Raw genomic sequence first — 227,321 nt, forward strand, 5'->3', positions numbered from 1 at the left:
AGCTAAGACCCACAGCGCCGATGGTACTGCACCCGGGAGGGTGTGGGAGAGTAGGTCACCGCCGGACACACATTGGTCGAGGCCCCAACCACCAGGTTGGGGCCTCCCACATTTAAGCACGTCTCGCGGTTTGATCAGGGAGGCATCAGCGCGTAGTGGCTGTAACGGCAGTGCCGCCGGACCGTATATTCTGCCGGAATGGATTCCTGGCACCGCAACCTGCTGAATACTGGGCAGGCAGAGCTCGTGGAAGCCTGGCTCCCGGGCGTCCGATTATTGGATGACCTGTCCTGGAACATCGTCGAAACCGTGGTGCTCGCGGTGGAGCATGGTCAGCACAGGTACGTGATCAAGGCCGGAGGCCCTTCCAACCACCACATACAGCGTGAGATTGCAGCCCACCAATCCTCCGTTCATGTCTTGGCCCGCCGGAACTGTGCGCCGAAGCTCAGGTTCGCGGACCGCGCCCTGAATATCCTGGTCACGCAGTATCTGGAAGGTTGCCTGGTAGAGGGCACTGAAGCCGAATACGCGCCTGAAACATACGTCCAAGCCGGTGCTCTGCTGCGTGTTTTCCATGACCAGGCCGCGCATCGCGATCCGGATTATGAGGAGGCAGCCACCACCAAGGCCCTGGCCTGGCTAGGTAAACCCCACCGCATCGACAGCCGCGCCGCGGAAAAAGCGAGGGCCATACTGGGCGCCTACAAGCCGAAGCCGGTGATTGTTGTCCCGACCCATGGTGACTGGCAGCCGCGCAACTGGCTCCTCGACGGAGAAGTCCTAAAGGTCATCGACTTTGGCAGATACGAGTTGAGGCCGGCCGCCAGCGATTTCTGTCGGCTTGCCGTACAGCAATGGCGTACGGCTCCGCAGCTGCAGTCAGCCTTCTTCGCGGGTTACGGTTCGGACCCCAGGCACAGTAGGCTCTGGAGCGTTATGCAGTTGCGGGAAGCCGTTGCCACAGCCGCGTGGGCTTACCAGGTTGGTGATCTGGAGTTTGAGAAACAGGGCCTCCGGATGCTCCGTGACGCCTTGGACACCTTCTAAGGGATGCCGTTCCCCGGCGATGTGGCCGGGAGGGCATTATGTGATGGCGCATCATGGAAAACCCGCAGGATGTGATGGCGCGTCACGGGCCGGAAGCATAATAGGGGGCTTCAGATTGTTGAACAATCCGAGTTTTTAGGGCATTCTTGGATGAACAGCAATCCGAGACGGAGATCACAATGCCCAGCATCGACCTGAACAGCGACGTCGGCGAGTCCTTTGGGAACTGGTCCTTCGGTGACGACGCGGCCATCTTTGAAAGCGTGTCCAGCGCCAACGTGGCCTGCGGCTTCCACGCCGGCGACCCTGTAGGCATCATGGCCACCTGCCAGGCCGCCGTGAAGGCCGGCGTCACCGTGGGCGCACACCCCGGTTACCGGGACCTGGCCGGCTTCGGCCGGCGCTTCGTGGACATGACCCCGGCCGAGCTGACCGCCGATGTGGTCTACCAGATCGGCGCAGTCCAGGCCGTGGCCCTTGCCGCCGGCACTGCCGTCCGCTACGTCAAGCCGCACGGCGCGCTCTACAACACCATCGTCACCCACCCGAAGCAGGCTGGGGCCGTTGTGGCAGCCATCCTCGCAGTGGACCCCACCCTGCCCCTTATGGTGCTCCCCAACTCCGAGATCCAGCGCCAGGCCGAAGCCGCGGGCCTGCGGACCGTGGCCGAGGCCTTCGCTGACCGTGCCTACAACCCGGACGGCACCCTGGTCTCCCGGCGCGAACCCGGCGCCGTGCTGCACAAGGTGGAGGACGTCGTCGAGCACGTACTGCGCCTGGCCGGGGATGGCGTAGTCCGCGCCATCGACGGATCGCTGGTTCCCGTCCACGCCGAAAGCATCTGCCTGCACGGTGACACCCCCGGCGCCGTGGCAATGGCTGCCGCCGTCCGTGCCGCACTGGTGGACGCCGGCATCCGGATCGAAAGCTTCGCCTAGCATGGCCGCCACGCAGCAGCAGCGCACCGCCACTGCCCCTCGCCCGGAGCTGACCGGGATCCGGCGCGCGGGTGACCGGGCCATCCTGGTGGAGCTGTCCTCCCTCGATGCCGTCCTCAGCCTCCAGGCGCAGCTGACCGCACACCCGCAGCCGGGCCAGATCGACGTCATCGCAGCCGCATCAACCGTCCTTGTCACCGCGGATTCGCCCCAAGCAGTCCAGGCGCTGGCCGCGCACGTCCGCGGGCTGGACCTTGAGGCGCCAGCGGACACCGAGAGCGCGCTGGTCACCATCGACGTGGTGTACGACGGCGAGGACCTGGACGAGGTGGCGTCGCTCACCGGACTGGGCCGTGAGGGAGTGGTGGCCGCACATGCCGGCCAGCTCTGGACCGCAGCCTTTGCCGGATTCGCACCGGGCTTCGCCTACCTCAGCGGCGAAAACCCCAGCCTCGAAGTCCCGCGGCGCCGATCCCCGCGCACGGCCGTGCCCGCCGGCGCTGTGGCCTTGGGCGGCGCGTACTCGGCCGTCTACCCGCGGCAGTCGCCGGGCGGCTGGCAGCTGATCGGCCGGACCGAAGCCGCCATGTGGGACCTGGACCGGGAAAATCCCGCCCTCATCCGCCCCGGCGATACCGTCCGCTTCAAGGCCGTCCGCAGCCACGCCATCATGACGGAACGGCCCAAAGTCCCCGCCAACCGGACGGCAGAGCACCAGGGGAACGCAGGACTTGCCGTCCGCAAACCGGGGCTGCAGGCCACCGTCCAGGACCTGGGCCGGCCGGGCTTCGCCTCGCTGGGTGTCAGCAGCGCCGGCGCCATGGACCGCGGAGCCCTCCGCCGCGCCAACCGCCTGGTGGGCAACGCCGAAGGCGCAGCCGGCATCGAACTCCTCTTCGGCGGCCTCGAGCTCGAGGCCCTCACCGACCAGGTCCTGGCCGTCGCCGGAGCGGCCGTCCCGCTGCAGATCACACCGGGGGCAGACTCAAAAGAGGACATCCAGCGGACGACGGCGGCGCGGCACCCAGCGTGCGACGCCCCCTTCGCGCTGTTGGCGGGGGAGAGGTTGACCGTGGGCACCCCCACGGCAGGGCTCCGCTCCTACATCGGCGTCCGCGGTGGACTCGGTGGCCCCGATGCTCTCGGCAGCCGCTCCACGGACACCATGTCAGGGATCGGCCCCGAGCTGCTCGAAGCGGGAACCATCCTGCCGGTGCACGCCGCCAAACCGGGCAGCGTGGTGGGCCACCCGGAAGTGTCCCCCCTTCCGATTCAGGACGGGGCAACCGTGCTGCGGGTGGTCCCCGGACCCCGGCAGGACTGGTTCAGCACCGACACACTGCAGGACTTCCTGGCCCAGGAATGGACCGTCACGCCAAAGTCCAACCGGATCGGTCTGCGCCTCAACGGCCAGCCGCTCAGCCGCAGCCGGGACGGCGAACTCGCCAGCGAAGGAACCGTCCGCGGCGCCGTGCAGGTGCCGCCGGAAGGCCAGCCCGTCCTGTTCCTCTCCGACCACCCGGTGACCGGCGGGTACCCGGTGATTGCCGTCGTCGTCCATGCCGACCTGGACAAGGCCGCCCAGCTTCCCCCGGGCACAACCGTCCGGTTCACCGCCGCAGCTCCTCCGGCAGAACTGCCCGAAACACCTAAGGAAAGCCCCCATGCGTAAAGTCCTCATTGCCAACCGCGGCGAAATTGCCGTCCGGATCGCCCGGGCCTGCGACGATGCAGGCCTGGAAAGCGTGGCCGTCTACGCCGATCCGGACGCCGACGCGCTGCACGTCTCCGCCGCCACCGAGGCCTACTCGCTGTCAGGCTCCCGGCCCCAGGAAACCTACCTGGACATCGACAAGCTCCTCGCCGTTGCGGCGAAAAGCGGCGCCGACGCCGTCCACCCCGGCTACGGCTTCCTGTCCGAGAACGCCGGCTTCGCCCAGGCCGTAATCGACGCCGGCCTGACCTGGATCGGCCCCTCCCCGGAGACCATCCGGCTGCTGGGCGACAAGGTCAGCGCCCGCGAGGTGGCGGTCCGGGCCGGCGCCCCGCTGGCACCCGGCAGCGACGGACCGGTGGCCAGCGCCGCGGAGGTCCGCGCCTTCGCCGAACAGGTGGGCCTTCCCGTGGCCATCAAGGCGGCGTTCGGCGGCGGCGGGCGTGGCCTCAAGGTGGTCCGGGACCAGGCAGACATCGAGGAAAGCTTCGACTCCGCGGTCCGCGAATCCCTGGCCGCCTTCGGCCGGAGCGAATGCTACGTGGAGAAGTTTTTGGACCGGCCGCGCCACGTGGAGGCCCAGGTCATCGCGGACACGCACGGCAACGTGGTGGTGGTGGGCACCCGCGACTGTTCGCTGCAGCGCCGCCACCAGAAACTCGTGGAGGAAGCCCCCGCCCCCTTCCTCACCGCTGAGCAGCGGGCCGCCATCCACGCCTCGGCCAAGGCCATTTGCCGCGAGGCGGGCTACGTCGGTGCCGGCACCGTGGAGTACCTGCTGGACGGCACGGGCTTCCTGAGCTTCCTGGAGGTCAACACCCGCCTGCAGGTGGAGCATCCCATCACCGAGGAGACCTCCGGGGTGGACCTGGTGGCCGCCCAGCTGTCCATCGCGGCGGGGGAGAAGCTTCCCATCCTCGAGGACCCGGAGCCGCGCGGGCACGCCTTTGAGTTCCGCATCAACGCCGAGGACCCGGGCCGCGGCTTCCTGCCGTCCCCCGGCACCGTGGAAACCTTCGAAGCCCCCACCGGTCCCGGGATCCGGGTGGACACCGGCGTCCGTTCGGGCTCGGTGGTCCCCGGGCAGTTCGATTCCCTGCTGGCCAAACTCGTGGTGACCGGGGCGGACCGCCAGCAGGCGCTCCGCCGTGCCCGCCGCGCCCTGCGGGAGTTCCGCATCGGCGGCCTGGCCACCGTGCTGCCGTTCCACCGCGCGGTGGTGGACGCGCCGGACTTCACCCGGACCGACACGCTGGGCGTCTACACCACCTGGATCGAAAACGAATTCACCACCGCCCTTGAGGCGGATCCGGCCTTCAGTCCCGCCGCGCCGGAGGAGCCCCGCCGGACCATCGGCATCGAGGTGGACGGCAAGCGGATGGAGCTGGGACTCCCCAAGGCGCTGCTGGATTCCCTGCTCGACGGCGGCGGCAGGGGACGCGCAGCGGCTCCGCAGGACGGCGGGGAGGCTGCGGCGGAGAAGAACGACGGCGACCTGCTGGCCACCATGGCCGGCACCGTGGTCAAGTGGCTGGCTGAGCCCGGGGCCAGCGTCGAGGAAGGCGAAGCGGTGCTGGTGCTCGAAGCCATGAAGATGGAGACGGCCGTGGCCGCCCACCGCGCCGGCACCGTCGGTGAGCTGTACGCGGCGGCCGGAGACGCCGTCGGGCCCGGGCAGGTGCTCACCACCATTTCCTGAACGCACCTCACGAGGGCATCCGCGCGAACACGCGGCACACCGCCAGGCTGAACCAGAGCTGGAGGTCGTGGAACCTGTCCCGGAGCAGGTGGCCGGTGAAGAGCCCTGACGGCTCCTGGTGCGCGGCCAGCCAGTCGCGCGCCTGGCCGGTTTTTTCCGTTCGAAGGCCGGGGTGGATGATGCTGATCGCGTCGAGGGCGGAAACGAGGTCCGTCATCCAGAAGGGAAAGCAGAACTCGGTCCAGTCGGAGACGCGGCCCTTATCCGGATAGGCGTCCGGCTCGAAGAAGCGGCCCGCCAGCATTTCCGCGGCCTTCTGTGCGGAGGTGCTTGCGCGGTGCGCGGGATGGGCCGCGTAGGCCCTGAGCACCACCCCGGTGATCAGGTGCGAGAACGGCTGCGACGGATCGCCGGTGATGGTCTGCGGCTCGTCCAGCGCGTCCAGCTTCCTCCCCCGGGTGCGGAGGGGAAGGGCCCAGCCGCCGTCGTCCTGCCGCGACGCCTCAAGCCAGCTGAACGCGCGTTCCACGCGCGGGTGGTCGCCGTACCCCGCTTTGCACAGGAGCCCGATGAGGGCCGCCGTGTAGTTGGGAGACACCTGGTTGCCGTAAATCCCCCGAAGGTCACCTGGCTCGGACTGGTGTGAAAGCACATAACCGGCGGCCGCGGCGATGGCCGGATGCCGGCGGGTGAGCCCGAACATCTCCACGAGGAACCCGAGTTGCCGGTAGGTCTCCAGCAGGTCGTAATCCATGCGGTCCCGGGGCCGTCTTCCCGGATAGGCCCACGACCCGTCCGCCGCCTGGTGCCGCAGGATCCGGCGCGGGACCGGAAGGTCCCAGAGTGCCTCATCGGCCGCCGGGGTGGCCGGCAGCCCTCCCGGTCCGGGGACAAGCTCGCGGACGGCCCAGGAGCGCACGGCGGGGTGACCGCTGGACAGCAGCGGGGCGATCGGGTCGAACCGGAGGCCGTCAAGCCACGTCATGGTCACCATGATGGCGGAATACGTCCGGTGCGGACAGGGCACCGCTGTCCTGCCCGATATCGTGGTGCCATGACGTTTGACGAGGTACTGGCCGATCTCCAAGCCCAGGCCAGGACCACAAAGCACGCCGAAACGGGCCTCTGGGTGGCCGCCCAGCTGCGCAGCCGCATCGCCGCCGGGCAGCTGGCTCCCGGATCAAAGCTCGCCGAGGAAGCCCTCCGCGAGGCCCTCGGCGTGTCCCGCAACACCCTGCGGGAAGCATTCACGGCGCTCCATGCCGAACACATCGTGACCCGCATCCCCAACCGTGGTGTGTTCGTGGCCCACCCCACGGCAGACGACATCCGCGAAATCTACCGGGTGCGCCGGTTCCTGGAGCCCGCGGCGGTCCTGTGGTCCGGCGATGCCCCGCTGGAGCCCCTGGCGGCAATCATCAAGGCCGCCAGGGCGGCTGCCGCCGACGGCGACATCCCCGGCATGGCCAGCGCCAACCAGGACTTCCACCGCGCCATCGTTGACCGCTCCGGCAGCGAGCGGCTCAACAGCCTCATGGACCAGGTGCTGGCCGAGATGCGCCTGGTGTTCCACTCGATGGCGGCCAACCCTGCCTTCCACGAGCCCTACGTGGAGGACAACGCCCGGATCGTGGACCTCCTGGAAGCCGGCGAACTGGCCGCGGCAGCGGACTTCCTGGCCGCCTACCTGGACCGCGCGGAAGCGCAGCTGCTCGCCGCCGTCGGCCGCTAGCCAACCCTTCCCCAAAAAAGGGGGTTGCAGGATTGTTGAACAAAAAGCTATGCTTTAGATCACACCGTTGTTCTGCAGCTCACTTAACCCTGCAGCCCTAACGTGTCCGGGGCTCCCGCCCCTCGGCGCCGTCACTCCCACCACTACACTCACGGACGCGCCGGCCCCCACTTTCGCAGACCCGTCACGGGTCCCCTGGGAAGGGATAATCATGCTTGTACTCATCGGGGTGCTGCTGGTGATCGTTGGCTTCGCCATCCGCCTGAACCCCCTGATTGTCGTCACCGTTGCGGGCATCGTCACCGCACTTCTGGGCGGCATGAACCCCGCGCAGATCCTCGACTCGTTCGGAACCGGTTTTGCCAGCAGCCGCTCGGTCACCATCTTCGTGGCCGTGCTGCCCGTGGTGGGAATCATCGAGTTCTTCGGGCTGCAGGAACAGGCCAAGGTCCTCATCGGCCGGCTCGCCAAGCTGACGGCAGGTCGGGTCCTGATCGGCTACCTGGCCGTCCGCCAGATCACCGCCGCCGTCGGCCTGAACAGCATCGGCGGCCACGCCCAGACCGTCCGCCCGCTGGTGTTCCCCATGGCCGAAGGCGCAGCGCTGCGCCGCTACGGGCACGTCCCGGACAAGATCAGCGAGAAGATCAAGGGCCACTCCGCCGGCGCGGACAACGTGGGCGTGTTCTTCGGCGAGGACGTGTTCGTCGCCGTCGGCTCCATCCTGCTGATCACCACGTTCGTGGACACCACATACCACCTGCACCTGGAACCGCTCCAGCTGGCCCTCTGGGCCATCCCCACCGCCATTGCGGCCTTCCTCATCCACGGCTTCCGGCTCCTGCGCCTGGACAAGCAGCTGGACAAGGAATACCGCGAATACGAGCTCACCGCCCAGAAGGAAACCGCAGGAGAAGCGAAATGATCAACGTTGAAGCCGTCTACTGGCTGATCGGCCTTCTGTTCGTCGCCTGGGCATCACTCATTGCCGCCGACACCAACCACCCCCGCCGCTGGGGCAGCTCCTCCTTCTGGGGCCTGCTGGGCCTGTGCTTCTTCTACAGCACCTGGGTCCAGGCCGGCACGGCGCCCGGCTGGATCCTGGGCATCGCCGTCCTGGTCCTGGTGGTGCTGGCCTCCACCGGCCTGCTGGGCCACGGCAAGCACCGCACCTCCACCGGCCACGAGCGCGAGGCCTTCGCCAAGCGCTTCGGCAACAAGCTCTTCATCCCGGCCCTGACGCTGCCCCTGGTCACCGTCATCCTGGTGCTCGCAGCCCCGCTGCTGTCCATCGGCGGCACCCCGCTGCTGGACCCCAAGAACACCACGCTGGTAGCCCTGGCCATTGGCGCCGTGGCTGCCGTCGTCGTGGCCCTGGTGATCCTCAAGCCCAAGAACCCGGCCACGCCCATCTTCGAAAGCCGCCGGATCCTCGAATCCATCGGCTGGGCCGCGCTGCTGCCCCAGATGCTCACCACGCTGGGCATCCTCTTCACCAAAGCCGGCGTGGGCACCGCCGTGGGCACGCTCGCCTCCGGCCTGCTGCCCAAGGGCTCACTGATCGCCGGCGTGCTGGTCTACTGCATCGGCATGTTCCTGTTCACCGTGCTGATGGGCAACGGCTTCGCTGCGTTCCCCATCATGACCGCTGCCATCGGCTGGCCCGTGCTGGTGGAGACGTTCCACGGTGACCCCGCGATCGTCTTCGCGATCGGCATGCTGGCCGGCTTCTGCGGAACGCTCTGCACGCCCATGGCAGCCAACTTCAACCTGGTGCCGTCCGCGCTGCTGGAAATGGACAACAAATACGGCGTCATCGCCGCACAGGTGGGCACGGCCATCCCGCTGCTGGCGGTGAACATCGCGCTGATGTACTTCCTGGCCTTCCACTAACCCTTCCGCAGACCCTGCCATTCAAAGGAGCATGATGGACAACGATCTTCGCGCACAGGCGGCACCGGACTACGCGGCCGTGGTGCTGGGCAACCTTTCCGAGCCCTTCCCGCACTCGGCCCACCACACCCAGGTGTCAGCCGACGACAGGCCAACCCCCGAGCAGATCCACCCCGCCTTCTACACCTCCTTCGACTGGCACTCCTGCGTGCACATGCACTGGCTGGGGGCGAGCCTGGTGGGCGGCACTCCAGGGTCACCCTTTGCTGGGACTACCGCGGCAGGAGCGTCCGACGGCGGCACGGCGGCTTGGGTGGATGCCGCCACCGAGGCGTCGCTCCGGGCAGCCCTGGGCGCCAACCTGACCCCGGCCAAGCTGGCAGTGGAACGGGACTACCTGCTGGCCAACCCGTCCTGGGAGCGGCCCTACGGCTGGGCCTGGCTGATGCGGCTGGCCGCCACCTGCTCCGCCTCCCCGGATGCGGAGATCCGCCAATGGGGCACCGCTTTGGAACCCCTGGTGGATGCCGTGGCGGAGCTCAGCGCCGCCTGGATGGCCAAGGCGCAGTATCCCGTCCGGCACGGGCTGCACACCAACGCCGCGTTCGGTGTGGGGTACATGCTGGATGCCTTCCGCTCCCTGGGCAGGGTTGATGCCGCCAAAGCGTGCGAGGACGCGGCGCGCACCTGGTTTGCCAATGACCGGGGCTGGCCGGGCGACTGGGAGCTCAGCGGCCAGGACTTCCTCTCCGCGGGCCTGAGCGAGGCGGACCTGATGCGCCGCGTGCTTTCCGCGGACGAGTTCGCCGGGTGGTTCGCGGGGTTCCTGCCGGAGCTGTCCACCGCATCGCGCATCCTGCAGCCGGTGAGCGTGACGGATGAGACCGACGGCTACCTGGTGCACCTGCACGGACTGAACCTGACCCGCGCGGGACAGGTGGCACGGATCATCGCCACGCTTCGTCAATCCAGCGGCCCGGAAGCCTCGGCCGCCGCGGCCGTGCTGTCCGACGCGCTGGACCCGCTCCTGAAGGCCGGGCTGTCCGGACTGGAAAGCGGCGACTTCATGTCCACGCACTGGCTGGCCAGCTTCGCGTGGGATGCGCTGGGATCGGTGGCTGAACTCGACTGATTCCGGGCTGGCGTGGCGCACGCACCAGTCACACTCCGTTCGGAGCGTCTGGTGGGTGCATGCCACGCCGGTGGACAGCTAGTCTTGCATCACCACGCGCGAGTGCGTGACCTGGGAGCAGCGGGCAGGGTTGTAATGAGCTGACCATCCGCCCGCGAGCCCAAGGAATCCCATGCGCCAGCAGCTCACGACCTGCCCGCCAGACCCCGCAACAGCAGTGGAGTCCACCACGCTTCGGCCCAGGAGGAAGCGGACCAGGCACCCGCGGCTGGCGGTGGGGGACCGGGTCCGCTTCGCCGAGGGAACCCTTGCCGGCACGGGTGTGGTGGACGCCGTCACGTCCGACTACTCGGTCATTTGGGTGTGGACCGACGACGGCCAGGGCCGCCGGATGTTCCTGCAGGGCTACGGAAGCATCGTGTCCTCGATTTAGGTACGACGCCGGTCCGCGCGGCGCTCATCCGCCTGGACGATTCCGTCCCGGACTGCGGCGCGGATGACGCCGTAGAGGATGTAGAAGAAGACCGCTCCGAAGAGGACAAACAGGACCAAGCCTGTGAAGTCACCCATGGTTGCTGCCCTCCTCCGGCCAGTACTGCTGGGCTGCCTTTGCGGCATCCCGCAACTTCCCGCCGTCGAGCATGATGGACGTTTCCTCAAGGCCGAAATCGGTCCACTGGGAAACCAGGCGGAGGCTGCCGGCAGGGGGAAGCGGCCAGAGCCAGAGCGAGCCGGTGCCCTGGAACTCATCCTCTCCGCCACCGCCGCCGCCATTGTTCAGGACCAGCGCCGGAGGTTCGGGTTCCTGGCCACGCTCCACGAAGCCGTGGGGACCCAGGGTGCCGGTGCTGGCTTTGGAACCATCGGGGAACTGGACGCCGAACATCAGGCCGGTCTGTTGTCCGCGGCCACTGCGGATGCCCCTTCCCGGCTGGAAGAAGAGGTGCTGCAGGTCGGCCCAGTCTTCGTCGGATTGCTGGTCACGGCGGAACAGCCAGGACAGGTTGAACACGCAGCCGGTGGAGAACACGTCCGCACTTTTGACCGCCACCACCCTCCACGGAATCCTGGACACAAACCTGCCGATGTGGACCACGGACGGCAGCTCGTAGACTGGGGCGCCCGCCCATGGCGGCGGGACGTACCGTTGAGACCTCGGCCTCGGTGGGAGCGGAGGTACTGGAAAGTCCTGGAAGAAGGTCACGGTGATCCTTGGGTCCGCTGGCTGCGACCGACCAGCGGAACAGCGGCAGCGCCGCCATGGATCCCCCAATCCGTCCTTACCCGGCCAGTCTAGCCTCCGGTTTGCCGACCCGCGGGACGCGCGGGACCCCCGTTGACCCGGTCAATCCCGCCCGCCAAAATGCTGGCCGATGGCTGCCTGGATGTGATGGCGGTGGCGGCGGAGGTAGCGTGCGTACTGTCAATTAGTCATCGCGCGGCTGGTGCTTTGCTGGCCGAAACATATGCGCTGGCCAGTTCGCTGCCCTTAACTCTTGCTGCCCTGCGCTCCGGGCATATCTCTTGGCAGCATGCCCGGACCATGGTGGACCAAACCGCCAGCCTGGACTCTGCAGGCGCAGCCGCCCTGGAAGCGCACTTCCTGGATCCTGACACGGGCAACCCGGCCCGGGGTTGCCCGGTCGGAGAGATGCCGGCCCACCGGTTCAAGGCCAAAGCCCGCATCTGGCGCGAACGCAACCACCCGGAGACCCTGGAAGGACGCCACGCCAGGAGTGCAGCGGACCGGCGCGTGGAGTACACGCCGGACTGTGACGGGATGGCTTGGATCTCCGCCTATCTGCCCGCCACCACAGCCTCGGCGGTCTGGAACCGCACCACCGCCATTGCCAGGGGACTCCAAGGCCAGGACGAGCACAGGGCCCCTTCGCAACTCCGCGCTGACGTGCTCTCCGCCGCCCTGCTCACCGGTGGCGGCAACCAGGACCTCCAAGGAGGCAACAAGCCACCGCTGTGGCCCCATGTGCGGAACCGGTAGCTCCTCCCTGGGCTCCCTCACGCCTTTGGTGGGACAATAAAGGCAGGGCACCTGTCACGGCGCCACCCAGGCGTCGGCACGTCCCACTCGAGTAACCAGGAGGGGATCCTGGTGGACGCCACCACTATCGTTGTCATCGTCCTCGTTGTCCTGCTTCTCATCGCTGCAAGAATGTCCATCCGGATCGTGCGGCAATACGAGAAGGGCGTACTGTTCCGGCTTGGCAGGGTCATTGGCGTCAGGGATCCGGGCCTGCGGCTGATTGTCCCGATCATCGACCGGCTGCCGCTGGTCAGCCTCCGGATCGTGACCATGCCCATCCAGTCGCAGGGCATCATCACCCAGGACAACGTCAGCGTGGACGTCTCCGCCGTGGCCTACTACCGGGTGGTGGACGCCGTGAAGTCCGTCATCGCCATTGAGAACGTGGCCTCCGCCATCGACCAGATCGCCCAGACTACGTTGCGGAAGGTGGTTGGCCGCCACACCCTGGACCAGACCTTGTCCGAGACCGAACGGATTAACGGCGACATCCGCGAAATCCTCGACGTGCTCACCGTTGAATGGGGTGTGGAAGTCACCTTGGTGGAACTCAAGGACATCCAACTGCCGGAAAGCATGAAGCGCGCCATGGCCCGCCAGGCCGAGGCGGAGCGTGAGAAGAGAGCGAAGATCATCGCGGCCGAAGGCGAGGCCATCGCTGCGGCAGCGCTCGGCGATGCCTCCGACACCATGATGGCCCACCCGCTGGCACTGCAGCTTCGCAACCTGCAGTCCCTGGTGGAAATCGCGGTGGACAAGAACTCCACGGTGGTGTTCCCCGCCCCGCTGATGAGCACCATCGGCGAACTCTCCGCATTCCTGGCGCGCGAGAACCAGGCGGCGTCCGCGGCCGGCCCCTCACCTGTAAAGGCGGCCTGACCCGCGGCCTGACCCGCGCGCAGCCAAGGAGCGGGCCGGACCCAGCATGCCCGGACTTTCGGTGCGGAACGCGGCGGCCGCTAAAGTCGTGCCATGACCACTGCTGCTCTACGGCCTGTCTACTTCCTGTCGGACAGTACCGGCATCACCGCGGAAACACTGGGCAATACACTGCTGACGCAGTTCCCGGTGGACAATTTCGACCGCGTCACCATTCCCTTCATCACCACCCCCGACCAGGCGAGGTCCGTGGTCCGCACCATCGACGGCCTGGCTGCCGCCGGGCCCCGGCCCCTCGTGTTTTCCACCGCCGTCAACAGCGAAATACGGCAGATCCTTGGCGGTTGCAACGGTGTGATCGTGGATCTGATCGGCACCCATGTGGGGGTCCTGGAGCAGGCGCTGGGCACCCCTGCCAGCGGTGAGCCGGGCCGGGCGCATGGGTTGGGGAACGCCGCGCGCTACCAGTCCCGGATGGCCGCCGTCGAGTACGCCATGGAGCATGACGACGGGCAGAGCCTGCGTGCGCTGGAGAAGGCCCAGGTCATCCTGGTGGCCCCGTCCCGGTGCGGAAAGACGCCCACCACCATGTATCTGGCGCTGCAGCACGGGATCTTCGCGGCGAACTTCCCGCTGGTGGATGAAGACTTCCAGCGGGACGGGCTGCCCAAGCCGTTGCGGCCTTTCGTGTCGAAGTGTTTCGGCCTGTCCTCCAACCCGCTGCGCCTGAGCCAGATCCGTACCGAACGGCGCCCCAGCTCGCCCTACGCATCCCTGCGGCAGTGCGGTTTTGAGCTGCGCAGCGCCGAGCAGCTGTACGTTTCCCACCGGATCCCGTACCTGAACTCCGCCACCGTCTCCGTGGAGGAAATGGCGGCCACCATCCTGCAGCGGATGAACCTCAAGCACTAGCCGCCATTTCACAAACGTGGCGTAGCGCACATCATGTGGAAAGTGCGCTGCAGACCTGCCACTGTTGACAGGGTTTTTTCTTCCGGCCGGCACTACCGTGACGGCCAGCATTGCTTACGCCACCCACTGCAAAGGAGCAGCAATCATGACGACAGACGTTCTGTGGTTCTCTGAACTTGGACTCAAGGACCTGGACAAGGTGGGCGGCAAGAACGCCTCACTGGGCGAGATGGTGCAGAACCTGACCTCGGCCGGTGTCCAGGTTCCGGACGGCTTCGCCACCACGGCAGACGCCTACCGCCGGTTCCTGTCCGACTCCGGACTGGACCAGAAGATCGCCGATCGCCTGGTGGGGCTGGACACGGACGACGTGACGGCCCTGGCCTCCGCCGGCCAGGAAATCCGCTCCCTGGTCCGGGAAACGCCCTTCCTGCCCGACTTCGAAGCACAGGTCCGCGAGGCGTACCAGCAGCTGGTGGACAAGCATGCCGGCTCCGCGGACCTGTCCTGGGCGGTCCGGTCCAGCGCCACGGCGGAGGACCTGCCCGATGCCTCGTTCGCCGGGCAGCAGGAGACTTTCCTGAACGTCCGCGGGATCGAGAACATCCTGCAGGCCATCAAGGACGTCTTCGCGTCGCTCTACAACGACCGCGCCATCGCCTACCGCGTGCACCACAAGTTCGAACACGCCGAGGTGGCACTCTCGGCCGGCATCCAGCGCATGGTGCGCTCCGACGTCGGCGCTTCCGGCGTCATGTTCACCATGGACACCGAGTCCGGCTTCCAGGACGCCGTGTTCGTCACCTCCTCCTACGGGCTGGGTGAAGCCGTGGTGCAGGGTGCGGTGAACCCGGACGAGTTCTACGTGTACAAGCCCGCCCTGGCGGCCGGCCGCCCGGCGATCCTCAAGCGCGGCCTGGGGGAGAAGGCCCTGCAGATGACGTACACCAACAACAGCGAGATCGGCCGCACCATCGACTTCGTGCCGGTGGAGGCTTCGCTGCGCTCGCGCTTCAGCCTGACGGACGACGACGTGGAGCAGCTTGCCCGCCACGCCGTGGCCATTGAGAAGCATTACGGCCGTCCGATGGACATTGAGTGGGGCAAGGACGGGACCGACGGCGGCCTGTACATCCTGCAGGCCCGCCCGGAAACCGTACAGTCCCGCCGGGCCCCGGGCAGCATGAGCCGTTTCCGCCTGAACGCAACCGGCCCGGTGCTGGTGGAAGGCCGGGCCATCGGGCAGCGGATCGGGGCCGGCAAGGTCCGGATCCTCACCGCCATCGACCAGATGGCGTCGTTCCAAACCGGCGACGTGCTGGTGGCGGACATGACCGACCCCGACTGGGAACCGATCATGAAGCGCGCCTCCGCCATCGTCACCAACCGCGGCGGGCGCACCTGCCACGCCGCGATCATCGCCCGCGAACTGGGGATTCCCGCCGTCGTGGGCACTGGCAACGCCACGGACACGCTGTCCGACGGCCAGGAAGTCACCGTGTCCTGCGCCGACGGCGAGACGGGGGCCATCTACGAGGGCCTGCTGGACTTCAGCGTTGAGGAAACCGGTATCACCAACCTGCCCGAGGCGCCGGTGAAGGTCATGATGAACGTGGGCACCCCCGAACAGGCGTTCACCTTCGCGCAGCTGCCCAACCACGGCGTGGGCCTGGCCCGGCTGGAGTTCATCATCAACCGGCAGATCGGCATCCACCCCAAGGCCCTGCTGAACCTGGACAGCCAGCCTGCGGATGTGGCCGCCGAGATCCGGGAACGGATCAGCGCCTACAACAGCCCCCGCGAGTACTACATCAAGCGCCTGGCCGAGGGCGTGGCCACCATCGCCGCCGCCTTTGCGCCGGAACCGGTGATCGTCCGGATGTCCGACTTCAAGTCCAACGAGTACGCCAACCTCATCGGTGGCCCGGCGTACGAGCCGCATGAAGAGAACCCGATGATCGGCTTCCGCGGCGCGTCCCGGTACCTGGAGCCGTCCTTCCGGGACTGCTTCGACCTTGAGTGCGAGGCCCTCTCTTTCGTGCGAAACGAGATGGGGCTGACCAACGTCAAGCTCATGATCCCGTTCGTGCGCACCCTGGACGAGGCGCGGGGCGTCATCGAACTGCTCGCCGAGAACGGGCTGCGCCGCGGCGAAAACGGCCTCGAGGTGATCATGATGTGCGAACTTCCCTCCAACGCACTGCTCGCCGACGAGTTCCTCGAGTACTTCGACGGCTTCTCCATCGGCTCCAACGACATGACCCAGCTGACCCTTGGCCTGGACCGGGATTCGGCGATTGTGGCCAACAGCTTCGATGAGCGGGACCCGGCCGTGAAGAAGCTGCTGAGCATGGCCATCAAGGCCTGCAGGGCCCGCGAAAAGTACGTCGGCATCTGCGGCCAGGGCCCCAGCGACCACCCCGACTTCGCCGAGTGGCTGGTACAGGAAGGCGTCAACTCCGTCTCCCTGAACCCGGACACCGTGGTGGACACCTGGCTTCGGCTCGCCGGGGCCTCAGCTGACGCTTCGGAAGGTGCAGCCGTGGCCGCCGTCGGGGCAGCCTGAACGGGAACGCTTGACGATCAAAGGGGCGGTTCCGCCACTGCCGACAGGTGGTGACGGAACCGCCTTCACTGGTTGGACGGTTTCACTGGTTGGACGGTTCGGGGAGCAGCCCCAGCTGGCCAAGAAGTTCCATCTGGTCGAAGTAGGCGTGGTGCGCGGTGATCAGGCCTGCCTCCACTTTGGTGATGTCGCAGCTTCGCACCCGGACCTGCTTTCCTGTCGGCGGCAGCGTCCCGCCGGTGGGCAGGTTCAGCTGCCCGGTGTTCGTGCCCACCACGAAGCCCTCCAGGATGGCAACGTCCCCGGCCTCATGAGTGGCCACCTGCTGGTACGTGACGTCCGGCATGGCCTCCCAGAAGTGGAGGAAATAGTTGGTGATCGCCTCGCGGCCGGAGATCTCTCCCTGGTCCGGAGTGCTGATTACGGCGCCTTCGGCGTAGCAGCCTGCCAGCGCATCCCTGTCCTTTGCGTCCATGGCCGTCATCAGCCGGCCCATGACGTCACGTGCCTGTCCCATTGCAGCCTCCATTGTGGTTCCCGGTTTTCCTCTACGGACGGCCCGCTTCGTGCGGCGTCCGTAAAAGGAAAAGTACGACGGCGGAACACACCCCCGCGATCCCCGCACCAGGGGTTTCGGGGCGCCTGGAAAACCACCCATTTGGGGGATTGCCGGCCTGCCTGCCGGGCGGATACTGGAGGTATGTGGGAGGAGCGCGCGGAGCGTGCCCGGCGGGACATCGCCGCCATGGCCGCCGGCGGGATGGACCTGCCTGACCTCTATACCTCGGCGCTGGCCGTGGTGCAGCGGGAGGTGCCGTTCGAGCAAGGGTGCTGGGCCGCCGTCGACCCCGCCTCCATGGTGATGACCTCCGTTACCAACTGGCTGCCGTGGCCGGTGGGTGGGCGCCAGTTTGAGGAGTATTTCCTCCGCTTTGCCCAGTCCGAATACACAGGCCGGGAACCCAACACCTTCGCCGAGCTGCTGCGCCGGCCCCGCCCCATCGCGAGGATTTCGGATGCGCCGCACCGTGAGGTGGTCCGCAGCGTCCGGATCAACGACCTGATCAAGCCGCTGGGCTTCGAGCATGAGTTGCGGGCCGCGTTCCGCGTGGACGACTTGTGCTGGGGCGTGGGGAGCATCTTCCGGGAAGGCGGCAGCGACTTCACCGACCGGGAGGTGGAATTCCTGGGCGCGGTGACTGCCACGCTCGCGTCGGCCACCAGGGCCGCCGTCCGCGTGGCGCACCCGGCGGGACCGGCCGCCGTGGGGCCTGTCATTGTCCTGGCCGGGCTGCACGGTGACCTCCGCGCGGCCACGCCGGCCGCCGCCTCCTGGCTTGCCCAGGTGGAGGAAGCTGCGCCCGGGCGCTTCAGCCAGACGCTTTTTTCGGTGGTGGCGCAGGCGCATGCGGCGGCATCCGGGACGGCGCGGGCCAGGATGCGCGACGCAGGGAACAATTGGGTGGTGCTGCAGGCCAGCCGCCTCATCACCGGCGATGATCCCGAACAGATGGTGGTCACCGTGGAACCGGCAACCACCCACGACCTCGTGGCCCTGCTGCTGATGGCGTACGGCGTGACCGCCCGGGAACGGGATGTCTGCCTGGAGGTGCTGGCCGGAAGTTCGACGGCGGAGATCGCCCGGCACCTGTTTATCTCGCCGCACACGGTGCACGACCACTTGAAATCGCTCTTTGAAAAGGTGGGCGTCGGCAGCCGCGGCGAGCTGGTGGCCAGGCTCGTGGCCTGACCGGCAGTCTGTTTTAACGGGTCCGAGGACTCTGTGTCAGGGGGCGCCCGCCCTGGAAGCTGGAGGTACAGCCGGCAACCGGAGGATCCCATGCATGCCTTGGCGGAATCGGTGCGCACGCACCCGCTGTGGTGGTACTACGTTGTTACCTTCCTCTTGTCGTGGGGCGCCATTGTGCTGGCGGTGTGGGCTGTCACGGGCGGCCTGTCGCCTACGCCGGAGCAGTTCCAGCTCACCATCCCCGTAACCGTGCCGGCGATGCTGCTCGGACCAGCGTTGGCCAGCCTGGTGCTTACCGGAGTTGTGTCGGGACGGGCTGGCTACCGGGATCTTCGGGCGAGGCTGCTGAGATGGCGTGTGGGCGGGCGCTGGTATTTGGCCCTGCTGGTGGCGCCGGTCTGTTTGGCCGCGTTCGTGCTGGTGCTCTGGCTGGCGTCCCCGGATTACGCGCCTCGGATCGCCACGGCTACAGATAAGGGCGGCACCATCCTCACTGGACTGGCCATCGGGCTGGCGGCGGGATTTCTCGAGGAAATCGGTTGGACCGGCTTCGCCATCCCCAAGGCGAGGCAGCGGTTCAGTGTTCTGCGGACGGGAATCCTGGTGGGGGTGCTGTGGGGTGCGTGGCACTTCTTCGTGAATTATTGGGGTGGGGGCGGGACCAATGGCGGGGTGCCCCTGGGAATCTTCCTGTCGCTGTGGCTGGTGGCCGTCCTCGTCGGCCAGCTTACGGCCTACCGAGTGCTCATGGTGTGGGTTTACGACCATACAGGCAGCGTGCTCCTGGCAGCGCTGATGCACGTCAGCCTCGCGGCGTTCCAGTACATCCTCAACCCGCTGACACCTGGCATTCCGCAGCAGGTCTATCCCTGGGGCCAGGCGGCCACCATGTGGCTGCTGGTTGCTGCCGTGGCCCTTGCCCGCCGCGGGGACCTCACAAAACAAAGAACGACGACGGCGCCGGCCTGAGCGCTGCGCGGCCGAGGCGGCATCTCAGTCCGCGCCCTTGCCGGCCAGGCTCTGTTCGCGCAGGATGTCCGCGTGGCCGCAGTGCTGGGCGAGTTCCCGCAGCATGTGCAGGTACAACCAGCGCAGCGGGAGCGGTCCCCGCCGGTTGCCGGTCACGACGTCGTCGAGGCCCAGAGGGGCGGCAGCAGCCCGGGACGCGGCGCACGCATCCCGGTGGGCTTTCCGGACGGAGTCGATGGTGTCACCGTCGTCCAGGATGAACGACTCGTCAGGAGTGGCGGGGATGCCGATCTCGCTGCGGGGACGGCCGGTGAAGGCTTCGTCGAACCAGACCTTCTCCACGCAGGTGGCATGCTTCACCAGCCCCAGCAGTGTGGTGCGGGAGGGAACCAGCCGACGCCGGACCTGCTCCTCGGTCAGCCCGTCCAGGCACCCGTTGAGCGCGGCCCGGTGCTCATCCAGGAAGAACTCGAACTGGACACGCGCAGGTTCGTTGATGACGTCGTCCATCGAGTGGGAGTGGGAAGCCATAAGCAGACCCTAGCAAGCCGGAAAGGGAACGCGGCTTACTTCATCGCCCCCGTAAGCATGCCTCCCACATAGTACTTCTGGAGCAGGACATAGATAACGATGCACGGGACGATCGTCACCGCGACGCCCGCCTGCAGTGCCCCCCAGTCCAAGGTCCCGAAAGTGCCGCTGGAGAGCACGTTCAAGGCCACCGGAAGGGTGTACTTGGACTGGTCTGTCATGAGGATCAGCGCGGCGAAGAACTCGTTCCACGAGGCGAAAAAGGTGAACAGCGCGGTGCTGATCACCCCCGGAATGGCCACTGGGAGCAGCACCCGGACCATGGCACGCAGCACGCTGCACCCGTCCACCAGGGCAGCTTCCTCAATGCTCGCCGGCAGCGCTGCGAAGGAATTCCTCATCAGGAAGATACCGAATGGCAGGTTAAAGGTGGTGTACACCAGCATGAGGCCCAGGAGGTTGTTGGTCAGGCCGATCTGGTGCAGCACCAGGTACAGCGGAGTGATGACCGCCTGGAAAGGGATCATGAAGGTGGCGAGGGTAGCGAAAAACAGCAGGTTGCTGCCGCGGAAGCGCAGTTTGGCGAAGCCGTAGCCGGCCAGCGTGCTCAATACGATCGTCAGGAGCGTTGCGCCAACTGAGACGAGGACGCTGTTGCCTAACTGCTGGACGAAGCCCGCACCGCCGTTCTCGTTGCCGAATAGCTTCGCGAAGTTCCCCCACGAGAAGGAACCCGGGAAAAGCGTGGGCGGCGCGGCAGCAGCCTCGGCAGGGGACTTGATCGACTGTGAGAGAACTACCCAGAACGGGTAGAGGAACAGGGCCGCGAGGCTGAGGTTGATAATCCACCAGGCCGTGCGCGGCACCGGGCGGAGTCTGGACTGCAGTGAAGTCATGGAGGGGTCCGTTTCCGATGGATTGGACTAGTTGTGGTCCGAGTTGCGGAGGATGAGCATCTGGATGGCGCTGACGACCGCGAGCACGATCATCAGCAGGGCAGAGAGCGCGGCGCCATAGCCGAGCTGGAAACCCTGGAAGGACACCCGGTAGATGTGGTACACCGCGGTGATGGTCTGGTTCGCCGGGCCGCCGCTGGTCATGATGTAGAACTGGTCGAAGGCCAGCAGTGAGCCGGCTACCGAAAAGACGAGCACCAGCGCGAGGGTGGGCCGCAGCAGCGGCAGGATGATGTAGCGGAACACCTGTGTTCGGCTTGCACCATCGATCCTGGCCGCTTCCTCGAGCTCCACGGGGATGGACTGCAAGCCCGAGTTCAGCAGCAGCATCTGCATGCCGGCAACCTTCCAGACCACCATGGCGCACACGATGCCCAGCGCTCCGGCGAAGCTTCCGAACCAGTTGTCCGAGTGCGAGGCCAGCCCGCCGCGGGTAAGCAGGTCCAGCAGGGGCCCGATGTTGGGCTGGGCCATGAAGAGCCACAGGTAACCGGCGGCGGCGAAGCCGACCACCACCGGCAGGAAATAGATGGACTGGAAGATTCTGGAAGCTTTGCCCGGACGCCGGATCAGCAGCGCCAGCGCGATCCCGATGACCAGCAGCAGGGGAGTCATGATCACGGTGTAGAGGAGGGTGAACCCGGCTGCCCGCAGGAAGTCCTGGTCCTGGAACGCCGTCGCGTAGTTGCCCAGGCCGATGAAGCTGATCTTGCCCAGCAGCGGCCAGCGGTTCAGGGACATCCACAGCATCAGGACCACGGGCAGGAAGAAGAAGACGGTGAGGAGGATCAGCGCGGGGGCGACCACCAACGCGCCGAGCCTGCTGCGCGAGGTGGTGAGGGTCCGCCGGCTCCGTGGCGGACGTAGGGGCGCCGTTGGGCGTTGGGGCTTGCCGGGGCGCGTTGTCAGGGTGGTGTGGTGTGCCAAAGTAGGTCTCCTTGAGGACGAGGCGGGTGCTGCCGCGGGTCCGCGGCAGCACCCGTGGATGTCAGGGTCCGGTCTGGATGATCTGCTGGGCGGCCTGCTGCGCCTTTTGCTGCGCGGCCTGGATGTCGCCGCCGAAGACGGCCTCGTTGATCATGGTTGCCCATGGTCCGTTGTTGTCATTGAACAGCTTGTTTTCCACGACGCTGTATGGCGTCTTGCCGGTCTCCAGCGCCTTGCTGAAGATCTCGTTGCGCGGGTCTGCCGAGGCGTAGACGCTCTTTACGAGGTCAGTCCTGACCGGGACGATGGAGTTCTTCGCCAGCAGGGTCTGGGCCTCGTCGCCGGTGGCCCACTTTACGAAGTCCCATGCGGCAGGCTTGTTCTTTGACCCGGTGGTGACCGCGATGTTGTCGCCGCCCGCGAAGGAAGCTGAGCCGCCGTTCTCTCCCGGGATGGGGGCGATGCCGTAGTCAACCTTCTTGTCCGTGTTCAGCGTCTGCGTGAAGAAGGCGCCGAGCACCACCATGCCCACTTTTCCAGCCTGGAACAGGGCCGGCTGGGCGGTGCCCGAGTCGGTCTTCGCCGCCTCCGGCATCACGCCGGCGTCGTGCATCTGCTTGTAGAACGTCAGCGCCTTGGTGACCTCGGGAGAGTCCAGCTTCGCGGTCTTGCCGTCGTCGGAGAGTACGTCGCCGCCGCTGGCCCAGACGCTGGGGGTGAACTCGAAGATGTTGCAGCCGCCGCACTGGCCGGCCATCGTGAAGCCGTAGGTGTCGGGGCCCAGGGCGCGGATCTTCTTGGCGGCGTTGAGGATCTCCTCGTAGTTTGCCGGCGGTTTGGCAGGGTCAAGGCCGGCCTTCTGGAAGAGATCCTTGTTGTAGAACAGCACGGATGCTTCGGCCGTGAAGGGCAGGGCGTAGGTCTTGTCCTCCCACGTGGAGAGGCGCGCGTGCGACGGGCTGAGCTTGTCCTTGTACGGCAGTTTCGAGGCGTCGTCGGTGATGTCCTGGAGGACCCCGGTGGAGGCGAAGTAGGGCAGGTAGACCAGGTCGATGGAAGCCACGTCCGGGCCCGACCCGCCAGCGGTTGCCGTGCCGAATTTCTGCACGAAGTTTCCGCTGGGCACGATGGTGACCTGGACCTGCGCCTTGTGGGACTTGTTGTACGCGTCCGCGAGCAGATCCATGAACCCCTTCTGTGAATCGCGGGCCCACAGCGTGATGGTCCCGCTCGGCTCCCCGGAGGAGGCCTGCAGGGAGTCGGAGCCGGAGGAACTGCCACAACCGGTGGCCGTGAGGGTGAGGGATGCCGCCAGCGCCAGTGCTGCAGCGAGTTTTGTGCGTTTCATATGCCGTTTCCTCTTCATAGGGATGGGTGGGAGGTGCAACTAGGCGAGGGGGATCCAGACCCGCATGGCGGCCGGCCCACGGTTGGCCCAGCGGAAATACGGGATGGCAGTCAGTTCGACGGGCCGCTGTTCCGCGGCTTCCGTTCCGGAGGTGCGGTAGAGCGCCTGCTCCGACTGGGGACGGGCGACGCCTGCGGCTTTGAGCACGGTGCGCACCCCGGGGATGCCCTCCGCCGCTGCAATTTCCACCGGCGCGGCCGCGTCGACCGCAAGGTCTTCCAGCACGACGCCGTCCGCCTGGTCATGCTGCTCGAGGCAGTAGACCACGGGCCCACGGACCAGGGCGACCGTGCCGCGCACAGCATCGACGCGGGGATGAGCGCTAACAATTTGGACAGGCATCGGCAGTGTCAGCAAGACGATGGTGCTCCCTTCCCAGTCGCGGCTGAGCCGGAGGTAGCCGGATGCATCAGTCACTGCCTCGATGGGCTTTCCGCCGATGGTCACCTCCGGGTCCTTGCACCACGAAGGGATGCGCACGGAGAGCGTCCACTCGCCGGCAGGAGCCGTGACCTCGATGCTGGCCTTTTCGTCCCAGGGATATTCGGTGGTTGTGGCAACAGTTACTTCGCCGCCGAAAGGTTCACCTGAGGCGCGGATCTCACCGTCGTGCAGCAGCTGGAGCTGAAGGCCGGACTCATCCTGCGTGGCTACGTAATGGTGCAGGGATGCCACGAGGCGTGCGAGGTTCGGCGGGCAGCAGGCGCATGCATACCAGGACAGGCGTTCCGACGGCGCGTCCTCGGTGGAGCCGTCATGGCCGGTGCGCAGCTGCAGCGGGTTGGAGTAGAAGAAGCTGTTGCCTTCAACGGAGGTGGAAGCGGCGATACCGTTGTAGAGGGCCCGCTCCATCTCGTCGGCGTATTTGCTGTTGCCGGTTGCCAGCAGCAGCCGCCAGCTGAAGTGCAGGCTCGCGATGGAGGCACACGTTTCGGCGTAGGCACGGTCCGGCGGCAGCTCGAAGGCGTCGCCGAATGCCTCGTCCCGGTGCCGGGATCCGAGCGCCCCGGTGAGGTAGGCCTTCTGGGTGAAAATGTTCTCCCACAGCGATTCCGCGGCCTCCAGCAGGGATACGTCCCCGTTTTCGAGGTAGGCATCGGCCACTCCGGTGGAGAGGTAGACCTGGCGCACTGCGTGACCTGTTGCCTCGTGGGCCGCCTTGCGGATGGGAAGGTGGTCCTGGAAATACTGGCGGCCGAACCTGTCGTCGGGGAGGATGCCGTGCCCGCGCAGTTCCAGCTGCCGGACGGCCGTTTCAAGGTAGCGCTTGTCGCCGGTCAGGCGGTAGAGCTCCACCATTGCGGTTTCCACTTCCGGGTGCCCGTCGATCTTTTCGGCGCCGCCGGGGCCGAAGTTCTCCACGATGCAGTCGGCGACGCGGCGGGCCACCTCGACGACGGCTCCGTTGCCTGTGGTGCGGGCCACGGCAACTGCCGCCTGCAGCAGGTGGCCGGCGGTGTACAGCTCGTGGCTCCACTGCAGCTTGTCCCAGCGCTTCCCGGGCTCAACGCCCTGGACCCAGGTGTTCAGGTAGCCGTCCGGCTCCTGCACCTTGGCCAGCAGCTCGCCCATGGACGCCACATACTCTTCCCACCGCGGATCCGCCTGCCTGCCGGCCTCCCAGCCCACAGCCTCCAGCGTCTTGTACAGGTCCGAGTCCTGGAACCAGAATCCGCGGAACGCCGCGTCGCTCTCGCCGACCAGCCGCCGGAAGTTGTCGAGGGCGCCGCTGGATTCCAGATTGTCGATGCAATGCGGAATGGTGGAGGTCCGGTTGAGCTCCTGCCAGCTGCCCAGATGTCCCTCTGGGCGCAGCTGCACGGAATCGAAGGCCAGCGGGCGCAGCGCGTAGTGTCCGGACGTCGTCGCCCCGACGGGCCCCGCTGCGGTCCCGCCGCCGGTACCCTGCCCTGCGGACGGTGCTGGACTGTGGTGAACAGATGTCATCAATGACCTCTTCCAAAGTGTGAATCGGAGGGAGACGGGACAGAATCCGGAAAAGCCGGAAAAGGAAAATCAGGAAATCGTCTTCCGAGGCCCAACCCTAAGTGACCTGCGTCTCACCTGTCAACGGCTTCTGCTAGGCTTTATGCGGGCGGAAAAGCGACTTTTCGGCTCTATGAGGAATTGGTCCGGCGGTGAAAGGGGGACTTGTGACGGAAAATAGTTTCCGTTCTTCCGGCATCGCGGCTGTAGCCGCGCGGGCGGGAGTATCGACCGGAACGGTGTCAAAGGCGCTGAACGGGACGGGCCAACTGCGGGAATCGACCCGGCTGCGGGTACGCGCCGCCGCGGAGGAGGTGGGCTGGCTGCCGAACGGTGCCGCCCGGAGCATCCGCAGTGGCAGGACCTACACCGTGGGGGTTATCACCACCGACAGTTATGGACGCTTCAGCATCCCCATCCTGCGCGGCGTCGAGGACGCCCTGGGCCTGGGCGAGATGCTTTGCTTCCTTTGTGACAGCAGGGACGATCCCATCCGGGAACAGCACTACGTGCGTACATTGCTGGCGCGGCAGGTGGACGGAATCATCGTCGTGGGCCGCAAAGTGGATCCGCGGCCGCCGCTCGGTGAAAACCTGCCAGTGCCGGTAGTCTATGCGTTCGCGCCGTCGAAGGACCCGGGGGACTGCTCCGTCACGGGGGACGAGCGGGGTGGTGCCCGCCGTGCCGTTGACCACCTCGTTAAGACCGGGCGACGCCGGATTGCCCATATCACGGGCTTGGAAAACCACGCGTCGGCGGTCCTGCGGGCGGACGGTTTCCTCGCTGCAATGGCCGACCAGGGACTGGAGCCGGTAGGGGATGTCTGGTACGGCAGTTGGACGGAGGAATGGGGCCACAACGGGGTCCGCGCGTTGTTGGCCAGCCACTCCGACGTCGATGCGATTTTCTGCGGCAGCGACCAGATCGCTCGTGGCGCCGCCTACGAACTTGAGCGGCATGGCTTGTCGATCCCCGACGACGTGGCACTGATCGGCGTGGACAACTGGTCCCCGTTCACCGATGGGTACAGACCGCATCTGTCCAGTATCGACCTGAACCTCTCCACTATTGGCAGGCGGGCGGGCGAGGCCCTGCTGTCAGCGCTCGACGGCATACCCCTTCCGGGCGTACATATCGTGGATTGTGACCTTATCGTCCGTGAGTCCTCCGGTCCGCGGGGGTGACCCGCCGGCAAACGGTTGGCAGCGCCTGCGGCTATGGCCGCGGTTCCGGGGGCCGCCGGTGCCTGTGGTGGAGCTCGTAGTGGTCGAACACATCGGAGGACGTGCTTCCCACGTGGCCGAACTTCCCGCGCAGCACTTCGGCCAGGTCGTCCAGCGCGGCGTAGAGCATCCGCCCGGCAAACCGGAGTTCGGGGTTGTCGCTGTCCTGCGCATCCGAGGCCAGGTGGTGGGCGTAGGCGATGGTGGCGGGAAGGGAACCCCGTTGCTCCACCTCATGGAAGTAATAGGTCTCGTGGAAGGACAGGAGATCGATGCTCACGGACGCCACGTTCTCCGCCATGGATTCCAGCAGTCCTGCTGCATGCCGTGCATCAAGTGAGGCGATGCCGGACGGACCCGCCGCTTCCCGGAACAGGTTCAACTGGTGGGCGAGTGCGCGCCGGCGGCTCAGCGCCGGGTAGGTCTGCAGGATCCACGAGACCGTGGCGGTCAGCAGGCCGAAACCGGCTACAGCCTGGAACGCCATCACCAGCCGCAGCAGCGGGTGCGTGGCCACGATCTCACCGAATCCAGCGGTGGAGAGGGCCACCAGCGAGATGTACAGGGCCTCCGCAAAGTCGGCCTGCCGGGGCACGTCGGCCGAGTAGGTGAACCCGTTCGACAAATGCGGGAGGTACAGCAGCGCCCAGCCCACGGCGGCCAGCGCCGCCCAGGCAGCGATGACAGCCGCCATGGCCAGCGGGGCTGCGATGGACGAGGCCCCGCCCCTGAGTTTCCTGGACAGCAGCCAGAACCCGCGCATGATGGTCCGGCCCACCGGGCCCGAGCCGTGCGGATACAGCAGGGTATGGAAGACGTCGGCGACCATCAGCAGAATCAGCGCGGCACCAATCACCGTCAGGAGCGCGTCCTCGAAGTTCATGCCTCATCTTAAGTGCGCGGGCTGCCCAACCGGGGACCGGACAAGGCATAGAGGTTCGACGGCGGAACACGGCGTGGGAGCGAGGGGCCACTGGTTAGGCTGGCGCCATGGACTTTCGACTTCGCCAAGCGACACCGGAGGACGCCGAGGCGGTGGTGCTCATGCAGACTCTGGCCCATGAGGAGTGCTACCCGCATCTGCTCTCTGCGGAATTCTTCCGCCGCCGCAGGGCCAGCATCCCCGAGCGGGTGGAACGCCGGCGGCCATTCCTGGCCACTGACGAGCCGCGGATCCTCGCGCTGGACGGCGACAACCAACTGGTGGGCTTCGCGGACGCCGGCCCGGGGCGCGACGACGACGGCCCCGAAGCCGTGGAGCTCTACTCGATCTACACCCTCCGGCGGACCTACGGAACGGGCCTTGGGGCAGCCCTGGTGAGCGCCGCCGTCGGCTCCGGCCCGGCCTACCTCTGGGTGGTGGAGAACAATCCCCGCGCCCTGGCCTTCTACCTGAAGCAGGGGTTCCGGCCGGACGGCAGGCGCAACACGCTTCCATCCGAGTGGGAGGGGCTGCCGGAGTTCCGGTTGGTCCGGCGCAGCAGCCAATAGTGTTCGACGGCGGCCCGTGGCCTGAGTGCAGCGCCCGCCTGAGTGCAGCGCGGGGCTTAGTGCGGAGTCAGTTCATAGCGCCCGGGCGAGCGCCCGGCCGGCGGTCAGGCCGGTGAAGAGACAGCCGCCCAGGAAGGTGCCTTCCAGCGCGTTGTAGCCGTGGGCGCCGCCGCCGCCGAATCCCGCTGCCTCGCCGGCGGCGTACAGCCCGGGAATGGGGGCGCCGTCCTGTCCGAGGGCCTGGCCGTCAAGGTTGGTCTGGATCCCGCCCAGCGTCTTCCGCGTGACAACGTGCAGCCGGACGGCGATCAGAGGGCCCGCGGCGGGGTCCAGGATCCGGTGCGGCTTGACGGTACGGAAGAGGCGGTCGCCCAGGTACCGGCGGCTGTTGCGGATACCCGCCACCTGGACATCCTTGGAGAAGGGGTTCCTGATCTCGGCGTCCCGCTCCTCGATCTGCCGCCTTATCAGCGCATGGTCCAGCAGCGGCTGGTCAGTCAGCCCGTTCATTCCGCGGACCAGGTCCGCCAGGTTGTCCGCCACCACAAAGTCCGCGCCGTGCTCCTTGAACGCCTCGATGGGACCGGACGCGCCGTGGCCCAGCCGGGTCTTCAGCAGCAGCTTGAGGTCCCGGTTGGTGATGTCCGGGTTCTGCTCGGAGCCGGAGAGGGCAAACTCCTTTTCGATGATGCGCTGGTTGAGGATGAACCAGGAATGGTCGTGCTGCTGGAGCTCCGGCGTTGTCCGGAGGAGGCGGAGGGTGCCCAGGGTGTCGTAGCCGGGCAGGCCGGGGGAGGGAAGGCGCCGGCCCAGGGCATCGAACCAGAGGGACGACGGGCCGGGCAGGATCCGGATGGCATGGTCCGGCCAGATGGGGTTCCAGTTCTGGATCCCTTCGGTGTAGTGCCACATCCGGTCACGGTTCACCAGCCGCACCCCGGCCCCGTCGGCGATGTCCAGCATCCGTCCGTCGACGTGCTGCGGCACGCCTGTGACCATTTTCCGCGGCGGCGTCCCCAGCCGCGCAGGCCACCAGCGCCGAACCTGCCCGTGGTTGCCGCCGATTCCGCCGGACGCGATCACCACGGCCTGGGCCCGGAGTTCGAAATCGGCAACAACATCCCGGTTTGAGGACACCCCGCGCGGGGAATCATCAGGCGCCAGCACCGCGCCCCGCACCCCGGTGACCGTGCCGCCGTCGAACGTTAAACCGTCCACCCGGTGCCGGAAGAAGAACCTGGCGCTGCCCGCCCCGGAGGCCGCCCGCGCCTTGTCCGCGACCGGCTCCGAAACCCCGGTGCCGGTCCCCCACGGGACGTGGAAGCGGGGGACCGAATTGCCGTGGCCGCCGGCCCTGCCGTCGCCGCGCTCGGCCCAGCCCACCAGCGGGGTGAACCGGATGCCCTGTTCCTGCAGCCACGCGCGCTTCTCACCGGCGGCGAACTCCACATAGGCACGGCCCCACTGCTGCGCCCACTCGTCCTCGGGGTGCGGGCCGGAAAGCCGGTCCCACCGGGCGGAACCCTGCCAGTCCTGCCACGCCAGGTCGAAGGAATCCTTCACGCCCAGGCGCCGCTGCATGGGGGTGTCCACCAGGAAGAGCCCGCCCAGGGACCAGAAGGCCTGCCCGCCCAGGTTGGCCGGGTTTTCCTGGTCCACGATGGCCACCCGCCTGCCCACACGGACCAGCTCATTGCTGGCCACCAGCCCGGCCAGGCCACCGCCGATGATGATGACGTCCGCGTCCAGGCCTGTCACCGGGCGTTGTCCCGGCTGCCGGCGGCACCGGAGCGGCCGGCGCTCCCGGCGGCACGAGCCAGCTTTTCGAACGAATCGCTCCACCCGTTCCGGTGCAGTTCCAGCCGCTCCTCCGTGAGGAACGGTCCCTGCGAGAGCACCACCCGGGTTCCGGTTCCGGTGCTGGCGAGGGAGAGGTCCACGACGGTCTCGGTGTCGTCCGGCGCCGGTTCCTCCCAGGCGAAGGTGTAGACCAGGCGCCAGGGCGGATCGATCTCCAGGAACTTTCCTGAGAGGTGGAACGGTTCGCCCTCCGGCGGGGCCATGCGGAACCGGTAGCGGCCGCCCGCCACCAGGTTGATGTCCACTTCGGGGATACTGAAGCCGTGCGGGCCCCACCACTCGGCAAGCCGGGCAGGTTCCGTCAGCAGCAGGAACGTTGTCTCCGGCGGGGACGGGACCGTGCACTCCAGGTTCAGGACCAGCGCGGCTGGTTGCTCACTCATCGTCCCACTCTGCCATCCGCCGCGGCGGGCGGAAAGCAAGGCGCTGCGTGTGCGTGCCCGATGGGCTGTGCAGGGCTGACAGGGGAGTGCCTCAGCCAACCAAGCCGCTCGCCGCGCAATTCCTGCCGCTCGGCGCGCCAATAGTACGTTTGCTGATGATTTGCATGATGATAGCCCAAGGCAAAGGGCCCGGGTTCAACAAGGCCTTTCGCCTCTGGATCGATCAGACATCGACGTCATCGACAAGCAAAGGGAATCAACCATGGGCTTCCTGGACCGTGACCACTCCATCGCCCCGCCGGGCTTCAACCGCTGGCTGGTCCCGCCCGCGGCGCTCGCCGTCCATCTGTGCATCGGCCAGGCCTACGCCACCAGCGTCTACAAGACGGCGCTGGTCAAGCACTTCGGGGCCAGCCTGACCGAGATCGGCGTCATCTTCTCCATCGCCATCGTGATGCTGGGCCTTTCCGCCGCTGTCATGGGCACCTGGGTGGACACCAACGGCCCGCGCAAGGCGATGTTCACCTCCGCGATGTTCTGGGCGGGCGGCTTCCTGATCGGCTCGGTGGGTATCTTCACCCACCAGCTGTGGCTCGTCTACCTCGGGTACGGCTTCGTGGGCGGCATCGGCCTGGGCATCGGCTACATCTCACCGGTGTCCACGCTGATCAAGTGGTTCCCGGACCGCCCCGGCCTGGCCACCGGCATGGCGATCATGGGCTTCGGCGGCGGCGCGCTGATCGCCAGCCCCGTGTCCCAGGCCCTGCTGAAGGCGTACGATCCGAACTCCGGCGCCCAGGGCTGGGTGGCCAGCGGCGATGCCGTGGGCAAGCTCTTCCTGACGCTCGCCGTCGTCTATCTTGCCTACATGCTGTTCGGCGCCTTCACCGTCCGGGTGCCCGCCGACGGGTGGCGGCCCGCAGGGTTCGACCCCGCCAAGGTCAAGGCGGCCAAGCTCGTCACCACGGAGAACGTGTCGGCGAAGAACGCCATCAAGACCCGGCAGTTCTGGCTGGTATGGGTAGCGCTGTTTTGCAACGTCACGGCCGGCATCGGCATCCTGGAGCAGGCGGCGCCCATGATCCAGGACTTCTTCCGGCAGTCCGACGGAAAGTCCCTGGTCAGTGCGAGCGTTGCTGCGGGCTTTGTGGGGCTGCTGTCCATCGGCAACATGTCGGGCCGCTTCGCCTGGTCCGCCACCTCCGACGTCACGGGGCGCAAGCGCATCTACATGGTGTACCTGGGCGTAGGTGCCGTGCTGTATACGGTGCTGGCGTTGGCCGGATCCACCGCCACCGCCCTTTACGTGGTGCTTGCCTTCGTCATCATCTCCTTCTACGGCGGCGGGTTTGCCACCGTCCCGGCGTACCTGCGGGACCTCTTCGGGACGTACCAGGTAGGCGCCATCCACGGCCGGCTGCTCACCGCCTGGTCCGCGGCCGGGGTGGCCGGGCCGCTGATCGTCAACAGCATCCTGGACGCGCAGGGCAAGCCCGGGCAGCTGAATGCCGCGTCCTACCAGCCCGCGCTGCTGACCATGGTGGCCCTGCTGGTCATCGGGTTCGTGGCCAACCTGCTGGTCAAGCCCGTCGACGCACGGTTCCACGAACGCCGCCCCGAGCGGCACGAATCTTCCCTGGAGGCATGAAATGAGCAGCACAGCACACAACCACGGCGCGCACCAGCCGGTCCGCCGGTCCACCGGCAGGCTGGTACTGGCTTGGGTTTTGGTGGGGATCCCGCTGGCCTTTGGGGTCTTCCAAACGCTGACCCAGGTGGCGGCGCTGTTCGGGTAGCCGCCCGGGCTGGGCCAGCGTTGGGCCGTGCGTCACAGTGGCCCAGTTTTGGTCGGCAAGCGACGGCAGCCGCCCGCGATACTCAGGGTTTCATCATGAAAACTGGGCCACTCTGGGCGCGCATCACGCCAGGCGTCAGGCCGTGGCAGGGTTGGTGAGCCGGCTGCGCAGCACCGTTGCGGTCAGCCACGTGACCACGCTGCAGGCTGCGGCTCCCCACAGGATGTCCGTCACGGCCACCAGGGCAGTGAAATCCTTCAGCACAGCGAACCCGGTCAGCGCCCATGTGGCGTAGGTGAAGAACCCAAAGAGAGCAGCGCCGCCCACCCGCTGCCGCAGGCTGATGCCGGGGGTGTTGGGCCGGACGCCGTAGTGCACCATCCCCGCCACGAAGATGACATAGAAGAGGACAGCGCCGGGCAGATTGGCCCTGGGCGCCAGCAGGTGGCCGATCTGGCTCTGGTACAGCGGGTTGGCCACCAGCAGGATCCACACCACATCCAGCACCGCGAATATCAGTGCGCTGACAACGTACGTGATCAGCCAGTTTCTGGTGCGGGGGCCCATGCTTTGACTCCTTGTGTCGGTGACGGTTGCAGAAGCTGTTCGGCGCCGTGGCAAGGGATGGACTGGTCAAACGTGCGGGCCACCCATACAAGCCCCCCGCCGCTCCGAAGACCAAGTGGCAGGCGCCGTGCGTTGTGGAGAATGAAGGTGGCCGCATGATCGTTGGGACCGGCCGTGCAGCAGAGCGCGGCGGGCCAGGGGAAAGGAACGTGTCCGTGAACGAAAAGAGCCGCAAGGCACTCATCAGCACCGTAATTGCCGTGGTGGTGGCGGTTCTCATTGCCTTGGCCGGCAGCCAGGGCGGCTCCCGGATTGGCGGGTTCCCGGTGTTCGCGCTGGGGGTTGCCATCGCGTTCGTGATCCAGTGGCTGGTGTTCATCCCGTCCTACAAGGCGCAGACGGAAAAGTTCTACGACCTTACCGGCGCCCTGACCTACATCTCCATCACGGTGTTCCTGGTCCTGGCCTCCCCGGGCGTGGACGCGCGGGGAGGGGTGCTGGCGGCCATGGTGGTGCTGTGGGCCGCGCGGCTGGGCAGTTTCCTGTTTATGCGGATCAGCAAGCACGGCAAGGACGACCGCTTCGATGAGCTCAAGCCGGACTTCTTCCGTTTCCTGAACACCTGGACCATCCAGGGCCTGTGGGTGGTACTCACCGCGGCGCTGGCCTGGGTGGCCATCACGTCCGACCAGAAGGTGGGCCTGGACGGGTTCTTCTGGGTGGGCCTGCTGGTATGGGCCGCAGGGATCGCCATCGAGACCGTGGCTGACCTCCAGAAGACCCGCTTCAAGGACGACCCCGCCAACAAGGGCCGCTTCATCAGCACCGGACTGTGGTCCAGGTCCCGCCACCCCAACTACTTCGGCGAGATCACGCTGTGGGTGGGCGTGGCCATCATCGCCCTGCCCGTCCTGCAGGGCTGGCAGTGGGCGGCCCTAATCTCCCCGGTTTTCGTGGCCCTGCTGCTGATCAAGGGCAGCGGCGTGCCGCCCCTGGAGAAGAAGGCGGACCAGAAGTGGGGCGGCCAGGCGGACTATGAGGAGTACAAGAAGAACACGCCCGTGCTGGTACCCAAGCTCAAATAGGGGCTTTGGGCAGGACGTACGACGGCGGCACCCGGGCTGGGTGCCGCCGTCGCGGCTTGGAAGGGCGGTTCGGTCCAAGCAAGTAGCCCCTAACCTCCGATCCGAGTACCCCCTTACCCGTGCCCGGCGGCGGGTGGCAACGTAGTCTCGAAAGACAGTGCGGTTATGCAGAGGCCTCTTGCGCTGCACGTTGCTGGGGACGTGGGGTTCTACTCCGGGGAGCGACATTGTCAAAGCATAGGAATTTCAACAGGGGTCTACCGGGCAGCGGAGGCAGGCCTCCCTGGCTCAACAGGCCGAAGGACATGAAACCCGGGGCGGTGCTGACGGTGCTCCTGCTTGCGGCCGAGGGCGGCATGGTCATGGTGCCGGTTGCCGCGACAGCCGCTGGCGCGCAATTGCCCGCTGCCACAAACTGTTCGGCCACCCTGCTCCCGGGCATCGGCGGCCAAGGCAGCAACGCAGTGGCGTCGAGCAGCAACGGCCTGGTGGTAGGCCTCGCCGATACTGCCTCCGGAGGATCCGCGCCGGTGCTCTGGCGCGATGGCCAGCCCACCCAGTTGGCGATTCCACTCGATGCCGCAGTCCCCACCTCCGTAAACAAGGACGGAGTAGTCGTCGGCACGGGATATGACACGGCCAATGAGGTCCTGGTCGGCTGGTGGTGGCAGAACGGTGTCTATCACACCCTTCCCGTCAACCCTGGTGACATCGCGCTCCCGTCGATGGTCTCGGACAGCGGCGTCGTGGTCGGTGCGCTGATCAACGACGAGGAGCACTCGGACGGCCCGGGCGCGGATGACGACGAGCGTCCCGCTGTCTGGTCCACGCTGACCACGGCACCCCGGGCGCTCACCCTGCCCGCCGGTGCACAAGGTGGGCATGCTTTCGCGATCGGTCCGGACGGCACGATCGGCGGGGTGGCCCTCGACAGCGGCGGCACGCCGGTCCTGTGGTCGCCGGCCGGTACCCCGACGTCCCTTCCAACCCTTAGCGGGCGCGGCGGCGTGGTCCTTGCCATCGACTCGGCCGGGCAGGCGATCGGCCAGAGCGCCGTCAATGAGGGAACCCACGCTGCCACCTGGGACAAGTCCGGCTCCGTCAGCGATGCAGGCGCGGCAGCCGGCCCCTCCTCGAGTGCGGCATCGGGCGTTCCGGGCATCGCGGTGGGAACCGGCAGTTCGTCGTCCTTCCGCGGGGACCGCCCCCAAGCGGTGATGTGGATCGGCAAGAGCGCACGGATCCTGCCGCCAGGCTCTGACGGCCAGTTCACCGGAGTGTCCGGGGCGGCCACGTCGGCCTCACGGCAGGCCGGCCCCACCGTTATCACCGGGTACTCCGCCGCAGCCAACGGGCTGCGCCGCGCTACTGTTTGGAGCTGCAAGTGAACGCCCGCAGGCGCATGCGCCACCCACTGCGCTTGGCGCTGGCAGTCCTTCTCGGCACTGCCCTCGTCCTTGCGAATGTCTCCTTCCTTGCTACATCGTGGAACCCGCAGGCCACCGCGGCCACCACCGTGAGCCTGGGGTTCGCCGGTGACACCGGCGGCAACACGAACACCGGCAAGGTGATCGATGCGGCACGCAACGCCGGGACCTCCGCCATGTTCAACCTCGGCGACCTGTCCTACTCCCAGATCACCCCGGAGTCTGCCTGGTGTTCATTCGTCAAGCAGCATGCCGGGACCATGCCCTATGAGTTCATCACCGGGAACCACGAGGACGACGGGCCCGACGGCGTCTGGTCCAACTTCGCCTCGTGCCTGCCGGACAAGCTCGGCGCGGTGGGGAATTACGCCCAGCAGTTCTACACGGACTATCCGGCAACCAGCCCCCTGGTCCGGCTGATCATGGTGTCCCCGAAGCTGACGTACAGCGGAAGCGGCCTTGACTGGTCCTACAAGTCCGGGACGCAGGGCTACAAATTCGTGACGTCGGCCATCGACTCGGCCCGTGCTGCCGGGATCCCCTTCATCATCGTTGGCATGCACATGTACTGCCTGTCGATGGTGAACTATCCCTGTGCCGCCAGTCCTGACCTGATGAACATGCTGGTGTCCAAGAAGGTGGATCTGTACCTGCAGGCCCACGACCATGCCTACGCTCGCAGCTACCCGCTGGCGCTCAAGGGCAGCTGCACGTCCATCCCCGTCACCAGCTTCAATCCCGACTGTGTGGCCGACACCGATCCGACGGGGCAGTTCGCCGCCGGTACCGGGACCATCCTGGCCACAGTTGGTTCGGGCGGCAGGTCGCTCAACAGTGAGAGCAACACGACGACGGCTCCGTACTTCCAGCGGTTCATGGGCAGCAACAACAATCCAACGTATGGCTTCCTGAAGGTGTCGGTGACCAGCACCACCCTGAGCGGGTCATTCGTCGGCGCCTCGGGCGGGACGTTCACCGACAATTTCTCGGTCACCCGGCCTGCCCCTTCACCAAGCCCGACGCCGACAGCGACTGCGACTGCGACAGCTACAGCTACAGCTACAGCGACTGCTACGGGCACGCCAACGCCTACCCCGACACCAACCGCAACTGACACGGCAACGGCCACGCCGACGCCCACGACGACGACGCCCCCGGCGACAGCCGTCTCGGTCCGGTCGACGGCCACGGGATCGGGTGAACTGACGGCGGCCGGGTCCTATACGCCCTCCCTGCCGGCAGGCTGGCAGCCTGGCGACACGGTATTCCTGTACTCGCAGGTAACCGTGTCCGGGTCCGCGAACACCACCGCTCCGGCGGGGTGGACGCGGGCAGTGGGCGATTTCACCAGCGCCAGCTCCGCCTCGGCGCACCAGGCAGTCTGGTACCGGGTGATGCAGTCTGGTGACACCGCGCCGAGCGTACCTGAGCCCGCCTCCCGGTATGCCTGGTCCACTGTTGCCGTCCAGGGCGCAAACACCACAACGCCGCTGGACGTCACACCCACCACGGACACCAACAGCGGGGTGGCCTACCCGGATGTCCGGGCGCCGTCCATCACGCCGTCAACACCGGGGTCGCTGTTGTTGACCGCCCACGGCGTCAGGAACGGCACCAACTCGGCCACCACGTCCTTTACGCCACCGGCAGGGACCACCGAGCTGGGTGATGCCACCTCCAATATCGCGGCCAAGTCGAACGCGGCCATTGAGGTCAACGCCCTTCCGCTGACCGATACGTCCGCCACCGGCACGAAGGCCGCCACGGCATCCTCAAGCCTGGGCACGCTCATCAACCAGTGCGGCTCGGCCATCGTGGTGCGGCCGGCGGGTCCGTGAGCGGGAGCCAATGATGATGCAGCGGAAGCCTACGTAGCCGTCTCCGGAGGGCTTTCGACGGCGGCACCCGGCCCGGGTGCCGCCGTCGCCGTGTCTGCGCCGTACTTGTGCACGCCTGTCCGGCCCAGCAGGGCGACGCCGAGGGTGAGGAGTGCGGTCAGCAGGACCCCGAGCCCCAGGTGGAGCTGCACGAACCCGGCGCCCACCGCTGCGCCGGCCATGATGAGCCCGATCGCCGCGAGCCGCCGTCCCCAGAACGGGTGCGTGCCGGCGCCAAAGCGGGAGTCGGCCGCCAGGCCCGTGATGGTGGAAGTGACCACCACGGTGGGGACATCCTTGACGTTGAGATGCCGCGCGGTGGCGGCCTGCACACCCATGGTCACCGCCAGGGTGCCGGTGATGGCAACGGTCAGGGCTTCATTGTGCCTGGGGTGCACGCCGCTGAGGAGGAGGGTGGCCACAACAGCCATCACAGCGCTGACGCCCACCAGCAGCCCGGTGGTGCGGCGGTTCCACCCTGACGTGGTGGGCCGCAGCGCCCGGCCGGAGATGACGGCGCCGGTCATGAATCCCGTGAGCGCCACGATGGGGCCAAGGATCGGGAGGTTGTCCCCGCCCAGCAGCGCCATGCCCAGGATCACCACGTTGCCGGTCATGTTCGCCGTGAACACCCGGTCCAGGCCCAGATAACCGACGGCGTCGAGCACCCCGGTGGAAAACGTGAGGACCAGCATGAGCACCAGGTGCAGCCTGGCCGGATGGGTGGGGAGGAAGCGGGCGGGCATGCGCATACCTTTCGGCAGTCCTGGTGGCGGGACGCGGATTGTGCCCAGCAGGGGCGACTGTTCCAGTATGCGCCGGGGCCTTGCCGGCCGGGGAAACGCGGGAAGAGGGAGCAGCTCCAGCTTCACGTCCTTGCCCGAAACAATGCCCGCGCCAGGCACGCGCTGGACGGCCGCCGTCGTCCTTTCCGCGTTGTTGGCGCTCTTCACTCCAGGCCTGCCGGCGGTTGCTGCCGACGGCAGCACGGTCGCCGTCAATGCAGCCGATGTGCTGGAGACCCTCCCGGTCAAGGGCCGGGCGCCGAAGACGGGGTACGAGCGGTCGCTGTTCGGGCCAACGTGGGCGGACGTGGACCAGAACGGCTGCGATACCCGGAACGACATCCTGCGGCGGGACCTGACCGAGGTCACCTACACCACCAGCGTCCCCTGCACGGTCAAGACCGGAGTGCTGGCGGACCCGTACACCGGAACGGTCATCAACTTCGTCCGCGGCACCACCACCAGCAGCGCCGTGCAGATCGACCACGTGGTGGCGCTCAGTGACGCCTGGCAGAAGGGCGCGCGGCAGCTGACCACCGAGCAGCGGACGGCGTTCGCGAATGATCCGCTGAACCTGCAGGCAACGGACGGCCCCACCAACCAGCAAAAGGGCGACGGCGACGCGGCCACCTGGTTGCCGCCGGCCAAGGCCTTCCGATGTGAGTATGTGGCACGGCAGGTGTCGGTGAAGGCGCGGTACAGCCTGTGGGTGACGCAGGCGGAGCACGACGCGATGGCCGGCGTCCTGGGAAGCTGCCCCGGCCAGCCCGCACCGGCGACTGTGGCGCCCGCCGCCGCTACGACTGTTGTGTACTACGCGAACTGCGCCGAGGCGGTGGCTGCCGGAGCCGCGCCGCTGTATGCCGGCACTGCCGGCTACCGGGCCGGGCTGGACGGCGACGGCGACGGGGTGGCCTGCGAAGGGTAGCCGCGGGCTTAGCGCCCGGGGAAGGAAGCGGGCCCCGTTTCCGGTGGCCTGCCGTTTTGCATACCGGCCCCCGCAATGAGCGCGCCGGCAACCAGGAGGACCAGCGGCGTCTGGAAGACAGAGCCCAGGATGGACAGCCCTGAATCCGCGATGGGCCTGGACGCCGCGACGAGGCATGCCACGTCCATCGCCAGGGCCACCACATAGCCGGCGACGAAACAGACCACCGCCGCGCGAGGCCTGTAGTTCCTGGTGGCGGCCCGCACCGCGGCGTCGTAGACCCGGTACTTGAGTCCGATGAAAAGGGGAGTGAACGTCAGGATGTTCAGGACATCCACTTCTTCCGGAAATTTGAAGAGAGGAACGTTTGCGTTGCCGTGGTAGACGCCGTCGGAGAAGAACCACAGGGCGCCCACGTGGATCAAAATCAGCAGGACCGAGACCAGTCCGTACCGCAGCCACGCCCCGCGCCTGGTCATTCCCATCGCCATGGACCAGTATGGCATCGGCCGTAAAGGGATTTTCAAGGAATCTGCGGCAAACTTGAGACTGCTCCCACGAACGAAAGCAGACCCAATTGATTACCCTCCAGCAGGATGCAGACGGCTTCATCCGGATGAACCGGCACTACCCGGCCAGCGTCCGGATCCGGATCGCTTTCAAAGACGGCACTACGGGTGAGTTCTCCGGCCGCACCCTGAACAACGCCTACGACGCCGCGCTCGCGGAATTCCGCGCCAAAAACGGGCTGGATGCGCGCGGCTACTCCCGGACCACCGCGGGCCGGATCAACTCCGGCAACAGCGTCGACTACGTTCCCGTCCACCCCGGGATGGGGGAGTAGCGGGACGCCATGGCCGATGACGGAGCACCCGCGGCCCTCTTTGACCGCGCCGTTGTGATCTTCAATCCGGGCAGGGCCGGGATGGACGCGCGGATCGAGGCGTTGCATCAGGACCTGGCCGCAGACCTGCCGGGCCTGCCGGTTGAGCTGCTGCCCACGGAGTATGCGGGGCACGCCCGCGTGCTTGCGCGGACCGAGGCTGGGCGGGGTGCACCACTCATCGTGTCCGTCAGCGGCGACGGCGGGTACAACGAGGTGGTCAACGGCGTGATGGACGTTTCCGGCAGCAAAGCGGTGTGCACCGTGATTCCTGCAGGCAACGCCAACGACCATTATCGGAGCCTGCCCGCCCGGACCCTCAGCCAGGCAATCCGGGAGAAAGCGGTCCGGCCCATCGACCTGCTGCGCGTCACGTTCCGCAGCGGCGGCCGGGAGGAGGTCCTGTACGCGCATTCCTACGTGGGTTTCGGGCTGACGCCCTTGATGGCCATCGGCATCGAAAAGGGCGGCAAGGGAAAAGTCCTGGAACTGGTGTCCGTTGCCCGCACGCTCCGGAACCTGAGGCCGTTCGAGCTCGTGCGGGATGACGGCGCCACCGCCAGGTTCGACAGCCTGATCCTGGCCAACATCTCGCGGATGGCGAAGTACGGAACGGTCAGTGAGTCGCACTATCCGGACGACGGCCGGTTCGAGGTAGTGACCCTGCCCCACGCCGGGCTGATGAAGATGGCGCTGATGACGCTCCGCGCCGTGACGCTGGGACTGGGGGAGCAGCCCAGCGTCACCAGCTATGCCTTTTCCACGCGGAATGCTGTGCCGTGCCAGATCGACGGCGAGGTGGTCCATATCCAGGCAGGAACGCATGTCCTGGTGGAAAGCGCCAAGGGTGCCCTGGCCACTCTGTGACCGTTCGCCGCAGGACTGCGTCCGTGCCGTACAGGCCGGAAGTGGTTACGGCTGGACGGAGTCGAAGAAGGTGTAACCGGTGTCCGGCTGTCCGTTCGCTGCCTCATGTGATTTCATCCGGATGAAGTCCATGTCCTGCTGGGACAGCGTGGTCTCGCCGTGGACGTCGTCGTTGGCCGCTTCGCCATTGGCCGCACTGATTTCCGCGGAGAGCGTCCGCGGGAGGATCATGCACCCCGGGTTTTCCAGCAGCCACTGCGTTACAGCGGAGGGAAGCTGGTTCCAGTGGTCGCGGATGCGCAGATCTGTCATGGTGTGCCTTTCGTGGCAGTTGCCGGATGCGAGTCGAAGAGAGTGTCGGCTGCTGCCCGGCGGAGGGACCCAAGGGACGTACTGTCGGAGACAGGATGTCCAGTCACGGGTGTCCCGGGTACGTTGAGTGTACGCCCAATAGCGGGCTCCAACGTGCCGGAAGCCCTGGCATTTTCTGGCTGCCAGCGGGGCTGCCATCCGATGCCCGGTCAGGGGCGTTCCATGGTGACCGTACCGGCGTCGCCATCCACGGCGATCCGCTGCCCGCTGCTGAGCCGCTGCGTCGCCACCCCGGTGCCCAGGACCGCCGGGATGCCATACTCGCGGGCCACGATGGAGCTGTGGCTCAGCGGGCCGCCCACGTCGGTCACCACGGCGGACGCCATGGCGAACAGCGGAGTCCACGCGGGAGTAGTAATGCGGGCCACCAGCACCTCGCCGGGCCGCATCTGGCCGAAATCCCCGGGTCCGCGCAGGACGCGCGCCGGTGCGGTGACCTTGCCGGAACTGGCGCCGGCGCCCTTGATTACGTCGCCGGCCTGGTGCTGGGAGCCTGCCGGCATCCACGACCCGAAAGACCGTTCCATCCACTTGCTCTCGGGAAGCATCTGCGGTGCATTCGCCTTCGCCTGGCCCCGCCACAGCATCCGGCGATCCTCGACGGCGGCGGCCCGGACGGGACGGGCAGCTCCGGCAATCACCACGGCGGCCGGAGCCCCGGGCTCGGCGAGACCGAATTCGACGGCGCTCCGCAGCTCCTGGTGCCGGAGCCAGAACACGTCATCCGGCGCCGCGACCACGTGGGAGTCCACCAGGCGCCGGCCGAGTTCCAGCAGCATGCGCCGCATCAGCGGCCACGCCAGCCCGACGTCGGCCAGCGCGTCTTCGCGTGCGGGTGCCGTTTCCTGGGCCCACTTCAGCAGCCGGTGGAACAGGGCCCGGCGCCGCGGCCCCAGCCGGGCGGCCATCTCCCGGGTCAGTTCCTCCCGGCGTTCGGTGAGCTGCCGCTGCCGCTCGTGCGGGTCCGTGCCCTGCCCGCGCAGGTAGAACTTCACCGTCTCCAGCTGGGCGGACGGGTCGTCGGCCGGCACCGGGGTGGCGAAGTCCAGGTTGTAGACGGCATGCCCGTACAGGTCCAGGTGCTCCTTGAAGGCAAGCCGCCATTCCTGCCACAGGACGTCGTCCACCCCCTCCGGCGCGGCACCGGTGCGCTGGCACCCGGCGAGCTCCGCCGTCGGCCGCTCCAGCAAAGCCGCTGCCAGCGCCGGATCGCTGCGCGCCCAGCCCGCCAGATCGTAGAGGGACTTTTCCGCCCGGATGGGTTCGCTGTCGAAGCCCAGCAGGAACGCTTGGGCCGGGGGATCGCCGTGGCGCCGGACGGCCCTGCCATAGAACGTCCGGAACGAGATCTCGCTCATGGCGGCGAGCGGAATGATGGACTGCACGGCCGTGTAGTACACGGTTCCGGCGTCCAGGAGGGCCTGCACCCCCTCCAGCAACTGCCCGCCGGTGAGCTCCGAAGGGGGTTTCACGGACCAGTCCTTGATCACCCGTTCGTAGCCCGGGTGCGAATAGTCGCGCCACCCGGCGATGCCCATATGCGCCGTGCCGCGGAACAGCGCCCCCATCGCCGGCACCGTCCGGCCCGTCATCCGCAGCATGGCCCGGTTGCGGTAGTAGTAATAGGCGTAGCCGTTGATGGTGGGGAACCGCACCTCGCCCTCGCGCAGGGAGTTGATGCCCAGCGCCTGGTTCATCAGGGCGGACAGCGAGCGGGACACCGAGCCGTCAATGAGGTCGGCGAAGAGCGGGGAGAGCGGGTCCGGCATCTGCTCCACGATGCTCGCCCGGAAGTAGAGCCCGTTGGGATAGGGCACGGGCCAGGTCTCGGGGACCTCGGCCGCGGGTTCGGCCAGTGCGGTGATGGGCCGGGACTGCAGCAGGAAGAACCGGCCGCCGGCCCGCGCCCATTCGACGTCCTGCGGTGCCCCGAAGTGGTCCGCGATCCGCTGGCCGTAGCGGGCCAGTTCCGCAGCTGCCGCGTCATCCAGGACAGGCGCACGACGGCGGGCTTCCGCCACCGGCTGCTCCCGGGTTCCGTTCTCCACGGGAACCGTCATGACCTCCTTGTCGGCTGTCTGCCGCGAGATGATCCTGCCGGTGGCGGACTCAACCACCAGGTCATCGGTGGTCACCGTTCCGCTGACCACGGCCTCGCCCAGGCCCCATGCGGCGCTGATCGCCGTCTGGTCGCGCCGGCCGTTGGCGGGGTTGGCGGTGAACATGACGCCGGCGGCGCCGGCTTCCACCATCTGCTGGACGACGACGGCGAGCCGCACCTGCCCGGGCTGCACACCTTCGCGGGCGCGGTAGGCCATGGCGCGCGCCGTCCAGAGGGAGGCCCAGCAGTCGGTCACGGCTTGGGTCAGGGCGTCCTGGCCGCGGACGTTCAGGTAGGTTTCCTGCTGCCCGGCGAAACTGGCCGACGGGAGGTCCTCGGCGGTGGCGGAGGAACGCACCGACACGGACGTCCCGCTGCCCAGGCGTTGGTAGGCGCCCGCGAGTTCGGTTCTGATGGCCGGTGGCATGGTGCCTTTGCCGAACAGGGCCCGTAGCTGCCCGGAGGCGTGTTCGTAGTCCTCCGGCGAGGCGTCGGGTGGAAGGGAGGCCAGTTCCCGGATGGCCGCATCGAGGTTGTTCCCGGTGACGAATTCCGAGTAGGCGGCGGTGGTGAGGACGAACCCGGGCGGGACCGGCAGGCCGGCCTGGATGAGGCCGCCGAGGCCCACCGCCTTGCCGCCGGCTGTGCCGAGGTCGTCCCGGCCCACGTCGCCCAAGTCCTTGACATAGGTCATGACTGTGTCCCCCTGCCGCGCATCGCCGTCGGCCGTTTCAGACGGCACACCCGCCTGCGTCCCGGGAGCCGTCCTCCTGCAATTGACATGTTCCAGCCTGTGCCGCGGCGCCGGGACCCAGCTAGGGCCTAACGGCCTTCCGGAAGCGTCCGCATACCCCTAATCGCGGTGTTGCCACGGCGCCCGCCATTAGGTATCCCGGCGTATTGACTGCCTGTATCCGGAGGCATACTTTCGGCCTTGTCGGGGCCGGACATCCGTAATCCGCGGAACGTGGCGCCGTCGCATGCACATGCCAGGGAGGAAAGACCATGCCGAAGTATTTGTTTGAAGCAACGTACGTGGGCCAGGGGATCAAGGGGCTGATGCAGGAAGGCGGTACCAAGCGGCGTGATGCCCTGGCGGAGGCCTTGAAGTCCGTGGGCGGCTCGCTGGAGAGCTTCTACTATGCGTTTGGCTACTATGACGTCCTTGGCGTGTTCGAGGCGCCGGACGATGCAAGTGCCGCGGCACTGTCGCTGCTGATCAATTCGACCGGGAACGTCAACGTCCGTCTGAAGCCGCTCCTCACCGTGGAAGACCTGGACGAGGCCGCCAAGAAGACGCCGTCGTACCGGGCCCCGGGACAATAGGCGGGTTGCACTTTGGCAGTGGGCCGGCGTCGGGGAATTTACGACGGCGGCCCGCCGGCTTGGGCGTTCCAGCGTGCAGTGTGGGGCCTAGGGCAGGGCCGGATGGCCGAAGGAGGGACGCTGGCCGGAGCGGTAGGCGGAGTCGATGATGGGCTCGAGTTCGTCGAGCACGGTGTGGTTTCCGGGGAGAACCACATGGGCCAGGAATTCCGATTCAAGCGTGGCAATGCCGGCTGCCGCCGCCCCGAGTTTGGCGTCGATGGCCAGCGCCAGGGCATGCCAGGATTTGCGGTTGACGCGTTCCAGGACCTTGGCGTTCGCTTCGTGGAGCCGGCTGTCCGCGATGTCCCCGCGGATGGCCAGGGCACCTTCAGACTGCAGCAACTGCATGACGATCCGGAACTGCCTGCCGTCGCCCTTGAAGGCGACGGCGCCCAGGCTTCCCCGCTGGCTGAAGATGATGTCCGTTGCCCCGTAGTTCTCGAGCGCCTGCCTGATGTGTTTCCGGGAAACCTCGCTGCTGTAGGAGTCACCCCGGGTGTAAGGACCTGTCATCTTCTAACTATGCGCCCTTTTGGCGGCGTGCGCGTACGCGCACCACGGCAGGTGGGGCTATTCCGCGGTGCCAAAGACTTCTGCGACCAGCGGAGCGCCCACGGTGTGGACCGCAGTTAGGATCGGAGGATTGCCGCGGGGGTCGGCAATACGTTTGGGGGAACACCGTGATGCATCTGCCGCTCCGCCGTGCCGCAGGCGCGGCCCTTTCTGCCGGGACGGCACTGCTGGCCACCGCTTCGCTCATACTGGGATCCGCCGTCGTAGCCGCCCCCGCGTCCGCGGCCGATCCGAAGGTGATTGGCGCCGTCGGCCAGCCGCTGGGTATTGCGTCCGGCCCGGACGGCACGCTGTACGTCAGCGACTACAACTGGGGCGGCGGCGTCAACGTCTACAAGCCGGGGGAGACGGTGCCGTCCCGCACCATCACCACCGGGCACTTCCCCACCTCGCTGGCCGTAACGCCGGACGGGACGCTGTACGTGGCGCAGAGCAATGGTGCGCAGCCAGAAATCGGCGTGGTGGCGCCGGGCGCGGACGAAGTCTCGCTGGTAATGAAGGTTCCTGCCGGCACGCGGTGGCTGGCCGTGGGGCCGGAGGGATCGCTCTACGTGGTCAATTCGGACCAGAACTCGGTGTCGGTGGTGAAGCCGGGCGATGCGTGGGTGCAGCGGATCATCCAGGCCGGGCCGTATCCGGTGAAGGTCGCACTGGCCAAGGACGGGACGGCCTATGCCACCAACCAGCTGGCCGGCACCGTCACCGTGGTTCCGGCCGGTGCGCCGTGGCCGTCGCACACGATTGATGTGGGTGCCAGGGCCGAGCCGCACGGGATCGCCGCAGCGCCGGACGGGACCGTCTATGTGGCCAACATCCTCACCAACGATGTTGCGGTGATCGAGCCCGGGCGCACAACGGTGGAGCGGCGGATTCCCGTGGGCACTGCGCCGCAGGAGGTGCTGGCCGCTGCCGACGGGACCGTGTACGTGACCAACAGCCTGGACGACACCGTCTCTGTCATCCCCGCCGGGGCGGCGACTGCCGCGCATACCATCGCCACCGGGGACGATCCTGCCCGGATGGTGCAGCGGAGCGACGGGTCCGTGGTGGTGGTCAACAGGAAAGGCAGGTCACTGACCGTTCTCGACGGCGGACCGGCCACCGGAGCGGCGCCCACCACGGGTGGGGGAGAGCCGGCAGCAGCAGCCGACGGCGGCGCATCAGATGGTGCCGGGTCAGATGGTGCCGGGTCGGAAGGTGCCGGGTCAGATGGTGCCGTCATCGCCCAGGGATCCTTCGATGTGGCAGTTCCGGCCGTCGCCGCCGGAGCGGGCGCTTTGTTCCTGGGCGGCGCCGTCTTGCTTGTTGTGGTGCTGCGCCGCCGCCGGAAGGTCAGCGGGGCTGACGGCGCCGAGGTGTGGGCGCTGGACTAGCCCAAGCCCTCCGGCTGATGCGCCGGGCTGACAGCGTCCGGCTTCTGGTTGCTCTGCGCGTAGTACGACCTCAGGCCATGCTTCACGCCCAGCCGGATGATCCAATACAAAAGAGTTGCGCCAAGTGCCACAGGCACAACCATGACCGCCGCATTCAACAGCATCCAGGCAATATCCACAGTGTCCCCCAATGTGAGTTTCTCCAAGCCTCTCACGAGTGGTACCTCCGGGAAATTCAAGGCCCGTGCCATGGATCGTCAAAAGCCATCCCGGAATTAAGTTCCGGGAGTAGCACCTTTGCCATTGCCTGCGTGTTCCCATTCGGTCCGCGACAATTGGGCTACTGTCGCGACAAACGCCGTCGCGCTGTGTCGAAGGAGAACCTTTGGAAATTGCAACCACCGCCTCCAGTTCAATCGTGGGAAAGCTCCTGGAAGAAATCTCATGGGAGAAAGCACGTGACTATAGAGCCGGCGGCCAGGGGCGTGAGAATGTCCTTACGGCAGAAGTGCTGGTGGGCCTCGACTTCCTTCCCAGGACCCACTTCCTGGGAAGCGTCCTGAGATCGGCGCATGGAGCCGATGATGCCCGCATCAAGCTTGCAGCAGAGGCCGAGGAATTGCAGATGCATTTTCTTCCCGGCGACTTCAGTCTCGGTGCGGTTGGCGGCAAAGCCCAATTGACAGTCCAGCCGGACGCAATCTTTGAGACTCCAAGCACGTACACATTGGTTGAAGCCAAACGCATCAGGTACGGCAGTTTTCAGCCTGAACAATTGGCGCGCGAATACATCACCCTAATGTCCAAGGCCGGGCCCGCTGCTCCTGTGCTTTTTCTTTTGGGTGCAACCCCGCCGGTTCGGGTCAAAGGCCTTGGCCAACTTGAGCTAGCCGAAGCCGTAGGCCGCTTCCTCGGTCCCGTGCTGGAACGTGTCGCCGACGTATCCCTTCCGTCTGAATCCGAGTTGATGGCCCGCCTACCGGAGGTTTTCTGTTGGATCTCCTGGCCGGAACTGGACGGCTGTGTCCGGGAAGCGGCTGCTACTTATTCAGCTGGCCATCCATCCGGTGATGCTTCGGTACAACGCATTGCCGCCTTTGTTCAAAACGCCATCGCCTGGCATGCCTGATTTTTGCAGCGGGACCTGACCGTGGACCTGCCCTGACGAAGAGGAAGTAACCGCGGCTTCATCAAGTGTGCTTGGAACGGCTTTCCTTGGCCGCCGTCGTGGGCGCTCCGAGGTCTGGACGGGCCAGGCGGCGGAGCAGGGAGACAGCATCGTCGACGGGCACAGGTTGGAAGAACTGCGCGTCGGCGAGCTCGACGGCGGCGATTGCGCGTGGCGCCAGCTGGGCTCCGGCGTCGGTGACGCGCAGCCGTTTGGCACGGGTGTCCGCCGGATCGACTTCCCGTTCGATGAGTCCCTTGGCTTCCAGCGCGCGAAGGACCTGGGAGGCCATCTTGACGTCGGTGCCGGCCTGCCGTGCCAGGGCCAGCTGGTTCGGGTGTTCACCTTGGTTATTGAGCCACCAGGCGCAGGCGAGCAGCACGAACTGCACGTGGGTGAGGTCGAGCGGCGCGAGTGCTGCCGCGATGTCCCGCTGCCAGCGCAGCGTCGTGTGCCAGAGCAGGAATCCGGGACTTTCGCCGGGGTTGAGGGGCATCAGCCGCCCGCCATCCTGACCAGCGCGGCCATGGTCTCGGGCCAGTCGGCGGTGATGCCGGGCCCAATCTGCGGGCCGGCCTCGTCAACGCCGTCACCGGTGATCTCCATCCGGTACACCACCCGGTTCCGGTTGGGTTTGATGGTGTCGATGCGGTGGGTGGTCCTTAGGAGAAGGTCGCCGAAGCGGGCCTCGTCCACGAACCGTTCGTTTTCGACTGCCTCGGCGATGACCAGGGGGATCGGATCGTCGCCCGGGGGCGTCATCAGGATCTGCGAGCCCGTGGCGAACGGGCCGTTGATCTCGATCTTCTCGATCTCCCCGTTCCAGGCGCCCCAGTTCTCGACGTCGGACCACAGCCGCCAGATGGACTCAGGCGTGGCACTGGTTTCGATGCTGTTCTCGTATTCCCACATGGTGGCCTCCTCGACAGATGATCTATACAAAGATTATCTACGCGCAGACTATTTCTGTCCAGAGGCATCCCGTGCCGCTCCTGTATCCTGACACGGTAGGTTCAAGGGCTTCAGCGCCCCATCGACCAAGCCCGGTTTACTGCCGGATGTCGGTCTGGAATCCTGGCCCGCCGCCTTGGGCGTCGTCGAACCGCCACTGCAATCGTCAGGATCCGATTGCCCCCAATATCTTGGAATGGATCTTCATCCCTACTCACACCCCAGCTCCCGCGGGAATCCCACCCGCTGACCCCAAACCTTCGCGCGCTGCTGCGGTGGATGGATACGTGGCCTGGGTTGAGGCCGGCGCCGGCATGACCGCGCGGTGGCGCTCGGCGAACGGCAGGCCGGCACCGGGGCGCGTGGAAGTGGTGGACGACTCCCTCACGGCCGACGATGCGTACCGCATGGCGTCACAGGGGATCGCGATGCTCTGGCACGGCGACTTCCACAACGCGCGGCAGATCCTCAACGCCCTGGACCGCCGGATAGGCACCGGAAAGAAGGCCGGCGGAACCCCTGCCGAGCAGTTCTACCGGCACCGGCAGTCCGCCTCGCACCGTGCACGCATTCTGGGCCTGCTGCTGATTCCCCTCGATCCGGGTCCGGTGGTGCCGCTGCGCCGCGCACCGGATATCCGGGAAGCTGCGGCGGAAGCGTACGGAGGCATCGGCGAAGCGTCCGTGGTGTCCCTGCATGAGCTTGTCGGGGCAATCGGCGCCCACGAATGGCGGCGGAATGGTGTCTACGTCGACGCCCTGCAGGACCGCATCTACCCGCATTACGGCACGTTCTTTCCCACCCGCAGCGAGTACGTGGATCTCGTTGCGGCCGCTGCACTGCCCTCTGACACGCTCGCGTTCGACGTGGGAACCGGAACCGGCGTGCTCGCCGCCGTCCTCGCGCGCCGTGGCGTCCGCCGCGTGATCGCGACCGACAACGAGCCGCGTGCCATCGCCTGCGCCACTGAGAATTTCCGGAACCTCGAGGTCCAGGACCGCGCCGAGGCCGTCCTGACCGACATGTTCCCGCCCGGACGGGCACCGCTGATCGTGTGCAACCCGCCCTGGATTCCGGCCACGCCGCATTCCAGCCTGGACAGCGCCGTCTACGACCCCGGGAGCAGGATGCTGTTCCGCTTCCTGGCCGAACTCCCCGGCCATCTGGAGCCGGGCGGTGAGGGCTGGCTGGTCCTGTCCGACCTGGCCGAGCACCTCGGCCTCCGCTCGCGCGAGGACCTGCTGGCCGCCGTCGAAGCCGCCGGGCTGAAGGTGACGGGGCGGCTCGACACCAAGCCAACGCATCCGAAAGCTTCGGACCGCGAAGATCCCCTGTTCGCGGCGCGCTCGGCCGAGGTCACATCATTGTGGCGGCTTGCCAGCCGCTAGCACCAAGGGTTGTGCCCCACGAGGCGGGCACTGCGCGGCCCGGCGCTAATTGGGTGCCGTCCCGTAATCGGTCAGGCCGTTCCTGATCGCGAACAACGTGGCCCCCACCCGGTTGGTTGCACCGATCTTGGTGTAGATGTGCTCCACGTGGTTGCGGACGGTCTTCCGGGAGAGGAAGAGGCTGTCCGCGATCTCGGCCGGAGTCATGCCGCGGCAGAGCATGCCGAGGATTTCCACTTCCCGCGGGGTGAGCCCAGCCGCGGCGGCATGCGAACGGCGGGGCTGCTGGCCGGCCGCCACAAGTACGGCCTCCACTGCTCCGGCGGCGAGCCTCCCGGCTGAAACTTCCTGCCGGAGACGGGCAGCCGCATCGGCCGGCGTCAGAGCGGGCCGGTGCGGGCGTGGCTCCACGGAGGCATGGTAGGAGTCCGCTGCCGCCAGGATCCGCTGCTTTATCCCCAGCTCGTTTCCGCCGATCCCTCGCGGATAGCCGGACCCGTCCAGCCGCTCGTGGTGTGAGCCGGTGAGGGCCGCCTCGCCCTTCAGGCCGGGAACGCGGCTGAGGATCCGTTCGCCCAGGTACGGGTGCATGCGGATTCGTTCCTGCTCCAGCGCTGAGAGGGGCTCCTTCTTGTCCCACACCTGGTTGGACACCCCCAGGCGGCCCAGGTCGTGCACCCAGCCTGCACGGCGGAGCTCCGTGACGTCGTCCGCCGGCAGCCCATGCTCCTCGCCCGCGGCGGCCGCCAGGGCCGCCACTGCGCGGGAGTGTCCGGCCGTGTAGGGGGACTTGAGGTCCGCGAAGTCGCCGATGGCGCGCAGCACTGTATCCAGCTGGCTGCCCGACAGGGGAGCGTCAGTGGGAGCCAGGTCAAGGGCCGCCTGCCAGCAGTCGACGTCGAGGAGTCCTTCGGTGAGTGCCTCAGCCTGGTCGATGAACAGCCCGGCCAGTGCCGGATCGAACTGGCTGCCGCGGCGTGCCCGCACCATGGCCACCGCGCCGGCCACTCCTTCCCTCCGCAGGAAGACCTCGGCCGTATCCGCCAGGTGCATGATCCGCATTTCCAATGGAATGTCCGGCCCCGCCACCCCCTCCGGCAGGCCCTTGCCGTCCCACCGCTCAAAGGTGTGGGTGAGCAGTCCTGCCACGCCGTCGTCGAGCCCTACACTGCTGGCCAGCACCCCGGCGGAGACGCAGTGCGAGGCAATCATGGTCCGCACGGCGCCGCTGCCGGTCGCCGCGAAACGCGTCCAGCGGGCAACGCGGGCCAGCGGCGGGAGGCCGGCGCCGGCGTGGCTGAACATGCCGGCGTACATGGGCAGGCCGTGCTGGTCGCGGCGGTAGTAGTCGGCGCGGAAGGCGATATCGTCCGTGAACAGCGCGGCGAGTTCAAAGGAATCCGCGTGGCAGCCGATCCAGGCCAGCTGGTTGGCGTAGTAGATCCTGCCCTGGCCGGCGGCGTCAACGCCCGCCGCCCCGGCGATCCGCAGCGCCAGCAGGGACGCACGCAGCATGTGCTCCATCGGCTGCCCCAGCCCCAGGTCGATGGCGAGCGACAGCGCGGCCAGGACTTCGCTGCGCCGGGGCGCAGCCGGTGACTGCATCACACCTGCCATTCTAGGAAGCCGCCAGCCACGGCAGTAGGGACCACGCGTGCGGCTGTTATGCCGTCTGGTTCTTCCCGGTCCGTGCCTGGACGGGGCCTGGTCCGGCGGATTGTGCGGTGGACGGGAACCTGACGCCCACCTGCGCTCCGAACAGTCCACGCTGTGGAAGCCAGAAGTCCGCCAGGTGGTCCTGGACCGGCAGTGGGCCCGGAACTCCGGCATCCTCATCCCGGATGGTGGCCTGGGAATCCGTCACGAGCCACAGCTGCCGCGGCTGGGCCTGGAACGTCTGGCCATTGGGCACGACGCCTGATACTTTCATCCTGCCCGCGCCGAGCAGCGGACCGGCGAATGCCCCCATGGCCCGGAGCACCAGCTCGTTCCGCCACAGGCTTTCCGGCATCCGCATGGCCATGGCGGTCAGCATCGTGGTGGCCGCGGACGTGCCCAGCTGCAGGTCCCAGTCCACGACGCCCGGCACCGTAATCAGCGCGGTGAAGGGCCCGCTCCACTGGATGTCGACGTCGGTCTCCACCGTATGGTGGACGGCCGCCCCGAAGTAGCGGGCGCAGCTGAACTCCGGTGCGGTGTTGGCGTAGATGGTCCACTCGCCGCCGGGCGTCCGGTGCCAGACGGAGCGGTAGCCGGGGCCAACGGAGCTCACCGGGAAATCCCGGAAGGCCAGGTAGTGGCCGCTGGTGAAAGGTAGCCCCAGGACGGCGTAGCCGGCGAAGTGCTCGGCGGCGTCCTCGGGAAGTTCGGCAAGTTTGGGTGTAGCCTCTGCTGATGACTGCGGCTGGTAGATGGTCATGGCCGCCTCCTTGTCTCTATGAGGCGAGACTATGACCGGGCCGCAGCAGGGGCATGGGGCAGTTGCCCCATTTAGCATCGGCTTTTACGCGGCGTCGATGGCGTCGAGCCACTCCTGGAACGTTTGGCGTCCGACGGCGGAACCCGGCGCCGGGATCAGCCCGCCGTTGCGCATTGCCTTGCCCACGGGGCCTGGCACCCGGAGCGGTACGATCCGTTTTTTCTGCTTCGTCTTGGCCAGGTAGGCCGTGACCAGGCCTTTCAGGTGTTCGGTCCGCGGGCCGCCGAGGTCTGGAATGCGTCCCTTCGGCCCGGACTCGGCCGCATCCACCAAGGCTGCGGCCACCTCCTTTGCCGCCACCGGCTGGGTGACCATCGTGGGCACGAAGACCAGCGGGCCCACGGAGGCGGCCTTGATGGACATCGGCACGAACTCGTGGAACTGGGTGGACCGGAGAATGGTCCACGGAATACCACCGTGCCTGACCTCGTCCTCCTGCACCAGCTTCCCCGCGTACAGTCCCGAGTTGGCCTTATCGATGCCCACAATGGACAGTGCCACGTGGTGCTTTACGCCGGCCTTTTTCCCGGCCGCCAGCAGGTTCTGGGTGGCGTTGGTGAAGAAATCCACGGCTTTCTTGGTGGACAAGGCCTGGATGCCGGAGACGTCGATGACGGTGTCGACTTCCCGGAGTGCCTGGTCGAGGCCGCGCCCGGTGAGGAGGTCCACCCCTTCGGCGCGGCTGAGGCTGACCACGTGGTGCCCGCGCTCCCTGGCGACGGCCACCACGTGGCGGCCAACTCTACCGGTTCCCCCTGCAACGGCAATCCTCATGGTTGGAATCCTATGCCGGGTGACTGACAAAGCTGCTGGTCTGTGGGCGTTTCCGACGGGTTCTAACCCGCCACCGCCGCGGCATCGGACGTTGAACCTACGCCCTGTCGCTGCTACCGAATCCGGCCTTTCCTCCAAGTGCAGCAACGGCTGCTCCTACCGCAGCGACACCGACAGTTGCGGCGACTGTGACCATCTTGATTGCAAATGCCTTGTGCTCGCTGTCCTTCACTGCCTCCCTGTCGACTGATTCGCGAATCATTTCTAGAATCCTGAATCTGTCTTCAACGGTGAGATTATCGCGTTCCAGTTCGCGATTCAGGGTCTTTCGATACGACTTGTATGCGTCGTGTACCTTCTTCTGACTTTTCCAGCTGAATTTTTGGGTGCTCTCGTACCGCTGCTCAAGAGAATCCAGTGTTTCGGCCACGAGCGATTTGAAATGCGGAAACTGCTCGATGGCCTTAAACGCAACTTCTTTGTCCATCTGCGGCATCTCTGCCACGAAAGTGAGAAGTTTTTCCTTGGATAGGTTCCGCCAAGAGTCAATGTTCAGCGCTTTCTTGACATCGTCCTCGCTAGTCAACGTCATGTGTGCCCCCGTCTTTCCTACTTGCGCCTGTGCTCCACATGGTATCCGCGGAGGGACGCGTCCGCTGTTTCAAGGGTTCCACCCACAACTAAGGGACATCGTTGCGGCAATGGGCGGCGCCGCTGGTGACGTGATTGTCAACCGTGGAGATCGACCGATCCGACTATCCCACTACTGCAGCCTTCGCCGCCCGCGTCGCGTTCATCCACTCGGTCAGCCAGGGCGCACGGACGCTGGAGGTGATCCGGCAGTCGGCCACGAACGTCCCCTTGGCGCCGGCGTCGATCCAGTCCTGCAGCGCGGACAGGTCACCCAGCGAGCGGATAACCGCTGACTCCGCCCCCAACGCCCGGGCAACACCACTGAAGTCCACTTCCGGGATCAGCATCGGCTTCTCGGTCAGGCCCTGCGAGCCGTACTGGTGAATCTCAGCTCCGTAGGCGGCGTCATTATAGATCACCACAATCGCGCTGCAGGCCGCACCGATGAGCGATTCGAGGTCGGACAGGCCCATCAGGAAACCGCCGTCGCCGGAGGCCAGCACCAGGGTGCGGTCGTCCTCCAGCGCACGGGCGGCCCCGACGGCGCTCGCAAGTCCCAGCCCGATGGTCTGGTAAGCGGTGCCCACCATCACCAGATCCTGCGGCCGCGGAATGTTCCAATACATGGGGGCCCAGCCGATGAAGTGGCCGCCGTCCTGGACCACCGTGCGGCGCTCCGGCAGCACGGCATCGAGGGCGGTGGCGAGGGCGCGCGGGTCCAGCCGGCCGTCCTCAGTCACCTCGGAACCGGGATCGTGCCCCGGCCCCGCAGCCAGTCGCCGGGAAGCTTCCGGCCGCCAACCAGCCGCAGCGGCCTCGCCGTCCAGCAGCGACAAGAGTCGTGAAGCAGCGGCCTTCGCATCCGCCTGAACGAACAGGTCCACCCGCGGGTTGGTCGGCTGCAGGGCGGTGTCGATCTGGATGACGGTGCTGTCCGGGCCCAGCAGGTGCCCGAACCGCGTGGTGAACGGGCTCAGGCTGGCCCCGGCCACCAGGACCACGTCGGCCTCGCCCATGAGCCCGGCCGCGGTGTCGGTGCCGAAACCGCCGGCCACGCCCAGGTACCCCTCGCCATTGAGGAGGTTGAGCGCCAGGGCGGTTCCGGCGGTCAGTGCGCCGAGCCGGTCGGCGAGTTCGCGCAGTTCCTGGCCGGCGCCGGCGAGGTGCGCACCCCGGCCGGCCAGGATCAGCGGCCGCCTGGCCCCGGCGAGCAGGCGGGCCACCCGCGCAAGGTCCGTGCCGCCGTCGTCCGTCACCTCCAAAGCGGCTGGCTCCGGAAGGTCCTCGTCCTCAGCCTCGCCTGCGGCGAGGTCGTAGGGGATGGCAAGCACGACGGCGGTGCGCCGGGTTAGTGCGTACTCCACCGCCTGCCGGGTGATGGCGCCCGCGGCGTCGCGAGTGACGGTGAAGGTGGCCGCGCCGATGCCGCCGGCGATGGCGGCCTGGTCCACGTCCCAGGGCCGGGCGCCGCCGGTGGGGGCGTCGCCGGTGACCAGCACGACGGGGATCTGCGCCTGGACGGCCTCAGCCAGCGCGGTGAGCGCGTTGGTGTAGCCGGGGCCGTAAGTGGTGGTGCCCGCGGCGAGCCGTCCGGAGGTCCGGTAGTAGGCGTCGGCGGCGGCGATGGCGGCGCCCTCATGCCGGACTGCGGTGAAGCGCAGGCCCTGCTGCTCCGCGGCGTCCAGGAAGTAGACGTTGCCGTTGCCCATGACGCCGAAGACGTCGCTGACATAGCTGCTGAGGACCTGCGCCACGCGGCCGGAGACGGTGAGTGAAGTCATGCAGGCATCGTGTGGCCTGGCGGCGAAACAGGCAACACACGGAAATGCAGTTGGTACTTTTGGCGGCGGAAGAGTGGGCTAACTGACAAAACGCCCAGCTGTGGTGCGTATCACGCCTCCCGCTCAACGAGCTTCCGGAACGTCTCCAGCTCGCCCTGAAAGCTGCCTTGATACGAGCCGGTCGCGAAGAGTCGGCCGAAAATCGCGGACACGAACCCGCGGGTCACGATCACCTGGTCAATGCGGGTGCCCGCCCCATCGGCGGTGAACGTCACATCGGACTCGCCCTTCAGGATCGCGTTACCGAAGCGGGTGCGGATGTGACGAGGGCGCTCGACCGCGAGGACCTCGGTGGGGCTCGTCATCCGCCCGAACTGCACCGTGTAGCGGCTGCCCGCCTCATCGATAGGACCCATGCGGTCGGTCACGCCGCTGACTCCGCCGATCCATTCATGGAACCGGTCAGGATCAGTCCAGGTTGCGAAAACCCGCTCAGGGGGCGCTCCGACGAACGTGGACAGCCGGTACGTAGGCATGTGTTCAGTATGCGCTCCCCGGCACGCGGAGGCGAGAGACAGGGTCCGCCCGCACGCCGGGAAGCTGCGAAGAAGTACGCCGTCGGACGTGGTTAGTCCGCCGGGCGGGATTCCTGCTCCGACAGCCGGCTGATCAGTCCGTCGTAGCGGGGCGGCATGAGTTCCAGGATGGAGATGGCCGTGCTGGTCCGCTCGATCCCGTCGATCTCCAGGATCTGGTTGGTGATGCGGTAAAGGTCGGCCGTGCCGCGGGCCACCACCTTGGCCATGAGGTCGGCGTCGCCGGTGGTGGCGTGCACCTCGATGACCTCCGGGATGGCGGCGAGCCCGTTCTCCACCGAGCCTGTCCGGGTCTGGCTGATGGAGAGCGAGAGGAAGGCCATGAGTTCGTAGCCGAGCGCGGCGGGGTCCAGCCTGCGGCTGAAGGAGCGGAGCGCGCCGCTGCGCTCCAGTCGCGCCAGCCGGGCGTGGACGGTGTTGCGTGCGACGCCGAGTGACCGGGAGAGTGCCAGGGCGCTGGCTTCGGGGTCCTTGTCCAGGGCAAGGATGATCCGGCCGTCGAGGGAATCGAGGGTGCGGGAGTTTGTGATGGTCATATTTTCACCAGAGGTACTAGAAGTTGAGCAGAAGTCCCAAGCACCGGAGCCTACCTTGCATTGTGTCCCGGGTCACTTCCATGATCGGACCTCATGACCAGTGATCAGCTTTTGGCCGTTCCCGAAACCGCGCTGCCCACCCTCCGCAGTGCCGTCACCGGCCTCCCTGCCTACGTCCCGGGCCGGCGCAGCCTCGGCGCGGACATCGCCGCCCTCGCCAGCAACGAAAGCCACTACGAGCCCCTGTCCGCAGCCACCGCCGCGGTGGCCGAGGCGGCCGGCAGGATGAACCGCTACCCGGACATGGCCGCCGTCGAACTCCGCGAACGCCTCGCCAGGCACCTGGGCGTGACCGCCGAGGAGGTGGCGGTGGGGCCCGGCAGCGTGGGCGTCCTGCAGCAGATCATCACCGGACTGTGCGACGCCGGGGACGAGGTGGTCTTCGCGTGGCGCTCCTTCGAGGCCTACCCCATCCTGGTGGAGCTGGCGGGCGCCCGGCCGGTCCGCGTCCCGCTGGACGGCGCCGAGGGCCACGACCTCGACGCCATGGCCGCCGCCGTCACCGGCCGCACCAAAGTCGTCCTGCTCTGCACCCCGAACAATCCCACCGGCGTGCCGATCAGCCACGACCGCCTCGAGGCCTTCCTGCAGTCCGTCCGCTCCGACGTCCTGGTGGTGATCGACGAGGCCTACGTGGAGTACGCCGACGCCGGCAGCGGCCCCGATTCCCTGGCGCTCTACCGCCGCTACCCGAACGTCTGCATCTTGCGCACCTTCTCCAAGGCCTACGGGCTCGCCGGGCTTCGCGTGGGCTACGCCGTTGCATCGCCGGCCATCGCCGAGGGACTGCGCCGCACCGCCCTTCCCTTCGGCGTGAGCGCCCTAGCCCAGAAGGCAGCCATTGCAACGCTGGAGGCGGGGGAGGAGATGGAAGCGCGGGTTTCGATGGTGAAGCAGGAGCGCGCCCGGATGGCCGCGGAGCTGGCAGCCCAGGGCTGGACGCTGCAGGCGAGCCAGGGCAACTTCCTGTGGATCCGCGCCGACGAGCTGCTGCTGGCCAGGCTGGTGGACGCGTTCGACCGCGCCGGCATCATGGTCCGGGCATACCCGGGGGATGGCATGCGGATCACCATCGCCGACCCCGCCTCCAACAAACGCGTGCTCCGGCTCCTCGCAGCCCACGCGGCCTGACCCCCTTTCTGACCTCTTTCCAATCCGTTCGACAACCAGAGGAATCCCATGGAACACCAGACAATGACGTCTGCCCGCCCCCTCGGCGCGGCCCTCAAACCCCGCCAGCTGACGATGATGGGGCTGGGCAGTGCCATCGGGGCCGGCCTGTTCATCGGCTCCGGCGCTGGCATTCAGGCCGCCGGCCCGGCGGTGCTGATCTCCTACCTCGTGGCCGGCACACTCATCATCCTGGTGATGTGGGCCCTCGGGGAGATGGCCGCTGCCAACCCGGACAGCGGTGCCTTCTCCGTCTACACCGCCAAGGCCTACGGGCCGGTGGCCGGCGCCACGGTGGGCTGGCTCTGGTGGATCCAGCTGGTGGTGGTCATCGCCGCCGAGGCCCTGGGCGCAGCAGGCCTGCTGGCCACCATTTTCCCCGCGCTGCCGGTGTGGCTGATGGCGTTGGTGTTCATCGTGGTGCTCACCGCCGTGAACCTGACCAGCGTGAAGAACTTCGGCGAGTTCGAGTTCTGGTTCGCCCTGCTGAAGGTGGCGGCGATCGTCGGGTTCCTGCTGGTGGGCTTCGCGCTGCTCTTCGGCTTGATTCCCGGGGTACAGTCGCCGGGCCTCCGCAACTTCATGGGGGAGGGGTTCGCGCCCAGTGGCTTCGGCGGGATCGCGACGGCTCTGTTTGTGGTGGCGTTCGCATTCGGCGGCACGGAGATCGTATCCGTGGCGGCAGCCGAGACGGCCGAGCCTGCCCGCAGCGTGAAGAAGGCGGTCCGGACCGTGCTGTGGCGCATCCTGGTGTTCTACATCGGCGCCATCTTCGTGATCGCGGCCGTGGTTCCGGTGGGTTCGGCCGGTCTGAAAAGCCCGTTCGCTGCGGTGCTGGACGCTGCCGGGATGCCCGGTGCGGCAACCGCCATTACCCTCGTTGCCGTCGCGGCGTTGCTCTCGGCCCTCAACGCCAACCTCTATGGTGCATCGCGGATGGCGTTCTCTCTGGCCGAGCGCGGCGAAGCACCTCGTTGGCTCGCTTCCGTGTCCAAGGCCCGGGTTCCGGTGGTTGCCGTCCTGGCCAGCGTCGCGTTCGGTGTGGTCACGGTGGTGCTGGAGTTGGCGTTCCCCGAGAAGGTCCTTCCGGTCCTGCTGAACATTGTGGGCTCGACCTGCCTGCTGGTGTGGACGTCCGCGCTCCTGGCCCAGCTGGCGCTGCGCCTTCGCGCTGACCGCGAGGGGACGGAGCTTCCCCTGCGGATGCTCGGGTTCCCGTGGCTCACTGTTGTTGGTTTGGTGATCTTAGTGGCGATCTTCACGGTGGGTTTCGTCGGCGAGGATTCCCGACCGCAGCTCCTGAGTACGTTTGGGCTTGTAGCGCTGTTGGCAGTGGTTAACTGGCTGAACCACCTGAAGCAAGTCTCTCGGCCGCGTGTCGGAGCTGCGGAAGGTGACAAGCAAGTGGTGCTCATCGACTGACTTCGGAAAGGGACCCGAACGGCTAGCCGGTTAGGTCATGCATAGGCGCGCCCGGCTTTGGTCGGGCGCGCCTGACAACCATCGGGGAATAGATGGGTTTTTGATTCCCTGCTTTCTCGGGCGGCGGTGTGACTAGTGTCTTTGTATGAACCGGATGTGTCGACGATCCCGGTCTGATTATGCGAGGAGTTGTAGCGCCGGATAATCGTGTATCCCTCCCGCAGGTGTGGCAAAACGAAGTTCCGGATACCTCATTCCCTGCTTCTCCGGAAAATCAGCTTTGGCCTCTGCCAGAGAGCTCGTTAGGAATCCCGCCAAGAACCGGTGCTACTTCCCGGTCAGCGGCGCCCGCTCGTCGATTAAGACTGGCGTTACGAAGGCCCAGCTTTTCCGCGTTTACTCGTTAACACCAGCCATGGCCAGCAAGCGGCTTCCTAGCCTGTGCCCCCGAGAACTTACTCAATATAGTTGAAGGCGATAAAAGCGACTGCAAACGTTCGTCATCGCACCACAGCCGGTCTGCCAAACCGGCAGGAGTATTGTTGGTCTACTTCTCGGCGTGGTCTTACCTGGTCTTCAGCCGACCTTATTCGGTGCTGAGTGCGCGGCTCCTCGGTATGACAGGCGCCGTCACCACTGCATCGGCCCCAGTCGCAAGTCGCCAGCGAACGCCGTCTACCTCGAAGAACCAATCCACTGCGCCTGGGTCGGGAACCACACGGGCCGAGACCCATTCACCGCTCCTTGGTACGGGGAGGTTCAGGCGGGCAGCCACGTTGACGTCCCACTCATAGTGCCCCAGAACTACGATCCCCTCCTTACCAAGATGTTTTCTTTCACGAGTTTGCCTCGCTCTCCTTGGCGAATCTTTTTGTTGTCCCACGGTCAGGACCACCTCTCGCCGAACGATGCGCTGTTGGACGCGTCGGAACAGCTCGTTCAGGGACTGCATTCCAGAGCGCTGTGAAAGTATTGCGTCGGTCTCTTCGGGATCCAGATGAAGAAGCAGGTTTTCGTCAAGGGGACAGTCCCTCCACAGCCAAACGATTCCATCACGACCAGATTTCAGCATCTTCCGCTTTTTGTCTCGGTTACCCCCGCGCTGGAGGTGACTTTCATTTACACGCCACAGGCCAGCTGACCATCTGCTAACTGAGTCATCGGCCCATGTCAGGAGGACCAAGTGGCCAACCGATTCGAGCGGGAACTCCCATCCCCACATGGACATCGAATACTTACAGTCGACATCAATACCGCTTATGGAGTAGTCCATTTTCGTTCCGTCTGACAAATCAAATTCTTTACCAAGATTGATTTCTACAATGGTTCCTACATGCGTTTTTTCGGTCTTCCGCAGGTCAGTGTATCGAAACCGACCAGTTCTGGGACCGTCCAGAACTTGGTCCAAGGACTCCCGTAGCACCTTCATCGTGCGCGTGCCGGCGAGATCATGTTGAAGGAACCAATTACTGATCCTGCGAAGTTCCTCATCATGACCTGCACCATCGTTGTCTTCTCCAGAAGTCCGCATCTCATATCCTTTCCTCAGCGCACGTTTTTTATTCTTCATTATGTTTGCCTTCGTGCTGCTAGACCGCATTGCGTCTTCCAAGGCTTTGCACGCAAGAAGGGGACACGTCGACACTTTTGACTCCTGTACTGGCATCTGTGCCAGCTCAGGAAAGTGGGCTGCACCAAATCCAGCCCAAAGAGATCAGGTTGATATGGTCCATTCGGATTACGTCCCCCGGGACATAACAGACGACCGCAAGCAGTCGCATTCTTGGGAGTAAGGTTCAGCGAGACCTTCGGAGCTGAAAGATGGGGGACTGGCCTGGCAGAACGGCCGGCAGCCGTTCCCCAGCAGTGGCTCCCCGGACCTCCAGACTGCGAGAAAACGGTGTTTCCTTACCGTTGCCGAACCGGCTGAAGGGATCGGACTTAGCGCGCCACGAACAGTGCTGAGCTTCGGCAGATCCTCAACGCGAGGAGTAAGTTGTGACACAGTTTTGCATCCGGTACGCAGCCAGGGTCGCCCTGTCGTGGTCCAACATCTCCAAAGAGTGACCGAACAAACACCGTAACCAACTGTGTTCCTCAAGGCTCGCGGAGCTTGTGGGCGCGCCATTGAGCGGCAGTCTTTCCTAGGAACGTTGCTCCCTCCCCAAGCTGGACAATATGGATGCAGCTACGCCCGGCACGTCTTCCCCGAGAATGTCAGAGGTCGGAGGGAAGATAAGATGACGAGCGGAAGGGCATCATGGACATACGAACTATTGACTTATTCGCGGGCGCAGGTGGGCTTTCCCTGGGCTTCGAGCAGGCAGAACTTGGCTACAGGCCGATCCTTGCCGTGGAGATCGATCCCGCCGCGGCGGCCACCTACGAACGACACTTTGGCGGTGACGTCGAAACCGGATCCGTAACTGATATAAAGCAGTTCCCCGAGGCCGACGTGATCATTGGCGGCCCACCCTGCCAGGGATTCTCCCCCCTAGGCCGGGATCGTGACGATGTCTCGAGGGCTGAGCTCAATGAGCTATGGCAGCAGTACCTGCGGGCAGTACGCCAAGTGCAGCCAGCCGCCTTTGTCATCGAGAACGTTCCCGAATTCCAAAAATCGGCGCAGTTTCTTGCCCTTTTAGAGGCGATGGACACAGACCCGATACTCCAGAGATATTCGTTTGCCTACGGGCCGCTCAATGCCGCCGAGTACGGGGCGCCTCAGCGTCGGATCCGTGGAATTTTCATGGCTGTCCGAGACGTTAGCGAAGTAGCATGGCCCCCGCCCGCAACGCACGGGCCGAATTCAACCAGCGGCCAGCCGTTTGAAACTGTCCGCAACGCCATCGGGGATCTGTCGAGGTACCCAACGGCAACAGAACCCGAAGTGGTCCAGGTCGGTGATCAGGCCCGCCAAGAGTTGCACCTGAAACGGAATCCGAGACCCACAAGCCTCGAGCGCTACATGGCTATTCCGGAAGGTGGGAACCGGTTCGATCTAGCGCGGAACCGACCTGATCTTCTGCCCAGGTGCTGGGCCGAAAAGCCGACCGGAACGACGGATGTCATGGGGCGTCTGTGGTGGGAACGGCCGTCGCCCACAATCCGCACGGAGTTCTTCAAGCCTGAGAAAGGTCGCTACCTACACCCCGAAGCGCACCGCCCGATCACTCACAGAGAAGCGGCACGGCTTCAGGGCTTCCCGGATGACTTCATCTTCGAAGGTAGCAAGATTGAAATCGCCCGTCAGATTGGGAACGCCGTACCCACAGCACTGGCACGGGCAATCGCTCGGCACCTGCACGAGGCCCTTGTTGCTCAGCAACTAAACGCCGTCACCTAGCTCTGAAAAGCCTGAGAACGCCCGCCCGGGATATTCCATCCGGGGCGGGCCGCTCAAATTGCTATTCCGACGCATTATCCTGACGCGGCCGCAATCGGAGTGAGTAGTCCCACGGTGCCTTAGATCGCGGAACAGATGTGTAGTGTCTCCTGAGACGTTTGTTGGTGTCCCTGGACTGTATCTTCGCTCGCGCAACAAGGGATTAGGCTCGCGCGGCGAACAGGATCTAGCCCGACTGACGTGTAGTTTCATGTAATGCGCGATGAGATTCAGGAGATCCTGCTCCTTCAGAAAAACTATTCCGCAGCCAACACCGATGCAATGCAGCGGCGGGGAACGCTGGTGCGCAGGGGACTTCCGGCCAAGATCCGCGAACATATCGCAAATGTGTCAAGTGAAGGCCGAATCGACGATTTCCGTGTCGAGGGCAGTGACGGTATCGGAAGGAAGACTGAAATTCCGTGGGTGCGAGTCCACTCAAAAGTCTTCTCTCCAAAACCAACTTCTGGATGGTACGCCGTCTATTTATTTAGTAGTAGGGGTGAGCGCGCGTATCTCAGCCTCATCCAGGGAACGACATATTGGAACGGCGGTGAGTTTAAGCCCAGGCCAAAGAATGAACTGGTATCCCGAGTTCAATGGGCCCGCGAATCTCTAGGCTTTGCCGAAACCCCGCCTGAGGGTTGGACTTTCGATATGAGGTTGGACGGGCGCCCTGGGGGTCTAGGCGACGGCTATGAGCTTGGAAGTGTAGTGGCTGCAGAATATCCAGTCAGCACCCTTCCCCAGGACGAGGACCTCGTTAAGCGACTTGCCCAGGCAACGACGTGGCTTGAGACGCTGTACGGCCTCGAAGATGATGGATTCTTCGTTCCCGGCGATACTGCTCCCGAAGTGGCGGACGGGCATACTGCCATTGAAAACATGGCGGGTAAGAATCGTCGAGGGCAAGGTTTTCTCTTGACCGCCGCCGAGCGTCGGGCCATTGAGAGCCGGGCCGTAGACGAAGCTACTCGACATTTCGAGGAGCTCGGCTACGTTGTAAAGGATGTCAGCGGCCGCCAGTCTTACGACCTGCACGTCAGCAAGCAAGACTGTGAACTTATGGTTGAAGTCAAGGGGACGACCTCCAGAGCAACAGATATCTTCCTGACTCGCAATGAAGTACGGCTCCATCTCGATGCTTACCCGAGGAATGCTCTCGCCATAGTTCATTCAATAATTCTTGATAGGACGGGGGACGAACCAAAGGCATCTGGGGGGATGCTTGACGTTAAACAACCCTGGCAGCTGGATGAAGGTCGGTTAACTCCAATGGCATACCGCTACTCCGTGCATCCGTAACTGTTCCCCGTCTGCGGCCGCAGATGCAGTGGGACAAGGGCAGTCAGACGTGCCAGCTCCCGTAGCTGCAGCAGCACGTTCCATTCCAGCCCGGTCTGGAAGTCCGCCGGCGGATCTAGAAAGAAGCTGCTTCGCGTCAGGTCTGCAATTCGTAACTTTGCGGCCCCAGCTGCCGCCACAGCCTGTAGGGCTCCGATTGCGCCACTGTCACAGCACTGCAGCGCATCGGAGCCCCTACTCGCAGATTCCGCGAAGGCGAGAGCAGCATGGCACCACACTTCGCAGGGATAGCCCGTTTGGAGTTAGCTCTTCGATCGGTTCCGGGGATTCCCGGGAAGCCCCGTGAGAGCGGCGCAGCAAGTTGACCATACTTACACCTTCTCGAAGCTGAAACGGACCGGTGCTTCTGCTCACTGATCGCCCACCTGAACTCGTGGAGGTATCAGGGCTGATTGGATGAAGAGTTCTTGCAAATATCTAGCCAAAAGCAAATATGCCTGCTAATTTGAGGCTCTCAGGGCAAAAAAGTTAACCACTGGCAAGGATTTAGGTCTCGATGGATGTAAACGAGCGGCTCGACCAAGAACTGAACAGGCAGGGGAAAACTCAGGCGGCACTGGCAGAGGCAGTCGGGGTCTCGTCCGCAACTGTGTCGCAGTGGCGCAGTGGCACAAAGACTCCGAGCGCGACAAACCTCATAAAGGTCGCAAAGTTCCTCGGCGTGCAGCCTTCGTGGTTGACCTATGGCGAACTGGACGCAGTAAGTCCAACCATCGACCCCAAGCAGCGCGCAGCGTATCAGCGGGATTGCCGCTGGTACTACCGCCCGGCGCCGCAAGATGAGGGCAGGGAGTTGGGAAACGCAGCTGGCTTCGCATTCCAGGGTGGTTTGTCTACGCTCGCCCGAGAAACCAGCCAGAACATCCTCGACGAGAAAAAGGACGGTCAGGCCACAGTCGAGGCGCGATATACCCTGATAGAGCTTTCCGGTGCGCGACTCGACACATTCCTCGCGGCAATCCAGTTTGACGATTTGCTCCCGCATCTGAAGGCAGCCGCCGAGAGCAGACAGAAAGTCGCCACAGTGGTACGTCGAGGTTTGAATTCCCTGCTCGACGATCGCAACCTGATACTGCTCCGGATCGAGGACTACGGGGCCAAAGGTTTGGTTGGACCGGAGTTCGAGGAAGGCAACTATATGGCCGTCGTGCGAAATATTCTTGATTCTTATAAGGGTGACAACGCCGGCGGATCCTACGGGCTGGGCAAGTCGGTTATGTGGGCCTGCTCCCAGTTCGGACTTGTCCTCATAAACAGCACTCTGTCTATTGCGCAGGACGGCAAGCGCGAAGGACGTTACATAGGGCGACTGGATCTACCGTGGCATCGCCTGCCTAACGTTGACGGTGCTCTTGTGTCATATGCGGGTCCGGCCTGGTTCGGTGAGAAAGATGGTGATCGCGGGGATGTGACACGGTCGTATTGGGGCAACAATGCCCTCGCAGCGGACACCCACCTGGCTCGAGCAAACCAGGAGTCGGGAACATCATTCCTCGTCGTTGGCGCATATGATCCGGATGACAGAATCGTGACGATCGAAGAAATGCACGATCAACTCGTCTCGTCTTTAGCCAAAAGCTTCTGGCCCGCGATGGTGGAGGGTGCTGGCGGCGATCCGGGCATGATGTCAGCCCTAGTGCGCTCCGAGCGAAACGGCGTCACGATCAAATCGGACCTCGTCGACCCCTTCTCGTGGTGGCCTGGAAAGGCCCACATGCTAAAGGCCCATCGCGACGAGCTCACCGTCGATTCTCTTGAAAACCCGGGCGACGTGGTCCGTCGTCGGGTCATCCTTGATGTCCCGCGACGCCTCAATGACGGGGCGCATAGTTCTCAGCAACACGAGGCAATTCTCCTGATTACCGAAGCGAGGGAGGAAGAGACGGAGACCAACCGGGTTGGCTACCTGCGTGGCAGTCACATGATTATTCGAGAGGATGTAGTCGCGGGGCTTCCGATGGGCAGTCGCCCTTTTCATGCGGTTGTTCTTGCCGGCCTAGCCGCTGGCGACGATCCTTCTGACAGGGCCGCCGACCGATTCCTGCGCGCCGCCGAGCCCCCCGAACACGACAACTGGGAGGTCACCCCAGACGTCTCCAGTTCGTATGCCCGCGGATACGGAAAGGCTCTCACCGATTTCAAAGCCGAAGTCCGCAGGACTATCAGGGAGGTTGTTGGGCGCCCTACCCGTGATCTATCGGACGGCCCCGACGCGCTGAAGGAGTTGCTCCGTATAAGTCCGCCAACCGTAGATACGACGCGGCGGCCCAAGGTCAAGAGTGCAGTCGGCAGGCCGGACGATAATGGTCGATGGTCGGTTGACGTCCGTGTTAGCTTGCCAGACCGCCCTTCGCCCTGGCGATTCAGCCCTGTACTGCGCTTTGGCACAGAATCAGGTGCCGCCATCCCAGTGGTCTGGGAGAAGCTCGAGGCCAAGAGCAGGTGCGAAATCGCTGGCGACGTTGTGACGGCGGAGCCCCGCGCAAGGGAGGTTCGCTTCACCGGGACTACAAAAGCGGACACTCATCCCGTTGGTGCCACTCGAGCGACTGCGCTTGTTGATGTCCGGGTCTACAAGGAGAGCACCAGATGATTGCGATCTATCCTTACGACACCTTGGTCGGTGACGTCCGTATGTCCGTCGGGTCTGTTGTCATCGATGGTAAATCGCTGTCTACCAATTACATTGATCCCGACCTGCCCGAAATCGCTTTCCGCGACCTGGAAGCGGATCACTGGGAGGAGGCGATGATTGATGTCACTGTCACCGCGCCAGCGGGCGAGTTGTCCGGGAACGCAACTTGGGCGGAACCAACCGCTGTCGTGCAAATCATCTGCTCGTACAGCAACAGCCGGCGGGTAGTCGCCCTGCCCGCGGATACCCACTCCCCGGGTCGCTGGCACGGCAGCGTCATGCTCGCCAGGGATGAGTGGTATGGCCGGGCGACTATGCGCGCGCTCGCGACGGCCACTGTTGATGAAGTGGCGCACCGCGTAATCGGAAGCAGCGAACCGTGGGTCCTGTCCTTCGACGACCTTCCGCCGTCGCCCGTGCATGGCAGCCTTGCGGTCCAGTGGGTTGACTTCCCCAACGATGCGGAGCACGGTCTCAAGCCCTTCAAGAATGACCCTCAGCACCTCCGACTCGACCCCGAGGCTCCCGTGCTCTATCTCAATAGTGGGTTCGAGGGTTTGGAGGCATTGCTTGGTGACCGCAAGCGACGTCCGCACGCCGAGCAGGCTCTGCACGATAGCACTCGGGCAAATATTGCTGGTGACGCATGGCAGGCCATGTTTGTCACGGCACTGGAAGACGTCGAAATTGATCCCGAGACAGGAATGCCGGAGTGGCCCACGCAAGAGTGGCGGGTCGTCGTCCTGAAGACTCTCTTCCCGCGCATCTACCCGCACCTCGGTCCGGAGGATGCGTTAGTAGAGGCTGTTCAAGCCCGGGGCTCAGGCGAGAGCTTCAGCGAACTGCTGGAGCGTCTGCTCCCGGCCGCCGCCATGCAGGTAGGCACGTCAGCTTTCTTACGACGTGGCATAGCACTATTGGAGAAAGACGCGGAGACCAAGGAAGTAGAATCGTGACAACATTCGCCACGCCCCTCAACGAGAAGACGTTTCTCGGAGGCATCAGCGCCGCCGTTTCTCTCACTCCGACGTTTCGGCTTGGTACGGCTGACTTGGACTTCACCGATCAACTGGTCGACGTCCGAGGTTTGCGCCAGCACCGGCTCGAGCCAGTGCGAGTTTTTCTGGACGAAGCCATGAGCCGTTACTCCCAAGCCGATGTCGCTGCTTCTGACTCCTGGCTCGGCCCACGCCTTCACGCTGCTCTCCGACTCTCGCGCCGTGAAGCGGGTAACCGGGATGTGTGGCGATTTCTGGGCGTTTGGGGCGCCGACTTCGTACGTTGGCGCTTCGGCCCGGCCGCTGGCGAGGAGGACCCCGACAAGGCCGCCAAAACTGAGCGTTTCTTGGGGCCGACTAGCAAGCATGCCCTAGCGAGGCTTTGGTGGATGGCGGAGGTGTTTCGCGACGGAAACAACTACAGCACGGCCGCGTTGGCTCTCACGAATCAGGACATAATCAACAACTTGTTTCGCATGAGTATTTCAAATCACCGGCCTACAGCCCTCGCCGCATTGGCGGTGCTTCCCGCGAGCGGGGATGGAAAGTCACTGCCGGACGGACGAAGGGCGAATGCTCTCGCCAAGGCTACCAACGCTGCAGCCTCGACTCTCCTGCTTGATCTTATCGGTCCCGATACTGAGCGCGACGTTACCTCCCGTCGCCAGTGGGAAAATGTGAGCGTTGACTTTGATCCACGAATCTACTTTGATGACCTGCCGGAGGGGCCAGACGATGGGGAAACCCCACCGGAGTCCATTAAACAAATGAAGGTATTGCTGGAGCAACTACTCGCGGAAGCTCCAATCCGTGGAAGCAAACCCGCGTCTTGAAACCTTGGCGCGGACTCTTGGCGGGAAGACGTAAGCCGGGGGCATTACCACGGAGAAGGCCGACTCGCTGTTCCGCCAGGCCCTATGCACCCTGCCGCTGCTGCAGGCGCGCGGTGTGCTAGTAGACCACCAAGCGCGAGGCGGAGTCCGCAGCTGAAGGCCGTCGAGTTCGACCAGAGCTGCAGTATCGACGGGGCGGGCCTGTTCGTGAAGCATCTAGCGCGGCACAGCTATCACATCTACACCGCCCCTTCCCAGTTGATCATCTAACTGCAGGTGAGCTGGAGGTGGACTCTGTGACAGAAACGTTAGTCGTCTCCTCGCTTCGCTGCCGGGCCATCCGTCGCATCTCGCGTATGCTTAAAGCATCGGGTAGGTTGCTGCCGTAACGAAGGAGGACGTGCGTGGCACTCACTTTGCAGACAGAGAATGTTCTTGAACAGGTAAAGACGCTGAATTCTTGGGCTGACTCCTTGGTCATCATGCTCGGCGGTCACAATGGGAGAATGGATCGTTCCGCCGCCCTTACTGAACTATCTAGAAACCTGCACGTACCGCTTTCCGACGCACGTTATGCGCTTAGCGTCGCCCGGTCGTCCGGCAAAGTCGTAACAACTCACGCTGGTTCTACAATTGAACTTGTTGAGTAGCTTCGATTGACCCGCAATCTTGATACTTTCATTCCTCCGCTACGACCTTTTCGGAACGGCTCTCGCTCCACACCCGGAAATTCTGAACTTTATGAACTTCCGGACGGGTCGGTTGTCGTCCGGAAACACTATTCTTCACGCTACGCGCGTCAAAGCAATAAGCCGAGTAAGTGGAGTGTCCTAGATCCCAGGACTGAGACAGAGCGAGACCGGGGACGGCTCGGATATTCTAGATACCTGAGGCGCTTAGCTGGCGTTACTCAAGTGGTTTCCCCTGACCTTTCCTCACCTATGCTGCACAATAGGTCGTCCCATTCGCATAAAGTGGCTTTGCTCGCCCGCGAAATTGCCGAGAATGTGATTCGCAAGGCGATGGACACGTCTGGAGGGGAGGTCACGGCTGTAATAGAATCAGTGGGCGGTCTCGATATTACGGCCTGTGAGACCGCGGGCCTTGCTCATGACCTGGGCCATCCGCCATTCGGGCACATCGGTGAAGAGGTGCTGGATAAGCTTCTCGGAACACACTTAAATGCGCGTCCAGACGCGGCGCTTGCCGATGGCTTCGAGGGGAACGCGCAGTCCTTTCGTATCGTTACAGTCTTGGATCGTGACAAGATAGATCGGCTACACGGGCTAGATCTCACGAATGTGACGCTTGCAGCCATCCTCAAGTATCCGTATACGCGCCAACCGGACAGCAGGAAATTTAGCTCTTACTTGAGCGAAGCCGAGAACCTGAAGCGGGTTCGCGAAGCTATGGCAACAGGGCTGGAACCGGGGCAGCAGTCACTGGAAGCTTCGATAATGGATCTTGCGGACGACATTGCTTACGCCATCCATGACCTTCAAGACTTCTTGACCAGTGGTGTGATGAATCCGATGAAGGTGCGCAGTTCTCTACAGGAGGCCTATGCGAGTGTCGATGAGGCACGTCCCGATTTTGCGGAATCAGCAGCGCCCCTTAATCCTTTTGTCATGAAGGCTAGGGATTTAGAGAAGACTTACAATGGCTACTTTAGTAGCGAGCACTACTTGGAAGCGATAAATTTGGCCCTAGATCTTCTTCAGGATTTATCGCCGGGGGACGACAGTCTTGACCGACTAGCATTTAGCGGCGCCCTGAATGAGCGGATCGGTCGTGTATTTGATGCTATTCGGGTAAGCCGGAAAACGCCCTGGCCCAACGGGCCGATGATATTTCTCGATTCACCCCAATGGCATGAGCTGCAAGCTCTGAAGGTAATTACACGTAGCTTTCTCGTAAATACGGCTGGTGTCGGAATGGTGCAGCGTTCCCAGGGGAAAGTTATGGAATCTCTGTTCACAGGCTTTGTCGAATGGTTGAAGGACGCCCCTAGGCTGGAGACGCTCCCAGCTGGGCTTAGAGACGCCTTGCGGGACAATGAAGTGGAAATACCCGCCTCGGGAGCTCTCTCTCCGGCCCATTACCGGGCAATCGCCGATCACATTTGCAGTTTCTCCGATGCGGAAGCAACGATACATGCTCAGTGGCTTATGGGTGCTCAGACGCCCAAATTAACGGTGGGCGCAACCCTGTAGCCTGTGTGCCAGAACCCCCGGTGCATCGATCACAACCCGAGCTGCTCGCCTGACCGTAATTGCGTCTGTGGAGAGTGTCCAGTGCAATCGATTTCAGCAGGGCCAGGTAGCCGGATAGTGGACCGGTCCCCGCGAACCCGGCCAAGGAGTCCCTCCAGGAGGCTAAATTGATGGACACGGCAAGATAGTAGAACTCTTCGCGCCGCGCGTTTGCCCTCAGCATTTCCCGCCTCCTTCCCGTTGCAGCCGTAACCTGGCAAGTTCGGACGGCTTTCGACAGGCTCGACCGCCGAGTTTCAGCCGGAACACCCACAGCAGCACGTCCTCGCCCGGCACATACCAGTCCCGCTCCGGCGCCCGGCGAAAGCCCAACGACTCATACAGCGAATGGGCACGCTCCATGAACGTGGCGCTGGTGATGCTGATCGCGTCGATGCCGGGCAGCTGCCGGGCGTGCTCCACGATCTCCCGCACCACGGCCCGACCTACGCCGCTGCCTTGGTGGGCCGGGTCCACGGCCAGCATCCGGAACTCCAGCTCGCCGTCCTGCGCGATCTCGCTGTACGGCTGGCCGGCGAACGTCAGTGTCACCGCCGCCACCAGCCTCCCCGCGGCCTCCGCCACCCACACCTGCGCGTGCTCGGCGCGGTGCTCCACGTCCTCCAGCACGCTCATGTACGGGTGGTCGGCCGCGAAGTGCCCGGCCCGGAGATAGGCGTCGCGGGTGATCCGCCGGACCTCCGGAAAGTCCGCAGGCACGGCGCGGCGGAACACTACAGTCACGAGGAAACGTCGGAAGCGGCAGCGGCCCGCTCCACGTAGTGGCTCAGCTGTGCCAAATCGGGCTGCGACGACGGATCACCCACAGCAGCCGCACCGACAGCATTCGCCATGGCAAGTGCCCGCGTGTAGTCCAGCCCGCTCCTCAGTGCCAGGACCAGGACGGCGCAGAACGCGTCGCCGGCACCGACGGAGTTCGCCACCGTCACCGCAGCGGAGGGCGCCTCGGCCTCCTTCTTCCCGTGCTCGAACATCGCCGAGCCGTTCCTGCCGTATGCACCGCCACCAGCTTCGCCTTCGCCAGGGGAGGGATCAGGGCGTACTCGCTCTCGTTGACGATCACCAGGTCGCACCGTTCCAGCAGTTGGGCCGGCAGGTCCATGGCCGGCGCCGCATTCAGCACAAAGAAGCCTTGCGCCTTCCGGGCTGCCTCCAGCACCACGTCCAGGCCAACCTCCAGCTGCACCGTCTCCTCCGGTCCGAACTCCACCCCGTCCAGCGACAGGTGCGAGTTGGCGCCCGGGCACACCACAATCTGGTTCTCGCCGTCGCGGTCCACCACGATCAGCGCCGTCCCGGTCGGCTGGGGCAAGGCGGCCACGTCGGAGGTGTCCACGCCGGCAGCAGCGAGGGCATCCAGCATCCGCTGCCCGGACGCATCCCTGCCCACGGCGCCGACCATCCGGGTGCTCCCACCCAAGCGCGCCGCCGCCGCGGCCTGGTTGGCGCCCTTGCCGCCGGGCTGCTCGGACAGGACGGCGCCGCCGATGGTTTCGCCCGCCGTCGGAAGCCGTTCGGCGGTGGCGATCAGGTCAAGGTTGATGCTGCCGACCACGGTGACGGCAGGACGTGTTGTGTTCATGGGAGCGAAAGACGATCCCTTCTGCTCGAACAAAGGAGTTTGATGTGAACGCCCCAACCGCCGCCGCAGCCGCGCCGCCCGCCCAAGGAGGCGCCGCCGTCGTCATCCCCGACGACGACGCCACCAAACTCTCCGGCCGCCGCGCCGCCCTGCTGATCTCCACCCTGCTGCTGGGCGTGCTGTCCTTCCAGCTGAACGCCAGCATGGTCACCCCCGCGCTGCCGCAGATCGCCGCGAGCTTCGGCGAAAGCGCGGACAGCGCCGCCCCCGTCCAGTCCATGTTCTTCCTGGCCGGCGCCATCGCCGGGCCCGTGATCGGCCGGTGGAGCGACTTCATCGGCCGCCGCGCCGCGCTGCTGCTGGTCCTGGGCATCATGGGCGCCGGCACCATCCTCTGCATCGCCGCCCCCACGTTGCCGCTGCTGGTCACCGGCCGGTTCCTGCAGGGCGTCTCCAGCGTCGTGTTCGCGCTCGCCTACATCGTGCTCAGCGAGAACCTGCAGGCTAAGGTCTTCGGTATCTCCGTGGGCATCAACGGCGGGATCGGCGGCGTGGACGGCTACGTGGGCGGGCTCATGGCCGAGACCCTCGGCTTCCGGTCCATCTTCGTGGTTGTGCTCGTCCTCACCACCATCGCCGCCCTCTGCATCCTGCGGCTGGTGCCCGCCGGACGGCCTGCTGGGGTGCGCGGCGCCATGGACTGGTGGGGCTTCACCTCGAGCGTCTGGCGGGCGCCGGTGAGATCCTTATCGAAGGGGCGGATGCGTTGGATGCCGATGCGGGGGAGTGTGTCCGAGATGAAGCGTCCGACGCCGCGGTGCGCCCCCTTGAGACCGTCCTCTTCGAGGAGCATGAGGGCTCCGCGGGGACCATGGTGCTGACCTTTATGTCGGCGCCGAATTCGGTCTCAGGGGGATCATGGAGTCGGGAGTCAGGAGGCCGTCGCGGATTTCCTCGGCAATCCCGCGAGTACAGGGGCACGCGCAGCGGTGGGCCGGGCTGGGCGGCCACCGGCTCCTTCTATCAGCAGTCTTCTACTGACCCGCCACTTCAACTGGCGGAGGATGCGCGAAACGTTTGGTACCGGACATCGGCGCGTCCGACAAGCTGGCCGAAGGCTTCCACTGCCTGCTGATCCCCGGCCCCCATGTCCGTGGACAACCACCGCATCAGCAGCCCGGCATCCCCATTGGCCCGCACGGCCGAACCAACAGCAAAATCCAGTCGGTCCCGCAGCAGCTGCACTGCCAGGACGCCGGACCGGTTGAGCAGCGGAGCGGTGTACGCCTCCAGCGCCTCGGCCACCCGGCCGTCGCGCAGCAGCCGCAGTACCCTCCCCGAATCCGAACACCCGGACAAGCCCGCAGCCAGCCGGTACGGATTCGACTCCACCGCACCACCCAGCATGGACCGAACCCGGAACATCTCGGTCCGGATGGCCTGCGGCGTGCCCGCGTCGCCGTGCAGTTCGTACGCCAACTCCTCGGCGCTCCAGCCTTGCGACCGGGAATCCAGCAGCGCCAGGATCTCCGCGCGGCGCAGCGTCAGCGGCACCCGGCTCCCGTCAGCAAACACCGCTGTGGGCCGGTCGCCAAGCAGCTCCAGCGACGAAACCGCAGCACCAGGCTGGCGCGCACCCTGCCGGGACGCATGCACAGAAGAAGAAGCACCCAAGGAAGTCCCGCCGTCGGACGTTCCTAGCAAAGACTCCGCAACCCGGACCGCGCACCGCACCATCCGCAGCGTATCCGCGCTGATGGTATCCAGCGGTCCCGAGACATCCAGCACGCCCAGCAGCGCACCCGTCAAAGGGTCCGTGATGGGCGCCGCCGTGCAGGCCCAGTCGTGGTGGGTGCGGACCAGGTGCTCGGCGGAGAACAGCTGCACCGGCCCGCCGGTGACCAACGCCTCGCTGATGGCGTTGGCGCCGATCCCCGCCTCGGACCAGTCCGCCCCTTCGGAGAACTCCAGCCGGTCCGCCCGCCGCAGCGCCTCCCGGCTGCCCAGCCGCCACAGGATCTCACCGCCGGCGTCGGTGAGCACCAGCAGGTGCCGGCCGGAACTGGAATCGTCGGCCAGCAGGTCCTGCAGCGCCGGCATCACCCGCTGCAGCCGGTGCTCCCGCCGCAGCTGAACCACCTCGGACGGATCGTGCACGTGCCGCGGCCTGTGCTGGTCCGGGCTGATGCCCAGCGCCATAGACCGCCGCCACGACTCCGCCAGCGGCACGGGGATCTCCGGCCGCGGGACACCCGAAATGACCAGCTCGTGCGCGCGGCGCAGGGCACGCGCGTACTTCGCCGGGTCCGAGAACCTCAGGCCGTAGTCCACCGTCTCCTCCTCACCGCCGGCGTCCTTGCCGGCAGCGCCCGTGTAACGCACTTGTTACCCCCGCCGCGTTCCAATAGTGATGCAGCTCACGCCCGCCCAGCATACCGCAGGGACCCCGGCGGGACGGGGCCGCCCGAACCACCTGAGGGACCGCACACAAAGGAGTGGAGATGACCGAAACACCCACCGCCGCCGCCCAGGCCTGGCTGGCCAGCCTGGAGGGCGCGCTGCAGCGCCGGGACGTGGACGCCGCGCTGGACCTCTTCGAGGACGAAAGCTACTGACGCGACTTCGTGGCGTTCACCTGGAACCTTAAAACCCTGGAAGGCAAGGCGGACATCCGCCGCATGCTCGAGGCCACGCTGGACCACGTACAGCCGGCCAACTGGGCGCTCGCGGAGGACGCCACCGGCAGCGCCGCCCCTGATGGGACCGTGGAAGCCTGAATCACGTTCGAGACCGGCGCGGCCCGCGGCTACGGCCACCTCCGGCTCCGCAACGGCCAATGCTGGACGCTGCTCACCACCATGCAGGAGCTGAAGGGCTTCGAGGAGAAGAAGGGCCCGCGCCGCGAGCAGGGCGTGGCGCACGAAATCGTCCGCGGCCGCCGCTCCTGGAAGGAACTCAAGGAGGAGCAGGCGGCGCGGCTCGGCTACGAGGAGCAGCCCTACTGCGTGATCATCGGCGGCGGGCAGGGCGGCATCGGCCTCGCGGCGCGGCTGCGGCGGCTGGGCGTGCCCACCCTCGTGATCGAGAAGAACGAGAACCCTGGCGACTCCTGGCGGAACCGCTACAAGTCCCTGCACCTGCACGACCCCGTCTGGTACGACCACCTGCCCTACCTGAAGTTCCCGGACGACTGGCCCGTCTTCGCCGCCAAGGACAAGATCGGCGACTGGCTGGAGCACTACACCCGCATCATGGAGCTGAACTACTGGTCCGGCACCGAGTGCGTGGGCGCGGAGTACGACGACGGCACGCAGGAATGGGCGGTTAAGGTCCTCCGCAACGGGTCACTGGTAACGTTGCGGCCCAAGCAGCTGGTCTTCGCCCTGGGCGTCTCCGGCTACCCGAACATCCCCGCGTTCGACGGCGCCCAGAGCTTCCTGGGGGAGCAGCGGCACTCCGCCCAGCACCCCGGCGGCGGGGACTGGACCGGCAAGAAGGCCGTGGTGATCGGCTCCAACAACTCCGCGCACGATATCTGTGCCGACCTCTGGGAGCACGGCGCCGACGTCACCATGGTCCAGCGCTCCTCCACGCACATCGCGCGCAGCGAAGCGCTGATGGACCTGGCGCTGGGGGACCTGTACTCCGAGAAGGCGCTGGCCAACGGCGTCACCACCGAGAAGGCGGACCTGCTGTTCGCGTCCCTGCCGTACCGGATCCTGCCGGAGGCGCAGGTGCCTGTGTACCAGGAGATGGCGAAGCAGGACGCCGAGTTCTACTCCCAGCTGGAGGCCGCCGGGTTCGAGCTGGACTTCGGCGTGGACGGGTCCGGCCTGTTCCTGAAGTACCTGCGGCGCGGCTCCGGCTACTACATCGACGTCGGCGCCTCCCAGCTAATCATCGACGGCCGGGTGAAGCTGAAGTCCGGGCAGGTTTCCAAGATCACCGGCAACGCCGTGGTGATGGCGGACGGGACCGAGCTGGAGGCGGACCTGATTGTCTACGCCACCGGGTACGGGTCCATGAACGGCTGGCTGGCCGACCTGGTCTCTCCCGAAATCGCGGACAAAGTGGGCAAGTGCTGGGGATACGGCTCAAACACGCCGAAAGACCCTGGCCCGTGGGAGGGGGAGCTGCGCAATATGTGGAAACCAACCAACGTCCCCAACCTCTGGATCCACGGCGGTAACCTGCACCAGAGCCGGCACTACTCCTCCTACCTGGCCCTGCAGCTTAAGGCCCGGATGGAGGGGCTGGAGACGCCCGTCTACGAACTGCAGCCCAGCCACCACACCCGCTGAAGGAAGAACCCGATCATGAAGGCAGCACGATTCCACGCCCGCAAGGACATCCGCATCGAGGACATCCCGGAACCCGAACTCCGCGCCGGGGCGGTGAAGATCGACGTCGCGTGGTGCGGCATCTGCGGCACCGACCTGCACGAGTACCTGGAAGGTCCCATCTTCTGCCCGGCACCAGGGCATCCGCACCCACTCTCGCACGAGGAATCTCCGGTGACCCTGGGGCACGAATTCTCCGGGACTGTCTCCGAGGTGGGCGAAGGGGTGACGGGCCTGGCGAAGGGGGACAACGTCGTCGTCGAACGCTATTTTGTGGACGGCACCTGCAACATGTGCCAGGCGGGCAGCTACCACCTGTGCCGGCAGATGGGCTTCATCGGGCTGTCCGGCGGCGGGGGAGGGCTGAGCGAGAAGATCGTGGTGGACCAGCGGTGGGTGCACCCGATCGGGGACATTCCGCTGGATGAGGCGGCGCTGATTGAGCCGCTGTCCGTGGCGCACCACGCGGTGGCGCGCAGCGGCGTGAAGGCGGGCGACACGGCGCTGGTCGGCGGCTCGGGGCCCATTGGCCTGCTCACCGCCGCGGTCCTGAAGGGCATGGGGGTGACCACGATCATCAGCGAGCTCACCCAGGCGCGCAAGGAGAAGGCCACCTCCAGCGGGGTGGCGGACCATGTCCTGGATCCCAGCAAGGAGGACGTCCCGGCGCGGGTGCGGGAGCTCACCGGCGGGGCGGGGGCCGACGTCGCCTTCGAATGCGCCGGCGTGAACGCGGTGCTGGACACCATGCTCGACGCCGTCCGGCCCGGCGCCGTGGTGGTCAACGTGTCCATCTGGGGCGCGCCCGCCACCGTGGACATGCAGAAGCTGGTGCTCAAGGAGATCGACCTGCGCGGCACCATCGCCTACGTCCGCGACCACCCCGCGGTCATCAAGATGGTGCAGGAGGGCAAGGTGGACCTCAAGCCCTTCATCACCGGCCGGATCGCGCTGGAGGACCTGGTGGAGCAGGGCTTCGACACCCTCATCAACCACAAGGACACGGCGGTGAAGGTGCTGGTGCACCCGTAGGTTCCGGTAGGCAGCCACTTGGCATGGAAGGAAGGCCGACGGCGGGACGCAAGTTGCGCCGTCGTCGTCCAACTTCGAAGGCTGGCACGGACGCGCAATTTATGCCCAGCCGTGGAAGGAACGGCCGTAAACCAGGGGGGTCCAGCCCTCTGAAGGTAGGGCCGCGGAACGGCATCGCACCAACTGTTAGGGAAGGTCCCCTTCGAAAATGGCGGATAAGTCTGTTTCTGAATTGGGACCGGACACGGTGATTCTTACGGACGATCCCGCATTCTTCGGAACCACGGCGCCGACCTGAATCGACTTGGTCTCCCCTGGCTGAATAGTCGGGAAAGAACTCGGGCCGAGTACGCCATTGGGGTCTGGCACCAGTTCGCCAACCGGGCCGCCAGCACCATATCTAACCGTCGGTTTGGACATATGGCCAGCATCAAAAGCGGACTTGCCGCTGTTATTCACTCTGATTTCGAAGATTACAGCTTTGCCGGGAGCTGCCGTTGTACTAACAGGGGCTAGTTCCCGATAGCCCTTTGTTCGCACGGATACGGAGATGCCACTTTCGTACATTAGAACTTCACCCAAGCGCCCGGGCTTTAGGTCGGGAATGCAGGCAGAAAGCCCGTGAAGCCGTCCTTGATCAAAAGAACCTATGCGTTCAAATGGGTCACCGTGGTCTACGCTGGTGGTCCACGACGTCTCGTCCGCCAAGGCGCTGAGGGCACTCGCCAGTTCCTTTTGATCGCCAGCCTCGAAGATCAAGTCCCCGTCAGCAACTGCCCCGAAGAGCGTGGCACCCGCAAGACAATCCGCCTGAAGTTCCGATGCAGTTGACGTCAGTGTCTTGCCGATTCGGGCTTGAATCGCATGTCCCCATTCATGCGCGATGACGAGGTACGGCCAAGCGTCCCCGTCTTTGTAGCCGCGAGCCATCAACCCTAAATCCCAAGCCACGAAATCTCCTGGGTGGCAATATGTAGCATTGTCCGGGGGGAGCCGCTGACTTCCACATGACGGTGAACCCGACGACGACCCGTCGTAAGTGCCAACGATGCGCGGCGATACGTACTTACTTGGGAAATATTCGGACCAGTGGCGGGACCAATACTTGTCGACGACGCGCTGGGCAACGTTTATTTCCGCCGTAAGAGCAGGATCCGGGCCTGCCTTGGCCGAAGGCGTCGTTGCTGGTCGAGCGGTAGTGGGTGCCGGTCGAGGGGTAGCGGACGCCGTTGAAGCAACGGGTGGAGACAGAACCCGCGGCACCTTAGTCGCAGTTGCAAGGCTGTCCTTATTGGTGGTTCGTCCCACCCAAGCTGGCTGTGTTGCCACTACCGCCGCCAGGACAATCGCGGAGAGTCCAACAGCTACTAGGAGCACAAATAAACGTTTGGCGCCAGCGGCCAGTTCTCCGCTCATCAATCATGGGTGAAGAGTAGCCGACCGCGAGGCAGGTCGAATGAATGCGACTCCCCATTGCGGGACTCTGGAAACATGGACGGGTCCTACCATGTCGCGGCTGATCAGACTCACAAGTTTTCCGCCTTCATTCCGGCTTTGACATCACCATTGCATCAAGACTTCACGCGCGGGATGGGTGGACCATTCACGGATCGACAGCTTTGAGGACGCCAACTGAATCTCGGACGCAACGAAACAGGTAGTTGCAGCCCAAAAGACAGGTACCGGCCAACGGTGACCGTGGGGTTGCCCGGTCTATAGACTCCGGCTTGAGCAGGTGATCTTCGTCCGGGCCGCAACGCCCGCGCCACAACAGGATTTGCTCTCGAAACGGGGGAACGTGATGCAGCTTCTTAGTGCAGGGTCCGGGCGATACCAGGGTTCACCTTCATCCGCTGCCCGCCTTCGCGGCCGGAGTGTGGCACTCATCGGCACGATCCTGGTGGCCCTCATGCTGGCGGGCAATATCCCGGCAACAGCTGCAGCCGCGGTGACCTCCACCATCCCGGTCGGTTCAAGCCCCAGGAATGTTGCGTTCACCCCGGACGGGTCCAAAGCCTACGTCACCAACTGGGAAGCCGGCACCGTGTCCGTCATCGACGTAGCCTCGGGCGCGGTGACGTCCACGATCCCGGTCGGGGCGGGTCCGCACGGTGTTGCGGTGGCCCCGGACGGGTCGATTGCCTACGTAGCCAGCCCCGGTTCTGACACAGTGTCGGTTATCGACGTCGCGTCGGGCACGGTGACCTCCACGGTCACGGTCGCGGCGGGTCCGCTCGCCGTCGCGTTCGCCCCGAACGGGTCGATTGCCTACGTCACCAGCGGCGGCAGCGGCTCCGGCACGGTGTCGGTCATCGATGTGGCCTCGGGCACCGTGGCCTCCACGATCCCGGTGGGGCCGCTCCCGAACGCCGTTGCGTTCGCTCCGGACGGGTCGACGGCCTACGTCACCAACGGGCAGGACTCGAATATGGTGTCGGTCATCGACGTCGCCTCGGGCACGTGGACTTCCACGATCCCGGTCGGGTCATCTCCCACGGGCGTTGCGTTCACCCCGGATGGATCGGCAGCCTACACTGCCAACAACGAGGGCGACTCCGTATCGGTCATCGACGTTGCGTCGGCCGCGGTGACCTCCACCATCCCGGTCGGGTTTGCCCCGGACAGTGTTGCGGTCGCCCCGGACGGGTCGGCGGCCTACGTCACCAACTCCGGTGCCGACACGGTGTCGGTCATCGACGTCGCGTCCGACGCGGTGACCTCCACCATCCCGGTCGGGACCCATCCGACGGGTGTTGCGGTCTCCCCGGACGGGTCGGCCGCCAACGTCGTCAACACCTCGTCCAACACGGTGTCGGTCATCACCGTGGACGCAGCACCCCTGGTGTTCACAGCGGCCACACCGCCCACCAAGGCGAACACGCGGACCGCCTACAGCTACACGTTCGCCGCCACGGGTGCCCCGGCCCCGACGTTCCATGTGTCCTCCGGTGCACTGCCTGCAGGCCTGGGCCTGGACGCCGCCACGGGTGTCCTGTCCGGAACCCCGGCCAAGGCCGGCAAGTTCACGTTCAGGGTCACGGCCGCCAACGGTGTCAGCCCCCACGCGGTCACGGACCGCATCACAATCACCGTGACCAAGGCGAAGGCCCGCTGAGCGGACACGCCACGGTCGGTGGAAAAGACGCCTAAGGCTGGCGGGCGGACGCCCGGCACGGAAGGAAGAACGACGGCGGGACGCAAGTGCCGCCGTCGTCCTTCCTGCCCTGCCTGATGGCCACAGCCCGGGTGGCCGGGAAAATATCAAGGGGCTTTCCCCCTATCCAGCCGGGCCACGCGCGCGGAAGATAAGCCCATGAAAAAGCTTGTGCTGGCGAGCTTCGCCGCCCTTCTCCTGGTTATTGGCTCCCTTCTGGGCGGTGTGGTCCCCGGCAATGCCGCGGCCGACCCTGCCATCACTGCAGGGCAGATCCTGGTCAAGTTCCGCGACAATGCCGCCGCCGCGGGCACCCTCAGATCGCACGGGCTGACCGACGGGCCCGACGTCGGCAGCACCGGCGCACACCTGATCACCGTGCCGGCAGGGAAGGAGCTGCAGCTGGTCGAAGCGCTGGGCCGGAACCCCGCCGTGGAGTACGCCGAACCGGACTACGTGGTCACTCCGGCCTCGGACGACACCTACTTCCCCAGCCAGTACGCCCTGCAAAACACAGGCCAGTCATTCACGAACACCGCCGGTACCGTGACCGTTCCTGCGGGCAAACCTGACGCCGACGTGGACGCGGTGGAAGCCTGGACCGTCACCACAGGCACCGGGATCCGGGTGGCTGTCCTCGACTCCGGCGTCGCGATGGACAACCCCGACATCAACCCGAAGGTCGTGGCGCGGACCAACTTCACCACGTCCAGAAGCAACGACGACAACTACGGCCACGGAACCCACGTCGCAGGAATCGTTGCCGCCACCGCCAACAACGGTATGGGTGTGGCCGGCGTGTGCCCGGGATGCAGCATCCTGGCCGGAAAGATCCTCAGCGACACGGGGATGGGATCAAGCTCAGGCCTGGCGAACGGCATCAACTGGGCCGTCAAGAACGGCGCGAAGGTCATCAACATGAGCCTGGCGGTCGGCGCGTCAACCACCCTGGAAACTGCGGTCAATAACGCCTGGAACGCGGGTGTGGTGCTGGTTGCCGCAGCCGGCAACGGTGGAAACACCTCCATGAATTACCCGGCCGCGTACCCCAACGTCATTGCCGTGGGCGCAACCGACAACAACGACACGAAGGCGACATTCTCCACCTATGGCACGTGGGTGGACGTGGCAGCGCCGGGGGTCAGCGTCTACTCCACTTTCCCCAACCACAAGTTTGTCCTTGCCAGGGAGTACAACCGATCCCAGGGGTATGACATCGGCAGCGGCACCTCGATGTCCTCGCCTGCTGTCGCCGCGGTGGCCGCGCTCGCCCGCAGTGCCAACCCCGGCGGCACCACCTCGGACATCCGCGCCAAGGTCGAATCCACCACCGACGCGGTTGGCGACATCGGGAAGGACTGGGCCCATGGCCGGGTTAACGCCTGCAGAGCGGTCGGGGCGCTAGGTTGTTGACCCTTCCGGCGGTGTGGAGCCCGTTGTAGGGTCGTGGCGTGATCGTCCCCGATATCTCCCAGAACGCCGTGGCGGTGGCGGATCACTACGACGAGCTCGACCCCATCTATCGCCGGGTCTGGGGCGAGCATGTCCATCACGGCCTCTGGGTGACCGGCCACGAGACACCCGGCGAGGCCGTCGAGGCGCTGGTGGACACGGTCGGCGACCGGCTGGGGCTTCTGCCCGGGCAGGCGTGCATCGACATCGGCTGCGGTTACGGCTCCACAGCGAGGCGGCTCGCGGTGACACGAGGTGTCCGGGTCACCGGCTTCACGCTGTCCGCTGAGCAGGCCCGCTACGCCGCCGCGCATGGCGTACCGGACGTGGACATCCAGGTCCGCGACTGGCTCGCCAACGGGCTGGCCGACGCCTCGGCCGGTGCGGCGTGGGCGATCGAGTCGAGCGAGCACATGGTCGATAAACCCAGGTTCTTCGCCGAGGCACACCGCGTGCTGTCACCCGGCGGCCGCTTCGTCATCTGCGCGTGGCTCGCCGAGACCGATGCCAGCGGGTGGAAAGTCCGTCACCTGCTGGAGCCGATCTGCCGCGAAGGGCGCCTGCCCTCGATGGGCACGCGCGAGGAGTACGAGGCGATGGCAACGGCGGCGGGCTTTGCGGTCACCGGCTATGAGGACGTCACCCGCCGCGTCGCCCGCACCTGGCCGATCTGCGCCGGCCGACTCGTAAAGGCGCTCTTCACCGACCGCGAAACGCGCCGCCTCGCCCTGAGCGCACGCAACCGCAACTCGTTCCTGGGCATTCCCCGCCTGATCCTGGCCTACCGCACCGGTGCGATGCGCTACGGCATATTCACGCTCGCCAAGGCTGCGGAGAGCGGGCCGTAGCCCGCACGCCAACTGCCTCAGGGCAGCGGCTGCCGTTCGCCCACGCTGACGGAGGACGACGGCGGCAGGTACTCACGCCGTCGTCGTTCCATCCGCCGCTGCCGGCCCGGAGACGGAATATGCGCACGCTTGGCCCGGTTGCACCTGGCGCAGGCCGCCACGAAGTTCTGCAGACTGGTGGAACCGCCCTTGGACCACGGGTAAAAGTGGTCGCCGTGCTCAGCCGGGCGGCCGCAGCGACGCCCAAACCCGGCTTCCAGCTCGCATAGCCCGCCAGCGCGGGCCATCCCTTCGCGGCGCTGCTGGCGGGTGAAGCGCCGCACGGGATCCCGGCGTCGTAGGTCCCGGCTGCTGATGATGGCGGCCGTAATGCCAAGAACGACGGCGGCCACGCCGGGGACAGTGACTGCGGCGACGACGCCGTCGAACAGGCTGCGCAACACCCCGGCGGCGGAGGACGCTCCCGCTCCCGCAGCCGGAGCTGCCTTCGACATGAGCGCTGACATCACCGCGACAGCGAGCCAAACCATCACCGCTGAATACGCCAGGCGAAGCCCCTGCCGGGTCCAATAGATACGGCTGAGTTCCGGCATAGATCCCCCCTGTTTTGTTCGCCGGAAGCCCCCGATCCCGGTCGTCCAGGAAATCGTATAGGCCGGGTGGGGGCGGATGTCCCAGGTTTTACCGAGTTTTTGCTGAACTTCCCCGATCAGGGGCAGCCGCCGCCAGAAGAAGAAACTGTCTGTAAGGATGGACCCATGAATGAGAGCAGCATCCGCCAATTCCAGGAATCCATCACCATCAAGGCATCAGCCGAGACCCTCTACAACCTGGTCTCCGATGTCACCCGCACCGGTGAGTGGAGCCCGGTCTGCACGTCGTGCTGGTGGGACGACCAGGACAGCGCTGGCCAACCCGGCGCCTGGTTCACCGGGCATAACGAGCTCCCGAACCGGACCTGGGAGACCCGCTCGCAGGTGGTGGCTGCCGAACGCGGCCGCGAGTTCGCCTGGGTGGTGGGCGGCAGGTTCGTCCGCTGGGGCTTCACCCTCACCCCGGCAGCAGACGGAACCGTCCTGAGCGAGTCGTGGGAATTCCTGCCGGAGGGAATAGCCATGTTCAAGGAGAAGTACGGTGAGGTGGCTGACGCCCAGATCGCCGACCGCACCCAGCAGGCCATGGACGGCATTCCGGCAACGCTCGCGGCTATCAAGCGGATTGCGGAGTCCATCGAGTCACACGAGGAAGTCAGGTCCTAGGACCGGATTTGCAGGACTCATGGCCGGACGGGCGCGGCCGCCTCTTTCCCGAGCACCGTTGTCCAGGGGCGGGCGGTCCAGGACGTCACGACGCCGGCTTTGACGTAGGGATCGGCGGCTGCAAAGGCCTTTGCCGCCTCGAGTGCGTTCTCGCCGGTGAAGATCAGCAACCCGGTGAAGGGTCCGTCACCAACGGCCCCGCCCAGCAGAAGCTCGCCGCGTTCCACTGCTTCCCAGCCCGCCTTGAGGTGGTCTGAACGGTATTGTTCGCGGGTCTGAAGGTAGTTGTCCTCGTAGGTGTATTCGAGCACGGCGTGCATGTGGTTCCGTCCATTTCGTTGAGTGGTTTCGCTCGTTGTAGAAGTAGCGTACCCATGGCTGGCGCTGCTCAGGGCTCCGAATGGACCCCGGGCTGTTCGTGGATGCCGCACCAGCCGGCGATGAACAGGGCGATGCTCTTGGTGATCCGGCGGATGGATTCGACCGAGACCCGCTCGTCGAACCCGTGGATCGACTCTGAAACGGGGCCGTAAACCAGCGCCGGCGTATCGGCATAGAGCGTGAAGACCCGGCCGTCGAGGTAGCCCGGCGTGGTGAAGCTTTTCAGTTCACTGCCGAACACCTGCTCATGGGTGCGCTCCAGCATGGCCTCTGCTTCGCTTCCGGGCTCCAGCACATAGCCCTCGGAGAAGAAACCTGTCTTCACGCCCACCGCATTGATCGGGGCAGGCCCACCGCCCAGTGAGGCAAGGCACTCCTGAAGTTCAGCCCATGCCTGCTCCGCGGGGATGCCGGGATAAATTGCCGCGCGCACGTCGAACTCGCACCAGGCCGGGACGCTGGAGGGCCAGTCCCCGCCCTGGATGCCGCCGAAGTTGAAGTTGATGGGGTGCTCCAGGTCTTCGAAGTAGCGGTGCTGTCCGCGGTCCGCATTCCACTTCTCTTCGACCTCCCGCAGCGCAGAGATTGCCGTATACGCTGCGTCGATGGCGTTGAAGCCGGTGCCCATCTCACGGGGATGGGTCGGATTCCCGGTGACCCTGACCCTGAACCAGAGCACGCCGACGTTGGCGCGCACCAGCATGTCTTCTTCTGGTTCGGGGATGATGACGGCGTCGGCACGATAGCCGCGCATCAGGGCGGACAGGGAGCCGTTGCCTGTGCATTCCTCCTCGACGACGGACTGGAAGTGAATGCGGCCGGCGGGCTCGAACCCCGCCGCGCGGACGGCGTCGAAGGCGAAGAGGTTGGCTGCGAGACCTGCTTTCATGTCTCCGGCGCCGCGGCCATACATCCATCCGTCGATGATGGGGGCGTCCCAAGGGTAGCGGGACCAGGACTCGGACGGACCCTCGGGGACGACGTCGATGTGGCCGTTAAGGATAAGGGATCGGCCCTGCTCGGAGGCTGGACGGTACGTGCCCACCACGTTAGTCATGCCCGCATAGGAAACCGTTGTGGGCCCGTAGCCCTCATGGGCGGACAGGTCATCGGCGTCCAGCTCCCACCGGTCCATCTCCAGGCCACGGCCTGCCATGGCCGCATGCATCAGGTCCTGGGCGCTGCCCTCCCGGGTGCGCAGCGACGGGTGCTTGACCAGGTCCTGGGTGAAGGTCAGCTGGGCATCGAAGGCGGCGTCGACGGCCTCCAGGATGCGGAGTGTTTGGTCGTCACTGAGCAATTTTGTCTCCTAACGAAACGGGGAGCCGTCCGGTGGACGGCTCCCCGTTCTGGTGGTTGAGCATTCGAAAGAGAGTAAAGCTTGGGCTACTGTCTGCGGCCGGCCCTAGCTGCCGGCGACAAGCTTCTTGTCCTGGACCCGCAGGCGCTCGCCGAAGAACCCGCCGACGGCGGTGAGCAGGGAGATGATCGCCAGGATCAGGGCCGCACCCCACGACTGGTTACCGGAGACGCCCAGCATGGCCGTGGCCAGCAAGGGCATGAATCCACTGGTGGCACCTGCGATGTTATAGCCCAGGGCCACACCGGAGTAGCGCAGCTTCGGCGGGAACAGCTCGGTCAGCAGGGCACCGTTGACGGCGTACGCCACCGCTATAAGCATGATCCCGACGGTGATTGCCAGCGTAATCAGCAGTGGGGATTTCGTGTCAATCATGGCGAAGAGGGGGAAAGCGGCGACGGCGCTGACGATACCGCCCCACATGGTGACCTTGCCCGGCCCGATCTTCTCTGCGAGCCGGCCCATGAGGAACGTGACTCCGATCTGGGCCACGGCGGCAACCAGTGTTGCGTTGACCATGACGTTCCGGTCCACCTTCAGGGTGTTGGACCCGTAGCTCACCGCGAAGGTGGTGATCATGTAGAAGCCACCCACGCCGAGGAGGGCCGCGAGTACGGCCACGAGCAAGCGGCCGGAGGCGTGGCGGAAGACCTCGAACGCCGGAACCTTGGACGTTTCACCCTGGGCGAGCAGATCCTTGAAGATGGGGGATTCTTCCACCTTGAGGCGGATCCAGAGCGCGATGCCGAGCATGGGGAAAGCCAGCAGGAATGGAATCCGCCAGCCCCAGGCGTCAAAAGCTTCCGACGGGAATAGGAGGACGAGCGAGAAGGCGCCCGAGGCCAGCAGCGTAGCCACCGGCGAACCGACCTGTACCAAGGCGGCGTACCGGCCCCGCTTTTCAACGGGGGCATGCTCGACGGCCATGGTTACCGCACCGCCCCATTCACCGCCGACAGCCAGGCCCTGGACAAGCCGCAAGACGGCGAGCAGGATGGGCGCCGCCAGGCCGATGCTGCCGAAATCGGGCAACAGGCCGATGAAGGCCGTGGCCGCGCCGATCATGACGATGGTCATCAGCAGCGCGGGCCGGCGTCCGTAACGGTCGCCGATGTAGCCAAAGATCATGGCCCCGATCGGACGGGCTGCGAAGCCGACGCCGAACGTGGCAAAGGAGGCCAGCAGCGCCGCGGTGGGGTCCATATTGGTGAAGAACAGCCGGTTGAAGACCAGCGCCGCAGCCGTGCCGAAGAGGTAGTAGTCGTACCACTCCAGCGCGGTCCCGACGAAGGCGGCACGGGCAATCTTTCCTGCGTCCTTGCCGGAGATCACCGGAGGAGCACCTGCGGCGGGGGAAAGTGAATTTGAGGTGGTCACTGCGTGGGCCCTTTCGAGCGGGGTTGAGTTCTTGCATCTCGGGTCCCGCGGCGGGCGAAGGGCGATGGCCTGCACTGCTGCGGTGATTATTCGAGAGTAGGTGAGTGATAACGCCCTAAACAATGATAATTTCCACCCACTTTCGGCCCCTTTCTTAGGCATTTTCACAAACTAGTCGGTGAACTCGCTGTAGCGGCTGAGGGCGATGAGTGCCCGCGCGGCCTCGCCCGGCACTGTGAGGTCAAGGCCGATCGCCTCGTGAAGGCTGTGGAGGCGGTTCACTACGGTGTTGCGGTGGCAGAACAGCTCCTCCGACGTTTCTTTGATGGATCCGGTCCGCCCATAGCTGCCAGCCACCTCCAGCAGGCGTTGGCGTTCGACGGGCGTGCACTTGTCCAGAGCGTTCTTTATGGAGGTGGAAAAGCCTGGAAACTTCTGCTCCAGGAGGCCGCTGGCGATTCCCATCCATGCGTCCTCCATCGTGGCCAGCCGGGTGCCGCGGCGCTTCTGCTGTGCCAGCACAAGTGCCGAAGCCGCAGCGGAGGGAACGGCATCCAGTCCCTCCACTCCCGGTACGTACCCGGCAGGAAAGGCGGGCGGTTCGTGACGCCAGGTCAGCCCCTTCCGCTGCTGCCGGAAGACATACAGGACTCCGCTGTTCTCGTACATATAGATGCTGTGGTTGGACTCGAACTGCTGCTGGGCCTGGGATACGGCGTCCAAGGTCACTGCGAGCACTTCGAAGGTCCCGGTGGCCTGCACTTCGAGGGCCGCTGCAAGGTCCTGGACTTCACGTGGGGTGCCAGGTCCGGCATTGAACAGCCGGGAAAGCAGGCGCTGGCGGTACAACTGCTTGTTGCGGGCCAGGCGCGCCTCTTCCTCGGCATAGGCCTGTTGGATGCTGGTCACGTAGCCTTCGACGGCGTCCAGGACCCGGTCCATGTTGGCCACCAGGACACCGATCCCCTTGTCCCGCGCGACCCGTTCCAGCCCCTTCCAGAGAACACGGAAGTCATTGCGGATGGCTACCAGGAACGCGTCGAGGGGAACGCCCTGGCGGGCGCGCCGGGCGGCCACCTCGCGGGGAAGCGTCTGCAGGTCCGGGGGGAGCTCCAACCCGGCCATCTGATAGAGGAACATGTCCATGGTGTCCGCTGCGGTCCGGTAGATGTCCTCCTTGGGAACCACTGCTTCACCATAGGAAATGGAGGAAAAACGCTCCAGGAAGTCGTCCACCAGCAGGGATCGATCCTTCCAAAGACTCTCCAGCAACTCGGTCCATTCCGGCTCGGTGGGACGGCCGGGACGGAACTCCCTGGCGGTCGTACCGTAGGATCGCGCATCGTCACCATCATTTGCTGTCATGCAGGCATTTTATGCAAAAGCCTAAAGTTTGACCATGAAACAGCGTTCTATATCCATTGAAGGCAGCGATATCACAGAGTTGAATGGACGGAGCCGCACTTTCAGGCCGCGGCCTTAACTCCTCGGAAAGGCCCGGGGACCCTAGCAAAGAGGATCCATGCCCTTCGATCTCCTGATTCGCAATGCACGCATACTGACCCAGGATGCCTCCCGCCCCACCGCGACAAGCCTGCTCATTCACGACGGCAGAATCCTCGATGTGGATCCCGACGCCAGCCTTTGCGGCCACGCCCTCTGGACCATTGATGCCGCCGGAACCACGATTGTCCCTGGGTTCAATGACGTCCACGCGCACAGCGTCTGGTTCGGTCTGGGGCTCATGGAGGCCAACGCAGGGGCAGCGGCAAATCTGGACGGGCTGTACCAGATCATCGCCGAGGCCGCCGCCGAAATGGCCCCGGGGGAGTGGGTTGTGGCATCCGGCTACAGTCCGCTGCTGCTTGGCGGCCAGCAACCGGACAGGGACCGGTTGGATGCGGCGGCCGGGGGACGTCCAGTGTGGATCAAACACTCCTCCGGCCACGCCTGCACGCTCAACGGCGTAGCACTGGAGCTCGTAGCCGCCCAGGCCGATATCAGTGCACCGATCGAAGGCGGAGCCGTCGTCATGGGCGAAGATGGCCTGCCGACGGGGCTGCTGGAGGAAAACGCCATGCGCTTGGTGCAGGACATCCTGCTGCCGTATCCGCTGGAGACCATTGAACGCGCACTGGATCTAGCCACGTCACACTACCTCTCCGAAGGAATTACCAGCGTCACGGATGCGGGCATCGCCGGTGGCTGGATCGGCTATTCGCCGCGGGAGTTCGCCGCGTACCAGAATGCCCGCGACAAGGGGATGCTGAGCGTCAGGATGCAGCCAATGCTGGTTATGGATGCCCTCCACGATGTGCCCGGCCACGCCGATGACCCGGCCTCCATAAGCCTCGACGCCGGAATCCGCACCGGCCTGGGCGACGATTGGCTGCGCCTGGGACCAGTGAAGATCTTCAGCGACGGTTCGCTCCTTGGCAGTACCGCCTACATGACCGAGGACTATGTCGGCTGCACCCACAACCACGGCTACCTGCAAATGGACGCGGACCAGCTGCGCGAGTCGGCGCTCAGCGCCTACCGGGCGGGCTGGGCGATTGCGATGCATGCCATCGGTGACCACGCGATCGATCACGCCATTGACATCATCACTGAGGCACAGGAAAAGTTCGGTTCCAACGCGCAGCCCAACCGGATCGAGCACGGCGGCGTGGTCCGCCCCGATCAGCTTGACCGGATAGCCAGGGCCGGCATCGTGCTGGTCCCGCAGCCGCACTTCATCACCGAGTTTGGAGACGGTATGGCCCGCCTGCTGGGCCCCAAACGCACCTCGTGGTCCTATCCCGCCAAAAGCCTGCTGAAGCGAGGAGTTACACTGCCGGGAAGTTCAGACCGCCCCGTCTCCAACGGCCGGCCCCTGGATGTCATGCAGTCGTTCGTGGAGCGGCTGACTCCTTCAGGCGACGTGTACGGCCCGGCCGAAAGGATCACCGCGGCCGAAGCGCTGGCAGCCTATACCACGGGATCGGCCGCCGCCACGGGAGCCGGGCACATCAAGGGCCGCTTGGCACCGGGGTACCTGGCGGACCTCGTGTTCCTGGACCAGGACCCCACCGCCGTGGACCCCTCAAACATCTCAGCTACCCGCGTGCTCGCCACCATGGTGGGCGGGCAAATCCGTTTCGGCGAGGAAAATCTGCCGGCGCCGGTCCGCGCCACAGACCTTGAGGCAGCATTGACAGGGAAGGAAACCCCATGAGCACCGCACACGACGAGTTCCTCGCAGACTTCGCCACGATGTCTGGCTTCGGCGCCACGCCCGGGGGAGGCGTGGACCGGCAGGCCGGCACGGCCGCAGACCATGCCACGCGGGCATGGTTCAGCCAATGGCTGGCCCAGCACGGCTATACCGAATCAGTGGACGGGGCAGGCAACCAGTTCGGCACCCTGGACCTGGTCGCCGGCGCCCCCTATGTGCTGGTCGGCTCACACCTGGACTCCCAGCCGCTGGCCGGCCGGTACGACGGGGCCTATGGCGTGCTCGCAGCGGCCCATGCAGGCGCCCGCGTCGCTGCGGAAGTCCAGGCCGGAAAGCTCCGCCCCACCTACAACCTGGCCGTTGTGAACTGGTTCAACGAGGAAGGCAGCCGCTTCGCGCCCAGCATGATGGGAAGCTCTGTCTTCACTGGGAAGCTGCCGCTGGAGGGCGCGCTTGCCACCGCAGACCCTGCCGGAATCACAGTGGCGGAAGCCCTGGCCGCCGGACACAGCACTTCGCAAGGAAACGCCCCGGTCCTCGCCGAGGTTGCACGCTATGCCGAGATCCACATCGAGCAGGGCAGGAACCTGGAAGAAACCGACACCCAAGTGGGGATCGTGGACCGCACCTGGGCCGCCAGCAAGTACCGGGTTACCGTGGACGGAGCCCAGTCACACACTGGCGCCACCCGCATGGAGGACCGCCGTGACGCCCTCTTTGGGGCCGCGCTGGTCATCGCCGCCGCTCGTGAACTGACTGCGGAATTCGAGCCCGGGCTGCTGCACACATCGGTATCCGAGCTGTTTGTCCTGCCGAACTCACCGGTCACCATCGCCCGCCAGGTCCTGATGAACCTGGACCTGCGTTCCCCCGACGAGTCCGTCCTGGGCGTGGCCATGGAACGGCTGGGCAAGAGGATTGTCGACGCCGAGGCAGATTCCCGGACGGAGATCCGCCTGGAGCTGACGCACAACTGGGGTGTGGTGTCCTACCAGTCCAAGGGCGCGGCCTTGGGCAGGGTAAGCGCAGAGAGTCTGGGCTACAGCCACAGGGACGTGATGACCGTCGCCGGGCACGATTCCACCAACATGAAGGATGTGGTTCCGACCGTCATGCTCTTCGTTCCCAGCGTCGAAGGCATCTCGCACAACGAAGCGGAGTACACCCGCGACGACGACGCGTTGCGCGGCGTCGAACTGTTGACGGACGTCACGCGGCGGCTTGTCTGCGGCGAATTGGAAGAGGACTGAGCCGGTAGCCTTTCGAACCAGGCGTTTCGGGGAAGGTTAAGAGGCATGAGCGGTAGGGCCTTGCCCGCTTGGGTGGCCCTACTGTCCTGGCACGGGGGCGCCGGCGCCCCGCCGCAGGCCGGCCGTCACCCCAGCCAAGTCCGTCATGGCGTGGACGGCGTCCTCATTTGCGAGCCCGTTCTCGTGGCAGAGGGAACGCCAGGTCCAGAAGGACACCGCGTGGGCGACGACGGCGCGCAGCCTGGCGCTGCCTGGCTCCGGAAATGCCTCCAGGAGGCGGTCACGGAAGAACGTGTCGCGCTCCCGGAGGCCTGTGCGGTGCTTTTCCGGAAGGGCGGCCCAATCGCCGTAGATGTTCCTGAGCATTGGCTCGCCGTCGCGGTAGAACCGGTACAGGTCTGTGAGTCCGGCATGGAGGCGTTGGAGGGGGTCCGGGTGCTCACACCACGCCGAAGGATCTGGCAGCTGCTGTTGTGAAAGCCAGTGCGAGGAGCAGGCGGAGAACAGCGATTCCTCGTCGGCGAAATGACGGTAGACCGTCAGCCGGGTGACCTGGGCCTGCTCGGCGATGCCCGCAATGGTGGTCCGGGCAGGGCCGACTGACCCGTGGAGCGCCACCGCCGCGTCCACGATGCGCTGCCGGGTGGTGTCCACCTGCTCGGCACGCTTGTTCATCTGGTACTTGCGCGCTTTGGCTGAACGCTGCTGTTCACTCAAAGTATTGACACCGGTCCTGCGTGGGCTGACAATTCGATATACACACTGTATATCGAAATGGAAAGGGATGGATGCCATGGGCGCTGAGGAGGCTCCGCGGCTGACAGTCGTGCAGCCTGGGGAGGGACGCCAGGGCAGTCTCGGAAGTATCGGGGTTGTCTTCAAACTGTTCGGTGAACACACCAACGAGCAGATCTCCATCGTGGAACACCCGTTTCCGGTGGGGGCCTTGGTTCCAGTGCATATGCACAGCCGCGAGGACGAATACTCAATCGTCCTGGAAGGCGAGATCGGATTCCGGTCCGGTGAGCGCGAGGCAGTGCTGGGCGCCGGGGGCTACATCACCAAGCCGCGCGGCGAACTGCACACCATGTGGAATGCGGGCAAAGTTCCGGCGCGGATGATCGAAGTCATCAGCCCGGCCGGGTTCGAGCATTTCTTCTGGGGACTGGCCGACCAGCTTGAAGCCGGTGGACCGCCGGACCCTGAAGCCATCGGCAAACTGGCCGCAGAATACGGCCTCCAGTTCGGCGAGGCGCCATGGCTGCCGGACATCATCGCCCGGTACGGGCTAAATCCACCGATGGGCTGACGGGAAGGCCCTGGGCCTCCAGGTTCCCCTTTACCGAACGGGACGGCGACGTGGCCCCGCCGCGCAGAAGCCGGGCGCGCCGCTGGCCGGAATGGCCGCCGTCGTACTTCTGCTGCACGCGGTGGGCTGGGGAGTGCTGGTGCTGGGCGTCGTCCCGCAGAACCTCCTCCTCGGCTCCAGCCAGGTCTTCGGACTGGGGATCGGGCTAGGTGCCTACCTGCTGGGCATGCGCCACGCCTTCGACGTGGACCACATCGCCGCGATCGACGGCACCACCCGAAAGCTCATGGGTGAAGGCCTTCGCCCCGTCACTGTCGGTTTCTGGTTCTCCCTTGGCCACTCCAGCATCGTCCTTGGCCTCTGCCTGCTGCTGGCTGCGGGAGCCCGCAGCCTTGGAAACCAGCTCGGAGATGGCGCCTCGTGGTGGCGGGAGGTCCTGGGACCAGTAGGCGCCACCATCTCAGGACTGTTCCTTTACCTCCTGGCCTTCCTCAACCTTGCCCTGCTGATCCGCGTCGCCACGGACTTCCGGCTGCGGGCAGGGCAGCCGGGATTGGGGACGACTGTCGAGGTCCCGGGCCTTCTGGTCCGCCTGCTGCGCCCGGTCCTGCGCAGCATCACCCGGCCCGCCCAGATGTATTGGGTGGGGCTGCTGTTCGGCCTGGGATTCGATACGGCCACCGAGGTGGCACTGCTGGCAGTGGCCGGGGGAGCGGCGGCGGTGGAACTTCCGTGGTACGCCGTCCTCACCCTGCCCGTCCTCTTCGCGGCGGGCATGAGCCTGCTCGACAGCCTGGACGGATGGTTCATGAACGCGGCCTACGGTTGGGCGTTCGCGCACCCGCGCCGGAGGCTGCTGTACAACCTGGTCCTGACCGGGCTCTCGGCCACCGTGGCGCTGGGTGTGGGGACCGTGGAACTGCTGTCCGTGGTTACGCCGAATACGGGAGCGGTTTCCGGGGTCTTTGCGGCCATCGGCGGCATCGATCTGACGGGGCTTGGCTACGCCGTGGTGGGCTTGTTTGTTCTCGCCTGGCTGGCCGGGGTCTTCATCTGGAGGTTCCGGGGCGGCTCGCCCACTGCTGCCAGCCTGGAGGAGTGAGCCGCCTCTTGGTTCCCGTTTGCCTCAGCCTTCCGGCAGGAGGTTGGCCGCCAAGGTACGGGCCATGAATCGTCCGAAATGCTCGGCACTCCAGCCGCGCTTGAGGACCAGGGTTTCGTAGAGCTCGGCTGAGGTGCTCATGAAGAAGACGTCGGCCACCTCCTCCGCCGTCAGGCCCGGCCGCAGGAATCCCCTCCCGAGCACCTGGCGCGCGTTGTGCAGCATCCGTTGGTACCGCCCGTCATCCACGTCGCGCAGGAGCGCGGCCATGTCCTGGTCCCCGCTCGCCGCGGCGTCCCGGATGAGGAGGTAGACGGGGGAGCCCAGCGGGCTCACCTCGGAAATGAAGCGGCCGAACTGCTCCATGAGTTCGCGGGGTTCGGTGACCGTGGCCTGGGCGCGGTCCGACCGCTCTTCCGCCGGCGGGCCGCCGGCGCCCAGCAGGCTCTGTTCGTAGATGGCCCGCACCAGCCCAGGCTTTCCGCCGAACCCCTTGTACACGGACTCCTTGGAGACGCCGGCCGCGTGGGCGATGGCGGCGATGGTGGTCCGGCCGTAGCCGTGGGCCAGGAACAGCGCGCGGGACTGGGCCAGCACCCGTTTCCTGGCTTCCCCGGCAGCCTCCTGCCGGCGCCGGGCGTCGTAGCTGCGGGAGCGGGGTGGCGCACCATTGACCGCGGGTCCCATCGGGCTTAAGCTCCTTGTATCAGTTAGATACAGCTGACTGTATCAAATTCAGCGTACCAGCCTCTCCGCCTCCCGCGACGGAACCTAAGGAGCAGATCATGGACGCTTCAGGAATCGGGCGCGTCCCCGAAGGCCCGGTCCGGCGCATGCTGGCCGCGGCCAACCGCCATGACCTCGAGGCCATGGTGTCCCAGTTCGCGGAGGACTACCGGAACACCACCCCCGTCCACCCGGCCCGCAGCTTCACGGGCTCCGCGCAGGTCCGGAAGAATTGGACGGCGCTCTTTGCCGGCCTTCCGGACCTCACCCTGACGGTCCATGACGCGGCCACCGGACCGGACGGCAAGGTCTGGATGGAATGGAGCAATCGCGGCACCCGGCCGGACGGATCCGTGCAGCAAGCCGCAGGGGTGGCCATTTTCACCCTCCGCGACGACAAAATTGCCGCGGCCCAGTTCTACCTCGAACCTGTGGACCAGGACTCCGGCGACGTGAACGAAGCCGTCCGGGAGGCAGTCCATGGTGCGGCCGGAGGTGACCGGTCATGATCCTGGTGGTCGGCGGTACAGGCCGCCTTGGCCGCGCCGTGGTTCCCCTGCTCGTTGCCGCAGGGCAACAGGTCCGCATCATGGCCCGGGGCAAGTCCCAGCCCTTCCCGCAAAAGATGGGCGACGGCGTCGAACTCCTCCGCGGGGACCTCGGCTCTGACGCGGACTGCAGGCAAGCGGTGGCTGGCTGCAGTGAGGTGGTGTTCGCGGCGTCGGGGTTCGGGATCAAGGACTCCAGCCCGCGCGCGGTTGACCGCGACGGCGCCATCCGGCTGGTCCGCGCGGCGGCCGCGGCCGGAGTGCGGCACGTGGTGATGATGTCCATGCCCGGCGCTGCCGCGGACGGGCTCATCGATTTCCTGCGCTGCAAAGCCGCGGCCGAGGACGCCGTGCGCTCCTCCGGCATGGACTGGACGATCGTCCGGATCGGCGCCCTCCTGGAACAGCGGCTTGAGATCATGACGGCGCCGCTTGAGTCGAAGGGCAAGGTGCCCGTGTTCGGCTCGGGGTCCGCCCCGGTGACCTATACCTCGGTCCGGGACGCGGCCGCCGTCGTGGTCCGTGCCCTCCGCGACCCGGCGCTGCGGAACCGCGTCATCGAATGGGGCTCGCAGACGCTCACCGCACATGAGGTGGCGGAGGCTCTGCTTGCCCGGGCCGGCCATGGATCAATCCAGCGGGTTCCGGCCGCCGCCGTCCGGCTGCTGTCCGTGGCGGCCAGGCCGTTTTCACCGTTCCTTGCCCGGGTGACGGGTGCCGCGGCCTGGGAGGAATCAGGGGCGGCGGCGTTCGAGTTTGGTCCAGCGCGGGCCGAGTTTCCCGACATCCCGGTCACCGGGCTGCAGCAGGTCCTCGAGGCGTCAGGTGCTCCGGGATCTCTGGCCTAGCCGCGTGCAACAATGGCGCCATGACCCATGAGCAGCATGAAACCGCCGCGCCGGAACCGGACCGCGCCGCCCACCCCGCATTCGAAGCCGCCTACCAGGCCGCCCAAAAGAGCCTGGCCGAGGGCGGGATCCCCATCGGGGCGGCGCTCGCCCGGGACGGCGTGGTGGTTGCCAGCGGGCATAACGAGCGGGTCCAGAACGCCGATCCGATCGCGCACGGGGAGATGTCCGCGCTGCGCGCCGCCGGCCGGCAGCGGAGCTACCGGGACACCACGCTCTACACCACGCTGGCACCCTGTGCCATGTGCGCGGGAACCATCATCCAGTTCAAGATCCCCCGCGTGGTGGTGGGGGAGGCGCAAACGTTCGACGGCGAACTGGAGCTTTTGCGGTCCCGCGGGGTTGAGGTGGTGGTGCTGGACGATCAGCGCTGCGTGGACATGATGCGCACCTTCCAGTCCGACAACCCGGAGCTGTGGGCCGAGGACATCGCGGAGTAGGGGTGCGAGGCAAGCTGGTTAGCTGCCCGGGGAGATCGTGTGAAGTCCTGCTCGGGTTGCTGCCCCCAGCAGTTCCTTGTCGAAGGCGATCAACCGGTCTGCTTCAAGCCTGATCGCAGCCGCGAGGTGGATCGCGTCCGCGCTGCGCAATTTACCTGGCAGTGCGGCCGCGTACAGGAGGTCTGAACGCGTCAGGTCCACCAGGTTGATTCCGGTCAACACCGCGTTGACCAGTTCCGGCGGCAGGCCGCGGCGGTTGGCGGCGCAGTGCAACTCCGTGTGAAGGAGCATCGAGGCAACAAGTCGGTCACCCCGCTGCGCCGCCGTTGAAAGAAACTCCGCAGTGGGACCGGACTCAGGTTCCTCGACCACCAGTTTCAGGGCCGCCGACGTGTCGACGTACAGAATCACCGGTCGCCGCGGAGGTCGGCGATTATGTCGGCCGTGCCCACATCAGACGTCACGCGTTGGAGCAACTGGAAGTCGACCGGGCTTTCCGCGGCCTGCCGCACGCTGCCGGACAGGAGCAGACGCTCGAAGGGTGAGGCTGCAGGCGGGATAAGCGTGGCGGCAACTTCGCCGTTATTCGTGACATCGATGGTTTCGCCGTTTTTCACCCGCTCCAGGATTTTGCTGCTTTGATTCCTTAGCTCGCGGTGGGGGATTGTTGTCATGGCACACCTCCGTAGCAATCGTAGCATTCGCTTCGAAGCCTAGGACTCAACGACTGACGGCAGCCACCTCAACCTGTACCCCTGCGTTCCGGAACTTCTGCACCTGGGCGGGGTCGGCGCCGTCGTCCGTCACCAAAGTCCACGGCAGCGCCAGCCGCACCCAGGCGTGGAACGGCCGCAGCCCCAGCTTGGAGGAGTCGGCCAAAACATAGACTTCCCGGCCGCGCCGGGCCATGAGCTCCTTGAGCCGGGTCTGGGCATGGTCGGCTTCGCAGATGCCGTCCTCGGCCGTGACCGCGTCGGCGCCCAGGAACACGCGGTCAAAGCTCATCCGCTCCAGCGCCGCCTCCGCCAGCGGACCCACAAAACTCTGCGAAAGGCTGCGCAGCCGGCCGCCCAGGCAGTCCACCTCGATGCCCTCGGACTCGGCCAGTTCCTGCATCGTGTTGATGCCCGGCGTGGTGACCGCGAGCTTCCCGAACCCGCGCAGTTCGTGGGCAAGGGCACCCACGGTGGAGCCGGCGTCGAGCAGGATGTTTTCCCCGGGCCGGATCACGGCCGCCGCCCAGCGGGCGATGGCGTGCTTCTGCTCGAACGCCTCGCCGGTGCGCTGCCGCAGCGACGCCTCGGGGTGGGCGCCCAGTGCCATGGCACCGCCGTAGGTGCGGGCCAGCCGGCCCTGCCCGTTCAGCAAAGCCAGGTCGCGGCGGATGGTGGAGGCTGTCACCTGGAACCGGGCGGAGAGTTCCTCCACGGAGGCCAGGCCGGTGGTCACAGCAAGGTGGTAGATTTCCTCGCGCCGCGCGTTTGCGCTGAGCATTCCCGGTCTCCTCCCGTGGGCATGGCGGTGGCAGTGCTAACCATGGTAGTTCCGGCTCCGGCAAGTTCCGCAGCCCGGAGCCGGCAAAACGGCCGGTCAGCAATATTACGCTGACCGGCCGATTCTTCCGTGCGGCTAGGGGGCCTCGTCGCGCGACGGCGCCAGGTCCACTGCCTGCCGCAGTGCCTCCAGCAGCGACTCATGGTCCGCGATGTTCTTGCCCGCGATGTCGAACGCCGTGCCGTGGTCCACGGACGTGCGCACCACGGGCAGGCCCACCGTGATGTTCACGCCGTTCTCCAGGCCCAAAACCTTCACCGGGCCGTGGCCCTGGTCGTGGTACTGGGCCACCACCAGGTCGAAGTCGCCGCGGCCGGCCAGGAAGAACAGGGTGTCCGCCGGGAGCGGACCAAAGGCGTCGATCCCGTCCGCCTGGGCCTTCTCGATGCCCGGCTGGATCTTCTCCGCCTCCTCGCCGTAGCCGAACAGCCCGTTCTCGCCCGCGTGCGGGTTGATGGCGCACACGGCGATCCGCGGGTTCTCGATGCCGGACGCGCGCAGCAGTTCATAGCCCCGCTTGATGGTCCGGTACACCAGGTCGCCGTTGATCTTGGCGATCGCATCGATCAGGCCGATGTGGGTGGTCACGTGGATGACGCGCATCTTGGGCGCCGTCAGCATCATGGACACTTCCTCGGTGCCGGTCAGTTCGGCAAGGAGTTCGGTGTGGCCGGGGAACTTGTGCCCGGCCGCGTGCAGCGCCGCCTTGTTCAGCGGCCCGGTGCAGATGGCGTCCACCTGCCGGTCCATGGCCAGCTGGACGGCCTTCTCGATAAAGAGGTAGGACCCGTGTCCGGCGGCGGCGGAGAGCTCGCCCCAGGCAAGGTCCTCCGGGATGCAGTCGATGTCCAGCACGTCGATGGTGCCTTCCTCGAACAAAGCCTCGGACGGCTCCAGGACCGGGCGCAGGGTCAGCGGGCTGGCGACGATGTCCGCTGCCAGCCGCATCCGGCGGAGGTCGCCGATGACCAGCATCCGCGCCTTTGACCGAAGCTCCGCGTCGGCAAGCGCTTTGACGATGATTTCCGGGCCAATGCCGGCCGCATCGCCCATGGTGATGGCAACAATCGGGCGTCCCATTATTTGATACTCATTTCAGTCGTGGTGGCAGTAAGGAAGTTGGTGGTCCGGGCCAGGGTCCCGGCGTCGCCGAACGCGCCGGCCTTGGTGACCAGCAGGGGAAGTGACCCGGGAAGCAGGCTCATCACGACGCCGGGCTCAATCTCCCCGAGGACGGTGAAGCTGCCGGCGCCGAGGGCTTTCAGGACCGCCGTGGCCGTCTCCCCGCCGGTGAGGACCAGGGCGTCGCAGTGCCCGATGCCCGCCGCGGTGGCACGGGCCAGGGCCGCCGCCACAACAAGTGCCTGCGACTTGTCCACGGCGCCCATGGGGTCCGGGGTCAGCACCACGTTTGTCCGCGCCATCGCCTGGGCAACCAGGCGCGGAACCGCAGTGCCGTCCAGGGTGGCGTGGTCCAGGGTGATGTGTTCAGCCCCGGCCGCGACCAGCTCACCAATCTGCTGCCGGGCAAGGGCGGAGTAGCTGCCGATCACGGTCAGGGTCCGGCTGACGAGCCGAACCTGCGCGTTTTGCGCAGAGGCTCGTTCTTCCCGGTCCGCGATGTGCCCTGCCAGGCCGCCGGAACCGACAAGGAGGGCGGGGAAGTCCAGCAGGTCCGCGGCAGCCGCGATGGCCTTGAGGTCATCGTCGGAGACGGCGTCCAGTACGACGGCGTCAATTCCGCGTTCCTGCACGTCCCGCAGGTGCCGCGCGATTTCCTCCGGCGTGCGTCCGGTTGTTCCGGCGACTTCGGCGGTGAGGCCGCCGGCGGCGAGTGCCGCGGCGGTGTCCCCGTCAAAGTTCCCTGCGGTGTTGGGAACACCGTTGACGTGCACGATGCCGCCGAGGGTGGTCCGTCCCGTGCCCGGGAACGCGGGGGCAACAACGGCCAGGCCTTTGCCGCGGCCCTGGGCGAGCCGTGCCAGGGTTGCCGCGACTTCCACGCCCACGTTGCCGCGCAGCAGTGAATCCATCTTCTTGAAGACCCGCCGGTGCTGGCCCAGGGCCCGGCCGGCCGCCGTCGTGACGGCCTTGGCTGCGTCCGCGGGAGGCAGGTAGCGGCTCTCGGTATCGATCGAAAGGATCTCGGCGTCGGGCCAAGCGCTGTCGATGTCGAGGATGACGGAACTGCTGTGCGTGGGCCCGTAGGCTGCGGCCGCATCCGCCGCTCCCGTCAGGTCGTCGGCAATGATTGCCCAGCGCATGGCTGCGTTGGTGTTCATACTGCTGGGGACACCTCGAGAGTCTCCACGGTCTGCTTGGCTTTCAGGCGCTTAGCGTACCAAGCGACCATGAGGGGGCAGCCGATGGCGGTGACCACCACGGAGGCGGCAACCAGCACGGTGGCGGGGCCGGCTGCGGGAGCGTAGGCCGGATTGGCTGCCGCCACCAGCATGGGAACGGTGGCTGCGTTGCCGGCCGTGGTGGCTGCCGCCAGGCCGGCAATGCCCGAGCCGCCGGTCAGCTTGTCCGCAAGGAAGAGCACGGTGCCGCCGGCGATGAGGACGAACAGGCCGAGCGCCACTCCCAGCAGTCCCGCGTTGACAACCTGTCCCAGGTTCAGGCCGAAGCCCAGCGCGAGGGCGAAGAACGGAATGAGGACGGGGGCCGCGGAGGACAGGAATTTGCGCATGGCCGGATCCAGGGCGCCCAGGATGGCTCCGAGGAGCAGGGGGATGATGGCACCCACCAGGGCCTGCCACGGGAAGGCGGACAGTCCGGCGACGCCGAGGGTCACCATGGTCAGGAAGGGGCCGGATTCCAGGGTCATGACGGAGTAGGCCGCCACATCCTTGGGCTTGCCGTACTGGCCCATCAGGGCCATGTACATTCCGCCGTTGGTGTCATTGAGGGCCGCCAGGATGGCCAGGACAGAAAGGCCCGACAGGATCCCGCCGTCAATGGGAAGTTCGCCCAGGAACCTGCCGGCGATGACGCCGATGATGATCGCGAACAGGACCTTGCTGCCGAAGAGGACGCCGCCCTTTTTCAGGATGTACGGGGTGGCCTTGATATCGATGCTGGCGCCCATGCAGACGTAGAAGACCGCAAGGATGGTGGTGCCACCGGTGAAGAGTGCGCCGGTGAAGGAGCCGAAGAACTTGGCGGAATCCGGGGCGAAGGTGCCGAGAAGGGCACCGATCAGCAGGGGAATCAGCATCATGCCGCCGGGAACTTTTTCCATGGTGGCCTTGATTGGGACAGACATGAATCAACCTCATTGTTGTTGGGGGAGAGGGGCCGAGCAATCAGCTCGAAGCATGATGTAGATCATATGCCGCATTGCGCGTTTAGCGCAAGCTACCTTGCGTGAACCGCGCAGCACGTTGGAGGCCGGCATCGCGGCGTTCCGATGTCTCACGCTTCCCGCGAGTAGCATTGCTGCCACTTGACCAGCGTCGGAAGGAAGCAGCGCCATGCAGTACGTCGTCATGCAGGTGATCCTCAAGGAGAAACTGTGGGGAACCGGTTCGGGCAACCTGACCTCGCTGGAAAAAGCCATCAACGACCAGGCCGCAAAGGGCTACCGGCTCCACACCATCACCACGTCCAGCAGCGGGAGCAAGGGACTTGGCGGCGGTGACCGCATCCAGGCAACGATGGTCTTCGAGAGCCTGGTCTAGGTCCACACCGCCAATCGAGCCGCGACCCCTGAATAGCACGCCGCGATGAGTCAGGCTGCTGTCCGGGAGGCCCGCCGCCGATGGACTGGAACCATTGGGTGGCCTTTGTTCGTCCTCGCCTCGATGGTCCTTATCGGCTATGGGATTGTGCGCGCCGATTTCTATTTCTGGCTGCCCACTCCGGCGGAGATGGAGGAGTCCTGGGTCGGTAACCGCTTCACCTACGGCGGATGCGTGATGTCGATCGCGGCCGCCATCTGGTCGCACCGTCGTGGCAACCCCGTCTGGGTGACTGTCTGCGTGGGGCTGCCGGGTGTGCTCGTGGGCTGGGCGGCACTGGTGGGGCCCTACAATCTGATGCGCTTCCTGGCCGCCGTCGTTGCGTTCCCACTGGCCCTGGGCGGCGTTGCTGAGGTTATCTGGGCGCGGGGCCGCCGACAACGGGGATAGCTGGGAAAGGCCTTCGGCATTCTTGGGCACCGCTCCCCGCAGGATTCATAGCACTCCACCCTTGACAGCCGGTCCAACGCGTAAGGAGGATCAAGGTGCCGGTGCGCGTGGCTGCCTAATGCACGCCGACCTGCGGTTTCGCTGCTCGAAAGGGGATACGGGATGCGGCAAGCACTCCCTCGCCACAAACCCTTCCGGCATGTAGCCGCAGTTTCCGCAGTCCTGCTGGCGCTCTCTGCCACGGCCTGCACGCCGAAGCCGCCGGAGCCCGCGCCTCCCGGGCCCGATGTCCATATCGCCGCGGTGGGCGACATGAACCCCGCCGACAACGTTGACCCTGACAGCCCGTCCGGGCGGAACGGCGCGGCGATAACCAAGCTTGTGGAGAACAATGAGATTGACGCGTTCCTGGGGCTGGGGGACTTCCAGTACGAGACCGGATATTGCGACAACTACGTGAAGACCTGGACACCGCTGTGGGGCGGCACCAAACCCAAGCTGTATTGGGTGTCCGCGCCCAATCACGACTGGGAACCCGGACGCAACGAAGACCTGGCGAAGTTCATGAACGGCCAATGCCCGGGATCTCCCGAGAAGGCGGCGATCAACCAGGAGCGTGGATTCATCCCGAACGGCGAGCCGTACTCGAAGGACTTCGGCAACTGGCACTTCGCCTTCCTGTCGTCCGCGCTGTGGCGGTACGACAAAGCGGAAGCTTCGGCTGCAACCACGTGGCTGGACAAGGACCTCGCTGCCGCCCAAAAGGCGGGGAAGTACCTGGCTGTCGTGTACCACGAGCCCTACTTCACCTCGGATACGGAGGAGCACGGGCGGGCCGGGGACCAGAAGCCGTGGATCGACCTGATGTGGAAGTACAGGGTCCGGCTGACTTTGTCGGGGTCGCAGCACAACTACGAACGGTCCTGCCCGGTGAACAACGCGGACAAGTGCGTCAATGACGGGATGACGGCATTCCAGGTGTCCACCGGAGGCATCGATACGCGCCCGTTCATCAGCAAGCCAAAATACATCGCCAAGCGCTTCAGTGACACCCGCGGCTTCCTCCGGCTGACTCTGCACGGCGACGGGTCCTTCGACTGGAACTTCGTCCCCACCACCGGCTCCAGCAAGGACTCGGGAACCCGCTCCGCACCCTAGGGCTGCACCCATGGAGATAGAACCCCGGTGACCTTCGCCTCTACATCCACTGACGCCTGGCAAGCAGACTGGAGCGCAAGAAGTGCGGAGCAGGGAGGTGGCTCGCCGTGCCGCAGTGGGATCTGGGAATTGCCGGCCTGTTATTGCTGGCGGCCATGTCGCTCGCCTTCGGCCTGGTGGCCCACCTGATTGTCGGCAGGCACGTGACCCGCTGGCTCTGGCTCTACGCGGCCCTGGCCTATTTCGTTGCCGGAATCCTGGTCAGCGAAGCCTGGTTCGGCTGGGCTACCGGGGAGGAGCTGCAGCCGAACATTGACGGGCTGTCCTTCGACGAAGTGCAGCTGGTGACTCTCGCCGGCCTCATCGCTGCGCTCACTGCGAGGTTCATGCTCCGGAGGAAAGGCCGCGCCGGAGGATCCGCAGGGAAACCGGCCGGCTGAAGCCCCGACCGCCGGCTGAAGCCCTGACCGCTACTTTGCCCGGACGAGCGCACCGATCCACGTCGTGGCGAGCCAGGTTGAGAACCTCTCGTCGCTCCAGCCGCGCTGCCCCACCAGCTGGGCCCACAGGGTGCCGTCCATGGTGGCGAACAGCACGTCCCTGCATTCCTCCTCGCTGACGCCCAGCTGGCCGGTCGCAGCCGCGGCGTGAGCGTAGCGGGTGGCCACGTCCAGGCGCCGGTCCGCCCACTCGGCGAGCATGGCGGCGGCGTCGGGCTCGCTCGCAGCAGCTCCGGTAAGCGCGTCCAGGAGCGGAAAGATGCGGCGGTTGGTCGCCGTCACGAAGACGGCGTGGCGGCGGATCCTCTCCGACAGGTCCGGCTCGGCCAGGATGGACTGCATCTCCTCCCTGTCATAGAGCGCCACGTCCGCTTCATCCCCCCGGAAATCGACATACCAAACGTGCCTGAGCAGCGACGCCTTGGTGCCAAACGTGGCGTATACGGTCTCGACGGAGACGCCGGCGCGCGCGGCCACCTGCTTGATGGTGGTCTGGCCGTATCCCTGGGCAATGAAGAGTTCGTTCGCCGCCGCGATGATGGTCCGCCGGGTTTCTGCAGCCTGCTCCTGGCGGCGACGGGAATCGTACTGCCTCTTGATCTTCCGTTCCATTGGATGCATTATAACTGTATTCAAAACAGTATGACTGTAATGGAGTTGGTCATGTCCACCGAAACGGATGCATTCCTGGCCGAAATGATTCCCCGGCAGCGGGCCGCGGACGCCGCCATCCACAACGGTGACGTCGCCCCGCGCATCGCGCTTTGGTCGCAGGACGATCCTGTGACGCTCTTCGGGGCGCGGCTCAGCGGCACCGGCTGGGCCGAGGTGGAGCCGATGTTCCACAGCGTGGCCTCGTGGTTCACGCACGCAGACTCCTTCGACCTGGAGATCATCGCTGCCGGAGCAAGCGGCAACCTCGCCTACACCGTGGGCTACGAGCACACCTCCGCCACCGTCGACGGAACACCGCGCCAGTACACCTTGCGGGTAACGCACGTCTACCGCCGGGAGGACGGGAACTGGCGGATCGTGCACCGGCATGCGGACTTCCCGCCGGGGGAGGCCACCGTTCCTTTGCCTGGCGCCCGGACCGGCACCTAAAGGCGGGCGGCCCATGCACAAGGAAGTCATGCACAAAGAAGCCATGCACAAGGAAACGGACGCGTTCCTGGCGGAGATCCTGCCAAAGCAGCGGGACATGACTCTGGCGCTGCACAGGGGAGACGTGGCACCCCGCCTGGCCCTGTGGTCACACCGGACCCCCGTGACGTTGTTCGGTGCACACATCTCCGGAGCAGGCTGGGCGGACCTCGAACCCAAGTTCCGCCAGGAGGCCCGCCGGTTCACGGGATCTGCCGGATCTGAGTTCGAGCTCGTCGCCGCAGGTGCCAGCGGAAGCCTCGCCTACACGGTCGGCCTTGAGCACAGCAGCGCCGTGGTGGATGGCATCCCCGCCGTCTACACGATGCGCACAACGCACATCTACCGCCGCGAAGAGGGTGCCTGGCGGATCGTCCACCGGCATTCTGATCTCCTGGCCGATCAAGACTCCCAGCTGGCCACGAGGGTTTAGCGGGCAGGCTCAGCCACCGAGTTCCAGCGTAAACACCCACAGCAGCACGTCCTTGCCGGGCACATGCCAATCCCGTTCCGGCGCACGGCGGAAGCCCAGCGACCCGTACAGGGCGTGCGCGCGCTCCATGAACGTGGCGCTGGTGATGCTGATGGCCCCGATGCCAGGAAGCTGCCGGAGGTACGCGTCCCGGGTGATGCGCATGACCTCGGGAAGGTCCGACGGCGCCGCCCGCCGCAGTGCCACGCTCACCGTGTGTCCACGGCCGGGGCAATCCGCTCCAGATAGTAGCCCAGCCGTGCCAAATCGGGCCGGGAGGAAGGGTCGCCGACAGCGTCGGCACCCACCAGGTTGGCAACAGAAAGTGCCGAGGTGTAGTCCAGGCCCCGCTGCAGCGCCAGGATCAGGGCGGCGCAGAACGCGTCCCCGGCGCCGATGGTGCAGGTGTTCTGGGCAAGGGATTCAGGGAGTGGCCGGCAGACGTACGGAGGGATCTCGAGCGGAGTCGGGAGCACTTCCTGGACCCGGCAAATTTCGGACGCTGGGATGCGGTCCAGGCAACGACGCATCTGCTGCGGGCCAGCGACGTCGTGGAGGCAGTGCGGCTTACTTCAGCCCGGCGGGCGCCCGTGCCGGAGGTTCCGGGCATGGAGGTACACCATCAGCACCAGGAGCGGAAGGTGGATGGCGGGCAGGTTGTGCGCGAACCATCGCGGCAGGTAGATGTCGGTGACGGAGCCGCGCTCGGCGCCGTAGCGCTCCGCGATTCCGGTGAGCGGACAGCGGAACCCGTTTCCGGCGAACACCAGTGATTCGGCGGCAACCACGGCGGCCGCCCACCCCACCCGCCTGTCAGTGCGGCCGGCCAGGCCGGTGTAGAGCACGTAGATGACGCAGGACTCGATGGAGAACCACGCCAGCGTGTGGACGGCCCTGACCGCCGCCACCGCAGCTTGGCGCCGCAACAGAACGCCTACAGCGTCTCGGGAACCGGGCGTCCGGGGAACAGCGTTGAGTACTGTTTCCGGTACATCCGCCGTCCCACCAGGCGGTAGGCGAGCCGCACCGGCGGAGGGATTTCCTTGAACAGTTCTTTCCGGTCCGCCGGCGGGTTGGTAGCCAGCACCATGCCGAGGTAGCCCACCAGGAATTTCTTGTCGAGTTCCTGGATCCCGTGCTGCCCCACCGCGGCAGCTTCCTTCTCCGTCATCACCCTGTCAGCAACCGGCATCATCTCCGTGACCTCGCGGCGCAGATGTACGTTGAGGACGCCGGACAGGTCTTCATAGCGGGCGGCGAGTTCCGCGCCGGACTCCTCATCCGCCGTCTGCATCCAGCGCAGCCGGACCGGCTCGATGGCCTCCAGCCTCTGCGTGACCTGCCTGTGCTGCTCAAGCATCTGCCCCACATGCAGCGCGCATGCCGGTGCCCGCTCCTTCAGCTGCGGGTACATCAGGAGGTCTTCGCCTTCGTGGTGGATATGCAGCACCTTGTCGAAGTTGCCCAGCACTTCGCCCACGTAGGCTGCCCGGGCAGTGTCGCCGGCGGCGGCGGAGCGCACCAGTCCCGGCGCCTCGCCGTAGGCCCAGAGGAAGAACCGGTGGATGCGCCGCATCGCTGCCGTCCCCGCGCACAGGACGGGTCCCGCCGGCAGGGGAGGCGCCGTCTCGCCGGGCTGCATTGTGAAGAAGTCGGTCATGTGCGTGGCCCTTTCCAGTCTCGCGAGACAAAGGACCTCTCCCCGGGAGCATCGTAGCCCCGGGCTCCACGGCGCACAACGGCTTTGCAGAAGTACGACGGCGACGGACCAGGCCTTAATGCGCGCAGGGCCGGGTGCACCCGGAGGGGCTGCGCGGCAGGTCCTGACACCGGTACTACTTAAGTAGTAAATTAGGTTCATGGAAGGCAAAGTCGCTGCGATGCCGGAGCTTGATGGCGTCACCCACAGATGGATGAACATCCGCGGCATCCGATTGCATATCGCTGAGGCAGGCAGCGGGGATCCCCTGGTTCTCCTGCACGGCTTCCCGCAGAACTGGTGGGAATGGCACGGCGTGATGCCTTTGCTGGCCACACATTACCGGGTGATCGCGCCTGACCAGCGGGGTTTCGGCTGGAGTGATGCACCACAGGGCCGATACTCAGCCGGGTTGCTGGTGGAGGACGTCATCGGACTCATGGCAAAGCTTGGCATCAGCCGAGCCCGCTTCCTCACCCACGACTGGGGTGCCATAGTGGGGCAGCTACTCGCCATGCAGCGGCCTGATCTTGTTGAGGCACTCATCGTTACAGGTGCCCCCGACGTCCACATCAGGCCCAATGCCCGGCTGGTTTTGGTCTTTCCCAAGCTGTGGCACGCCTTCGCCCTGGCCGTTCCATTTATCGGCCCGCGGATCCAGCGGAGCCGGAAGGTGATGCAGCACCTCTTCACAGCATTTGAACCCGCAGGGGGCGTATCCGAGGCGGACATGAACCTCTACAACGCAGCAGCCGCAAAGCCTGCCAGGGCAAGAGCGGGCTCGGCACTCTACCGCGGCACCATCCTGCCAGCCTTCCTGAAGATCATTTTCGGGGTGTACGGCCGGCGCGACTTCACGGTCCCCACCCTCGTCCTTATCGGATCCATGGAACCATCGGCCACCCTGCAACGGATGTGCCACCGCCGCGGCCGGGGCGGCAACGTCACCACCGAGATCGTCCCGGGTGAGGGGCACTTCATCGCCGACCACCGGCCGGAACTGGTCTCCGGCAGAGCTATGGAGTTCTTCAGGACTCCGCGCGCTGCTTGACCCCGCGGAGCACGCCAACTTCCATGTAGTGGTGCAGCGGGTCGCCAATGAAAAGGTCGACGGCGCGTGCCAGCAGCATCGCGCCCGGAACGTTTTGGAGGGTGAAGGCCAAAGCCCGGGTGGTCATGGGAGCGTCGGGCCCGGCACCGCGCGCCGCGGCGCTCAGGTACCCCTTGCCGCGGTACCGGATGATCAACCGGGTGCGGTTCCCTGGCAGGGGCCGCAGGATGAACTGTTCTCCCGCCACCAGGTGCCGGTTGGGCTCAAGCGCGGTGACGGTCGCGTACACGCCTCCGCCATACGGTACCTTGTCGCCCACCTTGAGGTCCTGCAGTTCCGGGTGGATTCGGGTTGCAGACTGTTTGCCCTCGACGTACCGGGCATGGAACAGGGCACGCTCGACCCGGTCATGCGTGTAGAACCCGGCGCGGTAGATTCCCATCTGCACGATCCACGGCCACACGCGCTCGGGCGGGGCGTCGATGCTGATGGCCCTGGTGCTCTGGATCACCGGTTGGGGCTCAAGGTCGTCGCCGGGCAGCCGCTCCACGGCTTCCGTGCCCTCGGTTCCCCAGCGCAGCATGGCCGGACGCCACAGCAGATATGCCGTGATCTGTACGCCGAGCGACGCCGCCAGGAGCTGCAGGCGCCTGCGCCGATTAGCTCCGCCGTCCGTCCGTCGCAAATATCGCAGTCCGGCCATAGCCGCAACATGCCACGGGACCCCCGGCACGCAAAGTGCCGAAGGTCCCGCCGCCCGGGCCACGCAGAAAAGTCACGCAAACGCCCGCCGCGAGGCGTCAGGCCCGCGCCTGCAGCCCCGGCACGCCGTCGCGGATCTCAAAGGAGGCCTTCGTGACAACGGGTGCGCCCGGCGTCGTCACGTGGTCCAGCACGCGGAAGTCCGCGGTCATGGAGTCCCTGGTGATGCGCGTGTTCACATAGCCGCGGTTGTCGTTGTAGAACTTCAGGTGCGGGTTCCAGGCCATGGTGGCGTCCGTGGTGGAGCCCGTGCCGTCACCCGTGGAGGTGATGGACGTGCACACCAGTTCCGAGCCCACTACGGGGGAGGCGGGGTCCTTGTAGTCCACCTTCACGTCGTTGGCCCAGTGCCGGTGCACATCGCCGGTGAGGACGACGGCGTTGCGCACCTTCGCGTCGGTCCAGCCCTGGGTGATGCGGCGGCGGGAGGCCGCGTACCCGTCCCAGCCGTCCATGGAAACGTCGTCGATCTCCGGTGCCTTGTTCCGGTCCCGCTCGGCGAAGAAGACCTGCTGGCCCAGGATGTCCCACCGCTGCGTGGAGTTCCTGAATCCGTCCAGCAGCCACTTCTCCTGCTCGGCGCCGGTGATGGTCCGGTTTTCGGCGAGCCGCTCTGTGACGTTCTTCTTCCAGCCGTCGCCGGCAAGCTGGTCGTCCCGGTACTGCCGTGTATCCATCATGTGGAAGTTGGCCAGCTGGCCCCACTGGATGCGGCGGTAGATCTTCATGTCCGGCCCGGCGGGGAGCGAGGACGGGCGCAGCGGCATGTTCTCGTAGTAGGCCTGGAAGGCTGCGGCGCGGCGCTGCCGGAAGTGCTCCACACTGTCGTTCAACTGGGCGGCGTCCTGGTTCTCCGGAACGTCGTCCGCCCAGTTGTTGTCCACCTCGTGGTCATCCCACACCACCGCCCAGGGTGCGACTGCGTGCGCTGCCTGCAGGTCGGCGTCGGCCTTGTACTGGGCGTGGCGCTGCCGGTACGTCTCCAGCGTGACGGTCTCCGGGCCCTCGTGGTCACGGGGGTTCCCTCCGCCGATCACGTAGCTGCCCTTCTTGTATTCATAAAGGTAGTCGCCCAGGTGCAGTACCAGGTCCGGGTGGTCCTCCGCCAGGCGCCGGTACGCGGTGAAGTAGCCGTGCTCATACTGCGCGCAGCTGGCGAACGCCATGGCCAGCGCGGCGGGCGTCTCGTGCAGGGCAGGGCTGGTGAGGGTGCGGCCCACGGGGCTGACGTACTTGCCGGTGCGGAACCGGTAGAAGTACTCGCGGCCCGGCTGCAGGCCGCGCAGCTCCACGTGCACCGAGTGCGCGGTCTCGGTGCGTGCCTGCTCCACGCCGCGGGCCGCCACCTTCCGCATGCCCTGGTCCTCGGCCACTTCCCACTGCACGGCCACCGGGCGCGACGGCATGCCGCCCAGCCCGTCCTCCGCCACCGGGTTCACGGCCAGGCGGGTCCACAGGACGAAGCCGTCCGGCCACGGCTCGCCCGACGCGATGCCGAGCATGAAGGGATCGGTGCGAAGACCGGCGTCGTCCGCGGTGGAAACGGCGACGGCGGCACTTGGCAGTGCGGCGACGATGCCGGCTCCGATGCCGGCGGAGATGAGGGTTCTGCGGGAGATGTTGTCCATGGCTTCCACGCTATTTCCAGCTGTTGGACAGGTTTCGAGGAGGATATGAATGGCCGGTTAACGGCGTGACAAAACCTGTTGATGGATCCGCCGACGCTGGAGCCAGAGCGGGATGCGGCGCAGGGCCTTTGGACTCTGGCCCCGACGCGGGGTCGCAGGCAGAGTGGCTCACAACCCTAAGAAGCCAGGGAAAGAGGACATCATGCCCCGCACCTCCGTCGTCACCGGCGCAGCCTCCGGCATTGGCAAAGCCACCAGGGAACTGCTTGAGCAGCGCGGCGAACGCGTCATCGGGCTGGATCTCCACGATGCCGAGGTGGTGGCGGACCTGTCCACCGCCGAGGGACGCGACGCGTTGCCGGATGCGGTAAGGAAGGTCAGCGGCGGCAGGATCGATGCCATCTACGCCAATGCCGGCCTCGCCGTTCCGGCCCCCGCCACCGTGGCCGTCAATTTTTTCGGGACGGTGGCAACGCTGGAACGGCTCCGGCCCCTCCTGGTGGGGTCGGACGCGCCACGCGCCGTCGCGGTCTCATCGATGGCCGCCCTCCTGGCCAGCGACAGCGAGCTTGTTGCACTCCTGGCCGCCGGGGATGAACCGGCGGCCATGGCCCGCGCCGAGGTCATGGCCAAGGAACCAGCGACCACGGGCCAGCTCATCTACGCCTCCACCAAGCTGGCGCTCTCCCGCTGGGTCCGCCGCCAGGCCGCAACGGCAGAGTGGGCCGGCACCGGGATCCCCCTGAACGCGGTGGCGCCGGGCGTCATCGCCACCCCAATGACGGCGGACCTGATCGATACCGAAGAGGAACGAAGGTCGCTGCTGGAAGTGGTCCCGATGCCGCTGAACGGCATCGCCGAGCCCATTGTGGTGGCCCGCCTGCTGGCCTGGCTCAACAGCGAGGAGAACACGCACCTCTGCGGGCAGATCGTCTATGTCGACGGCGGCAGCGATGTTGTCCTGCGCGGCGACTCGGTGTGGTGAGTCTCCGGGGAACTCGGACTTTAGTCCCTGTTCTGGACTAACCCTCAGGCGTAGCTTGAAAGTGGTTCCCGCAACCGCGGGGCGAGCAGTCAAGGGGGCGTCATGACCAGGCCCAGGCATTCGGCACTCAGCATTCTCGGGTTCAGCAGCCTGCTGCTCCTTACGGGGTGCTTCGGCCCTCCCGCCCCGGCCCCTTCCAGCAGTTCCCCGGCCCCCAGCCCCACCGCCAGCAGCGCCAGCCCCAGCAGCGCGTCCCCAAACACGACGGCGAGCCCCACCGCATCGGCCACCCCCACCACCCCTGCCAGCACCTCAGCCGCACCCACCACGTCAGCCGCCGCTCCGCCGTCGTCCGCTCCTGCCAGCCCGCCGCCCACGGCGGAACCGACGCCCACCGGGCTGCCCGAGCAGGTGGCCCCGCTGACCATCTACTACGTGGCCGTGGGTGACAACGGCGTCTCCGGGCCCGCGATCGGCTGCGGTGACAGCCTGGTGGCCACCACCACGGCCCCCGTCCGCTTCACCGACCAGGTGGGCCCCAGCATCAACACCCTGCTGGCCAACAAGAGCCGCGACATCGGCCTGTCCGGCCTCATCAACGTCCTGTACCAGTCGAGCCTGACCTATCTGGGTGGCGAGTTGAACGGCAGCACCATCACCATCTGGCTTTCCGGGCAGTTCATGCTCGGCGGCGTGTGCGACATCCCACGCGCCAAGGCCCAACTGGAATACACGGCCATGACGGCATCCGGTGCCACCAGCGCGCAGGTGTTCGTCAACGGCCGTCCCATCGACGAGGTACTGAGCCTCAAGTAGCGATCCTGGGCAGAACGTACGGCAGCAGACCTGTACGCCCGGCCGAGAGTCTCACGCCATCTGCACATTCGTGCAGTTGGGGCGGTGCTGTCGGAACGGTGCCGGCTCCAAAGGCCACGGGGGCCTCGGCCGCGCTTTATAGCTACTCACCAGTAACAATGAATATCCCGGCGTGCTGGGGCCGGCCGGGTTGCGGTGGGCCGGACGCGGACCAATTCCCCGCACGTTCGTGCAGGCGGGTCCACCTGCGGGTCCAGGCTGCCTAGCATTTCTAGGACCGCACCCCGGGCACCGGCAGGCACACCGCCGCTGGCACCTGGGGCCGCGGACCACTGCTGACACGCGAACAAAGAGGTTTATATGTCACTGCTGAAACGCGCCCTGTCCGTCGCCGCAGCCGCCGTCCTGGCAGGCTCGCTCTCCGCGACTCCCGCCCAGGCCGACACCCTGGACATCGCGCCGCCGGGCGCCAACGACTGGTCCTGCAAGCCCTCCGCCGAACACCCGTACCCCGTGGTCCTGGTGCCCGGAACCTTCGAAAGCATGGCGAAAAACTGGTCCACGCTTTCGCCCTACCTCAAGAGCGCCGGATACTGCGTCTTCGCCCTCAATTACGGCGAGACCAACGGCGTCTACGCAACCGCGCCGGTGGCCGACTCCGCGAAGGAACTCGCCCCGTTCGTTGATGCCGTCCGCGCCGCCACGGGTGCGCCGAAAGTGGACCTGGTGGGCCACAGCCAGGGCGGCATGATGCCGCGCTACTACATGCACCTGCTGGGCGGAGCCAAGTACGTCCACCACCTGGTGGGAATTGCGCCTTCCAACCACGGCACCCAGGGCCTGATCGTGCCGCCGCCGGATGCCGTCCCGGATCCCGCCTACACCACCCTGGGCTGCGCAGCATGCGCGGACCAGCAGGCCGGGTCGGCGTTCATGCAGGAACTCAACGCCAAGGGCGATACCGTCGCCGGCCCGTCCTACACCGTGATCTCCACCGTTTATGACGAAGTGGTGATTCCCTACAACAGCCAGTTCCTGGCGGGACCGGCCAGGCAGGTCACCAACATCACCATCCAGGACAAGTGTCCTGCCGATGTCTTCGAACACGACCAGACACCCAACGATCCCGTGGTGCACCAGTTTGTGGCGAACGCGCTGGGCCAGGCCTCCGGACCGGCGGACCCCGCGTACCAGCCCAGCTGCCTGTAGCCCGGACCGCCTTTACCAGCCGCGCCCGGCCCCGGCACCCACGCGCCGTGCCATGATGAGAGCCAGACAGTCCCAAGGAGGTATCCGGATGGACCACACACCTGGCGGCACGGAGGGCGGGGTGGGGCCGGGCCCGCTGCAGCATCCATTCTTTGCCCGGGCATTTGCCCGGGCCGTGGGCGGCATGGACCGCCGCGGGGCAGCCGACCACCGCCGCCGCGCCCTGGCCGGCCTGCGTGGATCAGTCATCGAAATTGGGGCCGGGGCCGGCTCCTCCTTCCCGCTGTACCCTCCCGCCGTCACCCGCGTCCTGGCCCTGGAACCCGATGACTACCTCCGGGCCCTGGCGCAGAAACAGGCCGCCACGGCCAGCGTCCCCGTAACGGTGGTTGCCGCCGCCGCAGAGAACATTCCGGCGGAGACCGGCAGCGCCGACGCCGTGGTGGCCAGCCTGGTTCTCTGCAGCGTCAAGGACCAGGCCGCCGTGCTTGCGGAGATCCGCCGCGTCCTGCGCCCCGGCGGAACACTGGCCTACTACGAGCATGTCCGGTCCCGGCACCCGGTCCTGGCCAGGGCAGAAGACGTCCTGACCCCGCTTTGGGGCCGGTTCATGGGCGGATGCCACCTCAACCGGGACACCCTGGCCGCCATCACCGCAGCAGGCTTCACGGTCCAGGACAACCAGCGCTTCGGCTTCGCCGTGCAGCGGCTGAACCCTCCGCTTGCCCACATCCTGGGCACGGCCACCAGCCCCGGACCGCCGGGCTGACGCGCCCCGCTGGCGCGCCGCACTGATATGTCATTGAGCGCCTGAACGCCCCGGCCCGCCTGGCCAACCTCGACCTTGGGCCCTTGGCGAGGCCACGCCGTCGTACCCTTGCCCTAAGCTAACGCCAAGAAAGCAAACGTCCGAACGGATGCGGCATGACAGAGCTCAATGTCCGGGAGCGGAGCTCCCTCCAGCTGCCAATCACTGACGCCGCGAGCCTGACATCCGGACAGACGCTTGCGCGCCTGGCCTCCGGCCCGGACGGCCTGCCGGAGGAGGAAGCCGCCGCCCGCTTTGGCAGCCTTGGCCCCAATGCCGTCCGCACGCACCGCGCCAACGCCTGGGCCGTGCTGGGCCGGCAGTTCGCCAGCCCCATCCTCATCCTTCTGCTGGTCACCGCCGGGCTGTCCCTGTTCCTGGGTGACGCAACCAACTCGATCGTCATCGGCGTGATCCTGCTGGTCAGCGTGGGCCTTGGCTTCACCAACGAATTCCGCGCGGAGCGGGCGTCCGAGGCGCTGCACGACCGCGTCACCCACCGCGCCGTGGTCCTTCGGGGCGGAACCACCAGGGAAGTGGACGTTACCGCCTTGGTGCCGGGCGACGTCGTCCATCTCTCCCTGGGTGCCATCATCCCCGCCGACATCCGGCTCCTCGCCACCAACAACCTGCTCTGCGATGAAAGCATCCTCACGGGCGAGTCCCAGCCCGCCGCCAAGGACCCCGCTCCCGTGGCCGCAGGCGCGGCACTGGGCGACCTCGCCTCCTGCGTGTTCATGGGCACGGTGATCCAGTCCGGCAGCTGCACCGGGGTTGTGGTGGCCACCGGTGGCCGGGCTGAGTTCGGCCGCATCGCGCTGGGCCTGGGGGAGAGGCAGCCGCAAACCGAGTTCCAGCTGGGACTCAGGCGCTTTTCGTTCCTGTTGCTGCAGGTGGCGATGGTGCTCACCACGCTGATTTTCGTGGCCAACCTGCTGCTGCAACGCCCGCTCATTGAATCCCTGCTGTTCTCGCTGGCAATCGCCGTAGGCATCACCCCGCAGCTGCTTCCCGCCGTGGTGAGCACGTCCCTGGCCACCGGTACCCGGCAGCTGGCCAAGCGGAAAGTGCTGGTCAAGCGGCTGGTGTGCATCGAGGACCTGGGGGACATGGACATCCTGGTCACGGACAAGACCGGCACCCTGACGGAGGGGCGGATCAGTTTCACCAGCGCGCTTCCGGTGACGCAGGACGTTTCCGAAGACGACCTGCTCACTTTGGGCCTGCTCGCCACGGAGGCCGACTACTCGGAAGGAAATGCGTCCCCGGCAGGGCAGAACCCGCTGGACGCCGCCCTCTGGGACAGCCCCGGCGCCGCCGCCTTTGAACCGAAACGTCATCAGCGCCTGGACATGATCGGCTTCGATCACCAGCGCCGCCGCACCACGGCGCTGGTCCGTGAAGACGGCGGCCCCGCCCGCCTGGTGACCAAGGGCGCCCCCGAGGACGTCCTCGCCTTGTGCGGACCAACCCCACCCGCGGTGCAGGCGCTGTTGGACGAGCAGTTCGACGCCGGCTCCCGGGTGGTCGCCGTGGCAACCCGTCCGGCTGCAGACCTGGTGGAGCTGGCCCCGGCTGATGAGCATGGGCTGACGCTGGCCGGGTTCCTCGTTTTCCTGGACCGGCCCAAAACCAACGCCAGGCAGTCCCTGGACCTGCTGGAGGCCCTGGGTATTTCGGTAAAGATTGCCACCGGGGACAACGCCAAGGTGGCGGAGAAAGTCTGTGCCGACCTGGACGTGATCTCCGGCGGCACCCTCACCGGTGCCCAGGTTGAGCAGATGTCCGACGCCGACCTTGCCGCCGCCGTGCGGACAGCCACCATCTTTGCGCGCGTCTCGCCCGAACAGAAAGCGCGCATCATCGGCCTGCTGCGCCTCAGCGGCGGCTCCGTGGGCTTCATGGGCGATGGCGTGAACGATGCCCTGGCACTGCACAAGGCGGACATCGGCATCTCCGTCGACACGGCAACGGACGTTGCCAAGGACGCGGCCGACGTCGTCCTCCTGGACAAGGACCTGGGAGTGCTGGCGGACGGCGTGATGGAGGGGCGGCGGATCTTCGCCAACACCATCAAGTACGTGCTGATGGGCACGTCCAGCAACTTCGGCAACATGTTCAGCGCGGCAGCAGCCTCCGTGGTACTGAGCTTCCTGCCCATGCTGCCGGGCCAGATCCTGCTGAACAACCTGCTGTATGACTCCGGGCAGCTGGCTATTCCGGGGGACCGGGTGGACAAGGAGCAGCTGCGGGCGCCGTCCCACTGGGACATCGCCTTCATCCGGCGGTTCATGCTTCTCTTCGGGCCCATCAGTTCGCTGTTCGACTTCGCCACCTTCGCTCTGATGCTGTTCGTGTTCACCGCTGTGCCGGGGGAGTTCCGGGCCGGCTGGTTCATCGAATCCATCGCCACCCAGACGCTGATCATCTTCGCCATCCGCACACGGCGTGTTCCCTTCCTGCGCAGCCGGCCGTCAGCCGGCCTGATTGCCGCGTCGCTCGGCGTGGTGGCGCTGGGAATCTTCCTGCCGCTCTCGCCGTTGGCCGGCCTGCTCGGCTTCGACCCGCTGCCTGTCCCGTTCTTCCTGGCCCTGCTGGGCATGGTGGTGGTGTATCTGGTCCTGGTGGAACTGGCCAAACGATGGTTCTTTGCCCGCAGCGCCCAGCAGCTGCCCGCCCCGCCACCTCCCGTCAAGCGCCGGCACGCCACGCACCACATCGCCCGCAGGGCCTCCAGGTACAGCATCCCGGTCAAGGTCCCTAAGCCCGCGGTCCCCTCAGGCGTGCCAAGGCTTGGGCGGCGCAAGGCGCGGCAGGGGAGATCTGTCCGTAACCCATAACCCTTGTGGCGACGCCGGGGTTAGCATGGAGGAGAGAGAAGCTGGGGCTTTCGCTGAGATGTTCAAAGCAGGGTGATGAAGGCCGCCTTGGATCATGCTGTTCGAACTTTGGGGTGTACTCTCATGTGGCGTGAACCGATCAGGCGGCGGACCCGGGAACTTCTGCGGGAGTTCGTAGAACGGGCTGATGACCTTGTCCGGGCACAGGAACACGTTGAAGGCCTGCTCGGTGCAGTGGTGTCCCTGACCGAAGACCTCAGCCTGGAAGCGGTGCTTGACCGGGTGGTGCAGTCTGCTTGCGAACTGGTGGGAGCGCGCTACGGGGCTCTGGGCGTCATCGGTGATGACCAGCAGCTCAGCCACTTCATCACCGTAGGCATTGATGACGAGGGAGCCCGCCTCATCGGTGACCTTCCAACCGGCCACGGAGTGCTTGGTGAACTGATCCGCGAACCCAAACCACTGCGGCTCCACGATCTCGGCGAACTTCCCATTGCCGTTGGATTCCCCGCCAACCACCCGCCGATGGGCACGTTCCTGGGTGTTCCGGTCCGTGTCCGGGACGAGGTCTTCGGGAACCTGTACCTGACGGAAAAAATCGGCGGGCAGGATTTTTCGGGTGAAGACGAAGACCTGGCTGTAGCCCTTGCTTCTGCTGCCGGCGTGGCCATCCAAAACGCCAAGTTGTTCGATGACAGCAAGCGGCGCCAAAAATGGCTTGAGGCGGGCATGGAGGTCAGTGACTGCCTGAAGGACCGGCCACGCTCGGATACCGAAAACCTGGACATGATCGCGGAACGGGCCGTTAAGGCCTCCGCTTCGGTCCTGGGGGTAATCGCATCCGCGGGCGGGGACGGAACCGTCAGGTGCCGTACATCGGTGGGCGTGCAATCGATGCCTGGCGGCCAGGAATTGCCAGCCTCTGACGTGTTATCCGAAGTCCTGGAAAGCGGGGAGTCCAGGGCGCTGGCAGACCCGTCCCTGGTATTTGACCATGAGCTGGCAGAGAAACTCGGGCCGGTCCTGGTTGCCGCCCTGGGAAGCAACAGTGACGGACACCGGGACAGTGTGCTGATCCTGGCCCGGGGGACCGTTGGAAGCCGCTACACGGACGTGGATGTTGAGCAGAGCGCCGTGTTTGCCTCGCGGATCGGCCTGACGCTGGACCTGCTCAAGGCAAACCAGCTGCGGGAAGAGCACGCGTTGTTCATCGACCGCGAGCGGATTGCGGCGGACCTGCACGACCTGGTCATCCAGCGGCTGTTCGCAGCCGGGTTGAGTATCCAAGGCCTGCGCCGCTACACCTCCGACACCGTTGCCCATGAGCGCCGCATCGCCGATATCACCACTGAACTGGATGACTGCATCCACCAGCTCCGCGACACGATTTACTCACTGCAGGCCAGGAAACCCGACCGGGAACTCCTCAGCGGCCGCGTCCTGCGCGCCGTGCAGGAAGCAGCCAACGCCGGTGGCTTCCTGCCAAGGATCCAGCTCTCGGGCCCAGTGGATGACATCGTGGACGAGGACGTGGCCGAACAATTGTTGCCGGTGCTGTCTGAAAGCGTCAGCAACGCCGTGCGGCATTCGGGCTCTGAAGAAATTTACGTCCTCCTCGCCGTTCAGGACGGCGACGTGGTCCTCACCGTCCAGGACCATGGCTGCGGATTTGCCGATCCCGGCCGGATCAGCGGATTGAACAACATGAAGAGCCGGGCCAGCCGGCTGGGCGGGACCTGCACCATTGAGAGCGCCCCCGGCCAAGGCACCAGCGTGACCTGGCGGGTGCCCCTTCCGGCCTGACGGTGGCGTGCCCTCTCAGGACAGCATTTCCCACGCGCGCGGGATGGGAGCCGGGATCAACGGGCTGCGGCGCCGGAATCCCAACTTTTGCAGTACCGAGGACACAGTGCCAACCACCGCATCTTCGGGGAGCACCAGCTCCTGCCCGATCTGCCGGTTTGTCAGGCCGCGGGCCATGAAGGCAAGCACGTTCCGCTCCCTCCCTGTGAGGCCTTGCAGCCAAGAGGCAGAGGCGGCTGCGTACAGGCTTTCGGCAACCCTTTCCCGGACCTCCGGCCGGAACAGTGATGCGCCGGCGGCGGCACAGCGGATGCTGTCCACCAGATTGTTGTTGTTGCTCACCTGCTTGAGGACGTACCCGGACGCGCCCGCCAGCACCGCCGCCCGCACGGCATGCTGTTCGTCCCAGCCGGTCAGGATCAGGCATCGGACCCCTGGGGCCGTGGCGCGGAGGTCGCGGCAGACCTCGATCCCCGTTCCGTCCGGCAGCCTGTCGTCCAACACAGCGATATCGGGTTTCAGGCTGGGGATCAGGCGCCGGGCCTCTGCGGCCGATCCGCTCTCGCCGGCAATCGTGAACCCATCATTTTCGAGCAGGTCCTTCAGGCCCCGCCGCACCAGTTCATGGTCATTGAGGATGAAGATCCGGGCGGTCCCGGCTGGGGACTGAAAGACATCCCGGGGTTCTGCGGGTGTTTCCATGACGACGCTCTCATTGATTCGACGCCCTCCCCGGCTGCCCGTCTGATGCAGCCGCCCCGGTCGGAAGGATCCTCGTTCAATCATTTCGCGTCCCTCTGCTGTGCCAGCAGGGCCAAAAGTCCGTTCCTGATTCGTCACCAGCCGAAGCCACGGGGAGCCAATGGCCCGGCTGCCTCCTGAAGTTGGCGAAGGGCGCTGCAGCCAGAGCACCTCATGGTGTCTCCGGCCCCCTTTGCCCTGACCCACCGGTGCGATTCCTCCAGCCGGTACTCAAGCCAGCCTGAAAGCTTTTGCAGCCGGTTGAGTGCCACGCTGGCTTTCTCCCAGGAACTCCAGCGTCCCACGACGGCACCGTTGTCCTTGAAAATGATGTTGCACCCGCCATCGCCAATTTCCGCTGGGGCCTGGCCGCCAGGCGCTTCCTGACCGTACACGGCCCTGTACTCTTCAGAAGTTGCCACGGTGCCTCCCTGATCAGGCAGCTTTGGTTTGCGGGCGGGCGAGAAACGCCTCCAATGACTGGAGGGTGATGGTTGCGTCAGTGAAGGCCGGGCTGCCATGCGGGTGCAGGCGCTCCAGCAGGCCACCGTTGTAGCGGAGGCGGCGGAGGGCGGTGGACACGGCACGGATGGCGTATCCCAGGTCGCCCTGGTGCCGGAGCAGCGCGAGCGTCATGCCCTGCATTGATGCCAGTGCGACAGCAAGCACGTTTGCGTCCAGCTGCCGGCCCGCGGCCCGGTGACGGCGCAGCTGGGCGGCAAACCCGTCCCAAACCTCCCGGGCCGCAATCCGGGCCACTTCCGTCCGCGCATCCTTCTCCGCCAAACCGCGGCCCACCAGGTCCGCATGAAGGCATTCGAACCTGTTGCTGAGTTCCCCGGCCCTCCCGCCGGCTTCGCTGCCCGGGTATGTTGAGGGTTTGAACTTGGCAGGATGCAGGAGCATCGCCCGACGGCGGGAGGCGTCCTCCCGCGACAGCCGCGCGGGCTCCAGTGGCGTTTTCAGGGCGGGACGGAGCGTGCGGATGTCAGGCATGCTGGTCCTTTCAAAGTGCAGCGAGCTTGCAGCATGTGCCTGCGGGGGCATCATCTGCGGTGACACTGCGGGAATGCCTCAGCGGCAAGGGAAGTGTGTGCAAGTGAACTGTGTGCAAGGGAACTGGGTCTATAGGGAGGGGCGTCAGGGGGAAAGCCACTCCGGCCTCGCAAACCTGAGGACCCGGACGGCGCCCCTACAAGGATGCCAAGGGTCTGGGCTCCCGATGTAGGGCTGAAAGTCCCGTCATGGGGGAGGACGGGTACAGATTCCCGCGTGGAAGGTTTGGAGGCTTGGTTCCCATGGAAGGCGGGGGCTTTGTGCCCTGTTTCCGGTTGCGGGGCCGGCCCTAGCCTGAAATCAGCAGGGCGGCGTAAGGCCACCTGCCGGATCCGGGAGGCACACGGTGAAATCGGCGAACGCAAGCATCATTGCAGGCCTTGTCCTTATTGGGCTGGGTGGGCTCTTACTGCTGGACCGGCTCGGCGTCATGGACACGGCAGCTTTTGTCGCACCGCTGATCTTCGCGGCCATAGGGGTTTTGTTCCTGTCCCTGTTCGTCCAGCGCCGGGAGAACTGGTGGGCGGCCATCCCCGGGTCCGTGTTCCTGGGCCTGGCAGCGGTCATCACCACCACGCAGCTCACCAACGGCGCATGGGGTGCATCTTTCCTCTTCCTCTTCATGGGTGGCGGGTTCGCCGCCGTGTTCCTCCGCGAGCGCACCAACTGGTGGGCCCTGATCCCGGCGGGCGTCATGTTGACGCTTGCTGTCATCGTGGCACTCCCGCAGGAACTGCAGGGCATGCCGACCGCGGCCGTCCTGTTCCTGGGCCTGGCAGCCACCTTCGGCGCGCTCTCCCTGGTCCCGGTCCGTAGCTCCGGGCACGCTGCCGACCACCCCAGCGAAAGGATGAGTTGGCCGCTGATCCCCGCCGCGGTCCTGACGGTCATGGGTTTGATCTTTGCGCTCCAGGCCACGGTGGTGTTCATTTCCCTGGACTTCGCCTTCCCGGCCATCATGATCCTGGCGGGAATCACGCTGATGGTCTACGCCTACGTCGCCCACCGCGACGGACGGCAGAAGACGCACGGCCCCGGGCCCCGGGCAGGCTAAGGGGCCCAGCGGGCCGGTGGGCCGGCCGGTGAGCCCATGCGGCCCATCAGAGGAGCGCCTCCGCCCGGGTCCAGTGCCCACGCAGAAGTGCGGCGACCCTCTGCGGCTCAGCCCGGTGCGGGGGGTCGAAATGGTGGCGGCCCGGGAAGACTTCCAGCCGGTAATCGGAAAAGACGCGGGCCAGCCGGGCGGCGTTGTCGCCCTGCTCGTCCGGACTGCTCATGCCGCCCAGCACAAACAGCACAGGTTTCGTGAAGGAGGCAAGGCGGCCGCGGTCCAGGTTATAGGTGTTGAACGCCTGGAGGAAGGCGTTGATGCCTGCCGGCCGCTTGGCCATCCACGGCGGCGGCGGGCCGGGCGGCGGTGCCGGCAGGACGGCGTCGGGCTTTACCTGCAGCCTCATGAAGGCCGGCATGAACTCGTCCTGCGGCAGGGCGGACAACTGGCCGTAACGCTGCCACAGTTCGGTGTGGGCAGGGCTCCAGTCCCAGTTTCCCGCCCAGGCCGGCTCAAGCAGCGCCAGGCTGCGGAGCCGTCCGGGATGTGAGGCGGCGAGGGCCAACGCGGCAGCTCCGCCGCCGGAATACCCCACCAGGTGGAAGGTTTCCCAGCCATGGGCGTCGGCCTCGCGGAGCACGCCGTCCGCCTCTGCATCCAGGCTCCATCCCGGCGGCGGCGTATCCCCGGCGTAGAGCTCCAGGTCCTTGGCGATGGCGCCCACTCCGGGTCCCAGGAACTGCAGCAGCGCGCCGTAGGCGGGGCCGGCGGGAAGGACACTGCCGGGAAGCAGGATCACGCGGAGCGGTTCCATGGCATTGTCTTTCGCCGGCGCCGGTCAGCCGCGCGCTGCCAGATGTCCGGTCACGTACTCGGCGTCCGGGCCCGCCCCCACGAGGGTGGCGGAGATATGGCGCGTGAGCCAGGGGAGCCCGACGGCGTACAGGCCCGGGTGCTCCGTCACGCCTTTCGTGTGGCGCGGGTAGTTCCACTCGTCCAGGAGGGGAAGGTCCAGCATGCTGAAGTCCAGCGCGTAGCCCGTGCACCAGATGATGGAGGTGATCCCTTCCGCCTTAAGGTCCAGCCGGGCGCCTGGCTCTGCCGGCAGCCAGAGGTCTTCCTCCGGCACGTCCGCCTCCGGAGCGTCGATCCCGGCAGCCTTGATGTACGCATCGGACAGCCGCCCCAGCCGCTGCCCGAACCCTGCCTCAACCAGTGCCAGGCGCTCGGCGAGGTCGTCGGTGAAGACGAGGACGCCGTCGTCGATTCCCTCGAACCGGCCGTGCAGCCGGACGCCGCGGCGTCCCAGTTCGCGCAGGTGCACGCTGTGGCCGCCGTCGTTGCCGGACAGCAGCGGATTGCACATGAAGCGCCCGGCGGGGGAGGGCAGCCCGTCCACCTGGAGCGCGTTGATGCCGTACTCCGGGCCGTGGACGTTCACCTCCACGATCCAGTGGAAGATGTCCTGCCCCCGGTACCGCCGGGGCGCCTCCGGGCAGCTGGACACGGACAGGTGCACGGTGCGGCCGGCGTCCAGCAGGTCCTCGGTAATCTGGCCGCCCGATTGCCCGGTGCCCACCACCAGCACCGCACCCTCCGGGAGCTGGGCGGGGTTGCGGTAGTCGTGGCTGTGCAGCTGCAGGACTCCGGGGGAGAGGCCGACGGCGGCAGGCGGGGTCCGTGGGCGCTGGAAGGCGCCGCTGGCCAGCACCACGTTCCGGGCGGCCCACGTGCCCCGGTCCGTTTCGAGGGTGAACCCGGCATCCGCCGGGGCGATCCGGGTCACCGTCGTGTCCAGCTCCACCGGGGCATGGATGTCCCGGGCGTAGCGGCGGAAGAAGTCGATGGTGGCGTCGCGGGCAATGAACCCGTCCGGTTCCGGTCCGTCGTAGGCCTTCCCCGGCAGGGAGACTGAAAAGTTGGGGGTGTTCAGGTAGAAGGAATCCCACCGGTCCTGCCAGGCGCCGCCCAGGGCGGGCCGCTGCTCCAGGATCCGGTGTTCCACGCCGCGCTGCGACAGCCAGTAGCTCGTGGCCAGGCCTGCCTGTCCGGCGCCCACTACCACCGTGTTGGTCTCATGGCGGGAAACCGCGGGGGCGGACATGGCTACTGCGCCGCCCTTGAGGTCCTGGAGGCACGGGCTTTAGGTTCCTTGGGCCCTTTGGGCGGCAGGGACGCGACGTAGTCCAGCGCCTTCCCGGCCCAGGCCCGCGCCCGGGTGTCATCGCCGTCGCCCTCTTCATTCCACATTTCCGGCAGCCCGGTGTAACCGCCCATGGGCCGCTCGGCCGGCCCGAACGGCACGGTCCGCTCGGACGACTCCAGCACCTCCTTGTCCTTCGGGGAGAGCTTCACGCCGATGGTGGAACCGAACAGCCCGGCGAACATGTTGCCGTTGACGAACGCGCCAAGGTTGCCGAACATCGGCTTCACCACCACCCCCGGATGGTCGGGAACCACGCGCCGGAACCGCTCTTTGTCTTCCTCGGTGGCTTTGGGCATCTCCATGGCTTCATCTCCCGGTGGCAGGGTGTATCCGCAGGATCTGGATGCAGGATATGCCTATTCGGAGGCGGGGTCGAGGGTCCGGGATGCATGCGCCCAGCCGGCAATAAATCCCGTCCTGAGCAGGTCAAACTTCCCGGCGGAGTGCTATATATAGCTCAAGGCAACTATTTTGTGGCTGCCCCGCCAGGTCGCATGGATCCGGGATTGTCCCGGGGGCTGGAGGCAACGGTGCTGAACACGCCGGCCTCCGCCCCGGCTGCAGGAATCCGGTGCCGCCCGGCCAACCGTCCCGCCACCGCGCCCCGGCTCGCGTTCGTTGCCCTCGCCGCGCTCGCCCTCCTCACCGGCTGCAGCGGCGGCACCAGCCAGTCGGTGGCCACCGCCGTGAAGGACAGCTCCTCCGCGGTGGCCACAGCCCGGATCGCGCTCCGGCAGGATATGGCCGGCAAGCTGACCCGCGCCGCCACCTCCACCGCCCTCGACGATGAGCTAAAAGAAGTCCAGGGGAGCCGGAACACCGTCCTCAACCTCTCGCCGGCAACGCAGGAGGACCGCGAAACCCAGAAGCAGGCACTGGACGTGCTGGACCACTGCGCCGCGGGGTTCGCCGTGGCGCGCGCCGCCCTGGCAGGGAACGACGGCGGCGCCCCCTCCCTCGCGGACGGTGACAAGGCGCTCGCGGACGCGCAGGACGCCCTGAAGCAGCTCGAAGGCAAGGTGGGGTCACAATGAGGGCGGAACCGTGAAGCGGCTCCTCGGCGTCGCGCTCGGGATCCTCACCGCCATCGGCGGGTTCGTGGACATCGGGGACCTGGTGACCAACGCCGTTGTCGGTTCCCGCTTCGGCCTGTCGCTGGTGTGGGTGGTGGCCGTCGGCGTACTGGGCATCTGCCTCTTCGCCAACATGTCCGGCCGGGTGGCGGCCGCATCCGGCCGCGCCACGTTCGAAGTGATCCGCGAACGCCTGGGGCCCCGGGCCGGGCTGGCCAACCTCTCGGCGTCGTTCCTAATCAACCTCATGACGGTCACGGCGGAGATCGGCGGCGTGGCCCTGGCCCTGCAATTGGCCAGCAGTGTGTATTACCTGTTGTGGATTCCCGTGGCCGCGGTGGCAGTGTGGCTGGTGATCTGGCGGGTGCGGTTCTCCATCATGGAGAACGTCACGGGCCTGCTGGGGCTGACGCTGATTGTCTTTGCGGTGGCGCTGTTCCTGCTCAAGCCGGACTGGGGTGCGCTCGCCGGGCAGCTGGCGCCGGCCTTGCCGGAGCAGGAAACGGTATGGACCTACAGCTACTACGCGATCGCGCTGTTCGGCGCTGCCATGACCCCCTATGAGGTCTTCTTCTTCTCCTCCGGGGCCGTCGAGGAAGGCTGGACCGTGAAGGACCTGCTGCAGGAGCGCACCAACGTCCTGGTCGGCTTCCCGCTGGGCGGCCTGCTGTCCGTGGCGATCGCCGGGTGCGCCGCCGTCGTCCTCCTGCCCGCCGGTATTTCGGTGACGTCGCTGTCCCAGGTTGTCCTGCCCGTGGCGGAGGGTGCCGGGAAGGTCGGGCTGGCGTTTGTGCTGGTGGGCATTGTGGCCGCCACGTTCGGCGCCGCCCTGGAGACCACCCTCTCGTCCGGATACACCCTGGCCCAGTTTTTTGGCTGGTCCTGGGGGAAGTTCCGCCGGCCGGCGGAGGCCGCGCGGTTCCACCTGTCGATGATGGTGTGCCTTCTGGTGGGCATGGCCGTCCTGGCCACCGGCGTGGACCCGGTGCTGGTGACCGAATACTCGGTGGTGTTCTCCGCCATCGCCCTGCCGCTCACGTACCTGCCGGTCCTCATCGTGGCCAATGATCCCCAGTACATGGGCGAGCATGTGAACGGGCGGGCCGTGAACGTGCTGGGAATGGTTTACCTGGTGATCATCCTGGTGGCCTCGCTTGCCGCCATCCCGCTCATGATTGTGACAGGAGCCGGCTCATGACATCGCCATCCGGTCCTTTGCCGCCGGTTCCGCGCGTAAGCGGCCGCATCCTGGACGCGCAACTGCATCTCATGGACCGGCAGGTCCTGGACCACGACGGCGTCCCGGTCACCACCGTGGACGACCTTGAGGTGGGCGGGCCTGATTTGGACGTGGAGATTCCGGCGGGGACGGCACCGCCGGCCATCACCGCCCTGCTGACCGGCGCGGTCCTGGGCACGCGGATCTTTGGCGGCAGGCCGCCGTCGTCCCGGCTGATCCGCATCCCGTGGAAGGACGTGGCGGAAGTGGGTGTGGTGGTGCGCCTTGGCGTGAGCGGGGAGCCGCTGGACGCCAGCTGGGTGGAACGGTGGGTGCGGGACAAGATCATTGCGCGGATACCGGGAGGCCGCCATGATCCTCGGTGACCTGCTGGGCACACCGGTCCACGATGCCGACGGCGGACGGCTGGGCCGCGTTGCCGACGCCCGTTTCGTGCTGGACGGAGCCCCGCACCAGCTGATGGCGGAGCCGCGGCTGCTGGGGCTGGTGGTCAGCCCGCACAGTGTCGCATCGTTCCTGGGCTACGAGCGGAACGGCCTCACCCGGCCCTGGCTGCTGGCCCGGATCCTCCGGTGGCGGCACCGCGGCTCGTTTTTGGTGCTGTGGGAGGACATATCGATGGTGGGGCCGCACTCAGTCCGGCTCCGGCCGGGGTACACCCGCTACAGCGCGGCGTTGGAAGGCGGCGGCCAGGTTTAGCGGCGCCCAACAGATGCGGGATTAGGTGTGGGCGGAAACTCCTGTAGTGTTGAGACTGTTGTTGTGTTTATGCAGTTGGTAGTTCAGGCAGTACGCGCGGTCGAAAGTCCGTGTTCTTCTGAAGTAGCGGTTTTTGAACACCCCACGCCGGAGGGCCCGAAAGTCGGGATTTTCCCTCCACCTTCACGAAGGACAAAAATAATGGCTACTGGTACCGTCAAATGGTTTAACGCTGAAAAGGGCTTCGGCTTCATTTCCCCGGACGACTCCTCGCAGGACGTTTTCGCGCACTACTCCGCGATCAACTCCAACGGCTTCCGCTCCCTCGAAGAGAACCAGAAGGTTTCCTTCGACACCGAGCAGGGCCCCAAGGGTCCCCAGGCCACCAACATCCAGGCTCTCTAATTCCTTAGAGTTCCGGGACCGTTAGGTTTCCAAGCAGGGCCTGCCGTTTATCGGCAGGCCCTGCTTTTTGTTTAACCCATGTATGCCAGTTCCCCGGGTTGGGCCTGCCCCAGGGTTGAGCGTTGGGCGGGCATCCTCCTTGGAAGAACCGTCTCGACAAATGTGAATTGCAGGAGCACTCTTGTACTGCGCACGCCTCTGACGTGCGGAACCAGCGCCTTGGCTGGGAAGAGAATTGAACCTGCGCGGCACCAGTTGGGGTGGTGCATATCCGGCCCCGATCACCGGCCGGCACTGGCTGCCCGCGCTCCCCGGCATCGGCAGCCGGCACCTTCACTCCGAAAAAACAGTGGCCGGTTGGGCCAGTCATGCAATGGGTTTGAATCGGCCGCAGCTGCAAATCGGCATTTAACAGATCGCCGTTCAAGAAAGCATCGCCATGAAGCACTATCGGGGAATCAAACCGAGATCCAACAAGCTGGCATTGATTGTGGCATTCGCTGTCGCATTGCTCGCCTCCCTGGCTGCAGCCGGCCCCGCGTCAGCCGACGGAGGGGGCCACCGGACCTGGCAGGTACAGGTGGGCTCTGAGTCCAGCGACCAGGAGATCCAGGGGATGGCCTTCCTTCCCTCAGAGATCTACATCAATGAGCGGGACACCATCACCTGGCAGGCAAACTCCGCAGAAATACATACCGTGACGTTCCTGGCGGCAGGCCAGTCGCTGCAGCCGTTCAATCCGTTCAGCGACGATGAGCTGCAGAAGCGCGGAAAGGATTATTACGACGGAAAGTCGTACTACAACTCCGGCATCCTGGCCAACGTGGACGTCCCTGGCTTCCCGGATGCAAGGAGCTACACCCTGTCCTTCCCCCGGGAAGGAAACTTCACCTACTACTGCCTGGTCCACGGCACGATGATGAAGGGGACCGTGCACGTGCGCGACCGGGGCACCGACTACCCGTACAGCCAGGCTGACTACGACAAGGCATCACGGGCGCAGGAGCGGGCCATCCTCCGGGACGGGCACCAACTGGACGCATCCCTGGCACAGGAGGCATCCAACCACAAGGTGATGGCAGGCGGTGACGACGGCGTGGCCATGGTCATGCGGTTCGTGCGGCCCACCGTGACGGTGCACGTGGGCGAGACGGTGGAGTTCGTCAATGACGGCATGGGCGCACCCCACACGGTCACCTTCGGCACTGAACCGGCGAACATTTTCGCCCCGTCCGGCGACCCGGAGCATTTCACCGGCGGCGACCTTAGTTCGGGCATCATCCCGCCCGGTGGCGGCACATTCGAAGTAACGTTCAAGTCCGAAGGAACGTTCGAGTACATCTGCGCACTCCATGACTACATGGGCATGGTGGGCAAGGTGAGAGTGGTCGACTAACGCCGGCTACATGGTCCGGCCGAGGCGGTTGCCCCGGCCGGACCTGCGTTTTCCGGGTCAGTGCAGGCCCATGGCCTCCCGCACCTCATCGAGGATGTGGTGCATGGCCCGTTCAGCCTCCGCCGTGTCACCGCCGGCCACGGCTGAGGCCACGTCCTCGTGCGCCTTCAGCGCCTCGTTCCTCGGCTTGAACGGCATAAGCCCCTGCCGGGTCCGGCTGGTCAGGACCTCCGCGATCATTCCTTCCAGCGCACGGAACATTTCATTGCCGCAGCTTCGCAGCAGCAGCTGGTGGAAAGCGATGTCGGCGGCCAGGAAGGCCTGAAGATCACCAGCCTCGCCCAGCTTGCGGAGGTCAGCGGCCAGGGCCACGAGCTGGGCACGTTCTGCTGCGCTGGCCCGGCGTGCCGCCCCGGCGGCCGCGATGGGTTCGACGGCGATGCGCAGCTCGGTCAGGCTGCTGTACTGCAGGTCCCGCCGGTCCGAGGCCAGCCGCCAGCGCACCAGGTTGGGGTCAAACACATTCCACAGGGAAGATTCCTGCACCACGATGCCCACGCGACGCCGCGAATAGACCAGGTTCATCGATTCCAGGACCTTCATGGTGTCCCGGGCAACGGTCCGGGAGATGCCGTAGTCGTGCTGCAGCCCTTCAAGGGTGAGGCGGGTGCCCGGGGCCAGCTTCCCGGAGGCTATGGCTACGCCCACTGCCTCAATAACCCGGCCCTGCGTGGCTGGGGCAGGCCCGCCGTCGTGCACTTCATCGCCGTCCTGGACTGTCGCCGTCGACATTCTTTTCCCCGTTCCCTTACGCGCCGGTGCGCCCCTCAAGAATAGCCCCCTAACCGCCAAAGGTATGACTTGTGACACGAATAGATAGTATCTATTGCTTAAAAAGGTGATACCTTATCGCTTGGTCCGATGAACACCGGACCCGCAGCGAGCTTCTTCGAAAGCCAAAGACGTCTTCTCCGGAGGTATGACATGCAGTATCCAGCCACGCACCTGGTGGTCATGGGCGTTGCCGGTTCCGGCAAATCCACCCTGGCGGCCGCCCTGTCCCAGCAGCTGGGATGGGCCTGCGCCGAAGCGGATGAGTTCCATCCAGAAGCGAACATCACCAAGATGAGCCAGGGGATTCCGCTCCAGGACGAGGACCGCTGGCCCTGGCTCGATGAGATCCGCAGCTGGATGACCGCGCAGGCCGCCGCCGGCAAGAGCACCGTCCTCACCTGCTCCGCGCTCAAGCGCGGCTACCGGGAGCTGCTCGCCGGCGCCGAAGGCCGTGTCATCTTCCTCCACCTCGACGGCGGCGCGGACCTGATCAGCCAGCGGATGCAGGGCCGGGTGGGCCACTTCATGCCGCCCGCCCTGCTGCCCAGCCAGCTGGCCACCCTAGAACCGCTCAGCCAGGAAGAGCTCGACGCCGGCAGCCTCCGCCTCGATATCTCGCACTCACCCGAAGAGCTGGTCGCCGCCGTCGTCCGGGCCCTGAACCTCCCCGCCGGCCAGGCGCCCAAAGCGTCCTGACCCCGTAGTCCCCAACCCTGTTTCAAAGGAGAACCATGACCATCGAAGGATGGACCCAGACGATGGGTGCAGGCCCCCTGCTGCTCATCGCCGCGGCGGCAATTCTTGTGCTGCTGTTCCTCATCATCCGGCTGAAGATGCACGCGCTGGTGGCACTGATCCTCATCAGCCTCGCCACCGCCTTCGCCACCGGAATCCCCGCCAACCAGGTGGTTCCGGTCCTGATCAACGGCTTCGGCACCACCCTGGGCACCGTGGCACTGCTCGTCGGCCTCGGCGCCATGCTCGGCCGCATCGTGGAAACCAGCGGCGGCGCCAAAGTCCTGGCCGATTACCTGATCGGCGTCTTTGGCGAGAAACGGGCACCGTTCGCCCTGGGCCTGGCCTCCCTGATCTTCGGCTTCCCCATCTTCTTCGACGCCGGCCTGGTGGTCATGCTGCCCGTCGTCTTCGCCGTAGCCCACCGACTTGGCGGCGGCGTGCTGCGGTATGGGCTTCCGGCCGCCGGCGCGTTCTCGGTCATGCACATCTTCCTGCCGCCGCACCCGGGGCCGGTCTCGGCCGCTGCATTCTTTGACGCCAACATCGGCCTGGTGCTGATCGCCGGCCTCATCACCGCCATTCCCACCTGGTACGTCACGGCCTACCTGTATGGCATCTGGACCGGCAAGAAGCTGGTCCTGCCCGTGCCGGAAATCCTGGGCCACGCCAGCGCGGAGGCCGAGTCCCACCCGCCCCGGTTCCGCACCATCATTGGCCTGCTGCTCCTGCCACTGGTCCTGATCTTCCTCAACACCGGCCTGAACACCCTGGCCTCCTCCGGCGTGCTGTCCGACGCCGTGAAGAAGGAACAGTGGTTCCAGCTCCTTCGCACCGTGGGTGAAACGCCGGTGGCGCTGCTGATCGCCGTGCTGGTGGCCATGTATGTCCTCGGAGCCCGCCGCGGAACCCACGCCGGTGCCCTGGAGAAGCTGCTTGAGTCCTCGCTGGGCCCGGTCTGCTCTGTCATCCTTATTACCGGCGCCGGCGGCATGTTCGGCGGCGTCCTGCGCACCTCGGGCATCGGCGCGGCGCTGGCTTCTGTCCTGGGCAACCTGGGCATCCCGCTGATCCTGGCCGGCTTCCTCATCTCCGCCATCCTGCGCATCGCCCAGGGTTCGGCCACCGTCGCATTGACCACCACCGCGGGCCTCATCGCCCCGGCAGTGGCCACCGCGGGGCTGACCGGCATGCAGGTGGCGGCGCTGGTCATCGCCGTGGCTGCGGGCTCAGTGGTGGTCTCACACGTCAACGACTCCGGCTTCTGGCTGGTTGGCCGCTTCTTCGGCATGGACGTCAAGACCACCCTGAAGACCTGGACCGTGATGGAAACGCTGATCGGCGTGATGGGCTTCGCCGTCGCCGCGGTCATCTTCATGGTGGCCGGTATAGGGGGCTAAGCAACCCACCAAACACGTGGCGCCAGCCTCCGGTCAGATGCCTCTGACCGGAGGCTGGCGCTTCTTGCATTCAGGCGAGAAGCTGGCGGGAGCCTGAATCGAATGCGCTTGCTTCGGGTGGCCATCCGAGTGGCTTAACAGGGGAAATATCCGCCAAAAAAGGGGGATTGTAGGGGAGTCCGGGCCATGGACGCTGTCCGCCGAGGGCAGTATCCTTTAGCTGCAATTGCAGATCCATGCAGGGCCTAAGGATGCTGCTGTTGCCGTTTCGGGGACCCCGCGTAACGCGGGGCGCAGGGCTTTGCCCATGGTAGCTGGGGGTCAACAGAGCGGCTCATCTCGCCATCAGCGAAGAGTCCGATGGCCATCAACTAAAGTCCCGCCTTCGATGATCATTCGGAGACGGACCGCCACCCTAGAGGCAATCATGAGATCTTATCTCCGACCACTGTTCATGCTGTTCGCAGCAATCGTCATCGTGTTCACGACCGGGCTTTCCGCCCAAGCCGCCAGTCCACACTTCAAAAAAGGCGGCGAACCGGTCTGTACCGTGACCGCCAACGGGTCAACATCCACCACCACTTGTCGCGCCGTGCTCGCGGGCCTCGGAAATTCCGATCTCAAGGCCACGGTCACCGTTTCCGGTTTCGCCGTCTACCAGTGCCAGAACCAGGGCGGCAACGTTGCCCCGGGTCAGAACAAGGTCCTGGAAGGGCCTGTCAGCGAACCCACCTTCATCGATAGTTCGGCGATCAAGAACGGTAACCTGACCCTCGTGACCAACCCGGTCGACCTGACCGCCAAGAACGAGGTCACTGCGGCTGAAGCGGGATGCCCGAACAGCAACTGGAAAGGCATCAACCCGGTTCTGACCGTCACGTCCATCACGCTCGTGATCGAGCAACCGGTAGGTACAGTGATCTTCCGCTGCACCGCTACCGACCCGAACGGGCTCACCGGGACAGTAGCACTTTCCTGCTAAGGCGTAATTCGGCAGGGTGCCCATCGGCACCCCCATAATAAATTGGGCCCGGACCCAGTCCAGTTCCCTGCGGAGCGGAACGCGTCCGGGCCCCTTTATGCGTCAGGTCCGCCCCTGGCGGGAACACCGGCCGCCCCGCCGTCGTTGTTCCCCATGGCGTGCATTCCATGCGCGCCACCCGCCAACCGAAGGACACCCCTTGACTCCTCGCACCATCGTGATCACCGGCGCCAGCGACGGCATCGGCGCTGCGGCCGCCCGGACACTGGCAAAGGCGGGGGAGCAGGTGGTCGTCGTCGGCCGTTCCGCTGAAAAGACCCGCGCCCTGGCGGAGGAGATAGGTGCAGACTTTTACCTCGCCGACTTCGCCGACCTTTCGCAGGTCCGGACCCTGGCCACGGAACTTGAGGAAAAGTACCCCCGCATTGACGTCCTGGCGAACAACGCCGGCGGCATGATGGGCAAGCGAACGCTCACGGTGGACGGGAACGAACTGACGTTCCAGGTCAACCACCTGGCGCCGTTCCTGCTCACCACCCTGCTGATGGACACGCTGGCGGCCAGCAACGCGAAGATCATCAACACCGCCAGCGCCGCAAACTACTCGGGAAAGATGGACCTCTTCGACCTCAAGGCTGAGCAGGGGTACCGCACCTACCGCGCCTACGGGACGGGCAAGCTCGCCAACATCCTCTTCACGTCCGAGCTGCACCGCCGCTTCCATGACCGGGGAATCACGACGGCGGCGTTCCACCCCGGCGTTGTCCGCACCAACTTCGCGGCAGATTCCACCAGCCACTTCCGGCATGCCTACAAGACCCTGCTGAACCGCTTCATGCTCAGCCCGGACCAGGGTGCCGACACCATGCTGTGGCTCATCAACGGCACCCCCGGCACGGACTGGATCTCCGGGGCCTACTACGCCAAGCGGGCCCTGGCCAAGGCCAACCCGCAGGCCTACGACGCCGAACTGGCGCGCGGGCTGTGGGACAAGAGTGATGAGCTGGTCAAGGCCTTCGTCCAGCCCTAACGCTCACAGGCAACGCCGTCGTGGTCGGCGTCCAGCCCGTAGATGTCCCTGCCAATAACCTGGAGGGGGCCGCTGACGTACGCCGGTCCGTTGCCGCTTCCGCCGGCGCAGTCCACGTCCGAGGCAATGGGGACGCACCCTGAGTAGTTCGGGTCGCAGCCGGGATTGGTGCCCGGAACGGCCGGGGCAACAGGGGCCGGAGGCGCAACGGGAGCGGGCGGCGCTGCCGCCTTCGCGGCTGCTTCGGCGGCGGCCTTTGCTGCCGCAGCATCCTGCGCCGCCTTCGCCTCGGCGGCCTGCCGGGCGGCGGCCGCGTCAGCGGCGGCCTTGTCGGCAGCGGCTTTGTCAGCTGCCGCCTTCTCGGCGGCTGCCTTTTCCGCCGCGGCCTGGTCGGCGGCCGCCTTCGCTGCGGCAGCGGCTGCCAGCTTCTCCGTGACGCGCTTGGACTCCGCGGCTTCCAGCCACACCAGCCTGCCCGACCCGTCCTTGGTACAGACGTAGGTGGTGCCGGCCGAAACCTGCTGCCCGTTTGCGGCGGTGCACGGCGTACCGGCAATGGGCGTTGCGGTGGCGGATTCGCTGGCGGGTCCGGCAGCGGCGCTCAGGGAGGCCTGGGGTGCACCGCACCCGGTCAGCAGAAGCACGACGGCGGCGGCCCCGGCGCCCAGTACCTTGTGCGGGCCCTTCCGCCCGGCGGCTCCTGGGGTCAGCGCGGGTTCCCGACGGCGGGTGCGGGGCGCGGAAAAGCGTTGGACGGCAGGCATGGTTCCCCCAAGTGCGTGTGCTGGATGCGATGTGCACGGCCAGCGTAGCTACGCCGGGATGGCCGGAACGGTTTAAGCGCAAATCTTGATGTATTCCTGCACCAACCTTGAAGCTCCCGGTTGTGCGGAGGTCAGCCCTGCCTGGCCAGCGCCCCACCGATCAGCCGCGCACCCTCCGGGTAGGCGCCCGGATTCGGACCCGAGTAGTTGAGCCGGATGAAGGCTCCGGCGGGTTCGGCCGGGAACCACTCCGTGCCGGCGGCTATGATCACGCCGGCATCCTCGCAGTCCCGCACCAGGCGCGGCAGATCCGTGGCGTCGGGCAGGCGCAGCCACAGGTTCAGGCCGCCCTTCGGCAGGACATCGAGGTGCGCCTGGGGGAGGTGCTCCCGGATGCTGGTGGCCAGCAGGTCGCGGCGTGACTGGAGCTGCTGCCGGAGGCTCCGCAGGTGGGTCTGCCACCCGGGTTGCGTCACCACGTCCAGCGCGGCGGCCTGCAGGAGCCCGCTGACGTACATCGACTCGGCGGCGCGCTGGCCCAGGATGCGTTCGCGCGCCGGTCCCCGGACGATCACGGCAGCAATCCGGATGGCGGTGGACACGCTCTTGGTCAGGGACCTGATGTACACTACGTGCCCGGAATCATCGCGGGTTGCCAGCGGAACGGGGTCGGAGGTGATGCCGAAATCGTGTGCCCAGTCGTCCTCCACCAGGAAGGCGCCGTGCCGGCGGGCCACGTCCAGGATCTCGTCGCCGCGCCCTGCCGCCCACTGCCCGCCCGTGGGATTCGAATAGTTGGGCTGCACGTAGAACGCCCGCGCCCCGGTCTCGGCAAAGGCGCGGTCCACGTCCGCGGGATCCGGCCCGTCCGGGCCGGTGGGCACCGGAACCACCCGCACCCCGGTCTGCGCGGCGGCAAGGATGGCGCCCCAGTACGACGGCGACTCCATCAGCAGCGGCTGTCCCGCGCCCACCAGCGCACGGAAGATGGAGCTGAGCCCGCTCTGGCTTCCGGGCAGCACAACCACATCATTCGGGGTGGGGGGCGTGGTTCCCACCGGGGTGGCCGACCCCAGTTCCTGCGCGAACCATTGCTGCAGCTCCGGCATGCCCGCCGCCGGCGGCCGCGACAGTGCGGCGTCGCCCCGGGCAGCCCGGGCCAGCGCGGCGCGGACCAGCCGTTCCGGCAGCAGTTCGCGGTCCGGGTAGCCGGAATGGAACCAGATGGCATCGCCGGGAACGTTGCGCATGGTGCCCGACGACGACGGCAGCGGGGACGACGGCGACCGCAGCGCAGCCGTCTGCCAGCCATAGTCCGACGGACGGGCGGTGCGCACGGCACGCACGAACGTTCCAACGCCGGGCCGGCTTTCAATCAGCCCCTGGGCGGTCAGCGCCTGCAGCGCCTTCTGCACTGTCACCGGGCTGGCCTGGTACTCGGCAACGAGCTGCCGGGTGGACGGCAGCCGGGCCCCCGGAGCCGCGCCGCCGACCCATTGCCGGAGTGCCGCAACGATCCGCGAACTGCTATCGTTATTCATGAAAGAACATAGTAGCGCTACTGTCCTGAATCGCCCAGTGATATCGCCGCGTAAGGCCACGGGAATCTGGTGGGGCCTGCTCGGCGTGGCGGCCTTCTCCTTCACCGTTCCGTTCACCCGCGTGGCCGTGGCAGGCATCCCGCCGCTGCTCATCGGTTCCGGCCGCGCCGTCGTGGCCGCTGCCCTCGCCATCGCAGCACTTGCCATCACCCGCCAGCGGTTGCCCCCGCCCCGCACCTGGCTGCGCCTGTCGCTCGTGGCGGGCGGCGTCGTCGTCGGCTTTCCGCTGCTGACGTCCTATGCCCTCACTGCCGTACCGGCGGGACATGGAGCCGTGGTCATCGCCCTCCTGCCGGCCGCCACCGCAACGGTGGCGGTCCTGCGCGCCGCTGAGCGGCCCCCGGCCGCCTTCTGGGTGGTGATGGCGCTCGGCTCGCTGGCCGCCATCTCCTTCGCCTTCCTCCAGTCAGGCGGCGTGGGGCACCTGCACTGGGCGGACCTCCTGCTGCTCGGAGCCGTGGCCTGCGCCGCGGTGGGGTACGCGGAGGGCGGCCTGCTGGCGCGCACGCTGGGCTCGTGGCAGACCATCGCCTGGGCGCTGGTCCTTGCCGCGCCGGCCATGCTGGTCCTCGCCGTAGTGTCGGTCCTGGACCAGCCGCCGTCGGCCACACCCGTCCAATGGGCTGCCTTCGCCTACCTCGCCGTGGTCAGCATGTTCCTGGGCTTCTTCGCCTGGTACCGGGGGCTGGCCATTGGCCCCATGGCGCAGGTGAGCCAGATCCAGCTGCTCCAGCCCGTCCTCAGCATCGGCTGGGCCGCGCTGCTGCTGGGGGAGGCGCTCACCTGGACCACCCTGATCGGCGCCCTCGCCGTGATCCTCTGTGCCGCTGCGGCCGTCCGCGTCCGGCTCAAACCGGCCCCCTGAACTGCTGAAAGGACTTCCCATGTACATTCCCGCCCACTTTGCTGCCGGCCCCGATGCCGTCCGGCACCTCCTCACGACTCCCGGCGCCGCCAACCTGGTGACCATGACGGACCACGGCCTGCTGGCAACACTGCTGCCCTTCGCCTTCAACCCGGCGGTGGGGGAGCGCGGCGCGCTGCAGGCCCACATGGCGCGCACCAACCCGCAGTGGTCCACCGCGCCGGCCGGCGAGGCGCTGGCCATCATCCAGGGCCCCGACGACTACATCTCGCCGTCGTGGTACGCCGCCAAGGCCGAGCACGGGCGGGTGGTCCCCACTTGGAACTACAGCACCGCGCACGTGTACGGCGAGCTGGTTATCCATGACGACGCCGGCTGGCTGGCACGGCACGTCCGGCACCTGACCGGACTGCACGAGGACGGCCGGGCAGACCCCTGGGCCGTGGACGACGCGCCGGAGAAGTTCATTGCCGGGCAACTGCGGGCGATCGTGGGCGTGGAGCTGGTGATCAGCCGGATCGAGGCGAAGGAAAAACTGAGCCAGAACCGCTCCGACGCCGACGCTGAAGGAGTGGCAGCGGGTCTTCGGGCCGGGGGGCGTGAAGCCGGCGCGGCCGCCGTCGAACGCGCGCGCCGGAACTGACGCCTATGGGCCCTAAGCCGCCCGTTCCAGCAGCACCATCACCTCGTAGTGCGTGGTCTGCGGGAACATGTCCAGGACGCGGGCACGCCGGGCGGTGAACGACGGGAGCGCGGCCAGGTCCCGGGCCAGCGACTGCGCGTTGCAGCTGGAGTACACAACGTGCTGCACGTCCGAGGCTTCCAGCCAGCCGCAGAGCTCCTTGCCGATGCCGCGCCGGGGCGGGTTCACGATCACCAGGTCCGGCGACTGCTTGCTGGCCAGGGCAAACGCGGTGGCGTCGCCGGCCTGGAACTCCAGACCCTCCAGGCCTGCCTCGTCACTGCTGAGGCGGGCGGACACGATCGCTTCGCTGCTGGTTTCGATGCCCGTGACGGTGCGGGCCGGTGCGGCGCTGTGCAGGGCGAACCCGCCCACGCCGCAGTACAGGTCCCACACCGAGGCCGGCGCCAGTTCGTTGACCCACTCGCGTCCCTGGCGGTACAGGGCCGCGGCCATCTCACTGTTGGTCTGGAAGAAGCTTTGCGGGCGGAGGTGCAGGTTGATGTCGTTGACCCGCATGTTCAGGGTGGACTGGCCGGTCAGCAGGATCTCCCGGTCGCCTTCCAGCACGGCCTTGTGTTCCGGGTGCACGTTGACCGAGACCACCTTCACCTGCGGCAGGGCGGCCAGAAGGTCCGGGAGGTGCTTCCGGATGCGCGGCACCACCTGGTCCGAGCGCAGGACCAGCCGGAGCATGACCTCGCCGTCCGGCGACTCGGTGAGGATGACGTGCTTGAGTTCACCGGTCCGGCGGGGAACGTCATAGGGCGTCAGGCGGACCCGGCGGATGAAATTCGCCAGCACGGGGAAACAGGCGAGCAGGCCGGGTGAGCAGACGCCGCACTTGCGCAGGTCCACGCCATGCCCATCGGCGTCCAGGATCCCGATGGTGGGATTCTGCGCGGTCCCGCCGATCACCATCTTGGCCTTGTTGCGGAAGCCGGACTCCTGGCTGGCCACCGGCGGCAGCCATTCGAGTTCGGTGTGACCGGACAGGAGGGTCTGGCAGTGCAGCTGTTTGCCGGCCAGTTGCTCACCGTAGGGCACGCCCATGTGGGTGCAGGAGCGGCAGGTGCCGGCATCAAAGTAGGAACAGCGCATGACCGGACAAGTTTACCCGGTTGCCTTCCCCGCCACGACGTGCAGGTCCGACGCCGGCACTTGGGGGAGTGCCGGCGTCGTACCTTTCAGGGCTGTACCGTCAGGGCAGCGCAACCGGCAGCACCCCATCCGGGAAGGGCGCAACGAAGGCGGCTCCTGCTTCTTCCCCTGCAGAGCCGTAGCCCCAACCGGCGAAGACGGTGGGAATACCGTGGACGGCTGCCCCGGCCACGTCGTAGCTGCGGTCACCCACCATGAGCGGGGCAGAGACATCCACCTTGGCTGCCTTCAGCCTGTCCAGCACTTCGGCAATGACATCTGCCTTGCTCCACCTGGCTTCCTGGTCCGATGCGCCGCAGACGACGGAGAAGTAATGGTCCATCCCAAACAGGCGGGCCATCCGGAGCGCCTGGTCTTCGGCCTTCGAGGTGGCAACCGCCATGGGTACGCCCGCACGATGGAGCTGTTCCAGCAGTTCCCTGATCCCGGTGTATGGAACGGACTGGTGTGCACCGTGATCCGCGTAAGCCTTCCGGTAATGCCGCAGCGCCAGCCGGGCAAGGACCTCATCGTGTCCCAGGTGCTCGCGGAAGGACTCAAGCATGGGCGGCCCCACCAGCCGGACCAGGTCCCCGGCCGGTGGCACAGCGGCCCCCACGGCGGCAAGCGCCCGGGCGGCGCTCGCCGTCACGCCTGCCGCCGAATCCAGCAGCGTCCCGTCCATGTCCAACAGCACGCAGCTGAAGGCTCTCCGCTGACTCTGCAGCGGCTGCTGCCGAAGTATCATCTCTGTGTGCTTTCGTTCTGGAGCCGGGCCGACTCGTGTCTGCTGTTGTGAAGTCATGCGGTGAAGGGTGAAACATGGATCGGGCGAGTCTTGACCGGATCGACCAGGGCATCCTGGCGGAGCTGACCCGCAATGCCCGGGTCAGCCACGCGGAGCTGGCTGCAAAGGTGATGCTGTCCCGCAATGCGGTCCGGCAACGCATCGACAGGATGGAACGGCAGGGTTACATCCAGGGCTACACCGTGGTGACCGGCGCCCCGGGGCACGGCACAGTCTCTGCTTTCCTGATGGTCTACCGGAAGGACAGGGTGCGCGGATCGGACGTCATCGCCGTGCTGCAATCGATCCCGGAGGTGGTCCTGTGCGATGTGGTCAGCGGCGACTTCGACCTGCTGGTGCGGGTGGAAGCACGGTCGCTTGAACGCATCCGGGAGATCTGGGAGCAGATAGCGGCCACGCCCGGCGTGACGGACACCGTGACGGCGATGACCCTTTCCAACTACATCCGGCGGGATGCGGCAGCGAAGCCGGCCCAGCCGGGAAACGCTCTCGACCAGGCTCCGCTTCCGGTGATCAGCCCTGGCGCTTGACGCATACCACTTTCGGCTGGGTCATCTCCTCATAGGCGAACCGGACCCCTTCGCGGCCCAGGCCGCCATACTTGGATCCCCCGAACGGCATGCCGTCGAAGCGGTAGTCCGATGAGTCGTTGACCATGACGCCGCCTGCGTCGATGCGGCCCGCGGCGTCCAGGGCCGTGTCCAGCGAGCCGGTGAAGATCCCGGCGTGAAGGCTGAAGTCGATGGCGTTGGCGGTCCCCACGGCTTCGTCGAAGGTTGTGAAGGGGTACAGCATGACGACCGGCCCGAACACCTCCTCCGTCCACAGCCTGCTGCCGGCGGGCACTCTCTCCAGGACCGTCGGATGCAGCACGTTGTTTACCCTGGTGTTGCCGGCGAGGACCACGGCGCCGGAGGCAACCGCCGCCTCAATCTTGGCCTGGAGCTGATCCACGGCGGCGGGACTGATCATGGGACCGACGTCGGTGGCTTCCTCGGCGGGGTCGCCCGCCACCAGCCGCGACGCCTCCTGCAGGAAGCGCCGACGGAACTCGTGGTAGCGGGAGGCGGCCACGAGGATGCGCTGAACCCCCACGCAGTTCTGTCCGGCTGCCCAGAAGGCTCCGGAGACGCAGGCTGAAACGGCAGCATCCAAGTCGGCATCATCCATGACGATGACCGGGGCGTTCCCGCCAAGGTCCATGGACAGCTTCTTCAGGCCTGCGGTCCTGGCAATGGCCTCGCCGGCCGTGAATCCGCCGGTGAAGGACACCATGCGGACCTCCCGGCTCCGCACGATCGCCTCCGCCACGTCCCTGTCCCCGTGGACCACTGTGAGGACGCCGGCAGGCAGGCCAGCTTCGGCGAAGACTTCGGCAAGCAGTTGCGCGGACAGGGGCGTCAGCGCGGACGGCTTGAGGATGACGGCGTTGCCTCCGGCGATTGCCGGGCCCACCTTGTGTGCCACCAGATTAAGGGGGTCGTTGTACGGGGTGATGGCCGCAATGATGCCCAGCGGTTCCCGTGCGTACCACCCCATGCGGTCCTCGGAGCCTTCATAGGAGTCAAAGGGAATGATCTCGCCGGCGTTCCGGCGTGCCTCCGCGGCGGACAGGCGCAGGGTGTTGACTGCCCGCAGCACCTCCTTTCGTGCCTGGCGGATGGTTTTGCCGCTCTCGGCTGTGATGGTCTGGGCGAATTCCGCGTGGCGCGCGTCGATTAGTGCGGCAGCCGCGTCCAGCAGCTTCCCCCGGGCATGGCGGGACAATGCGCGTGCCTGCGCCGCCCCGGACCTGGCAGCCCGGATAATCGCGTCCACGGACTCCGCCGTGGTCAGGGCCACGGCTCCCACCACCCGGCCGTCGTAGGGGCTGAGCACCTCCCGGATCGCGGCCGTTGCGTGATCCAGCGGTGCAAGGGTTGATTCACGCATCTGCAGCCACCTGGTTCCGTGCGGCGTGCATGGCGATGATGTCGGACAGCAGGGCGTACGCTGTCTCCACCCGCCCGGCCCCGGGTCCGGACACCGTCACCGGGCCGAGGAGATCGGTGTTGAACGACACTGCATTGTTGGCACCCGAAACCCCGGCGAGGCCGTGGGCCAGGGGGAGCGCCACGGGGGCAACTCCGGCACTGATGCTTCCATCCAGGTTCCGCCGCGCGGAGCCCACCAGTTTCCACCGCCGCCCCTCGTTCCTGGCGCGCCTGATGTCCTCGGGCGACAGCGTTGACATCCCTTGGCGCTGCACATCCGCCAGCGTGATGTCCGCCCCCAGCAGCTCATTGGCCAGGATCAGGACTTTCAGTTGGACGTCGTGGCCCTCGATGTCGGCCGTGGGATCTGCCTCTGCGTACCCCCGGCTCTGGGCTTCGAGGACCGATTCCTCAAAGCTGAGGCCCTCTTCCATCCTGCCCAGGACATAGTTGCTGGTGCCATTGAGGATGCCCTCGAAGCCATTGAGCGCCAGTCCGGGGAACAGTTGTTTGGCCAAACGGATGACGGGTGTCCCGCTCATCACCGCGCCTTCGAATTCGAAATGCAGCCCTTTAAGCTTCGCGAGCCGGCTCAACTCCTGGCCATGCAGGGCGACCGGACCCTTGTTGGTGGTGCAGACACTCTTTCCCGACTCCAGCGCCCAGCGAACGTGTGAAGCCGCAGGCTCGCCGTCTGCAGGGTTGGTGAACGTTGCTTCGCAAATAATCCCTGCGGAGCAGGTCCGGATCACGCGCTCGTTGTCCGGGTCCGCTGACCCGCCGTACGCTGCAAATGTCGCGACGGCGGGATCCAGGCCCAAGGCCATGTCAAGATCGATCCCCCCGTCCTGGACCAGGGAACCCAGCCCAAGGTCCGTAATGGCAACCACCCGCAGGTCAAAGCCGAGGGTGCGGCCAAGCGCATCCCCTCTGGTGGCAATCAGTTCGGCCAGGGTCCGGTTGACGCCGCCGAACCCGATCAGCGCGATGTCGTAGGTGGTCATTGCTACTCCCTTGAGGTGGTTGTTGTTGCTCCCATCCTGTGCCCACCCGGTGTCCGTTGAGGCATGTCCAAACGCTCCGCCGGGGAGGCGAAACGACCATCTGAAGGGCAAATCGACATACGGAGTAACAGCAATAAAGGTGCAACATTCGCATTTGAATATGATTTTGATGACTAAAAATGCCAGTTTGTGTTACTTTCGTCACTGTCGACGCGCTTAAAGCTTTCATGGACCGGCACCCGAACCGCGGCCGTCCTTCCGACCATCCCCCACTGGAGGCACCACTTGGAATCTTCGACCCCCCTCACCCTCAAGCCGGAGCCGGACGCACCGCCGTCAACGGAATCAGGGCTCCGCCGCTCCATGGGGCCCCGGCACCTTGTCATGATCGCCATGGGCGGCGTGATTGGTTCCGGACTGTTCCTCAGCTCGGGTTACACCATTTCCCAGGCCGGCCCGCTGGGTGCCGTTCTCGCCTACCTCGTCGGTGCCTTCGTGGTTTACCTGGTCATGGCCTGCTTGGGGGAGCTCGCCATCGCCTACCCCGTCTCCGGTGCGTTCCATATCTATGCTTCCCGGTCCATTGGTCCCGCCACGGGATTCGCCACCGCCTGGCTCTACTGGCTGTGCTGGGCGGTCGCCATCGGATCGGAGTTCACAGCCTCGGGCCTGCTGATGCAGCGCTGGTTCCCGGGCGTTGATGTCTGGGTCTGGTGCCTGATCTTCGCCGCAACGTTGTTCGGCCTCAACGCCGTGTCATCCAAGTTCTTCGGTGAGTCGGAATTCTGGTTCGCCATCATCAAAGTGGGCGCCATCATCGGGCTCATCGTCCTGGGCGGGGCAGCCCTCCTGGGCCTCCACCCGCTCAGCGCATCGGGCAACCATCCCTTCCTGTTCGAAAACTTCAACCCCGAGGGAGGGCTGTTTCCCAACGGTTTCACCGGCGTTCTGGTGACGGCGCTCGCAGTCTTCTATGCCTTCTCAGGCTCTGAACTGATCGGCGTCGCCGCAGGGGAGACGAAGGATCCCGCCACCAGCATTCCCAAAGCGATGCGCAGTACGGTCATCCGCCTCCTGGTGTTCTTCGTCGGAGCCATCACCGTCATCGCCGCCACGATCCCGTACCAGGAAGTTGGGCTCGACGAAAGCCCGTTCGTGACGGTGTTCACGGCGACGGGTGTTCCCTTTGCCGCCGATCTGATGAACTTCGTCATCATCACGGCGCTGCTGTCTGCAGGCAACAGTGGCCTGTTCTCGTGCGCCAGGATGCTGTACTCCCTGGCCGACGAAGGCCACGCACCCCGGGCGCTTAAGAAGCTGACTAAGCGCGGCATTCCCATGACCGCGCTCTCGGTGAGCATGCTCGGAGGGCTGGCCTCACTCATCAGCAGCGTGGTTGCTCCGGAAACCGTGTACCTGGTGCTGGTATCGGTAGCGGGCTTCGCAGTGGTGGGAGTCTGGATGTCCATCACCGCCTCGCATTTCTTCCACCGGCGGTCTTTTGTCCGGAACGGCGGGGACGTGTCCACCTTGTCCTACCGCGCGCCGCTCTTCCCACTGGTCCCGGTCCTGGCATTCACTCTCTGCACAGTCTCACTGGTCGGCATCGCTTTCGATCCGGCCCAAGTGGCGGCGCTGTACTTTGGGATTCCTTTCGTCGCCGCCTGCTACGGTTACTTCCACATCAGGCACGGGCGCCGGGCCGCAGCCGAAAAGACGGCGCAGGGCTGAACCGTTTCCATGGCCTGGCGCGGACGGCCGAACGTCCGCGCCAGGCCATCGCCGTGCCCGGGACTGCGTTGCTTCCGGCTGATTGGTGTTTCCCGTTGGGCGGTGCCGCAACGTGTGAGGATAGGCTGGTTGCCGGTCGGAAGGAGCAGCAGGGTGGATAACTCCCCGGAGGCGGCGTCGCTGGCGCAGGGATTGCGGATAGTGCGCCTGGTCATTGACCGGGAAAAGACGGGGAAGCAGCTTATGGGTGTCTCCCAGTTGGCCGCCGAGCTGGACATGGACCAAAGCCGCGTCTCCCGTTTGACCCAGGAGCTTTGTGAGCTTGGCCTGCTGGAGCGCCGCGAACGCGGCCCGTTCCGCGTAGGGACGGGCTTCTTCGGCCTTGCCGCCACCCTCAATACGGGGTGGATCCGGCATGCGGCGGCGGAACTGGAGGCGCTGGTGGCCACTACCGGGCTGCGCGCCCGGGTCTCGGTCCGCGACGGCTACCGGGTCATCCTGCTCCTGGCGTCCAGCAACGATTCGCAGGCGGGCAGCTTCGTCCAGCCCGGCATGGTGACGCCTGTGTGGTGTACCGGATCGGGCAGGGCGCTGTTGTGGGACCATAAGCGGCGCGGGTTTGAAGCTTTGCTTTCCAACGTGAACTTTGTCGGCGTCGGTGGTCCCGGCGCCCCGCATTCCAGCGCGGAGGCCTGGGAACTCATGGCCAAAGACAAGCCCCATGGTTTCGTTGTCGCCACGGAGGAATTCGAACACGGCATCGTGGAGGTGGCCGTGCCTGTCCGGGATCCGGGCGGTGGGATCGTCGCTTCGCTGAGTGTGCTGGGCGGGCAGCCGGACGTTGGACCCCGCGCAGGGGAATTGGCGGATGTGCTCGCGGAGGCCGCGGCAAGGCTCGGTTCGGTCCATCCCGGGCCGGAGGGGTAGGCGGCCCTTAGGGGTTGCTGTCCGGAGACCGCCATCCCAGCATGCCTTCCAGCCAGCGGCCCTGGCGGACGAGCGCTTCGGCGTGCCGGGACCGGCTGGGTTCAAGGCGGCCCTTCAGGCCCACCACCTGCAGGGCCGCCACCACGTCGCCCCTGAAATCCCTGATGGGTACGGCCAGTGAGTAGAGCCCGGGCTCCGCTTCCTCGTCGACGATGGAGTAGCCGCGGACCCGTGCGTCCCTGAGCCGTGCCAGGAAATCCTCGACGTCCGCGGGGGTGTTCGGGCCGTGCTGCTGGAACTGGACGCCCGCGAAGATTTTGCGGACCTCATCGTCCGGAGTCTCCCACAAAAGTGCCTGCCCGGCGTCGCTGCAGTAGGCAGGGTAGGGCCGGCCCAGCCACGAGCCCACCAGCCGGCTGCTCGCCGGGACGCTTTCGCCCACCGTTACGGTGCTCCTGCCGCTGAGGACCCCCAGGAAGCACCCCTCATCAGTCTCCCTCGAAAGGCGTTCCAGGGCGGCGGTCCCGTCGGTTGCCAGCCGGCGCCGGGTCAGCAGGAGGGCGTCGGTCAGGACGCTCCAGTCCAGGGCGAAGGTGCGTTCGGGGGTTCTCCGCAGGAAACCTTCCTGTTCAGCTGTCCGCAGGCTTCTGGAAACCTGGCTTCGGTCCCTGCCCAGGTCCGCAGCGATCTCTGCAACCGTGCCGCCGGGGAGGCCACGCAGGTGGCGTTCCCCGGCCGCCAGGACGGCCATGACGCCACGTCCCATGCTTGAAGTCCTCGACATGGTCCGAGTCTAGAGGACCGCCCGCCAGGGTCAGGAGATGGCGAAGACGCGGGCCGGGAAGCCGCTCCCTTCGGAGGGTTTGGCCCAGCTGGCCACGATTGCGGCACCCGATTCAGGGAGGCCGGACAAATCAGCCATCAGTTCTATCTGCCAGCGGTCCTTCGCCAGGATGTAGGTTTCCAGGCTAAAGTCCCCCTGCGAGGTTGCCAGCCCCGGATCGGTGTCCGTTTGCTCGTGCCCGATGGCCGAAACCCAGCGTTCCTCCACCAGGAAGGACAGCACCTCACGGGACCACCCGGGAGTGTGGCTGACTCCGTCCGCATCCTTGTTGGCCATGGCATCTCCGTCCGGCCACCGTGAGCTCCAGCCGGTCCTCAGGGCAACGAAGCATCCAGCCGGGATTCTTCCGTTCCGGTCTTCCCATCCGTGCACATCCTGCAGGGTGGGGGTTGCATCCGGATCCCGTTCCACCCGCCGGGTGATGTCCAGGACCACAAGGGGAAGAATCATGTCCTGGACTGGAATCCGGTCGAGGGTGCGTCCACCCCGGATGAAGTGGGAAGGCGGATCCACATGCGTGCCCCACTGGCCAACGATCGAATACCGGTGGGCCGTAAACCCGTCGCCCCTTTCAAGGTCGAAAAGAGCCTCCCGGGTTTCGTCCGGAAAGGCGGCGAAACGGGGCTGGCCTGGATGGAAGGCATGGGTGAGGTCCGTGAACGTCCTGCCTGCCAGGGCGGACTGAAGCGCGGGCCAGGCGGCAGTGGTGGTGAGTGTCATGATGCTGCCGCCGCCGAGGGGGTTTTACGGTGCAGCCCACCGGCCACGCTCACGGGACCGGTCACCTCGATGACAGGCAGTTCCCACGGGTGGATGGCCACCAGTTCCTGCATAACCCGTTCCAGGACGGCCTCGTCCAGGGTGGCATCAAAATAGGTGGTGAAGACGAACGTGGGGGAGAGGGTCTGCTCGCCCACCCTGCCAAGCGTGGGAGACGCCCCTTCGCCGCACGAGAATCCTTCGAATCCGATGCCGGATTCGAAGACGTGCTTGTAGTTCCCGAAATCACCGAGGTCCGGGTAATGCCCAACGGTGTGCAGGAGTTCTGCCAGCCCCGGATCCTGCTGGACGGCGTTGGCGTCTCCGGCGGCTATCCGGCCGAAGGTTTCCGCACTGATGGGCCAGTGGACCCGTAGCTTGCGGACACTGTTCAGGTGCACACTCACGAATATTCCTCCTGTAATGGTCGTTGCTGCAGTCATCGTGGCACACAGTGATATGCATTACAAGCATGGAAACTTGCCTATAATGAACAAAACAGCCAACAATCGACCGGAGGTGCGATGCCTAGCCGCCGTTCCCTGTCCACCCTGCTTGACGCCGGCGCAGGCCTCGTAGCTGACGGCGCCCTGGCCACCGAACTGGAGGCCCGCGGCTGCGATTTGAACGACGCACTGTGGTCCGCCAAGGTCCTCCTGGAGCAGCCCGAGCTGATCAGGGACGTGCACCGGGACTACTTCGCCGCCGGCGCGAACATCGCCACCACCGCCAGCTACCAGGCCACGCCCCGGGGGTTTGCGGCGCGGGGGATGGGCGAACGGGAAGCCCTGGAGCTCGTTGCGCTGTCCGCCCGGTTGGCGGATGAAGCGCGGCGGCAGCATCTGGAGGACCACCCGGACGCCGGGCCGCTGCTGGTCGCCGGTTCCGTGGGTCCCTACGGTGCCTACCTTGCGGACGGCTCGGAGTACCGGGGGGACTACGCCCTCACCGCAGAAGAGTTCCAGGACTTCCACGCCCCCCGCATCGCCGCGCTGGTGGACGCCGGCGTGGACCTCCTGGCCTTGGAAACGCTGCCTTCCTTCGCTGAGGCCGAAGCCCTCCTGGCACTCAGCCGGGAACACGGCGTCGACACCTGGTTCTCCTTTTCCCTGCGCGACGGCGGGCACATCAGCGACGGAACCCCGCTCGCCGACGTGGCCCGGCTCCTTGACGGACAGCCCCACGTCGCCGCCGTGGGTGTGAACTGCGTCCCGCTCAACCTGGTCGCTCCCGCGCTCGCAGCACTGGGCCTGCACACGGACAAGCCGCTGCTGGCCTATCCCAATTCGGGGGAGACCTACCATCCCGTGACAAAGACGTGGAGCCAGGACCGGGCGGCTTCCGGCAGCGGTGCTCCCTCCAGCCTCGGCACAGGTGCCCCTGGGTGGCGGCAGCTTGGTGCCCGCATCGTGGGCGGCTGCTGCCGGACCACGCCCGCCGACGTCGCAGCGTTGGCCGGGAAGGCATAGTTACCGGGAACACTGCCGTCTCCACGGGTGTTAAAACCTAAGGAGAAATGAACGATGAACAACAGAACTTACACAGCACTTGTTGTACCGGCCGGCAATTCCGAGCCGATGCGCATCGAGCAGGTGCCGGCAGACCTGCAGGCCTTGGAAGCCCTGGTGGGCGGGCCGCTGGAGTCGGTGATCCGCGGCGACTGGCATGTCTACCTCAACGCCGAAAGCGTCACCATGCTCCTGCCGGTCAACTTCCGCGCCGGGCAGCTGATGCACGAATGCGGCCTGGACCTTGACGGGATCCGTGGCACCGCGGTCTTCCTCGGCCGCGGCGATCACGGGGCCGAAGCGGACATCCCGGACCACTTGTCCCGGCTTGCGGAGGAGCTTTTCGGGGCCCCGCTGGCCGCGTAGGCTTAGTCCCCGCGGACCCCGTAGGTGCTCAGCACGTTGCCCTTGCTGGTGGTGGACTGGTCAAGCAACACCAGCCGGGTCAGCGGGTCACCGTCCTGGAACAGCCTGCGGCCGCTGCCGGCAATGACCGGGTGCGTCATCAGCTGCAGCGAGTCCAACAGCCCGGCGAACAGCAGCTGCCGCACCACCGAGATGCTCCCGCACACGGCGATCTCGCCGCCGTCGCGGTCCTTCAAGGCGGCAACGAACTCCTCAAGCGGAGCGTCCATCAACTGAGAGTTCTGCCATTCCAGCTGCCCGGTCAGGGTGCGTGACGCAACGAACTTTTCCACCGGGTTGATGAACGCGGCAAAGTCCTGGTCTGCCGAGGCGGTGGGCCAGTAACCAGCCCACTCCTGGTAGCTGACGCGGCCCAGGACCACGGTATCCACGGTGTTCATCATCTTGGTCAGGCCCGCGCCGAGTTCGTCGTCGAAGCTGTCGAACTGGAACTTGAAGGGTTCGGACACCACCCCGTCCACGGAGTGGAACAGGCCGGCAGTGACTTTGCGCATGGGAACCTCCAGTTTTCGAGCGGACAGGCATTACGGTATGCGCCCAGGGCCTTTCCGGGAAGGGCGCCGGACCTTATTTTGGCCCGGGAATTCGGACGACGGCGGATGGTTACGTTAGCTTGATCACTCGCCGTGTCGTCTTGCACGGTTTCGCGCCGGCCGGGCCCCATACTTGTTTTTGAGCGGCTTTCGCCGTCCCCCCGGCCAGGCAGGAGGAAGTGCATGGAAACCCTGAAAAAAGTCGTGACCAACCAGTATTTTCCTGCCGGCGCTGTCCTGACGGCCGTAGTGCTGTTCTGGGTTGTTGGAATGCTGGGCGGACTGTCCCTGCTCAACAACAACCAGCCACCGCTCACCACCCTGACCTGGATGCTGTTCGTCTACGCGGCAGCTGTGCTGACCCCCCTCGCGGGCCTGCTGGCCGCCGTCGACCTGGTCCGCCGCTGGCGCCGCAACCGCGCCGCCGCACCCGATGTGCACGCTGAACCTGCTGCTTCCGCAACGACCGTGACGCCGTACGCTGGCCGGCCGGCAGAAACACCCGCCAATGCGGCAGCCGTTGCTGAGCAGCGGCCGTCCGGTCAGAAGGCCCCGCAGAAGAAGTCTGGCGGGAAAAAGGCAGCATAGCGCCTACGGTGCGAGCATCACCTGGTTCCGCCCTGCGGCCTTTGCCGCGTAAAGGGCTGCGTCGGCTTCATTTAGCAGCATTTCGGCACTCACCACATGCCCCGCGGAGAACCCGGAGACTCCAGCGCTGAACCCCAACTGGCCCGATGGGTCGCCGGCATGGGGTATGGCCAGGTCACGTACGGCGCATAACGCCCGTTCCACAAGGGCCCTGGCCCCGATCACGCCCTGTCGGGGAAGCACCAGCAGGAACTCCTCGCCCCCGAACCGGTAGACACCGTCAGTCCGTCGTGCCGTTGCCGCGAGGGTGGATGCCACCGCCCGAAGGGCCAGATCGCCGGCCTGGTGACCGTAGAGGTCGTTGTAGCTCTTGAAATTGTCCACGTCGCACAGCGCCACACTGTACCCCTCGCCATGGCGGGCGCTCCGGGCGTGCAGTTGCTCCAGGTCCTCTGAAAGTTTCAACCGGTTGTGAAGTCCGGTCAGGGGATCGGTGCGCGCTTGCTCCGAGAGGACTTTCCGGTAGTGTGCGAGGTCCGCGTGAAGCGTGGTGATTCGCAACGCCACTAGGAGCCTGGTGTGCAGGACAAAGGGGTCCAACGGCTTGGTGACGTAGTCGTCGGCGCCGGCCTCGAGCCCGGACAGAACGTCGTCGCGCGATCCTTGCGAGGTCAGCAGCACGATGTAGGTGTACAGCTCAGGCTCCTCTGCACGGATGGCCCGGCAGAGTTCCAATCCGTCCATCACGGGCATCATCCGGTCGGTGACCACCACATCCGGCCGGTGTGCCTGGAACAGGGCCCATGCCTCGCCACCGTCCGCAGCCGTCATGCAGTCATGCCCCGAACGTTCGACGGCGGCCCTGGCCACCAGGAGCGACCCCGGATCATCGTCCGCTACGAGAACTCTCAATGGTCCCCCTTCACTGCGGCCTCCAGTTCGGCGTCCAATCGGTGCAGTTCAGCCTCGAGCCGGCTGACGAGTCCCTCGGCGTTGCCCAGTTGCCCGTTGCGGCCCAGTTCTTCGAGCTCGGCACAGACCGAAACCACGCCGGAGGCTCCGATGTTTGCCGCGGACCCCTTCAGGGCGTGGGCAGCCTGCACCAGGACCTGGCTGTCGCCAGGAACCGCTGCGCGGAGCGCCGCCACGCGCACCTGGCTCTCCCGTCGGAACGCCTCCAGCGTTGCCCGCAACAATGCCCCTCCGTCATCCTGGCCCAGGTCCCTAAGGACGGCGATGCGGTCCGGGTCCAGTACGGGCCCGGGGCTTCCGGCGGAAGGACCTCCGGTGACAGCAAGAGGCTGCGGGAGCTGCACGGGAACCCAGCGGGACAACGCAGCTTCCAGGGCAGCCGCGTCCACGGGTTTTGACAGGTAATCGTCCATGCCCGCGGCGAGGCAGCGTTCCCGGTCTCCATCGAGGGCGCCTGCGGTCATGGCAATGATGGGCACCCGGATTGCAGAGGGCAGGCGGCGGATCTCGCGGGTTGCCTCGAAGCCGTCCATCACCGGCATGTGGCAATCCATCAGGATGGCGGAGTATCTTGTCGCGGCCGCGGCCGCCACCGCTTCGGCACCGTTGCAAACCACATCCACCGCGTAGCCGAACTTTTCGACTGTTGCGCGTGCCACCAACTGGTTCACCTCATTGTCCTCAACGACCAGGATCTGCCCGCGGCGCGGCGTGCCGCGCCCAGCCTGCGCGGTTCGGGCGGGCCTTGGGCGGCTCCAGGATTCCGGTGTGGGCTCGCGGGTCGAGATCAGGCGGACCAGCCGGTTGTAAAACTCGGAACTGCGGACGGGTTTCATCAGCCACTCACGCACACCCGCGGCGGCAATCTCTGCCGGGTCTACCTGCATGGTCGAGGTCAGCATGATCAGTTCCATGCCCGCAAGTGCTGCGTCGGCCTTGATGCGCCGGGCCAGCTCCAGGCCATCCGTGTCGGGCATGCAGTAGTCCAAAACGGCGAAATGGAAGGGTGTCCCGGCCTGCCGCGCGGCGCGGGCCACTTCCAAAGCGGCCGTCGCGTCCGGAACGGATTGCGGTTCAAGGCGCCAGCCACGGAGCTGGGATTCGAGGACCAGTCGGTTTGTGGCATTGTCATCCACCACCAGGACGCGGAGACCGGTGAGGAATCCGGCGGTCGGCACAGGATCCGTGGACGGGGGTGCTATGGGCAGCGGCAGCCGGAACCAGAATGTGCTGCCCTGGCCCGGCGCACTGTCCATCCCGATGGCACCGTCCATCACAGCGGTCAGGCGCCTGCAGATGGCCAGGCCAAGACCCGTACCGCCGTAGCGGCGGGTGGTGGAAGCATCCGCCTGCGAGAAGGATTCAAACAATTTGCCGTGATGTTCCGGGCTGATGCCAATGCCGGTGTCGCGGACCTCGAACTCAATTGCCGCGGTGCTTCCCGGGCCGTAGCCCGGGTCTTTGGCCGTGACCCGGATGGAGACCTCCCCGGATGCCGTGAACTTCACGGCATTGGAGGCAAGGTTGAGCAATATTTGCCGGATCCTGCCGGAGTCGCCCTGCAAACGGGCAGGAACGTCAGGCTCACAGTAGGCGATCAGCTCCAGGTTCTTGGCCAGTGCAGGTTCGGCCAGCAGGGCGGCCACCTCTTCGACGAGGACCCTGGGGTCGAAGGGACGGACGTCCAGGTCCACCTTTCCGGCCTCCAGCTTCGAGAAATCGAGGATGTCATTGATAAGGGCCAGCAACGATTCCCCCGCACCCTTAACCCCTTGGGCGTACTGACGCTGCGTCTCGTCCAGCCCGGTTTCCAGAAGGAGCCCGGTTAGGCCGACTACCCCGTTCATCGGAGTGCGGATTTCGTGGCTCATGGTAGCCAGGAATTCGGATTTGAGACGGCTGGATTCCAACGCCGCCTCCCGGGCCGCCTCAAGTTCCACGGTGCGGGCAGCCACTTCATCCTCGAGTCCGCCGGTCAGGCTGATGTTCTCGAAGACGATCAGCACCTGACGGACCAGCACGGAGGCAAGGACAGTGGCTCCCACTACGAGAAGGAACGGATCGAGCTCCTGCAGGTGCGGGCCGGCGAATTGGAGTACAGCCAGGAGGAGGGGAACGTATGGGAGCAGTTCCAGTGCAAGCGTGTACCCCTTCCGGTCCGGGCCTGTGTTCTCCACGTACGGTGCGGCAGGAGCCATGGCGATGATGAGGAAGGCGCCCATCCAGCCCAAGGCAAGCGGTGATCCGGTGGTTCCCGTCACGCCGTCGAACGTCATGCGCACGTAAATGCTGTCCGTAACGGCCAGCACCACCAGGCCGCCACCGAAACAGAGCCAGGGCAGGCGCTCGCCCGGCTGACGCCGCATGGCCAGGACCAGTACCAGGGACGTGATCACCAGATCCACCACGGGGTAGGCCATCCCGGTAAGGCGTGTCAGTGGGTCCCCAACAGCGTTGAAGGCGGGGCCAAGGGCCGTGTACCAGCTGACCACAAGCACCGAGCCGGCAATGACGGCGGCGTCCATGACCGCCCGAAACAGCGCGACGGGAGTGCCGGCTCGCCGCTTGAACGAGAACAGCGCCACGACAGCGGGCACCGAGTAGCCAAGGAACAGGGCGTCTGCCAGGGAGGGAAAGGGGTAAACATGGTCGTTCAGAAGGCCGTAAAACGCGTAGAGCGCCATTCCGGCTGCCCAGACGAAGGACGCCGCAGCCATATAGGTCCAGGCCTTCGCGTTCGCACCACCTCGGGCACCGGCTCGCGCACAGCTCACCCCGGCCACCAGGGACGCGGCCAAAATGAGGAAGTCGCCGGTAACAAGGGCGGCCGGAGTGCCCCTGTTCACTGCCAAAAACACCCCGAGTCCAGTGAGGACCAACGCTGCCGCCACGATCCGCGGCCACAGCCGCGACCTACCGCTGTTGACACGGTGTTCCAAGAGACCAGACTGGGACACGGAGACCCCTTCCCCCTAATTGCGCCCAATGCCCCAAAACCGGGGCGGAGCCGCCGGAGACCACGGCGGAGACGCCCCCTCATAATATCCCGCGCACCCTTGGAATTGGCCGGAAATTACCGCCCCTTCAAGGCATTGAGGGCTTCTTCCGCGTTCTGCAATGCGTGGCCAAGCCGCTCACCGGGCTCCGGCAAGGAAAACAGGTAACCCTGCAGCGAATCGCACTCCAGCGCGGCCAGGTAATCCGCCTGCGCCGCCGTCTCAATCCCTTCAGCCGTGACGGTCAGCCCCAGGCTGTGGGCCATGTTGATCATGGAGCTGAGGATCGGCAGGCGCTCGTTGCCGGTCCGCACCATGGACACAAAAGACTTGTCGATCTTGACCGTGTCCACGGGCAGGTCCTGCAGCCGGCCCAGTGAGGAGTAGCCGGTGCCGAAATCATCCAGTGCCACCCTGGCCCCGGCGTCCCGCAGCGTGCTGAGTTGCCGGATCAGGCTGCAGTCGGCGTCGAAAAACACACTCTCGGTAACTTCCATGACCAGCTGGTAGGGGGCCACGCCGCTGGCTGCCGCCAGCCTTAGGACGGTCTCGGCGAAGTCCGGTTCCTGGAGCTGGACCCCGGAGACGTTCACCGCCAGGGACCGCGCCGGATCCTCGCTGAGCCATCGCGCCAGCTGCACCATGCCGGAGGCCATTACCTCGGCCCCGATCTCGCCGATCAGCCCGGTGCGCTCGGCAAGGGGGATGAAGATCGACGGCGGCACCCGCTCGCCGCCGCGGTCCCACCTGGCCAGCGCCTCGAGTTGGACCACCTGCCCCATGCGGTGCGACACGATCGGCTGGAAATCCACGGTGATTTCGCCGCGCGGAACAGCCAGCCGCAGCCCGCCCTCCATGTGGGTGCGCTGCACCAGTGCCTGCATCATGTCCGGGTGGAAGCGGAGGAACCGGTTCTTGCCTGCCGCCTTGGCCGCATACATGGCAATGTCGGCATGCCGCAGGAGTTCCGAGGGCCCAACGCTGTCCTGCCCCAACGAGGCGAGGCCCAGGCTGAGGCTCGGCCGGAGGACAGTGCCGTCGATGGTCACGGGGACGTGCAGGCAGCGCACGATGCACGCCGCGATGGCGTCGGCATCCGGGCACGCCGTCAACAGCACCACGAACTCGTCCCCGCCCAATCGTGCAACAACGTCAGCTGTAGGGACGCAGCCGCGAAGCCGGCGTGCCACTTCGATGAGCATGTCATCACCCGCCTGGTGGCCAAGGATGTCGTTGACCTCCTTGAAGTCGTCCAGGTCAAGGAGCAGGACATCCACCGTCTTCAGCCGGGCTTCCTGAAGTGCTTCGGCCAGGGCGTCGTTGAACACGGCCCTGTTCGCGAGCCCGGTCAGGGGGTCCTGGAACGCCATGGCCCGCAGCTTTTCGGCCTGGACGGCCAGGTCCATCATGGCCCTGTGCGCCTGCTCCTGCGCTTTTCGCCGGGGCGTGACATCGCGGAAGCTCCACACCCGTCCAACGATCTTTTCCTCTACCCGCTGGGGGCGGGAATATCTTTCATAGGTGCGGCCGTCCCTGAACTCGACCACGTCGTGGCTCTCGGCGGCCGGGTCTTCCTGAAGTTCGCCCAGCCGGGCGGTGAAGGCCGCTGGGTCTGCCACCTGCTCCACGATGAGCTGCATGGCCGGTTCTCCGCTGTCCGCTTCCATCAACTCGGGCGGGATGCGCCACATGGCAAGGAATTGTTCGTTGAACCCAGCCACCCTGCCGTCATTGCCCATGACCAGGATGCCGTCGGCAGTGGATTCAAGGGTGGCCGTCAACAAGGACATGGCCTCGCGCAGATCCTCGTCCGCCGCCTTGCGGTGTGCCGTGCCACGGGCGGAGAGCAGCAGCCGCGCTCCGGATTGCCCTGCCCGTTCTTCCGATTGCCCTTCGGGTCCGCGCTCTGCGCGGGCGTGGTCCGCGGTTGGCTGGGGGAGGAGTGCGGCCGCCACTTCGATGGGGATCTCGCTGCCGTCGTGACGGAGTCCCCTGATCTCGCGGGGCAGCGGATGCCCATCCGGCTCTGCAAGGAGCTGGAGGAACAACTGGCCTACCTCGTCGCGGAAATCCTCGGCAATCAGTGGGCGGTGGTCCAGGCCCGCAAAAGCTTCCTTCGGTAAGCCGAAGAGCCTTGACGCAGCAGAATTGGCCGCAAGGATAATACCGTCCGCGGTCAAAGCCAGCAGTGCGTCCGGGCTGGCATCCATGACCACGCCAAAAGTTTGTAATGCCACATCATCGCCACGGCCCATAAAACTGGTCATTACACCACCCCTTCGCCATCATAAAGGCCATTGGCAGGAATTGGGTGCGCACCACGGAAGGCAAATTAGGCGGCGTGGAACAGAGAAAGCGCCGTCCTCCTTTTGGGGAGTCCGGCGCTTCTTGTTTAGGTGAACAGGTGCTGCGGCTACACCCGGCGGCTGCTGCGGTTGGTGACTGCTCCGTAGATCAACAGAACGACGATGGAGCCGAGGATGGCCAGCAGCCAGGTCCTGAGGTCGAAGAATTCGGCCAGTCCGCCGCCAAAGATGAGCGATCCAATCCAGCCGCCCAGAATGGCTCCGACGACGCCGAGGACCAGGGTCACTACCCAGCCGCCGCCCTGGCGACCCGGCAGGATTGCCTTTGCAATGGCTCCAGCAATCAGGCCCAAAATGAGAAATCCGATAATGCCCATGTTGCCACTCCTTGTCAGTAAGTTGTGCCGGGCCCCCATTTCCGGTTCCATCATTCAATCAGCAGGCTTACTACTGTGCAAGGCCTTGAATATCACAGGATGACTGTCAGTTTCAGGCGGAATGCCGTGCTTTTATCAATCGGTGTCCTGACGGTCCTTGGTTCTCCGCCGTATGGACTGGCTTTGGCATCCCGTGAAGCGTTCATTCTCGGGTGCGGCCTGCCTGGCGTCCGCCGATAGGATGGCAAGTCCCCGAACAGACCAAGGAGCGCAGGCATGCCCAGCCAGACCGCCAGGCCCCGTGCCATCTTCCTCGACATCGACGGAACCTACGCCGACCACGGCCTGGCTCCGGCAGCGCACGTGGACGCGGTGCGGACCGCCCGGGCACGGGGCCACCTCGTCTTTGTCTGTACCGGACGCCCGCTGTCCATGGTCCCCGGCCACATCCTGGACGCTGGGTTTGACGGCACCATCACAGGCGCCGGCGCCAGGGTGGAGGTCAACGGGGAGATCCTCAAGGATGCCCGTTTTGAACCCGGCCTGGCCGCACGCATCGTTGAGGCCCTGGATGCCCACAACGCCGCCTACATCCTGGAGGCCCCGGAAGCCCTGCATGGCCGCACCGGTGTGGACCGGCGGCTGAGGGAGGTGCTGGGCCCCATCTTCGCCGGGCGTCCACGCCACGACGGAGTGCTCAGCACGGACGTGGATCCGCTCGAGGACATCCTGGGGCCAATGCATTACGGCGATGACCTCCGCGCCACCTCCTACGCCAAGATCTCCTGCTTCGATGCACCGGTGCCGCTGACCCGCCTGTTGGAGGCCTTCGGGCCGGAGGTTGGGCTGATCCCGAGCTCCCTGTCAGCGCTCGGCGACCGTGCAGGGGAAATCTTCATGGCCGGCACGCACAAGGCGGTGGGCATCCAGGTGGTGGAAGCCCGGCTCGGCCTGGACCGGGCCGACATCATTGCCATCGGCGACAGCGCCAACGACATCGAAATGCTTGAGTACGCAGCCGTCGGCATCGCCGTGGAAGGCGGCCACCCCGCCGTCCTTGCCGTGGCGGACAGGACCACTGCCGCACCCGCCGGCAACGGCGTGGCCCTGGCCTTCGCTGAGCTGGGGCTCCTCGGCTAGGCCGTCCCCTGTCGGGCGTCAGCCCACCGCGCCTGCCGTGGCCAAGGTGCCGGCGGAGGTGCCAAGGCCGCGCACCAGCCAGCCTTCCTCCCGCCACGCTGCCGCGTCCAGCACGTTCCGCGCGTCCAGGACCACCCGCCGTCGTACCAGCTGTCCGGTGACGGCGGGGCACAGCCGCCGGTACTCGTCCCATTCGGTGAGGAGCAGCACCAGTTCGGCATCCTGGAGTGCCCGCCCGGTGGACGCCTCGAAGCGCAGGCGCGGGTAGCGGCGCCAGGCAAGATTGACCGCTTTGGGGTCGGTGACGGTGACGTGCGCCCCGGCAGCGGCCAGCCGGTCCGCCACATCCAGCGCCGGCGAATCCCGGATGTCGTCCGTATCAGGCTTAAAGGAGGCGCCCAAAACAGTGACCGAGCGTCCGGCCAGCGCTCCGCCGCACAGCTCCCTGGCGAGGCCGACAGTGCGTTCACGCTGGCTAACGTTCACCGAATCGACCAGCCGCATCCAGTCCTCCACGGCGGGCACGCCCAGTGTGGCTGCCTGTGCTCCGAAACTGCGGATGTCCTTGGGCAGGCAGCCGCCGCCGAAGCCCAGCCCCGCCTGCAGGTACCTGCTTCCGATCCTGGGGTCCAGCCCCATCGCCTCGCTGAGCTCCGACACGTCCGCGCCGGCAGCATCACACAGCCCTGCCACGGCGTTGATGAAGCTGACCTTGGTGGCCAGGTACGCGTTCGCGGCCGATTTGATCAGCTCTGCCGTGGCGAAGCTGCAGACCAGGCGGGGGATCCCGGCGGCCAGCAGCGGTTCATAGACGGCATCCAGTGCTGCCGCCACCCCAAGGGGTGCGCCGGTTGCCGGGTTGAAGGCAGCGGGCCGGCCGCCCTCCACGCCGTAAACCAGCCGGTCCGGCACCAGCGAGTCCTTGACGGCGGTGCCCTGCCGCAGGAACTCGGGGTTCCAGCCGAGCAGCACGTCGGGCCGTCGCGCCAGGATGCGGCGCAGCATGTCCACGGTGCCAACCGGCACGGTGGATTTGCCCACGACGACGGCGCCCGCGGCCAGGTGCGGCAGCAGGCTTTCCAGGGCTGAGACCAGGAAGGTGAGGTCGGCGGCGTCGGACGCCTTGTCCTGCGGCGTCCCCACGCACAGGAAATGAACCTGCGCGCCCCTTGCCTCTGCCGGGTCGGTGGCGAACCGCAGCCTTCCGGTAGCGCGGCCGTCCTGGAGCAGCTCGTCAAGCCCGGGCTCGTGGAATGGCGCCACCCCCTGCGCCAGTTGCTGCACCTTGCCGGGATCGACGTCGATGCCCACCACCGAGTGGCCCATGGATGCAAGGGCCGCCGCGTGGACAGCGCCCAGGTAGCCGCAGCCTATTACAGAAATCCTCATGACGGTGCTCCTGCCTTTGACGCCTTCCGCGGGGGACCGGGAACCGTCGCGGTGACGTCCCGGTAGTGCTGCGCCAGTTCGGCGCACAGCGCCGGCCAGGTCCTGTCCTGCACCGACGCGTGGGCTGCCGCCGCGAACGCCCGGCGCTTGGCGTCGTCGCCCACCAGGTCCTGCACCCTGGCGCGCATGGCCGCCAGGTCGCCCGGTTCGTAAAGCCACCCGGTCCGCGAATTCTCCACCAGGTCCAGCGGACCGCCCCGCCCCGTGGCCACCACAGGAACAGCCGATGCCATGGCCTCCTGGATGGTCTGGCAGAAGGTTTCGAACTCGCCGGGGTGGACGAACAGGTCGAAGGACGCCACCGCCCGGGCCAGTTCTTCGCCGCCCAGGAACCCGGTGAACACCGCGCCGGGGAGTACCGTCTCCAACGCCGTGCGCTGGGGCCCGTCGCCCACAATCACCAACCGGGTGTTGGGGAGGCCGGAGAGGGCGGCCAGGTCCTCCACCTGTTTTTCCACGGCGAGCCTGCCCACGTAGCCGATAATCCGTTCACCGTTCGGGGCCACCGAAGCCCGCCACCCGCCGTCGCGCTTTTCCGGTGAAAACCGCGCGGTGTCCACGCCGCGGCGCCACATCCGCACCCGCGGAATGCCCCGGCCGCGCAACTGGTTCAGCGCGAACGTGGAGGGCACCAGGGTTCGGGTGGCCAGTAAATGAATGTTCTCCACCCGGTTCCATGCCCAGTTCTCCAAAAAGGGCACACCGTACCGGGCGGCATAGCTGGGGACCTCGGTCTGATAGACCGCCACGGTGGGAATGCCCAGCTGCGCGGCAGCCTGGGCGGCGCGCCAGCCCAGCACGAACGGCGAGGCAAGATGCACCACATCGGGCGCGTACTCGGCAAGGATTCGCTTGACCCGGTACACACCTCCCACGGCCACCCGCACGTTCGTATAGCCTGCCAGCGGAACCGCTGGAAGCCGGTGGACCTCGGCGCCGTTGACGTGGACTGCGGCCTCCCCGTCGTGCGCGGACGGGGCAATGACCATGACGTCGTCGCCCCGCTCCTGCAGATGGTCCAGGACCCGCAGGATTGAGTGCGTGACGCCGTTCATCAACGGCAGAAATGATTCGGCGACGATTGCGATCCTCACCCCTCAACCGTGCGCGGCCTCCCTGAAATGGCGGGGGAGTAGGCGTTACCCGGAGGCAAAGGCCCGGTGAACAACTGGACCCAGTCCCGAAAAAAATTACTAAGTAGGCTTGGCATTCGATGCTAAGCATGCTTACGGTAGGGGGGTAGTCAGCGCAGAGCCTCAAGCAGCCGGGGCGGAAACCGGGCGTCGGAGACATCCCGCGCAAGGACATCCATTGCTGGCAGACCCAGTGCAACGACACATCCAAGGAGAGTCATGCTCAACAGGGAAAATCTTGAAAACCTGCTCACCAAGGGCGGCAACGTCGTCGGTTCCGATGGTACGAAGATCGGTTCGATTGGCCAGTTGTACGCAGACGACGACACGGGTGAGCCCACTTGGGTCACGGTCAAGACCGGCCTTTTCGGCACTTCCGAATCGTTCATCCCGGTCGAAGGCGCACGCCACCAGGACGACGACCTGGTAGTCCCCTACACCAAGGAGCACGTCAAGGACGCGCCCCGCGTGGACGCGGACGGCCACCTCACCCCCGAGGAAGAGGACCGGCTGTACACCTACTACGAACGCGGTGCCCGGACCTACACGCAGGCGACCACCGGCACTGACCGGGACGTTGACCTGCAGGGCGACGCCGACCTGAACGCCGGCACCCCCACGGCAGGCCTGGCGGCAGGCCACGGCACCTCCGACCGCGACACCACACGGGGAACCGTCGGCCACGACACCTCCGGCCCCACCACCGATGACGCCATGACGCGGTCGGAGGAACAGCTTCACGTGGGCACGGAGCGTGAGGCCACCGGCCGCGCGCGGCTGCGCAAGTACGTCACAACCGAGAACGTCACCAAGACCATCCCGGTGGAGCGCGAAGAAGTCCGCATTGAGCGCGAGCCCATCACGGACGCCAACCGCGGTGCCGCCATGGGCGGACCGGCCATCAGCGAGGAAGAGCACGAAATGGTCCTCCATGAGGAGCGCCCGGTGGTGGAGAAGGAAGCCGTCCCCGTGGAGCGGGTCCGGCTGGACAAGGATGTTGTCCGCGACGACGTCACGGTCAACGAGGAAGTCCGCAAGGAAAACATCGAAACAGACGGCGGCAGCCGCCGCTGACAGGTGCGGGGGACTCGTCCCTACGTTCCGCGGGCAGGCTGGCTGAAACAGCGGCCCTGACACGGTGAACGGCGCCGGGAGCCTACTTGGAGGCTCCCGGCGCCGCACTCTTTAAACGCTGGTGCAGCCGCGCATAAACGTGGCTGCACCAGCCAGTAGGACGAATATCTTCAGAACTTACGGTTCATCTCTCATTCGCGGCTCCTGTTTTCCCGGTTTACGGAATCCGGGTCATCGAACTGGCGCCGGGTCACGGCGGCGGCCAGCAGAAATCGCAGCACGCCCTCGGCGGGGCAGCGGGTGTTGGTTTCTACCAATTTTACGGCGGCCTCCAGGAAAAAGCGCCGGCGTCCCGGTCATTTGATTGATCATCCGCACCCCCGTGGAGCCTGTCGTTCGCGGGCAGAGCCCACCCGGCGTGACACCATGGAGCACGATGAAACTGCGCGCTGACCAGACCGGAGACCGTGGCCTTCCCATGCCGTTGTGGCTGCAGGGAGCCCTTGAAACGGCGCAGGCGGCCATCATTTCCGCGCTGGTGGTGGTGGCGCCCATCGTGGCTGTCTGGGCCACCGCCGGTTTCCAGAACGGGCAGTTCGAGGTCCTGGCCCGGCTGGCAGGCCAGTCCTGGCTCCTGGTACACGGCGTGCCGCTGGAACTGGCGGGTGCGGGACCGCAGGCGGCCACGCACGGCGGAACCGGCGTCCTCAGCCTGATTCCCCTGGGCTTGACCCTGATCCCGTTCCTCCTTGCCTGGCGGGCTGGCCGCCGGCTGGCCCGTGCTTCCTACACGGACCAGCTGTGGCAGGCGCTGCTTGGATCCTGGGTGGTCTACGGGGCTTTCGGCGCCGCCACCGGGTTCGTCTGCCGCAATGCCGACGTCGTCATCAATCTTTGGTACGCCATGCTGGTTCCCCTGGTTCCCTACGGACTGGGCATGGTGATCGGCGCGCGCAGGGAAGCAGGATCCTGGAGCCGGCTCATCGGGGTTGACGCGGTGGACTGGATTTCGCGCACCAGCCAGCATTCGCGCTGGGCCGGTTCCTACTTCGCGTCGGTGGCCAAGGCAGGATTCGTGGCGGTGGTGTCCGCGCTTGCGTTGGCAGCAGCGCTGCTCGCAGTTGACCTGTTCATCCACTGGAACCTTGTGGTGTCTGTCTATGAGGCGCTCGACGCCGGCCCGGTGGGAGGTGCCGCCCTCACCATCGCGCAGCTCGGCTTCCTGCCCAACCTTGTGGTCTTCGCCCTCGCCTGGACATCCGGTGCCGGCTTCGCCATGGGCGTGGGCTCCCAGGTGGGTCCGCTGGGCACCGCCGTGGGTCCGCTTCCGTCCATCCCCGTCCTGGCCGCCATCCCCTCGGGCCCCCTGGATTACGCCTTCGTGGCCATGATCGTTCCGGTGCTGGCCGGTGTCATGGCGGGGTGGTGGTTCCTCCGGGAGGGTGAGAACCACTTTGATGAGTGGCTTGCCATCAAGGTCCACGCCCGCTGGTTCACGGCGACAGTTTCCACCCTCGCCCTTGGCGCGCTGGCCGGCGTGGCCGCGGGGCTGCTGACCCTGTGCCTGGCCTGGGTTGCCAGGGGTTCAGCCGGGGTGGGCCGCCTGACCGCCATTGGACCTGACCCGCTGTGGACGGGACTGTGGGTGGCCGCCGAGGTGGCTGCCGGCGTCGTGATTGGCTACGCGGCCGGACCATGGCTGGAACGCGAGAAAAGCACGGCTGTTGAACGGGACGCGGAACTGGTCCACTAGGACCTGCGCGGGGCCTAGCGCACCTTGGTGGGCAGGACGTCCTGGAACTGCACCATGCAGGCGTGGGTGGCCCGGTCCGTCAGCGCACGGCCAAGGCAGGCCTGGTACTCGCGGACCTGGTCGAAGAGGACCATGGTGGTGACAATCAGCAGCACCATGACGGCAGCGACCACCAGGCCGGAAATGGTGCCGAAGAGAATCAGCTTGGATTCCTTCAACCGGACTGCACGGACCAGCAGGACAATTCCCAGGACCAGGCCCGAGGCGGTGAGCACCGTGGTCAGCCAGAGGTAGCCCACATCCAGCTGGTAGACGAAGAACGCGCCGAGCACCGAGACCACGAACATCCGGAACAGGGTCTGGGTCTTGGCGAGGGACGCTTTCGCCGCCTCGCTGAGCGGGGGCCTGACCTGCTGCTGCCCGCTCCGGCCCGGTTCGCTGTTCATGTTTTCCAGCGTACGCGAGCCTGCACCTAAGCTGGACCAATGCGTATCGTCGTCCTCGTTTCCGGCACCGGGTCCAATCTCCAAGCAGTCATCGACGCCGTCAAGGCGGGCGGGCTCGCTGTGGAAATCGCTGCGGTGGGCGCGGACCGCGAAGGAACGGCCGGCGTCGAACGCTCCGCTGCCGCCGGCATCCCCACGTTCGTGGTGGACTTCAAGGCCTACCCGGACCGTGCCGACTGGAATGCCGCCCTGACCGAAGCCGTGGCCGCCTACAAGCCGGACGTGGTGGTGTCTTCAGGGTTCATGCGGATTGTCAGCCCCGGTTTCATCGACGCGTTCAACGGCAGGTACCTCAACACGCACCCGGCGCTGCTGCCGGCGTTCCCAGGGGCCCATGGCGTGCGGGATGCGATGGCATACGGGGTGAAGGTCACGGGCTGCACCGTCCACTGGGCAGACGCGGGCGTGGACACCGGCCCCATCATTGCCCAGGAGGCCGTGACCATCGAGGACTCAGACACCGAGGAAACGCTGCACGAACGCATCAAGGTGGTGGAGCGGCGGCTCCTGGTCTCCACCTTGGCGGCCCTCGCCGCAGACCCCTCGTTCACGTCCCCCCAGCCCCCCAACTAGCTCGCAGTTGTTGTCGTTTTGACCCGTCAAAACGACAACAACTGCGAGTCACTTAATCATCGCCGCAGCTGGCTGTGGATAACTCCGGCAGATGGCAGAAGTGTTTGCGACTATGGTCGCGTGAAGACGCCTCGTCCACTTCCCGCCGAGATCGCCCGGGTGCCGTTTACGTGCCAGGAAGCGGTCGACGCCGGCGTAACTCTTAGGCGGCTGCGCCACGGAGAGCTGGACGCACCCAGCCGCGGCATCAGGGTCCCGCAGGACGGCTCGGGCCAGGGTCGAGAGGGCACGGCCCTGTCTGAAGCCTTGAGGCCGTTTACGAGGATCACTTCGTTTTCGGCGGTGTCCCACGCCACGGCCTTCACGTTCTGGAGTTTTCCTGGTTTTTTGCCCGGTCAAGAGGACCCGCTGATCCATATCTCCCGTCCGGACACCAGGGCTATTCCCCGCCGCAAGGGCGTTGTCGGCCACGTAGGACAGTTCTTCGATGACGAGATCGTGCACGTGGAAGGGGTGCTGGTAACCAGCAGGCCCCGGACATGGCTGGACAATGCCCGAAGGATGAGCGTTGAGGAGCTGACAGTAGTGGCGGACCATCTTCTGCGGCTGCCGAGGGCTGCGTTCGAAATCAGGACGGAGCCGTTTTGTACCCTTGGGCAGTTGTCCGACATGTTGGATCGACACAAGGGTACACCCGGCATCCGGAAGGCAAGACTTGCCCTGGAGTTGGCGCGGGTTGGTTCGGACTCGGCGCCGGAGACGCGGCTTCGGCTTGCCCTGAACGCCGCGTGCCTGCCTGAGCCGATGCTGAACATGCCCATCGAACTTCGCCCCGGCGTCATTCGTCAGCCTGACCTGAGCTATCCGGAGTACAGGATTGCGGTGGAATACGACGGCGACGGCCATTCCGAGCCACAACAGATCGTTAGGGATATCGACCGCGAGGAGGATTTCAGCCGAGGAGGATGGCTGCTCGTGAGGATCTCAAAGCGCCACATGCAAAACCAGGCGTTGTCCGCCCTCTCGAAAGTGCGCGGGGCGCTTCTCAGTAGAGGCTGGGTACCAAAGTAGCTCGCAGTTGATGCCGTTTTGACGTGCGAGAACGACAGCAACTGCGAGTCAGTTGGGAACCGTCTACTGCAGCCGGCGCTGGCGGGTTTCGGGGGAGAAGAACGCCATCCACAAAACGGAGACCAGTACCAGGGCTCCCGCCAGTGCAAACGACGTTGCAAGCCCGAGTTCCGGCCAGAAGTAGTTCGCGAAGATCAGCGGCCCAAAACCTGCGCCGAGGCGCGAGAACGTGGATGCCCAGCCGAAGCCGGTGCCGCGCAGTTCTGTGGGATAGAGCTCGGACACGTAGGCATACAGCACGGGGATGGCTACCTGCACCACGAAGCCGAACACCAGCAGCCAGAACACCGCGGCCGTGGGGATGTCCACCACGAAAGCCACAATCACCAGCGTAAGAGCGGACAGCGGGCCGGTGATGGCCAGGATCCATTTGCGGCCCACACGCTCCACCAGGAGCGCTGCCACCACCACGCCAAGGAAGCCGACGGCGGCCATGGAGGCTGTGGTGACGAAAGCCTTGTACTCGGCGAACCCTGCGCCGATGAGGATGCGCGGCATCCAGGTCAGGGACAAGTAGTAAACCAGCAGGATGCTGAAGAACAGGGACCATGCGGCGGCGGTGATCTTCCAGCTGAACTGCCACACTGAGCGCAGCTGCGTCCAGGCGCTGCCGGCGGAGAGCCGCGGGACATCCCTGGCGTCCGGAAGGCTGTAGGCACGCGGTTCTGCCCCGGTTGCTTCCACCAGTCCGTCGATGATACGGGCCGCTTCCTCCCGCCGGCCTTTCCGGATCAGGAACAGCGGGGACTCGGGCACGCTGCGCCGGACCCAGAAAACCAGCAGCGCCGGCAGGACCATCACCAGCATGGTCAGCCGCCAGTCGCCGTAAAGGGCCACCAGCCCGGCCGAGACGAATCCCGCCAGGGCAGCGCCGATTGGCCACCAGCCATCCATGGCCGTAAGCACTTTCCCGCGCTGCTTCCGCGGCGTGAACTCACCCACCAGTGCGTAGTCCACGGGAATGCAGCCGCCCAGGCCGAATCCTGCCAGGAACCGGAAGGCGCAGAACCAGATGAAGTCGGGGGCGAAGGCGCCGCACACGGTGAACACGGAGAAGAGCAGGAGGGTTGCCGTGAAGGCCTTCTTGCGCCCAACGGTGTCCGCGATGGTTCCCCAGATGAAGGCGCCCAGCGCCATGCCGACCAGGTTCGCCGTGCCCACCCAGGCCGCTTCCCCCGCGGAAAGGGACCAGTGCTTGGACAGCAGCGGAATCAGGATGCCGTTCAGGGTTACATCCCAGGCATCGAACATGAAGCCGAGGCCTCCGATCAGGAAGATCCTGCCCTGGACTTTCCATCGCCAGGGCAGTTCCTGGACCACCTGTTCGCCGCTGGGCACAGTGGTGTATGTATTCATCGCCGCCTCCTGTCCAAAACTTTAGCCCGGCCCCAGCCCGTTCACACTCCGGCGTCCACGCCGGGCAACCGCGCCCTTCGCGATAAACTGGCCCTATCCCCACCAACCGCGGCCCTGTACCGCGAGATAAGACGGAGACATTTGTGAGCTTCACGCAGCATGAGCGCGTATCCATTGACCGTGTACCCATCCGCCGGGCCCTGATCTCGGTTTACGACAAAACCGGTCTGGAGGAGCTCGCCACGGGCCTGCACGCAGCGGGCGTGAAGCTCGTCTCCACCGGCTCCACGGCAAAGAAGATCGCCGCCGCGGGCATCCCCGTGCAGGAGGTGGAGGAAGTCACCGGTTCCCCCGAAATGCTGGACGGCCGCGTCAAGACGCTGCACCCGCGTGTGCACGGCGGCATCCTGGCGGACCGGCGCGTTCCGGCCCACATGGAAACCCTTGCCAGCATGGACATCGAAGCCTTCGACCTGGTGGTGGTGAACCTCTACCCGTTCGTGGAGACCGTCAAGTCCGGCGCCGCCCAGGATGACGTCGTCGAACAGATCGACATCGGAGGCCCCGCCATGGTGCGTTCGGCCGCCAAGAACCACGCCGCCGTCGCCATTGTGGTGGACCCGTCCTTCTACGGCCAGGTGGTGGAGGCCGCCGCCGCCGGCGGTTTCGACCTCAAGACCCGCCGCCGCCTCGCCGCCAAGGCCTTCGCCCACACCGCGTCTTATGACAACGCGGTTGCCACCTGGACCGCCAGCCAGTTCCTGGACGAGGACGGCGACGGCGTCATCGACTGGCCTGCCTACGCCGGCCTGTCCCTGGAACGCTCCGAGGTCCTCCGCTACGGCGAAAACCCGCACCAGCAGGCTGCACTGTACGTGGACAAAGCCGCCCCGGTGGGCATCGCCCAGGCGGACCAGCTGCACGGCAAGGCCATGAGCTACAACAACTTCGTGGACGCCGACGCCGCCCTGCGCGCTGCCTACGACTTCAGCGAGCCCGCCGTCGCCATCATCAAGCACGCCAACCCCTGCGGTGTGGCCGTCGGCTCCAAGGACGCCGCAGACCCCATCGCCGACGCGCACGCCAAGGCCCACGCCTGCGACCCCGTCTCCGCGTTCGGCGGCGTCATCGCCGCAAACCGCCCCGTCACCGCAGGCATGGCCAACACCGTCAAGGACATCTTCACCGAAGTGGTCATCGCCCCCGGCTTCGAGCCGGAAGCCGTGGAGATCCTGTCCAAGAAGAAGAACATCCGCCTGCTCGCCCTTCCCGAAGGCTACGGCCGTTACCCCACGGAGTTCCGCCAGGTCTCCGGGGGCATGCTGGTCCAGGTAAGCGACAAGGTGGACGCCGATGGCGACAACCCCGCCAACTGGACCCTCGCAGCCGGTGAAGCAGCGGACGAGAAGACCCTCGCGGACCTTGCCTTCGCCTGGACAGCCTGCCGGGCCGCCAAGTCCAACGCCATCCTCCTCGCCGAGAACGGCGCAGCTGTGGGCATCGGCATGGGCCAGGTCAACCGGCTCGACTCCTGCCGCCTGGCCGTGGAGCGGGCCAACACGCTGGGCGTCACGGTGGAGTCCGACGTCGAAGGTGCCGGCGGTGCCTCCAACGCCAGCGCTGCCGGCGCACCGCAGCGGGCCCGCGGCGCCGTGGCTGCCTCCGACGCGTTCTTCCCGTTCGCCGACGGCCTCCAGATCCTGATCGACGCCGGCGTCCGCGCTGTCGTGCAGCCGGGCGGATCCGTGCGCGATGAAGAGGTGATCGCGGCAGCCAATGCGGCCGGCATCACCATGTACTTCACCGGGGCCCGCCACTTCTTCCACTAGGACAAACGACGGCGCCCGCCCCCTGAGCAAAGGGGGCGGGCGCAGTCGTCGTTGTGCCGGCTTAGTCCTGGTCAGCTGAACCGGGGCCGGGCTCCGGAAGTTGGATCTCCCGGGGCTTGGCCTCTGCCATTCGTTGCTTTGTCCAGTACTCGAGGACTTCCTCGTGTGACTGGGTCAGGTCAACGTGGCTGACAGGATCCTCGTCGGGCCCGGGTTCCTTAGGATTTTGCTGCACTGGCGTAGGTTGCCTGGATGACTGAGCCCCAGTATGGGCCGTACATCACGGCAGAACGGTTGTAGCCGTAGCTGTTGATGGAGTTCTGCACGCCATCGGAGCTGGTCCCGATGAACCACGGGCCGCCTGAGGAACCCCCGGTCATGTCGCAGGGGATGCCCTGGCTGTTGAACTGCGGGTTGTTCGGATCATTGGTTGCCGTGCCAGTGCAGCTCTTGAGGGTCTCACCGTTGTACGGGGCAGCGGCGGGGTAGCCGTAGGACTTGTAAGTCAGGCCCCGGGCCTGGTTGAAGGCCACGCCCGAGCCTCCGACCACAGCGGTGAGGTTCTTGCCGTTCAGGGGGTTCATGACGGCGAAGCCGGTGTCGTACGTCATGTCACCGTTTGAGACCCACTGGCTCGGCGCGTACAGGGCCCGTGCAGACCACTTGCCATACGGTGCTGCGCCATTCTCATAGGCAGGAACAAAGACGAAGTTGGTGGCGTACGCTCCAGGCCCCTCGTTAACGCAGTGTCCCGCTGTGGCAACCGTGCTGCCGTTGGTCGATGAGACAGCGTTGCCGGAGCACACATAGTTGGCGCCCCCCAGGGTGAAGAAGACCTTGCCGATGTGGCTGACCGGCGTTTCGCTCTTGGCAGTGCTGCCGGTGCTCTTGGTGCCCTTGGTGGAAGACGGTTTGCCCTTCTCCACGACGGCTGCGCTGGAGCGGTTGCCGCGTTCCAGTGCCTTGCCGGCCAGGGTGTCGCCGGGGATGGCGCTCTGCATCCGCTCCGGTGTCCAGTAGTCGGCAGCACCCGCCGCGTCAAGGACAGCACTGGTAACGGACGGATTCGTGTGGTCGTCCGCCGCTGCTGGTGTTGCGGTGGCGGCACCTGCACTGGTGAAAGCCAGAACGGCGGCCGCGGAGAGGCTCAGGAGGGCGGAAGCCAGAGACCTGGTGCTTGTCATTGTTGTCCTGTCTGAACGGGGAAAGGCGTGGGAATGCCAAGTGTGACCCTGCGAATTTATCCCTCCATGACAGATTTGTAAATAGTAGTGACGTATCATGTATGGCCTGCATTGTCCCGGGATGGAGCCCTGGTGGCCGGGTGCCCGGGCGCGGCGGGCACCCGGTTTCCTGCCGCCGTCGGCCGTTCTCCATCGCTGTAATCCTGCCCACGGCAGGGGTAACGCTGGGCCTCCGGTACGCTTCAAACTGGTGTCCTCGGGTAAGTTGTACATGGTGAAATAGACCGAATTTTCACAACCAAGCCGACCCACAGGGAGACGCCCGCGCATGTCCAAGATTATCTACACCCACACCGACGAAGCGCCGATGCTGGCTACCTATTCGTTCCTGCCCATCATCGAGGCGTTCGCTTCGACAGCAGGTGTGGAGGTGGAGACCCGCGACATTTCGCTCGCCGGCCGCATCATCGCCCAGTTCGGTGACTACCTGACCCCCGAGCAGCAGATCGGTGACGCCCTTGCTGAGCTCGGTGAGCTGGCGAAGACGCCGGAAGCCAACATCATCAAGCTGCCCAACATCAGTGCCTCCATCCCGCAGCTGAAGGCCGCCATCGCCGAACTGCAGGGCCAGGGCTACGCGCTGCCGGACTATCCGGACAACCCCTCCTCCGACGAGGAAACCGCCGTCCGCTCGCGCTACGACAAGATCAAGGGCTCGGCTGTGAACCCGGTCCTGCGCGAAGGCAACTCGGACCGCCGGGCCCCGCTGTCAGTCAAGAACTACGCCCGCCAGAACCCGCACTCCATGGGCGCCTGGACCCCTGACTCCAAGACCAACGTGGCCACCATGGGCCAGGATGACTTCCGGTCCAACGAGAAGTCCGTGGTCATCGAGTCCGAGGGCACCATCGCCATCCAGCTGGTCCGCGAGGACGGCTCGGTGAAGGTCCTGAAGAAGGCCTTCCCGGTCCTGGCCGGCGAGGTCATCGACGGCACTGTGATGCGCGCCGCCGCCCTGGATGAATTCCTGAAGGCCCAGGTGGCCCGCGCCAAGGAAGAAGGCGTGCTGTTCTCCGCACACCTGAAGGCCACCATGATGAAGGTCTCGGACCCCATCATCTTCGGCCACGTGGTCAAGGCCTACTTCTCCGAACTCTTCGAAACCTACGGCAAGCAGCTCTCGGCAGCCGGCATCAGCCCCAACAACGGCCTTGCCGCCATCCTGAGCAGCCTTGAGGACCTTCCCGCGGATGTGCGCGACGGCGTGCAGAACCTGATCAAGAAGGGCCTGGAAGACGGTCCCGCCCTGGCCATGGTGGACTCGGACAAGGGCATCACCACCTTGAACGTCCCCAGCGACGTCATCGTGGACGCCTCCATGCCTGCCATGATCCGCAGCTCCGGCCACATGTGGGGACCGGACGGCAAGGAAGCGGACACCCTGGCCGTCCTGCCGGACAGCTCCTACGCCGGCATCTACCAGGTGGTCATCGATGACTGCCGCGCCAACGGTGCCTACGACCCCACCACCATGGGCACTGTGCCGAACGTTGGCCTCATGGCACAGGCAGCCGAGGAATACGGCAGCCACGACAAGACCTTCGAGATCCAGGAAGCGGGCCGGATCCAGATCGTGGACGGCTCGGGCAACGTGCTGATCGAACACGAGGTTTCCGAGGGCGACATCTGGCGCGCCTGCCAGACCAAGGATGCCGCCATCCGCGACTGGGTCAAGCTGGCCGTCACCCGCGCCCGTGCCTCGCAGACCCCGGCCGTGTTCTGGCTGGACGAGGAACGCGCCCACGACGCCAACCTCATCGCCAAGGTCAACGAGTACCTGAAGGACCACGACACCAACGGCCTGGACATCCAGATCATGTCCCCGGTCAAGGCGATCGCCTTCACCCTGGAACGCATCCGCAAGGGCGAGGACACCATCTCCGTCACGGGCAACGTGCTCCGCGACTACCTCACGGACCTGTTCCCCATCCTGGAGCTGGGAACCAGCGCCAAGATGCTCTCGGTCGTTCCGCTGATGAACGGCGGCGGACTCTTTGAAACCGGTGCCGGCGGTTCCGCGCCGAAGCACGTCCAGCAGCTGCTCAAGGAAAACCACCTCCGCTGGGACAGCCTGGGCGAGTTCCTGGCGCTGGCCGTCAGCTTCGAGCACCTGGCCACCACCACGGGCAACGCCCGCGCGCAGGTCCTGGCCGACACCCTGGACCGCGCCACCGGCACGTTCCTGCTGGAGAACAAGTCCCCGAGCCGCCGCGTGGGCGAGCTGGACAACCGCGGCAGCCACTACTTCCTGGCCCGCTACTGGGCGGAGGAGCTGGCCAAGCAGACGGACGACGCCGACCTGGCCGCCGCTTTCGGTTCCGTCGCCAAGGAGCTGTCCTCCAAGGAGGAGACGATTGTGGGCGAGCTGGCCGAGGTCCAGGGCTCACCCGTGGACATTGGCGGCTACTACCGCCCCGAGGATGACAAGGCCTCCGCGGTGATGCGTCCTTCCGCCACCCTTAATCAGGTCATCGCCGGCTTGGCCTAGCACCGGCCGCTGCTGCGGCAGCTGACAAAGAGAGGCGGTGCCCGGATCGTTCCGGGCACCGCCTCTCTTTGTGCTCTTTATAGTATGGGCGGGTTAGTTCTTGCCTTTGCCTTTGTCGGCGTTGCTGTTCTTGCCGGTGTCCGCGCCGGAGCCGCCCGCGTTGCCCTGGGCCGGTGCCGGGGCGGGAGCCGGCTGGGGCGCCGGTGCCTCGGCGGTGGGGGATGGGCTTTGAGCTGCCTGCGCGGCGTTCCGGGCATCCTCGGCGGCTCTGGCCGCAGCCTGCTGTGCGGCGACAACCTCGTTCAGGTCTGCCCGGACAGCGGAGGCCACGGTGGTGATGCTGCGGCGCCGTTCCTCCGAGACCTTGCCCTTTGCCTGCAGTGAAGTGAGGTCGGCTTCAAGACCTTCCAGTGCCTTCAGTGCCGACGCAGGATCGTTTTGGGACGACGCCTGCGTCACTTCCAGCACGCGTGCCTGGAGCTGTGCCGCAGCTTCGCGCTGAAGGCCGTTTCCCGGCGCCGCGCAGGCGCTGAGGTAGCCTGCCGCCAGAAAGGCCGCCGAGAAAGCCAGGACCAGCCGGCCCGGGATTGTCTGCCGCGGCGTCACGGCTCCACGCTTTTCTGCAGCTCCTGCAGATGGTCGCCCAGGACGCCGGTCACGGTGGGATAAGGGACGACGTCGGCGGGCCGGGCCGAGATGCTCATCATCACCGCAGCCACGGCTGCAGCAATGACAAGGACACCAAGCACGACGACCAGCCATATCCGTTGGTTCCGGGAGAGGCGGGGTGTGCGGGGAGCCTTGCCTGCGGATGCACCGGCAACCACTCCGGCCGTTGCCACTCCGCTCGTTGCCACTCCGGAACCAGCCGGCGATGCAGCAGGTTGGGCGGCTGATGCGGGATCGGCAGCCTCTGTAGAGGCCGCTGCCTCGCGCACATCATCCACCGATTCCTCAGCGGTGATCGAGGGCGGGTGGAAGGGCATGGCGGGAAGCACCCGAGTGGTTTCCGGTGCCAGTTCTCCCGGCGTTGAAGCCGGCGAGACCAGTGCCTGGCGGAGTGCCGTTTCGATGTCGGCGGCCGCAGGGCGTTCCAGCGGCTCGATGCCAGTCATGGAACGGATGAGGTCCGCCCATTCCGGGGGAACGTCGTCGGGGATCTCCGGGGCGCGGTGGAGCCGGGCAACGGCGGATTCCACTGCGCTGCCGGGGTACTCCACGGTGCCCTTGATGCACTCAAGCAGCACCAGTCCAAGGGAGTAGATATCCGTGGCTGACGAAAGGGGTTTGCCAAGGGCCTGCTCGGGGCTGAGGTAGGCAGCCGTGCCCACCATGGTGCCCGTGGCCGTGAGCCGGGTGGAATCCGCGATCCTGGCGATGCCGAAATCCGTGAGCTTGGGCCGCAGCGGCTCACCCGGGCGGATCTGGACCAGCAGGATGTTCCCCGGTTTGACATCGCGGTGGATGATGCCCAGGCCATGAACGTACGCCAGAGCGTCGGCGATGCCGGCTCCGATCACGGACAGCTCTTCCAGTGGTACCCGGCTGTGCCTGATGCGGCTGCGCAGGTCCTGGCCCTCGACGAGTTCCATGGTCAGGAAGGGCCGGGGCTCGTCCGGAATGCGGTCATCGATTCCGGCGTCGAAGAGCGTCACCAGGCCGGGGTGGTTCAGGGTGGCCAGAAGTTGGATTTCGGCTTCCTGCCGCTTAAGCTCGTCCGCATCCGGAGCCTGCGGGGCGAAGAGTTTCAACGCCACGTCACGGCCCAGCTTTTCGTCCCGTGCGCAGTACACCGACGACATCCCGCCGCGGCCTATGACCTCACCTAAACGATAGCGACCGCCGACAACTTCATTCTTGATGGAGCTAGGCGATTCCGCCACCATGACCGTTCCTCCCGGTGCGCTGCGGCACTGTCGTACCTCAAATTATACGGGCGGGACGGCGGAACCAGCGATTGACCTAGGGTTTCGCGTTGCGACACGCCGACGGCCCGGCGGCGATTTCAAACACGTTCGCCGCCGGACCATTGGCTACAAGGACATGTGTGCTGATGACATGTTTTGTACTGTTACTTGGTTGTTGGGTGGGTGTCCTCCTCTCGTCAGCCCGCCGGGTGCTGCCGCTTCAGGCGCGTGCGCGGGCGGTTTCCTTACAGGACTCAGGCCTCAGGACACCTTGCGCTTGCGGAGCATCAGGAGTCCGCCTGCCAGAAGCACCAGCGCCAGGGGAACCAGCGCTCCGTCCCAGCCGGTGTTGGCCAGGCGGGTGTGGGCTGAGCCGGTGTTGGCAAGGGCAGGATTGCCGCCAGTCGGAGTGCTCCGCGGTGTGGTGACCGGGGCGATGGCCCCGCTCACTGCGGTGGAGCCTGCCGGTGCAGCGGTGAAGTTGCCGCTTCCTGCAGTACCAGTACCGCTTGTGGAGTCATTGCCGGAAGTCGAGCCGCCGTTGCCGGCAGGGTCGCCTGACCCCGGAGTGCTGGTTCCGGGATCAAGGGTGCCGGTGTCTCCGGTGGTGCCGTCTCCCGGGGTGGTGGTTCCCGGGTCAGTGGTGCCGGGTGTGTTGGTGCCCGGAGTGCTGGTTCCGCTGTCATTACCGAGTCCGATACCCAGGTCAATGCCAAGGTCGACAACGGCATCCAGGCCGCCAGCGTCCGCAGTTCCGGTGTCCACACCGGCTCCAAGGTCGATGCCTGCGTCGACTCCACCCGATGTATCACTGCTGGTGACGCCACCGATGGTGAGGTCGAGAACTGCCTCAACGGTAGTGCCGAGCCCACTGGTATCGCCGGCACTCACGCCGCCGAGTCCCAGGTCTGCGGCTGCGTCGACGGCGAGGTTTGCCGTGGTGGCGTCCGTGGTGGTGGTGCCGGTGCTTCCGAGGCCGAGGTTTACGTCCACTGCGGCGGCCAGGTCGGTGTCATCTTTTCCCGCGCAGGCTGTGAGGCTGCCGTGGCCCANAGGTCTGCGGCTGCGTCGACGGCGAGGTTTGCCGTGGTGGCGTCCGTGGTGGTGGTGCCGGTGCTTCCGAGGCCGAGGTTTACGTCCACTGCGGCGGCCAGGTCGGTGGTGCCGGTTGTTGTGGGGTCGGTGGTGCCGGTGAGTCCCAGGTCTGCGGCTGCGTCSACGGCGAGGTTTGCCGTGGTGGCGTCCGTGGTCCCGGTGCCGGTGCTTCCGAGGCCGAGGTTTACGTCCACTGCGGCGGCCAGGTCGGTGGTGCCGGTTGTTGTGGGGTCGGTAGTGCCGCCGAGTCCCAGGTCTGCGGCTGCGTCGACGGCGAGGTTTGCCGTGGTGGCGTCCGTGGTGGTGGTGCCGGTGCTTCCGAGGCCGAGGTTTACGTCGAGTCCCAGGTCTGCGGCTGCGTCGACGGCGAGGTTTGCCGTGGTGGCGTCCGTGGTGGTGGTGCCGGTGCTTCCGAGGCCGAGGTTTACGTCCACTGCGGCGGCGACGCCTGTTGAGCCGGCCGGCGTTGGGTCACCCAGCAGGCCCAACGACGTCGAGTCAGCGGGCGCCGCCGCCGAGATGAGGGCGGAAGCGGAAAGATCCGTCCCGCTGGTGGTGTCCGCTGCGTTTGCGGCAGCGCAGCCGAAGGCCAGAAGGCCGCCGGCAAAGAGGGTGCTAAGCAGCCCCCTGCGAAGGGTGCAGTTCATGATGGTTACTCCTGAAGTTGAGGTAGTTCGGGCGCTTATCAGCTGCCCGTAAAGCCACGTGCTGCCCGTTGGGGGCAGACGGCCTCAACTAGTCAGGGGAAGAACCGGGGTCGAACGACACCGGCGCAGGGGCGTGCTCGGAGGCCTCGCCGGCGGGAACAGCGCCAGGCCGCTCAAAACCAAAATAGGCAGGGCTAAGCCATGCTGCGGCACCGGATGAACCGCCGGATGATCCAGCGCTGCCGGTGCCGGATCCCGGTGCGGCAGGAACCTGGGCAGGCAGCGGTGCCGGCTCGACGGGAAGGGGCTGCCCCGACGCGGGGTCAGCCGGGACAGACATGCCATCCCACGGGGAGGACGTGTTGGCCAGGGCTGCACTGCGTACCGTTGCCAAGGCCACGCTGCCGCCGGCAACCGGCGCCGTGGGCGACGCATCCGGTTCCTGCCCCGGTTCCAGGCCCGTTCCGGCCCCATCCGGAAGGATTTCCAAGGCCACGGGCTGAGCTGCCGCGGGACCAGGGACAACCCCGGAAGGAAGATCTGCCGGCACGGCGTCAACGGCCGGGGCGGGAAGCGGAAGTGGAGCGGTGCCGGTCAGAAGATCGGCAACGGGCTGCAGCGCCGGTTCAAGTACCGGGACGGCCTCGGCTGCAGGGGCTACAACAACCTGCACCACCCCGGCCGTCACTGTGTCGGCGATCTCCCCAACGGGAGCGGAGACAGTGGAAAGGGTTCCCGCCGGAATCACCTGGTCCAGCACGGGAACGGAGTTAATGAGCTTGTCGGCAACGCCGGCGACCTGGGCTACGACAGGCTGCACCAGTCCAGGGCCTGCAGCAGGTCCGGCCGGGGAGGCAGCAGGAGCCAGTGAAACAGTGTCCGCAAGTTCGTAGGCCAAGGATGAGGCCGAGCCGGTGACGCTGCCGAGCAGGGAAGGGGAGTCAGGCCCGGCGTCGGCGGATGCTGAAGTTGACGAAAGCGCCAGCCAAGTAACTGCGGCTGCCCCGGCAAGGAGCGCTGGTCGCAGGGCACGCCATGGCGAACTCATGCTAGCCATGCGTACCACCCCCCAGTGAGCTGTGCAATCAATGCTGGCTAAAGCCTATGACTCCTTGTTGCCGCAAGTCCAGACTTTGCTAAAGGGATTTTACAAAGGGCGGGAACAAGCACTGAAGGTGTCAAGGGCGAAAGCAGGAAGTCACATGCCCCAACCTCACCGCGAAAGCCGCCTTGCCGACGTCGAGCATCTTTCGCGGCGCCTCTTGCTAATGGCCGTCGTTGGGGTAGGTCACACCGAGCTGGGCACGAACGCCATCGAAAAGCCGCATGGTGTTCAGTGTGTCTTCGAGCGGCATCACCGGACTCTCCGTCACTCCCTGCTGGACACACCGCATTACTTCGCGCAGCTCGTAGGTGTACCCCTTGCCCACAACGTCGAAGGTTTCCGTCCGGCGGTCTTCCCACCCCTTGGTGATGAGGAGTTCGCGGGGGTTGTTGATGGAGCCCACGCTCTGCAGGAAGCCCAGGCTCCCTGCGACGGTCGCCGTGCGCGGACCGTGTGCCAGGAGTGAGGAGGTGAGCTGGACCTGGGCCGCGTGGCCGTAGCCGAGGGTCATGGCGTTCTGCGAATCCACGCCGTCGTCGTTGACGAAGCCCGTGGCGCTCACGGTGTGGGGAAAGCCAAGGGTGCCCAGCGCCCACAGGAGCGGGTAGACGGACAAGTCCAGCAACGCCCCTCCGCCGTCCTTCCGCGCCCACAACCTGGCCGTGGGGGAGTAGGGGGCGGGGAAGCCCAGGTCCGCGGTAATCCAGTGGATGTCGCCAAGTTCACCCGAAGCTGCGATCTGGAACGCGCGCTGCATCGAGGGCAGGAACCGGCTCCACATGGCTTCCATAAGGAAGAGACCTCGGCTGCGGGCAACATCGATGAGCTCGGATGCTTCCCGGGCGTTGATGGTGAACGCCTTCTCGCAGAGCACGTGCTTGCCGGCGTTGAGGGCGGCGAGAACCATCTCGTGGTGCTGCGCGTGCGGCGTGGCGACGTAGACAACGTCCACGGCGTCATCGGCGAGGAGCCGCTGGTAGCCGGGGACACCGCCGTCGTCACCATAGGCTTTTGCGAAGTCATAGGCCACGGCAAAAGCGTCCGCGCTGTCCTGTGCCCGGGAGCTGACCGCGTACAGCTCGGCGTCTTCAAGCAGCGCGAGATCCTGGGACACGGCGCGGGCGATGCTGCCCGTTGCAATAATTCCCCAGCGCAGGGGAGCCCCGGTGGCGGAGCGGGGATCCTGGTCAGGCTGGCTGGAAAGCCATGGCGTGGCGATGGGAGCAGTCATAGCTGCAATCCTGTCACAGCGGCGGGTGAGGACCGGGGATGTGCCGGCGACGGGGACAAGCAATAAAGGGGCCAACGGTGGGGGACGGGATGTCCCCCACCGTTGGCCCCTTGGCTGAGGTCAGGCGGAAGCGGCGACGGCGGTCCGGCCGCGGACCGGTTCCTCCGTCAGCTTGCCCTGCTGGAGGCGGAAGCGGCGGTCCGTCTTGTTCGCCAGGGCCCGGTCGTGGGTGACCACCAGGATGGTGGTGTCGTGGTCGCGGCTCAGCGAGCTGAGGAGTTCGATGATGTGGTCGCCGGTCTGTTCGTCAAGGTTGCCGGTGGGCTCATCGGCGAGGATGAGCTTCGGTTCGTTGGCCAGGGCCCGCGCAATGGCCACCCTTTGCTGTTCGCCGCCGGAAAGCCGGTTGATGCGCCGTTCGTGCTTGGACGGATCCAGCTGGACCTGCTCCAGCAATTCCCTGGCGCGCTCCAGCCGGGCGGCCTTGCGCACCCCGGCAAATTCCATGGGGAGCATGACGTTGTCCACGGCGGACAGGTTGGGGATCAGGTTGAACTGCTGGAACACGAATCCGATGTCCCGGCGGCGGTATTCCGTCAGCTTGCTGTCCGGCAGGCTCGCCAGGCTGACGCCGTCCACGACGACGTCTCCGCTGGTGGGCTTGTCCAGTGCCCCAAGGAGGGACAACAGGGTGCTCTTGCCGCTGCCGCTCTTGCCCACGATCGAGGCCAGGGTGCCCTGGTCCAGGGCGAAGCTGACGTCGTTGACCGGTTTGATGGTGTGGTCACCGGAGTTGAAGGTGCGGACCAGGTTCTTGACTTCAATCATGGCTATTCTCCTCGCAGGACTTCGATGGGACGGATGCGCGCGGTGAGCAGCGCGGGAACCAGGGCGCCGATGATGGCGACACCGAACACAGCAGCGATGCCACCGGCGATCACCCCTGGTGAGGCGCTGGCGGTCACGGAGTTCAACAGTTGGGAAGCGCCGCCGAAGGGTCCGCCCTGGCCGCCCGGGAAGCCCGCGCCACCACCGGCCCCGCCCGGGACACCGCGGCCCGTGGCGGCGGTGGTTCTGGTGGTGTTGCTGCTGATCAGTGCCGAGGCGATGCCGCCGCTGGCGAACGATGCAATGGCGGCACCGACGGCGCTGCCCAGGGCTGCCAGGACCAGTGCCTCGAGGACGAACTGCAGGCCGACGGTGCGGTTGGGCGCGCCGATCGCCTTCAGCACGCCGATTTCCCTGCGGCGCTCGCGGACCAGCATCACCATGATGAGCAGGATGATGAGCCCTGCGGTGCCCAGGGCGGCGATGAAGGCGATGAAGGAAATGTTCTTGACGCTGTCCAGCGAACTGACCGCGGTCTGCAGGTTCTGGCCCTGGGTGACATCGGCCTTGTCCGTGCCGAGAGCCGTCTGCAGGGCCGTCTTGGTGCTGGCCACGTTGTCCATGGAGTTGACCGTGACGATCATGCTGGACAGTTCACCCGGTGTGCCTGCCAGGGTCTGGGCGGTGGGGAGGGTGACATACACAGCGTTGTTGCCAAAGGTGGTGCCGGCGTCGAACAATCCCGAGACCGTGTAGGTCTGGTCGTTGATGGTGAAGGTGGAGCCAACCGTGAGGTTGTTCTTCCCTGCCAGGGTGGTGCCCAGCAGGGCACTGGTGGATGCTGCCGAGTAGTCGCCGAGCCCGGAGCCCTGCGTGATGTTCAGTGCCTTGCCGGTGGTGTCGACTTCGGCGCCAATGCCGGTGGCGGTGATCGGCAGGGACCGGACGGGCTGCTGCGTGGTTCCGGTGGAGCCCGTGCTTCCGTTGGCCTGCTGGTTGCGGTTGCCAAGGGTGCCTGCGTCCACCGCCGCCGTGAGGCTGGTGGTCAGTGTGGCTGCCGCCTGGCCGCCGGGGCCTCCCTGCCCGTTCTGGCCTCCGGGCCCTGCCTGCCCGGTCTGTCCCGTTTGCCCGGCCGCGGCCTGTGCGGCCGCTTCGGTGGCATTGCGAAGCCGCAGGGAGGATGTCCCGACGACGGCACTGACGTTGGGCACGCCGGCGGCCGTGGCTGCCTGGCTGGTGGTGAGCGGCTCACCGCCGCCTTCGAAACCTTGCCCGCCGGCGGGGTTGACGGTCAGGACGGTGCCGACGGACGCATTGAGCTCCTGCACTTTCGCCCCGACCGCCTGGTTGGCTACCAGCATGGCCAGGGCAAGGCCAATGGCGACGGCCAGCACCGCGACAACAGCTGCGGTGCGGACCTTGTTTCTGAAGGCATTGCCTACGCTTCGGGCAAGGACGCTCACGTTACTCCTATGACTCAGGTGCCGGCGCGGAGGGCCGGCTTCGCATCAACCCTCGCTGGGCATCCTGTGCAGCAATCCGGCCCCACCTGTGTCTGGGCTGTGAAGGGCAGGGCCGGGAATCGAGTGCTGGTACTACAGTGGATGCATGGCTGCCAGCCGCAATCCGCTTGACGACCTGCGCGAAACCATCGGCCGTCTGGCCGATCAGCTCAAGCTGCCCGGTTCGGAGCGCGTCGACGACCTGGTGGGCGATCTCATGGCTGCGAGGCCCGGGCCGGCGCGGCCGCTGTCCGAGCTGCAGGCCGAGCTCGACGCCCTGGTCGGACTGGAGACAGTGAAGGAACAGGTGCGGGCGCTCGTCGCACTGCTCCAGGTCCAGGCCCGCCGTAAGGCGCACGGCCTGCCGGAGGTGGCCACATCACAGCATCTGGTATTCCTCGGAAACCCGGGCACGGGCAAGACCACCGTGGCGCGGCTCCTGGCCGAGATGTACCGCGCGGTCGGCCTGCTGCAGAAAGGCCATCTGGTCGAGGTCGACCGTTCGGGCCTGGTAGGGCAGTACGTCGGCACCACCGCCATCAAGACAGACCGGGTGATCCGGCGCGCGCTGGACGGCGTCCTGTTCATTGACGAGGCCTACGCGCTGGCCCCGGAGGACGGCCGGATGGATTTCGGCCCCGAGGCGATCGAGGTCCTGCTCAAGCGGATGGAGGACCACCGCCACCGCCTGGTGGTGATTGTGGCCGGGTACCCGCGGCTGATGGAGTCCTTCCTGCTCTCGAACCCCGGACTGCGCTCCCGGTTCGCCCGTGAAATCACGTTCCCCGACTACTCCGTCGACGCACTCCAGACGATCTTCCACCGGATGCTGGCCCAGCACGAGTACAGGCTGGAGCCGGGTGCGGACCAGATGCTGCGCCGCATTTTCACCGGGCTGCACGCGGGCGAGGACTCCGGCAACGCGCGGTTCGCCCGCACATTGTTCGAGCAGGCGCTCAACCGTCAGGCGCTGCGGCTGTCGCTCGACGAGGAACAAAGTCTTGACGCGCTCGATCGTGAGGCCGTCATGACGCTCACCGCGGACGACATCGTCGGGGCCGCACTGGCCTTGGGCGAGGAGCCGGAGCCGGAACCGACGCCGGAACAGGAGCAGCCACGCTGGTGGCGCTGGCTGGTCTGACCGGATCTGCCGGCGCCGCGGCTTCGGGCTGCTCCCCGGACAGCGGACTGCCCTTAAAAAACGAAACTGCTCCCCGTAAGTCGGAACTGAATCTTCAGTCCAACTTACGGGGAGCAGTTCAGGGTGGGGCCGGGCTTCCCGGCCTCCGGGTGTACCGGCTGGTTCTAGAAGCTGTTACTTGATGATCGGTTCGAGGACCGGGTCACCTTTGTAAGCAGTCTTCACATTGGCGGCCGTCACGATGACCGGCTCCAGCAGGTAGGCGGGAACCACCTTGTTGCCATTGTTGTAGGACTTGTCGTCGTTGACCTCAGGCTTCTTGCCCGCCTGGAGGTCCTTGACCATGGTGATGGCGTGCTCAACGAGCTTGCGGGTGTCCTTATTGATGGTGGAGTACTGCTCGCCCGCAAGGATCGACTTGACGGACTCAACCTCGGAGTCCTGCCCGGTGACGACGGGAAGCGGCTTGCCGGCGGCCTTGACTGAAGTCAGGACGGCACGGGCCAGAGTGTCGTTGGGGGAGAGGACGCCGTCCAACGACTCGGTTCCGTACGATCCGGTCAGGATGGTATCCATGCGGCGCTGGGCGTTCTCAGCTTTCCAGTCCTGGGTCACAGCCTTCTCAAACGTGGTTTGGCCGGAGAGAACCTTCAGCGTGCCGTCGTCGATCTTAGCTTTCAGGACGCTCATGGCACCGTCGAAAAACACCTTTGCATTGGCATCGTCCGGCGAGCCAGCGAGAAGCTCAACGTTGTACGGGCCGGAGGGCTTCTTGGCCTTCATCCCGTCCAACAGCGCCTGTCCTTGCAGCTGGCCGACCTTGAAGTTGTCGTAAGCCACGTAGTAGTCCACATTCTCGGTGTTCAGCAGCAGGCGGTCGTAAGCGATGACCGTGGCTCCGGCGTCCTTGGCCTGCTTGAGCTGGGTACCCAGCTGGGACCCGTCCAATGCACCCACGATAACCACCTTGGCGCCCTTGGCGATCATGGCACTGATCTGGTTCTGCTGTTCGGCCACACCATTGTTGGCGAACTGGACCGTGGGTTTGAAACCGGCACTGGAAAGACCGTCGTTGAACAGCTTCTCCGCCAGGACCCAGTTCTCGCTGGTCTTCTTCGGAAGTGCCACACCGATCGCCGAGTCCTGCGGGAAGCCTCCGGCTCCCCCACTGGCGCCACCGCCAGAGTTACTGGGTTCGGAACGTCCGCAGCCCGTCAGCGCCAATGCTGCGATGGCAGCTACCGCTGCTGCCTTCCCTGCTTTGCCAAACATTCGCATTTCTTGTCCACTTTCTTTTGGGGGTGTTGGGGTCAGGAAGTCCTGCTCAGGCTTCCCTGGAGATGGTTTCTCGTGTAGAGGTGACCTCGTCCGGCTGAAGAGGGGTGCCGGGTCCGCTGGATGGACGGTTGAAGTTCTTCATCATCAATCCGATAATTGACGCCCGTCCCTGTGACTTGTTGTACACATCGATGGCAACTGCCACCAGCAGCACCAGGCCTTTGATCATGGACTGCCAGTCAGCGCCGACGCTGAGCAACTGCAGACCGTTGTTCAACACGGCCATCACCAGACCACCGACGATGGAGCCGATGACCGTACCGACGCCGCCAGTCACCGCCGCACCGCCGATGAACACTGCGGCGATGGCATCAAGTTCCCAGCCTGTGCCGTCAGAAGGTCCCGCCGAGGTGGAACGGGCAACGAAGATCATTCCGGCCAGTCCGGCGATGATGGACATGTTCATCATGACCAGGAAGTTGATCTTCTTTGACTTCACGCCGGAGAGTTCTGCCGCGTGGCGGTTGCCACCCACCGCATATACGTGCCGTCCAACGACCGTTTTCGAGGAAATGAAGCCATAAATCAAGACCAGCACAGCGAGAATGAGGCCGGGGATTGGGAAGGAGGTGCCCGGACGGCCAGTGGCGAACAGGTAGGTCGCGTACAGAATTGCGCCGCAAATCAGGACCAGCCTGAGGACGCTCACCCAGGTCTCCGAAACCTCAGCGCCGAGGGCTTTGGCCATGCGCCGGCGCCGTATTTCACTAAAGACCACGAACGCGACTGCTGCAAGTCCAAGGAGGAGCGTGAGGTTGTTGAACCCAGTGTCTGGCCCGACTTCAGGCAGGTAGCCTGCTCCGATGTACTGGAACTCCCTTGGGACAGGAATGGAGTTGGACTGGCCAACAAACTGCTGCGCCCCGCGGAAGATCAGCATGCCCGCCAAGGTGACGATGAATGCGGGGATGCCGACATAGGCCGTCCACCACCCTTGCCAGGCTCCGATAGCGGCCCCCAGGCCGAGGCCCAGGAGGATAGCCAGGTACCAAGGGAGGTTCCAGTCCCGCATCGTGATGGCCACCATCATCCCGACGAACGCCGCCACCGAGCCTACCGACAAGTCGATGTGGCCGGCGATGATCACCAGCACCATGCCGATGGCGAGGATGAGGATATAGGAGTTGCCATTGAAGAGGTTGATGACGTTACCCGGGGTAAGCGTGATGCCGCCGGTGAGCCACTGGAAGAGAACTATCAGAGCCACCAAGGCAAAGATCATCCCGAACTGGCGGGTGTCACCACCGAAGAGTTTCTTGAGCGCGTTCATTGTTTTGGTCCTTGTTTCTGGAAGGTTCTGGAAAGCTCCAGAGGGTTAGGCAGCTTTTCGAGTGGTGGAGGTCATGAGCTTCATCAGGCTTTCCTGGCTGGCTTCCTCTTTGTTGAGCACCCCGGTGATGGCACCCTCGAAGATCGTGTAGATGCGGTCCGAGAGACCCAGAAGTTCCGGCAGCTCAGAGGAAATCACGATGACGCCCTTGCCCTGGTTGGCAAGCTCCTGGATGATGCCGTAGATCTCGTACTTGGCCCCGACGTCGATGCCGCGGGTGGGTTCGTCCAGGATCAGCAGGTCGGGGTCCGTAAACATCCATTTGGCCAGGACCACCTTTTGCTGGTTGCCGCCGGACAGCTTGGCCACCCCTTCCTGTACTGAAGGGGCCTTGGTCCGCAGCGACCGACGATACTGCTCCGCCACAGCGAATTCCTGGTTGGTGTCCACCACACTGCGTTTGCTGATCTTTTCGAGGTTGGCGGAGACCGTTGTGGTCTTGATGTCGTCAAGCAAATTCAGTCCGAGGGATTTCCGGTCTTCGGTAACGTAGCCCAGTCCGGCGTCGATAGCTTGGTGGACGCTTTTGAGTGTGACTTCCTTGCCGTTGATATAGATCTGGCCGGAGACGAAATGGCCGTACGACCGGCCGAAGACGGAACGGGCCAGTTCGGTGCGGCCCGCGCCCATCAGCCCGGCGAAGCCGACGATCTCGCCGCGGCGTACAAAGAAGCTGGAATTCTTACATACCAGCCGGTCCTGGATCTGAGGATGGGCGACGGTCCAGTTCTTCACCTCGAAGAACACTTCGCCGATCTTGGGGGTGTGGTCCGGGAAGCGGGACTCGAGGGTCCGCCCCACCATGCCCTTGATAATACGGTCCTCGTCCACGCCGTCGGCCTTCACGTCAAGGGTTTCGATGGATTTGCCGTCACGGATGATGGTGATGGAGTCGGCGATCTGCTCAATTTCGTTTAGTTTGTGGGAAATGATGATGGACGTGATGCCCTTGGCCTTCAGCCCGAGCATCAGGTCCAGCAGGTGCTGGGAGTCGGACTCGTTGAGGGCGGCAGTGGGCTCGTCCAGGATCAGGATCTTCACGGACTTGTTCAGCGCTTTGGCGATCTCCACCAGCTGCTGCTTGCCTACGCCGATCTCCTTGATGGGCGTGTCCGGATCATCCCGCAGGCCCACCCTCGCCAGCAGGTCCAGTGACCGCAGCCTGGCTTCGGCCCAGTCGATCACGCCCCGCTTTGTGGGTTCGTTGCCAAGGAAGATGTTCTCCATGATGGACAGCTCCGGGATCAACGCCAGTTCCTGGTGGATGATCACGATGCCGGCGTGTTCGCTGGCCCGGATATCCCTGAACTGCTGGACCTGCCCCTGGTAGACGATGTCGCCGTCGTAGCTGCCGTAAGGGTAAACGCCGGAGAGGACTTTCATCAGGGTGGATTTGCCGGCGCCGTTCTCGCCGCAAATGGCGTGGATCTCACCGGCTTTGACCCGAAGGCTTACGTTATCCAACGCTTTAACGCCGGGGAATTCCTTGGTGATGGACCGCATCTCGAGAATGATCGGATCCGTATGCGTGGTCTGGGACGTCATGAACCCTAACCCTCCAATGCAATGACTTCTTTGTCCGGCCGGCAAAGCGCAGGGCCGTCTGAACCAAAAGTAAACTGGATCACAGCTGTTGTCGTCAAGTCTTTAACGCAATTGCTGGGTAACGATGTGGTCTACGGCTTGCGGATTCCGGCGTGCTGGAAGACCAGGGCGGCCGCGCCGAGGGCCTCTGCCCGGTCGCCCAGGGAGGACATGGTGAGGGTGGTGGTCTCCCCGATGACCGGCACCGCATGCCGGATCAGCCCCCTCCGGATTGGGTCCAGAAGGATGTCCCCCAGGCCTGCCAGCGGCCCGCCCACCACGATCACCTCGGGGTTGATCAGGTTCGCAACATTGCCCAGCGCCCGGCCCACCGCCAGTCCTGCGTCGTCCACCACGCGCAGGGTGGCGGAGTCCCTGTTCAGGGCCTTGCGGACAATATCCGCCGGCGTCAATGGCCGGTCCTCGCCCCGGCTGAGGAGCTCAATCATGGTGGTGGTGGATGCTATGGTTTCGAGGCATCCACGGTTGCCGCAGCGGCACACCAGGCCCTGTTCGTGGATGGTGGCATGGCCTATTTCGCCGGTGATTCCAACGTTGCCGTAGTACGGCGAACCGTTGAGGATCAAGCCGGCGCCGATGCCGGAACCGATCTTCAGGAACATCAGGTTGCTGACGCCGGAGTGCTGCCCCCAGGTCACCTCGGACCATGCGCCCAGATTGGCGTCGTTGTCAACGAACACGGGGATTCTCAACGTTTCCTCCAGGTGCTGAAGGATGTTGATGCCCACCCATTCGGGAAGGATGGCCCCTTGGGCCACGGTCCCGGTCCGCCGGTCAATGGGGCCCGGAATACCGACGCCGGCGCCCACCACGGAGGTGCGTTCCACCCCGCTTTCCCGGAGTAGTTTCTCCAGTAGTTCCACCGCTGCATGGATGCCCTCATCCGCCTGGTGGCCCAGCGGGAGCAGCACTGATTCTTCAGCGATGACGTGGTAGCTGAGCGAGGCCAGGACCACCCGCAGGTGCCGCCGGCCGAAGTCGATGCCGACCGCCACGGCGCCGTTGCTGTTCAGTCGCACATTCAGCGCCCGGCGCCCTGAACTGGTTATCGGCTCTGTGGATGCCAGGCCGGAGTCAAGCATGATTTTGACGATGTTCGAGACGGTGGCGGTGGAGAGCCCCGTCTGCCGGGCGAGCTCCGCCTGCGTGGACGGGCCGCCCATGAGTGCCTCAATAATCCGCTGCTGGTTCAGTTGCCGCAGGGCGGACTGGGACCCCGGATTCTTGGGCTTGCTCCTCGTTGAGCGCGTGGTTGCGGACATGCTAAGAAGATTGCCCTATCGCTGCTCTTGTAGTCAAGAAGTTAACGCATGGCCTGTACGGGCATGCAGGAAATCGGCCGTCATGAGTACCCTCCGCGGCATCTGTGCATTCCGTCCCGGCGCGCGGGCGCCCGGGTCCAAACGACCCACAATCCTCCGCTGGCGGCTGGTTAGGCTGGAACGAGAGATCAGTCGGGCCCAGCCATTTCAGATGGACGGGGATACAGAAGGTGGTAACGATGCTGCTGTCCGTCCTGCAGGCGAACGCCGTGGTCCTGGACGTCGAGGCCAACCTTCGGACCATCGACGACGCCGCCACCCGGGCTGCCCGTGCCGGTGCCCACCTGCTCCTGACGCCGGAGCTTTTCCCCGTGGGCTACGCCCCGCTGCGGGTGCGCGGCGACCTGGACCCGGCAACCTTTCCCGCTGTCCGCGAACGGCTGGCTGATATCGCCCGCCGTAACAGGATTGCCCTTGTCTACAGCCTGCCCGCCGAAGCGGCTGGGGACGGTGCCGGCGCTGGGGTCGCCGGCAGCCCCGCGTGGCACATTACAGCGACCCTGGTTGATGCCACGGGCACCGAACTCCTCAGGTATGCCAAGGTGCATCTGTTCGGCAATGAGGAACGCAAGGCGTTCGTGGCAGCCGCGCAACCTCCCGCCGTCGTGGATTTCGAGGGTGTCCGCACCTCCCTGCTGATCTGCTACGACATCGAGTTCCCCGAGGCCGCCCGGGCAGCGGCGGCCCGCGGCGCGGAACTGCTCCTGGTCCCCACTGCCCTGTCGGCCGGTTACGAGGCCGTGCCCCAGGTACTCATCCGGGCGCGGGCGCTGGAAAGCCAACTTTATGTTGCCTATGCCAACCACTGTGGGGTCGAGGACGCCTACACTTTCGGCGGCGGAAGCGTGGTGGCGGGACCCGACGGCAGGCTCCTCGCCGAAGCAGCGGACACCCCTGCAGTGCTTTTCGCGGAGATAGGCCCTGATGCGGTGCGCGCAGCCAGGGACGAGGTGCCGTACCTGCGGGAACGCCGGCCGGAGCTTTACCGGGAGTGGGAGGCCGGCCTGGCGCGGGAAGCAGGCCAGCAGGGCGGATAACCGCCTTCAGGCGCCGTTTCCCGCCGCCCCGCCGGTCAGCCCTTCGGTGTACTGCAGCGCAATCCAGAGCTCAGCCCGCACCTGCGCCTGGTTCAGGTCCATCCCCAGCATGTCGGCAATGACGCCGATCTGCCGCCGCACGCTGTTGCGGTGCAGCCCCAGCAGCTTGGCGGAACCATCCCAGCTGCCGTTTTCGCCAAGCCAGCCACGCAGGACGGCCAGCAGCGGATCGCGCCGGTCCGGTTCGAGCGCCAGGACAGGATGCAGGAGCCGCTCGGCCAGCAAGGTTCCGGCCTCACGGCCCAGCAGGCCCGTGACCGACCAGGACACCTCGTCGGCCCGCAGGCTCTGTCCACTTCGCTGGACCCGGCTGCGCAGGGACGTGGCCCGTTGGTACGCGGCGGGAAGGCTGGTCAGCTCGGTGGGTTCGCCGATCACCAGGCGCCAGCCGAGCCTCTCGACGTCGGCAAGCAGCGCGTCGTCCACCTTGAGCCGGGTCAGCGCGGCGAACCCGTAGTCGGTGATCTCCACCAGCTTGGTGTCGAACATGCGCCGCCACTGCAGCAGTTCCCTGACGGGGCTGTCTCCCGCCGGCCACTCCGGGGCATCCACCTTGACGCCTTGAAGCACGCGGATGGGCGCGGACCGGGTGGAAGACAGGCTCTGCGCCAGCAGGTCCTTGAGCCCGTTGACGTGCTTGCTCCCGCCGGTGGTGAGGCTCTCGGGGTGCAGCAGGACGGCGGTGGCCAGCTGGCTGGGGGCGAGCGAGCCACTGGTTCGCTGCCGGACCAGCAGCTCCAGCAGTCCGACGGCGGACTGGACCACGTTGTTCTGGGCGGGGGTCAGCGGATCGTCCGAGCCCAGGATCAGGGCACCGAGGTTGGCGTCCCTGGTGCTCCGCAGCGGATGGCCCACCACCAGCGCCGAGCCGGGTTGGTCAAAGCCGTCCATTTCCACCCGGGGGCCACGGCCGGACAGCAGCCGTTCCAGCATGGGTTCCAGCAGGGAAAGTTCGACGGCGGTGCTGCCGCCGGCGCTGGTGCCCCGGGCCCGGACCCGGCCGTCCGCTCCCACCATCACGGCCCACACGGGCACGCGCTGGACCAGCGCAGCCAGTAGTTCGTGCTCCGGTTTGGGGGAGAGGACGGCGCGCATGAGCTGCCGGTTGGTCTCTGCCAGCTGCCGGAAGACCCTGGCGTTGTCGGTTTCCAGGAGCTGGGAAAACTGCAGGCCGATCGCCGCGAAGGGAAGCGACTCGGGCACCTCGAACAAGGTGAGGTTGTGCCGCCGGCACGCGTCGAGGACCACCTCCGGGACGGCGTCGAAGTACGGCCTGATCCCGAAGCCCAGGGCCGCCACCTTGGCCTCCACCAGCCGGCGGACATAGGCGTCCACGCTGGCGGGTGATCCCCCGTCACCAAGGAAGGGGAGGCCGGCGGTGAGCAGGAATTCCCCCTCCGGAAGGTAGGGCGTGGGGTCCTCCAGCTCACTGGGCTCAACCCACCGCAGCAGCCGGCCGCCGCTGCCGCCGTCGTGAAGCATTGTCAACAGCGGCGGCAGCTGGTCGAGGAACTGCTGGAGGGTGACGAAGCTCAGCCGTCCTGACGTGGCCGGCTCAGCGGACATCATGTGCATTAAGTCTCATGGTGGATCACTATAAGTCATTTTGCACCGCGCTGAGAGTTGGCTCACATGCCAACCTTGGGAAGGGGAAACCGACAACTACTCTGAAGGGACGTCAACGGTGACTGTGCCTGTGACCACCGAAAAAACTCTTGTGCCAAGCGGCGTGCGGCCCAGCCTCCGGACACAGCTGCTGCGCCGTAAACCGATCGGCCAGATGGTCAGTGAGGCCGGAACAGGCCAGGACGGCACTGGACTGGTTCGCAGTTTCGGCGTCCTCCACCTGACCATGATCAGCGTGGGCGCCACCCTGGGGACCGGCATCCTGGTGATCCTTGGCGAGTCGGTTCCGTTGGCTGGCCCGGCCATCTGGATCTCGTTCGTCATCGCCGGCCTGGCCGCGCTGCTCTCAGCGGTGTCCTACGCCGAAATGGCAGGCCTGGTCCCCGTCGCGGGCTCCAGCTACTCCTACTCCTACGCCACCATGGGCGAGGGGATGGCCTGGATCTGCGGGTGGTGCCTTGTCCTTGAATACGCCGTCTCCGTCGCTGCCGTAGCTGTGGGGGCAGGGCAGTACGTCAACGAGGCGCTGGCAGCGTTCGGCCAGGTGCTGCCCGATGCCATGTCGCAGCCGCCCGGGGACGGCGGACTGGTGAACATCCCAGCGGTGGCCATCGTGGTGCTGGCCATGGTCCTGCTGGTCCGCGGCGCCCGTGAAAGCGCCTGGATCAACACCGCCGTCGTCATCATCAAGATCGGCATCCTGCTGTTCTTCTGCGCTGTTGCCTTTACCGCCTTCAACGCCGGCAACTTCGAACCGCTCCTTCCCATGGGTGCCGCAGGTGTGTCCGCGGCCGCTTCCCGGGTGTTCTTTTCCTACATCGGTTTCGACGCGGCATCCACTGCGGGCGAAGAGGCCAGGAACCCCAAACGCGATCTTCCCCGCGCCATCCTGCTGTCCATGGTGATCGTCACCAGCATCTACGTCCTCGTGGCCGTCGCCGCCATCGGTGCCCGGCCCTGGGGCTGGTTCGACGGCACCGAAGCCGCCCTGGTCCAGATCCTGGAGGAGACCACCAACCAGCCGTGGATCGCCTTGGTCTTTTCGGTCGGCGCTGTCCTTGCGATCGCCAGCATCGTGCTCACGGTCCTGTATGGCCAAACCCGCATCCTGCTCTCGATGTCCCGGGACGGCCTGGTGCCCGAGGTCTTTGGACGCGTCTCCGCCCGGACCGGCACCCCGGCCGCAGGAACCCTGATTGTCGGCACCGCCGTCGCACTCACCGCGGGCCTGGTCCCGCTCGGCGCCCTCGCCGATGCCACCAGCATCGGAACCCTGTTCGCCTTCGCGCTGGTCAATGTCGCCGTCATCTACCTGCGGCGCAACCGGCCGGACCTCAAGCGAAGCTTCCGGGTGCCGCTGTATCCCCTGACTCCCGTGCTGGGCACGCTGATGTGCGCCTACCTGATGGCCAACCTTGGAGCCGATACCTGGGTTGTCTTTGGTGCCTGGATGCTGGTGGGGATCGCCATCTACTTCGGCTATGGACGCCGGAACTCGAAGGTAGCGGCTCTCAGTGAGCTCGACTACCGTGAACTGACCGCCAAGGCCCCACGCCAGGAACCTGTGAAAGCAGAACTATCATGACAACCGCCACCGAACTGCCGGCCTTCGACCCCTCCAGCACCTCCGCGGCTCCCGCAGGCGCCGCCGGACGGGGCATCGCCGGAAACGCGGCCCCCATCACCATGCTGAACCCCGACTTTCCGTTCAGCTACGACCACTACCTGGCCCACCCCGATGGCCTGGGTTCCGTCCCGCCGGAGCTTTACGGCACGGAAGTCGCCGTCATCGGCGCCGGCCTCTCCGGCCTGGTGACCGCCTATGAACTGATGAAACTGGGACTGCGGCCCGTGGTCTATGAAGCGGACCAGATCGGCGGGCGGCTCCGCACCGCCGCCTTCCCCGCAGCGCCCGGAGTGGTGGCGGACCTGGGCGGGATGCGCTTCCCGGTATCGGGCAAGGCCTTCTACCATTACGTGGACCTGCTGGGCCTGGAGACCCAGGAGTTCCCAAACCCCCTCGCCGAGGCCACGTCCAGCACCGTGATCGAGCTGGCCGGCAAGAAGCACTATGCGGAGAAGCCGGGCGACCTTCCGCCGTTCTTCCGCGAGGTGGCCGACGCCTGGAAGGCCGCGGTCAATGACGGCGCCAAGTTCGTCGAAATGCAGGACGCCATCCGGGCCCGGGACATGGCCCGCATCAAGGACCTCTGGAACGAACTGCTGCCGCTCATGGACGAGCAGACCTTCTACGGCTTCATCGCAGCCAGCGAGTCCTTCAAGAAGGCAGGCTTCGCCCACCGGGAGGCCTTTGGCCAGGTGGGGTTCGGCACCGGCGGCTGGGACACCGACTTCCCCAACTCCATCCTGGAAATCCTTCGCGTGGTCTACACCGACGCGGACGACCAGCACCGGCTGATCCGCGGGGGAGCACAGCGCCTGCCCGAGGCACTCTGGCAGCACGCGCCGTCGGACATGGTGCACTGGCCCGCCGGCACCTCCCTTTCCTCGCTGCACTCCGGATCGCCCCGCGGTGCCGTGGGAAGGATCAGCCGCGACCCGGACGGGAACCTGCGGATCCGTGAACGCTGGGGCCGCGAGGCCAGCTACCCGGCGGTGGTGACCACCTGCCAGTCCTGGCTGCTGTCCACCCGGATCCACACGGAGGAGGCCTTGTTCCCGGCCGAGCTGTGGACCGCGATGGAGCGCTCGCACTACATGCAGTCCTCCAAGACGTTCGTCATGGTGGACCGGCCGTTCTGGAAGGACATCGACCCGGACACCGGCAACGAGGTCCTGTCCATGACGCTGACCGACAGGCTGAACCGCGCCACCTACCTGCTGGACAACGGCCCTGACCAGCCCGCCGTCATCCTGCTCTCCTACACCTGGAACGACGACGCGCTGAAGTGGCTGGCCCTGGACGCCGACGAACGCGTGGAACTGATGCTGCACTCGCTCGAACAGATCTACCCCGGAGTGGACATCGCAGGGCACATCGTGGGCCAGCCCATCACCGTGTCCTGGGAGGCGGACCCCAACTTCATGGGTGCCTTCAAAGCCAACCTCCCCGGCCACTACCGCTACCAGCAGAGGTTGTTCACCCACTTCAAGCAGGACAAACTGCCGGAGTCCCAGCGCGGCATCTTCCTGGCCGGCGACGACGTCTCCTTCACCGCCGGCTGGGCGGAAGGCGCCGTCACCACGGGGCTGAACGCGGTGTGGGGCGTGGTGAAGCACCTGGGCGGGTCCTCCGCGCCGGGCAACCCCGGCCCGGGCGACCTGCTGGACGAGTTCGGGCCCATCAGCCTGGACTGATGCAGGCCGGACTGGGTCAGGCGTGGAGCTCGCGGTGTTTCGCCGCGAGTTCCACGTAGCGCGCCGCATTGGCGCGGACGCCGTCGAACTCTTCATCCGTGAGTTCGCGGCGCACCTTGGCGGGCACGCCCGCCACCAGCGACCGGGGCGGAACCACCGTTCCTTCAAGCACGACGGCGCCGGCCGCCACCAGCGAGCCGGCGCCGATCACGGCGCCGTTGAGGACGGTGGCGCCCATGCCGATCAGGCAGTCGTCCTCCACCGTGCAGCCATGGACGACGGCGGCGTGCCCCACGCTGACCCGTTCGCCCACCGTGCAGGGGAAGCCGGGGTCGGCGTGCAGCACCACGTTGTCCTGCAGGTTGCTGCCGGCACCCACGGTGATGGCCGCGGTGTCGGCGCGGACGGAGACGCCGTAGAAGGCACTGGAATCCGGTCCCAGGCTGGCGTTGCCGATGATCGAGGCCGACGGGGCTACGAACGCTGAGTCATGGACAGCCGGGGAATTTCCGGCGAAAGGGTACAGAGGAGCCATGGCTTCACCATAAGCCACCCCTGCACCCAACTGACTCGCAGTAGATGCCGTTTTGAGGCCCCAAAACGGCATCTACTGCTACCTAGTTGAAGACCACCGTCAGTTGAAGACCGCGTCAGTTGAAGACCACCGTCCGGTTGCCGTCCAGGAGCACGCGGTGCTCGGCGTGCCACTGCACGGCCTGGACCAGCGTGCGCCCCTCCACGTCGCGGCCGATCTGCACGAACTGCTCAGGGGTGCGGGCGTGGTCCACCCGGATGACTTCCTGTTCGATGATGGGCCCCTCATCCAGGGCGGCCGTCACATAGTGCGCCGTGGCACCGATCAGCTTCACGCCGCGGGCATGAGCCTGGTGGTACGGCTTGGCGCCCTTGAAGGACGGCAGGAACGAGTGGTGGATGTTGATGGCCTTGCCGGTCAGCTCGGTGCAGAGTTCATCGGAGAGGATCTGCATGTAGCGGGCCAGCACGGTCAACTCGATATCGTGCTCCGCGATGATGGCGCGAAGTTTGTCCTCCGCCTGCACCTTGGTGTCCCTGGTCACCGGGATGTAGTGGAAGGGGATGCCGTAGAACTCGGCCAGCCCGGCGAGATCCTGGTGGTTGGACACAATGGCGGGAATCTCAATGGGCAGGGTGCCCGAGCGCTGCTGGAACAGCAGGTCGTTGAGGCAGTGGGCAGAAGTGCTGGCCATCACCAGGGTGCGCACCTTGTCGCCAACAGCATTGAGGTTCCACTGCATGGAGAAGGCCTCCGCCACTGGCTCCAGCGCGGCACGGAGCTCCGACTTGGGGGCTGCCGTGGTCACCTCAACGCGCATGAAGAAGTTCCCGGTTGAAGGGCTGCCGTACTGCTGCGAATCCGTGATGTTGCACCCCGCCACCAGCAGCGCTCCGGCCACCGCGTGGACGATTCCGGGACGGTCCGGGCAGGACAGGGTTACAACGTACGCTTGGTTCAGCTGCTCTTCATTCACGCGTAATAGCCTACCCGCGCCGGGGGCGCCGGTTTTGGTAGGCTGGAATGGTCGCAACTGGCGTTGGGTGGCTAACCACCAGGGAGCGGCAATCACGAAGACCACGGATCGTACGCCTGGGCCGAGGGTCATGTTTTGCCGGAAATGGGGCTGCACCCGCGTCAGCGCAGCAGTGCCATGCCGAGCTTTCACGCCCTGTCATCAACGCGGTGCGAAAGTGCGCCACCCGGTAGCCTGACCTAAGCAGTGCCCATATCCCTAGCCAGGAGTTCTCCGTGACTACTACAGCCACCTCAACCACAGCCGTGAGCAACCAGCCGTTGGCTGAGCTCGATCCCGAAATTGCAGCAGTGCTGGACCAGGAGCTCGGCCGCCAGCGCGGCACCCTGGAGATGATTGCCTCCGAAAACTTTGCGCCCCGCGCCGTGATGGAAGCCCAGGGCTCCGTCCTCACCAACAAGTACGCCGAGGGCTACCCGGGCCGCCGCTACTACGGCGGCTGTGAATACGTCGACATCGCAGAGCAGCTGGCCATCGACAGGGTCAAGGCACTGTTCGGCGCCGAATACGCCAACGTCCAGCCGCACTCCGGCGCGCAGGCCAACGCCGCCGCCCTCTCCGCCATGATCACCCCGGGCGACAAGATCCTGGGCCTTTCCCTGGCCCACGGCGGGCACCTGACCCACGGCATGAAGCTGAACTTCTCCGGCAAGCTGTACCAGGTGGCCGCCTACCAGGTTGAGGAAGACACCTTCCGCATCGACATGGACAAGCTCCGCGAGCAGGCCATCGCCGAAAAGCCGCAGGTCATCATCGCCGGCTGGTCCGCCTACCCGCGCCACTTGGACTTCGCTGCCTTCCGCTCCATCGCCGATGAGGTTGGCGCGCTGCTCTGGACCGACATGGCGCACTTCGCCGGACTGGTTGCCGCCGGACTGCACCCGAGCCCGGTGCCGCACTCCGACGTCGTCACCTCCACCGTGCACAAGACCCTGGCCGGTCCGCGCTCGGGCGTGATCCTCGCCAAGGAGCAGTGGGCCAAGAAGCTGAACTCCAGCGTCTTCCCGGGCCAGCAGGGCGGCCCGCTGATGCACGTCATCGCCGCCAAGGCCGTGGCCTTCAAGATTGCCGGCACGCAGGAATTCAAGGAGCGCCAGGAGCGCGTCCTGGAAGGCGCCCGGATCATCGCCGACCGCCTGAACCAGGCCGACGTGTCAGAGGCCGGCGTCTCCGTCCTCACCGGCGGCACGGACGTCCACCTGGTGCTCGTGGACCTTCGCAACTCGCAGCTGGACGGCCAGCAGGCAGAAGACCTGCTGCACTCGGTGGGCATCACCGTCAACCGCAACGCCGTGCCGTTCGACCCCCGCCCGCCGATGGTCACCTCCGGCCTGCGCATCGGCACCCCGGCCCTGGCCACCCGCGGCTTCGGTGCCGCCGAATTCACCGAGGTGGCCGAGATCATCGCCACCGCCCTCAAGGCAGGCACCAGCGCCGACGTCGAGGCCCTGCAGGCCCGCGTGGACAAGCTGGCAGCCGACTTCCCGCTCTACCCGCAGCACGAGCAGTGGTAACCGATGGCTGAAACCACAACCGCACAGATCCTTGACGGCAAGGCTACCGCCGCCGCCATCAAGGCCGAGCTGACCGAACGCGTGGCCGCACTCAAGGCCAAGGGCGTCACGCCCGGCATCGCCACTGTGCTGGTGGGAGCGGACCCCGCCTCGCAGCTGTACGTGTCCATGAAGCACAAGCAGTCCGAGCAGATCGGGATGAACTCCATCCAGCGTGAGCTTCCGGCCGATGCCACGCAGGAACAGGTGGAGGCCCTCATTGACGAACTCAATGCGGACCCGGCCTGCCACGGCTACATTGTGCAGTTGCCGCTGCCCAAGCACCTGGACACGGACGCCATCCTGGAGCGCATCGATCCCGCCAAGGATGCCGACGGCCTGCACCCCACCAACCTTGGCCGGCTTGTGCTGAACGTCAACAACAAGATCACCACGCCGCTGCCGTGCACCCCCCGCGGGGTCATCGAGCTCCTGGAGCGCAACGGATACAGCCTGGCAGGCAAGCACGTTGTGGTGGTGGGGCGCGGCGTCACGATCGGCCGCTCCATCGGCCTGCTGCTCACGCGGCGCGAGGTGAACGCCACCGTGACCCTGACCCATACCGGGACCAGGAACCTGTCAGAACTGCTCCGGCAGGCGGACGTCATCGTGGGCGCGGCCGGTGTGAAGCACATCGTCAAGGCCGCGGACGTAAAGCCGGGCGCAGCGGTGCTGGATGTCGGCGTTACCCGCGAGACCGATCCGGACACCGGCAAGAGCCGCGTCTACGGCGACATCGATCCCGCCGCCGCCGATGTGGCCGGCTGGATTTCGCCGAACCCCGGGGGCGTCGGTCCCATGACCGTGGCGCTGCTGATGACCAACGTGGTGGAGGCCGCCGAACGCGCGGCAGCCAACGCGCACTAGTCCCCGGCACTAAGTGCACGACGGCGGCACGGTACCTTCCGCAGGGAAGGCGCCGTGCCGCCGTCGTCCGTTTCAACGTAACTGCAAGCACACTTCCACCTGCGCCGCGCCTCCACTAGTCTGCACAGGTGCACAACCACGCCCTTACCCCCTCCGGCACGATAACCGGGGGCCCGCCGTCCGGCACCGTCATCTCCGCCGAAAACCTGACCAAGACCTACGGCGACGTGGCCGCCGTGGACGGCATCTCGTTCACCGTGCAAGCGGGGGAGTCCTTCGGCCTCCTGGGGCCCAATGGGGCGGGCAAATCCACCACCATGAAGATGATCGGCGGCGTGACCCGCCGGTCCGCCGGCCGGCTCACCATCATGGGCCTGGACCCGGACACGCACGGACCCGAGGTACGCGCCCACCTGGGCGTGGTTCCGCAGCAGGACAACCTGGACGAGGAACTCCGCGTCCGCGACAACCTCCTGGTCTACGGCCGCTACTTCGGCCTGCCCATGAGCTACCTCAGGCCCAAGGCCGATGAACTGCTGGAGTTCGCACAGCTGACGGACAAAGCGAGGTCCAAGGTGGACGCGCTCTCCGGCGGCATGAAACGCCGCCTGACCATCGCCCGTTCACTGATCAACGAGCCGCAGATCCTGCTGCTGGACGAGCCCACCACGGGCCTGGATCCGCAGGCCCGGCACATCCTGTGGGACCGCCTGTTCCGGCTCAAGGAGCAGGGCGTCACGCTGATCCTCACCACCCATTACATGGATGAGGCCGAGCAGCTCTGCGACCGGCTGATCGTGGTGGACAAGGGCCGGATCATGGCCGAGGGCTCGCCCGCGCAGCTGATCCGCGGGCATTCCACCCGGGAGGTGGTGGAACTGCGGTTTGGTTCCGAGCGGAACGCCGCAATCGCGTCCCGGCTGGAAGGCATCGGGGAACGGCTTGAGGTGCTGCCGGACCGGGTGCTGATGTACGCGCACGACGGCGAGTCAGCCCTTGAGCAGGTGTCGGCCCGCGGCCTGAGGCCGCTGACATCGCTGGTCCGGCGGTCGTCGCTGGAGGATGTGTTCCTTCGGCTCACCGGCAGGAGCCTCATTGACTGATAGGCAGGCGTCCGGGCGGCAGCCGACCGGAGGGCAGGCAGGGGCCGCGCAGCCGGGCGGCCTGCGCGCGCATGCGCCGGCGGTTTCGGCGGCAAGGGCGCGGCGCTGGGGCTCCTTCTACTATGCCGAGCAGGTGCTCCGGGTGATGAAGGGTTACAGCTGGTCCATCCTGATGTACAGCGTGGGCCAACCGGTGGCGTACCTCTTCGCCATGGGGGTGGGACTGGCCACCCTGGTGGATACCGGCAACGCGGCCTTTGGCGGCGTGTCCTACCTCGCCTTTATCGCCCCGGCGCTGCTGGTGGCCGCCGCCGTGATGACGGCAGCCAACGAGTTCACTTTTCCCGTTATGGCAGGTTTCAAATGGCGCCGGGTCTACTATGGCCCGCACGCGTCGCCGCTGACGCCGCAGCAGATCGCCGCCGGGCAGGTCATGGCCGTGACGCTGCGCCTGGTGCTGCAGTCGGCCATCTACTTCGCGGCCGTGGCGCTGTTCGGTGCCTCGCCGTCGGGCTGGGGCTGGGCCGGGATACTGGTGGCCACCCTGACAGGGCTGGCCTTCGGGCTGCCGCTGATGGCATATTCCGCATCGATCACCGAAGACAAGGGGCAGTTCGCACTGGTGATGCGGTTCATCGTGATGCCGCTCTTCCTGTTCTCCGGGACGTTCTTCCCGCTGGACAACCTGCCGTTGGCGGTCCGCTGGGTGGGCTGGATTTCGCCCATCTGGCATGGCACCGAACTGGGCCGGGTGCTCAGCTTCGGATACCGCGAACCGGCGGTCCTCAGCGTGCTCCATGCGGCCGTCCTGGCGGGGTTGGCAGTCACCGGCTGGGTCCTGACGCGGCGCCGGTTTGCCCTGAGGATGGGCCAGTGAGCGCATTTTCCGGTACCGCCGGCGCCTCCCGGAGCGCCGCGGAGCAAGCCCGCAGCCGCACTTTCGGGCCCCTGTATTCAGGCAATGCCAGGGCAGTCATTGCCCGTGGGCTGATGGCCACACGGAGCACCAACTGGCTGGTGATGCTGTCCGGGTTCTTTGAGCCGGTGCTGTTCCTCCTTTCCATTGGGGTGGGACTGGGCGCCATCGTTGGCAGCGTCCAGGGACCCAACGGAACCACCATCAGCTATGCGGCCTACATCGCACCGGCACTGCTGGCCGTCTCCGCGATGAACGGCGCCGTCTATGACTCCACCTGGAACGTCTTCTTCAAGATGAACTTCGCCAAGCTCTACCAGGGCATGCTGTATACGTCCCTGGGCCCGCTGGACGTGGCGCTTGGCGAGATCTTCCTGGCCCTGCTGCGGGGGATGCTCTACGCCACCGGCTTCACTGCGGTCATGGGCATCATGGGACTGATCACCACGCCCTGGGCACTGCTGATGATCCCAGCCTCGGTGCTGATCGCCTTTGGGTTCGCCAGCCTGGGCATGGGCATCACCAGCTTCCTCAAGACCTTCCAGCAGATGGACTGGATCAACTTCATCCTGCTGCCCATGTTCCTGTTCAGCGCCACGTTCTACCCGCTCAGCGTCTACCCACAGCCCATCCAGTGGTTCATCCAGGCCATGCCGCTCTGGCACGGGGTGGAACTGCTGCGGCAGATCAGTGTGGGCACTTTTACGGCTGCCACGCCACTGCATGTTGGCTACTACCTGGTGATGACCGCCGTGGGGATGCTGCTGACCACATTGCGCCTGCGGAGTTTGTTCCTGAAATAGCCTGCCCGGCGAGCTGCCCTGTTCGCCGGGGGTGGAAGGCGGCGGGAGCACAGTCCGCCGTTTGAGACAATGGCTGCATGCGAACTTTGGGCAGCTCCTCGTCATCTTCCAAACCCGCCCGGGGCGGTTTTTCCATGTTCCGGATCAGCGGGCCGGGCCTGATGGTCCTGGTGACGGCGTTCATTGTGGCCGTGATCTTCGCCGCAAACCAGAACGACGTGGTGGGCTGGGTTGTCGCCATCATCGCCGCCTTCTGGCTGGCACTGGCTGCGTTCGTGGTCTTCAGCATCCAGCGGGCCGCCAGGAAAGCGGGCGCAAAGCTGTCCGAAGCCCAGAGCGCCTTCAACACCGCCACCGGCCGCGTACCGGCCCGCACCTCCGCCGACCACGGCGGCACCCGGGTGGTCCACGAACGTTCCGAGGCAGACGAGGTGCGCGACCTGAAGCTGGACCATTCCTTCAAGATCGTCCAGGTGCAGGTCCGCGTGGTGGAGGAGGAGCGGGCCAAGGGCGCCGCCGCCAACCAGGACACGATCAACCGCGCCCTTGAAACCATCGAGATCACAGCCACCAACGCCCGGGACATGATCAAGTCCTCCGGCGGCAGCGGGGAGCCGGTGACCGGAACCATCATCGACTAGAGTGGAGCGGGTGAGCTCGGCATTGAACAAGGACCACCATCGCATCGCATCCGTCAACGTAAACGGCCTCCGGGCTGCCTACAAGAACGGTATGGCGGCCTGGCTTGAGCCGCGGGAAGTGGACATCCTCTGCCTGCAGGAGGTCCGAGCCCCTGACGCCGTCGTCCGGCAACTGTTGGGGGAGGACTGGCATATCCTGCACGCGGAAGCGGAAGCAAAAGGCCGTGCCGGCGTCGCCATTGCCTCCCGCCAGGAGCCCCTGGCCACCAGGAACGGCATCGGGGACGACTACTTCGCCACCGCCGGGCGCTGGGTTGAAGCCGACTTCCGCGTCCCCGACGCCGCAGGGAACCCCGTGCAGCTCACGGTTGCCAGCGCCTATGTGCATTCCGGTGAAGTGGGGACGCCCAAGCAGGATGACAAGTTCCGCTTCCTGGACGTCATGAGCACCCGCCTGCCGGAACTGACCAAGCACAGCGACCACGCCCTGGTGGTGGGCGACCTCAACGTGGCGCACACCCCCCGTGACATCAGGAACTCCAAGGGCAACCTCAAGAAGGCCGGGCACCTGCCGGAGGAACGTGCCTACTTCGACCGGTTCTTCGGTGAGGAGATCGGCTGGCATGACGTCCACCGGACCCTGGCCGGGGATGTCGACGGGCCCTACACATGGTGGTCCTGGCGCGGCAAGGCATTCGACAACGACACCGGCTGGCGCATCGACTACCACATGGCCACCCCCGAACTGGCGGCCTCCGCCATTTCGGCTGTCGTGGACCGTGCAGCCTCCTGGGACACCCGCTTCTCCGATCACGCCCCGCTGGTAGTGGATTACCAGCTCTAAGCCCGAAAGTTTTCCATGACCAGCCAGACTTCCTCCACTGCCAAGAAGCGCATCCTTTCCGGCGCCAAGCCCACCGCCGACTCCCTGCACCTGGGCAACTACATCGGTGCCGTGCGCAACTGGGTGGACATGCAGGCGGAGTACGACGCCGTCTTTTTCATCCCGGACCTGCACGCCATCACAGTGGACTTCGACCCCGCCGAGCTGGCCAAGCGGACCCGCATTGTGGCTGCCCAGTACATCGCGGCCGGCATCGACCCGGACAAGAGCATCTTCTTCGTCCAGTCCCATGTTCCCGAGCATGCGCAGCTTGCGTGGGCGCTGAACTGCATTACCGGGTTTGGCGAGGCTTCCCGGATGACCCAGTTCAAGGACAAAACCCAGAAGTCCGGCGCGGACTCCGCAACACTGGGCCTGTTCGCCTACCCCACCCTGATGGCCGCGGACATTCTCCTGTACCAGAGCGACCTCGTGCCCGTCGGCGAGGACCAGCGGCAGCACCTGGAACTGACGCGGAACCTGGCGCAGCGTTTCAATACCCGGTTCGGCCACACCTTCACGGTTCCGGAGGCCACGATCGTCAAGGAAAGCGCCAAGATCTACGACCTCCAGAATCCCAGCGCCAAGATGTCCAAGACGGGGGAGTCGCCCAACGGTGCCATCCAGCTGCTGGAGGATCCCAAGATCGCAGCCAAGCGCATCAAGTCGGCAGTGACCGACGCCGGCACGGACATCCGCTTCGACCCTGAGGAAAAGCCCGGCGTGTCCAACCTGCTGACCATCTACTCCTCGCTGACGGGCAAGTCCGTGGCGGAGCTTGAAGCCGAGTACCAGGGCAAGATGTACGGCCACCTCAAGGTTGACCTCGCCGAAGTTGTGGTGGACTTCATCACCCCGCTGCGCAACCGGACCAATGAGCTGATGGCAGATCCCGCCGAGCTTGACCGGCTGCTGGCCCTTGGCGCTGAGCGGGCCCGCGAGATCGCCTCCGTCACCCTTGCCCAGGTCTACGAGCGCATGGGCTTCCTGCCGTCCCTCAGCCTCGCGGGAGTCCGCTAGCGCCATGTCTTCGGGAAAAGTCACCGCCAGGGGAGGTGCCTGCTCTGCCGGCCAGGTGGAGCAGACCCTGGCTGACCGCTTGGGAGACCAGCCAGGCCGGAATGCGGCGGCGAACCATGAGGTGGCCCGCAGCGAAGAGGTCAGCGTGGGCGTCATCCTGGGCTTTCCAGCAGACATCGCCGAAGAGCTGCAGCGCTGGCGGGCGTCGTTCGGTGACCCGCTGGCGGACGTGGTACCGGCCCACATTACGCTGGTCACCACCACCCCCACCCAGGACTGGGAAGCGACCCTCCGGCATGTCCGCGAAGTGGCCCGCTGCCAGAGCCCGTTCATGGTGACCATCGCCGGGACCGGAACTTTCCGGCCCGTTTCCCCCGTAGTCTTCATCAATGTGGAGGACGGGTTCGAGCACTGCGTGGACCTGCACCGCAGGCTCCAGCAGGGCCCACTCCACCGTGAACTGCCCTTTGCCTACCATCCGCACGTCACCATCGCCCACGACGTCGCCCCGGAAAGCCTTGACGAGGCCGAAACGGTGCTGAAGAACTACAAGGCCACCTTCCCTGTGGTTAGCATGGGACTCTACGAGCACGATGCCGACGGCATCTGGCAGCTACGGGAAGAGCTGGACTTTGGGACCGAAACTGACAACAACGCCGGCACCCGGTTCACGGACGCTGCCGCGGACACCCCAACCGACGCAGGGTAACCAGCAGCCGCTGCCCACCGAGCAGGCCAGGCTGAAGCTGGAGGTCATCCAAAAGCGGATGGAATGGAACCGGGCGCGCAGGTCCGGCAAAAAATTCGGTGCCCTGATGGCCTTGGTTCAGTGGCTCACCGCCCGCCTGAACGTCCTGCGCCCCATGCGCGCCTTCCGGCACTACACCCTCCACTACGGGCCGCTGATGAGCGCCGGCATCGGCTTCAACATGGTTTTCTCCGTCACAGGCCTGCTGGCCACCGGCTTCTCCATCGCCGGGCTGGTCCTCAGTGGCCAGCCGGCGCTGCTGGACACCGTTATCGGCAGCGTGGCCGCCAGCGCACCGGGCCTACTGAAAGTCAACGGCGGACCGGGGCTGGTGGACCCCAAGGACATGCTGGATCCCAACGGCCTCGGCTGGACCGCGGTCATCGGTGCGCTGGTAACGGTGGTCACATCACTCGGTTGGATCAACGGCCTCCGGGACGGCCTGCGCGGCGTCCTGCAGCTGCCGCCGCTGATCGTCAATCCCATCGTGATGAAGCTGCGCGACGCCGGAACCCTGCTGCTGCTGGGCGTGGCCCTGGTGATCAGCGGCGGTGCATCGCTGGTGTTCGGCACACTGGCGGGTTGGGTAGCGGACTTCCTGCACCTCAGCGACGCCTTGGCCGGCCCGCTGACCACCTCCGTCAAAATCGTCGTCCCGCTGGTCCTGAACTGGGTCACGGCGCTGATCATGTTCCGGTTGGCCGCGGGGCTCAAGCTGTCCCGCCAGGCACTGGTCGAAGGCACCGTCCTGGCCGCCGTGGGCACCACCATACTGCAGATCTTCAGCACTGAACTTCTTGGCGGGGCCAGCCGCAATCCCATCCTGGCGCCGTTTGCCATCATCATCGGCCTGCTCATCTGGTTCAACCTCGTCAGCCAGGTCTACCTTGTCTCGGCAGGATGGGCGGCCGTCCGTGAAGCGGACCTGGAGTCGGACGCTCCTCCGCGCAAGACGATCCTCGGCGCACGCCGAACCACGCCCCAAACCTGACGCGCGCCCGGCCGTAGAATTGTCCGGCCCTCCAGCACAGCGACGTCAGGGGGCCGGCACCAGACCTTCCCACGCAACGGTCCAGCCGGGCGGAAAGCCCGGAGCGTGGCGGTCCGGGCCGTGGTCCCAGCCGGCAGCCATCAGCGCGGCCGCGGCAAGGAGCCCCCCGTTGCCTGGAAGGTACAACGGCAAGGAGTCCGTCTGCCGGTTGTGACCGTTCGTCAGGACTGTGTTCTTACCGGCCTCCTGCAGGAGCGCGTCGACGGCGTACTCCGGGTCCCCGAGCCGGGCAGCGGTCATCGCCATCACCGGGTAGTCCCACCCCCATGTGGTGGTCCAGTCCCAGTCGGCCAGGACATCCTCAAGGGTGGCCCGCATGACTGCCTCATCGATCAGGTCTGTCAGCGGCAGGACGCCCAGTGCGCAGAGCATCGAGGGATGGTCCGTCCTGATGGTGAAGGGCTCCACGTCCATTGCCGCATAGACGCCGTCGACTACGCGCGGGCGCACCAGCCCGTCAGCAACCTCCTGCCAGCATGCAACGGGCTCGAGGCCCAACCGTTCCCGCCAGGCGGCGGCAGTCCTGAGGCCCCACTGCCAGTAAGCGAGTTCGAACGTCGGGTTTTTGATCTTCGCCCGCATGGACCCATAGCTCTCCTGTGCGGGTATGAGCGGCGGCCCAAGTTCGAAACCCCTCGGGGTGCGATGGGCGAAGCCCGCCATGAACGCGGCGGTTTCGAACACGATGTCAGCGAACTCCTCCAGCACGTCAGGGCCCGGATTGGCCCGGTATAGCAGCTCGGCCAAATGGATGGGATGCGGCTGCTGCCAAATCAGGAACGTCCCGATCGGGCTGGGGCTCTCCCTGCCGTCCGGGCCTACCTGCTTGGGCCAGCGGGCGCCGTCGAAGCCCTGCGCCCGGGCGGTTTCCCGCGACGTTTCCAGCACCGTTGAGTACCAGCGCAGGGAGGGGAGGAGGAGCTCCGTCCGGTTCCAGTGCGCAAAATGGGCGGCGTGCCACCAATGCATCTCCAGGTGGAAGCGGCCGCGCCACGAGCTGCACACCAGGCCTGTTTCCTGCGGCGGCAGCGATCCGGAGCAGTTGACGGCCGTCAGGTACTGGGAGAGGACAATCCGGCGTTCGAGCTCCCTGGCCCGTGGGTCCGGCGTGGCAGCCAGCTCGATGGCACCTCCGGACGACCAGAACCTGGGCCAACGGTCCATGGAGGCGGCTGCAACGTTGCTGCCGGGCTGGTTTGCGCTGGGAACCGACGGCGCCGAAGGGGAAGGCCCGACGGCGGGACCCGCATGGCGGCCAACGCCCGCCTTGCCTGCCACTCTGGAAAGGCCCGCACCGCCCCGGGGGATACAGTCCCCGTCCGCGGCGGATATGAACTCAATGGACAGGTCCAGCGCCTCGGTGCTCGAGTGGACATCCGGCCGTATGCGCAGGTGGTGCGCCCCGGTCTGCTCCACGACCAGGCCTTGGCCGGTGATCACCACGCGGTAGCGCGCGTTGTCCAGTTCGCGGTCCACCGTCCAGCTGCTGGCCCCTGCATGGGATACTGCAGGTTGCGGTCCGTTGAGGATGGTGGTGTGGGCGCCCGGCAGATCCCACCCGGCGCCGTTGTGCCACGCCTCGGAGCCGTACGGGAAGTCGATGCCGATCACCAGGCCGTCACCCAGCGCGGGTGACTCCACCCGAATGCCTAGTTCGTCGCGGTCCGGATGGCAGGCTGTGGTGACCGTGGCCTGGTGGCCGGCGATGGCGAAGGTGCTGGTGACGATGCCCGTCCAAAGATCAAGAATCTGGCTGGCGTGGGAAAGCTCGCTGCTGCTGATGGGCCGGCTGGTCCCGTCCTGCAGCAGCTGGAAACCGATGCGTCCCAGATCCAGGCGGTGCGGGTTTGCCCGCAGCCATGCTTCGGCCGTTGAGGTGCCTGTCTCACGGTCATTGACGATGTCCCCCACCATGTCCACGTACGGCACCGGACCACGTGGGGAGTCGTAGAGGACCGTGGAACCTGCCAGGCTGTAACGATCGCCGCCAGGCATGGAGTGCCAGCCCCAGGTGGATTGGGTGCCCAGCAGCGTTCCCGGGGGAAGCGAGTCCTCACGGGGCCCCACGGGGTACTCGGCTGGCAGGCATTGAAGGCCCGTGAGGTCCATGGTGAAGGCAAACTCCCCGTTGCCCACTGAGACAGGGCTTCGCGGATCAAGACTTTGCTGACGAACGTTGTGCCGCCGGACCAGCGCCTTCCTGTCAATCTGCTTGTGCCGCCGGTGGGACGTGGTCGTGGCCTCCGGCCGTACGGTGCTGGCGTGGCTGTGCACGGTGCACGCCCTCCTTACAGGTGTGTGGTGACTGATGCCGCGAAATGTCCGGGCATGGCCAGCGCGCCTCCCCGGAACGCGGCACCGGGGAGAAAGCGGTTTCTGGCGATTCCATCCTTGGCGGGTTCCACAGCGCTGTCAAGGGGCCGCCATGTGAAATCGTGCGCCGAGAACTCCAGGTCGATAACCGGTACGGAAACCATGACGGGATCCTATTGACGGGCTTTGCCCGCCGTTGATACGTTTCACGAAACCGCTTTCTCTCGCTCACCCACCCTTCTCACCAAGGAAGAAGCTTGCCCAATGACGCGCCCTGCTACCGGAACAATCCGTAAATCCCTTGCCGTCCTCTCGGCCGCAGCCCTTCTGGCCGTGACGGCCGGCTGTTCCAGCCCGTCGTCCAACAAGGCCGGGGACGGGCCCGTGGAGATCCGCTTTTCCTGGTGGGGCAATGCCGGCCGGGCCGAGCTGACCAACAAGGCCATTGCCGAGTTTGAGGCCGCCAACCCCAACATCAAGGTCAAGCCGGAATATGGCGACATCAGCGGCTACTTCGACAAGCTCGCAACCCAGATGGCCGCCAACGACGCGCCGGATGTCATCACCATGGGGGGCGCCTACCCCGCCGAATACGCAAACCGCGGCGCGTTGCTGGACCTGACCACGGTGCAGGGCTCACTGGACCTGTCAAGGATCGACCAGGGCGCCCTGGAAAACGGACAGGTCAAGGGCAAACAGTACGGCGTTTCCACCGGCGCCAACGCACTGGCCATTGTGGCCAATCCCGCCGTCTTCGCGGCGGCAGGGGTTCCGCTGCCAGATGACAGCAGCTGGAGCTGGGACGACTTCGCCAGGATTGCCGGTGACATCACCGACAAGAGCCCCCGGGGCACCTACGGAACTGCAACCGTGCTCACCCATGACTCCCTGGACGCCTTCGCCCGCCAGCGCGGCGAATCCCTGTACACCCAGGACGGACAGCTGGGACTGGGCAAGCAAACGGTGCAGGACTACTTCCACTACTCGCTGAAGCTTAGTGAATCCGGTGCCGCTCCGAGTGCTTCGGAGACGGTGGAGAAGCTCAATGTCAGCACTGAGCAGACCCTCATGGGCATGGGCAAGGCCGCAATGATGCTCACGTGGAGCAATTCACTGACCGCCCTCAGCAAAGCCTCCGGCGCAGACCTGAAACTGCTCAAGCTACCGGGGGAGAAGCCCACCCCGGGGATCTGGCTGCAGTCCTCGCAGTTCTACACCATCTCCGCACGCAGCAAGCACACGGACGCTGCCGCCAAGCTCGTGAACTTCCTGGTCAACAACCCGGCCGCGGCCAGGATCATCCAGAGCGACCGGGGCATCCCTGGCAACTCCGACATGCGCGCCGCCATCCAGGACATGCTCACCCCTCAGGGCAAGGTGGAGGCGGAGTACATCAACCAGATCGGCAAGATGGATTTCGCCCCAACGTACATCGGCCCCACCGGGTCAACCGCCGTCTCGGAGATCACCGCCCGGATCAACACGGACGTCCTTTTCAAGCGGGTCACGCCGGACAAGGCAGCCGAACAGTGGATCAGCGAGAGCAAGGCGGCTATCGGCAAGTAGGGCCGGCCAAACTGGCCGGGGAGGGTCAGGCAGGTGCGGCGTCGAGGTACTGGTCCGCCCAGGCGGCGATGATCCTGGCCGCCCGTGCGGCCTGGCCCTTGCCGGTGAGCAGGTGGTCGCTGCCCTCAAGGGACACGAAGTTCCTCGGATGCCTGGCCGTCTGGAAGATGGTGCTGGCATTCTCGATTCCCACGGTGTTGTCGGTGGGGGAGTGCAGCACCATCAGGGGCTTGTGCAGCTGCTTGATGCAGTCCGTCAGGTCCGCGTTCTCCAGGTCCTCCACGAAGTGCCGGCGGATCTCCACCCGCTTGCCTCCGAGGTCAACTTCGGCGCTGCCCTCGCTCAGGATCCTGTCCAGCGCGGCATCGAAAACGTGGGCCACATGCTTGGGGGAAAAGGGCGCTCCCACGGTGGCAACGGCGTCGAGCTCCGGAATCTCCCGCGCTGCGGCAAGAACCGCGGCGCCGCCGAACGAGTGGCCCACCAGCAGGGAGATCTCCTTGCCCTGACTGCGCATGAACTCCGCGGCCTTCACCGTGTCTGCCACCTTGTGACTGAAGGAGCCCGCGGACCATTCCCCGGCGGAGCCGCCCAGGCCCAGGTTGTCGAAACGAAGCATGCCGATGCCGCTGTCCGCCAGCGCCTTGCACATCCGCGCTGCGGAGGGGCTGTCCTTGCCCAGCGTGAAACCGTGCGAGAAGACACCCCAGCCCTTGACGGGGCCCTCCGGGACGTCAATGATGCCGGACAGCATCTCGCCGGTGGAACCGGCAAAGGACACTTTTTCGGAGCGGGACAAGGAGGACCCCTTTCTGCTGAAACGACGACGGCGCCCCCACCACGTGTGGTGAGCGACGCCGTCGGCCGTTATATCTGTTGGTGAACGAGCCTAGATCTTGCGGGCCAGGATGGCCTGCTTGACTTCCGCAATGGCCTGCGTGACCTGGATGCCGCGGGGGCATGCCTCGGAGCAGTTGAAGGTGGTGCGGCAGCGCCACACGCCTTCCTTGTCGTTGAGGATCTCCAGGCGCATGTCGCCGGCATCATCACGGGAATCGAAGATGAAGCGGTGTGCGTTGACGATCGCGGCGGGGCCGAAGTACTGCCCATCCGTCCAGAACACGGGGCAGGAGGACGTGCACGCGGCGCAGAGGATGCACTTGGTGGTGTCGTCAAAGCGCTCCCGGTCCTCCGCGGACTGGAGGCGTTCCCGGGTGGGCTCGTGGCCCTTGTTGATCAGGAAGGGCATGACTTCGCGGTACGACTGGAAGAAGGGCTCCATGTCCACGATCAGGTCCTTCTCCACCGGCAGACCCTTGATGGGCTCCACGGTGATGGGCTTGGACGTGTCCAGGTCCTTCAGCAGCGTTTTGCAGGCAAGGCGGTTGCGGCCGTTGATGCGCATGGCGTCAGAGCCGCACACACCGTGGGCGCAGGAGCGGCGGAAGGACAGGGTGCCGTCCATCTCCCACTTCACCTTGTGCAGGGCATCCAGGACACGGTCCGTGCCGTACATGGTCAGGTGGAAATCATCCCAGGTGGCTTCCTCGGAAACCTCCGGGTTGTACCTGCGGACCCGCATGTGGACGTCGAACGTGGGGATTTCCCCGGCCCCGCCAACGCCGGCAGGAAGTTCAACCTTTGAGGCTGGCTCAGCGATTTCAGCGGTCATCTTAGTACTTCCTCACCATCGGCTCGTAGCGGGTAAAGACAACCGGCTTGGTGGCGAGGCGGATACCGGCGATTGACTCCGCCGATCCGTCAGCCGGCGCATGGTCATCCTTGTACGCCATGGAGTGCTTCATGAATTTCTCGTCGTCACGCTCGGGGAAGTCCTCGCGGAAGTGTCCGCCGCGGGATTCCTCACGGTGCAGGGCGGCCACGGTCATGACCTTGGCCAGTTCCAGCAGGAAGCCGAGCTCAACGGCCTCGAGCAGGTCCAGGTTGAAGCGCTTGCCCTTGTCCTGGACGTTGATGCGCTTGTACCGCTCCTCGAAGGATGCGATGTCGCGCAGCACCTGGTTCAGGGTGTCCGCCGTACGGAATACCTGCATGTTGGCGTCCATCGTGTCCTGCAGTTCCTTGCGGATCTGCGCCACCTTTTCGTCGCCGGTGCCGTTGCGGGCAATGTCCAGCAGTTCGGTGGTGTAGGCCAGCGGGTTCTCCGGCAGTTCCACGAACTGGGCGGTCTTGGCGTATTCCGCGGCAGCGATGCCGGCACGCTTGCCGAACACGTTGATGTCCAGGAGCGAGTTGGTGCCAAGACGGTTGGAACCGTGGACGGACACGCAGGCCACCTCGCCGGCGGCGTAGAGCCCGGGGACCACGGTGTCGTTGTCCTGGAGCACTTCGGTTTCGATGTTCGTGGGGATGCCGCCCATCGCGTAGTGCGCGGTGGGGAACACGGGCACCGGCTCGGTGTATGGTTCCACGCCCAGGTAGGTGCGGGCGAACTCGGTGATGTCCGGCAGCTTCGCATCGATGTGCGCCGGCTCCAGGTGGGTCAGGTCCAGGAGGACGTAGTCCTTGTTCGGGCCGCAGCCGCGGCCTTCGCGGACTTCGTTGGCCATGGAGCGGGCCACGATGTCGCGCGGTGCCAGGTCCTTGATGGTGGGGGCGTAGCGCTCCATGAAGCGCTCACCCTCCGAGTTGCGGAGGATGGCACCTTCACCGCGGGCGGCCTCGGACAGCAGGATGCCCAGCCCGGCCAGGCCGGTGGGGTGGAACTGGAAGAACTCCATGTCCTCCAGGGGGATGCCGCGGCGGAAGGCGATGCCCATGCCGTCACCGGTCAGGGTGTGGGCGTTGGACGTGGTCTTGAAGACCTTGCCGGCGCCACCGGAGGCGAACACCACGGACTTGGCCTGGAACACGTGCAGTTCACCGGAGGCGAGGTCGTAGGAGACGACGCCGGCCACGCGCTTCTGCTTGTAGGGCGTCCCGTCTTCGCGGACAGCATCCTCTTCGACCGTCAGCAGGTCCAGGACGTAGTACTCGTTGTAGAACTCAACGTTGTGCTTGACGCAGTTTTGGTACAGGGTCTGCAGGATCATGTGGCCGGTGCGGTCCGCGGCGTAGCACGCACGGCGGACCGGAGCCTTGCCGTGGTCGCGGGTGTGGCCACCGAAGCGCCGCTGGTCGATGCGGCCCTCGGGGGTGCGGTTGAAGGGCAGGCCCATCTTTTCCAGGTCCAGCACGGCGTCGATGGCTTCCTTGGCCATGACCTCCGCGGCGTCCTGGTCAACCAGGTAGTCGCCGCCCTTGACGGTGTCGAACGTGTGCCATTCCCAGTTGTCTTCCTCGACATTGGCAAGGGCTGCGCACATGCCACCCTGGGCCGCACCTGTGTGCGAGCGGGTGGGGTAGAGCTTGGTCAGTACTGCTGTGCGCGCGCGCTGACCGGACTCGATCGCGGCGCGCATGCCAGCGCCACCGGCACCGACGATGACGACGTCGTACTTATGGACCTGCATACCAGACGCTCTTTCTCTCAAAATTCGCTATAAAACAACGGGGCGGCTTTGCCTGCTCCGCAAAACAGGGCCCGCGGAAAAGCCCGCGGGCCCGGGGTTGTGCCAGTTCTAGGCAGGGCAGAATCCACCCGGAAGGGCAACGCCGTTCACCACGGGGCACGGGTTGAAGGTGAAGATGACCAGCGTGCCGAGGAGGATGATGACGACGGCGGCCGCGTAGAGGACGGTCTTCAGCCAGCGGCGGGTGGACGTCTTCTCTGCGTAGTCGTTGATGATGGTCCGGACGCCGTTGGTGCCGTGCAGCATTGCCAGCCAGAGCATGGCCAGGTCCCAGAACTGCCAGAACGGGTCTGCCCACTTGCCGGCCACGAAGCCGAAGTCAATGGCGTGGATGCCTTCGCCTACCATGAGGTTCACGAACAGGTGGCCGAAGATGAGGACCACCAGCACTACGCCGGAGAGACGCATGAACAGCCAGGCGATCATCTCGAAGTTGCCCCGTGAGCCGCTGCTGCGGCGGTACTGGGGGGCGATCCGCCCGCTGCGGGGGCTCTCGATCGTTGCAGTCATGGCTTAGTGACCTCCGAGGGCGAGGGACAGGTGGCGGATGGAGAAGGCGACCATGGTCACGACCCAAAGGGCCAGGACTGCCCACAGCATCTGCCGCTGGTACTTTGCGCCCTTCTTCCAGAAGTCGACCGCAATGATCCGCAGGCCGTTGAAGGCGTGGAACACGATCGCGGCAACAAGGCCGGTCTCGCCCAGCGCCATCAGGGGGTTCTTGTAGGCGCCGATCACAGCGGTGTAGGCCTCCGGTGACACACGCACCAAGGAGGTGTCCAGGACGTGGACCAACAAGAAGAAAAAGATCACTACACCGGTAATGCGGTGTCCTACCCAGGACCACATGCCTTCACGGCCGCGGTACAAGGTGCCAGCTGGTTTTGTCGGCACTGATAAACCTCCCTGCAACACAGCGGCGCTGGCATGAGATCCATGCGGGGGGAACGCCTGCTGCGAGAGCACTCGTAGCTCAGGCCTAAATCTAGGCTCCGCTAACAGCTTATTCAATTTCGGAGATTCTTGGTGCCCAGTACTGGAGCGGATTTTCCGGGGAAATGAGACGAACGCCACATCCCTGCAGGCTTTTGGGTACGACGGCGCCGCAAAACGCAGGTCTGATGTGTCGCCAAAGGAGCCGGTTGGGGCCGTTCCGCTAAAGTAGCCGTGATGAGTACAGACAAAGTGACAAGCCCGGCTTCACCCCTTGACCGCTTCATCGCGGTGATTCCGGCAGGCGGAGTGGGGACCCGCCTCTGGCCCCTGTCACGTGCAGCAGCTCCCAAGTTCCTTCACGATCTCACGGGATCGGGCAGCACGTTGCTGCGCGCCACCTATGACCGGCTGCACCCTTTGGCGGGCAACCGAATGCTGGTGGTGACCGGCCGGGCGCACCGCGACGCCGTATGCCGCCAGCTGCCCGAGGTGCAGGACGCCGACCTTGTCCTCGAGTCAGAGCCAAAGGACTCCGCTGCCGCCATCGGCCTTGCGGCGGCGATCCTGCACGAGCGCGATCCCGACACCATCATGGGTTCCTTCGCAGCCGACCAGGTGATCAGCCCGGATGATCTGTTCCAGCAGGCCGTCCGCGAAGCCATCCACACCGCTGCCACCGGCAAGATCGTCACCATCGGCATCAAGCCCACGCACCCGTCCACCGGCTTCGGCTACATCCGCTCCGGCAAGGCCCTGCACATTGAAGGCGCGCCCAGCGCCCACGACGTGGTGGAGTTCGTCGAAAAGCCGGACGAAATGGTGGCCCAGCAGTACGTGGACAGTGGCGACTACGTGTGGAACGCCGGCATGTTCGTGGCACCGGTGGCGTTGATGCTCAAGCACCTTGAGGCGAACCAGCCCGAACTGTTCCAGGGGCTGCAGGAAATCGCCCGGGCGTGGGACACCCCCCAGCGCGACGAGGTCACGGCACGCATCTGGCCCACCCTGCCGAAGATCGCCATCGACTACGCGGTGGCCGAGCCCGCCGCCGAAGCCGGGGACGTCGCCGTCGTTCCCGGAACTTTCCGCTGGGACGATGTTGGCGACTTCGCCTCCGTTGGCCGCCTCAACAGTGCCAAGGAAGTGGACGACGTCACCGTCCTCGGCGAAGGTGCCCGCGTGTTCACCGAGAACTCAAGCGGCGTTGTGGTTACCGACACCAAGCGCGTGATCGCCCTGATCGGCATCCAGGACGTGGTCATCGTGGATACCCCGGACGCTTTGCTGGTGACCACCATGGCCAATTCCCAGCGCGTCAAGGCTGCCGTCGACGCACTTAAGGCAAGCGGCGACACGGACGTCCTCTGACCCGGAACCTGCCGGCGCCACCGGTGCCGGCAGGTTCCGGAATGTAATGAGGCGTCAGTGAATGGGCACTAAAGCCGGCACCCTCGCTAGAGTGAAACAGTGCGCAACTACACTACTGAAGCCGAGCCCACCGCCCTGGTGGCTCCCTGGCTCGAACCGCTTTTGCCGGAACTGATCGAATTCCGGCGGGACCTGCATGCGCACCCGGAGCTGTCCTTCAAGGAGTTCCGCACCACGGACAAGCTTGCCGAGCGGCTCGAAGCCGCCGGCCTAAGTCCCCGCCGCCTGGAAGGCACCGGGCTGACCGTGGACGTGGGCGAAGGTCCCATCGCCACGGCGCTGCGCGGCGACATTGACGCCCTGCCCATCATCGAGGAGACGGGCCTGCCGTTCGCGTCGAAGCATCACGGCGTCACGCACGCCTGTGGCCATGACGTGCACACCACCACCATGCTGGGCATCGCCCTGGTATTGAACCGGATGCACCAGGAGGCACCCCTTGGGGCCACCGTCCGGATCATCTTCCAGCCTGCCGAGGAAACGATGCCCGGCGGCGCGCACGCCTGCATCGAACAGGGCGTCCTGGAGGGCGTCCCCCGGATCCTGGCCCTGCATTGCGACCCCCGGATTGAGGTGGGCAAGGTGGGAACGCGGATTGGTGCCATTACCTCGGCTTCGGACACCATCCGGATCGAACTCTCCGGCCGTGGCGGCCACACGTCGCGCCCGCACCTCACCGAGGATCTGGTGTTCGCGCTGGCCCAGATCGCCGTGAACGTACCGGCCGTGCTGTCCCGCCGGGTGGACGTCCGCAGCGGCGTCTCCGTGGTGTGGGGCCAGATCACCGCGGGCTCGGCACCCAATGCGATTCCCGGCAGCGGCTACATGGCCGGGACCATGCGCTGCCTGGACCGCGACGCTTGGCACGCTGCCGGCGAACTCCTTGACGAAGTGGTCCACCAGGTGGCCGCACCGTACGGCGTGGACGTCCACCTGGAGCACACCAGGGGGGTGCCGCCGGTGGTGAACTCGGAACACGAGACAGCCATCATCGAAGCTGCCGCCCGGGCCGAAATCGGCGAGAGCGCCGTGGTGCTGACGCCGCAGTCCATGGGCGGCGAGGATTTTGCCTGGTTCCTGGCGGAACTTCCGGGAGCCATGATGCGGCTGGGCACCAAGACGCCGGGCGGTGAGGACTACGACCTCCACCGCGGCGATTACATCCTGGACGAGCGCGCCCTTGGCCTGGGCATCCGGGTCCTCACCGCAGCGGCGCTGCGGACCATCCGGGACCTCGAGCAGGCACCGCTTCCGTAACCTCTTTGGCCTGGGGGCGCGCCTGGCAGAGCCCGGCCGGAAAGATGCCCTGCCGCCGTCGTTCGCATGCCGACGGCGGCGCAACAGGGGCTGCCCCACCTGCAGTAAGTTGTGCACAACTTAATTGTGGGCTATCGTTTCTGTATGACCGAAGCACCCCGCCTGGACCGGCAAGTCTGTTTTGCCCTGTACTCAGCTTCCCGTGCCGCCACCGCCGTCTACCGGCCCGTGCTGGACCAACTGGGGCTCACCTACCCGCAGTACCTGGTGATGCTGGTCCTGTGGGAAAGCGAACCCCGGGGCGTGAAGGAACTCGGCGGGGAACTTGGCCTCGACTCCGGCACCCTGTCGCCGCTCCTTAAGCGCCTGGAAGCCCTGGGGCTGGTGGAACGGCGGCGGTCCGGCGAGGACGAACGCCGCGTCGCCATCCACCTGACGGATGCCGGGCGGAACCTCAGCGGCGCGGCCAGCGCCATTCCGCAGCGGCTGGCCGATGCCGCAGGACTTTCGCTGGACGAACTCGAACAGCTGCGGACCACCCTGGGCAAGCTCACGGCTGCCCTGCATGAATCGCTGTGAACCCGAATACTGCACCATCCCATCTACAGGACGGATTTTTTCGTGAAGACTCTCTACACCGCCGAGGCGCTGGCCTCGGGCGAAGGGCGCGACGGCGCTGCACGCAGCAACGACGGCAGGCTCGCAGTGGATCTCGCCAGCCCGGTCGAACTCGGCGGCAGCGGCCACGGCACCAACCCCGAACAGCTTTTCGCCGCCGGGTATGCCGCCTGCTTCCATTCCGCACTGCGCCTGGTCGGCCGCAAGGCAGGCGCTGACCTGACGGACTCGGCAGTGGCAGCGAAAATCCACCTGGGGCAGCTGGAGAGCGGAGCCGGCTTCGGGCTGGCCGCCGAACTGGAAATCGCCCTGCCCGCCCTGGACCTCGCCACGGCGGAAGACCTTGTGGCCAAGGCGCACCAGGTCTGCCCCTATTCCAACGCCACCCGCGGCAACATCAACGTCGACCTCAAGATCCTGGAGTACGCAGCATGAGCACAGCCCTTGCAACCACCACCCGCGAAATCCGGTTGGCTTCGCGCCCCGAGGGACGCCCGTCCAATGAGAACTTCGAACTTGCCGAGTCTCCGCTGCCCGCACTCGAAGACGGCCAGATCCTGGTGCGGAACCTCTTCATGTCCGTAGACCCGTACATGCGGGGCAGGATGAATGACGTCAAGTCCTACTCCGCGCCCTTCGCCGTGGGCAAGGCGCTCGACGGCGGGGCGGTGGGCGAGGTGATGGCGTCCCGGTCGTCCGCACACCAGGAGGGCGACGTCGTCGTGCATCCGCTTGGCTGGCGCGAGTATGCGGTGGTCGACGGCGCTTCTGCCACCCCCGCCCGCACTGACCTGGCCCCGGCGTCCGCTTTCCTGGGTGCCCTGGGCATGACCGGGCTGACGGCCTACACCGGTCTGTTGAAGGTTGCCGAATTCAAGCCGGGCGACGCCGTGTTCGTTTCGGGCGCGGCGGGTGCCGTGGGCTCGCTGGTGGGACAGATCGCCAAAGCCATGGGCGCCTCCCGGGTCATCGGCTCGGCTGGCTCGCCCGCCAAGGTGGCCCGGCTCCTGGAGCTCGGTTTCGACGCCGCGTTCGACTACCATGACGGTCCCGTTGTCGGGCAACTGGAAAAGGCGGCCGGCCCGGCCGGCATTGACGTCTACTTCGACAACGTGGGCGGCGAGCACCTCGAGGCAGCCCTGTCGGTCCTCAACGTGGGCGGCCGGGTGGCAATGTGCGGCGCCATCGCGCAGTACAACTCAACCGAACCCACTCCTGCACCCCACAACCTGATGCAGGCTATCGGGAAGCAGCTCACCCTCCGGGGCTTCCTGGTGGGCGGGCAGCGCCAGCACGCGGCGGAGTTTGCGGAGAAAATGGCCGGCTGGCTGGCGGACGGGACCGTGCGCTACGACGAGACCATCGTTGACGGACTGGAGAACGCGCCGCAGGCCTTCATGGACCTCCTGGACGGCGCAAACACCGGGAAAATGCTCGTCCGGCTGTAGCCGCCACCATCACGCACAAGCAGTAGGGACACCGCATCCGCGGTGTCCCTACTGCTTGGTAACAACTTGTAAACAATCTCCCGGCTGGGCTCCTGGCGTGCTATGGGGACGTGGCGCAGGCCACTAAAGTAAGTGCCATCAGTGCGCTCCGGCGCAGTGCTGCGTGCCTTCAGTGAAAACAGAATTTCAGCGCCGAAACGGACACTCATTGAATTCCAGCCCGTAGCGCCACTCGCATCATCCCTGGAGGAAAATTGAAGAAATCACTGCGTGCCAGCTTCAAGCGCGGTTCAATGGCCGGAGTGGCCACCCTCGGTGCGTCCGCGCTTGTGCTCACCGCCTGCGGTGCAGCCCCCGAAGCCGGAAGCACCTCATCCGCAGGTGCCAGCGACTACACGGGCTGCATCGTGTCGGACTCCGGTGGATTCGACGACCAGTCCTTCAACCAGTCCTCCTACGAGGGCCTGAAGAAGACCGAGAAGGACCTTGGCATCAAGGTCAACCAGATCGAGTCGAAGACCAATAACGACTTCGAACCCAACCTGCGGGCCATGGTCACGGCCGGCTGCAACCTGACCATCACGGTGGGCTTCCTGCTCGGCGACGCCACCAAGGCCCAGGCCACCGCCAACCCGGACAAGCACTTCGCCATCATCGACTTTGGCTACGACAAGCCCATCAGCAACGTCAAGCCGATCATCTACGACACCGCGCAGGCGGCCTTCCTCGCCGGCTACCTGGCTGCAGGAACCACCAAGACCGGCACCGTGGCCACCTTCGGCGGCATCAAGATCCCCACCGTGACCATCTTCATGGACGGCTACGCCGACGGCGTGAAGTACTACAACCAGCAGAAGGGCAAGAACGTCAAGCTGCTCGGCTGGAACAAGGATGCCCAGGACGGCAGCTTCACCGGCGACTTCGAAAAGCAGGACGTGGGCAAGCAGCTGACCAAGAACTTCCTGGACCAGGGTGCGGACATCGTCATGCCCGTGGCCGGTCCCGTGGGCAAGGGCGCAGGAGCCGCGCTTAACGAGGCCAAGGCTGCCGGCAAGGACGTCAAGCTGATCTGGGTTGACTCGGACGGCTACCTCACCGCCCCGGACTACAAGGGCATCATGCTCTCCTCTGTCATGAAGCAGATGGGCGAGGCCGTGGAGACCGTTGTCACTGAGGACAAGGACGGCAAGTTCAACAACACCCCGTACGTTGGCACCCTTGCCAACGACGGCGTGCAGCTGGCACCCTTCCACGACCTCGACTCCCAGGTCCCCGCCGACGTGAAGTCCGACCTCGAGAAGATCAAGAAGGACATCGTCGACGGCAAGCTGAAGGTCGAGTCCGCAGCCAGCCCCAAGGCCTGATCCACCACAGGAAGCGCCACCGCCGGTCCGTCACCCACTGGCCGGCCGGTGGCGCTTTTTGCTGGCCGAACGTTTACAGCGCCCGGCCGGCTCCTCCCGGGACTGCAGCCACTAGGCTGGTGCTGCAGCCATATATCCCGTCCGGTCGATCACCGGACGCTTCGAGATTGGTCAGAGTTTTGAAACTTGAACTCAGAGGGATCACCAAACGTTTTGGCACGCTCCTGGCCAACGACCACATAGACGTGGTGGTTGAGCCGGGACAGATCCACTGCCTCCTTGGTGAAAACGGGGCGGGGAAATCCACCCTGATGAATGTGCTCTACGGGCTGTATGAGCCGTCCGAAGGCGAAATCCTCATCGATGACAAGCCCGTCACGTTCCGGGGCCCGGGCGATGCAATGGCGGCAGGGATCGGCATGGTGCACCAGCACTTCATGCTGGTGCCGGTCTTCACCGTGGCCGAGAACGTAGCGCTGGGCGCCGAACCCACCAAGGCGGCCGGGTTCCTCAACCTGGACCAGACCCGGCAGCGCATCAAGGAAATCTCGGACCAATACGGCTTCGATGTGGACCCGGACGCCCTGGTGGAGGACCTGCCGGTGGGCGTGCAGCAACGGGTGGAGATCATCAAGGCACTGGTCCGCAACGCCAAGGTGCTGATCCTGGATGAGCCCACCGCCGTGCTGACTCCGCAGGAGACCGACGAGCTCCTGGATATCATGCGCCAGCTGAAGTCGCGCGGAACCTCCATCGTCTTCATTTCGCACAAGCTGCGCGAGGTCAAGGAAGTCTCGGACACCATCACCGTGATCCGGCGGGGCAAGGTAGTGGGCACGGCCGATCCCGCCGCCTCCACCACCGAACTTGCCTCGATGATGGTGGGCCGTGCCGTAAGCCTGACCCTGGACAAGGCTCCGGCCCAGCCCAAGGACACCACCTTCGAAGTCCGCGACCTCACCGTCATCGCGCCCAACGGCCAGCACGTCGTGGACCATCTCAGCTTCCACATCAAGCGCGGCGAGATCCTGGCCGTTGCCGGCGTCCAGGGCAACGGGCAAACCGAACTCACCGAAGCGATCCTGGGCCTGCAGGAGCGGGTCACCGGTTCCATTGTCCTGGACGGCAAGGAGCTCGTGGGCCGGTCCGTCAAGGAAGTCCTGCAGGCCGGCGTCGGGTTCGTTCCCGAAGACCGCAAGGTGGACGGGCTGGTGGGCACCTTCTCCGTGGCGGAGAACCTGATCCTTGATCTTTATGACAAGCCGCCCTTCGCCAAGGGGATCAGCATGAGCCCTGCGAAAATCATGGAGAATGCCAAGGCGCGCATCGGCGAATTCGATGTCCGCACACCCTCCGCCGCAGCCGCCGCCGGGACCCTGTCCGGCGGCAACCAGCAAAAACTTGTGATGGCCCGCGAACTTTCCCGTCCACTGCGCCTGTTCATCGCCTCCCAGCCCACCCGCGGCGTGGACGTGGGTTCCATCGAGTTCCTGCACCGGCGGATTGTCGCGGAGCGTGACCAAGGGACCCCGGTGATGATCATTTCCACCGAACTGGACGAAGTCATGGAACTGGCGGACCGCATTGCGGTGCTCTACAAAGGCAAGCTGGTGGGCACTGTCCCCGCCGGAACCAGCCGGGACGTCCTTGGCCTCATGATGGCTGGCATCCCGCCGGAAGAACACGCACACACCCCGCAGGCCGGCACCCCGGCCGCCACCTCCAACGCCGAGGGAGCCGACCATGCCTGACCAGCCTTCCCCCAAACACGCAGACGAAAGCCGGCACGTCGACAACGAACAGCCCGGCGCCGGGTCTGCCGCCGGCCAGGATGCTGCGGAGGAAACGGCCGCAGTAGTGGCCGTCGACACCGCCGGCGGGGCGATGCAGCCCTCGGCTGTTCCAGCCACGGCCCAAAGCGGACTGCTTCCCGGCGGCTCCGACACCGTCCTGCGCAGGATCTTCACCGGAAGCGGCATGGTGTCCGTGCTGGCAGTGCTGCTGGCGCTGATCATTGGCGGCCTGCTCATCGCGAGCACCGACAAGCAGGTGGCCACCACCGCCGGCTACTTCTTCGCCCGGCCCACCGACATGCTGACGGCCGTATGGAATGCTGCCACGCGCTCCTACATAGCGCTGTTCCAAGGCTCGGTGTTCAACCCCCGCGGCAATGGGCTGGCCGCACAGTTCGCACCCTTCATGGAGACCCTCACCATCGCCACGCCGCTCATCACGGCCGGCCTGGGCGTGGCGCTGGCGTTCCGGGCCGGGCTCTTCAACATCGGCGCCCAGGGGCAGATCATCGTGGCCGGCATCCTGGCGGCCTGGGTGGGCTTCGCCCTGCACCTGCCGTTCGGCCTGCACCTGCTGCTGGTGCTGGTGGCCGGCATCATTGGCGGCGCCCTCTGGGGCGGCCTCGCCGGCCTGCTGAAGGCCCGCACCGGAGCCCACGAAGTCATCCTGACCATTATGTTCAACTACATCGCGCTGTACTTCCTGCGCTACCTGCTGAATACCCCGGCGTTCCAGCGGCCGGGGGAGTCGAACCCCATTTCGCCCATCCTGGATCCCAGCGCTGTCTACCCCCAGATCCTGGGCAGCCAGTACCGTCTGCACCTGGGCTTCATTCTGGCCATCGCGGCCACAGTCCTGGTGTGGTGGCTCCTCAACCGGTCCACGGTGGGCTTCGAGTTCCGTGCCGTGGGCGCCAACCCCAAGGCAGCCCAGACCGCCGGCATCAACGTCTCCCGCTCCACCATCCTGGTCATGGCCATCGCCGGCGGGCTCGCAGGCATGTCAGGCGTGGCCCAGGTCGCGGGCACGGAGAAGGTGCTCACGGACGGAGTCGCCGCCACGTACGGCTTTGACGCCATCACGGTCGCCTTGCTGGGACGTTCGACGCCGTGGGGCACCTTCGCTGCCGGCCTGCTGTTCGGCGCCTTCCGCGCCGGGGCGGTCCAGATGCAGATCCAGACCGGCACCCCCATCGACATCGTCCTGGTGGTCCAGTCCCTGATTGTCCTTTTCATTGCCGCGCCGCCGCTGGTGCGGGCCGTCTTTGGACTGAACCCGCGGCGCAGGAAGCCCGCGCGCGCAGCCAAGTCCGGGCAGGCAGCCACTACCGGAGGTGCCGCATGAGCACAACAGTTTCATCGTCCAGGCCGGGCAAACCCCAGCCCGGAGGGCCCAAGGCGGACGCCCCTTCCGCAGCGCCGGCCGGCAAACCCGTCAGCTGGAAGACTCCCGTCCTGCTCGCTGTCTTCGCCCTGGTCTCCCTGGTGTTCTTCGGATTCCTGGCGCCCAGCCAGACGGCCAGCTTTGGCATCTCCACCGGCGGCGACTTCTTCCAGCTGCCTGCATTGGAGATCAATGCGTTTGCCGGCGGCATCGTACTGTCAGTAGTGCTCATGGCGCTGGCAGGATACGCCGTCTACCTGAAGACCAAGAACCAGCCGGCTCCGGGCTGGTTGGCGGTCACGTTCATCGTGATCTTCGTGGCGGCCTTCCTTATTTGGGTGGTGGGCGGGGCCCGCACCCCCGCCATCTCGCTGGCGGGGCTCATCGCCGGGTCCGTCACGCTTGCGGTTCCGCTCGTGTTCGGTTCATTGTCCGGTGTCCTGTGCGAGCGGGTGGGCGTGGTCAACATCGCCATTGAAGGACAGCTCCTGGGCGGTGCATTCACCGCAGCCATCGTTGCCAGCATGACGAAGAACGCCTTCATCGGGCTGCTGGCCGCGGCCATTGCCGGGGCGGTCGTGTCCATGGTGCTGGCGCTGTTCAGCATCAAGTACCTGGTGAACCAGATCATCGTTGGCGTCGTCCTCAACGTCCTGGTCTCAGGGGTGACGGGCTTCCTCTTCAGCACCGTGATGCAGGCCAACAAAGCCCAGTTCAACTCACCGCCGGGGCTGGACGTCATCGACATCCCCATCCTCTCCAGCATCCCCATCATCGGCCCCATCCTGTTCCGGCAGTCGCTGGTGGGCTACCTCATGTATGTGGCCGTCGCGGTGGTTTGGGTAGGCCTGTTCAAGACCAGGTGGGGCCTGCGCGTCCGGGCAGTGGGGGAGCACCCCCAGGCCGCAGATACCCTTGGCATCAACGTCAACGCCACGCGGTTCTGGAACGTGACCCTGGGCGGTGCCGTCGCCGGAATTGGCGGCTCCTTCTTCACCCTGGTAGCGATCGACAGCTTCACCAAGGAGATTTCCGGCGGCCGCGGCTTCATCGCGCTGGCCGCCCTCATCTTTGGCCGCTGGAACCCGGTGGGCGCCTTCTTCGCGGCACTCCTGTTCGGTTTCGCCGACAACCTGCAGAGCATCGTGACCATCATCGGCACCCCGGTGCCCAGCCAGTTCATGGCCATGCTGCCCTACCTGGTGACCGTCCTCGCCGTCGCCGGCCTGGTAGGCAAATCCAGGGGCCCGGCCGCCAGCGGCATCCCCTACGTCAAGGGATGACGGCCATGGCCGGCACGCAGCCGGTGGACTGGGCCGCCCTGGAGGCGGCCGCAGTCGCCGCCATGAAGAACGCCTACGCCCCGTACTCGAAGTTCCCGGTGGGAGCCGCGGCCCTGACCGGGGATGGCCGGATTGTCAGCGGCTGCAACGTGGAGAACGCCAGCTACGGGCTGACGCTCTGCGCGGAATGCGCCCTGGTGGGAAACCTGCACATGACCGGCGGAGGCCTGCTCCGAGCGTTCTACTGCGTTGACGGGGCGGGGAACATCCTCATGCCCTGCGGCCGGTGCCGGCAGCTGTTGTACGAATTCCGCGCCCCGGATATGCAGCTCATGACTGCCCAGGGCATCAAAACCATGGACCAGGTGCTGCCCGACGCCTTTGGTCCCGAACACCTGGAGGAGACCCGGTGAACGAGAGCAGGACTGAGGCGTTCGACGCCGTTGACATCATCCGCACCAAGCGGGACAAGGGAACGCTGAGCCCCGAACAGATCGACTGGACCATCGATGCCTACACCCGCGGAGCGATCGCGGATGAACAGATGGCAGCCCTGAACATGGCCATCCTGCTCAACGGCATGGACCGCGCCGAAATTGCCCGGTGGACCGCCGCAATGATTGCCTCCGGCGAACGGATGGATTTCTCCAGCCTCCGGCGCCCCGATGGCGGCCTGAAGTACACCACGGACAAGCATTCAACGGGCGGTGTGGGGGACAAGATCACCCTGCCGCTGGCCCCGCTCGTCGCAGTGTTCGGCGTGGCCGTTCCGCAGCTGTCAGGCCGTGGGCTGGGGCACACCGGCGGAACCCTGGACAAGCTGGAATCCATTCCCGGGTGGCGGGCCAACCTCTCCAATGACGAGATCCTGGCCCAGCTCCAGGACGTGGGGGCTGTGATCTGCGCCGCCGGAGCGGGCCTGGCGCCGGCGGACAAGAAGCTCTACGCCCTGCGCGACGTGACCGGCACCGTGGAGGCCATCCCGCTGATCGCGTCGTCCATCATGAGCAAGAAGATCGCCGAGGGCACCGGCTCGCTGGTCCTGGACGTTAAGGTGGGCAGCGGCGCGTTCATGAAAGACGAGGCCAAAGCCCGCGAACTCGCCGGGACCATGGTGGCGCTGGGCAAGGATGCGGGGGTCAACACGGTGGCGCTGCTGACCAACATGAACACCCCGCTGGGGCTCACCGCCGGCAACGCCATCGAGGTGGAGGAATCAGTGGAGGTGCTGGCGGGCGGCGGTCCCGATGACGTTGTGGAACTGACCGTCCGGCTCGCCGAGGAAATGCTCGCCTGCGCAGGAGTGCATGACGCCGACCCCGCTGCTGCCCTCAAGGACGGCCGGGCCATGGACATCTGGAACCGGATGATCGCCGCCCAGGGAGGCGACCCCCGGGCCGCGCTGCCGGTGGCCAGGGAATCCGACGTCGTTTACGCTCCGGCGGACGGTGTGCTGGTGGAACTGGATGCACTCGCCGTAGGGGTGGCGGCCTGGCGGTTGGGCGCCGGACGTGCCCGCAAGGAGGACGCGGTCCAGGCGGGGGCGGGAGTGCGCATGCACGCAAAGCCCGGCGCCACAGTGCGCGCCGGGGAACCCCTGATGACCCTGCTCACGGACACCCCTGAGCGGTTCGCGCGGGCCAGGGAAGCCCTTGAACATGCCGTGGTCATCGCTCCGGAAGGTTCGCGGCCTGCCCAGCAGCTCATCATCGACCGCATAGCATAGGCACCAATGCAGGCCATCAATGACTTCATCCTCGCCGCAGCCGGGCAGCCCTGGGTGCTGGTACTGGTGCTGGCCTGCTGCATCATTGACGGCTTCTTCCCGCCCGTCCCCAGCGAATCCGTGGTGGTGGGCCTTGCAGCCGTCGCCGCCACCGCCGATGTGCCCAACCCGCTGCTCCTGGCCCTGGTGGCGGCCGCCGGTGCCTTCTCCGGTGACAACATCGCCTACCTCCTGGGCCGGCGGGTGGGCACCGGGCGCTGGGCCTGGATGCGCGGCCCGCGGATGCAAAGCGCGTTCCGCTGGGCGGGCCGCGAACTGCGGAAGCGTCCCGCCTCGCTGATCCTGGTGGCCCGCTTTGTCCCTATCGGGCGGGTGGCGGTCAACCTGACCGCCGGCGTCACCCACTACCCGCATCTTCGGTTCGTGGGCCTGACCATCCTGTCGGCCAGCCTCTGGGCCGGCTACTCGGTGGCGATCGGGCTTTTCTTCGGCCAGTGGTTCGAGGACAACCACCTCCTGGGCGCGGCAATCGCCATCGTGTGCGCCGTGGCCCTGGGCATTGTGGTGGACCTGGTAATCAACAAATTCCGGGGCAAACCCAACGTCGTGGAGCGGATCCGGGAACCCGGTGCCTGACCGGCGCGTTTAACCTGTAATTCCGGGCTTCGGGGCGTAGCGCATTGCGGCTCCCGCATGGGACACTTAGGAACGATTTCCGCTTTGGCTGCGGCACTTTGGCTGTGTCATTTTTTATACAGGAGCAACACCGCGTGGAGTTTATTAATGAGGCCGTGCTCCATGCAGCGGGCCAATGGTGGATTTACCCCGTCCTGTTGGTGTTCTTCTTCGTGGACGGCTTCGCCATGGTGGTCCCCAGTGAGACGCTGATCGTTGCGCTGGCGGCTTTTTCCCGTCACAGCGGCGAGCCCAATCTTTGGATCCTGGGCTTGACGGCCCTGGTCGGCGCCATCTGCGGCGACAACATGGCCTATATGCTCGGCCGGAAGATTGGCCTGGACCGGTGGGGGTGGATGCGCCGGCCCAAAGTCCGGAAGGTCTTCGCCTGGGCGCGGTATGAGCTTGAAAAGCGGGGTGCCGTACTGATCTTCACCGCCCGCTACATCCCCTGGGGCCGGGTGGCGGTCAACTACGTCGCCGGCAGCACCGGCTTCTCGCACCGCAGGTTCTTCGTCTTCGACGCCTTCGCCTGCGTCACCTGGGTGGGCTACTCCCTTGGTATCGGCGTGCTGGCCAGCTCGTTCCCCTGGTTGCACCACAACCCACTGCTGAGCGCGGGTATCGCCGTCGTGTTCGCGATTGTCCTGGGCATCGTCATTGACCACCTGCTGCGCTGGTGGCACAAACGGCTGGGCCGGAACGACGCACCTGACGCGGACGGGTGGAGCGATGAAACCTCCGGCTCCGGCCACGAGGGACGACCCGGCACCCAGGCCCTTGTAATGCCGTCGGCAGAGGCCGGTCCCGCGGCCAAATAGCGCCGGGCTTTGAACGGCTGGCTTTGAACTCTGGCCCACCCTAAGGTGGGAACGTGACTGAGCCTATTGTTGACGCTGCCCCTGCCATCGATTTTGACCTGAAGAGCCTGCCCAAGGTTTCCCTTCACGACCACCTGGACGGAGGACTCCGTCCGGCCACCATCATCGAACTGGCGGAGGCCGTAGGCCACACGCTCCCCTCGACCGACCCGGTGGCCCTGGGGCAGTGGTTCCGGGAGTCAGCGGATTCCGGATCCCTGGTCCG

The 227,321-nt window shown here is 65.9% G+C and carries 218 protein-coding genes and 3 pseudogenes (1 of these 221 running past the window's edge); 120 read left to right on the forward strand and 101 right to left on the reverse strand.

Features of this window, described 5'->3' with window-relative positions; genetic code table 11:
- The first annotated feature begins 198 nt into the window (after positions 1-198).
- From ASG79_RS18660 to ASG79_RS18675, 4 genes are all read left to right on the forward strand, one after another.
- Positions 199-1,050 (forward strand): phosphotransferase, encoded by an 852-nt coding sequence (locus ASG79_RS18660; protein WP_056393201.1) that lies wholly within the window; start codon positions 199-201, stop codon positions 1,048-1,050.
- Between the two features lie 179 nt (positions 1,051-1,229).
- The gene (locus ASG79_RS18665; protein WP_018770564.1) at positions 1,230-1,988 is read left to right on the forward strand and encodes a LamB/YcsF family protein; all 759 of its coding nucleotides are present in this window, start codon (positions 1,230-1,232) and stop codon (positions 1,986-1,988) included.
- Position 1,989: 1 nt separating this feature from the next.
- Entirely contained in the window at positions 1,990-3,660 is a 1,671-nt protein-coding gene (locus tag ASG79_RS18670) for a 5-oxoprolinase/urea amidolyase family protein (protein WP_056393204.1), read from the forward strand.
- Positions 3,653-5,401, forward strand: coding sequence for an acetyl/propionyl/methylcrotonyl-CoA carboxylase subunit alpha (locus tag ASG79_RS18675; protein WP_056393207.1), 1,749 nt, complete (start codon positions 3,653-3,655; stop codon positions 5,399-5,401). Before ASG79_RS18670 ends, ASG79_RS18675 begins: the two co-directional genes overlap by 8 nt.
- A gap of 7 nt (positions 5,402-5,408) precedes the next feature.
- Here ASG79_RS18675 and ASG79_RS18680 read toward each other — a convergent pair whose 3' ends face one another.
- Positions 5,409-6,386: a prenyltransferase/squalene oxidase repeat-containing protein gene (locus ASG79_RS18680; protein ID WP_235509864.1), complete on the reverse strand. Its 978-nt coding sequence runs from the start codon at positions 6,384-6,386 to the stop codon at positions 5,409-5,411.
- A gap of 69 nt (positions 6,387-6,455) precedes the next feature.
- Here ASG79_RS18680 and ASG79_RS18685 point away from each other — a divergent pair, with 69 nt between their 5' ends.
- From ASG79_RS18685 to ASG79_RS18705, 5 genes are all read left to right on the forward strand, one after another.
- Positions 6,456-7,133 carry a GntR family transcriptional regulator gene (locus ASG79_RS18685; protein ID WP_056393210.1) on the forward strand — a complete coding sequence of 226 codons (678 nt, stop codon included), beginning with the start codon at positions 6,456-6,458 and terminating at the stop codon, positions 7,131-7,133.
- A 211-nt stretch (positions 7,134-7,344) separates the two neighbouring features.
- Positions 7,345-8,058 carry a DUF969 domain-containing protein gene (locus ASG79_RS18690; RefSeq protein ID WP_018770559.1) on the forward strand — a complete coding sequence of 238 codons (714 nt, stop codon included), beginning with the start codon at positions 7,345-7,347 and terminating at the stop codon, positions 8,056-8,058.
- Positions 8,055-9,026 carry a DUF979 domain-containing protein gene (locus ASG79_RS18695; protein WP_018770558.1) on the forward strand — a complete coding sequence of 324 codons (972 nt, stop codon included), beginning with the start codon at positions 8,055-8,057 and terminating at the stop codon, positions 9,024-9,026. The genes ASG79_RS18690 and ASG79_RS18695 overlap by 4 nt, the downstream gene beginning before the upstream one ends.
- A gap of 31 nt (positions 9,027-9,057) precedes the next feature.
- On the forward strand, positions 9,058-10,158 hold the full coding sequence (locus ASG79_RS18700; protein WP_056393214.1) for a DUF2891 family protein: 1,101 nt from the start codon (positions 9,058-9,060) through the stop codon (positions 10,156-10,158).
- 172 nt (positions 10,159-10,330) lie between these two features.
- On the forward strand, positions 10,331-10,591 hold the full coding sequence (locus ASG79_RS18705; RefSeq protein WP_056393216.1) for a hypothetical protein: 261 nt from the start codon (positions 10,331-10,333) through the stop codon (positions 10,589-10,591).
- Here the strand turns inward: ASG79_RS18705 and ASG79_RS23895 are convergent.
- Together ASG79_RS23895 and ASG79_RS18710 are read right to left on the reverse strand one after the other, a co-directional pair.
- Complete coding sequence (locus tag ASG79_RS23895) at positions 10,588-10,728, reverse strand: hypothetical protein (protein WP_186447861.1); 141 nt, start codon at positions 10,726-10,728, stop codon at positions 10,588-10,590. The two genes, ASG79_RS18705 and ASG79_RS23895, sit on opposite strands and share 4 nt — an antisense overlap.
- The gene (locus ASG79_RS18710) at positions 10,721-11,209 is read right to left on the reverse strand and encodes a hypothetical protein (RefSeq protein ID WP_224084294.1); all 489 of its coding nucleotides are present in this window, start codon (positions 11,207-11,209) and stop codon (positions 10,721-10,723) included. The genes ASG79_RS23895 and ASG79_RS18710 overlap by 8 nt, the downstream gene beginning before the upstream one ends.
- A gap of 285 nt (positions 11,210-11,494) precedes the next feature.
- Here ASG79_RS18710 and ASG79_RS18715 point away from each other — a divergent pair, with 285 nt between their 5' ends.
- From ASG79_RS18715 to ppsA, 4 genes are all read left to right on the forward strand, one after another.
- Entirely contained in the window at positions 11,495-12,157 is a 663-nt protein-coding gene (locus ASG79_RS18715; RefSeq protein ID WP_321165896.1) for a DUF222 domain-containing protein, read from the forward strand.
- 111 nt (positions 12,158-12,268) lie between these two features.
- Positions 12,269-13,078 carry a slipin family protein gene (locus ASG79_RS18720; RefSeq protein ID WP_018770552.1) on the forward strand — a complete coding sequence of 270 codons (810 nt, stop codon included), beginning with the start codon at positions 12,269-12,271 and terminating at the stop codon, positions 13,076-13,078.
- A gap of 93 nt (positions 13,079-13,171) precedes the next feature.
- Positions 13,172-13,990 (forward strand): pyruvate, water dikinase regulatory protein, encoded by an 819-nt coding sequence (locus ASG79_RS18725; RefSeq protein WP_018770551.1) that lies wholly within the window; start codon positions 13,172-13,174, stop codon positions 13,988-13,990.
- 145 nt (positions 13,991-14,135) lie between these two features.
- Positions 14,136-16,556, forward strand: a complete 2,421-nt coding sequence (gene ppsA / locus ASG79_RS18730) for a phosphoenolpyruvate synthase (RefSeq protein WP_056393225.1) — start codon at positions 14,136-14,138, stop codon at positions 16,554-16,556.
- Between the two features lie 82 nt (positions 16,557-16,638).
- On the opposite strand, the gene ASG79_RS18735 is transcribed toward ppsA, so the two are convergent.
- Positions 16,639-17,073: a nuclear transport factor 2 family protein gene (locus ASG79_RS18735; protein WP_018770549.1), complete on the reverse strand. Its 435-nt coding sequence runs from the start codon at positions 17,071-17,073 to the stop codon at positions 16,639-16,641.
- A gap of 183 nt (positions 17,074-17,256) precedes the next feature.
- Here ASG79_RS18735 and ASG79_RS18740 point away from each other — a divergent pair, with 183 nt between their 5' ends.
- Together ASG79_RS18740 and ASG79_RS18745 are read left to right on the forward strand one after the other, a co-directional pair.
- Positions 17,257-18,306: a helix-turn-helix transcriptional regulator gene (locus ASG79_RS18740; protein WP_056393229.1), complete on the forward strand. Its 1,050-nt coding sequence runs from the start codon at positions 17,257-17,259 to the stop codon at positions 18,304-18,306.
- Between the two features lie 90 nt (positions 18,307-18,396).
- Positions 18,397-19,275, forward strand: a complete 879-nt coding sequence (locus ASG79_RS18745) for a CPBP family intramembrane glutamic endopeptidase (protein ID WP_056393231.1) — start codon at positions 18,397-18,399, stop codon at positions 19,273-19,275.
- A 24-nt stretch (positions 19,276-19,299) separates the two neighbouring features.
- Here the strand turns inward: ASG79_RS18745 and ASG79_RS18750 are convergent, their stop codons facing one another.
- From ASG79_RS18750 to ASG79_RS18770, 5 genes are all read right to left on the reverse strand, one after another.
- Positions 19,300-19,806 carry a DinB family protein gene (locus ASG79_RS18750; protein ID WP_056393232.1) on the reverse strand — a complete coding sequence of 169 codons (507 nt, stop codon included), beginning with the start codon at positions 19,804-19,806 and terminating at the stop codon, positions 19,300-19,302.
- A 35-nt stretch (positions 19,807-19,841) separates the two neighbouring features.
- Positions 19,842-20,702, reverse strand: a complete 861-nt coding sequence (locus ASG79_RS18755) for a carbohydrate ABC transporter permease (protein WP_056393234.1) — start codon at positions 20,700-20,702, stop codon at positions 19,842-19,844.
- Between the two features lie 27 nt (positions 20,703-20,729).
- Positions 20,730-21,689: a carbohydrate ABC transporter permease gene (locus ASG79_RS18760; RefSeq protein ID WP_223994064.1), complete on the reverse strand. Its 960-nt coding sequence runs from the start codon at positions 21,687-21,689 to the stop codon at positions 20,730-20,732.
- A gap of 61 nt (positions 21,690-21,750) precedes the next feature.
- The gene (locus tag ASG79_RS18765) at positions 21,751-23,037 is read right to left on the reverse strand and encodes an ABC transporter substrate-binding protein (protein ID WP_056393237.1); all 1,287 of its coding nucleotides are present in this window, start codon (positions 23,035-23,037) and stop codon (positions 21,751-21,753) included.
- Between the two features lie 39 nt (positions 23,038-23,076).
- Positions 23,077-25,044, reverse strand: coding sequence for a glycoside hydrolase family 127 protein (locus ASG79_RS18770; RefSeq protein WP_235509880.1), 1,968 nt, complete (start codon positions 25,042-25,044; stop codon positions 23,077-23,079).
- 206 nt (positions 25,045-25,250) lie between these two features.
- Between ASG79_RS18770 and ASG79_RS18775 the strand changes: the two genes are divergently transcribed.
- Positions 25,251-26,267 (forward strand): LacI family DNA-binding transcriptional regulator, encoded by a 1,017-nt coding sequence (locus ASG79_RS18775; RefSeq protein ID WP_026265967.1) that lies wholly within the window; start codon positions 25,251-25,253, stop codon positions 26,265-26,267.
- Between the two features lie 31 nt (positions 26,268-26,298).
- Here ASG79_RS18775 and ASG79_RS18780 read toward each other — a convergent pair whose 3' ends face one another.
- The gene (locus ASG79_RS18780; RefSeq protein ID WP_056393239.1) at positions 26,299-27,189 is read right to left on the reverse strand and encodes a potassium channel family protein; all 891 of its coding nucleotides are present in this window, start codon (positions 27,187-27,189) and stop codon (positions 26,299-26,301) included.
- A 107-nt stretch (positions 27,190-27,296) separates the two neighbouring features.
- On the opposite strand from ASG79_RS18780, the gene ASG79_RS18785 reads away from it, so the two are divergent.
- Positions 27,297-27,797, forward strand: a complete 501-nt coding sequence (locus ASG79_RS18785; RefSeq protein WP_056393241.1) for a GNAT family N-acetyltransferase — start codon at positions 27,297-27,299, stop codon at positions 27,795-27,797.
- 72 nt (positions 27,798-27,869) lie between these two features.
- Here ASG79_RS18785 and ASG79_RS18790 read toward each other — a convergent pair whose 3' ends face one another.
- Positions 27,870-29,546 carry an FAD-binding dehydrogenase gene (locus ASG79_RS18790; protein WP_056393562.1) on the reverse strand — a complete coding sequence of 559 codons (1,677 nt, stop codon included), beginning with the start codon at positions 29,544-29,546 and terminating at the stop codon, positions 27,870-27,872.
- A 5-nt stretch (positions 29,547-29,551) separates the two neighbouring features.
- A complete protein-coding gene (locus ASG79_RS18795; protein WP_056393243.1) occupies positions 29,552-30,040 on the reverse strand; it encodes an SRPBCC family protein in 489 nt (162 codons plus the stop codon).
- Between the two features lie 262 nt (positions 30,041-30,302).
- On the opposite strand from ASG79_RS18795, the gene ASG79_RS18800 reads away from it, so the two are divergent.
- Positions 30,303-31,688, forward strand: a complete 1,386-nt coding sequence (locus ASG79_RS18800; protein WP_018770536.1) for an OFA family MFS transporter — start codon at positions 30,303-30,305, stop codon at positions 31,686-31,688.
- Between the two features lies 1 nt (position 31,689).
- Positions 31,690-31,836, forward strand: coding sequence for an MFS transporter small subunit (locus ASG79_RS23900; protein WP_018770535.1), 147 nt, complete (start codon positions 31,690-31,692; stop codon positions 31,834-31,836).
- Between the two features lie 135 nt (positions 31,837-31,971).
- Here the strand turns inward: ASG79_RS23900 and ASG79_RS18805 are convergent, their stop codons facing one another.
- On the reverse strand, positions 31,972-32,403 hold the full coding sequence (locus tag ASG79_RS18805) for a DUF2177 family protein (RefSeq protein ID WP_056393244.1): 432 nt from the start codon (positions 32,401-32,403) through the stop codon (positions 31,972-31,974).
- 215 nt (positions 32,404-32,618) lie between these two features.
- On the opposite strand from ASG79_RS18805, the gene ASG79_RS18810 reads away from it, so the two are divergent.
- From ASG79_RS18810 to ASG79_RS23615, 3 genes are all read left to right on the forward strand, one after another.
- Positions 32,619-33,488: a DUF1295 domain-containing protein gene (locus tag ASG79_RS18810; protein WP_056393565.1), complete on the forward strand. Its 870-nt coding sequence runs from the start codon at positions 32,619-32,621 to the stop codon at positions 33,486-33,488.
- Between the two features lie 305 nt (positions 33,489-33,793).
- A complete protein-coding gene (locus ASG79_RS18815; RefSeq protein WP_056393247.1) occupies positions 33,794-34,876 on the forward strand; it encodes a hypothetical protein in 1,083 nt (360 codons plus the stop codon).
- The gene (locus ASG79_RS23615) at positions 34,873-36,753 is read left to right on the forward strand and encodes a metallophosphoesterase (RefSeq protein ID WP_056393249.1); all 1,881 of its coding nucleotides are present in this window, start codon (positions 34,873-34,875) and stop codon (positions 36,751-36,753) included. The genes ASG79_RS18815 and ASG79_RS23615 overlap by 4 nt, the downstream gene beginning before the upstream one ends.
- 29 nt (positions 36,754-36,782) lie before the next feature.
- Here the strand turns inward: ASG79_RS23615 and ASG79_RS18825 are convergent, their stop codons facing one another.
- Positions 36,783-37,538: a YoaK family protein gene (locus ASG79_RS18825; protein WP_056393567.1), complete on the reverse strand. Its 756-nt coding sequence runs from the start codon at positions 37,536-37,538 to the stop codon at positions 36,783-36,785.
- Between the two features lie 130 nt (positions 37,539-37,668).
- Here ASG79_RS18825 and ASG79_RS18830 point away from each other — a divergent pair, with 130 nt between their 5' ends.
- Entirely contained in the window at positions 37,669-38,505 is an 837-nt protein-coding gene (locus ASG79_RS18830) for a GmrSD restriction endonuclease domain-containing protein (protein ID WP_321165897.1), read from the forward strand.
- 8 nt (positions 38,506-38,513) lie between these two features.
- Here the strand turns inward: ASG79_RS18830 and ASG79_RS18835 are convergent, their stop codons facing one another.
- Entirely contained in the window at positions 38,514-38,984 is a 471-nt protein-coding gene (locus tag ASG79_RS18835; RefSeq protein ID WP_056393253.1) for a hypothetical protein, read from the reverse strand.
- A gap of 98 nt (positions 38,985-39,082) precedes the next feature.
- On the opposite strand from ASG79_RS18835, the gene ASG79_RS18840 reads away from it, so the two are divergent.
- Both ASG79_RS18840 and ASG79_RS18845 read left to right on the forward strand, forming a co-directional pair.
- Positions 39,083-39,349 carry a hypothetical protein gene (locus ASG79_RS18840; protein WP_056393255.1) on the forward strand — a complete coding sequence of 89 codons (267 nt, stop codon included), beginning with the start codon at positions 39,083-39,085 and terminating at the stop codon, positions 39,347-39,349.
- A gap of 9 nt (positions 39,350-39,358) precedes the next feature.
- The gene (locus tag ASG79_RS18845; RefSeq protein ID WP_056393257.1) at positions 39,359-40,255 is read left to right on the forward strand and encodes a diacylglycerol/lipid kinase family protein; all 897 of its coding nucleotides are present in this window, start codon (positions 39,359-39,361) and stop codon (positions 40,253-40,255) included.
- Between the two features lie 45 nt (positions 40,256-40,300).
- On the opposite strand, the gene ASG79_RS18850 is transcribed toward ASG79_RS18845, so the two are convergent.
- Complete coding sequence (locus ASG79_RS18850) at positions 40,301-40,567, reverse strand: hypothetical protein (protein WP_018770524.1); 267 nt, start codon at positions 40,565-40,567, stop codon at positions 40,301-40,303.
- A 209-nt stretch (positions 40,568-40,776) separates the two neighbouring features.
- Positions 40,777-43,470, reverse strand: a complete 2,694-nt coding sequence (locus ASG79_RS18855) for a PEP/pyruvate-binding domain-containing protein (RefSeq protein ID WP_321165898.1) — start codon at positions 43,468-43,470, stop codon at positions 40,777-40,779.
- A 263-nt stretch (positions 43,471-43,733) separates the two neighbouring features.
- Here ASG79_RS18855 and ASG79_RS18860 point away from each other — a divergent pair, with 263 nt between their 5' ends.
- Complete coding sequence (locus ASG79_RS18860; RefSeq protein ID WP_018770522.1) at positions 43,734-44,054, forward strand: GYD domain-containing protein; 321 nt, start codon at positions 43,734-43,736, stop codon at positions 44,052-44,054.
- An 87-nt stretch (positions 44,055-44,141) separates the two neighbouring features.
- Here ASG79_RS18860 and ASG79_RS18865 read toward each other — a convergent pair whose 3' ends face one another.
- A complete protein-coding gene (locus tag ASG79_RS18865) occupies positions 44,142-44,609 on the reverse strand; it encodes a hypothetical protein (protein ID WP_018770521.1) in 468 nt (155 codons plus the stop codon).
- 170 nt (positions 44,610-44,779) lie between these two features.
- Here ASG79_RS18865 and ASG79_RS18870 point away from each other — a divergent pair, with 170 nt between their 5' ends.
- Positions 44,780-46,042: a hypothetical protein gene (locus ASG79_RS18870; protein WP_056393259.1), complete on the forward strand. Its 1,263-nt coding sequence runs from the start codon at positions 44,780-44,782 to the stop codon at positions 46,040-46,042.
- On the opposite strand, the gene ASG79_RS18875 is transcribed toward ASG79_RS18870, so the two are convergent.
- Positions 46,039-46,248 carry a hypothetical protein gene (locus ASG79_RS18875; RefSeq protein WP_162256831.1) on the reverse strand — a complete coding sequence of 70 codons (210 nt, stop codon included), beginning with the start codon at positions 46,246-46,248 and terminating at the stop codon, positions 46,039-46,041. The genes ASG79_RS18870 and ASG79_RS18875 overlap by 4 nt on opposite strands.
- 179 nt (positions 46,249-46,427) lie before the next feature.
- On the opposite strand from ASG79_RS18875, the gene ASG79_RS18880 reads away from it, so the two are divergent.
- On the forward strand, positions 46,428-47,171 hold the full coding sequence (locus tag ASG79_RS18880; protein ID WP_056393262.1) for a hypothetical protein: 744 nt from the start codon (positions 46,428-46,430) through the stop codon (positions 47,169-47,171).
- A gap of 61 nt (positions 47,172-47,232) precedes the next feature.
- Here the strand turns inward: ASG79_RS18880 and ASG79_RS18885 are convergent, their stop codons facing one another.
- Both ASG79_RS18885 and ASG79_RS18890 read right to left on the reverse strand, forming a co-directional pair.
- Positions 47,233-47,706 carry a MarR family winged helix-turn-helix transcriptional regulator gene (locus ASG79_RS18885; protein WP_056393264.1) on the reverse strand — a complete coding sequence of 158 codons (474 nt, stop codon included), beginning with the start codon at positions 47,704-47,706 and terminating at the stop codon, positions 47,233-47,235.
- Complete coding sequence (locus ASG79_RS18890) at positions 47,706-48,122, reverse strand: polyketide cyclase (RefSeq protein WP_056393266.1); 417 nt, start codon at positions 48,120-48,122, stop codon at positions 47,706-47,708. Before ASG79_RS18890 ends, ASG79_RS18885 begins: the two co-directional genes overlap by 1 nt.
- Positions 48,123-48,475: 353 nt before the next feature.
- On the opposite strand from ASG79_RS18890, the gene ASG79_RS18895 reads away from it, so the two are divergent.
- On the forward strand, positions 48,476-49,549 hold the full coding sequence (locus ASG79_RS18895) for a N5-glutamine methyltransferase family protein (RefSeq protein WP_056393569.1): 1,074 nt from the start codon (positions 48,476-48,478) through the stop codon (positions 49,547-49,549).
- A 45-nt stretch (positions 49,550-49,594) separates the two neighbouring features.
- On the opposite strand, the gene ASG79_RS18900 is transcribed toward ASG79_RS18895, so the two are convergent.
- The 7 genes from ASG79_RS18900 to ASG79_RS18930 form a co-directional block, all read right to left on the reverse strand.
- Complete coding sequence (locus ASG79_RS18900) at positions 49,595-51,154, reverse strand: HD domain-containing phosphohydrolase (protein ID WP_056393268.1); 1,560 nt, start codon at positions 51,152-51,154, stop codon at positions 49,595-49,597.
- 58 nt (positions 51,155-51,212) lie between these two features.
- A complete protein-coding gene (locus tag ASG79_RS18905) occupies positions 51,213-51,968 on the reverse strand; it encodes a hypothetical protein (protein ID WP_056393270.1) in 756 nt (251 codons plus the stop codon).
- An 84-nt stretch (positions 51,969-52,052) separates the two neighbouring features.
- Positions 52,053-52,802: an SDR family oxidoreductase gene (locus ASG79_RS18910; RefSeq protein WP_056393272.1), complete on the reverse strand. Its 750-nt coding sequence runs from the start codon at positions 52,800-52,802 to the stop codon at positions 52,053-52,055.
- A 97-nt stretch (positions 52,803-52,899) separates the two neighbouring features.
- Entirely contained in the window at positions 52,900-53,394 is a 495-nt protein-coding gene (locus ASG79_RS18915; protein WP_056393274.1) for a DUF3106 domain-containing protein, read from the reverse strand.
- A 163-nt stretch (positions 53,395-53,557) separates the two neighbouring features.
- The gene (locus ASG79_RS18920) at positions 53,558-55,216 is read right to left on the reverse strand and encodes a thiamine pyrophosphate-binding protein (protein ID WP_056393276.1); all 1,659 of its coding nucleotides are present in this window, start codon (positions 55,214-55,216) and stop codon (positions 53,558-53,560) included.
- A 110-nt stretch (positions 55,217-55,326) separates the two neighbouring features.
- Positions 55,327-55,752: an SRPBCC family protein gene (locus ASG79_RS18925; RefSeq protein WP_056393278.1), complete on the reverse strand. Its 426-nt coding sequence runs from the start codon at positions 55,750-55,752 to the stop codon at positions 55,327-55,329.
- A gap of 92 nt (positions 55,753-55,844) precedes the next feature.
- Complete coding sequence (locus ASG79_RS18930; protein WP_056393279.1) at positions 55,845-56,348, reverse strand: Lrp/AsnC family transcriptional regulator; 504 nt, start codon at positions 56,346-56,348, stop codon at positions 55,845-55,847.
- A 93-nt stretch (positions 56,349-56,441) separates the two neighbouring features.
- On the opposite strand from ASG79_RS18930, the gene hisC reads away from it, so the two are divergent.
- Together hisC and ASG79_RS18940 are read left to right on the forward strand one after the other, a co-directional pair.
- Entirely contained in the window at positions 56,442-57,539 is a 1,098-nt protein-coding gene (gene hisC / locus ASG79_RS18935) for a histidinol-phosphate transaminase (protein WP_056393282.1), read from the forward strand.
- A gap of 48 nt (positions 57,540-57,587) precedes the next feature.
- Complete coding sequence (locus ASG79_RS18940) at positions 57,588-59,000, forward strand: amino acid permease (RefSeq protein WP_056393284.1); 1,413 nt, start codon at positions 57,588-57,590, stop codon at positions 58,998-59,000.
- Between the two features lie 586 nt (positions 59,001-59,586).
- Here ASG79_RS18940 and ASG79_RS23205 read toward each other — a convergent pair.
- Entirely contained in the window at positions 59,587-60,570 is a 984-nt protein-coding gene (locus ASG79_RS23205; protein WP_162256832.1) for a NaeI family type II restriction endonuclease, read from the reverse strand.
- 690 nt (positions 60,571-61,260) lie between these two features.
- Here ASG79_RS23205 and ASG79_RS18950 point away from each other — a divergent pair.
- The 7 genes from ASG79_RS18950 to dgt all read left to right on the forward strand — a co-directional run bounded on the left by ASG79_RS18950 (position 61,261) and on the right by dgt (position 70,429).
- Positions 61,261-62,346, forward strand: a complete 1,086-nt coding sequence (locus ASG79_RS18950; protein WP_056393289.1) for a DNA cytosine methyltransferase — start codon at positions 61,261-61,263, stop codon at positions 62,344-62,346.
- 255 nt (positions 62,347-62,601) lie between these two features.
- On the forward strand, positions 62,602-63,690 hold the full coding sequence (locus tag ASG79_RS23210; RefSeq protein WP_082581833.1) for an MrcB family domain-containing protein: 1,089 nt from the start codon (positions 62,602-62,604) through the stop codon (positions 63,688-63,690).
- 556 nt (positions 63,691-64,246) lie between these two features.
- Positions 64,247-66,343 carry a helix-turn-helix domain-containing protein gene (locus tag ASG79_RS18960; RefSeq protein ID WP_056393292.1) on the forward strand — a complete coding sequence of 699 codons (2,097 nt, stop codon included), beginning with the start codon at positions 64,247-64,249 and terminating at the stop codon, positions 66,341-66,343.
- Positions 66,340-67,341, forward strand: coding sequence for a hypothetical protein (locus ASG79_RS18965; RefSeq protein ID WP_056393294.1), 1,002 nt, complete (start codon positions 66,340-66,342; stop codon positions 67,339-67,341). The genes ASG79_RS18960 and ASG79_RS18965 overlap by 4 nt, the downstream gene beginning before the upstream one ends.
- A complete protein-coding gene (locus ASG79_RS18970; RefSeq protein ID WP_056393296.1) occupies positions 67,338-68,216 on the forward strand; it encodes a DUF6339 family protein in 879 nt (292 codons plus the stop codon). The genes ASG79_RS18965 and ASG79_RS18970 overlap by 4 nt, the downstream gene beginning before the upstream one ends.
- Positions 68,217-68,620: 404 nt before the next feature.
- Entirely contained in the window at positions 68,621-68,866 is a 246-nt protein-coding gene (locus ASG79_RS23620; protein ID WP_156400241.1) for a hypothetical protein, read from the forward strand.
- Between the two features lie 6 nt (positions 68,867-68,872).
- Positions 68,873-70,429 carry a dGTP triphosphohydrolase gene (gene dgt / locus ASG79_RS18975; RefSeq protein WP_082581834.1) on the forward strand — a complete coding sequence of 519 codons (1,557 nt, stop codon included), beginning with the start codon at positions 68,873-68,875 and terminating at the stop codon, positions 70,427-70,429.
- 216 nt (positions 70,430-70,645) lie between these two features.
- On the opposite strand, the gene ASG79_RS18980 is transcribed toward dgt, so the two are convergent.
- Together ASG79_RS18980 and ASG79_RS18985 are read right to left on the reverse strand one after the other, a co-directional pair.
- Positions 70,646-71,212, reverse strand: coding sequence for a GNAT family N-acetyltransferase (locus ASG79_RS18980; RefSeq protein ID WP_235509866.1), 567 nt, complete (start codon positions 71,210-71,212; stop codon positions 70,646-70,648).
- Positions 71,209-72,071 (reverse strand): annotated as a pseudogene (locus ASG79_RS18985) (PfkB family carbohydrate kinase). The gene ASG79_RS18980 and the pseudogene ASG79_RS18985 overlap by 4 nt, the downstream one beginning before the upstream one ends.
- Before the next feature lie 44 nt (positions 72,072-72,115).
- Here ASG79_RS18985 and ASG79_RS18990 point away from each other — a divergent pair.
- Positions 72,116-72,781, forward strand: a pseudogene (locus tag ASG79_RS18990) (MFS transporter); the annotation flags it as partial.
- Positions 72,782-73,121: 340 nt separating this feature from the next.
- Here ASG79_RS18990 and ASG79_RS18995 read toward each other — a convergent pair.
- On the reverse strand, positions 73,122-74,402 hold the full coding sequence (locus ASG79_RS18995; protein ID WP_056393570.1) for a GAF domain-containing protein: 1,281 nt from the start codon (positions 74,400-74,402) through the stop codon (positions 73,122-73,124).
- 170 nt (positions 74,403-74,572) lie between these two features.
- On the opposite strand from ASG79_RS18995, the pseudogene ASG79_RS19000 reads away from it, so the two are divergent.
- Both ASG79_RS19000 and ASG79_RS19005 read left to right on the forward strand, forming a co-directional pair.
- A pseudogene (locus ASG79_RS19000) lies at positions 74,573-76,372 on the forward strand (NAD(P)/FAD-dependent oxidoreductase).
- A 15-nt stretch (positions 76,373-76,387) separates the two neighbouring features.
- Positions 76,388-77,443, forward strand: a complete 1,056-nt coding sequence (locus ASG79_RS19005; RefSeq protein WP_056393299.1) for a 2,3-butanediol dehydrogenase — start codon at positions 76,388-76,390, stop codon at positions 77,441-77,443.
- 186 nt (positions 77,444-77,629) lie between these two features.
- Here the strand turns inward: ASG79_RS19005 and ASG79_RS23625 are convergent, their stop codons facing one another.
- Complete coding sequence (locus tag ASG79_RS23625; protein WP_156400242.1) at positions 77,630-78,394, reverse strand: hypothetical protein; 765 nt, start codon at positions 78,392-78,394, stop codon at positions 77,630-77,632.
- Between the two features lie 925 nt (positions 78,395-79,319).
- On the opposite strand from ASG79_RS23625, the gene ASG79_RS19010 reads away from it, so the two are divergent.
- The 3 genes from ASG79_RS19010 to ASG79_RS19020 all read left to right on the forward strand — a co-directional run bounded on the left by ASG79_RS19010 (position 79,320) and on the right by ASG79_RS19020 (position 82,897).
- Complete coding sequence (locus tag ASG79_RS19010) at positions 79,320-80,558, forward strand: beta-propeller fold lactonase family protein (protein ID WP_235509867.1); 1,239 nt, start codon at positions 79,320-79,322, stop codon at positions 80,556-80,558.
- Between the two features lie 198 nt (positions 80,559-80,756).
- Positions 80,757-82,010: a S8 family serine peptidase gene (locus ASG79_RS19015; RefSeq protein WP_056393300.1), complete on the forward strand. Its 1,254-nt coding sequence runs from the start codon at positions 80,757-80,759 to the stop codon at positions 82,008-82,010.
- A 38-nt stretch (positions 82,011-82,048) separates the two neighbouring features.
- Positions 82,049-82,897 carry a class I SAM-dependent methyltransferase gene (locus ASG79_RS19020; RefSeq protein ID WP_056393301.1) on the forward strand — a complete coding sequence of 283 codons (849 nt, stop codon included), beginning with the start codon at positions 82,049-82,051 and terminating at the stop codon, positions 82,895-82,897.
- 17 nt (positions 82,898-82,914) lie between these two features.
- Here the strand turns inward: ASG79_RS19020 and ASG79_RS19025 are convergent, their stop codons facing one another.
- Positions 82,915-83,490, reverse strand: coding sequence for an HNH endonuclease (locus ASG79_RS19025; protein ID WP_056393575.1), 576 nt, complete (start codon positions 83,488-83,490; stop codon positions 82,915-82,917).
- 165 nt (positions 83,491-83,655) lie between these two features.
- On the opposite strand from ASG79_RS19025, the gene ASG79_RS19030 reads away from it, so the two are divergent.
- Complete coding sequence (locus tag ASG79_RS19030; protein WP_056393302.1) at positions 83,656-84,156, forward strand: SRPBCC family protein; 501 nt, start codon at positions 83,656-83,658, stop codon at positions 84,154-84,156.
- 17 nt (positions 84,157-84,173) lie between these two features.
- Here ASG79_RS19030 and ASG79_RS19035 read toward each other — a convergent pair whose 3' ends face one another.
- From ASG79_RS19035 to ASG79_RS19050, 4 genes are all read right to left on the reverse strand, one after another.
- Complete coding sequence (locus ASG79_RS19035) at positions 84,174-84,476, reverse strand: YciI-like protein (RefSeq protein WP_056393303.1); 303 nt, start codon at positions 84,474-84,476, stop codon at positions 84,174-84,176.
- Between the two features lie 68 nt (positions 84,477-84,544).
- Positions 84,545-85,837 carry an ArgE/DapE family deacylase gene (locus ASG79_RS19040; protein WP_056393305.1) on the reverse strand — a complete coding sequence of 431 codons (1,293 nt, stop codon included), beginning with the start codon at positions 85,835-85,837 and terminating at the stop codon, positions 84,545-84,547.
- A 105-nt stretch (positions 85,838-85,942) separates the two neighbouring features.
- Positions 85,943-87,274 (reverse strand): MFS transporter, encoded by a 1,332-nt coding sequence (locus ASG79_RS19045; RefSeq protein ID WP_018770459.1) that lies wholly within the window; start codon positions 87,272-87,274, stop codon positions 85,943-85,945.
- 171 nt (positions 87,275-87,445) lie between these two features.
- Entirely contained in the window at positions 87,446-88,639 is a 1,194-nt protein-coding gene (locus ASG79_RS19050; RefSeq protein WP_235509868.1) for a helix-turn-helix domain-containing protein, read from the reverse strand.
- A 157-nt stretch (positions 88,640-88,796) separates the two neighbouring features.
- Between ASG79_RS19050 and ASG79_RS19055 the strand changes: the two genes are divergently transcribed.
- Positions 88,797-90,491 (forward strand): amidohydrolase, encoded by a 1,695-nt coding sequence (locus ASG79_RS19055; RefSeq protein WP_056393307.1) that lies wholly within the window; start codon positions 88,797-88,799, stop codon positions 90,489-90,491.
- Complete coding sequence (locus ASG79_RS19060) at positions 90,488-91,741, forward strand: M20 family metallo-hydrolase (RefSeq protein ID WP_056393309.1); 1,254 nt, start codon at positions 90,488-90,490, stop codon at positions 91,739-91,741. Before ASG79_RS19055 ends, ASG79_RS19060 begins: the two co-directional genes overlap by 4 nt.
- Before the next feature lie 78 nt (positions 91,742-91,819).
- On the opposite strand, the gene ASG79_RS19065 is transcribed toward ASG79_RS19060, so the two are convergent.
- A complete protein-coding gene (locus ASG79_RS19065; protein ID WP_082581835.1) occupies positions 91,820-92,458 on the reverse strand; it encodes a TetR/AcrR family transcriptional regulator in 639 nt (212 codons plus the stop codon).
- Positions 92,459-92,534: 76 nt separating this feature from the next.
- Here ASG79_RS19065 and ASG79_RS19070 point away from each other — a divergent pair, with 76 nt between their 5' ends.
- The gene (locus ASG79_RS19070; RefSeq protein ID WP_026265952.1) at positions 92,535-93,050 is read left to right on the forward strand and encodes a cupin domain-containing protein; all 516 of its coding nucleotides are present in this window, start codon (positions 92,535-92,537) and stop codon (positions 93,048-93,050) included.
- 91 nt (positions 93,051-93,141) lie between these two features.
- Complete coding sequence (locus tag ASG79_RS19075; protein WP_082581836.1) at positions 93,142-94,152, forward strand: HoxN/HupN/NixA family nickel/cobalt transporter; 1,011 nt, start codon at positions 93,142-93,144, stop codon at positions 94,150-94,152.
- A gap of 24 nt (positions 94,153-94,176) precedes the next feature.
- Here ASG79_RS19075 and ASG79_RS19080 read toward each other — a convergent pair whose 3' ends face one another.
- Positions 94,177-94,839, reverse strand: a complete 663-nt coding sequence (locus ASG79_RS19080) for a TetR/AcrR family transcriptional regulator (protein WP_056393313.1) — start codon at positions 94,837-94,839, stop codon at positions 94,177-94,179.
- 98 nt (positions 94,840-94,937) lie between these two features.
- Between ASG79_RS19080 and ASG79_RS19085 the strand changes: the two genes are divergently transcribed.
- Genes ASG79_RS19085 through ASG79_RS19095 form a run of 3 tightly spaced genes read left to right on the forward strand, consistent with a single transcriptional unit; the run spans position 94,938 to position 96,774 of the window.
- A complete protein-coding gene (locus tag ASG79_RS19085; RefSeq protein WP_056393315.1) occupies positions 94,938-95,387 on the forward strand; it encodes a nuclear transport factor 2 family protein in 450 nt (149 codons plus the stop codon).
- Complete coding sequence (locus ASG79_RS19090; protein WP_056393317.1) at positions 95,384-96,274, forward strand: NAD(P)H-binding protein; 891 nt, start codon at positions 95,384-95,386, stop codon at positions 96,272-96,274. Before ASG79_RS19085 ends, ASG79_RS19090 begins: the two co-directional genes overlap by 4 nt.
- Before the next feature lie 20 nt (positions 96,275-96,294).
- Positions 96,295-96,774: a nucleoside deaminase gene (locus ASG79_RS19095; protein ID WP_056393319.1), complete on the forward strand. Its 480-nt coding sequence runs from the start codon at positions 96,295-96,297 to the stop codon at positions 96,772-96,774.
- Between the two features lie 18 nt (positions 96,775-96,792).
- On the opposite strand, the gene ASG79_RS19100 is transcribed toward ASG79_RS19095, so the two are convergent.
- The 6 genes from ASG79_RS19100 to ASG79_RS19125 all read right to left on the reverse strand — a co-directional run bounded on the left by ASG79_RS19100 (position 96,793) and on the right by ASG79_RS19125 (position 101,596).
- Positions 96,793-97,185, reverse strand: a complete 393-nt coding sequence (locus ASG79_RS19100; RefSeq protein ID WP_056393320.1) for a type II toxin-antitoxin system VapC family toxin — start codon at positions 97,183-97,185, stop codon at positions 96,793-96,795.
- Positions 97,182-97,448 carry a type II toxin-antitoxin system Phd/YefM family antitoxin gene (locus ASG79_RS19105; RefSeq protein WP_026265951.1) on the reverse strand — a complete coding sequence of 89 codons (267 nt, stop codon included), beginning with the start codon at positions 97,446-97,448 and terminating at the stop codon, positions 97,182-97,184. The genes ASG79_RS19100 and ASG79_RS19105 overlap by 4 nt, the downstream gene beginning before the upstream one ends.
- A gap of 46 nt (positions 97,449-97,494) precedes the next feature.
- On the reverse strand, positions 97,495-98,268 hold the full coding sequence (locus tag ASG79_RS19110; RefSeq protein ID WP_056393321.1) for a DeoR/GlpR family DNA-binding transcription regulator: 774 nt from the start codon (positions 98,266-98,268) through the stop codon (positions 97,495-97,497).
- A 135-nt stretch (positions 98,269-98,403) separates the two neighbouring features.
- Complete coding sequence (gene pdxA, locus ASG79_RS19115) at positions 98,404-99,408, reverse strand: 4-hydroxythreonine-4-phosphate dehydrogenase PdxA (RefSeq protein ID WP_056393322.1); 1,005 nt, start codon at positions 99,406-99,408, stop codon at positions 98,404-98,406.
- Positions 99,408-100,610: a four-carbon acid sugar kinase family protein gene (locus tag ASG79_RS19120; protein ID WP_056393323.1), complete on the reverse strand. Its 1,203-nt coding sequence runs from the start codon at positions 100,608-100,610 to the stop codon at positions 99,408-99,410. The genes pdxA and ASG79_RS19120 overlap by 1 nt, the downstream gene beginning before the upstream one ends.
- Positions 100,607-101,596, reverse strand: a complete 990-nt coding sequence (locus ASG79_RS19125; RefSeq protein ID WP_056393324.1) for a 2-keto-3-deoxygluconate permease — start codon at positions 101,594-101,596, stop codon at positions 100,607-100,609. Before ASG79_RS19125 ends, ASG79_RS19120 begins: the two co-directional genes overlap by 4 nt.
- 208 nt (positions 101,597-101,804) lie before the next feature.
- Here ASG79_RS19125 and ASG79_RS19130 point away from each other — a divergent pair, with 208 nt between their 5' ends.
- From ASG79_RS19130 to ASG79_RS19145, 4 genes are all read left to right on the forward strand, one after another.
- On the forward strand, positions 101,805-102,011 hold the full coding sequence (locus ASG79_RS19130) for a DUF4177 domain-containing protein (RefSeq protein ID WP_018770442.1): 207 nt from the start codon (positions 101,805-101,807) through the stop codon (positions 102,009-102,011).
- 45 nt (positions 102,012-102,056) lie between these two features.
- Positions 102,057-102,461 carry a hypothetical protein gene (locus ASG79_RS19135; protein ID WP_235509869.1) on the forward strand — a complete coding sequence of 135 codons (405 nt, stop codon included), beginning with the start codon at positions 102,057-102,059 and terminating at the stop codon, positions 102,459-102,461.
- A 162-nt stretch (positions 102,462-102,623) separates the two neighbouring features.
- Positions 102,624-103,619 carry a hypothetical protein gene (locus ASG79_RS19140; protein ID WP_056393326.1) on the forward strand — a complete coding sequence of 332 codons (996 nt, stop codon included), beginning with the start codon at positions 102,624-102,626 and terminating at the stop codon, positions 103,617-103,619.
- Between the two features lie 107 nt (positions 103,620-103,726).
- Entirely contained in the window at positions 103,727-104,059 is a 333-nt protein-coding gene (locus tag ASG79_RS19145) for a hypothetical protein (protein ID WP_056393328.1), read from the forward strand.
- Positions 104,060-104,089: 30 nt separating this feature from the next.
- Here the strand turns inward: ASG79_RS19145 and ASG79_RS19150 are convergent, their stop codons facing one another.
- A complete protein-coding gene (locus ASG79_RS19150) occupies positions 104,090-104,731 on the reverse strand; it encodes a TetR/AcrR family transcriptional regulator (RefSeq protein ID WP_056393330.1) in 642 nt (213 codons plus the stop codon).
- Between the two features lie 51 nt (positions 104,732-104,782).
- Between ASG79_RS19150 and ASG79_RS19155 the strand changes: the two genes are divergently transcribed.
- Both ASG79_RS19155 and ASG79_RS19160 read left to right on the forward strand, forming a co-directional pair.
- Entirely contained in the window at positions 104,783-105,223 is a 441-nt protein-coding gene (locus ASG79_RS19155; RefSeq protein WP_056393331.1) for a YybH family protein, read from the forward strand.
- 13 nt (positions 105,224-105,236) lie between these two features.
- Complete coding sequence (locus tag ASG79_RS19160) at positions 105,237-105,695, forward strand: nuclear transport factor 2 family protein (RefSeq protein WP_056393334.1); 459 nt, start codon at positions 105,237-105,239, stop codon at positions 105,693-105,695.
- Positions 105,696-105,704: 9 nt separating this feature from the next.
- On the opposite strand, the gene ASG79_RS19165 is transcribed toward ASG79_RS19160, so the two are convergent.
- From ASG79_RS19165 to ASG79_RS19180, 4 genes are all read right to left on the reverse strand, one after another.
- A complete protein-coding gene (locus tag ASG79_RS19165; RefSeq protein WP_144600575.1) occupies positions 105,705-105,947 on the reverse strand; it encodes a hypothetical protein in 243 nt (80 codons plus the stop codon).
- Positions 105,944-106,210 carry a PfkB family carbohydrate kinase gene (locus ASG79_RS24190; protein ID WP_056393336.1) on the reverse strand — a complete coding sequence of 89 codons (267 nt, stop codon included), beginning with the start codon at positions 106,208-106,210 and terminating at the stop codon, positions 105,944-105,946. Before ASG79_RS24190 ends, ASG79_RS19165 begins: the two co-directional genes overlap by 4 nt.
- A gap of 96 nt (positions 106,211-106,306) precedes the next feature.
- Entirely contained in the window at positions 106,307-106,660 is a 354-nt protein-coding gene (locus ASG79_RS19175) for a hypothetical protein (RefSeq protein ID WP_235509870.1), read from the reverse strand.
- A gap of 8 nt (positions 106,661-106,668) precedes the next feature.
- Positions 106,669-107,394, reverse strand: a complete 726-nt coding sequence (locus ASG79_RS19180) for a hemerythrin domain-containing protein (RefSeq protein WP_018770432.1) — start codon at positions 107,392-107,394, stop codon at positions 106,669-106,671.
- A 199-nt stretch (positions 107,395-107,593) separates the two neighbouring features.
- Here ASG79_RS19180 and ASG79_RS19185 point away from each other — a divergent pair, with 199 nt between their 5' ends.
- The gene (locus ASG79_RS19185) at positions 107,594-108,484 is read left to right on the forward strand and encodes an alpha/beta fold hydrolase (protein WP_235509871.1); all 891 of its coding nucleotides are present in this window, start codon (positions 107,594-107,596) and stop codon (positions 108,482-108,484) included.
- Here the strand turns inward: ASG79_RS19185 and ASG79_RS19190 are convergent.
- Both ASG79_RS19190 and ASG79_RS19195 read right to left on the reverse strand, forming a co-directional pair.
- Complete coding sequence (locus tag ASG79_RS19190) at positions 108,462-109,187, reverse strand: hypothetical protein (RefSeq protein ID WP_235509872.1); 726 nt, start codon at positions 109,185-109,187, stop codon at positions 108,462-108,464. The genes ASG79_RS19185 and ASG79_RS19190 overlap by 23 nt on opposite strands.
- Before the next feature lie 97 nt (positions 109,188-109,284).
- Positions 109,285-110,874 (reverse strand): alkaline phosphatase D family protein, encoded by a 1,590-nt coding sequence (locus ASG79_RS19195; RefSeq protein ID WP_056393583.1) that lies wholly within the window; start codon positions 110,872-110,874, stop codon positions 109,285-109,287.
- 202 nt (positions 110,875-111,076) lie between these two features.
- On the opposite strand from ASG79_RS19195, the gene ASG79_RS19200 reads away from it, so the two are divergent.
- Positions 111,077-111,859: an SDR family oxidoreductase gene (locus ASG79_RS19200; protein WP_056393343.1), complete on the forward strand. Its 783-nt coding sequence runs from the start codon at positions 111,077-111,079 to the stop codon at positions 111,857-111,859.
- A gap of 89 nt (positions 111,860-111,948) precedes the next feature.
- On the opposite strand, the gene ASG79_RS19205 is transcribed toward ASG79_RS19200, so the two are convergent.
- Complete coding sequence (locus tag ASG79_RS19205) at positions 111,949-112,287, reverse strand: hypothetical protein (RefSeq protein WP_144600571.1); 339 nt, start codon at positions 112,285-112,287, stop codon at positions 111,949-111,951.
- Here ASG79_RS19205 and ASG79_RS19210 point away from each other — a divergent pair.
- From ASG79_RS19210 to ASG79_RS19230, 5 genes are all read left to right on the forward strand, one after another.
- Positions 112,271-112,675, forward strand: a complete 405-nt coding sequence (locus ASG79_RS19210; RefSeq protein ID WP_056393347.1) for a GerMN domain-containing protein — start codon at positions 112,271-112,273, stop codon at positions 112,673-112,675. The two genes, ASG79_RS19205 and ASG79_RS19210, sit on opposite strands and share 17 nt — an antisense overlap.
- A 360-nt stretch (positions 112,676-113,035) precedes the next feature.
- Positions 113,036-113,884: an esterase/lipase family protein gene (locus ASG79_RS19215; RefSeq protein ID WP_018770425.1), complete on the forward strand. Its 849-nt coding sequence runs from the start codon at positions 113,036-113,038 to the stop codon at positions 113,882-113,884.
- Positions 113,885-113,972: 88 nt separating this feature from the next.
- A complete protein-coding gene (locus ASG79_RS19220; protein WP_056393349.1) occupies positions 113,973-114,653 on the forward strand; it encodes a class I SAM-dependent methyltransferase in 681 nt (226 codons plus the stop codon).
- Positions 114,654-114,808: 155 nt separating this feature from the next.
- Positions 114,809-117,532 carry a magnesium-translocating P-type ATPase gene (gene mgtA / locus ASG79_RS19225; protein ID WP_056393351.1) on the forward strand — a complete coding sequence of 908 codons (2,724 nt, stop codon included), beginning with the start codon at positions 114,809-114,811 and terminating at the stop codon, positions 117,530-117,532.
- A gap of 123 nt (positions 117,533-117,655) precedes the next feature.
- The gene (locus tag ASG79_RS19230; RefSeq protein ID WP_018770422.1) at positions 117,656-119,335 is read left to right on the forward strand and encodes a GAF domain-containing sensor histidine kinase; all 1,680 of its coding nucleotides are present in this window, start codon (positions 117,656-117,658) and stop codon (positions 119,333-119,335) included.
- A gap of 15 nt (positions 119,336-119,350) precedes the next feature.
- On the opposite strand, the gene ASG79_RS19235 is transcribed toward ASG79_RS19230, so the two are convergent.
- The 3 genes from ASG79_RS19235 to ASG79_RS19245 form a co-directional block, all read right to left on the reverse strand.
- On the reverse strand, positions 119,351-120,037 hold the full coding sequence (locus tag ASG79_RS19235; RefSeq protein WP_056393352.1) for a response regulator: 687 nt from the start codon (positions 120,035-120,037) through the stop codon (positions 119,351-119,353).
- A 134-nt stretch (positions 120,038-120,171) separates the two neighbouring features.
- Positions 120,172-120,498: a hypothetical protein gene (locus tag ASG79_RS19240; protein ID WP_235509873.1), complete on the reverse strand. Its 327-nt coding sequence runs from the start codon at positions 120,496-120,498 to the stop codon at positions 120,172-120,174.
- A gap of 13 nt (positions 120,499-120,511) precedes the next feature.
- On the reverse strand, positions 120,512-121,072 hold the full coding sequence (locus ASG79_RS19245) for a hypothetical protein (RefSeq protein ID WP_056393354.1): 561 nt from the start codon (positions 121,070-121,072) through the stop codon (positions 120,512-120,514).
- A 406-nt stretch (positions 121,073-121,478) separates the two neighbouring features.
- Between ASG79_RS19245 and ASG79_RS19250 the strand changes: the two genes are divergently transcribed.
- Entirely contained in the window at positions 121,479-122,186 is a 708-nt protein-coding gene (locus ASG79_RS19250; RefSeq protein WP_056393356.1) for a hypothetical protein, read from the forward strand.
- A gap of 46 nt (positions 122,187-122,232) precedes the next feature.
- Here the strand turns inward: ASG79_RS19250 and ASG79_RS19255 are convergent, their stop codons facing one another.
- Genes ASG79_RS19255 through ASG79_RS19265 form a run of 3 tightly spaced genes read right to left on the reverse strand, consistent with a single transcriptional unit; the run spans position 122,233 to position 124,691 of the window.
- Positions 122,233-122,997, reverse strand: coding sequence for an alpha/beta fold hydrolase (locus ASG79_RS19255; RefSeq protein ID WP_056393359.1), 765 nt, complete (start codon positions 122,995-122,997; stop codon positions 122,233-122,235).
- A 24-nt stretch (positions 122,998-123,021) separates the two neighbouring features.
- Positions 123,022-124,287: a flavin-containing monooxygenase gene (locus ASG79_RS19260; protein WP_056393361.1), complete on the reverse strand. Its 1,266-nt coding sequence runs from the start codon at positions 124,285-124,287 to the stop codon at positions 123,022-123,024.
- 2 nt (positions 124,288-124,289) lie between these two features.
- On the reverse strand, positions 124,290-124,691 hold the full coding sequence (locus ASG79_RS19265; RefSeq protein WP_056393363.1) for a TfoX/Sxy family protein: 402 nt from the start codon (positions 124,689-124,691) through the stop codon (positions 124,290-124,292).
- Positions 124,692-124,883: 192 nt separating this feature from the next.
- On the opposite strand from ASG79_RS19265, the gene ASG79_RS19270 reads away from it, so the two are divergent.
- From ASG79_RS19270 to ASG79_RS19295, 6 genes are all read left to right on the forward strand, one after another.
- Positions 124,884-125,423, forward strand: a complete 540-nt coding sequence (locus tag ASG79_RS19270; RefSeq protein WP_156400243.1) for a hypothetical protein — start codon at positions 124,884-124,886, stop codon at positions 125,421-125,423.
- Between the two features lie 10 nt (positions 125,424-125,433).
- Entirely contained in the window at positions 125,434-126,660 is a 1,227-nt protein-coding gene (locus tag ASG79_RS19275; protein ID WP_056393367.1) for an Nramp family divalent metal transporter, read from the forward strand.
- Positions 126,657-127,067 carry a hypothetical protein gene (locus ASG79_RS19280; RefSeq protein WP_056393368.1) on the forward strand — a complete coding sequence of 137 codons (411 nt, stop codon included), beginning with the start codon at positions 126,657-126,659 and terminating at the stop codon, positions 127,065-127,067. Before ASG79_RS19275 ends, ASG79_RS19280 begins: the two co-directional genes overlap by 4 nt.
- A complete protein-coding gene (locus ASG79_RS19285) occupies positions 127,054-127,401 on the forward strand; it encodes a PRC-barrel domain-containing protein (protein ID WP_056393369.1) in 348 nt (115 codons plus the stop codon). Before ASG79_RS19280 ends, ASG79_RS19285 begins: the two co-directional genes overlap by 14 nt.
- 201 nt (positions 127,402-127,602) lie before the next feature.
- A complete protein-coding gene (locus ASG79_RS19290) occupies positions 127,603-127,806 on the forward strand; it encodes a cold-shock protein (protein WP_009372930.1) in 204 nt (67 codons plus the stop codon).
- A gap of 439 nt (positions 127,807-128,245) precedes the next feature.
- A complete protein-coding gene (locus ASG79_RS19295) occupies positions 128,246-129,202 on the forward strand; it encodes a plastocyanin/azurin family copper-binding protein (protein ID WP_018771832.1) in 957 nt (318 codons plus the stop codon).
- 57 nt (positions 129,203-129,259) lie between these two features.
- On the opposite strand, the gene ASG79_RS19300 is transcribed toward ASG79_RS19295, so the two are convergent.
- Positions 129,260-129,994, reverse strand: coding sequence for a FadR/GntR family transcriptional regulator (locus ASG79_RS19300; RefSeq protein ID WP_200953196.1), 735 nt, complete (start codon positions 129,992-129,994; stop codon positions 129,260-129,262).
- Positions 129,995-130,186: 192 nt separating this feature from the next.
- On the opposite strand from ASG79_RS19300, the gene ASG79_RS19305 reads away from it, so the two are divergent.
- From ASG79_RS19305 to ASG79_RS19320, 4 genes are all read left to right on the forward strand, one after another.
- Positions 130,187-130,732 carry a gluconokinase gene (locus ASG79_RS19305; RefSeq protein WP_056393373.1) on the forward strand — a complete coding sequence of 182 codons (546 nt, stop codon included), beginning with the start codon at positions 130,187-130,189 and terminating at the stop codon, positions 130,730-130,732.
- A gap of 35 nt (positions 130,733-130,767) precedes the next feature.
- Positions 130,768-132,171, forward strand: a complete 1,404-nt coding sequence (locus ASG79_RS19310; RefSeq protein ID WP_056393375.1) for a GntP family permease — start codon at positions 130,768-130,770, stop codon at positions 132,169-132,171.
- A 454-nt stretch (positions 132,172-132,625) separates the two neighbouring features.
- Positions 132,626-133,153 (forward strand): hypothetical protein, encoded by a 528-nt coding sequence (locus tag ASG79_RS19315; RefSeq protein ID WP_056393377.1) that lies wholly within the window; start codon positions 132,626-132,628, stop codon positions 133,151-133,153.
- 199 nt (positions 133,154-133,352) lie between these two features.
- On the forward strand, positions 133,353-134,183 hold the full coding sequence (locus ASG79_RS19320) for an SDR family NAD(P)-dependent oxidoreductase (protein WP_056393378.1): 831 nt from the start codon (positions 133,353-133,355) through the stop codon (positions 134,181-134,183).
- Here the strand turns inward: ASG79_RS19320 and ASG79_RS19325 are convergent.
- Both ASG79_RS19325 and ASG79_RS19330 read right to left on the reverse strand, forming a co-directional pair.
- On the reverse strand, positions 134,180-134,947 hold the full coding sequence (locus ASG79_RS19325; RefSeq protein WP_134164597.1) for a hypothetical protein: 768 nt from the start codon (positions 134,945-134,947) through the stop codon (positions 134,180-134,182). The genes ASG79_RS19320 and ASG79_RS19325 overlap by 4 nt on opposite strands.
- A 131-nt stretch (positions 134,948-135,078) precedes the next feature.
- On the reverse strand, positions 135,079-136,488 hold the full coding sequence (locus tag ASG79_RS19330) for a PLP-dependent aminotransferase family protein (RefSeq protein WP_056393380.1): 1,410 nt from the start codon (positions 136,486-136,488) through the stop codon (positions 135,079-135,081).
- Here ASG79_RS19330 and ASG79_RS19335 point away from each other — a divergent pair.
- Together ASG79_RS19335 and ASG79_RS19340 are read left to right on the forward strand one after the other, a co-directional pair.
- Positions 136,487-137,413 carry a DMT family transporter gene (locus tag ASG79_RS19335; protein WP_056393382.1) on the forward strand — a complete coding sequence of 309 codons (927 nt, stop codon included), beginning with the start codon at positions 136,487-136,489 and terminating at the stop codon, positions 137,411-137,413. The genes ASG79_RS19330 and ASG79_RS19335 overlap by 2 nt on opposite strands.
- A 19-nt stretch (positions 137,414-137,432) precedes the next feature.
- Entirely contained in the window at positions 137,433-138,056 is a 624-nt protein-coding gene (locus ASG79_RS19340) for an FMN-binding negative transcriptional regulator (protein ID WP_056393589.1), read from the forward strand.
- A gap of 12 nt (positions 138,057-138,068) precedes the next feature.
- On the opposite strand, the gene rlmC is transcribed toward ASG79_RS19340, so the two are convergent.
- Together rlmC and ASG79_RS19350 are read right to left on the reverse strand one after the other, a co-directional pair.
- On the reverse strand, positions 138,069-139,196 hold the full coding sequence (rlmC, locus tag ASG79_RS19345; RefSeq protein ID WP_056393383.1) for a 23S rRNA (uracil(747)-C(5))-methyltransferase RlmC: 1,128 nt from the start codon (positions 139,194-139,196) through the stop codon (positions 138,069-138,071).
- Between the two features lie 100 nt (positions 139,197-139,296).
- Entirely contained in the window at positions 139,297-139,932 is a 636-nt protein-coding gene (locus ASG79_RS19350) for an HAD hydrolase-like protein (protein WP_235509874.1), read from the reverse strand.
- Positions 139,933-140,057: 125 nt separating this feature from the next.
- Here ASG79_RS19350 and ASG79_RS19355 point away from each other — a divergent pair, with 125 nt between their 5' ends.
- A complete protein-coding gene (locus ASG79_RS19355; RefSeq protein ID WP_056393387.1) occupies positions 140,058-140,573 on the forward strand; it encodes an Lrp/AsnC family transcriptional regulator in 516 nt (171 codons plus the stop codon).
- Here the strand turns inward: ASG79_RS19355 and ASG79_RS19360 are convergent.
- Positions 140,557-141,975 (reverse strand): aldehyde dehydrogenase family protein, encoded by a 1,419-nt coding sequence (locus ASG79_RS19360; protein WP_056393389.1) that lies wholly within the window; start codon positions 141,973-141,975, stop codon positions 140,557-140,559. The genes ASG79_RS19355 and ASG79_RS19360 overlap by 17 nt on opposite strands.
- Entirely contained in the window at positions 141,968-143,020 is a 1,053-nt protein-coding gene (locus tag ASG79_RS19365) for a homoserine dehydrogenase (protein WP_018771818.1), read from the reverse strand. The genes ASG79_RS19360 and ASG79_RS19365 overlap by 8 nt, the downstream gene beginning before the upstream one ends.
- 285 nt (positions 143,021-143,305) lie before the next feature.
- On the opposite strand from ASG79_RS19365, the gene ASG79_RS19370 reads away from it, so the two are divergent.
- Positions 143,306-144,751, forward strand: coding sequence for an amino acid permease (locus tag ASG79_RS19370; protein WP_056393392.1), 1,446 nt, complete (start codon positions 143,306-143,308; stop codon positions 144,749-144,751).
- Between the two features lie 153 nt (positions 144,752-144,904).
- Positions 144,905-145,678 carry an IclR family transcriptional regulator gene (locus ASG79_RS19375; protein WP_056393394.1) on the forward strand — a complete coding sequence of 258 codons (774 nt, stop codon included), beginning with the start codon at positions 144,905-144,907 and terminating at the stop codon, positions 145,676-145,678.
- Between the two features lie 7 nt (positions 145,679-145,685).
- Here the strand turns inward: ASG79_RS19375 and ASG79_RS19380 are convergent, their stop codons facing one another.
- The 3 genes from ASG79_RS19380 to ASG79_RS19390 are packed head-to-tail and all read right to left on the reverse strand — an operon-like array spanning position 145,686 to position 147,688.
- Positions 145,686-146,462 (reverse strand): IclR family transcriptional regulator, encoded by a 777-nt coding sequence (locus ASG79_RS19380; protein ID WP_056393396.1) that lies wholly within the window; start codon positions 146,460-146,462, stop codon positions 145,686-145,688.
- Between the two features lie 30 nt (positions 146,463-146,492).
- Entirely contained in the window at positions 146,493-147,242 is a 750-nt protein-coding gene (locus ASG79_RS19385; RefSeq protein WP_056393397.1) for a cyclase family protein, read from the reverse strand.
- Positions 147,239-147,688 carry a hypothetical protein gene (locus ASG79_RS19390; RefSeq protein ID WP_018771813.1) on the reverse strand — a complete coding sequence of 150 codons (450 nt, stop codon included), beginning with the start codon at positions 147,686-147,688 and terminating at the stop codon, positions 147,239-147,241. Before ASG79_RS19390 ends, ASG79_RS19385 begins: the two co-directional genes overlap by 4 nt.
- Before the next feature lie 117 nt (positions 147,689-147,805).
- Here ASG79_RS19390 and mmuM point away from each other — a divergent pair, with 117 nt between their 5' ends.
- Both mmuM and ASG79_RS19400 read left to right on the forward strand, forming a co-directional pair.
- Entirely contained in the window at positions 147,806-148,750 is a 945-nt protein-coding gene (gene mmuM / locus ASG79_RS19395; RefSeq protein WP_056393398.1) for a homocysteine S-methyltransferase, read from the forward strand.
- A gap of 54 nt (positions 148,751-148,804) precedes the next feature.
- Positions 148,805-149,155, forward strand: a complete 351-nt coding sequence (locus ASG79_RS19400; protein ID WP_056393399.1) for a hypothetical protein — start codon at positions 148,805-148,807, stop codon at positions 149,153-149,155.
- 2 nt (positions 149,156-149,157) lie between these two features.
- On the opposite strand, the gene ASG79_RS19405 is transcribed toward ASG79_RS19400, so the two are convergent.
- A complete protein-coding gene (locus ASG79_RS19405; protein ID WP_018771810.1) occupies positions 149,158-149,709 on the reverse strand; it encodes a dihydrofolate reductase family protein in 552 nt (183 codons plus the stop codon).
- Positions 149,710-149,931: 222 nt separating this feature from the next.
- Here ASG79_RS19405 and ASG79_RS19410 point away from each other — a divergent pair, with 222 nt between their 5' ends.
- Positions 149,932-150,336 (forward strand): hypothetical protein, encoded by a 405-nt coding sequence (locus ASG79_RS19410; protein ID WP_056393400.1) that lies wholly within the window; start codon positions 149,932-149,934, stop codon positions 150,334-150,336.
- Between the two features lie 3 nt (positions 150,337-150,339).
- On the opposite strand, the gene ASG79_RS19415 is transcribed toward ASG79_RS19410, so the two are convergent.
- From ASG79_RS19415 to ASG79_RS19430, 4 genes are all read right to left on the reverse strand, one after another.
- Complete coding sequence (locus tag ASG79_RS19415; protein ID WP_056393401.1) at positions 150,340-151,248, reverse strand: diguanylate cyclase; 909 nt, start codon at positions 151,246-151,248, stop codon at positions 150,340-150,342.
- Positions 151,245-154,247, reverse strand: coding sequence for a response regulator (locus ASG79_RS19420; RefSeq protein WP_235509875.1), 3,003 nt, complete (start codon positions 154,245-154,247; stop codon positions 151,245-151,247). The genes ASG79_RS19415 and ASG79_RS19420 overlap by 4 nt, the downstream gene beginning before the upstream one ends.
- 134 nt (positions 154,248-154,381) lie before the next feature.
- Positions 154,382-156,514 (reverse strand): putative bifunctional diguanylate cyclase/phosphodiesterase, encoded by a 2,133-nt coding sequence (locus ASG79_RS19425; protein WP_056393592.1) that lies wholly within the window; start codon positions 156,512-156,514, stop codon positions 154,382-154,384.
- A gap of 203 nt (positions 156,515-156,717) precedes the next feature.
- Positions 156,718-156,987: a GlsB/YeaQ/YmgE family stress response membrane protein gene (locus ASG79_RS19430; RefSeq protein ID WP_056393405.1), complete on the reverse strand. Its 270-nt coding sequence runs from the start codon at positions 156,985-156,987 to the stop codon at positions 156,718-156,720.
- A 276-nt stretch (positions 156,988-157,263) separates the two neighbouring features.
- Here ASG79_RS19430 and ASG79_RS19435 point away from each other — a divergent pair, with 276 nt between their 5' ends.
- Positions 157,264-158,127 carry an HAD family hydrolase gene (locus tag ASG79_RS19435; protein ID WP_056393407.1) on the forward strand — a complete coding sequence of 288 codons (864 nt, stop codon included), beginning with the start codon at positions 157,264-157,266 and terminating at the stop codon, positions 158,125-158,127.
- A gap of 18 nt (positions 158,128-158,145) precedes the next feature.
- On the opposite strand, the gene ASG79_RS19440 is transcribed toward ASG79_RS19435, so the two are convergent.
- Positions 158,146-159,516: a UDP-glucose dehydrogenase family protein gene (locus ASG79_RS19440; protein ID WP_056393408.1), complete on the reverse strand. Its 1,371-nt coding sequence runs from the start codon at positions 159,514-159,516 to the stop codon at positions 158,146-158,148.
- Entirely contained in the window at positions 159,513-160,670 is a 1,158-nt protein-coding gene (locus ASG79_RS19445) for a glycosyltransferase family 4 protein (RefSeq protein ID WP_056393410.1), read from the reverse strand. Before ASG79_RS19445 ends, ASG79_RS19440 begins: the two co-directional genes overlap by 4 nt.
- A gap of 258 nt (positions 160,671-160,928) precedes the next feature.
- Here ASG79_RS19445 and ASG79_RS19450 point away from each other — a divergent pair, with 258 nt between their 5' ends.
- Both ASG79_RS19450 and ASG79_RS19455 read left to right on the forward strand, forming a co-directional pair.
- Positions 160,929-161,783, forward strand: a complete 855-nt coding sequence (locus ASG79_RS19450; protein ID WP_056393412.1) for a DUF2382 domain-containing protein — start codon at positions 160,929-160,931, stop codon at positions 161,781-161,783.
- 436 nt (positions 161,784-162,219) lie between these two features.
- Complete coding sequence (locus ASG79_RS19455; protein WP_056393413.1) at positions 162,220-163,536, forward strand: DUF6350 family protein; 1,317 nt, start codon at positions 162,220-162,222, stop codon at positions 163,534-163,536.
- Between the two features lie 14 nt (positions 163,537-163,550).
- On the opposite strand, the gene ASG79_RS19460 is transcribed toward ASG79_RS19455, so the two are convergent.
- Entirely contained in the window at positions 163,551-163,982 is a 432-nt protein-coding gene (locus tag ASG79_RS19460) for a hypothetical protein (RefSeq protein WP_056393416.1), read from the reverse strand.
- A 39-nt stretch (positions 163,983-164,021) separates the two neighbouring features.
- On the opposite strand from ASG79_RS19460, the gene purN reads away from it, so the two are divergent.
- Positions 164,022-164,615, forward strand: coding sequence for a phosphoribosylglycinamide formyltransferase (gene purN, locus ASG79_RS19465; RefSeq protein ID WP_056393419.1), 594 nt, complete (start codon positions 164,022-164,024; stop codon positions 164,613-164,615).
- Between the two features lie 18 nt (positions 164,616-164,633).
- Positions 164,634-165,686 carry a hypothetical protein gene (locus ASG79_RS19470; RefSeq protein ID WP_235509876.1) on the forward strand — a complete coding sequence of 351 codons (1,053 nt, stop codon included), beginning with the start codon at positions 164,634-164,636 and terminating at the stop codon, positions 165,684-165,686.
- Between the two features lie 63 nt (positions 165,687-165,749).
- Here the strand turns inward: ASG79_RS19470 and ASG79_RS19475 are convergent, their stop codons facing one another.
- Positions 165,750-167,102, reverse strand: coding sequence for an MFS transporter (locus tag ASG79_RS19475; RefSeq protein WP_018771795.1), 1,353 nt, complete (start codon positions 167,100-167,102; stop codon positions 165,750-165,752).
- Positions 167,103-167,245: 143 nt separating this feature from the next.
- On the opposite strand from ASG79_RS19475, the gene purH reads away from it, so the two are divergent.
- A complete protein-coding gene (purH, locus tag ASG79_RS19480; protein WP_018771794.1) occupies positions 167,246-168,931 on the forward strand; it encodes a bifunctional phosphoribosylaminoimidazolecarboxamide formyltransferase/IMP cyclohydrolase in 1,686 nt (561 codons plus the stop codon).
- Positions 168,932-168,992: 61 nt separating this feature from the next.
- Here the strand turns inward: purH and ASG79_RS23905 are convergent, their stop codons facing one another.
- Together ASG79_RS23905 and ASG79_RS19485 are read right to left on the reverse strand one after the other, a co-directional pair.
- Positions 168,993-169,166 (reverse strand): hypothetical protein, encoded by a 174-nt coding sequence (locus tag ASG79_RS23905; RefSeq protein ID WP_166673078.1) that lies wholly within the window; start codon positions 169,164-169,166, stop codon positions 168,993-168,995.
- Positions 169,150-170,115, reverse strand: coding sequence for a trypsin-like serine peptidase (locus ASG79_RS19485; protein ID WP_018771793.1), 966 nt, complete (start codon positions 170,113-170,115; stop codon positions 169,150-169,152). The genes ASG79_RS23905 and ASG79_RS19485 overlap by 17 nt, the downstream gene beginning before the upstream one ends.
- A gap of 328 nt (positions 170,116-170,443) precedes the next feature.
- On the opposite strand from ASG79_RS19485, the gene ASG79_RS19490 reads away from it, so the two are divergent.
- Complete coding sequence (locus ASG79_RS19490; protein WP_056393422.1) at positions 170,444-172,663, forward strand: NADP-dependent isocitrate dehydrogenase; 2,220 nt, start codon at positions 170,444-170,446, stop codon at positions 172,661-172,663.
- A 93-nt stretch (positions 172,664-172,756) separates the two neighbouring features.
- Here the strand turns inward: ASG79_RS19490 and ASG79_RS19495 are convergent, their stop codons facing one another.
- The 6 genes from ASG79_RS19495 to ASG79_RS19530 all read right to left on the reverse strand — a co-directional run bounded on the left by ASG79_RS19495 (position 172,757) and on the right by ASG79_RS19530 (position 180,939).
- Entirely contained in the window at positions 172,757-173,269 is a 513-nt protein-coding gene (locus tag ASG79_RS19495) for a hypothetical protein (RefSeq protein WP_056393423.1), read from the reverse strand.
- The gene (locus tag ASG79_RS19500) at positions 173,266-174,549 is read right to left on the reverse strand and encodes a serine/threonine-protein kinase (protein ID WP_056393424.1); all 1,284 of its coding nucleotides are present in this window, start codon (positions 174,547-174,549) and stop codon (positions 173,266-173,268) included. The genes ASG79_RS19495 and ASG79_RS19500 overlap by 4 nt, the downstream gene beginning before the upstream one ends.
- 1,851 nt (positions 174,550-176,400) lie before the next feature.
- The gene (locus ASG79_RS19515) at positions 176,401-177,369 is read right to left on the reverse strand and encodes a hypothetical protein (RefSeq protein WP_235509877.1); all 969 of its coding nucleotides are present in this window, start codon (positions 177,367-177,369) and stop codon (positions 176,401-176,403) included.
- A gap of 208 nt (positions 177,370-177,577) precedes the next feature.
- Positions 177,578-178,648: a Gfo/Idh/MocA family protein gene (locus tag ASG79_RS19520; RefSeq protein WP_056393428.1), complete on the reverse strand. Its 1,071-nt coding sequence runs from the start codon at positions 178,646-178,648 to the stop codon at positions 177,578-177,580.
- A gap of 120 nt (positions 178,649-178,768) precedes the next feature.
- Positions 178,769-179,476, reverse strand: coding sequence for an ABC transporter ATP-binding protein (locus ASG79_RS19525; RefSeq protein WP_056393430.1), 708 nt, complete (start codon positions 179,474-179,476; stop codon positions 178,769-178,771).
- Positions 179,477-179,478: 2 nt separating this feature from the next.
- The gene (locus ASG79_RS19530; RefSeq protein WP_056393432.1) at positions 179,479-180,939 is read right to left on the reverse strand and encodes an ABC transporter permease; all 1,461 of its coding nucleotides are present in this window, start codon (positions 180,937-180,939) and stop codon (positions 179,479-179,481) included.
- A 145-nt stretch (positions 180,940-181,084) separates the two neighbouring features.
- On the opposite strand from ASG79_RS19530, the gene ASG79_RS19535 reads away from it, so the two are divergent.
- Positions 181,085-182,119, forward strand: coding sequence for an AAA family ATPase (locus ASG79_RS19535; RefSeq protein WP_056393433.1), 1,035 nt, complete (start codon positions 181,085-181,087; stop codon positions 182,117-182,119).
- Positions 182,120-182,293: 174 nt separating this feature from the next.
- Here the strand turns inward: ASG79_RS19535 and ASG79_RS19540 are convergent, their stop codons facing one another.
- The 4 genes from ASG79_RS19540 to ASG79_RS19555 all read right to left on the reverse strand — a co-directional run bounded on the left by ASG79_RS19540 (position 182,294) and on the right by ASG79_RS19555 (position 187,654).
- Complete coding sequence (locus ASG79_RS19540) at positions 182,294-183,397, reverse strand: sugar-binding protein (protein WP_056332472.1); 1,104 nt, start codon at positions 183,395-183,397, stop codon at positions 182,294-182,296.
- A 46-nt stretch (positions 183,398-183,443) separates the two neighbouring features.
- Positions 183,444-184,727: a multiple monosaccharide ABC transporter permease gene (mmsB, locus tag ASG79_RS19545; RefSeq protein ID WP_056393436.1), complete on the reverse strand. Its 1,284-nt coding sequence runs from the start codon at positions 184,725-184,727 to the stop codon at positions 183,444-183,446.
- 45 nt (positions 184,728-184,772) lie between these two features.
- Positions 184,773-186,332, reverse strand: a complete 1,560-nt coding sequence (gene mmsA / locus ASG79_RS19550) for a multiple monosaccharide ABC transporter ATP-binding protein (protein WP_056393438.1) — start codon at positions 186,330-186,332, stop codon at positions 184,773-184,775.
- Between the two features lie 131 nt (positions 186,333-186,463).
- On the reverse strand, positions 186,464-187,654 hold the full coding sequence (locus ASG79_RS19555; protein WP_018770238.1) for an ROK family transcriptional regulator: 1,191 nt from the start codon (positions 187,652-187,654) through the stop codon (positions 186,464-186,466).
- A 239-nt stretch (positions 187,655-187,893) separates the two neighbouring features.
- On the opposite strand from ASG79_RS19555, the gene ASG79_RS19560 reads away from it, so the two are divergent.
- On the forward strand, positions 187,894-188,751 hold the full coding sequence (locus ASG79_RS19560) for a nitrilase-related carbon-nitrogen hydrolase (protein WP_056393439.1): 858 nt from the start codon (positions 187,894-187,896) through the stop codon (positions 188,749-188,751).
- Between the two features lie 6 nt (positions 188,752-188,757).
- Here the strand turns inward: ASG79_RS19560 and ASG79_RS19565 are convergent, their stop codons facing one another.
- A complete protein-coding gene (locus tag ASG79_RS19565; protein WP_056393594.1) occupies positions 188,758-190,377 on the reverse strand; it encodes a PucR family transcriptional regulator in 1,620 nt (539 codons plus the stop codon).
- Between the two features lie 214 nt (positions 190,378-190,591).
- On the opposite strand from ASG79_RS19565, the gene ASG79_RS19570 reads away from it, so the two are divergent.
- Together ASG79_RS19570 and ASG79_RS19575 are read left to right on the forward strand one after the other, a co-directional pair.
- A complete protein-coding gene (locus tag ASG79_RS19570; protein WP_315898342.1) occupies positions 190,592-192,022 on the forward strand; it encodes an amino acid permease in 1,431 nt (476 codons plus the stop codon).
- A complete protein-coding gene (locus ASG79_RS19575) occupies positions 192,019-193,755 on the forward strand; it encodes a flavin monoamine oxidase family protein (RefSeq protein ID WP_186447787.1) in 1,737 nt (578 codons plus the stop codon). Before ASG79_RS19570 ends, ASG79_RS19575 begins: the two co-directional genes overlap by 4 nt.
- 16 nt (positions 193,756-193,771) lie before the next feature.
- On the opposite strand, the gene ASG79_RS19580 is transcribed toward ASG79_RS19575, so the two are convergent.
- Together ASG79_RS19580 and purU are read right to left on the reverse strand one after the other, a co-directional pair.
- Entirely contained in the window at positions 193,772-194,290 is a 519-nt protein-coding gene (locus ASG79_RS19580) for a gamma carbonic anhydrase family protein (RefSeq protein WP_018770233.1), read from the reverse strand.
- Between the two features lie 115 nt (positions 194,291-194,405).
- On the reverse strand, positions 194,406-195,266 hold the full coding sequence (gene purU / locus ASG79_RS19585; RefSeq protein ID WP_056393443.1) for a formyltetrahydrofolate deformylase: 861 nt from the start codon (positions 195,264-195,266) through the stop codon (positions 194,406-194,408).
- 275 nt (positions 195,267-195,541) lie between these two features.
- On the opposite strand from purU, the gene glyA reads away from it, so the two are divergent.
- From glyA to ASG79_RS19635, 10 genes are all read left to right on the forward strand, one after another.
- The gene (gene glyA, locus ASG79_RS19590; RefSeq protein ID WP_056393445.1) at positions 195,542-196,840 is read left to right on the forward strand and encodes a serine hydroxymethyltransferase; all 1,299 of its coding nucleotides are present in this window, start codon (positions 195,542-195,544) and stop codon (positions 196,838-196,840) included.
- A gap of 3 nt (positions 196,841-196,843) precedes the next feature.
- The gene (locus tag ASG79_RS19595) at positions 196,844-197,746 is read left to right on the forward strand and encodes a bifunctional methylenetetrahydrofolate dehydrogenase/methenyltetrahydrofolate cyclohydrolase (RefSeq protein ID WP_018770230.1); all 903 of its coding nucleotides are present in this window, start codon (positions 196,844-196,846) and stop codon (positions 197,744-197,746) included.
- A gap of 128 nt (positions 197,747-197,874) precedes the next feature.
- A complete protein-coding gene (locus ASG79_RS19600; protein WP_056393446.1) occupies positions 197,875-198,849 on the forward strand; it encodes an ABC transporter ATP-binding protein in 975 nt (324 codons plus the stop codon).
- Positions 198,842-199,726 (forward strand): ABC transporter permease, encoded by an 885-nt coding sequence (locus ASG79_RS19605; protein WP_082581840.1) that lies wholly within the window; start codon positions 198,842-198,844, stop codon positions 199,724-199,726. The genes ASG79_RS19600 and ASG79_RS19605 overlap by 8 nt, the downstream gene beginning before the upstream one ends.
- The gene (locus tag ASG79_RS19610; protein ID WP_056393448.1) at positions 199,723-200,568 is read left to right on the forward strand and encodes an ABC transporter permease; all 846 of its coding nucleotides are present in this window, start codon (positions 199,723-199,725) and stop codon (positions 200,566-200,568) included. The genes ASG79_RS19605 and ASG79_RS19610 overlap by 4 nt, the downstream gene beginning before the upstream one ends.
- Before the next feature lie 77 nt (positions 200,569-200,645).
- Complete coding sequence (locus ASG79_RS19615) at positions 200,646-201,209, forward strand: hypothetical protein (protein WP_056393451.1); 564 nt, start codon at positions 200,646-200,648, stop codon at positions 201,207-201,209.
- Between the two features lie 10 nt (positions 201,210-201,219).
- Complete coding sequence (locus ASG79_RS19620; RefSeq protein ID WP_056393599.1) at positions 201,220-202,053, forward strand: exodeoxyribonuclease III; 834 nt, start codon at positions 201,220-201,222, stop codon at positions 202,051-202,053.
- 15 nt (positions 202,054-202,068) lie between these two features.
- Positions 202,069-203,112, forward strand: a complete 1,044-nt coding sequence (gene trpS / locus ASG79_RS19625; RefSeq protein ID WP_018770224.1) for a tryptophan--tRNA ligase — start codon at positions 202,069-202,071, stop codon at positions 203,110-203,112.
- 4 nt (positions 203,113-203,116) lie between these two features.
- Positions 203,117-203,821 carry a 2'-5' RNA ligase family protein gene (locus ASG79_RS19630; RefSeq protein WP_235509878.1) on the forward strand — a complete coding sequence of 235 codons (705 nt, stop codon included), beginning with the start codon at positions 203,117-203,119 and terminating at the stop codon, positions 203,819-203,821.
- A 58-nt stretch (positions 203,822-203,879) separates the two neighbouring features.
- Positions 203,880-204,851 carry a YihY/virulence factor BrkB family protein gene (locus tag ASG79_RS19635; RefSeq protein WP_200953197.1) on the forward strand — a complete coding sequence of 324 codons (972 nt, stop codon included), beginning with the start codon at positions 203,880-203,882 and terminating at the stop codon, positions 204,849-204,851.
- 45 nt (positions 204,852-204,896) lie between these two features.
- On the opposite strand, the gene ASG79_RS19640 is transcribed toward ASG79_RS19635, so the two are convergent.
- Together ASG79_RS19640 and ASG79_RS19645 are read right to left on the reverse strand one after the other, a co-directional pair.
- Entirely contained in the window at positions 204,897-207,185 is a 2,289-nt protein-coding gene (locus ASG79_RS19640; protein WP_056393453.1) for a hypothetical protein, read from the reverse strand.
- Positions 207,186-207,199: 14 nt separating this feature from the next.
- Positions 207,200-207,388: a hypothetical protein gene (locus ASG79_RS19645; protein WP_056393454.1), complete on the reverse strand. Its 189-nt coding sequence runs from the start codon at positions 207,386-207,388 to the stop codon at positions 207,200-207,202.
- A gap of 100 nt (positions 207,389-207,488) precedes the next feature.
- Between ASG79_RS19645 and ASG79_RS19650 the strand changes: the two genes are divergently transcribed.
- Positions 207,489-208,790, forward strand: coding sequence for an ABC transporter substrate-binding protein (locus ASG79_RS19650; protein WP_056393455.1), 1,302 nt, complete (start codon positions 207,489-207,491; stop codon positions 208,788-208,790).
- A gap of 25 nt (positions 208,791-208,815) precedes the next feature.
- Here the strand turns inward: ASG79_RS19650 and ASG79_RS19655 are convergent, their stop codons facing one another.
- The 5 genes from ASG79_RS19655 to sdhC all read right to left on the reverse strand — a co-directional run bounded on the left by ASG79_RS19655 (position 208,816) and on the right by sdhC (position 213,217).
- Positions 208,816-209,589 (reverse strand): alpha/beta hydrolase family protein, encoded by a 774-nt coding sequence (locus ASG79_RS19655; protein WP_018770219.1) that lies wholly within the window; start codon positions 209,587-209,589, stop codon positions 208,816-208,818.
- 90 nt (positions 209,590-209,679) lie between these two features.
- Positions 209,680-210,462 carry a succinate dehydrogenase iron-sulfur subunit gene (locus tag ASG79_RS19660; protein WP_056393456.1) on the reverse strand — a complete coding sequence of 261 codons (783 nt, stop codon included), beginning with the start codon at positions 210,460-210,462 and terminating at the stop codon, positions 209,680-209,682.
- A 1-nt stretch (position 210,463) separates the two neighbouring features.
- The gene (sdhA, locus tag ASG79_RS19665) at positions 210,464-212,263 is read right to left on the reverse strand and encodes a succinate dehydrogenase flavoprotein subunit (RefSeq protein ID WP_018770217.1); all 1,800 of its coding nucleotides are present in this window, start codon (positions 212,261-212,263) and stop codon (positions 210,464-210,466) included.
- A 108-nt stretch (positions 212,264-212,371) separates the two neighbouring features.
- Positions 212,372-212,833, reverse strand: coding sequence for a succinate dehydrogenase hydrophobic membrane anchor subunit (locus ASG79_RS19670; protein ID WP_018770216.1), 462 nt, complete (start codon positions 212,831-212,833; stop codon positions 212,372-212,374).
- Positions 212,834-212,836: 3 nt separating this feature from the next.
- Entirely contained in the window at positions 212,837-213,217 is a 381-nt protein-coding gene (sdhC, locus tag ASG79_RS19675; protein WP_081620212.1) for a succinate dehydrogenase, cytochrome b556 subunit, read from the reverse strand.
- Between the two features lie 276 nt (positions 213,218-213,493).
- Here sdhC and ASG79_RS19680 point away from each other — a divergent pair, with 276 nt between their 5' ends.
- From ASG79_RS19680 to ASG79_RS19745, 14 genes are all read left to right on the forward strand, one after another.
- Positions 213,494-214,627: a mannose-1-phosphate guanylyltransferase gene (locus tag ASG79_RS19680; protein WP_056393457.1), complete on the forward strand. Its 1,134-nt coding sequence runs from the start codon at positions 213,494-213,496 to the stop codon at positions 214,625-214,627.
- Between the two features lie 99 nt (positions 214,628-214,726).
- Entirely contained in the window at positions 214,727-215,944 is a 1,218-nt protein-coding gene (locus tag ASG79_RS19685) for an amidohydrolase (RefSeq protein WP_056393458.1), read from the forward strand.
- Between the two features lie 144 nt (positions 215,945-216,088).
- Complete coding sequence (locus tag ASG79_RS19690) at positions 216,089-216,523, forward strand: MarR family winged helix-turn-helix transcriptional regulator (RefSeq protein WP_018770212.1); 435 nt, start codon at positions 216,089-216,091, stop codon at positions 216,521-216,523.
- 42 nt (positions 216,524-216,565) lie between these two features.
- On the forward strand, positions 216,566-216,997 hold the full coding sequence (locus ASG79_RS19695) for an organic hydroperoxide resistance protein (protein ID WP_018770211.1): 432 nt from the start codon (positions 216,566-216,568) through the stop codon (positions 216,995-216,997).
- Positions 216,994-218,010 (forward strand): NADP-dependent oxidoreductase, encoded by a 1,017-nt coding sequence (locus tag ASG79_RS19700; protein ID WP_018770210.1) that lies wholly within the window; start codon positions 216,994-216,996, stop codon positions 218,008-218,010. The genes ASG79_RS19695 and ASG79_RS19700 overlap by 4 nt, the downstream gene beginning before the upstream one ends.
- A gap of 254 nt (positions 218,011-218,264) precedes the next feature.
- Positions 218,265-219,374, forward strand: coding sequence for a BMP family lipoprotein (locus ASG79_RS19705; RefSeq protein WP_018770209.1), 1,110 nt, complete (start codon positions 218,265-218,267; stop codon positions 219,372-219,374).
- 179 nt (positions 219,375-219,553) lie between these two features.
- Positions 219,554-221,125, forward strand: a complete 1,572-nt coding sequence (locus tag ASG79_RS19710; RefSeq protein ID WP_018770208.1) for an ABC transporter ATP-binding protein — start codon at positions 219,554-219,556, stop codon at positions 221,123-221,125.
- Positions 221,118-222,512 (forward strand): ABC transporter permease, encoded by a 1,395-nt coding sequence (locus ASG79_RS19715; protein ID WP_056393460.1) that lies wholly within the window; start codon positions 221,118-221,120, stop codon positions 222,510-222,512. The genes ASG79_RS19710 and ASG79_RS19715 overlap by 8 nt, the downstream gene beginning before the upstream one ends.
- Positions 222,509-223,834, forward strand: coding sequence for an ABC transporter permease (locus ASG79_RS19720; protein ID WP_018770206.1), 1,326 nt, complete (start codon positions 222,509-222,511; stop codon positions 223,832-223,834). The genes ASG79_RS19715 and ASG79_RS19720 overlap by 4 nt, the downstream gene beginning before the upstream one ends.
- Before the next feature lie 5 nt (positions 223,835-223,839).
- Positions 223,840-224,247, forward strand: coding sequence for a cytidine deaminase (locus tag ASG79_RS19725; protein WP_018770205.1), 408 nt, complete (start codon positions 223,840-223,842; stop codon positions 224,245-224,247).
- The gene (locus tag ASG79_RS19730; RefSeq protein WP_056393462.1) at positions 224,244-225,560 is read left to right on the forward strand and encodes a thymidine phosphorylase; all 1,317 of its coding nucleotides are present in this window, start codon (positions 224,244-224,246) and stop codon (positions 225,558-225,560) included. The genes ASG79_RS19725 and ASG79_RS19730 overlap by 4 nt, the downstream gene beginning before the upstream one ends.
- Positions 225,561-225,566: 6 nt before the next feature.
- The gene (locus ASG79_RS19735) at positions 225,567-226,196 is read left to right on the forward strand and encodes a DedA family protein (protein ID WP_018770203.1); all 630 of its coding nucleotides are present in this window, start codon (positions 225,567-225,569) and stop codon (positions 226,194-226,196) included.
- Between the two features lie 134 nt (positions 226,197-226,330).
- A complete protein-coding gene (locus ASG79_RS19740) occupies positions 226,331-227,056 on the forward strand; it encodes a DedA family protein (protein WP_018770202.1) in 726 nt (241 codons plus the stop codon).
- 53 nt (positions 227,057-227,109) lie between these two features.
- Positions 227,110-227,321: the 5' portion of an adenosine deaminase gene (locus ASG79_RS19745; protein WP_018770201.1), read on the forward strand. The gene runs 925 nt beyond the window's last position; 212 of the gene's 1,137 nt are visible here — the first part of the coding sequence; it begins with the start codon at positions 227,110-227,112; the stop codon falls past the right edge of the window.

Source organism: Arthrobacter sp. Soil761 (genome assembly GCF_001428325.1).
Taxonomy (GTDB): Bacteria; Actinomycetota; Actinomycetes; order Actinomycetales; family Micrococcaceae; genus Arthrobacter.

Bases quoted from the DNA above. Each gene is read 5' to 3' on its own strand.
- ASG79_RS19725 (WP_018770205.1), top strand. From the start codon at position 223,840: ATGGCCGGCACGCAGCCGGTGGACTGGGCCGCCCTGGAGGCGGCCGCA.
- ASG79_RS18890 (WP_056393266.1), bottom strand. From the start codon at position 48,122: ATGTGGGAATACGAGAACAGCATCGAAACCAGTGCCACGCCTGAGTCC.
- ASG79_RS19095 (WP_056393319.1), top strand. From the start codon at position 96,295: ATGACCCATGAGCAGCATGAAACCGCCGCGCCGGAACCGGACCGCGCC.
- ASG79_RS19405 (WP_018771810.1), bottom strand. From the start codon at position 149,709: ATGCGCAAAGTCACTGCCGGCCTGTTCCACTCCGTGGACGGGGTGGTG.
- ASG79_RS19315 (WP_056393377.1), top strand. From the start codon at position 132,626: ATGCTGTTCGCAGCAATCGTCATCGTGTTCACGACCGGGCTTTCCGCC.
- ASG79_RS23210 (WP_082581833.1), top strand. From the start codon at position 62,602: ATGCGCGATGAGATTCAGGAGATCCTGCTCCTTCAGAAAAACTATTCC.
- ASG79_RS19500 (WP_056393424.1), bottom strand. From the start codon at position 174,549: ATGGTGGCGGAATCGCCTAGCTCCATCAAGAATGAAGTTGTCGGCGGT.
- ASG79_RS18695 (WP_018770558.1), top strand. From the start codon at position 8,055: ATGATCAACGTTGAAGCCGTCTACTGGCTGATCGGCCTTCTGTTCGTC.
- ASG79_RS23895 (WP_186447861.1), bottom strand. From the start codon at position 10,728: ATGGGTGACTTCACAGGCTTGGTCCTGTTTGTCCTCTTCGGAGCGGTC.
- ASG79_RS19140 (WP_056393326.1), top strand. From the start codon at position 102,624: ATGCGGCAAGCACTCCCTCGCCACAAACCCTTCCGGCATGTAGCCGCA.
- ASG79_RS19715 (WP_056393460.1), top strand. From the start codon at position 221,118: ATGCCTGACCAGCCTTCCCCCAAACACGCAGACGAAAGCCGGCACGTC.
- ASG79_RS19400 (WP_056393399.1), top strand. From the start codon at position 148,805: ATGAACAACAGAACTTACACAGCACTTGTTGTACCGGCCGGCAATTCC.
- ASG79_RS19160 (WP_056393334.1), top strand. From the start codon at position 105,237: ATGCACAAGGAAGTCATGCACAAAGAAGCCATGCACAAGGAAACGGAC.
- ASG79_RS19265 (WP_056393363.1), bottom strand. From the start codon at position 124,691: ATGGAGATGCCCAAAGCCACCGAGGAAGACAAAGAGCGGTTCCGGCGC.
- hisC (WP_056393282.1), top strand. From the start codon at position 56,442: ATGACCAGTGATCAGCTTTTGGCCGTTCCCGAAACCGCGCTGCCCACC.
- ASG79_RS19515 (WP_235509877.1), bottom strand. From the start codon at position 177,369: ATGGCTAGCATGAGTTCGCCATGGCGTGCCCTGCGACCAGCGCTCCTT.
- ASG79_RS19735 (WP_018770203.1), top strand. From the start codon at position 225,567: ATGCAGGCCATCAATGACTTCATCCTCGCCGCAGCCGGGCAGCCCTGG.
- ASG79_RS18685 (WP_056393210.1), top strand. From the start codon at position 6,456: ATGACGTTTGACGAGGTACTGGCCGATCTCCAAGCCCAGGCCAGGACC.
- sdhA (WP_018770217.1), bottom strand. From the start codon at position 212,263: ATGCAGGTCCATAAGTACGACGTCGTCATCGTCGGTGCCGGTGGCGCT.
- ASG79_RS19460 (WP_056393416.1), bottom strand. From the start codon at position 163,982: ATGAACAGCGAACCGGGCCGGAGCGGGCAGCAGCAGGTCAGGCCCCCG.
- ASG79_RS18965 (WP_056393294.1), top strand. From the start codon at position 66,340: ATGATTGCGATCTATCCTTACGACACCTTGGTCGGTGACGTCCGTATG.
- ASG79_RS19430 (WP_056393405.1), bottom strand. From the start codon at position 156,987: ATGGGCATTATCGGATTTCTCATTTTGGGCCTGATTGCTGGAGCCATT.
- ASG79_RS19520 (WP_056393428.1), bottom strand. From the start codon at position 178,648: ATGACTGCTCCCATCGCCACGCCATGGCTTTCCAGCCAGCCTGACCAG.
- ASG79_RS19595 (WP_018770230.1), top strand. From the start codon at position 196,844: ATGGCTGAAACCACAACCGCACAGATCCTTGACGGCAAGGCTACCGCC.
- ASG79_RS18660 (WP_056393201.1), top strand. From the start codon at position 199: ATGGATTCCTGGCACCGCAACCTGCTGAATACTGGGCAGGCAGAGCTC.
- ASG79_RS18725 (WP_018770551.1), top strand. From the start codon at position 13,172: ATGACCACTGCTGCTCTACGGCCTGTCTACTTCCTGTCGGACAGTACC.
- ASG79_RS19290 (WP_009372930.1), top strand. From the start codon at position 127,603: ATGGCTACTGGTACCGTCAAATGGTTTAACGCTGAAAAGGGCTTCGGC.
- ASG79_RS18795 (WP_056393243.1), bottom strand. From the start codon at position 30,040: ATGAGTGAGCAACCAGCCGCGCTGGTCCTGAACCTGGAGTGCACGGTC.
- ASG79_RS19670 (WP_018770216.1), bottom strand. From the start codon at position 212,833: ATGACTGCAACGATCGAGAGCCCCCGCAGCGGGCGGATCGCCCCCCAG.
- ASG79_RS18905 (WP_056393270.1), bottom strand. From the start codon at position 51,968: ATGACCATCTACCAGCCGCAGTCATCAGCAGAGGCTACACCCAAACTT.
- ASG79_RS19195 (WP_056393583.1), bottom strand. From the start codon at position 110,874: ATGGACAACATCTCCCGCAGAACCCTCATCTCCGCCGGCATCGGAGCC.
- ASG79_RS18780 (WP_056393239.1), bottom strand. From the start codon at position 27,189: ATGAACTTCGAGGACGCGCTCCTGACGGTGATTGGTGCCGCGCTGATT.
- ASG79_RS18825 (WP_056393567.1), bottom strand. From the start codon at position 37,538: ATGCCCGCCCGCTTCCTCCCCACCCATCCGGCCAGGCTGCACCTGGTG.
- ASG79_RS19700 (WP_018770210.1), top strand. From the start codon at position 216,994: ATGAGCACAGCCCTTGCAACCACCACCCGCGAAATCCGGTTGGCTTCG.
- ASG79_RS19220 (WP_056393349.1), top strand. From the start codon at position 113,973: ATGGACCACACACCTGGCGGCACGGAGGGCGGGGTGGGGCCGGGCCCG.
- ASG79_RS19180 (WP_018770432.1), bottom strand. From the start codon at position 107,394: ATGACCGACTTCTTCACAATGCAGCCCGGCGAGACGGCGCCTCCCCTG.
- ASG79_RS19050 (WP_235509868.1), bottom strand. From the start codon at position 88,639: ATGACAGCAAATGATGGTGACGATGCGCGATCCTACGGTACGACCGCC.
- ASG79_RS19215 (WP_018770425.1), top strand. From the start codon at position 113,036: ATGTCACTGCTGAAACGCGCCCTGTCCGTCGCCGCAGCCGCCGTCCTG.
- ASG79_RS19190 (WP_235509872.1), bottom strand. From the start codon at position 109,187: ATGGCCGGACTGCGATATTTGCGACGGACGGACGGCGGAGCTAATCGG.
- ASG79_RS19555 (WP_018770238.1), bottom strand. From the start codon at position 187,654: ATGTCCGCAACCACGCGCTCAACGAGGAGCAAGCCCAAGAATCCGGGG.
- ASG79_RS19255 (WP_056393359.1), bottom strand. From the start codon at position 122,997: ATGGAACCGCTCCGCGTGATCCTGCTTCCCGGCAGTGTCCTTCCCGCC.
- ASG79_RS19690 (WP_018770212.1), top strand. From the start codon at position 216,089: ATGACCGAAGCACCCCGCCTGGACCGGCAAGTCTGTTTTGCCCTGTAC.
- ASG79_RS18850 (WP_018770524.1), bottom strand. From the start codon at position 40,567: ATGACAGATCTGCGCATCCGCGACCACTGGAACCAGCTTCCCTCCGCT.
- ASG79_RS18740 (WP_056393229.1), top strand. From the start codon at position 17,257: ATGTGGGAGGAGCGCGCGGAGCGTGCCCGGCGGGACATCGCCGCCATG.
- ASG79_RS19075 (WP_082581836.1), top strand. From the start codon at position 93,142: ATGGCCGCCGTCGTACTTCTGCTGCACGCGGTGGGCTGGGGAGTGCTG.
- ASG79_RS19185 (WP_235509871.1), top strand. From the start codon at position 107,594: ATGGAAGGCAAAGTCGCTGCGATGCCGGAGCTTGATGGCGTCACCCAC.
- ASG79_RS19450 (WP_056393412.1), top strand. From the start codon at position 160,929: ATGCTCAACAGGGAAAATCTTGAAAACCTGCTCACCAAGGGCGGCAAC.
- ASG79_RS19060 (WP_056393309.1), top strand. From the start codon at position 90,488: ATGAGCACCGCACACGACGAGTTCCTCGCAGACTTCGCCACGATGTCT.
- ASG79_RS19230 (WP_018770422.1), top strand. From the start codon at position 117,656: ATGTGGCGTGAACCGATCAGGCGGCGGACCCGGGAACTTCTGCGGGAG.
- ASG79_RS19025 (WP_056393575.1), bottom strand. From the start codon at position 83,490: ATGCCGGAACTCAGCCGTATCTATTGGACCCGGCAGGGGCTTCGCCTG.
- ASG79_RS19130 (WP_018770442.1), top strand. From the start codon at position 101,805: ATGCAGTACGTCGTCATGCAGGTGATCCTCAAGGAGAAACTGTGGGGA.
- ASG79_RS19575 (WP_186447787.1), top strand. From the start codon at position 192,019: ATGACAACCGCCACCGAACTGCCGGCCTTCGACCCCTCCAGCACCTCC.
- mmuM (WP_056393398.1), top strand. From the start codon at position 147,806: ATGCCTAGCCGCCGTTCCCTGTCCACCCTGCTTGACGCCGGCGCAGGC.
- ASG79_RS19120 (WP_056393323.1), bottom strand. From the start codon at position 100,610: ATGAACACCAACGCAGCCATGCGCTGGGCAATCATTGCCGACGACCTG.
- rlmC (WP_056393383.1), bottom strand. From the start codon at position 139,196: ATGCGCTGTTCCTACTTTGATGCCGGCACCTGCCGCTCCTGCACCCAC.
- ASG79_RS19015 (WP_056393300.1), top strand. From the start codon at position 80,757: ATGAAAAAGCTTGTGCTGGCGAGCTTCGCCGCCCTTCTCCTGGTTATT.
- ASG79_RS19155 (WP_056393331.1), top strand. From the start codon at position 104,783: ATGTCCACCGAAACGGATGCATTCCTGGCCGAAATGATTCCCCGGCAG.
- ASG79_RS19455 (WP_056393413.1), top strand. From the start codon at position 162,220: ATGAAACTGCGCGCTGACCAGACCGGAGACCGTGGCCTTCCCATGCCG.
- ASG79_RS19205 (WP_144600571.1), bottom strand. From the start codon at position 112,287: ATGGTCAGCGGGGCCACCTGCTCGGGCAGCCCGGTGGGCGTCGGTTCC.
- ASG79_RS19310 (WP_056393375.1), top strand. From the start codon at position 130,768: ATGACCATCGAAGGATGGACCCAGACGATGGGTGCAGGCCCCCTGCTG.
- ASG79_RS19295 (WP_018771832.1), top strand. From the start codon at position 128,246: ATGAAGCACTATCGGGGAATCAAACCGAGATCCAACAAGCTGGCATTG.
- ASG79_RS18770 (WP_235509880.1), bottom strand. From the start codon at position 25,044: ATGACATCTGTTCACCACAGTCCAGCACCGTCCGCAGGGCAGGGTACC.
- ASG79_RS19150 (WP_056393330.1), bottom strand. From the start codon at position 104,731: ATGGAACGGAAGATCAAGAGGCAGTACGATTCCCGTCGCCGCCAGGAG.
- mgtA (WP_056393351.1), top strand. From the start codon at position 114,809: ATGACAGAGCTCAATGTCCGGGAGCGGAGCTCCCTCCAGCTGCCAATC.
- ASG79_RS18785 (WP_056393241.1), top strand. From the start codon at position 27,297: ATGGACTTTCGACTTCGCCAAGCGACACCGGAGGACGCCGAGGCGGTG.
- ASG79_RS18915 (WP_056393274.1), bottom strand. From the start codon at position 53,394: ATGACGTTGACTAGCGAGGACGATGTCAAGAAAGCGCTGAACATTGAC.
- ASG79_RS18745 (WP_056393231.1), top strand. From the start codon at position 18,397: ATGCATGCCTTGGCGGAATCGGTGCGCACGCACCCGCTGTGGTGGTAC.
- ASG79_RS19340 (WP_056393589.1), top strand. From the start codon at position 137,433: ATGTACATTCCCGCCCACTTTGCTGCCGGCCCCGATGCCGTCCGGCAC.
- ASG79_RS19580 (WP_018770233.1), bottom strand. From the start codon at position 194,290: ATGGCTCCTCTGTACCCTTTCGCCGGAAATTCCCCGGCTGTCCATGAC.
- ASG79_RS19660 (WP_056393456.1), bottom strand. From the start codon at position 210,462: ATGACCGCTGAAATCGCTGAGCCAGCCTCAAAGGTTGAACTTCCTGCC.
- ASG79_RS19360 (WP_056393389.1), bottom strand. From the start codon at position 141,975: ATGCGTGAATCAACCCTTGCACCGCTGGATCACGCAACGGCCGCGATC.
- ASG79_RS19030 (WP_056393302.1), top strand. From the start codon at position 83,656: ATGAATGAGAGCAGCATCCGCCAATTCCAGGAATCCATCACCATCAAG.
- ASG79_RS19330 (WP_056393380.1), bottom strand. From the start codon at position 136,488: ATGAATAACGATAGCAGTTCGCGGATCGTTGCGGCACTCCGGCAATGG.
- ASG79_RS19090 (WP_056393317.1), top strand. From the start codon at position 95,384: ATGATCCTGGTGGTCGGCGGTACAGGCCGCCTTGGCCGCGCCGTGGTT.
- ASG79_RS18815 (WP_056393247.1), top strand. From the start codon at position 33,794: ATGAAACCCGGGGCGGTGCTGACGGTGCTCCTGCTTGCGGCCGAGGGC.
- ASG79_RS19055 (WP_056393307.1), top strand. From the start codon at position 88,797: ATGCCCTTCGATCTCCTGATTCGCAATGCACGCATACTGACCCAGGAT.
- ASG79_RS19280 (WP_056393368.1), top strand. From the start codon at position 126,657: ATGACATCGCCATCCGGTCCTTTGCCGCCGGTTCCGCGCGTAAGCGGC.
- purN (WP_056393419.1), top strand. From the start codon at position 164,022: ATGCGTATCGTCGTCCTCGTTTCCGGCACCGGGTCCAATCTCCAAGCA.
- ASG79_RS19570 (WP_315898342.1), top strand. From the start codon at position 190,592: ATGGTCAGTGAGGCCGGAACAGGCCAGGACGGCACTGGACTGGTTCGC.
- ppsA (WP_056393225.1), top strand. From the start codon at position 14,136: ATGACGACAGACGTTCTGTGGTTCTCTGAACTTGGACTCAAGGACCTG.
- ASG79_RS18925 (WP_056393278.1), bottom strand. From the start codon at position 55,752: ATGCCTACGTACCGGCTGTCCACGTTCGTCGGAGCGCCCCCTGAGCGG.
- ASG79_RS18885 (WP_056393264.1), bottom strand. From the start codon at position 47,706: ATGCCCCTCAACCCCGGCGAAAGTCCCGGATTCCTGCTCTGGCACACG.
- ASG79_RS19440 (WP_056393408.1), bottom strand. From the start codon at position 159,516: ATGAGGATTTCTGTAATAGGCTGCGGCTACCTGGGCGCTGTCCACGCG.
- ASG79_RS18900 (WP_056393268.1), bottom strand. From the start codon at position 51,154: ATGCAGTCACCGGCTGCGCCCCGGCGCAGCGAAGTCCTGGCCGCGCTG.
- ASG79_RS18805 (WP_056393244.1), bottom strand. From the start codon at position 32,403: ATGGGCCCCCGCACCAGAAACTGGCTGATCACGTACGTTGTCAGCGCA.
- ASG79_RS19105 (WP_026265951.1), bottom strand. From the start codon at position 97,448: ATGACAACAATCCCCCACCGCGAGCTAAGGAATCAAAGCAGCAAAATC.
- ASG79_RS19235 (WP_056393352.1), bottom strand. From the start codon at position 120,037: ATGGAAACACCCGCAGAACCCCGGGATGTCTTTCAGTCCCCAGCCGGG.
- ASG79_RS18920 (WP_056393276.1), bottom strand. From the start codon at position 55,216: ATGACTTCACTCACCGTCTCCGGCCGCGTGGCGCAGGTCCTCAGCAGC.
- ASG79_RS19305 (WP_056393373.1), top strand. From the start codon at position 130,187: ATGCAGTATCCAGCCACGCACCTGGTGGTCATGGGCGTTGCCGGTTCC.
- ASG79_RS18705 (WP_056393216.1), top strand. From the start codon at position 10,331: ATGCGCCAGCAGCTCACGACCTGCCCGCCAGACCCCGCAACAGCAGTG.
- ASG79_RS18800 (WP_018770536.1), top strand. From the start codon at position 30,303: ATGGGCTTCCTGGACCGTGACCACTCCATCGCCCCGCCGGGCTTCAAC.
- ASG79_RS19270 (WP_156400243.1), top strand. From the start codon at position 124,884: ATGGATCCGGGATTGTCCCGGGGGCTGGAGGCAACGGTGCTGAACACG.
- ASG79_RS19200 (WP_056393343.1), top strand. From the start codon at position 111,077: ATGCCCCGCACCTCCGTCGTCACCGGCGCAGCCTCCGGCATTGGCAAA.
- pdxA (WP_056393322.1), bottom strand. From the start codon at position 99,408: ATGGGACGCCCGATTGTTGCCATCACCATGGGCGATGCGGCCGGCATT.
- ASG79_RS19525 (WP_056393430.1), bottom strand. From the start codon at position 179,476: ATGATTGAAGTCAAGAACCTGGTCCGCACCTTCAACTCCGGTGACCAC.
- ASG79_RS18910 (WP_056393272.1), bottom strand. From the start codon at position 52,802: ATGAGGATTGCCGTTGCAGGGGGAACCGGTAGAGTTGGCCGCCACGTG.
- ASG79_RS18735 (WP_018770549.1), bottom strand. From the start codon at position 17,073: ATGGGACAGGCACGTGACGTCATGGGCCGGCTGATGACGGCCATGGAC.
- mmsA (WP_056393438.1), bottom strand. From the start codon at position 186,332: ATGACGTCCCAGACCACGCATACGGATCCGATCATTCTCGAGATGCGG.
- ASG79_RS18870 (WP_056393259.1), top strand. From the start codon at position 44,780: ATGCATCTGCCGCTCCGCCGTGCCGCAGGCGCGGCCCTTTCTGCCGGG.
- ASG79_RS19540 (WP_056332472.1), bottom strand. From the start codon at position 183,397: ATGCGAATGTTTGGCAAAGCAGGGAAGGCAGCAGCGGTAGCTGCCATC.
- ASG79_RS18860 (WP_018770522.1), top strand. From the start codon at position 43,734: ATGCCGAAGTATTTGTTTGAAGCAACGTACGTGGGCCAGGGGATCAAG.
- ASG79_RS19560 (WP_056393439.1), top strand. From the start codon at position 187,894: ATGCTGCTGTCCGTCCTGCAGGCGAACGCCGTGGTCCTGGACGTCGAG.
- ASG79_RS19565 (WP_056393594.1), bottom strand. From the start codon at position 190,377: ATGTCCGCTGAGCCGGCCACGTCAGGACGGCTGAGCTTCGTCACCCTC.
- ASG79_RS19080 (WP_056393313.1), bottom strand. From the start codon at position 94,839: ATGGGACCCGCGGTCAATGGTGCGCCACCCCGCTCCCGCAGCTACGAC.
- ASG79_RS18950 (WP_056393289.1), top strand. From the start codon at position 61,261: ATGGACATACGAACTATTGACTTATTCGCGGGCGCAGGTGGGCTTTCC.
- ASG79_RS19490 (WP_056393422.1), top strand. From the start codon at position 170,444: ATGTCCAAGATTATCTACACCCACACCGACGAAGCGCCGATGCTGGCT.
- ASG79_RS19615 (WP_056393451.1), top strand. From the start codon at position 200,646: ATGCGAACTTTGGGCAGCTCCTCGTCATCTTCCAAACCCGCCCGGGGC.
- ASG79_RS19035 (WP_056393303.1), bottom strand. From the start codon at position 84,476: ATGCACGCCGTGCTCGAATACACCTACGAGGACAACTACCTTCAGACC.
- ASG79_RS23900 (WP_018770535.1), top strand. From the start codon at position 31,690: ATGAGCAGCACAGCACACAACCACGGCGCGCACCAGCCGGTCCGCCGG.
- ASG79_RS19535 (WP_056393433.1), top strand. From the start codon at position 181,085: ATGGCTGCCAGCCGCAATCCGCTTGACGACCTGCGCGAAACCATCGGC.
- ASG79_RS19485 (WP_018771793.1), bottom strand. From the start codon at position 170,115: ATGACAAGCACCAGGTCTCTGGCTTCCGCCCTCCTGAGCCTCTCCGCG.
- ASG79_RS19630 (WP_235509878.1), top strand. From the start codon at position 203,117: ATGTCTTCGGGAAAAGTCACCGCCAGGGGAGGTGCCTGCTCTGCCGGC.
- ASG79_RS19380 (WP_056393396.1), bottom strand. From the start codon at position 146,462: ATGTCGAGGACTTCAAGCATGGGACGTGGCGTCATGGCCGTCCTGGCG.
- ASG79_RS19410 (WP_056393400.1), top strand. From the start codon at position 149,932: ATGGAAACCCTGAAAAAAGTCGTGACCAACCAGTATTTTCCTGCCGGC.
- ASG79_RS18930 (WP_056393279.1), bottom strand. From the start codon at position 56,348: ATGACCATCACAAACTCCCGCACCCTCGATTCCCTCGACGGCCGGATC.
- ASG79_RS23205 (WP_162256832.1), bottom strand. From the start codon at position 60,570: ATGAAGAATAAAAAACGTGCGCTGAGGAAAGGATATGAGATGCGGACT.
- ASG79_RS19325 (WP_134164597.1), bottom strand. From the start codon at position 134,947: ATGCCTGCCGTCCAACGCTTTTCCGCGCCCCGCACCCGCCGTCGGGAA.
- ASG79_RS19355 (WP_056393387.1), top strand. From the start codon at position 140,058: ATGGATCGGGCGAGTCTTGACCGGATCGACCAGGGCATCCTGGCGGAG.
- ASG79_RS19070 (WP_026265952.1), top strand. From the start codon at position 92,535: ATGGGCGCTGAGGAGGCTCCGCGGCTGACAGTCGTGCAGCCTGGGGAG.
- ASG79_RS19135 (WP_235509869.1), top strand. From the start codon at position 102,057: ATGAGTCAGGCTGCTGTCCGGGAGGCCCGCCGCCGATGGACTGGAACC.
- ASG79_RS18680 (WP_235509864.1), bottom strand. From the start codon at position 6,386: ATGACGTGGCTTGACGGCCTCCGGTTCGACCCGATCGCCCCGCTGCTG.
- ASG79_RS18835 (WP_056393253.1), bottom strand. From the start codon at position 38,984: ATGACCAGGCGCGGGGCGTGGCTGCGGTACGGACTGGTCTCGGTCCTG.
- ASG79_RS19435 (WP_056393407.1), top strand. From the start codon at position 157,264: ATGCCCAGCCAGACCGCCAGGCCCCGTGCCATCTTCCTCGACATCGAC.
- ASG79_RS18895 (WP_056393569.1), top strand. From the start codon at position 48,476: ATGACCGCGCGGTGGCGCTCGGCGAACGGCAGGCCGGCACCGGGGCGC.
- mmsB (WP_056393436.1), bottom strand. From the start codon at position 184,727: ATGAACGCGCTCAAGAAACTCTTCGGTGGTGACACCCGCCAGTTCGGG.
- ASG79_RS18940 (WP_056393284.1), top strand. From the start codon at position 57,588: ATGGAACACCAGACAATGACGTCTGCCCGCCCCCTCGGCGCGGCCCTC.
- ASG79_RS18750 (WP_056393232.1), bottom strand. From the start codon at position 19,806: ATGGCTTCCCACTCCCACTCGATGGACGACGTCATCAACGAACCTGCG.
- ASG79_RS18665 (WP_018770564.1), top strand. From the start codon at position 1,230: ATGCCCAGCATCGACCTGAACAGCGACGTCGGCGAGTCCTTTGGGAAC.
- ASG79_RS19385 (WP_056393397.1), bottom strand. From the start codon at position 147,242: ATGACACTCACCACCACTGCCGCCTGGCCCGCGCTTCAGTCCGCCCTG.
- ASG79_RS18765 (WP_056393237.1), bottom strand. From the start codon at position 23,037: ATGAAACGCACAAAACTCGCTGCAGCACTGGCGCTGGCGGCATCCCTC.
- ASG79_RS19110 (WP_056393321.1), bottom strand. From the start codon at position 98,268: ATGCTCAGCGCAAACGCGCGGCGCGAGGAAATCTACCACCTTGCTGTG.
- ASG79_RS18675 (WP_056393207.1), top strand. From the start codon at position 3,653: ATGCGTAAAGTCCTCATTGCCAACCGCGGCGAAATTGCCGTCCGGATC.
- ASG79_RS18960 (WP_056393292.1), top strand. From the start codon at position 64,247: ATGGATGTAAACGAGCGGCTCGACCAAGAACTGAACAGGCAGGGGAAA.
- ASG79_RS19365 (WP_018771818.1), bottom strand. From the start codon at position 143,020: ATGACCACCTACGACATCGCGCTGATCGGGTTCGGCGGCGTCAACCGG.
- ASG79_RS18690 (WP_018770559.1), top strand. From the start codon at position 7,345: ATGCTTGTACTCATCGGGGTGCTGCTGGTGATCGTTGGCTTCGCCATC.
- ASG79_RS18755 (WP_056393234.1), bottom strand. From the start codon at position 20,702: ATGACTTCACTGCAGTCCAGACTCCGCCCGGTGCCGCGCACGGCCTGG.
- ASG79_RS19085 (WP_056393315.1), top strand. From the start codon at position 94,938: ATGGACGCTTCAGGAATCGGGCGCGTCCCCGAAGGCCCGGTCCGGCGC.
- ASG79_RS19680 (WP_056393457.1), top strand. From the start codon at position 213,494: ATGAGTACAGACAAAGTGACAAGCCCGGCTTCACCCCTTGACCGCTTC.
- ASG79_RS19425 (WP_056393592.1), bottom strand. From the start codon at position 156,514: ATGGATGCCAGCCCGGACGCACTGCTGGCTTTGACCGCGGACGGTATT.
- ASG79_RS19645 (WP_056393454.1), bottom strand. From the start codon at position 207,388: ATGGTTTCCGTACCGGTTATCGACCTGGAGTTCTCGGCGCACGATTTC.
- ASG79_RS19285 (WP_056393369.1), top strand. From the start codon at position 127,054: ATGATCCTCGGTGACCTGCTGGGCACACCGGTCCACGATGCCGACGGC.
- ASG79_RS18700 (WP_056393214.1), top strand. From the start codon at position 9,058: ATGATGGACAACGATCTTCGCGCACAGGCGGCACCGGACTACGCGGCC.
- ASG79_RS19635 (WP_200953197.1), top strand. From the start codon at position 203,880: ATGGAATGGAACCGGGCGCGCAGGTCCGGCAAAAAATTCGGTGCCCTG.
- ASG79_RS19005 (WP_056393299.1), top strand. From the start codon at position 76,388: ATGAAGGCAGCACGATTCCACGCCCGCAAGGACATCCGCATCGAGGAC.
- ASG79_RS18865 (WP_018770521.1), bottom strand. From the start codon at position 44,609: ATGACAGGTCCTTACACCCGGGGTGACTCCTACAGCAGCGAGGTTTCC.
- trpS (WP_018770224.1), top strand. From the start codon at position 202,069: ATGACCAGCCAGACTTCCTCCACTGCCAAGAAGCGCATCCTTTCCGGC.
- ASG79_RS19720 (WP_018770206.1), top strand. From the start codon at position 222,509: ATGAGCACAACAGTTTCATCGTCCAGGCCGGGCAAACCCCAGCCCGGA.
- ASG79_RS19475 (WP_018771795.1), bottom strand. From the start codon at position 167,102: ATGAATACATACACCACTGTGCCCAGCGGCGAACAGGTGGTCCAGGAA.
- ASG79_RS18845 (WP_056393257.1), top strand. From the start codon at position 39,359: ATGGCCGATGACGGAGCACCCGCGGCCCTCTTTGACCGCGCCGTTGTG.
- ASG79_RS19300 (WP_200953196.1), bottom strand. From the start codon at position 129,994: ATGTCGACGGCGACAGTCCAGGACGGCGATGAAGTGCACGACGGCGGG.
- ASG79_RS19245 (WP_056393354.1), bottom strand. From the start codon at position 121,072: ATGCCTGACATCCGCACGCTCCGTCCCGCCCTGAAAACGCCACTGGAG.
- ASG79_RS19260 (WP_056393361.1), bottom strand. From the start codon at position 124,287: ATGTCCGCCCCCGCGGTTTCCCGCCATGAGACCAACACGGTGGTAGTG.
- ASG79_RS19125 (WP_056393324.1), bottom strand. From the start codon at position 101,596: ATGTCTGTCCCAATCAAGGCCACCATGGAAAAAGTTCCCGGCGGCATG.
- ASG79_RS19650 (WP_056393455.1), top strand. From the start codon at position 207,489: ATGACGCGCCCTGCTACCGGAACAATCCGTAAATCCCTTGCCGTCCTC.
- ASG79_RS18670 (WP_056393204.1), top strand. From the start codon at position 1,990: ATGGCCGCCACGCAGCAGCAGCGCACCGCCACTGCCCCTCGCCCGGAG.
- ASG79_RS19335 (WP_056393382.1), top strand. From the start codon at position 136,487: ATGAAAGAACATAGTAGCGCTACTGTCCTGAATCGCCCAGTGATATCG.